Source organism: Prosthecobacter sp. (assembly GCF_044226605.1).
GTDB lineage: Bacteria > Verrucomicrobiota > Verrucomicrobiia > Verrucomicrobiales > Verrucomicrobiaceae > Prosthecobacter.
Map to the genome: position 1 here is coordinate 114,890 of NZ_JBGAGS010000006.1, position 230,686 is coordinate 345,575.

At 61.1% G+C, this 230,686-nt stretch carries 183 protein-coding genes and 1 other RNA gene (2 of these 184 cut by a window edge); 40 read left to right on the top strand and 144 right to left on the bottom strand.

All coding sequences use genetic code 11. The annotated features are described in order from the left end of the window. The 3 genes in view from ACILSO_RS09480 to ACILSO_RS09490 are tightly spaced (at most 8 nt apart) and all read right to left on the bottom strand, a layout consistent with a single transcriptional unit that may run on beyond the window. Window positions 1-205, bottom strand: partial view of a c-type cytochrome domain-containing protein gene (locus tag ACILSO_RS09480; protein WP_395737147.1) — the start only. It extends 2,081 nt beyond the left edge of the window; the window shows 205 of its 2,286 coding nt (coding positions 1-205); it begins with the start codon at window positions 203-205; the stop codon falls past the left edge of the window. After that, on the bottom strand, window positions 205-2,415 hold the full coding sequence (locus ACILSO_RS09485; RefSeq protein WP_395737148.1) for a serine protease: 2,211 nt from the start codon (window positions 2,413-2,415) through the stop codon (window positions 205-207). The genes ACILSO_RS09480 and ACILSO_RS09485 overlap by 1 nt, the downstream gene beginning before the upstream one ends. Before the next feature lie 8 nt (window positions 2,416-2,423). Further along, window positions 2,424-4,637 carry a DUF1549 and DUF1553 domain-containing protein gene (locus tag ACILSO_RS09490; RefSeq protein WP_395737149.1) on the bottom strand — a complete coding sequence of 738 codons (2,214 nt, stop codon included), beginning with the start codon at window positions 4,635-4,637 and terminating at the stop codon, window positions 2,424-2,426. Window positions 4,638-4,704: 67 nt separating this feature from the next. On the opposite strand from ACILSO_RS09490, the gene ACILSO_RS09495 reads away from it, so the two are divergent. Beyond that, a complete protein-coding gene (locus ACILSO_RS09495; RefSeq protein ID WP_395737150.1) occupies window positions 4,705-5,973 on the top strand; it encodes an NPCBM/NEW2 domain-containing protein in 1,269 nt (422 codons plus the stop codon). A 4-nt stretch (window positions 5,974-5,977) separates the two neighbouring features. On the opposite strand, the gene ACILSO_RS09500 is transcribed toward ACILSO_RS09495, so the two are convergent. The 17 genes from ACILSO_RS09500 to ACILSO_RS09580 form a co-directional block, all read right to left on the bottom strand. Continuing rightward, a complete protein-coding gene (locus tag ACILSO_RS09500; RefSeq protein WP_395737151.1) occupies window positions 5,978-6,397 on the bottom strand; it encodes a hypothetical protein in 420 nt (139 codons plus the stop codon). 62 nt (window positions 6,398-6,459) lie between these two features. Continuing rightward, on the bottom strand, window positions 6,460-8,811 hold the full coding sequence (locus tag ACILSO_RS09505; RefSeq protein ID WP_395737152.1) for a neutral/alkaline non-lysosomal ceramidase N-terminal domain-containing protein: 2,352 nt from the start codon (window positions 8,809-8,811) through the stop codon (window positions 6,460-6,462). Window positions 8,812-9,540: 729 nt separating this feature from the next. After that, on the bottom strand, window positions 9,541-10,041 hold the full coding sequence (locus tag ACILSO_RS09510; protein WP_395737153.1) for a hypothetical protein: 501 nt from the start codon (window positions 10,039-10,041) through the stop codon (window positions 9,541-9,543). 138 nt (window positions 10,042-10,179) lie between these two features. Continuing rightward, on the bottom strand, window positions 10,180-10,527 hold the full coding sequence (locus tag ACILSO_RS09515) for a hypothetical protein (RefSeq protein ID WP_395737154.1): 348 nt from the start codon (window positions 10,525-10,527) through the stop codon (window positions 10,180-10,182). Between the two features lie 60 nt (window positions 10,528-10,587). Continuing rightward, window positions 10,588-11,079, bottom strand: a complete 492-nt coding sequence (locus ACILSO_RS09520) for a hypothetical protein (RefSeq protein WP_395737155.1) — start codon at window positions 11,077-11,079, stop codon at window positions 10,588-10,590. 114 nt (window positions 11,080-11,193) lie between these two features. After that, complete coding sequence (locus ACILSO_RS09525) at window positions 11,194-11,649, bottom strand: DUF6389 family protein (RefSeq protein ID WP_395737156.1); 456 nt, start codon at window positions 11,647-11,649, stop codon at window positions 11,194-11,196. Between the two features lie 936 nt (window positions 11,650-12,585). Then, window positions 12,586-13,062: a hypothetical protein gene (locus ACILSO_RS09530; RefSeq protein WP_395737157.1), complete on the bottom strand. Its 477-nt coding sequence runs from the start codon at window positions 13,060-13,062 to the stop codon at window positions 12,586-12,588. 219 nt (window positions 13,063-13,281) lie between these two features. Next, window positions 13,282-14,097: a hypothetical protein gene (locus ACILSO_RS09535; RefSeq protein ID WP_395737158.1), complete on the bottom strand. Its 816-nt coding sequence runs from the start codon at window positions 14,095-14,097 to the stop codon at window positions 13,282-13,284. A gap of 225 nt (window positions 14,098-14,322) precedes the next feature. Beyond that, window positions 14,323-15,582, bottom strand: a complete 1,260-nt coding sequence (locus ACILSO_RS09540; protein ID WP_395737159.1) for a sialidase family protein — start codon at window positions 15,580-15,582, stop codon at window positions 14,323-14,325. 259 nt (window positions 15,583-15,841) lie between these two features. Then, complete coding sequence (locus tag ACILSO_RS09545) at window positions 15,842-16,966, bottom strand: AAA family ATPase (RefSeq protein ID WP_395737160.1); 1,125 nt, start codon at window positions 16,964-16,966, stop codon at window positions 15,842-15,844. A gap of 129 nt (window positions 16,967-17,095) precedes the next feature. After that, a complete protein-coding gene (locus ACILSO_RS09550) occupies window positions 17,096-18,895 on the bottom strand; it encodes a DUF4838 domain-containing protein (protein WP_395737161.1) in 1,800 nt (599 codons plus the stop codon). Window positions 18,896-18,976: 81 nt separating this feature from the next. Further along, window positions 18,977-19,777, bottom strand: a complete 801-nt coding sequence (locus ACILSO_RS09555; protein WP_395737162.1) for an HpcH/HpaI aldolase/citrate lyase family protein — start codon at window positions 19,775-19,777, stop codon at window positions 18,977-18,979. 676 nt (window positions 19,778-20,453) lie between these two features. After that, window positions 20,454-22,280 carry a phosphoenolpyruvate carboxykinase (GTP) gene (locus ACILSO_RS09560; RefSeq protein ID WP_395737163.1) on the bottom strand — a complete coding sequence of 609 codons (1,827 nt, stop codon included), beginning with the start codon at window positions 22,278-22,280 and terminating at the stop codon, window positions 20,454-20,456. Window positions 22,281-22,405: 125 nt separating this feature from the next. After that, a complete protein-coding gene (locus ACILSO_RS09565; protein WP_395737164.1) occupies window positions 22,406-28,021 on the bottom strand; it encodes a beta strand repeat-containing protein in 5,616 nt (1,871 codons plus the stop codon). 378 nt (window positions 28,022-28,399) lie between these two features. Then, window positions 28,400-29,308, bottom strand: a complete 909-nt coding sequence (locus ACILSO_RS09570) for a hypothetical protein (protein ID WP_395737165.1) — start codon at window positions 29,306-29,308, stop codon at window positions 28,400-28,402. A gap of 6 nt (window positions 29,309-29,314) precedes the next feature. Next, the gene (locus ACILSO_RS09575; protein ID WP_395737166.1) at window positions 29,315-30,148 is read right to left on the bottom strand and encodes an NlpC/P60 family protein; all 834 of its coding nucleotides are present in this window, start codon (window positions 30,146-30,148) and stop codon (window positions 29,315-29,317) included. Next, a complete protein-coding gene (locus tag ACILSO_RS09580) occupies window positions 30,145-31,014 on the bottom strand; it encodes a BPL-N domain-containing protein (RefSeq protein WP_395737167.1) in 870 nt (289 codons plus the stop codon). Before ACILSO_RS09580 ends, ACILSO_RS09575 begins: the two co-directional genes overlap by 4 nt. 153 nt (window positions 31,015-31,167) lie before the next feature. On the opposite strand from ACILSO_RS09580, the gene ACILSO_RS09585 reads away from it, so the two are divergent. Beyond that, complete coding sequence (locus ACILSO_RS09585) at window positions 31,168-33,207, top strand: sensor histidine kinase (RefSeq protein ID WP_395737168.1); 2,040 nt, start codon at window positions 31,168-31,170, stop codon at window positions 33,205-33,207. Then, window positions 33,208-33,870, top strand: a complete 663-nt coding sequence (locus ACILSO_RS09590) for a response regulator (RefSeq protein ID WP_395737169.1) — start codon at window positions 33,208-33,210, stop codon at window positions 33,868-33,870. Between the two features lie 120 nt (window positions 33,871-33,990). On the opposite strand, the gene ACILSO_RS09595 is transcribed toward ACILSO_RS09590, so the two are convergent. Then, entirely contained in the window at window positions 33,991-34,812 is an 822-nt protein-coding gene (locus ACILSO_RS09595; RefSeq protein ID WP_395737170.1) for an SGNH/GDSL hydrolase family protein, read from the bottom strand. Between the two features lie 274 nt (window positions 34,813-35,086). Next, a complete protein-coding gene (locus ACILSO_RS09600; RefSeq protein WP_395737171.1) occupies window positions 35,087-35,806 on the bottom strand; it encodes an SGNH/GDSL hydrolase family protein in 720 nt (239 codons plus the stop codon). A gap of 95 nt (window positions 35,807-35,901) precedes the next feature. Between ACILSO_RS09600 and ACILSO_RS09605 the strand changes: the two genes are divergently transcribed. Together ACILSO_RS09605 and ACILSO_RS09610 are read left to right on the top strand one after the other, a co-directional pair. Next, entirely contained in the window at window positions 35,902-39,525 is a 3,624-nt protein-coding gene (locus ACILSO_RS09605) for a hypothetical protein (protein ID WP_395737172.1), read from the top strand. A 64-nt stretch (window positions 39,526-39,589) separates the two neighbouring features. Then, window positions 39,590-40,222: a DUF1080 domain-containing protein gene (locus ACILSO_RS09610; RefSeq protein ID WP_395737173.1), complete on the top strand. Its 633-nt coding sequence runs from the start codon at window positions 39,590-39,592 to the stop codon at window positions 40,220-40,222. 317 nt (window positions 40,223-40,539) lie between these two features. On the opposite strand, the gene ACILSO_RS09615 is transcribed toward ACILSO_RS09610, so the two are convergent. From ACILSO_RS09615 to ACILSO_RS09710, 20 genes are all read right to left on the bottom strand, one after another. Then, window positions 40,540-42,402, bottom strand: coding sequence for a monovalent cation:proton antiporter-2 (CPA2) family protein (locus ACILSO_RS09615; protein ID WP_395737174.1), 1,863 nt, complete (start codon window positions 42,400-42,402; stop codon window positions 40,540-40,542). A 3-nt stretch (window positions 42,403-42,405) separates the two neighbouring features. Next, the gene (locus ACILSO_RS09620; RefSeq protein ID WP_395737175.1) at window positions 42,406-43,017 is read right to left on the bottom strand and encodes an NAD(P)H-dependent oxidoreductase; all 612 of its coding nucleotides are present in this window, start codon (window positions 43,015-43,017) and stop codon (window positions 42,406-42,408) included. 262 nt (window positions 43,018-43,279) lie between these two features. Next, a complete protein-coding gene (locus ACILSO_RS09625; RefSeq protein ID WP_395737176.1) occupies window positions 43,280-43,834 on the bottom strand; it encodes a hypothetical protein in 555 nt (184 codons plus the stop codon). Window positions 43,835-44,074: 240 nt separating this feature from the next. After that, window positions 44,075-44,950, bottom strand: coding sequence for a DMT family transporter (locus tag ACILSO_RS09630; RefSeq protein ID WP_395737177.1), 876 nt, complete (start codon window positions 44,948-44,950; stop codon window positions 44,075-44,077). Further along, entirely contained in the window at window positions 44,943-45,371 is a 429-nt protein-coding gene (rpiB, locus tag ACILSO_RS09635) for a ribose 5-phosphate isomerase B (RefSeq protein ID WP_395737178.1), read from the bottom strand. The genes ACILSO_RS09630 and rpiB overlap by 8 nt, the downstream gene beginning before the upstream one ends. Window positions 45,372-45,488: 117 nt before the next feature. Further along, window positions 45,489-46,097: a nitroreductase family protein gene (locus ACILSO_RS09640; protein ID WP_395737179.1), complete on the bottom strand. Its 609-nt coding sequence runs from the start codon at window positions 46,095-46,097 to the stop codon at window positions 45,489-45,491. Between the two features lie 206 nt (window positions 46,098-46,303). Beyond that, complete coding sequence (locus tag ACILSO_RS09645) at window positions 46,304-47,197, bottom strand: YceI family protein (RefSeq protein WP_395737180.1); 894 nt, start codon at window positions 47,195-47,197, stop codon at window positions 46,304-46,306. Further along, window positions 47,194-47,685, bottom strand: coding sequence for a VOC family protein (locus ACILSO_RS09650; RefSeq protein WP_395737181.1), 492 nt, complete (start codon window positions 47,683-47,685; stop codon window positions 47,194-47,196). The genes ACILSO_RS09645 and ACILSO_RS09650 overlap by 4 nt, the downstream gene beginning before the upstream one ends. A 108-nt stretch (window positions 47,686-47,793) precedes the next feature. Further along, on the bottom strand, window positions 47,794-48,171 hold the full coding sequence (locus tag ACILSO_RS09655; protein WP_395737182.1) for a DoxX family membrane protein: 378 nt from the start codon (window positions 48,169-48,171) through the stop codon (window positions 47,794-47,796). A gap of 61 nt (window positions 48,172-48,232) precedes the next feature. Then, window positions 48,233-48,937, bottom strand: coding sequence for a pirin family protein (locus tag ACILSO_RS09660; RefSeq protein ID WP_395737183.1), 705 nt, complete (start codon window positions 48,935-48,937; stop codon window positions 48,233-48,235). An 85-nt stretch (window positions 48,938-49,022) separates the two neighbouring features. Beyond that, complete coding sequence (locus tag ACILSO_RS09665; RefSeq protein WP_395737184.1) at window positions 49,023-51,827, bottom strand: hypothetical protein; 2,805 nt, start codon at window positions 51,825-51,827, stop codon at window positions 49,023-49,025. Between the two features lie 10 nt (window positions 51,828-51,837). After that, window positions 51,838-54,390, bottom strand: coding sequence for a hypothetical protein (locus ACILSO_RS09670; RefSeq protein ID WP_395737185.1), 2,553 nt, complete (start codon window positions 54,388-54,390; stop codon window positions 51,838-51,840). Between the two features lie 4 nt (window positions 54,391-54,394). Further along, window positions 54,395-55,123 (bottom strand): hypothetical protein, encoded by a 729-nt coding sequence (locus ACILSO_RS09675; RefSeq protein WP_395737186.1) that lies wholly within the window; start codon window positions 55,121-55,123, stop codon window positions 54,395-54,397. After that, entirely contained in the window at window positions 55,120-56,247 is a 1,128-nt protein-coding gene (locus ACILSO_RS09680) for an AAA family ATPase (protein ID WP_395737187.1), read from the bottom strand. The genes ACILSO_RS09675 and ACILSO_RS09680 overlap by 4 nt, the downstream gene beginning before the upstream one ends. Further along, window positions 56,244-56,918 carry a hypothetical protein gene (locus tag ACILSO_RS09685; protein ID WP_395737188.1) on the bottom strand — a complete coding sequence of 225 codons (675 nt, stop codon included), beginning with the start codon at window positions 56,916-56,918 and terminating at the stop codon, window positions 56,244-56,246. The genes ACILSO_RS09680 and ACILSO_RS09685 overlap by 4 nt, the downstream gene beginning before the upstream one ends. Before the next feature lie 77 nt (window positions 56,919-56,995). Continuing rightward, on the bottom strand, window positions 56,996-59,344 hold the full coding sequence (locus ACILSO_RS09690) for a PQQ-binding-like beta-propeller repeat protein (RefSeq protein WP_395737189.1): 2,349 nt from the start codon (window positions 59,342-59,344) through the stop codon (window positions 56,996-56,998). Window positions 59,345-59,630: 286 nt separating this feature from the next. Continuing rightward, the gene (locus ACILSO_RS09695) at window positions 59,631-61,037 is read right to left on the bottom strand and encodes a DUF1501 domain-containing protein (RefSeq protein WP_395737190.1); all 1,407 of its coding nucleotides are present in this window, start codon (window positions 61,035-61,037) and stop codon (window positions 59,631-59,633) included. 135 nt (window positions 61,038-61,172) lie between these two features. After that, entirely contained in the window at window positions 61,173-63,266 is a 2,094-nt protein-coding gene (locus ACILSO_RS09700; RefSeq protein WP_395737191.1) for a tetratricopeptide repeat protein, read from the bottom strand. A 126-nt stretch (window positions 63,267-63,392) separates the two neighbouring features. Then, window positions 63,393-64,208 carry an FkbM family methyltransferase gene (locus ACILSO_RS09705; RefSeq protein WP_395737192.1) on the bottom strand — a complete coding sequence of 272 codons (816 nt, stop codon included), beginning with the start codon at window positions 64,206-64,208 and terminating at the stop codon, window positions 63,393-63,395. A gap of 10 nt (window positions 64,209-64,218) precedes the next feature. Next, a complete protein-coding gene (locus tag ACILSO_RS09710) occupies window positions 64,219-65,658 on the bottom strand; it encodes a glycosyltransferase (RefSeq protein ID WP_395737193.1) in 1,440 nt (479 codons plus the stop codon). Between the two features lie 145 nt (window positions 65,659-65,803). Between ACILSO_RS09710 and ACILSO_RS09715 the strand changes: the two genes are divergently transcribed. Beyond that, entirely contained in the window at window positions 65,804-66,736 is a 933-nt protein-coding gene (locus ACILSO_RS09715) for a LysR substrate-binding domain-containing protein (protein WP_395737194.1), read from the top strand. Between the two features lie 5 nt (window positions 66,737-66,741). Here ACILSO_RS09715 and trpC read toward each other — a convergent pair whose 3' ends face one another. After that, a complete protein-coding gene (gene trpC / locus ACILSO_RS09720; protein WP_395737195.1) occupies window positions 66,742-67,548 on the bottom strand; it encodes an indole-3-glycerol phosphate synthase TrpC in 807 nt (268 codons plus the stop codon). Window positions 67,549-67,701: 153 nt separating this feature from the next. Here trpC and ACILSO_RS09725 point away from each other — a divergent pair, with 153 nt between their 5' ends. Together ACILSO_RS09725 and ACILSO_RS09730 are read left to right on the top strand one after the other, a co-directional pair. Continuing rightward, complete coding sequence (locus tag ACILSO_RS09725) at window positions 67,702-67,962, top strand: phosphopantetheine-binding protein (protein ID WP_395737196.1); 261 nt, start codon at window positions 67,702-67,704, stop codon at window positions 67,960-67,962. Then, on the top strand, window positions 67,962-69,263 hold the full coding sequence (locus tag ACILSO_RS09730) for a hypothetical protein (protein WP_395737197.1): 1,302 nt from the start codon (window positions 67,962-67,964) through the stop codon (window positions 69,261-69,263). Before ACILSO_RS09725 ends, ACILSO_RS09730 begins: the two co-directional genes overlap by 1 nt. 21 nt (window positions 69,264-69,284) lie before the next feature. Here ACILSO_RS09730 and ffs read toward each other — a convergent pair. After that, window positions 69,285-69,379: signal recognition particle sRNA small type (ffs, locus tag ACILSO_RS09735), an RNA gene on the bottom strand. Between the two features lie 200 nt (window positions 69,380-69,579). On the opposite strand from ffs, the gene ACILSO_RS09740 reads away from it, so the two are divergent. Genes ACILSO_RS09740 through ACILSO_RS09750 form a run of 3 tightly spaced genes read left to right on the top strand, consistent with a single transcriptional unit; the run spans window position 69,580 to window position 71,700 of the window. Continuing rightward, window positions 69,580-70,632, top strand: coding sequence for a hypothetical protein (locus ACILSO_RS09740; RefSeq protein WP_395737198.1), 1,053 nt, complete (start codon window positions 69,580-69,582; stop codon window positions 70,630-70,632). Window positions 70,633-70,684: 52 nt separating this feature from the next. After that, window positions 70,685-71,473, top strand: coding sequence for a hypothetical protein (locus tag ACILSO_RS09745; RefSeq protein WP_395737199.1), 789 nt, complete (start codon window positions 70,685-70,687; stop codon window positions 71,471-71,473). Window positions 71,474-71,502: 29 nt separating this feature from the next. Next, a complete protein-coding gene (locus ACILSO_RS09750; protein ID WP_395737200.1) occupies window positions 71,503-71,700 on the top strand; it encodes a hypothetical protein in 198 nt (65 codons plus the stop codon). Window positions 71,701-72,397: 697 nt separating this feature from the next. Here the strand turns inward: ACILSO_RS09750 and hisI are convergent. Then, window positions 72,398-72,814, bottom strand: coding sequence for a phosphoribosyl-AMP cyclohydrolase (gene hisI / locus ACILSO_RS09755; RefSeq protein ID WP_395737201.1), 417 nt, complete (start codon window positions 72,812-72,814; stop codon window positions 72,398-72,400). A 44-nt stretch (window positions 72,815-72,858) separates the two neighbouring features. After that, window positions 72,859-74,391, bottom strand: a complete 1,533-nt coding sequence (locus ACILSO_RS09760) for a hypothetical protein (RefSeq protein WP_395737202.1) — start codon at window positions 74,389-74,391, stop codon at window positions 72,859-72,861. 75 nt (window positions 74,392-74,466) lie between these two features. On the opposite strand from ACILSO_RS09760, the gene ACILSO_RS09765 reads away from it, so the two are divergent. Continuing rightward, window positions 74,467-76,284 (top strand): ATP-binding cassette domain-containing protein, encoded by a 1,818-nt coding sequence (locus tag ACILSO_RS09765; protein WP_395737203.1) that lies wholly within the window; start codon window positions 74,467-74,469, stop codon window positions 76,282-76,284. 31 nt (window positions 76,285-76,315) lie between these two features. Here ACILSO_RS09765 and ACILSO_RS09770 read toward each other — a convergent pair whose 3' ends face one another. Further along, window positions 76,316-77,686, bottom strand: coding sequence for an NCS2 family permease (locus tag ACILSO_RS09770; protein ID WP_395737204.1), 1,371 nt, complete (start codon window positions 77,684-77,686; stop codon window positions 76,316-76,318). A gap of 89 nt (window positions 77,687-77,775) precedes the next feature. On the opposite strand from ACILSO_RS09770, the gene ACILSO_RS09775 reads away from it, so the two are divergent. Beyond that, window positions 77,776-79,680 (top strand): sulfatase, encoded by a 1,905-nt coding sequence (locus ACILSO_RS09775; protein ID WP_395737205.1) that lies wholly within the window; start codon window positions 77,776-77,778, stop codon window positions 79,678-79,680. 32 nt (window positions 79,681-79,712) lie between these two features. Then, window positions 79,713-80,009, top strand: a complete 297-nt coding sequence (locus tag ACILSO_RS09780; protein WP_395737206.1) for a Dabb family protein — start codon at window positions 79,713-79,715, stop codon at window positions 80,007-80,009. 72 nt (window positions 80,010-80,081) lie between these two features. Here the strand turns inward: ACILSO_RS09780 and ACILSO_RS09785 are convergent, their stop codons facing one another. The 5 genes from ACILSO_RS09785 to ACILSO_RS09805 form a co-directional block, all read right to left on the bottom strand. Further along, on the bottom strand, window positions 80,082-80,426 hold the full coding sequence (locus tag ACILSO_RS09785) for an SWIB/MDM2 domain-containing protein (protein ID WP_395737207.1): 345 nt from the start codon (window positions 80,424-80,426) through the stop codon (window positions 80,082-80,084). Window positions 80,427-80,643: 217 nt separating this feature from the next. Further along, entirely contained in the window at window positions 80,644-81,321 is a 678-nt protein-coding gene (locus tag ACILSO_RS09790; RefSeq protein WP_395737208.1) for a response regulator, read from the bottom strand. Then, complete coding sequence (locus tag ACILSO_RS09795) at window positions 81,288-82,355, bottom strand: PAS domain S-box protein (protein ID WP_395737209.1); 1,068 nt, start codon at window positions 82,353-82,355, stop codon at window positions 81,288-81,290. Before ACILSO_RS09795 ends, ACILSO_RS09790 begins: the two co-directional genes overlap by 34 nt. Before the next feature lie 14 nt (window positions 82,356-82,369). Further along, the gene (locus ACILSO_RS09800; RefSeq protein WP_395737210.1) at window positions 82,370-83,275 is read right to left on the bottom strand and encodes a universal stress protein; all 906 of its coding nucleotides are present in this window, start codon (window positions 83,273-83,275) and stop codon (window positions 82,370-82,372) included. Between the two features lie 90 nt (window positions 83,276-83,365). Next, window positions 83,366-83,821, bottom strand: coding sequence for a hypothetical protein (locus ACILSO_RS09805; protein WP_395737211.1), 456 nt, complete (start codon window positions 83,819-83,821; stop codon window positions 83,366-83,368). 92 nt (window positions 83,822-83,913) lie between these two features. On the opposite strand from ACILSO_RS09805, the gene ACILSO_RS09810 reads away from it, so the two are divergent. The 4 genes from ACILSO_RS09810 to ACILSO_RS09825 all read left to right on the top strand — a co-directional run bounded on the left by ACILSO_RS09810 (window position 83,914) and on the right by ACILSO_RS09825 (window position 86,613). Further along, window positions 83,914-85,224 carry a PQQ-binding-like beta-propeller repeat protein gene (locus tag ACILSO_RS09810; protein WP_395737212.1) on the top strand — a complete coding sequence of 437 codons (1,311 nt, stop codon included), beginning with the start codon at window positions 83,914-83,916 and terminating at the stop codon, window positions 85,222-85,224. Window positions 85,225-85,429: 205 nt separating this feature from the next. Next, window positions 85,430-85,783 (top strand): hypothetical protein, encoded by a 354-nt coding sequence (locus tag ACILSO_RS09815; protein WP_395737213.1) that lies wholly within the window; start codon window positions 85,430-85,432, stop codon window positions 85,781-85,783. Window positions 85,784-85,893: 110 nt separating this feature from the next. After that, entirely contained in the window at window positions 85,894-86,268 is a 375-nt protein-coding gene (locus ACILSO_RS09820; protein WP_395737214.1) for an NADH-quinone oxidoreductase subunit A, read from the top strand. Between the two features lie 27 nt (window positions 86,269-86,295). Then, window positions 86,296-86,613 (top strand): Dabb family protein, encoded by a 318-nt coding sequence (locus ACILSO_RS09825; protein ID WP_395737215.1) that lies wholly within the window; start codon window positions 86,296-86,298, stop codon window positions 86,611-86,613. Between the two features lie 10 nt (window positions 86,614-86,623). Here ACILSO_RS09825 and ACILSO_RS09830 read toward each other — a convergent pair whose 3' ends face one another. Genes ACILSO_RS09830 through ACILSO_RS09845 form a run of 4 tightly spaced genes read right to left on the bottom strand, consistent with a single transcriptional unit; the run spans window position 86,624 to window position 91,542 of the window. Next, window positions 86,624-87,703, bottom strand: a complete 1,080-nt coding sequence (locus ACILSO_RS09830; protein ID WP_395737216.1) for a lipocalin-like domain-containing protein — start codon at window positions 87,701-87,703, stop codon at window positions 86,624-86,626. A gap of 1 nt (window position 87,704) precedes the next feature. Further along, the gene (locus tag ACILSO_RS09835; RefSeq protein WP_395737217.1) at window positions 87,705-90,245 is read right to left on the bottom strand and encodes an FtsX-like permease family protein; all 2,541 of its coding nucleotides are present in this window, start codon (window positions 90,243-90,245) and stop codon (window positions 87,705-87,707) included. Beyond that, window positions 90,242-90,907, bottom strand: coding sequence for an ABC transporter ATP-binding protein (locus ACILSO_RS09840; protein WP_395737218.1), 666 nt, complete (start codon window positions 90,905-90,907; stop codon window positions 90,242-90,244). Before ACILSO_RS09840 ends, ACILSO_RS09835 begins: the two co-directional genes overlap by 4 nt. Before the next feature lie 35 nt (window positions 90,908-90,942). Beyond that, on the bottom strand, window positions 90,943-91,542 hold the full coding sequence (locus tag ACILSO_RS09845) for a riboflavin synthase (RefSeq protein WP_395737219.1): 600 nt from the start codon (window positions 91,540-91,542) through the stop codon (window positions 90,943-90,945). Between the two features lie 76 nt (window positions 91,543-91,618). Here ACILSO_RS09845 and ACILSO_RS09850 point away from each other — a divergent pair, with 76 nt between their 5' ends. The 3 genes from ACILSO_RS09850 (at window position 91,619) to ACILSO_RS09860 (ending at window position 96,513) form a co-directional block, all read left to right on the top strand. Next, a complete protein-coding gene (locus ACILSO_RS09850) occupies window positions 91,619-94,243 on the top strand; it encodes a DUF1549 and DUF1553 domain-containing protein (protein ID WP_395737220.1) in 2,625 nt (874 codons plus the stop codon). 1 nt (window position 94,244) lies between these two features. Then, window positions 94,245-95,600: a DUF1501 domain-containing protein gene (locus ACILSO_RS09855; RefSeq protein ID WP_395737221.1), complete on the top strand. Its 1,356-nt coding sequence runs from the start codon at window positions 94,245-94,247 to the stop codon at window positions 95,598-95,600. A gap of 70 nt (window positions 95,601-95,670) precedes the next feature. Beyond that, window positions 95,671-96,513 carry a hypothetical protein gene (locus ACILSO_RS09860; protein ID WP_395737222.1) on the top strand — a complete coding sequence of 281 codons (843 nt, stop codon included), beginning with the start codon at window positions 95,671-95,673 and terminating at the stop codon, window positions 96,511-96,513. Window positions 96,514-96,608: 95 nt separating this feature from the next. On the opposite strand, the gene ACILSO_RS09865 is transcribed toward ACILSO_RS09860, so the two are convergent. Then, entirely contained in the window at window positions 96,609-99,686 is a 3,078-nt protein-coding gene (locus tag ACILSO_RS09865) for a PVC-type heme-binding CxxCH protein (protein WP_395737223.1), read from the bottom strand. A gap of 55 nt (window positions 99,687-99,741) precedes the next feature. Next, window positions 99,742-100,431 (bottom strand): matrixin family metalloprotease, encoded by a 690-nt coding sequence (locus tag ACILSO_RS09870; RefSeq protein WP_395737224.1) that lies wholly within the window; start codon window positions 100,429-100,431, stop codon window positions 99,742-99,744. A gap of 174 nt (window positions 100,432-100,605) precedes the next feature. Here ACILSO_RS09870 and ACILSO_RS09875 point away from each other — a divergent pair, with 174 nt between their 5' ends. Next, window positions 100,606-101,838 (top strand): LL-diaminopimelate aminotransferase, encoded by a 1,233-nt coding sequence (locus tag ACILSO_RS09875; protein ID WP_395737225.1) that lies wholly within the window; start codon window positions 100,606-100,608, stop codon window positions 101,836-101,838. Window positions 101,839-102,044: 206 nt separating this feature from the next. On the opposite strand, the gene dgt is transcribed toward ACILSO_RS09875, so the two are convergent. The 4 genes from dgt to ACILSO_RS09895 form a co-directional block, all read right to left on the bottom strand. Continuing rightward, window positions 102,045-103,316, bottom strand: a complete 1,272-nt coding sequence (gene dgt / locus ACILSO_RS09880; protein ID WP_395737226.1) for a dGTP triphosphohydrolase — start codon at window positions 103,314-103,316, stop codon at window positions 102,045-102,047. Between the two features lie 303 nt (window positions 103,317-103,619). Further along, window positions 103,620-103,988 (bottom strand): CoA-binding protein, encoded by a 369-nt coding sequence (locus tag ACILSO_RS09885; protein WP_395737227.1) that lies wholly within the window; start codon window positions 103,986-103,988, stop codon window positions 103,620-103,622. After that, the gene (locus tag ACILSO_RS09890; RefSeq protein ID WP_395737228.1) at window positions 103,985-104,371 is read right to left on the bottom strand and encodes a hypothetical protein; all 387 of its coding nucleotides are present in this window, start codon (window positions 104,369-104,371) and stop codon (window positions 103,985-103,987) included. The genes ACILSO_RS09885 and ACILSO_RS09890 overlap by 4 nt, the downstream gene beginning before the upstream one ends. 5 nt (window positions 104,372-104,376) lie before the next feature. Further along, window positions 104,377-105,708 (bottom strand): c-type cytochrome domain-containing protein, encoded by a 1,332-nt coding sequence (locus ACILSO_RS09895; protein ID WP_395737229.1) that lies wholly within the window; start codon window positions 105,706-105,708, stop codon window positions 104,377-104,379. A gap of 76 nt (window positions 105,709-105,784) precedes the next feature. Here ACILSO_RS09895 and ACILSO_RS09900 point away from each other — a divergent pair, with 76 nt between their 5' ends. The 5 genes from ACILSO_RS09900 (at window position 105,785) to ACILSO_RS09920 (ending at window position 110,635) form a co-directional block, all read left to right on the top strand. After that, on the top strand, window positions 105,785-106,561 hold the full coding sequence (locus tag ACILSO_RS09900; RefSeq protein ID WP_395737230.1) for a creatininase family protein: 777 nt from the start codon (window positions 105,785-105,787) through the stop codon (window positions 106,559-106,561). Continuing rightward, window positions 106,558-107,478, top strand: coding sequence for an ABC transporter permease (locus tag ACILSO_RS09905; RefSeq protein ID WP_395737231.1), 921 nt, complete (start codon window positions 106,558-106,560; stop codon window positions 107,476-107,478). Before ACILSO_RS09900 ends, ACILSO_RS09905 begins: the two co-directional genes overlap by 4 nt. After that, on the top strand, window positions 107,475-108,344 hold the full coding sequence (locus ACILSO_RS09910) for an ABC transporter permease (protein WP_395737232.1): 870 nt from the start codon (window positions 107,475-107,477) through the stop codon (window positions 108,342-108,344). The genes ACILSO_RS09905 and ACILSO_RS09910 overlap by 4 nt, the downstream gene beginning before the upstream one ends. Before the next feature lie 175 nt (window positions 108,345-108,519). Further along, on the top strand, window positions 108,520-108,888 hold the full coding sequence (locus tag ACILSO_RS09915) for a hypothetical protein (RefSeq protein ID WP_395737233.1): 369 nt from the start codon (window positions 108,520-108,522) through the stop codon (window positions 108,886-108,888). Between the two features lie 115 nt (window positions 108,889-109,003). Then, a complete protein-coding gene (locus ACILSO_RS09920; RefSeq protein ID WP_395737234.1) occupies window positions 109,004-110,635 on the top strand; it encodes a peptide ABC transporter substrate-binding protein in 1,632 nt (543 codons plus the stop codon). Between the two features lie 542 nt (window positions 110,636-111,177). Here ACILSO_RS09920 and ACILSO_RS09925 read toward each other — a convergent pair. The 10 genes from ACILSO_RS09925 to ACILSO_RS09970 are packed head-to-tail and all read right to left on the bottom strand — an operon-like array spanning window position 111,178 to window position 121,169. Further along, window positions 111,178-113,010: a heparinase II/III family protein gene (locus tag ACILSO_RS09925; protein ID WP_395737235.1), complete on the bottom strand. Its 1,833-nt coding sequence runs from the start codon at window positions 113,008-113,010 to the stop codon at window positions 111,178-111,180. Further along, a complete protein-coding gene (locus tag ACILSO_RS09930) occupies window positions 113,010-115,208 on the bottom strand; it encodes a bi-domain-containing oxidoreductase (protein WP_395737236.1) in 2,199 nt (732 codons plus the stop codon). The genes ACILSO_RS09925 and ACILSO_RS09930 overlap by 1 nt, the downstream gene beginning before the upstream one ends. Window positions 115,209-115,254: 46 nt before the next feature. Beyond that, window positions 115,255-115,569 carry a type II toxin-antitoxin system PemK/MazF family toxin gene (locus ACILSO_RS09935; protein ID WP_395737237.1) on the bottom strand — a complete coding sequence of 105 codons (315 nt, stop codon included), beginning with the start codon at window positions 115,567-115,569 and terminating at the stop codon, window positions 115,255-115,257. Beyond that, on the bottom strand, window positions 115,559-115,744 hold the full coding sequence (locus ACILSO_RS09940; RefSeq protein ID WP_395737238.1) for a hypothetical protein: 186 nt from the start codon (window positions 115,742-115,744) through the stop codon (window positions 115,559-115,561). Before ACILSO_RS09940 ends, ACILSO_RS09935 begins: the two co-directional genes overlap by 11 nt. Before the next feature lie 24 nt (window positions 115,745-115,768). After that, window positions 115,769-117,130 (bottom strand): hypothetical protein, encoded by a 1,362-nt coding sequence (locus tag ACILSO_RS09945; protein ID WP_395737239.1) that lies wholly within the window; start codon window positions 117,128-117,130, stop codon window positions 115,769-115,771. Between the two features lie 2 nt (window positions 117,131-117,132). Then, window positions 117,133-117,885 (bottom strand): nickel pincer cofactor biosynthesis protein LarB, encoded by a 753-nt coding sequence (gene larB, locus ACILSO_RS09950; protein WP_395737240.1) that lies wholly within the window; start codon window positions 117,883-117,885, stop codon window positions 117,133-117,135. Further along, window positions 117,882-118,682, bottom strand: a complete 801-nt coding sequence (gene larE / locus ACILSO_RS09955; RefSeq protein ID WP_395737241.1) for an ATP-dependent sacrificial sulfur transferase LarE — start codon at window positions 118,680-118,682, stop codon at window positions 117,882-117,884. The genes larB and larE overlap by 4 nt, the downstream gene beginning before the upstream one ends. Further along, window positions 118,679-119,413, bottom strand: a complete 735-nt coding sequence (locus ACILSO_RS09960; protein WP_395737242.1) for an exosortase-associated EpsI family protein — start codon at window positions 119,411-119,413, stop codon at window positions 118,679-118,681. Before ACILSO_RS09960 ends, larE begins: the two co-directional genes overlap by 4 nt. Further along, entirely contained in the window at window positions 119,410-120,378 is a 969-nt protein-coding gene (locus ACILSO_RS09965) for an exosortase/archaeosortase family protein (RefSeq protein WP_395737243.1), read from the bottom strand. Before ACILSO_RS09965 ends, ACILSO_RS09960 begins: the two co-directional genes overlap by 4 nt. Beyond that, window positions 120,375-121,169, bottom strand: coding sequence for a methyltransferase domain-containing protein (locus ACILSO_RS09970; RefSeq protein WP_395737244.1), 795 nt, complete (start codon window positions 121,167-121,169; stop codon window positions 120,375-120,377). Before ACILSO_RS09970 ends, ACILSO_RS09965 begins: the two co-directional genes overlap by 4 nt. Window positions 121,170-121,218: 49 nt before the next feature. Here ACILSO_RS09970 and ACILSO_RS09975 point away from each other — a divergent pair, with 49 nt between their 5' ends. After that, window positions 121,219-122,199: a glycosyltransferase family 9 protein gene (locus ACILSO_RS09975; RefSeq protein WP_395737245.1), complete on the top strand. Its 981-nt coding sequence runs from the start codon at window positions 121,219-121,221 to the stop codon at window positions 122,197-122,199. Here the strand turns inward: ACILSO_RS09975 and ACILSO_RS09980 are convergent. From ACILSO_RS09980 to ACILSO_RS10035, 12 genes are all read right to left on the bottom strand, one after another. Then, window positions 122,177-122,911 (bottom strand): class I SAM-dependent DNA methyltransferase, encoded by a 735-nt coding sequence (locus tag ACILSO_RS09980; RefSeq protein ID WP_395737246.1) that lies wholly within the window; start codon window positions 122,909-122,911, stop codon window positions 122,177-122,179. The two genes, ACILSO_RS09975 and ACILSO_RS09980, sit on opposite strands and share 23 nt — an antisense overlap. Further along, entirely contained in the window at window positions 122,908-124,062 is a 1,155-nt protein-coding gene (locus ACILSO_RS09985) for a glycosyltransferase (protein WP_395737247.1), read from the bottom strand. The genes ACILSO_RS09980 and ACILSO_RS09985 overlap by 4 nt, the downstream gene beginning before the upstream one ends. Continuing rightward, entirely contained in the window at window positions 124,059-125,228 is a 1,170-nt protein-coding gene (locus ACILSO_RS09990; protein ID WP_395737248.1) for a glycosyltransferase family 4 protein, read from the bottom strand. The genes ACILSO_RS09985 and ACILSO_RS09990 overlap by 4 nt, the downstream gene beginning before the upstream one ends. A 552-nt stretch (window positions 125,229-125,780) precedes the next feature. Further along, window positions 125,781-126,476 (bottom strand): class I SAM-dependent methyltransferase, encoded by a 696-nt coding sequence (locus ACILSO_RS09995; protein WP_395737249.1) that lies wholly within the window; start codon window positions 126,474-126,476, stop codon window positions 125,781-125,783. Then, complete coding sequence (locus tag ACILSO_RS10000; RefSeq protein ID WP_395737250.1) at window positions 126,473-128,008, bottom strand: hypothetical protein; 1,536 nt, start codon at window positions 128,006-128,008, stop codon at window positions 126,473-126,475. The genes ACILSO_RS09995 and ACILSO_RS10000 overlap by 4 nt, the downstream gene beginning before the upstream one ends. A gap of 5 nt (window positions 128,009-128,013) precedes the next feature. Beyond that, a complete protein-coding gene (locus tag ACILSO_RS10005; protein WP_395737251.1) occupies window positions 128,014-129,366 on the bottom strand; it encodes a flippase in 1,353 nt (450 codons plus the stop codon). Between the two features lie 380 nt (window positions 129,367-129,746). Next, window positions 129,747-130,328, bottom strand: coding sequence for a D-sedoheptulose 7-phosphate isomerase (locus ACILSO_RS10010; RefSeq protein ID WP_395737252.1), 582 nt, complete (start codon window positions 130,326-130,328; stop codon window positions 129,747-129,749). Then, the gene (locus tag ACILSO_RS10015; RefSeq protein ID WP_395737253.1) at window positions 130,325-131,320 is read right to left on the bottom strand and encodes a bifunctional heptose 7-phosphate kinase/heptose 1-phosphate adenyltransferase; all 996 of its coding nucleotides are present in this window, start codon (window positions 131,318-131,320) and stop codon (window positions 130,325-130,327) included. Before ACILSO_RS10015 ends, ACILSO_RS10010 begins: the two co-directional genes overlap by 4 nt. Then, window positions 131,321-132,385, bottom strand: a complete 1,065-nt coding sequence (locus ACILSO_RS10020; RefSeq protein WP_395737254.1) for a 3-deoxy-7-phosphoheptulonate synthase — start codon at window positions 132,383-132,385, stop codon at window positions 131,321-131,323. Between the two features lie 349 nt (window positions 132,386-132,734). Further along, window positions 132,735-133,334, bottom strand: a complete 600-nt coding sequence (gene tsf / locus ACILSO_RS10025; RefSeq protein ID WP_395737255.1) for a translation elongation factor Ts — start codon at window positions 133,332-133,334, stop codon at window positions 132,735-132,737. Window positions 133,335-133,355: 21 nt separating this feature from the next. After that, window positions 133,356-134,048 (bottom strand): 30S ribosomal protein S2, encoded by a 693-nt coding sequence (gene rpsB / locus ACILSO_RS10030; RefSeq protein WP_395737256.1) that lies wholly within the window; start codon window positions 134,046-134,048, stop codon window positions 133,356-133,358. Window positions 134,049-134,235: 187 nt separating this feature from the next. After that, window positions 134,236-135,102 (bottom strand): RluA family pseudouridine synthase, encoded by an 867-nt coding sequence (locus ACILSO_RS10035; RefSeq protein WP_395737257.1) that lies wholly within the window; start codon window positions 135,100-135,102, stop codon window positions 134,236-134,238. 82 nt (window positions 135,103-135,184) lie between these two features. On the opposite strand from ACILSO_RS10035, the gene ACILSO_RS10040 reads away from it, so the two are divergent. After that, window positions 135,185-135,757: a c-type cytochrome domain-containing protein gene (locus tag ACILSO_RS10040; protein WP_395737258.1), complete on the top strand. Its 573-nt coding sequence runs from the start codon at window positions 135,185-135,187 to the stop codon at window positions 135,755-135,757. A 3-nt stretch (window positions 135,758-135,760) separates the two neighbouring features. Here the strand turns inward: ACILSO_RS10040 and ACILSO_RS10045 are convergent, their stop codons facing one another. Next, a complete protein-coding gene (locus tag ACILSO_RS10045) occupies window positions 135,761-136,195 on the bottom strand; it encodes a YkgJ family cysteine cluster protein (RefSeq protein ID WP_395737259.1) in 435 nt (144 codons plus the stop codon). A gap of 179 nt (window positions 136,196-136,374) precedes the next feature. Here ACILSO_RS10045 and ACILSO_RS10050 point away from each other — a divergent pair, with 179 nt between their 5' ends. Genes ACILSO_RS10050 through ACILSO_RS10060 form a run of 3 tightly spaced genes read left to right on the top strand, consistent with a single transcriptional unit; the run spans window position 136,375 to window position 139,957 of the window. Next, window positions 136,375-138,957 (top strand): protein kinase domain-containing protein, encoded by a 2,583-nt coding sequence (locus ACILSO_RS10050; RefSeq protein WP_395737260.1) that lies wholly within the window; start codon window positions 136,375-136,377, stop codon window positions 138,955-138,957. Further along, window positions 138,954-139,370 carry a SufE family protein gene (locus ACILSO_RS10055; RefSeq protein WP_395737261.1) on the top strand — a complete coding sequence of 139 codons (417 nt, stop codon included), beginning with the start codon at window positions 138,954-138,956 and terminating at the stop codon, window positions 139,368-139,370. The genes ACILSO_RS10050 and ACILSO_RS10055 overlap by 4 nt, the downstream gene beginning before the upstream one ends. Window positions 139,371-139,372: 2 nt before the next feature. Then, complete coding sequence (locus ACILSO_RS10060; protein WP_395737262.1) at window positions 139,373-139,957, top strand: GNAT family N-acetyltransferase; 585 nt, start codon at window positions 139,373-139,375, stop codon at window positions 139,955-139,957. A gap of 109 nt (window positions 139,958-140,066) precedes the next feature. On the opposite strand, the gene ACILSO_RS10065 is transcribed toward ACILSO_RS10060, so the two are convergent. The 8 genes from ACILSO_RS10065 to purM all read right to left on the bottom strand — a co-directional run bounded on the left by ACILSO_RS10065 (window position 140,067) and on the right by purM (window position 149,379). Then, window positions 140,067-142,373 carry a dienelactone hydrolase family protein gene (locus tag ACILSO_RS10065; protein ID WP_395737263.1) on the bottom strand — a complete coding sequence of 769 codons (2,307 nt, stop codon included), beginning with the start codon at window positions 142,371-142,373 and terminating at the stop codon, window positions 140,067-140,069. A gap of 105 nt (window positions 142,374-142,478) precedes the next feature. Beyond that, window positions 142,479-142,961 (bottom strand): C-type lectin domain-containing protein, encoded by a 483-nt coding sequence (locus ACILSO_RS10070; protein WP_395737264.1) that lies wholly within the window; start codon window positions 142,959-142,961, stop codon window positions 142,479-142,481. A 53-nt stretch (window positions 142,962-143,014) separates the two neighbouring features. Continuing rightward, on the bottom strand, window positions 143,015-143,962 hold the full coding sequence (locus ACILSO_RS10075; protein ID WP_395737265.1) for an ROK family protein: 948 nt from the start codon (window positions 143,960-143,962) through the stop codon (window positions 143,015-143,017). Continuing rightward, entirely contained in the window at window positions 143,959-144,882 is a 924-nt protein-coding gene (gene metF / locus ACILSO_RS10080) for a methylenetetrahydrofolate reductase [NAD(P)H] (protein WP_395737266.1), read from the bottom strand. The genes ACILSO_RS10075 and metF overlap by 4 nt, the downstream gene beginning before the upstream one ends. Before the next feature lie 51 nt (window positions 144,883-144,933). Continuing rightward, entirely contained in the window at window positions 144,934-146,226 is a 1,293-nt protein-coding gene (gene lysA, locus ACILSO_RS10085; protein ID WP_395737267.1) for a diaminopimelate decarboxylase, read from the bottom strand. Window positions 146,227-146,278: 52 nt separating this feature from the next. Then, complete coding sequence (locus tag ACILSO_RS10090) at window positions 146,279-147,547, bottom strand: hypothetical protein (RefSeq protein WP_395737268.1); 1,269 nt, start codon at window positions 147,545-147,547, stop codon at window positions 146,279-146,281. 102 nt (window positions 147,548-147,649) lie between these two features. Continuing rightward, window positions 147,650-148,339: an SGNH/GDSL hydrolase family protein gene (locus ACILSO_RS10095; RefSeq protein ID WP_395737269.1), complete on the bottom strand. Its 690-nt coding sequence runs from the start codon at window positions 148,337-148,339 to the stop codon at window positions 147,650-147,652. A gap of 35 nt (window positions 148,340-148,374) precedes the next feature. Further along, window positions 148,375-149,379 (bottom strand): phosphoribosylformylglycinamidine cyclo-ligase, encoded by a 1,005-nt coding sequence (purM, locus tag ACILSO_RS10100; protein ID WP_395737270.1) that lies wholly within the window; start codon window positions 149,377-149,379, stop codon window positions 148,375-148,377. Window positions 149,380-149,541: 162 nt separating this feature from the next. Between purM and ACILSO_RS10105 the strand changes: the two genes are divergently transcribed. Continuing rightward, entirely contained in the window at window positions 149,542-150,918 is a 1,377-nt protein-coding gene (locus ACILSO_RS10105) for a DUF1501 domain-containing protein (RefSeq protein WP_395737271.1), read from the top strand. A 1-nt stretch (window position 150,919) separates the two neighbouring features. On the opposite strand, the gene ACILSO_RS10110 is transcribed toward ACILSO_RS10105, so the two are convergent. Next, window positions 150,920-151,441, bottom strand: coding sequence for a 3D domain-containing protein (locus ACILSO_RS10110; protein ID WP_395737272.1), 522 nt, complete (start codon window positions 151,439-151,441; stop codon window positions 150,920-150,922). A 204-nt stretch (window positions 151,442-151,645) separates the two neighbouring features. Here ACILSO_RS10110 and ACILSO_RS10115 point away from each other — a divergent pair, with 204 nt between their 5' ends. Both ACILSO_RS10115 and ACILSO_RS10120 read left to right on the top strand, forming a co-directional pair. Further along, on the top strand, window positions 151,646-153,091 hold the full coding sequence (locus ACILSO_RS10115) for an amidohydrolase family protein (RefSeq protein WP_395737273.1): 1,446 nt from the start codon (window positions 151,646-151,648) through the stop codon (window positions 153,089-153,091). Then, window positions 153,088-153,792: a DUF1080 domain-containing protein gene (locus ACILSO_RS10120; RefSeq protein WP_395737274.1), complete on the top strand. Its 705-nt coding sequence runs from the start codon at window positions 153,088-153,090 to the stop codon at window positions 153,790-153,792. The genes ACILSO_RS10115 and ACILSO_RS10120 overlap by 4 nt, the downstream gene beginning before the upstream one ends. 107 nt (window positions 153,793-153,899) lie before the next feature. Here the strand turns inward: ACILSO_RS10120 and ACILSO_RS10125 are convergent, their stop codons facing one another. Both ACILSO_RS10125 and ACILSO_RS10130 read right to left on the bottom strand, forming a co-directional pair. Then, window positions 153,900-155,246, bottom strand: a complete 1,347-nt coding sequence (locus tag ACILSO_RS10125; protein WP_395737275.1) for a hypothetical protein — start codon at window positions 155,244-155,246, stop codon at window positions 153,900-153,902. Further along, window positions 155,243-156,181 carry a hypothetical protein gene (locus tag ACILSO_RS10130; protein WP_395737276.1) on the bottom strand — a complete coding sequence of 313 codons (939 nt, stop codon included), beginning with the start codon at window positions 156,179-156,181 and terminating at the stop codon, window positions 155,243-155,245. The genes ACILSO_RS10125 and ACILSO_RS10130 overlap by 4 nt, the downstream gene beginning before the upstream one ends. A gap of 97 nt (window positions 156,182-156,278) precedes the next feature. On the opposite strand from ACILSO_RS10130, the gene ACILSO_RS10135 reads away from it, so the two are divergent. Further along, window positions 156,279-156,638 carry a hypothetical protein gene (locus ACILSO_RS10135; RefSeq protein ID WP_395737277.1) on the top strand — a complete coding sequence of 120 codons (360 nt, stop codon included), beginning with the start codon at window positions 156,279-156,281 and terminating at the stop codon, window positions 156,636-156,638. 12 nt (window positions 156,639-156,650) lie between these two features. On the opposite strand, the gene ACILSO_RS10140 is transcribed toward ACILSO_RS10135, so the two are convergent. The 5 genes from ACILSO_RS10140 to ACILSO_RS10160 are packed head-to-tail and all read right to left on the bottom strand — an operon-like array spanning window position 156,651 to window position 163,461. Next, a complete protein-coding gene (locus ACILSO_RS10140; RefSeq protein ID WP_395737278.1) occupies window positions 156,651-158,018 on the bottom strand; it encodes a DUF1501 domain-containing protein in 1,368 nt (455 codons plus the stop codon). Beyond that, window positions 158,015-160,090 carry a DUF1549 and DUF1553 domain-containing protein gene (locus ACILSO_RS10145; RefSeq protein ID WP_395737279.1) on the bottom strand — a complete coding sequence of 692 codons (2,076 nt, stop codon included), beginning with the start codon at window positions 160,088-160,090 and terminating at the stop codon, window positions 158,015-158,017. Before ACILSO_RS10145 ends, ACILSO_RS10140 begins: the two co-directional genes overlap by 4 nt. A 9-nt stretch (window positions 160,091-160,099) precedes the next feature. Further along, window positions 160,100-161,527 carry a hypothetical protein gene (locus ACILSO_RS10150; protein WP_395737280.1) on the bottom strand — a complete coding sequence of 476 codons (1,428 nt, stop codon included), beginning with the start codon at window positions 161,525-161,527 and terminating at the stop codon, window positions 160,100-160,102. Between the two features lie 32 nt (window positions 161,528-161,559). Next, window positions 161,560-162,546: a galactose oxidase gene (locus ACILSO_RS10155; RefSeq protein WP_395737281.1), complete on the bottom strand. Its 987-nt coding sequence runs from the start codon at window positions 162,544-162,546 to the stop codon at window positions 161,560-161,562. A 3-nt stretch (window positions 162,547-162,549) separates the two neighbouring features. Next, complete coding sequence (locus tag ACILSO_RS10160; protein ID WP_395737282.1) at window positions 162,550-163,461, bottom strand: aminotransferase class IV; 912 nt, start codon at window positions 163,459-163,461, stop codon at window positions 162,550-162,552. Window positions 163,462-163,540: 79 nt separating this feature from the next. Here ACILSO_RS10160 and ACILSO_RS10165 point away from each other — a divergent pair, with 79 nt between their 5' ends. Beyond that, entirely contained in the window at window positions 163,541-165,442 is a 1,902-nt protein-coding gene (locus ACILSO_RS10165; RefSeq protein ID WP_395737283.1) for an alpha/beta hydrolase family protein, read from the top strand. Between the two features lie 2 nt (window positions 165,443-165,444). On the opposite strand, the gene ACILSO_RS10170 is transcribed toward ACILSO_RS10165, so the two are convergent. Continuing rightward, window positions 165,445-166,881 (bottom strand): Gfo/Idh/MocA family protein, encoded by a 1,437-nt coding sequence (locus tag ACILSO_RS10170; RefSeq protein WP_395737284.1) that lies wholly within the window; start codon window positions 166,879-166,881, stop codon window positions 165,445-165,447. Window positions 166,882-166,997: 116 nt separating this feature from the next. Between ACILSO_RS10170 and ACILSO_RS10175 the strand changes: the two genes are divergently transcribed. Then, window positions 166,998-169,721, top strand: a complete 2,724-nt coding sequence (locus ACILSO_RS10175; protein ID WP_395737285.1) for a PQQ-binding-like beta-propeller repeat protein — start codon at window positions 166,998-167,000, stop codon at window positions 169,719-169,721. A gap of 2 nt (window positions 169,722-169,723) precedes the next feature. Here ACILSO_RS10175 and ACILSO_RS10180 read toward each other — a convergent pair whose 3' ends face one another. The 12 genes from ACILSO_RS10180 to ACILSO_RS10235 form a co-directional block, all read right to left on the bottom strand. Then, entirely contained in the window at window positions 169,724-170,854 is a 1,131-nt protein-coding gene (locus ACILSO_RS10180) for a lactonase family protein (protein WP_395737286.1), read from the bottom strand. A 15-nt stretch (window positions 170,855-170,869) separates the two neighbouring features. Next, a complete protein-coding gene (locus ACILSO_RS10185; protein WP_395737287.1) occupies window positions 170,870-172,255 on the bottom strand; it encodes a DUF1501 domain-containing protein in 1,386 nt (461 codons plus the stop codon). A 16-nt stretch (window positions 172,256-172,271) separates the two neighbouring features. Further along, complete coding sequence (locus ACILSO_RS10190) at window positions 172,272-174,083, bottom strand: DUF1549 and DUF1553 domain-containing protein (protein ID WP_395737288.1); 1,812 nt, start codon at window positions 174,081-174,083, stop codon at window positions 172,272-172,274. 48 nt (window positions 174,084-174,131) lie between these two features. After that, complete coding sequence (locus ACILSO_RS10195; protein ID WP_395737289.1) at window positions 174,132-175,613, bottom strand: DUF1501 domain-containing protein; 1,482 nt, start codon at window positions 175,611-175,613, stop codon at window positions 174,132-174,134. Window positions 175,614-175,617: 4 nt separating this feature from the next. Beyond that, window positions 175,618-176,955 carry a DUF1501 domain-containing protein gene (locus tag ACILSO_RS10200; RefSeq protein ID WP_395737290.1) on the bottom strand — a complete coding sequence of 446 codons (1,338 nt, stop codon included), beginning with the start codon at window positions 176,953-176,955 and terminating at the stop codon, window positions 175,618-175,620. A gap of 61 nt (window positions 176,956-177,016) precedes the next feature. Next, window positions 177,017-179,122 carry a PSD1 and planctomycete cytochrome C domain-containing protein gene (locus ACILSO_RS10205; RefSeq protein WP_395737291.1) on the bottom strand — a complete coding sequence of 702 codons (2,106 nt, stop codon included), beginning with the start codon at window positions 179,120-179,122 and terminating at the stop codon, window positions 177,017-177,019. A gap of 12 nt (window positions 179,123-179,134) precedes the next feature. Further along, entirely contained in the window at window positions 179,135-180,172 is a 1,038-nt protein-coding gene (locus tag ACILSO_RS10210) for an alkaline phosphatase D family protein (RefSeq protein WP_395737292.1), read from the bottom strand. Then, on the bottom strand, window positions 180,169-181,176 hold the full coding sequence (locus tag ACILSO_RS10215) for a Gfo/Idh/MocA family protein (RefSeq protein ID WP_395737293.1): 1,008 nt from the start codon (window positions 181,174-181,176) through the stop codon (window positions 180,169-180,171). Before ACILSO_RS10215 ends, ACILSO_RS10210 begins: the two co-directional genes overlap by 4 nt. 37 nt (window positions 181,177-181,213) lie before the next feature. Next, a complete protein-coding gene (locus ACILSO_RS10220; protein ID WP_395737294.1) occupies window positions 181,214-182,458 on the bottom strand; it encodes a hypothetical protein in 1,245 nt (414 codons plus the stop codon). A 21-nt stretch (window positions 182,459-182,479) separates the two neighbouring features. Then, a complete protein-coding gene (locus ACILSO_RS10225; RefSeq protein WP_395737295.1) occupies window positions 182,480-183,661 on the bottom strand; it encodes a sialidase family protein in 1,182 nt (393 codons plus the stop codon). A gap of 76 nt (window positions 183,662-183,737) precedes the next feature. Then, a complete protein-coding gene (locus tag ACILSO_RS10230; protein WP_395737296.1) occupies window positions 183,738-185,141 on the bottom strand; it encodes a DUF1501 domain-containing protein in 1,404 nt (467 codons plus the stop codon). A 4-nt stretch (window positions 185,142-185,145) separates the two neighbouring features. Continuing rightward, window positions 185,146-188,295 (bottom strand): PSD1 and planctomycete cytochrome C domain-containing protein, encoded by a 3,150-nt coding sequence (locus ACILSO_RS10235; protein ID WP_395737297.1) that lies wholly within the window; start codon window positions 188,293-188,295, stop codon window positions 185,146-185,148. A gap of 104 nt (window positions 188,296-188,399) precedes the next feature. Between ACILSO_RS10235 and ACILSO_RS10240 the strand changes: the two genes are divergently transcribed. Then, a complete protein-coding gene (locus ACILSO_RS10240) occupies window positions 188,400-189,578 on the top strand; it encodes a hypothetical protein (RefSeq protein ID WP_395737298.1) in 1,179 nt (392 codons plus the stop codon). A 78-nt stretch (window positions 189,579-189,656) separates the two neighbouring features. On the opposite strand, the gene ACILSO_RS10245 is transcribed toward ACILSO_RS10240, so the two are convergent. The 30 genes from ACILSO_RS10245 to ACILSO_RS10390 form a co-directional block, all read right to left on the bottom strand. After that, window positions 189,657-190,325, bottom strand: a complete 669-nt coding sequence (locus tag ACILSO_RS10245) for an SGNH/GDSL hydrolase family protein (protein ID WP_395737299.1) — start codon at window positions 190,323-190,325, stop codon at window positions 189,657-189,659. A 20-nt stretch (window positions 190,326-190,345) separates the two neighbouring features. After that, window positions 190,346-190,990, bottom strand: a complete 645-nt coding sequence (locus ACILSO_RS10250; protein ID WP_395737300.1) for a gluconate 2-dehydrogenase subunit 3 family protein — start codon at window positions 190,988-190,990, stop codon at window positions 190,346-190,348. Next, the gene (locus ACILSO_RS10255; RefSeq protein ID WP_395737301.1) at window positions 190,990-192,801 is read right to left on the bottom strand and encodes a GMC oxidoreductase; all 1,812 of its coding nucleotides are present in this window, start codon (window positions 192,799-192,801) and stop codon (window positions 190,990-190,992) included. The genes ACILSO_RS10250 and ACILSO_RS10255 overlap by 1 nt, the downstream gene beginning before the upstream one ends. Before the next feature lie 39 nt (window positions 192,802-192,840). Continuing rightward, window positions 192,841-194,172, bottom strand: coding sequence for a DUF1552 domain-containing protein (locus tag ACILSO_RS10260; protein WP_395737302.1), 1,332 nt, complete (start codon window positions 194,170-194,172; stop codon window positions 192,841-192,843). 7 nt (window positions 194,173-194,179) lie between these two features. Beyond that, window positions 194,180-198,139 carry a DUF1592 domain-containing protein gene (locus ACILSO_RS10265; RefSeq protein ID WP_395737303.1) on the bottom strand — a complete coding sequence of 1,320 codons (3,960 nt, stop codon included), beginning with the start codon at window positions 198,137-198,139 and terminating at the stop codon, window positions 194,180-194,182. Next, window positions 198,136-199,533 (bottom strand): DUF1501 domain-containing protein, encoded by a 1,398-nt coding sequence (locus ACILSO_RS10270; protein ID WP_395737304.1) that lies wholly within the window; start codon window positions 199,531-199,533, stop codon window positions 198,136-198,138. The genes ACILSO_RS10265 and ACILSO_RS10270 overlap by 4 nt, the downstream gene beginning before the upstream one ends. Further along, window positions 199,530-201,971, bottom strand: coding sequence for a DUF1553 domain-containing protein (locus ACILSO_RS10275; RefSeq protein WP_395737305.1), 2,442 nt, complete (start codon window positions 201,969-201,971; stop codon window positions 199,530-199,532). Before ACILSO_RS10275 ends, ACILSO_RS10270 begins: the two co-directional genes overlap by 4 nt. After that, on the bottom strand, window positions 201,968-202,618 hold the full coding sequence (locus ACILSO_RS10280) for a GntR family transcriptional regulator (protein WP_395737306.1): 651 nt from the start codon (window positions 202,616-202,618) through the stop codon (window positions 201,968-201,970). The genes ACILSO_RS10275 and ACILSO_RS10280 overlap by 4 nt, the downstream gene beginning before the upstream one ends. Window positions 202,619-202,660: 42 nt before the next feature. Further along, a complete protein-coding gene (locus tag ACILSO_RS10285) occupies window positions 202,661-204,007 on the bottom strand; it encodes a DUF1501 domain-containing protein (RefSeq protein WP_395737307.1) in 1,347 nt (448 codons plus the stop codon). Window positions 204,008-204,011: 4 nt separating this feature from the next. Further along, window positions 204,012-206,828, bottom strand: a complete 2,817-nt coding sequence (locus tag ACILSO_RS10290; protein ID WP_395737308.1) for a DUF1553 domain-containing protein — start codon at window positions 206,826-206,828, stop codon at window positions 204,012-204,014. Then, complete coding sequence (locus ACILSO_RS10295; protein WP_395737309.1) at window positions 206,825-207,193, bottom strand: hypothetical protein; 369 nt, start codon at window positions 207,191-207,193, stop codon at window positions 206,825-206,827. Before ACILSO_RS10295 ends, ACILSO_RS10290 begins: the two co-directional genes overlap by 4 nt. After that, complete coding sequence (locus ACILSO_RS10300) at window positions 207,190-207,468, bottom strand: hypothetical protein (RefSeq protein WP_395737310.1); 279 nt, start codon at window positions 207,466-207,468, stop codon at window positions 207,190-207,192. Before ACILSO_RS10300 ends, ACILSO_RS10295 begins: the two co-directional genes overlap by 4 nt. Continuing rightward, window positions 207,465-208,052: an RNA polymerase sigma factor gene (locus tag ACILSO_RS10305; protein WP_395737311.1), complete on the bottom strand. Its 588-nt coding sequence runs from the start codon at window positions 208,050-208,052 to the stop codon at window positions 207,465-207,467. The genes ACILSO_RS10300 and ACILSO_RS10305 overlap by 4 nt, the downstream gene beginning before the upstream one ends. A gap of 93 nt (window positions 208,053-208,145) precedes the next feature. Further along, window positions 208,146-209,825 carry a GDSL-type esterase/lipase family protein gene (locus tag ACILSO_RS10310; protein ID WP_395737312.1) on the bottom strand — a complete coding sequence of 560 codons (1,680 nt, stop codon included), beginning with the start codon at window positions 209,823-209,825 and terminating at the stop codon, window positions 208,146-208,148. An 11-nt stretch (window positions 209,826-209,836) separates the two neighbouring features. Continuing rightward, a complete protein-coding gene (locus ACILSO_RS10315) occupies window positions 209,837-211,219 on the bottom strand; it encodes a DUF1501 domain-containing protein (RefSeq protein ID WP_395737313.1) in 1,383 nt (460 codons plus the stop codon). Window positions 211,220-211,255: 36 nt separating this feature from the next. After that, on the bottom strand, window positions 211,256-212,305 hold the full coding sequence (locus ACILSO_RS10320) for a 6-bladed beta-propeller (protein WP_395737314.1): 1,050 nt from the start codon (window positions 212,303-212,305) through the stop codon (window positions 211,256-211,258). A gap of 30 nt (window positions 212,306-212,335) precedes the next feature. Further along, window positions 212,336-212,959 carry a trimeric intracellular cation channel family protein gene (locus tag ACILSO_RS10325; protein WP_395737315.1) on the bottom strand — a complete coding sequence of 208 codons (624 nt, stop codon included), beginning with the start codon at window positions 212,957-212,959 and terminating at the stop codon, window positions 212,336-212,338. Then, window positions 212,959-213,981: an alkaline phosphatase family protein gene (locus ACILSO_RS10330; protein ID WP_395737316.1), complete on the bottom strand. Its 1,023-nt coding sequence runs from the start codon at window positions 213,979-213,981 to the stop codon at window positions 212,959-212,961. Before ACILSO_RS10330 ends, ACILSO_RS10325 begins: the two co-directional genes overlap by 1 nt. 15 nt (window positions 213,982-213,996) lie before the next feature. Further along, a complete protein-coding gene (locus ACILSO_RS10335; protein WP_395737317.1) occupies window positions 213,997-214,581 on the bottom strand; it encodes a MarC family protein in 585 nt (194 codons plus the stop codon). Between the two features lie 9 nt (window positions 214,582-214,590). Further along, the gene (locus ACILSO_RS10340; RefSeq protein WP_395737318.1) at window positions 214,591-215,244 is read right to left on the bottom strand and encodes a basic secretory protein-like protein; all 654 of its coding nucleotides are present in this window, start codon (window positions 215,242-215,244) and stop codon (window positions 214,591-214,593) included. Then, window positions 215,241-218,555 carry a S41 family peptidase gene (locus ACILSO_RS10345; protein ID WP_395737319.1) on the bottom strand — a complete coding sequence of 1,105 codons (3,315 nt, stop codon included), beginning with the start codon at window positions 218,553-218,555 and terminating at the stop codon, window positions 215,241-215,243. The genes ACILSO_RS10340 and ACILSO_RS10345 overlap by 4 nt, the downstream gene beginning before the upstream one ends. Window positions 218,556-218,701: 146 nt before the next feature. Further along, window positions 218,702-219,892, bottom strand: coding sequence for a glycine C-acetyltransferase (gene kbl, locus ACILSO_RS10350; RefSeq protein ID WP_395737320.1), 1,191 nt, complete (start codon window positions 219,890-219,892; stop codon window positions 218,702-218,704). A 58-nt stretch (window positions 219,893-219,950) separates the two neighbouring features. Then, window positions 219,951-220,775: an alpha/beta fold hydrolase gene (locus ACILSO_RS10355; protein ID WP_395737321.1), complete on the bottom strand. Its 825-nt coding sequence runs from the start codon at window positions 220,773-220,775 to the stop codon at window positions 219,951-219,953. Between the two features lie 41 nt (window positions 220,776-220,816). Beyond that, a complete protein-coding gene (locus tag ACILSO_RS10360; protein WP_395737322.1) occupies window positions 220,817-222,058 on the bottom strand; it encodes a DUF3472 domain-containing protein in 1,242 nt (413 codons plus the stop codon). Further along, window positions 222,055-223,260 (bottom strand): Gfo/Idh/MocA family protein, encoded by a 1,206-nt coding sequence (locus ACILSO_RS10365; RefSeq protein WP_395737323.1) that lies wholly within the window; start codon window positions 223,258-223,260, stop codon window positions 222,055-222,057. The genes ACILSO_RS10360 and ACILSO_RS10365 overlap by 4 nt, the downstream gene beginning before the upstream one ends. Before the next feature lie 135 nt (window positions 223,261-223,395). Then, entirely contained in the window at window positions 223,396-224,391 is a 996-nt protein-coding gene (locus ACILSO_RS10370; RefSeq protein WP_395737324.1) for a LysR family transcriptional regulator, read from the bottom strand. Between the two features lie 42 nt (window positions 224,392-224,433). Further along, window positions 224,434-225,462 (bottom strand): L-threonine 3-dehydrogenase, encoded by a 1,029-nt coding sequence (gene tdh, locus ACILSO_RS10375; RefSeq protein WP_395737325.1) that lies wholly within the window; start codon window positions 225,460-225,462, stop codon window positions 224,434-224,436. Between the two features lie 64 nt (window positions 225,463-225,526). Continuing rightward, window positions 225,527-226,951 carry a DUF1501 domain-containing protein gene (locus ACILSO_RS10380; RefSeq protein WP_395737326.1) on the bottom strand — a complete coding sequence of 475 codons (1,425 nt, stop codon included), beginning with the start codon at window positions 226,949-226,951 and terminating at the stop codon, window positions 225,527-225,529. Next, window positions 226,948-229,440: a DUF1549 domain-containing protein gene (locus tag ACILSO_RS10385; RefSeq protein ID WP_395737327.1), complete on the bottom strand. Its 2,493-nt coding sequence runs from the start codon at window positions 229,438-229,440 to the stop codon at window positions 226,948-226,950. Before ACILSO_RS10385 ends, ACILSO_RS10380 begins: the two co-directional genes overlap by 4 nt. Window positions 229,441-229,520: 80 nt before the next feature. Continuing rightward, window positions 229,521-230,366 (bottom strand): phosphodiester glycosidase family protein, encoded by an 846-nt coding sequence (locus ACILSO_RS10390; protein ID WP_395737328.1) that lies wholly within the window; start codon window positions 230,364-230,366, stop codon window positions 229,521-229,523. A 117-nt stretch (window positions 230,367-230,483) separates the two neighbouring features. On the opposite strand from ACILSO_RS10390, the gene ACILSO_RS10395 reads away from it, so the two are divergent. Beyond that, a protein-coding gene (locus ACILSO_RS10395; protein ID WP_395737329.1) for a hypothetical protein crosses the window boundary here: on the top strand, window positions 230,484-230,686 show its beginning. 223 nt of this gene lie beyond the right edge of the window; only the first 203 of its 426 coding nucleotides appear in the window; its start codon is at window positions 230,484-230,486; the stop codon falls past the right edge of the window.

The window sequence follows — 230,686 nt, forward strand, 5'->3', positions numbered from 1 at the left end:
CGGGGATGATCGCGGGGCCGGTTTCACCGCCCTTGATCATGAGTTCCGGCGTCTCCATGTTCAGATCCGCCTTGGTGGTGGTCTTGTTGTGGCACGAAATGCAGTTCGCCTTCAGGAATGGGTAAACATCCCGGTAGTAGTCGAGATCCGCCGCCACTGCTGGCAGCGCGGCGCAAAGAAGGGCAATGAGCGGAAAAGACTTCATCACTTGCTGGCGGTGGTGGCTGCGGCGGGTTTCACGGAAACCCGAATGGGTTCCGAGATGAGAATTTCCACCGTGTCCGTGGGTGAAGCCGCAGCAGTGATGGCTTTCATGCGGCTGGTGGCGGTGGTCATGGCGGCATCGGCCAGCTTCTGCTTTTCCGCTGCCTTCTTCGCGGCCTCGGCATCCGTGGCCGCGATTTTTTTGGCCTCCGCGGCAGCGGCGATGGCGGCCTGCTCCGCCTTTTTCTGCTCGGCCTCAGCCAGCGGCACTGCGGCGGGATTGTAGCGGTATTTGCAGATGCCCAGGCTCTGGAAGGCAAAGGTGTAGTCTCCCGGCGCGATCTTCAATGCGGCAAGGTCCAGCGCCGCGTCGAAAGTCGCGGCCTTGAGAGGAATGTCGAACTCCTTGATGGCGCTGAAGCCTTCTCCATAAGCCCTCACCTTGATGGAGGTGCCGTTGAACTCGTTGCGCCAGGTCAGCTTGAGCGGGATTTTGAGCGTCTCGCCCGCCTTGGCTTCGAATACTTTGTTTTCAGCCGGCGCGATGCTCAGAGGCGCCTGCTCGGACTCGCTCACCGAAACGGGAACATCGGCCATGAGACGCGGCGCGGGAATCTCGCCCTTCGCATCCTTCACCGGCCACTCCATGCTCGCCATATGCACCGGGTGCGTCACCACAGCGCCGTTGATCGAGGCTTTGCCAACGATGCGTGCAAGGGAGAACCCGTGCTTGGCGTCGCTGGACGCCGTGAGGATCAGATGACCGAAGGGCTTGCCTTTGGCGATCTTCAATCCGGCCGCACTTACACCCGGAGGCAGGTTTTCCATGCCGATCTCAATCTCACCATCAAAGCCATCGCGCCGCTGCACCACCACCTCGAATGCGCGTGTCTCACCCGCGCGCAGCGCCATGGGTTTGGAGAGCGCGGCACGGTCGCCATTGCGGAGTGTCATGTGCACCGCCCAGGCAGCGAGGGAGAAATCTGGCGCAGCCTGGCGCACGATGAGGCGGTAGATGTTGTTGGCATCGCTGCGGGTGCCGCCAAAAAGATCCCGCACCTGCAGGCGGTAGGTCCCGTCTTCCTTGACCTCAAACTTGCCGTTCACATCGGGCGATCCGGCATCATACGGCGGGCCGTCGTAGGAGTAGCCATTGCTGGTGACCTTCATCGGCGGGGCGATGTCATAGAGTTCTGCAACATCGACCAGCGTCTCTTTGCCGTTCGTTTCCTTCACCTGCTGCACAAGGACGAAAGGATCCGTGTTCAAACCGAGGCGCTCGGAGCCCACCTCCACCCACCATGTCTCGCCTTTTTTGGCCGTGAACTGAAAGGTGTCCACGTCTGCCGCCGGGAAGAACGAGCCTGCAATGTCGCAGGGAAGGGAAATTTTCTGCGCTTCGGCAGGCTTGTTGTTCGGCTCGGCTTCATTCGTCTTCGCGGTCTCGGCCAGACCGGATGGCGGCCAGGACATCGCGCTGACGGTCAGGGTCTGTGGCTGACGCGATGCCGGGCCGTTGCCAGCGACTTCTTGGAGCGCCAGACGGTAGAACAAACGGTCACCGCCCTGATAGGTCAGGTCGCTGACTTTGATCAAGTAAGTGCCGTCCGCCGGAGGAATGAAGTCGATCACGCCTCCCGTGCGGTTCACTTTGATGTCGCCGCCTTTTGCGTCCGCCAGGATGACCACTGGTGTCAGCCGGGAGTCGATGCCAGTCGCAGCGCAGTCCACTGCCACGCGTTTCCCTTTGACGCCCTGAAATGCATAAAAATCCACCGCACGCTTCGTCATGGTGGCGTTGCAAATGGTGCCGACGGGAAGGGCCATGGCCGTTTCCACCGAGTTGTTTGGCTTGCTGCGCACCACTTCGGGAAGCTTGTTCACGGAGAAGGCGCGTGCCGAGGAGACTCCGAGCCGCGACATCACCCGCGCATCATAGACTCCCACCGGGGTATCCGCCGCGATGCTGACCTTGAATTTGTTTTCTGCGCCTGCAACAGGCAACGCCGTGATCTTGGGCGTGGAGAACATCAGCTCTTTCACGTCCTCGGTGTTTTCTCCAGTGATGGTGACCTCCACCGTGGTGCCAGCCTGACCGCCCATGGGCATGACGGTGAGCAGACGCGGCAGCGGCAGCGTGACCTGCTGGGCGAGGGCAGAGGCGGCCAGGAAGGCGCCCAGGGTCAGGGTAAGGGTGAGTTTTTCGAGCATAAGCTTTATCAGTGATTGTACAGGAACTCTTTGGTGTTCAGCAGTGCCCAGAGGAGGTCTTCGTAGCCGTTGCGTCTGGCGCGCTGGGAGTCGAGTGGTTTGCCGGCGGCATCATTGCGCGGCCTGAGAACATAAGATTCACTGATGTGCACTTCATCGGCGGTGGGCTCACGGGAAAACGCGGCGAGGTAGAGCTCGCGGATGCGCTTGGGCTCGGGCATCTCAGCCTTGCTGAGGGTCTCCGCACGTCCGCCGCTGGCGGTGAGCTTTGCCTTCACATCGGAGGCATTCATGAGGTGCAGGCTCTGCGCAAGGCTGGCAGACTGCACACGCTCACACTCGCAGACGCTGGCGCCTTCAGGACGCCCAAACACTTTCAGGAATGGCGAGGCGCGGTTGTAGCTGTTGTCCGGCAGAGAAATGGCCCGGGTGCCCGCTGGAAGGTCGGCGAAGTCGGACTTGGCGCCGGTGACCATGTCGATGCTGTCGAGCATGACTTCGGCGGTCATGCGTTTCGGGTAATAATGGGAGTAGGCCTGGAGGTCGATGCCGTTGGATTGATTGGGAGTGGAGCTGAGCTGATAGGCATGACTCTGCACCATGGTGCGCACGAGTGCTTTGAGATCGTAGCCGCTGTCTGTGAAGCTCTTGGCAAGGGCGTCAAAAAGTTCAGGATTGGTGGGCGGGTTGGTGTCGCGCAGATCGTCCTCAGGTTCCACGAGGCCGCGTTTGAAGAAGTGCTTCCAATAGCGGTTCACGAGGGACTTGGCGAAGAAGGGGTTGTCCTTCTTGCTCATCCAATCGACCAGCGCGAGGCGCGGATCGTCATCGGGGGCGATGTCGAGCTCCGGCTCGCCAAGACCGGCAGGTTTGAGCATGACGCGAGTTTTGCGGTGCTCAGTCTGCGCGACGCCGCGTTTGTGGAAGATGAGGTCTTCTCCGGCAATGGCGGTCGGTTTGCGGCCAATCTGGCTGAAGAAGGCGGCAAGGCGGTAATACTCGGCCTGGGTCCAGCGCTCGAAGGGATGATGGTGACACTGGGCGCACTGCATGCGCACGCCGAGGAAAAGCTGCGCAACGTCTTCAAGCTGCGTGGTCGGTTCCTTCACACGCTTGTACCACGCCACGGGCGGATTGGAAACAATGGTGCCGGTGGAGGCGAGGATCTGACGCACGATCTGGTCGTATTTCGTATTCGCGAGCAAACTGTCGCGCATCCAGGCATGGAAGGCGAAATTTGAAGTGATGTCGGCGGCTTCGGAACGGGTGTTTTTGAGCAAAGCCGTCCATTTGTTGGCGAAGTAGTCCGCATAGTCAGGGCTGTTGAGCAGGGCTTCGATGGCGCGGTCACGCTTGTCCGGCTCATGGCTTGCCAGGAAGGCCTTCGTTTCCTCCTGGGTGGGCAGCCGGCCTCCGATGTCCAGAGAGACGCGGCGGAGAAAGGTGGAGTCGTCGCAAATGGGTGAAGGGGGAATGCCGATCTGCTTCAAATTGGCAAAGACGTGCTGGTCGATGAAGTTTTTCACCGGCGGCAGGGATTCCACCGGAGCACCAAGTGGAATGGAGACGCTGCACACGGAAACGAGACCACCGAAGCGGACCATGACGGCCACATTGCCTGGTAGGTCGAATGTTTTTACGAGGCCCTGCTCACCAACCTCGGCCATGGCGCGGTCATTGGCCTCAAAGAGGGCGAGACGCGTGACGTCCCGGCTGGTGCCGTCGGAGTAGCGGGCGGTGACCTTGAGCTGCTGCGCGGTTTTGACCTTCATGGTCACGCGTGAAGGCTCCACAGCAATGGCGGTCAGCTTTGCCTCATTCTTTTGCACGTAGTTCATGCCTTCGGCAATCCAGCGCACGAGGGTCTTGTAGTCTTCAGAACCTGGTTCGAGGTGCTTGCCACCGGTGTGGGGAACGATGGCGGCTCCTTTGGTGATGAGGAGGCTTTCCTCCGGCGCCGGTGGGAAGACGCGACGGCCCTTCCCCTGCTTGACGATAGCCTCGTAGTCTTCCTCCGGCTCAAAGCCGAGAACGCTGAGACGGAAGCCGCGCTGACCGGTGATGGCCTTGGCGTGGCAAACACCTGCATTGCAGCCGGCTTTGGTGAGAATGGGCTGGATGTCATTCACGAAGCTGAGTGCACGTGATGGCTCTGCCGCGAAGGTCGTGGCAGCGAGCTGCAAAAACAGGCAGGCTTTGAGAAGGGCTTTCTTTTGGATCACATCAAACCTACGGTCTGCAACCGCCGCTTTTATGCAGCGAGTGACTTTAGTACCAATTTTAAGCACTATGAGACAAGCAGCATTTACCGCCTTTTTTGCACTCTCAATTCCTACGCTGGTCTTCGGCTGGGGGCAGCCTCATCATGCCATCACACGTGGGGCTTTGGAGGTGCTGCCGGCATGGCAGAAGGAGGCGCTGGGTGGCGAATTGAAGCAGCTGGGTGACAGCTACTGCATGATTCCGGACAATGTGTTTTCGGACAAGGAAAACGCCAAGTATGCCAAGATGGAGTCAGTGCCGAACGAGGTGTATCTGAAGATCCTGCATGTACCGACACAGCAGGCGGAGTACCATGAAGTGATGCGTTACTTCATGGAGAAGGCAGTGGCAGCATGGCGCGAGGGGAGGCAGGGCGACGCAGTGCGGTACATGGGCACGATGTGCCACCAGATCGAAGATTATGGCAGCCCGGCGCACACAGTGCCGGGAGACAACATGTTCACGCTATTGCAGCAGTTTCTGCCGCCAACGGAGGTGATGAAGGATCAGCTCATGCATGGGCCGATTGAGAACGGGGATTTCACGGTGAGCATTGAAGGGTACAAACCTGCACTGCTTGGAACGACCGTGAATGAAGCTGCATGGAGGCTCATGCATCGGGTACATGAGGAGATCATCAATGCGCGGACCACGACGGTGCCGATCATGCAGGGGCTGTATGCGGGGGACAAGGAGGCGGTGGTGAGGCATCAGCTAAGGGCCGCAGAGATGGACGCCAAGGTGGTGGCGGATGCGCTTTACACGATGATTTGCCTCGGGAAGCAGCGTTTTGCCGCTGAAGACCAGGAAATGCTCAAAGAGGTGCCGATAGGTGCTTTCTTTCCTTTGGAGGCGGCAAGTTTGTACTATCCGCAGGCGCAGTTTTTCAGCTCGCCGAACTGGGGGCATGCGCGGAGCGGGGTGATTTTGGCGGGCGGAAACAGGGCGGTGCCGCTGAAGTTGTGTGTCGGATCCGGCAACAAGGAGTTCAAAAACGGGATCAGCGCGGGGATGGGAAAGCCGCTGACTTTTTTGCTGCCAAAAGATGTATATGGGAAGTTCAGGGTGCTGGCGGGATTGCATCCGGAACTCGGAGAAAAGGGGCGGGTGGAGTTTACGGTCAACGGAGATGGTAAGGTGCTGACGAGTGTGACTCTGAATGGGACGGAAAATGCGAAGCTGCTGGAGTGTGATGTGAGCGGTGTGACGGAACTGCAGCTGGGGCTGACTTCGCGAGGGCTGGATGCGAAGAGCAATTATGCGATCTGGGCGGAACCGACGCTCATCAAGAAGTGATGCGTCAGGCGGCTTTGGGTTTGTAAACTTTGAAGAGGATCAAGGCGAGGAGGATGCCTTGGGCGCAGGCGCTGATGATCCACTTCCAAACGATCTCGAGAGTGAAGGGCTGGACGGCGTAGCTGATGAGTGTGTGGGTCTGGCCGTAGAGAGCCATGAAGAGGCCGTATTTGATGGCGCATGTGGCTTTGGCGTTTTGGGCGAAGCCGACGGCCCAGAGGGTGGTGAAGGTGATGGCGGCGAGGAGGTGACCGGCGTGGAGCCAGGCCATGTATTTGCCGCTGCTCATTTCGGCTTCGGGACGCCAGAGCTCCTTGGTGGCGCCGTAGAGGGGTGAGAGCCAGAGGCCGTGGATGAGGATGTCGGTGATGGAGAGGGCCACGAAGACAACGATGATGCTGATGAGGAGGCGCTTGGTGTTCATGGTGAGAGTGGGCGAGGCTATCGGATCTAAAATGGGGCGTCGATAGCTAAGGAGACGTTTTGCTACTTCAGCTTTTGATCGAGCCACTGGTAGGCGGCTTGGCGTTCGGGGTCGGGGAAGTCGTGGGGGGCGTCGGGGGTGAGGAGGGTGAGGTTTTTTTCGGCTTTGAGGAGGGTGTAGATTTCTCCTGCTTTGGTGAAGGCTTTGCGGACGCCGGTGATGTCGAAGTTGGTGTCGTGGAGGGGGGAGTTGGAGAGGACGGCGCGGGGGGCGATGGCGGCGAGGACTTCGTAGAAGTCGAAGGGGATTTTGTCGGCGTTGTTGTCGTAGGCGTCGCGGATGCGGGGCATGTAGCGGTCGCTGGTCCAGCCGGCGACTTTGCCGCCGTAGTAGTCATGGAAGGGGGTGAAGCCGCAACTGGTGACGACGGCTTTGAGGCGGTCGTCGAAGACGGCGGTGAAGAGGGCATTGTGGCCGCCGAGGGAGTGGCCGATGACGCCGATTTTGTCCTTGTTGACCTGGGGGAGTGATTGGAGGAGATCGACGGCACGGAGGTTGTTGTAGATGGCTTTCATGGAACCGCTGGGGCGATGTGCGCCCTGGGTTTTGAAGTCGTAAGGGTATTCGCCGAAGGAGGGGTAGTCGGGGACGAGGCAGACGTAGCCGCGTTCGGCGAGTTCGTGGGCGTAGTGGAGGGAGGGCTTGCCGCCGAGGCCTGCGGGTTCGTCTTTGCCTATCTGAGTGGTTTGATGGAGGCAGAGCATGGCGGGTGCTTTGACGGCGTCATTGGGGATGAGGAGCCATGCAGGGACGGTATCGCCGAGTTCGGGGGTGAAGTGGATTTTGCGGCGAAGGTACTTCTCTGTTTTTTCTTCGGAGATGGTTTGGATGTTGAGAGGGGTCCAGCGGGAGGTGTCGTGGAGGGGGCCCATGACTTGCTGCATGTTGTTTTTGATGTCGGTGACGCGCTCGGCCCAGTCGGCGGCGGTTTGGACGGGTCGGCCGCGGACGGTGAGAAGATCGGAGTGGTCGGGGTAAGTAATGGCGACGGGTGAGTCGATTTGTTGGTATGCTTGAGCGATGAATGCTTTGGGCATGAGGGACTGCACGGCGGTCATGATGCGGTCTTCGACATCGGGGGCGAACTTGGTGGGGCGGTCGTAGTAGACCATGGCACCCGCGCCTTCGTAGCCGCCTTCTTCGAGGACGCGGCGTGAGGGGACGTAGCAGGGGACGTCGTTGGAGTAGCCGTTGACCCACATGCGAGAGCGGTCGTATTCGCGCTTGATGCGGAGGGAGTAGTCGACGGTGATCTCGCCGGGGAGGAAGACCATGGCGAGGTCGTTGCCGAAGCTCCAGCGCTGGACGAGGTAAGGGAGATGGGTGGGGAGTTTTTCGCCGCGATCGAGGCGAGCTAGATTCTTTTTGGCGTGGTATGAAATGGCAGGAGTTTTGGAGGCAGCGAGGGTTTCCCACTCTGCGCGGGTGGGGAGGGTGTCGAAGGCGAGGTCGATTTGCTTGGTTTCGCAGGCAAGCGGGGTGGTGAGGGATTTGAGTTCTGCGGTGGCGACGCGTTTGGCTTCGGTGGCGAGGTCTTCGCCGTATTGTTTGACGAGTTCCATGGTGCGGCGGGGATTGGGGTTTTGATCGGCTCCGCAACCGAGGGCGGTGAGGGCGATGGCTCCGGGGAATTCGCGCTGGAGGGCTTCCTGGGCGACGCCGGCCCAGTCGCCGTGGATTTCATCGATGCCGATGGTGGTGCAGTGGCAGGCGTAGCTGGTGAAGATGGCGCTGACTTTGCCATCGGCGCCGGTGATACGAAGGACGGGGAGGTCGTGGTCGATGGGCTTCAAGGGGAAGAGGCGGCGGTTGGCGGCGAAGCCGACTTTGCCGACGCCCCAGGCGAGGGTGGAGGGTTTTCTATTTGCGAGGGCGGCGCGGGCGACTTTTTCGAGGTTGTCGGTGAGTTCGCGGGTGTAGCGCTCGATGGCGGGGAGGTGCTCGGCGGGGATGTCCATGCCAAAGAGATTGGGGAGCACGCCGATGAGCATGGGGGCGCAGTGGGTGTGGCTGGAGCAGATGGCGAAGCGGGCGTCGGTGGCTTTGGTGTCGCGCTGGAGACGGCGGAAGACTTCGGTGCGCATGGATGCGGGGACGCCGACGTTGTCCACGGTGAGGAGGATGGCGGGGCCTTCTGCCGATTCATCGGAGCCGATGGCGAGGGCTTTGGCGAAGATGTGCTGGGAGACGCCGGTGTTGGGGGCGCGGCGGTTGCCGTAACCGCTGAGGCGCACGGGGTAGTCGGGGGTGATGTCGATGGAGGCGGCTCCGGCGGGGTGGGTGGTGGGCGTGTCTGCGGCGAGGGATGGGAGGGAGAGGAGCAGCAGGAGGAAGAGGAGGAGGTGCCGGTTCATGTGTGTGCGGAGACTACGTGAGGGCGAGGCGGGGACTTGCTGGAGGGGGGATTGGTTCTCTGTTCTCTGTTCTCTGTTCTTGGTTTGCGATGAGGTGAGGGCAGAAAGATTATGGGTAGAAAAATTTTGGATTCAGAGGTTTGGGGGGAAGGTCGGAACGCGGTGTTTGATTATGGAGATGAGGGGGCGAAGGGACGCTCGGTTTTCGCCGCAAAGGGGCAGAGAGGCAGAGGGAGCAGAGAATGAATTGATGGGATGCTCACAAAGAGGCGGACTAGCGCCCACCACTCAGAAGAGCTCGATGCAGCGCATGGTTAGGCGGCAGGGTCATGCTAATACTGCTCCCAATGAACAACGGCTCTAGTCTCTGGGTGGACCCGAACGGTGAAATCGGCATCGTCAACCTGCACGCGACCATACAAGAGGGTGATGCCGCAAAATGGAAGCAATGCTGCGCGTCGCCGCTTGAGACGCTCTGTCCACTCTAGACCGCGTGGGCTTAGCTCAATCTGCGTGTCGAGAAACTCGATGTAAGACTCGTCGAAACACGTCTTCTTCAGACCTGTGACCTCGACGGAGTGGTCACGGAGCACAGCTGGCAACCCCTCTGCCGCGCCAACTGCTTCGACGAATAAAACGTGAGAACTCATGAGCGTGTCATGCCGTCTAACGCTCTAAAGCGCAGCGAATGCGGAGGCTGACGCGCTGGCCGCATGGTAGGCGCTTCGTTCATTTTGCGAGTTTACTGACTTCGTCGAATTTCTTTTTGAAGGCTTTGTAGTCTGGATACGCGCCCATGGGGAGTTTGTGTTCGTCGAAGATGGAGGCGAGGCTGGGAAAGTCGAGATAGCGGCTGGTGCCACCCGGTTGGATGCGATGGTTGAAGCAGCCGAAGCAAAGCTCAACGGACGCAACGGGGTGATGCGCGGCGTCATAGAACACGAAGGCGTTGTGCGGGATGTGGCAAGATGCGACTGGGTGCCACGGATGCTTGCCGGTGATTGCGGCGAGGAGGCGCTTGGTCTGCTGGGCCGTCAGGAGAGCGCCGTCTTTGTTGATGACGCCTGGCTTGAGGGTCATGCCGTCAAGAATAACGGCCTCGGTCACTTCATCGTTTGGCCACGCGTAGGCTCTGACCTCGGTGAACTGTACGCCCGGCCATAACGGCGATGACTCGCCTACAACAGCGGAGGTGGCGCAGAATAAGAAGAGTAGAATGGCTCGTTTCATGGTGTGTGCAGAATTTTCTAGCGACCAAGCTCCGCAATAGCCTCGGCACCGAAGGGACGCATCGCGCACTCTCGAGCACCCGTAGCGCTCGGCCGGACGGCGGAGAGGCCATTCGATGCAACGTTCTGGTTCGGCCAATCATTCCTCATCTCTTTTGTCGAGGTTAGCAGAGATGGAAACAGACAATCTTTTCCCTTCGAGGCTCGCGTCAGAAATGGTGGATGCTCTAAGCTTCGCGACACTCACGCTCTCCACGGATGAAAAAACTGGGCGCGAGAGGCACAATCGGAGTGGGCAACTTTTTGACTCCAGGAACGACATCATTCCAGTGATCTCGACTCCTCTTTTTGTGGTCTCAATGGCCACAGGGTCAATGCCGTCTGGCGTCACATCGGAAGGGAGGCACGGGATGCGCTCGCGCCAGAAGATGCCGTAAATCTCACGCCAGACTTCGATGCTGAATGCAGATGTGGGATACTGTTTCACGCGGGTGATGATGGCTGAGCAGCCAGCTTGACAGCCGGAGCCGTTCGCAGGAGCGCATGGTTAGCTGGCATTCTTGTCTGCATACTGAAATCCAAAAAGACCGGGAACACCGGGCCACATTGCGGGATCGCTTTCTCTACTGAACAGCAACTCCACGCCGCTGTCGAGACGCAGCAAAAAGGCGGATGGTTCGTGCGGCATGTCGTGTCTCTGACACCCGATGCCGGCCGACACCAACTCACGCTCGACCAGTTCCACAGGCGGATGTCCGTCAAAGAACCAGCGGTCGAACGATGCGACTGGACCAAGCTGAAGCTGCTCGAAAGTGTCGCAGAAGATCAGACAAACTTGCCTCGCGTTGCTGCTCAAATGGAACTCAATGTCTCCATACTTCCAGATGCCCGGCAGGCGACGAGAACTGCCTCCGACGACAGGAGGCTCTCCGAAAACGCTTCTGAGAGAATCAGCTGAGTCGCCAAGACGCACTGGACCAAACTCGCCGGTGCGGAGAAACTCGCGCATCGAAACACTGACTCTTGGTGTGATTGACATGTCGTGTGGCAACGTTGGCTAACGCCCCAAGCTCAGCCACCGGCTTTTGCGAACCCAAAATGTCGCAATCTGAAAGGACTCACAGAGCCAAAGACCGTTGGCTGCGGCGCTAGGTTAGGCCGGGTGATCGAGGTTGAATGGTGTGGTCGCGCCGTATCCGTCATGCGATACAACGACAATGGGAATATGAAAAGCAGTGCGCCTGGTCTTCACCCAGACCGTGGAGAGCCAGGTCGCAGCACAATCAGTGAGCGTATCATGAACCGAAAATGACTCGCCTCCAGGCTCCATGAGTGGGAGCGCAGGCTCCAGCCCTTCCTCTGTCATCCGAGTCCTGAAAAGTTCTGCATAGGTGGCGATGGCCCGATTAAGAACAAACAGATCGGGTCCGACTAACTCAACTCGAACATCAAGAAACCCCTCTCCATCCTGGTCGACAAAAATTTGGATCTCTACCTTTTGCACCTTGGGAGGAACATCGATGAGCGCAGCCGCAAGTCGGCTCGTCGCGGACTCAGTGTGCTCGCCTAAGACGGCTTCAACATGCTGGATATACTCGTCGCGTGTCATACAGCTGTGAAGCGGCCTAACAGGTGGATGGTGAACAGAATTGTTGGGTTTGTCCCAACGCTTTTATTGCCGACAGTGTTGTTGTCATAGTGCGCGAAGCTACGCAAAAGTGTCGATTTTCACGCGAAACGTTTTTTATTCTTCGCCATGTGGTCGATGCCGCCGCGCATGAAGGAGGCGCGGCGGGACGTTTTGCAGACGCTGCTGGTGCGCGCTGGGTGCGGCGAGTCGATGGGTTTGCTTCCCGGGCTCTTAGACTGGGTGCCAGGGTAGCCTCGCCGAGGCTCGCCAACCCTTCGCTATTGCATGACCCCGTTGGGGTCGAGGTGTGGCGGAGGTGTGTGGGATTGGGATGATGGCTGGCCATGGAGGGAGCGATGCCGGAGCCGATTGGAAACCGGCGCTTCCAGTGCGGAATGCTGGGAGGAATGGCGGGGGAGGATACCAAGGAGCCGCACAGAGGATTGCCTTCGGCGCGCTTCACGAGGTGCGGACCACTTTGCTGGCGCATGTGCGGTGGGCTGTGGACATTTTCGGAGGGATGAGTGGGCTACGGTGACGCCTCAGTGAGGTCATGTGCGAAGGCTGAATGATGGGCTGAGGACGACGAGCCCTATAGTCCACGCGAAAGCGGTGTCGGCGATGCAGGCCTGCGCCTTGCATCTCTGCCACCGCAGTCCAAGAAGCTGGCGCGTTGTTTGAATGCCCTCAGCCTTCGGGACTTGCAATGGATGTCGGTAACCGAGTGCCATTTGAGTATGGCAGGAATAGAACTGGGTTAGGTCGGTCTGAGGGCGCTGGCCGGATTCCGGCTGAAGCCGGCACTAGAATACGGGGCTGGGCGACGCGGGGCGCTGGCTACATGGCAGGCGGATAAGTGGCACAGAAGGAGCCAGCGTGAAGCCGGTGCCGTTTGCTGCAGCGCGTGCTTGGAGGCTATTGGTGAAGGACCGGCCTGACGCCCTGCTTTTGGAGGGAAGCGGCAAAGGCATTGATGAGGGTCGCCGCGTCTTTGTCATTGAGCGGGGAAAAAAACACCAGTGTGGGCCTGTCCTTGCCAGAAATGACTTCGATGACGATGTGATTGCCGCTGGCGTCGGTGAATTCAGTGGTGCCGCGCCCCACGACATTTACCGGGGTGTCACCGGGCTTGGTGGTGTGAGACCAGCCGCGACCACTTTCCTTATAAGAGGGGTCATGCCGTTGGCCGTGAGCATCCGTTGTCCAATTGGCCAGCGACTTGTGAACGTCATGGCGGGCTGCGCCCACAATGTCGTCCGAGGCCGTGGTGGAGAGAACGTCGGAGCCGTAGATCTCGAAGGTAGGCTGCCTGCGGGGATATGCGGCCAAGGCTGCAACAGCGAAAACCGTGGCAACGCCGAGGGTGACCCAGATCCTGAATGATTTGTTCATGGAGAGTTTATTGTTCGGAGTGGAAGCCACGTGGACTGAAGCCTGAGAGGTGAATGGTGAACAGCATTGCTGGGTTTGTCCCGGTCTTTTTTCGCGGACAGGATTCCGGCTGAAGCCGGTACTACAATACGGCGCTGGGTAGCGCGAAAGGAGCTAGCGTAAAGACGGCACCGTTCGCTGGGGTGCTTGGTCAGGCGGTTTGTTCATTGGGCCGGCTAGTCATTTCGGTGAAGTGGATTTTGTCGCCTGGCCGATGAGCCAGGCATGCATGGCGGGGGCTGCCTTCATCGGGATGGTGTGGCCACCGGCATCCTCAAAGATAAACGTGGTCAAGGCGCCGGCAGCGGAGGCCTGGTCGATGATCTCCTGTGCCCGGGGCTTTGAGCCCGTCTGGCTGGAGACCATGAGATAGGGCTTCCCCTTCAGCAGTTCGTAATGCTTCAGGCGGCCGCCGCCTTCGATGAAGAAAAAGGCGGAGAACTGTTTTGCGATTTCTCCGTCTGATTCATCGATCAGGCCCTGGGTGGCGTGAGCACCATTGGAGAAGCCGCCGATAATCATGCGGCTTTTGTCGATGTTCGGGACGACCTCGAAGAGTTTGGCGAGCATGGTGCGGAAGAAGGGCCACATGTATTGGGCGTCTTCATCCCGCATGACGACATTGCCGCCGGGGTCCTTCGGAGCGATCTTCTTAAACAAGGGCATGGAGGCGCAGACAAAGTCCTGGTCCTGGGTCATGGCTGACACGATAGCCGGCTTGGGGCCACCATTGCCGCCGGTGCCGCCATACAGGGAGACGAGGAGCGGGAACTTGCCGCCCGGCGTGTAGTTCTTGGGGAGCGAAATCGACAATCGCGCCGGTCCTTTATTCGAGGTGGAGATGGACCAGTAGGTCGGTGGCATCTCATGGAACGGAATGGAGAAGGTGTCTCCGGGAGTGAGGCGAGCCGCTGCTTCTGCGCCGAGGCCGACGCGGGACACCAGACAAAGGCTCAACAATCCGGCGGCAAACGTGGCGGTTCTGACGAGTTTCATTGCATTAGGCATTATGAGTTGGGCGCATGGGATCAGAGGATCCCACAACTTGCGTCGGTCATATCGACGAGATACGGCGGTTTCGGAGCGGGCGACCAGCTCATTTCTCTGCTCTTTTCAGGCGAGATGGCGGAGGCTCTGTGCAGTGAGGTGGGCACTGTTCGTCGGTCGGGGAGGATTGGGGAACGTTGATCGACAGACAGGAGTGTCTGTCGTACTTCATGGTCAGGGTTTTGCGGCGGACTTGGGTTTGAGGAAGAGGACTTCGGCGCGGTCGATCCAGCCTTTGCGGAGGTCCATGCGGAACCAGCCGTCGGTGTTTTTTTTGTTGATGCGGCAGCCGCTGCGGGGGCCGAATTCTGCGAGGTCGTACTGGGCCCAGGTTTTGCCCATGTCGGGGGACCAGATGATGCCGCACTTGTACGTGGAGGCGGGGGCGCAGTGGGTGGCGACGAAGACGCCGTCCTGCAGGAGCATGTTGGCGGATTCGAACATGGGATTGAAAAGGAGGGTGTGCTTGGAGACGTCTGTGATGTCCTGGGGAGAGGTGACGAAGATGCCACGGTCGTGGCGATTGGCGAGGGCGGGGCCGTTGGCGTCGGCAATCCAGTAGAGTTTGTCGCCGAGGAAATTGAGGCCGCCGCATTTGAAGCGGGAGTTTGAATTGACGGAGATGAGGAGTTTCCAATCCCAGGTATCGGCGGTGGCATTGTAGGTGCCGCGGAGCCAGTGGCATTCGTTGCCGTGGCCGCGGTCGATGTCTCCGGTGACGGCGTAGAAGGCGTTTTCGGCGGGGCTGTAGGTGACGTTGTGAACGGGGGGGGCGTTGTGGGTGTTGTTTGTATCGCCGTGGGGGGGTGGGGTGGGTGGGGCGTCTTTTTGCTGGAACTTGGGGTTTTGGCCGAAGGAGTAGGCGACCTTGACGGTCTGGCCGCTGTCTGTGGAGTAGTAGATGTTTACGGGGACGGGGCCGCCGATGACGTTGCAGTAATTTCCCCAGACGAGCATTTCTTTGCCGCCGACTTCGAAGCAGTGCTCGCCATCGAGGGAGTGGAAGTACCAGCCGGGCTGGTCGGGCTTGACGGGGGTGTGGGGAAGGTAGTCGGTACCGTCAGTTTTTTTGACGATGATCTCGCGATGGGTTTTGAGATTGTCGGTGGAGAGGAAGAGGTGCTCGCGAGTGGCGAAGAGGATGCTGCCGTTTTTGAGGATGACGCTGAAGGTGATGTTTTCGGCGTCAGGGAATTCGGCGCTGTGGGGCCAGGTGGCGCCGTTGTCCTCCGAGAGCATGATGCGAGTGCCTTTGAAGGCGAAGGCCTTGTTATCTCGCTGGGTGTCGATGTAGGGGGCATCGGGTGATGGCATGCGGTAGAGGAAGTGCTCGGTCTCGCCGGTGATGGCGGGGGTGGGCTCGGCGTGGAGTGGGAGGAGCGCGGGGAGGAGGAGGGTGATGGCGGCGGTGAGCCAAGTGCGGCGGAGGTACATGGGGAGAGAGGGTGGAGGAGTGGCTGCAGGGACACTACGGGAGGGCAACGGTCGTTTTTCACGCTGCGCATTCTTCTCCGTGATTCGGAGGGGCAGGGTGGCGATGATTGTAAACTGGGAACTGAAAACTGAAAATTGAGAATTGGCCGGAAGAGGGGCGAGGTGCGGCGGCGTGGGTGATGGCGAGGAGCCTTATGGTGGAGAACGCGACGCGCTGGGTGGCGGCACTTGGCAAGTGCCGCTCCTTGGGGCGCTGGTTTTACTGAGCAGCGGGTGGGTCGTCGTCATCGTCGAAGACGTAGCAGGCGCGGGCGTGTTCCTGGCCGAGGAGGCGGGTGTCTCCGTGGCGCATGGTGAGTTCCTGGACGCGGACTTTGCAACGTTCTGCGAGGGCGGTGCAGAGGGGCTGGGAGTGGGAGATGATGATGATCTGGGAGTGCTCGGAGGCTTTGAGGACGAGATCGGCGAGGGCGGGGAAGACGGATTCGTTGAGGCTGGTCTCGGGTTCGTTGAGGACGAAGAGCGGGGGTGGTTTCGGGCTGCAGAGGACGGCGGCGAGGCAGATGAACTGCAAAGTGCCGTCTGAGAGTTCGTGGCCGGCTAGGGTGCGGGGGAGATCGTGGGCCTGCCAGGCGAGGTGGAACCAGTCGGCGCACTCGATGTGGAGGCGGGAGCCGTGGAAGGCTTGATCGAGGGCGGTGTGGAAGGCGCGGGCTTCGTTTGATTCGTTGATGGTCTGGATGACGGAGGGGAGATTGGAGGCGTCTTCGGCGAGGACGGGGGACCAGCAGCCGCGGACGGGCATGCGGGCGGGGGCGTCGGGATCTGTGCGCATGGCGTGGTAGAAGCGCCAGCGCTCGAGGCTGAGGCGTGCGTGAAGGAGCGAGGGGTATTTTTCGAGATCGCGGATGAGGGCGAGCATGGACTCGGGGGAGCCGATGGGCTCGGCGAGGGTGTGCATGGTGCCTTTGGAGTCGGCGAGACGGACCTGGCAGCGGGTGCGTTTGGCGAGGAGTTTTTTGCCGTTGCGGAGAGCTTCGAGTTTGATGTCGGGGTCGAGCTTGAAGGCGGTGAGATCGCCGGGAGTGGCGGGGCGGAGGCCGCACTCAAACTCGTAGGTGAAGGCGGCGGAGATGACTTCGGCGGAGAAGGTCGTGACGCGGGCGTGCTCTTTGTTGCCGGCCCAGAGGAGGCTGCGCATGCCGCCCTCTGCGGCGACGGCTTCGGTGAAGTCGCCACGGGCGAGAACGGAGAGGAGGCGGAGGGCGCGGTAGATGTTGGTCTTGCCGACGCCATTGGCTCCGCGAATGACGGTGACGCGGCCGAGGCGGAGTCGGAGATCGCGCAGGGAGCGGTAGCCGGAGAGGCGGAGGGACTGGATCATGTGGGGCGCATGCAAGCGAGGATGCGTGGAGATGTCCAGCGACGGTGTGCTTTGGCCACGTGTGGAACGTGGGACTGGAGATCCGCTTTGGAAGGTTCTTTGTGAGATCTGCCATTTAGAGGCAAACCTTCAAGGGGCGCGGTATTCGCCTTTCCAGATGGGGCCGTGATCGATGCCTGCGGGGTCTCTGTAGAGGCTGGAGGAGGACTCCATGCCGCGCATGAACTCGGCGAAGACGGCGTCATCGCGGTGGAAGACGGACTTTGACTCTGCGCTGGTGAGTGAGGCCTTGCGCAATGCGAAGTGAAGCTGCGTGAGATTGTCTCCAAACATGGCGAGGCGGGCGCGCTGGGGGTCGGTGACGCATTCGGCCTGTGCCGCGAGGTAGTGCTGCTCGATCTGAGGGAACAGCGGGGCGTAAACGGACTGCATGACGTCTTCGTTCACCTCATACTGGCTGCCTTTGTAGGCGAGTGGCTGCGCCTGCTTGTGTGCGAGCATTTTGGCGTCGAGCTCCTGATACATGAGGCGCATGTGACGCCAGCCGGGGCCGTAGGCGCGCTGCAGCCACTCGTCGAATGCAGCGCTGACATTGACTTTGGCGTCCCACATCTGCCGGGCGAGGAGGTAATTGATGGGAGCATGTACGCCCCATGCATTGGCACCGACCATGCGTGCTCCCCAGGCTTTGTTTTTCGCCGCTGTGGGCAGCTCCAGTTCCAAGATGCTGAGAGAGGGCGGCAGTGGTGCGCCATGGTAGCTGCGCATCCAAGTGGAGTAGTTGTGGTAGCATAGATGGCTGCTGGCGCTGCTCCAGCGTTTCATGATGTCTGGGAACTCGGCGCGGTAGGCTGGCTTGAGGAGGCCGTAGCCGTAGTAGTTCAGCGGGGCCCAGCAGAGGCTCATGTTGTCGGGCATCTTGAGGATCTCATCGGGAGGATATTGGTAGTTGTAATAAACGAAGCCGCCGAGGCGGTGACCGGGGCGCTCGCGCTCGATGATGCGGGCGACTTCGTTGTAGAAGATGAGGAGGGCGAGTGCGTGATTTGGCTTTCCGTGCGGGTCTTTGGAAATGAGCTTTGCGCAGCGTTCGCAGGTGCAAAATCCGCCGCCATCGGTGGGCGAGATGCTGGTCATCTCGCGCTTTGGATTGCGATCGATGGATTCGATCACGCGTTTGGCGAAGAGGTCCACCAAGCCGGGCGCGGTGGTGCAAAAGAAGGTGACTTTGCCTTTGCGCTCGAAGCTGCCGCTGGAGGGTTTCCATTCTGGGTGTGCGGCGAAGTCATCGGGGCGGAGGTAGTCGTCCCAGGAGTGGCCATAGGCGGTGGTGAAGGGATGAAAGCCGTTGGTGAGGCGCTGATGGCGGAGCCAGAGTGACGGCGCTGTGGGTGGGAGGCGCGGATTCCGAGGGTCGGTCTCGCCGACAGCGGCGAGGGCACGGGTGGCAAAGGCTGGCGCTCCTTTCAAGGGCTGTGCGAGGGTGACGCGGATGCTTTTCACACTAGGGACATCGAGCCCGAGATCGCCTGGGAGGAGCCAGCGGGCGCCGGCGAAGCGCTCGAGAAACTCCATGACACCGAAGTAGGTGCCGTGGCTGGGAACAAACCATGCGTCTGGCTTGGCGGGGGCGAGGTCGTCGTTTCCTGCGATGATGATGTCGTCGCCTTCCAGCCGAATTTCAAAACCATCGTGCGGGAGGGTGGTGTCTGAAACGATGCGAACTGCAGGGGCGGGAGCGGGAGCGCTGGTGATCTCCAAGGTCGTGCCTGTGGCCTGCTGAATGATTTGCTGAAGCTCGAGCGCGGCCTGCCTGGCGGTCTGCGGGGCATCGGCGGCGTGATGAATGACGTGGCGCGCGCTGAGGATGACTTCAGCCGCGGGCGCAGTGACAGCGAGGAGGCAGAGGAGGAAACCGAGAAGACGCATGGGAAGATGAGGATACGGTGATGCCGAGGCGAATGCTGGTGCGCCGGACGGAGTTCAGGTCTTCGAGGGGATCCGGCGGACTCAAGCTTTGCGGAGGGCGCCGAAGACCTGGGTCATGGCGTCTTTGAGGAGGGAGCTGTCGTTGGAGTGGCAGATGAAGCGGGCGCCTTGTTTGATGGCGCGGATCTGCTGCTCGGTTTTGCCGAACCAGGAGCCGGCGGGGATGTGGCGCTTGTCGGCGGCATCGATGACTTTTTGAACGTTGGCGATGAAGTCGGGGTGGTCGTACTCGTTCGGGATGCCCATGTTGGTGGTCATGTCGTTGGGGCCGATGAAGAGGGCGCTGACGCCGGGGATGGCGCAGATGGCGTCGAGGTTTTGCAGAGCGAGGACCGATTCGATCATGGGAACGAAGAGGGTGTCTGCGCACTTTTGCTCGATGTAGTCGCGGGTTTTATCGCTGGGCCATTTGTTTTCTTTGATGGCTTTTTCGAGGGCGACGCCTTTGAGGGGACGATAGACGGCGGCGGCGGCGAGGCGCTTGATGAGGTCGAGGTCTTCGGCGTAGGGGATGACGACGCCGTCGAAAGAGTCGCAGACCTTGGCGACGTCGTCGGCATCGCGGCTGTGGGTGCGGGCGAGGCAGGCGATGCCTTTGGTTGCGAGGGCGTAGCGGAGGGGGAGGAAGTCGGCGATGTCGAGGGCGTTGTGCTCGGCGGTGACGATGACGAAGTCGATGGAGTCGTCGGGGATGAAGTCAACGATAGCGGGGACGACGGCGTGCTGGACGAGCATGCCGAAGACGGTGTGGCCCTTCATCATTTTTTCTTTGAGGATGTGGGCAGGCTTGGAGGCGGGAGTGGAGTAGGGAGTGGTGGGCATGGCGGGCGGGATGCTGGATGCTAGATACTGGATGGCGGGGTGGATTATCGCGGGGGAAGTGGGGGATTTTTGTGGGCGGGGGGATTTATGATTTATGATTTATGATTTATGATTTGCCGGAGATGGGCGTGCGGAGTAGCAATTCAGGGCTCTTTTTGTGCTACGTTTCGGTATATTCTGGTATTTTTTTATTGGACGGCGAGTGGAATGCAATGGTGGCGGCTTGCGGGAGATTTTTGAGGTGCGCGAGAGTGAGGAAGGCGGAGGGAGCCGGGGGAGAGCGAAAGCGGCGCTGAAGCGCCGCATTGATTCGCTGCGCTCACCCTTCGGGCAGCCTACGGCTGTCTACCTCCGCTTCGCTTCGGTTCCGGGGACGCTGGCGCGTTCGCGAGGGACCTGCATTTGCGCGGAGGCCAGGAGACGTGCGGCGGAGGCTGGAGGACCAGCCTCCCTGCCTGCCTTGCTGCGCTGGGCAATTGAAGGATGATGCCTGCCACGCGAAGGCGCGGAGCTCATCTCGGCGGAGCACTGGGCCACGCATTACTTTGAGCGTGTGCGATGCCAAGGAACGGTCGGTGCGGGCAGGGGTGCCCGCATCACTCCGGGAAGTGGATGGCGTTTTTGGCCTTGCGGGTGCGCTGGGTGCATCTCGCGGAGCGAGATGGGCACTGTACCCTTACATGCGGCAGATGAGGAGCTCGCGCTCGTAGATGAGCTCTTTGGGGAGGTGGGTCTTGAGGTCGAGGAAGAGCTCTTCGTGGGAGAGGATTTCGGTGCGCCAGGCGGAGCGGTCGAAGTGCTGGAGGGCTTCGAATTTTTCCTTGGGGAAGTCGAGGCCTTTCCAGTCGATGTCCGCGTAGCTGGGCACCCAGCCGACGGGGGTTTCCTTGGATTTGCCGTGGCCGTTGGCGCGATCGACGATCCATTTGAGGACGCGCATGTTTTCGCTGAAACCGGGCCAGAGGAACTTGCCGTCGGCGTCCTTGCGGAACCAGTTCACGTGGAAGATGCGCGGGGTCTCGCTGAGGGTGCGCTGCATGGAGATCCAGTGGCGGAAGTAGTCGCCCATGTTGTAGCCGCAGAAGGGGAGCATGGCCATGGGATCGCGGCGGACTTTGCCGATGGTGCCTGCTGCGGCGGCGGTCATCTCGCTGCCCATGGTGGCGCCGGTGTACACGCCGCCGCTCCAGTTGAAGGCCTGATAGACGAGAGGCATGGTGGTGGCGCGGCGGCCGCCGAAGATGATGGCGCTGATGGGAACGCCTTCGGGCTTTTCCCAATCGGGATCGATGGTGGGGCACTGGGAGGCGGGGGCGGTGAAACGCGAATTTGGATGCGCGGCCTTGGTGCCTTTTTCCTTGGCGATCTCGGGAGTCCAGAGATTGCCCTGCCAGTCGGTGCAGCGCGCGGGCGGCTCGTCGGTCATGCCTTCCCACCAGACGCCGCCATCGGGAGTGAGGGCGACATTGGTGAAGATGGTGTTCTTCCGCAATGAGGCCATGGCGTTGGGGTTGGTCTTGTCGCTGGTGCCGGGCGCGACACCGAAGAAACCGGCCTCGGGATTGATGGCGTGAAGACGGCCATCGGCACCGGGTTTGATCCAGGCGATGTCATCGCCGACGGTCCAGACTTTCCAGCCTTTGTCCGCGAAGTGCTTCGGCGGAATGAGCATGGCGAAGTTGGTCTTGCCGCAGGCGCTGGGGAAGGCGGCGGCGACGTAGGTCTTTTTGCCTTTGGGGTCCTCAACGCCGAGGATGAGCATGTGCTCGGCCATCCAGCCTTCATCGCGGGCCATGGCGGAGGCGATGCGAAGTGCGAAGCATTTTTTGCCGAGGAGGGCATTGCCGCCGTAGCCGGAGCCGTAGCTCCAGATCTCGCGAGATTCGGGGAAGTGGACGATGTACTTCTCCTTGTTGCAGGGCCAGGGGACGTCCTTCTGGCCTTTCTTGAGCGGAGCACCGACGGTGTGCATGCACGGGACGACGCGCTTCTTTGAGGTGTCGATTTTTTCGAACACCTTTTTGCCGATGCGTGCCATGATGCGCATGTTCACCACGACGTAGGGAGAATCGGTGAGCTGGACGCCGATCTGCGACATGGGCGAGTCCACCGGGCCCATGCTGAAGGCGAGGACGTACATGGTGCGGCCGCGCATGCAGCCATTGAAGAGCTTGCGCAGCTTTTCCTTCATCTCGAAGGGATTGACCCAGTTGTTGGTGGGGCCGGCACCGTCCTTGGAATTGCTGCAGATGAAGGTGCGCTCTTCAACGCGGGCGACATCGCTGGGGTCTGACTTGGCGTAGAAGCAGCCGGGCCAGGTCTTCTGATTCAAACGGATGAAGGTGCCAGCTTCGACCATTTCATTGCAAAGGCGGTCGTATTCGGCCTTGGAGCCGTCGACCCAGTGGATGCGGTCGGGTTTGCAAAGAGCTGCCATCTTTCCGACCCAGCGCTGAAGGTGAATGTTTTTGCTGAGGGGTTTCGACGATGGAATAGGTGTCATAAGAGAACGAATTTATGGACACCGGACAGACGCGGAATTTGTGCCAAAAGTCCACTGCATAAGCTTCGCTTATTTTGGTGAACGTTGAGCGCGGGAGATCCTCTCCGTGCGGGCCAAGGCCCGAACTACGCACGAAAAACCTGTGCCGTGCGCCGACGGCGGAGAATGATGCCGATAAAACCGCAGGCAAGGAGGAGGATGCGGCATGGCTCTGGAACGGCGGCGACGACGGTGACAACGCCGGTGGTGGTGAACTGGGTGGTGTCCCAGGTCCAGGATGGGTCAAAGCCGGCGGTGCTGAGATTGAGGAGACTCGCGGTGAGGCCGCTGATGCCAGAACCTGAAAGAGCAGACCAGTCGAGGAGATCAAAGGAGTCATTCAAAGCAGGTGTATAACCGCCTGCAAAGGTGACGGAGACGCTGCCATCGGACATGGCCGAGAGATCAAAAACGCCGGCACCGGAGGCCGCAAAGACGATTTTGTCATTGGTGTGGTTGGCGCTGAGCTCGAAGGTGATGGAGCTGCCGCTCTGCATCGTCACACTGCCATCGACCGGAGTGAAGGTGAGCGTGCCGACACTGCTGCCGGTGAAGCCCGGGGCGAGCGTGCCGCCAATGACAACGCTGCTGGAGGCGGTGGGAGCAATGATGCCGGCGCCGCCGAGCGTGGTGCCCGGCGAGGTGGTGACAGAGCCGGTGCCGGTGGCGGAACCGGAGGCGTTGGCAGCGATGAGCGTGCCGGAGATCACGCTGGTGCCGCCGCTGTAGGTGTTGGCAGCGGTGAGCGTCGTGGCGCCAGTGCCGATTTGAGTGACATTTCCAGTGCCGCTGATGGAGTTGGCAACGGTATAGGCATTGCTGCGGCTGATGGCGAGGGTGGCGTTGTTGACCACGGCAGTGCTGCTGGAGAGGCTGCCGGTGGCACCGCCATTGCCAAGCTGAAGGGTGCCGGCATTGATGTTGGTGGCGGCGGTGTAAGTGCTGGTGCCGGAGAGGATGAGGAGGCCGTTGCCGGCCTTGGTGATGCCGAAAGCGCCACCGGTGATCGCGCCCTGAAGCTCCGCGGAGTCGCCCCCGACTCCTGAAATGACGGTGAAGGTGCGATTGACGGTATTGAGATCGAGGGGATTGACCACGATCACTTTGCTGTCTGCCGTGGCGGAGCCGAAGTCGAAGTTGGTGCCGAAACGGAAGTTGCTGTTGCTTAGCAGGACCGAGGCGCCGGAGCCGCCGAAGTTTATAGTGAGCGTGCCGCCGCGCGCGGCGAAGCCGCCACTGGTGCCGGCGATCTGGCCCGCGCCTGCGGTGGCTGAAGTGGCTCCGCTGAAGCTGCGGGTGAAGGTGCCATTCCCCTGGAGGACACCGTCATTGGTGAAGACGAGACCGCTGGAGGCGAGGGCACCGCTGCTGACATTGCCGACATCGACAACGCCGCCGCTGATGGTGGTGGTACCGATGTAGGTGTTGGTGCCGGTGAGGGTGAGGATGCCAGCGCCGAGCTTGGTGAGGCCGCGCGTGCCGGAGACACTGGAAGCGTAGGTGAAGTTTCCGGCGGTGGTGTCGATGCCGACGTTGGAGGTGGCGCTGTTGGTGACGTTGACCATGGCTCCCGCAAAGAGGCTGTCCACATCCGCAGAGGTGAAGAAGGAGCCAGAGGTGGCGACGCCGAGACCGAGGGTGGCTCCTGATGCGACGGTGACCACACCGGTGGAGGGTCTGGCGTTTGTGTTGAGGAAGGTGAGGGTTCCCGCATTCACATTGGTGCCGCCGGTGTAGGAATTGGCACCGCTGAGAGTGGTGGTGCCATTGCCGATCTGATTGACGATGCCTGTGCCCGTGATGGAGTAGGCGGGAGAGGTGGAGCCGCTGCGATTGTAAGCGAGGGTGCCGTTGTTGGTGACGCCGCTGGTGGAATTAATGGCGCCTGCCGCGCCGCCACCGGTGCCACTGCCGAGCTGAAGAGTGCCGGCATTGATGACGGTGGCCCCGGTATAGGAATTGGTGGCGGAAAGGATGAGCAAACCAGTGCCGGCTTTGATGATGCCGTCCGTGGAGCTGGAACTGCTGATGGCGCCCTGGAGTTCCGCGGAGTCGCCGCCAAGGCCGGAGGTGACGGTGAAGGTGCGGCTGAGGGTATTGAGGTCGAGGGGATTGACGACGATGACCTTGCTGTCGGCGGTGGGGGAGCCGAAATCAAAGTTGGTGCCGAAACGGACGCTGCCATTGCTGATGGTGATGGTGGCCCCTGCCCCGCCAAAGTTGACCATGAGAGTGCCTCCTCGAGCAGCGAAGCCGCCACTGGGACCGGCGATCTGACCTGCGGCTGCGGTGGCGGAGCCGCTGAAGTTGCGGGTGAAGGTGCCATTCCCCTGCAGGATGCCGTCATTGGCAAAAACGAGACCACTGCCGGACAAAGCGCCGCCGCTGATGGTGCCGACATCGAGCACACCGCCAGCGATGGTGGTGACGCCGGTGTAGGTGTTCGTTCCGGTGAGGGTGAGAGTGTTGGCGCCCAGCTTGGTGAGACCGCGCGTGCCGGAGACGCTGGAGGCGTAGGTGAAGTTTCCGGCCGTGGTGTCGATGCCGACATTGGAGGTGGTGCTAATGGAGACGTTGGTCATGGTGCCCGCAAAGAGGCTGTCCACGTCCGCCGAAGTGAAGAAGCTGCCGGAGGTGGCGACGCCGAGGCCGAGGGTGGCACCGGCTGCGACGGTGGTGGTACCGGAGGCGGGCTTGGCGCTGGTATTGAGGAAGGTGAGCGTGCCGGCATTCACATTGGTGCCTCCGCCGTAGGTGTTAGCGCCGCTGAGATTGGTGATGCCTGCGCCGATTTGATTCACGACCCCCGTGCCGGTGATGGCGGCGGCCATGGTGAGGGTGTTGCTGCGGTTGAAGGAGAGGGTGGCATTGTTGGTGATGCTGCTGGTGCCATCGATGGAACCGGAGCTGCCGCCGCCGGTGCCGCTGCCGAGCTGGAGGCCGCCGGCGCTGATGGTGGTGACGCCGGTGTAAGTGCTGGCGCCGGTGAGGGTGACGGTGCCATTGCCAATGAAATTGACCACCCCTGTGCCGGAGATGGCGCCACTGTAGGTGGGCGTGTTGCTGCGGTTGAAAGTGAGTGTGGCATTGTTGACGATGCCACCCGTGCCGACAATGGAACCCGCAGAGCTGCCGCCGGTGCCGGAACCAAGCTGGAGCGTGCCGGCACTGATGGTGGTGACGCCCGTGTAGGTGTTGGAACTCGTGAGGATGATGGTGCCTGAGCCGATGACGTTCACGGCACCGGTGCCCGAAATGACGACGCCGAGAGTGGAGGAGTTGCTGCGATTGAAAGTGAGAGTGGCGTTGTTGACGATGCTGCTGGAGCTGGCGATGGAGCCGGTGGTGCTGCCGCCCGCACCGGTGCCGAGCTGCAAGGTGCCGGCGCTGATGGTGGTGACGCCAGTGTAGGAGTTGGAAGCGGAGAGGGTGGTGGTGCCGGCGCCGATTTGATTCACGGTTCCGGTGCCGGAGATCACGGCACTGATGGTCAGTCCGGAATCGGCGCGGTTGAAGGCGAGGGTGCCGTTGTTGAAGATGGCGCTGGTGGAGTCCAGCGAGCCCGTGGTGCCGCCATTGGTGCTGATATTGCCGAGCTGCAGAGTGCCGGCATTGATGGTGGTGGAACCGGTGTAGGTATTCGCAGCCGACAACACGAGAAGTCCGGTGCCCGCCTTGATGAGGGCGCCCGCCGAACTGCTGAGCACGCCCTGCAGCTCCGCGTAGTCGCCGCCCACACCCGAGTTGACTGTGAAGGTGCGGCCGAGGCCGTTGGTGGCGCCGTTGAGGTTGAGGGGATTGATCACGATGACGGGAGAGTCCGCCGTGGGAGAGCCGAAGACAAAGTTGTTGCCGAGGCGGTAGTTGGTGGAGGAGATGCCCAAGGTCATGGCGGCCCCGCCGCCACCGAAGTTGATCGTCAAAGCCCCCCCACGTGCGGCGAAGCCGCCTTCGAGGCCGGTGAAGTCTCCTCCGGAAACCGTGGCTGCGTTGCTGAACCCACGGGTGAAGGAACCATTGGCCTGAAGGACGCCGCCGCCCGCCAGGATGATGCCACCATTGCCGATGGAAAGCCCGGCTGTGCCGGAGAGCGTGCCCACATCCAAGACACCACCTGTGATGCTGGTGGTGCCCGCATAGGTGTTGGCTCCGGTGAGCTTGGTGATGCCAGGGCCTGAAACGGTGAGAGCGCTGGTGGCATTGTCGATGATGGGAGCGCTGATGGTGAAACCGGAGGTGCCTGTGGTGTTGTTGAAGATGACGAGCTCCTTGCCAGCGCCCACCGTGAGACCAACGGAAGTGCCGCCTCCTGCAATGGAGGAACCGGCACCTACGGCGGTGACGAGGATGCCGCCAGAAGTGACAACACTGCTGGCGGAACTGCTGAGCGTGAGAGTGGTGCCGGCGGCATTGAAGCGAAGCGTATTGGTGGTGAAGGCGGCAGGGCTGAGGCTGGAGGTGACATCCGTGTCACCGGTGGTAGATGTGAAGGAAGTCTGGTAGGAGCCTGCGGCGAGTGCGCCGATGGTGCCGGAAGCATTGGTGGCCCAGGTGGTGCCGCCCACGGTGCCGAAAGCCACCGAACCGAGAGCCAGAACATTATTGGCCCCGATGGCGGCGGCCGTTGTGGAGGTGGTGATGGAACCGGACGTGGGGAGGGTGAAGTCGACGCTGCTGCCGGTGGAGCGGGTGATGGCACCGAGTGTGACACCAACGCTGGACGCGCCATTTTGAGTGATGCGCAAGGCGCTGGCCCGGCCGCCGCTGAACGAGGTGCCATTGAAGCGCTGAGTATTGGTGGCGCCGGATTTTCCCGTGATGGTCAAAGTGCCGCCACCCATGACGAGGGCGGAGGAGCTGCTGGTGTTGTTGATGATGTTGTCCGTGATGGCAGCGGCACTGAAATCGAGGCCCAGGGTGCCGAAGCTGACGGTGGTGCTGCCGGTGTAGGTATTGGCCCCCGAAAGGACGGCACCCCCTGCGCTGTTGGTGGTGTAGAGAACCAGAGAACCCGCGCCCGAGCTGCCGTTCTGGAAGACGCCGGTGACGATGGTGCTGGTGCTGCTGTTCCCGCTCAACGTCCAGGCACGCGCCGTGCTGCTGGAGGTCATGCTGATTGTGCCGCTGATGGTGAGCGTGCCGGAGGTCATGTTGTTGTTGATGGTACGCGCACCGGAAGTGCCGCCCTGACCGATGGCTCCGCCGATGGTCATGCTGGAAGTTCCGGCAAACAGAACATCGAATGCCAGGTTCAGCGGCAGATTGATGGTCTGAAGATTGGAGCTGTTGTTGGTGAACAGGACATTGACGGTCGAACCGACGGTGACCGCGTTGCCGTTGAGCGTGAATGCAGATGCGCCTGAATTGAAGGTGATGCCGCCGCTGGTAAGCACCTGGCCGGTGATGGTGTTGTTCAAGGTGGAGCCGCCGGTGCCGGCGGCATTGAACACCAGGCTGTCGCCGGCGAGAGTGGGGAGCGTGCCTCCCCAGTTGGCCGCCACACCCATGTCCGCGCTGGTATTTCCCACCCAGGTGGAAGTGGCAAAGGAGCGACCGCCGTGAAGAGCCAGCAGCAGAAGGACGACCGACAGAGCGCAACTGAACGCGGAGGGCGCCCGTGCCCGGAGGCGGGCCGTGTGATCAAGCAACGAAACGTCGTGGTGTGAAACCGAGTTCGTATGCGGCAGAGGGAAATGATTCATGGCTCAGTCGGCATCGGCTTCATCGCGGGGATCAACGAAGCCGAATGCGTGCAAGGGGGGATTTGGACGTGGGGGATTTTTGTTGGCGGCAGCGAGGCAAAGAGGAGCGTGGTGCGCTCCGCAATGACGATGCCAGTCAGCCGTTTTAATTAGCACCGGCCATGCCAGAAGGGCCTCGCCAGAATAGGTGAGCCGCAGGAGAAATCGTAATGCGTGCGAACATTAGGAGAGCCGGGACAGATGCTGGCAAAGTGCGCGTCATACCGTGTGGATCTCCGTGAGAAAACACCTGAAAACATGAGTCGAGGCATAGAGGACGTGCCTTCTGTGCATTGGGTGCCCTCAGCCTCAACAGGACGGCGTGCTGCGGAGAGGGTGTCATTGAGCCTCAAGCACGGGCTTTGGTGGATCCAGCCGGATGCCCAGGTGAATGGGAAAGTAGGTGCGCAAAACTTTCACCAAGGCGTGGGAGAACTGCAGGCGGTTTTCCGCAGTATCGCGCAGGCGCGGGCGGTTGGCCTCGATTTGAAGGCCTGCGACCTGGCGCTCCGCGCTGCAGTGGCGCTGGATGGTGTAACCGCCGCGGAAGAAGGGTTCCGTGGGCACGGGGATGCGGGGGCTGGGCGTGGCTGGAAAGCCTTCGAGCTCGAGCAGGGCGCCAAAGCTCTGAGGTCCACGCAGAAGCGCGGTGTAGCTAAGCGGACTGCGCTCTGCGATCCAACGCAGGCTGCCGGCATTTGCATAGGTCGATTCATTGAGTGCTTCATCGCAGTCTGCCAGCTCAAGCGCATTGTGAAGGTAGCCGAGCTCGATGCGTGCCTCGGCGTGGCCGTGGCCGTGGAGGTCAATGAGGAAGGCGACGCCGAACTGCTTCACAGCGGCGGCGCAGGCCTGATCGATGAAATCGTGATGCTCGGTCCAGGCGTGCTCTGCGAGGGGGCTGTTTTGAGCGGCTTCCGGCAGATCGCGATTGGCATCGAGCTTGGACCGGTGAAGGCTGCAGATGACGAGATGGATGTGACGGCCGGTCTGCTCATGAATGACGGAAGCGATGGTGCGGGCGAGCTCCTGGGTGTTGGCATCAATATCGACAACGCCATTGGTGCGGTCTGGCATGTCCGCGGGCTTGAGGCGGCCGCCGTGAGGGGCGGAGATGATGAGAGGCAGGTCGCCGGGAATGTATTCGATGAAGCTGCTGCGCCCGAAGATGCTGACGCCCGGCGTCAAATCCGCAGCGGAGCAGATGCAGGAAGCAACCAGTGAAAGGATGGCAAGCAGCGGCCTCATTCTCAGCTAGGAGTCTCCAGGAATGATGCGGAGCACATGGCTGGCCTGGGTGAAGTACCAGGTGTTGCGCTTGAAGGGGCGCAGCTGAATGCCGTTGGGGATTTCCGTGCCATTCGAATCGTGCGCACCGGAGCCGGTGCTGTCGAGAATGAGCGGCGTGCCATCGGGAGATTTGCCGATCTTGCCGACCCAGAGGACGACGTGAGAGAGGGTGCCCTTGGTGTTTTTGATGTAGAGGAGATCGCCGGTCTGAAGAGTGCGCGCGAAGTCTTCGTAGCTCTTTGGCAGCTCGATGCGCTTGACGGGAATGGTGCGATTGGGGCCGGGGCCATTGGCCTCTGTCATTTCGGACTGGCCTTTGACCTCGCCGCCGGGCTTGATGCCGAGAGCGAGATTGTAAGAGAAGGCGGTGAAGTTGCTGCAGTCGAGGCCTTTGCCGACGGGTGTTTTCTGTTCGCTGCTGCGAGGCCATTCAGCAGGGGGATCCCAGTCTGGCACGTGATGGTGCTGATAGGTGTAACCGATGAAGCGCATGCCGGCGGCGATGACGCGCTCGCGCGACCACTGGGGGCTTTTGGAAGCGAGGCCGGTGGGTGCGCTGAAGTGCTTGGCGGCGGGGCCGTAGTAGGACCAGCGCTTTTCGTTGGAGGGATTATACCAATCGCCAAAGGGAACGCTGGCGTAGTCTTTGGGATTGGAGCGGGGGCCTTTGAGGAGGTCGGGAATGAGGTCCTGCTCCTTGAAGGAAAAATTGACCGTGTAGGGGGACTTGTAGGCGTTGTTTTGCGCGAATGCGGCACCGCCGAGAAGCAGCAGACAAATCAGAAGGCGGGAGATCATGGAATTGGAGCGGAAGATTTTTCACCGGCTGCCCAGAAGATGCCGCGAGGGATGAGGTTCTCGAGGCCGGGGGTGTTTTCCGGATGAGGGCTGGAGATGAAGACGCGGCCTTTGCCGTAACTGCTGATGGTGTGCGCGGGCGAGTCGATCTGCACACCGGCGGGGGTGCCATTGTTTGCGACCTCCGTTTTGAAAGTGGTCAGGGTGGTGTAGGCGGGAATGTCGGTGCGGCCGGCGGGCTTGAGGATGGGGCCGTTGTGGTAGCGGACCTTGAACGGGTCTTTGACATCGCCAAGGAGTTCGGTTCCGGATGGCTCGACCTGGAGATCCAGCATGGCCTGGCCGCGCATCCATTTGCTGGAGACGGTGCCTGCATTCAAGATGCCGAGGCCCCAGCTAAAATTTGAGCAGGCGAGATAAGCGCCACCGCAGATGCCGACGTAACCGCCGCCATTTTTGACGAAGTCGCGCACGTTTTTGAGGCCGGCCTCGCCGATGCCTTTGGACTGGCCGCCGCCGGAGCCGCCGGGAAACACGAGCACGTCATAAGCGCTGAGGTTCAATGTGGCGATGTCCTTCTCGCTGAGGACAACAACCTGCGCCTGAGGGTAGGGCTTGAGCACATTGATGACGTTGTCTCCTCCGCCCTGAGGAGCGCCGGGGCCGCGATAGATGCCGACCTTGATGGGGCGGGTCTTCTCCGGTGCGGCGATGATGGTCTTCATGCCATTGGCGTCCGGGGGGGTGACAAACTTGGGTGCCTTGCTCGTTGCCTCATCCTTGGGCTTTGCCTTTTCCTGAGCGCACACCGGGGAGAGAAAAGCGGCCAGCATGAGCAGGAGCGAAAGATGACGGGACGATTTCATGAGTCGATGCGGGTGGAGATGGGTGGTGCAAATGGTGGTTCAAAGGGCGAGGGCGTCATCTGGCCAAATCTCGCCAAAATAGGTGAGGCGGCCCGGGGAATGATGGAAATCAGAATGACGAACGAGGAATGAGGATGAAAGGTGAGGGACTGGATGAACCTGCGGGAACCAAGCATCTGCCTCCCCAAAACGACGCGCTGCGGCGTGGGGGTGCTCGTGCTGTTTCTGTCCTTTCTCGGGACCACGCAGGGGGCCGATTCGCGGTGGGTGGAAAGGCTGGCATTCTGGTCATGGAGCGAGCTGCATGCGCTGGATGAACGGATCGCAGCCGATGAGCAGAAGCTCCAGACACTGCCTGAGCTGATGCTGATCAACAGCAGTCTGCGCATTGGCTTGAAGACCGGGTACACGACGGATGAAGATGTGCGCTGGATGGAGGTGACACTGAAGGAGGCTGCTCCCGCGGACAGCGTGGTACTGGTGCCGCCGCTGGCGAAGGGAGCGAACGCGGTGGTGGCTGGATATGGATTTCCGGTGCGCTTCAAGCTGGAGATCTTTGACGAGCAAAACCGGGCGAAGGTGGTGATGGATAAAACGGGAGAGGATTATCCGAATCCAGGCTGCTTTCCGGTGGTGGCGCGCTTCACAGCGCAACCGGTGAAGCGGGTGCGCTTTACTGCCACCGATCCATGGTCTGTGGATGGTCCGGAGATCCTCGCGATGGCGGAGATGCTGGTGCTGGCAGGGCCGCGCAACCTGGCGCTGGAGGCGACGGTGACGAGCTCGAGCTCACGCAACGCGCCACGAGCGTGGACACGGGCGAACCTGATCGACATGGTGACGCCGCTGGGGCTGCCGGTGGCTCCGCAAACGGGGGGCACGAACGGCTACCACAGCAGCGTGGCGGCCACGGCGGACGAGGAGAAATCGCTGACGCTGACACTGCCGGAGGTGACGCCGATCGATGAAGTGCGGCTGGTGCCGGTGCGGCGGAAGGATGTGCCGCTGTGGTTTGATTATGGATTTCCCGTGAGATACAAAGTGGAAGGTGCGACTAAGGAGGACTTCAGCGATGCAGTGATGATCCAGGAGATCACGGACAGGCTCATCCCACCGCCGGGGATGAACCTGGTGTGCATTCCGGCGCATCAAACACGGGTGAAGCATCTGCGGATCACGGCCACGCAGCTGTGGTACCGCAAGAGCGACTACGTCTTTGCGCTGGCGGAGGTGCAGGTGTTTCAGCAGGGCAGAAACATCGCGCCGAGCGGCAGCTTCACTGCAAGCGACGTGCTGACAGGAGAGGACGCGGCGGCATGGAGCACCGCGGCACTCAATGACGGACTGACCGAAGGCGGACGACTGCTGACGCTGCCGGAGTGGTTTGCGCAGCTGGAAACGCGGCAGCACTACGAGCGGGAGCGGAGCATGCTGAGGGAGCGGCGCGGCGCGGTGGTGGAGCACACGCAGCACCAGCTGGTGTATGGCAGCGTGGGAAGCGTGGGAGGCATCAGTCTGCTGAGCGGGCTGCTGCTGTGGCGGCAGCGGAGGCAGCGCCAGCGGGATGCGCAGCGGCTGCATGACAAGCTGGCGCGAGATTTGCATGACGAGATCGGATCGAACCTGGGAAGCATCACTCTCATCTGCTCCTTTGCGGCGCAGGCGGATGCAACGCCGGAGGCCATGCGGGCGGACATCAGCGAGATCGAGCGGGTGGCCGCCGAGACTGCGGACTCGATGCGGGACATGGTGGATTTGATCAGCACGCGGCGCTCGGAGGCGGAGAATGACTGGCTGGATGTGCTGCACCGGCTGACCGAGCGCCTGCTGCGCAGCCACACGCTGGACTGCGCGCTGCCTGCGGCACCGCTGACACTGGAGCCTGACATTGAAACGCGGCGCGAGCTGTACCTCTTTTGCAAAGAAGTGCTGCACAACATCGCAAAACATGCGCACGCGACGCGGGTGCGGTTTCACCTGACACCGACGGCCGAGGGGCTGCGCATCGAGGTGACTGACAACGGGGCGGGCTTTGACACGGCGCAGTCTGCAAGCGGACACGGCCTGAGCAACCTGCGGGAGCGTGCGATAGCGATGCAGGCACGATTGCAAATTCTTTCCTCGCACGGGAGCGGGACGTCCATCACACTCGACCTGCCACGAGGGCACCGCTGGCGCAAACCTGCCGCATGAATGATGAAAACTGAAACGCTGATTCAGACCTGGATCGTGGAAGACCATGACACCTTCCGCCGCTCACTGCAGCGGCTGTGCACGCCCGAGCGAGGGCTGGCAGTGGCGCCGGCCTTTGCCAATGCTGAAACAATGCTGGCCGCGCTGAAAAGCGCCAGCGACGGACAGAAGCCGGATGTGCTGCTGCTGGACGTGGGACTGCCGGGACGCAGCGGCCTGGAGATCATCGCGGATGTGCACCGACTGGCGCCGGACTGCCGCATCGTGATTCTGACGGTGTTTGAAGACGAGGAGAAGATCAGCCGTGCGATCAGCGCGGGTGCGAGCGGGTACCTGGTGAAGACGTCACGAGCAGAAACGGTGGTGGCGGCGATTTTAGAGGCGGCTCAGGGAGGCTCGCCGATGTCGCCAAAGGTGGCGGCGAGCGTGGTGAAGATGCTGGCGAAGCTGACGAAGCCAGCGGCGCAGCCGGTGTCTCTGTCACCGAGGGAGCATGATTTGCTGAAGCTGCTGGTGGAAGGACTGACGGCGAAGGAGATCGCGGACCGGATGCAGGTGAGCATTCACACGACGAGCACACACACGCGGAATCTGTTTACGAAGCTGGGAGTGCATAGTCGCGCGGCGGCGGTGGCGCGGGCGCTGAAGGAGAGGCTGGTGTGAGCGGAAATTATGAAGGATGAGTTATAAAGGGCGGAGTGGTGAGTGGAGGAGCGATGGAGGATGGCGGAGCGCCGCACAGAGGACTGTGCGGACCACTATGCTGGCGCTTTCGCGTGCGAATCAGTGCTTGGCTAATTCGGTTTCGATCGACTTGGCGACTTGCTGGCCCATGAGGGCGTAGCCTTGGGCGTTGAAGTGGACGTCCTGGGGATTGGCGATGCCTTTGAGCTGAGGGGCGAGGAAGGCGTGGAGGTCGTCGATGGGGATGTTGTGCTTCTTCATCACGCGGAGGGCGATTTCGTTTTTCTCGGCGATTTGAGCAACGATCTCGGGGCCGTCCTTGGTATCGGGTGGGACGGGGGTGGTGGTGGCGAAGATGATTTTGGCGCCGGTTTTTTGCATGCGGGCGATGAGGATTTCGAGACGCTGCTCGTAGTCGGCAGCGGGTGTTTTGCGGTCGTGGATGCCGAAGTTGAAATGGATGACGTCCCATTTGCCGTCGCCGAGCCAGATGTCGATTTTCTTCACGCCATTGGCGGTGGGGCCGCAGTTTTCCGGGGCGCGATGGACGTTGGCCTTGCCTGCCATAGCTTTGCGCACGTCGAGAGTGTAGCCGCGGGAGATGGAGTCGCCGATGAGGAGGACGCGGGGGAGTTTGGGGTCGTCTTGAACGAAGTCCCAGGCGTTGGAGCGGCCGGCGATTTTGTCTTTCTTGTGAAGAGGAAGGTAGAAGCCGTTGCCGAGGTTTTGCTCGAGCACGGTTTCCCAAGCTTGCTGGTCGGGCGGGAGCTTGGCTTTGAGGGCCTGGTATTTTTCATCGACGGCCTTGTCCTCAGCGGCTTTTTTGGCGGCGGCTTCGGCGGCGTTGGTGGGCTCGTTTTGGGATTTGATCTGAGCCTGGGAGAGAGTGGCGAGGGCGAGGAAGAGGAGGAGGGATTTCATGTGAGAGAGGACGTCCGGGAAAGGGTGCGCTATTTTTGGCAAAGGAATGAAGGAGCAAGGGAATGGCCGGAGATTTGCACCGCAAAGATTCGGAGAACGCAAAGGTTTTCCAGATGGGTTCAGAGTTGTTCTGCAGTGCAGTTATTCGAAATCGAAATGAGAGCGGCGCGGCGAGCAGCCTTCGCAGCTTACCGTTTCGAGAGGATGATGGCGGCCTGCGGAAAGCGGTAGCTGCGTTCGTGCCTCACTTCGCGACCGCACTCCAAATGAGATCTTATTTCTTTGGGAGGTTCTCGGTGATCACGACGGCGACTTTTTCGGCAAGGTAGTGGTAGCCTTCGGGGGAGTAGTGGACGTTGGCGGGGAGCTGGACTTCGCTCAGCTTGGCAGCGGCGTGAGCGCAGAGGTCGTCGGTCGGGATGCCTGCGGCGGTCATCACGCGGGCTGCGGCTTCGTTGTATTTCTTTTCGTCGCCTTCGACGCGGCCGGGAGAGCCGGAGGGAACGGGGGTGGTGGTGCACCAGATGAGTTTGGCGCCGGTGGCCTGCATGGTCTTCACGAGTTCGGCGAGGTTCTTTTCATAATCGGCAAGGGAGACCTGGGGATGGGAGCCGGCGGCCTTGGGGTCGGCGAGCTTGGAGGGATCGTCCGCGATGAACTTGAGATCGTGCAGGCCCCAGTTGAAGTGGATGACTTCCCACTTGGAGGTGCCAAGCCAGTCTTTGATGTTCTTGAGTCCATTGGTGGTGGGGCCGCCATTGGTGGGGATGCGGTGGACGTTGGCCTTGCCTTTGAGGAGTTCACGCACGTCGAGCGTGTAACCCATTGAGATCGAGTCGCCGATCAGAAGAACGCGGGGGAGACCGGCGACGTCTTCAGCCTTGGCAAGCGAGGGATGAGGGGCGCGCTTGGCTGCCTTTTTGGGAGCTTCTTTAGGAGCGTCTGCAGCGATGGCGGAGGCGGCAAAGAGGGCGAGCAGGAGGATGAATTTCATGGTCGAGAAACAACGCCGTGAGCGGGCGCACATTTCGTAACGATTGATAAACAGTATCTTGACCGCAGGCGGGTAATCCGGCTAGCCTCATGACCATGGTGAAATCCAATCTGGGTCTGTGGTGCCGATGCATGCTGCTGACAGGTGCATGGCTGCCGATGCTTTTGATGGCGCAAACCGAAACGCCCGCCCCTGCGGCGACTGCGACTCCCGCAACTCCCACCTCGCCGACGCCCGAGGGATGGAAGAGCCGGCTGGCGGATCCTGAATTTCGGCAGCGTGCAGAACAAGCGGACGGTGTGAGCTATGCGATGAAGGAGCTGGCGGAAGATCCCTTTCAGCACAGCGCTTTTTATGACTGGCTGAGGGAGACGGTGAGGACGGCGCCGGGCCACCAGATCGAGTGCCTGCTGCTGTCACAACTGGCGCGAGATCTGGACCGGCCGAAGGAAGAAATCAGCGCGGCGGATGATCTGGTGCTGCAAGCGGCGCCGGGCCTGCCGCAGGGGTGGTTTGGACGCGCGGAGCAGTATGAGGGGGACGAGAAGCAGAAGGAGTCTGCGACTTGGGCTATGGAGGCTGCAGTGCAGGGCATGCGGCGGGTGAACCTGGCTTCGCCCTTTTGGAAGAAACAACTGCATGGGTATCGCGGTGTGGACTGGCTGGCGCATGCGGTGAAGACGGAGCAACTGACGGAGTGGGTGAAGGCGGTGGTGCGCGCGGTGGAGGATGCGCCGCAGGGAACGGCGCGGCCTGACGTGTGCACCCTGGTGCTGGAGATGCTGCGCCATGATGCGATACGCAAGGAGCCGCTGCTGGGGCAGATGCTGCTGGAGGCGGTGCAGACGGCGCAGCCACAGCTGGTGCTGGGCGATCCCGCGAACTTTGTGGTGGTGATGAATGATCTGCTGGCCGGAGGACATGCGACGCTGGCGCAGCGTGTGGCACGGCTGCTGGTGTATGCAGAGGTGCCGCGAGGTGCGGAAACGGAACTGCTGGGCGGCATGAACGAGCTGCTGGGCATGTGGGAGGACACGAATCCGCCCTACCAGCCCACGACGAAAGCGCGGCAGATTCTGCAGGCGGCGATGACGGATGACGCGAATTTCGCGGAGGCATGCCTGGAAGCCGCGAAGGCGCAGCCGCAAAATGAAAACCTCATCGCGCATGCGCTGCTGGCGCAGGCACTGAGCGGTGGTGTGAGCGAGGAGCAGCTGCAACTGGCGGCAAATCTAAACGTGGAGAGCCGCGCGCGGGTGGCGCTGCGGCTGGCGGCGTTTGCACCGGCGGGGAGCCACCCGCAGATGAAGGGCGGACCGTGGATGGAGGAGCTGGCGCTGAACCTGGTGAAAAATCTGCAGATGGGCGAGGTGCAGCGCGGTGAATTTGAGAGCCTTCTTAACTGCCTGGAAAGCCTGGAGCGGGGCAATGACAAGGAACGCGTGATACGCGTGCTGGATGCCGCGCGCAATGCGGCACCTCGCATCAATGATCTGGACCACTGGGAGAGGTATGCGCGCGTCATTCTGCGGCAGCAGCGAGCGGAGCAAACTCATGTGCTGGCCACGGCGTGGAGCAGCGCTCTGGACCAGTCTTCCGAGCAGAAAGAACATCTGCTGCCGCTGGCGCGCACGGCGATCCGCGCGGGAAAAAATGGCGGTGTGGAATTTGCGACGATGGCGCTGACGCTGTGGGAGCGGCACCATGCGGAAATGACCAGCACGGCGCTGCCGCCACCAGGCACGGCGAGCCTTGTGGGCGAGGCGCTGATGGCGTGCGATTACGTGGAGGGATTTGAGCGGTTTGTCACCGGGCTGGAAAATCTGCCGAAGCACCGCATCACCGCCCAGTACACGCAGATGACGGCGGAGCTGGTGGCGCTGAGAGATTTGATCGCGGGCAAAGGAGATCTGGTTCCGGCGGTGGAGGCGTGGGTGCAACCACCCGCGGAGAAGGGAGGCGCGATGACGGTGCAATGGCAGCTGGTGCTGCCGGAGCTGGGCAGGTCACAGGAACGCGGCATCATCATCACGGTGGGCGATCGCGACGGGCGCACGGAGGCGGACAAACTGAGCGATGCGAGGTGGTGGAGGGCGGGGACGTACCTCCCCGCGCTTTCGCGGCTGAGCGGCAAGTTTTCACTGGAGATTCTGGCGGGGGAGCATCCGCAGAAGCTGCGAAGCCTGCACACGATCCAGGAGGCGCCGGCGCGAGGAGCGCAGGAAGTCATCACGCTGCCAGCGTCCGGGAGTCTGAAGATCATGCTGCGTTCGGGTGAGAACGGGATGACGTCTTCGAGCGAGCCGCGCGCCTTTTCCACGCATGCAGCGGTGTTTCAGACCGCGCGGGAGCCCGCGGCGGTGGCGGACGGTTCTTCGGTGGCGTGGCAGAACGAATGGGCGCCGCAACCTGCAAGCTGGCAGGCGGAGGATGCGAACCGCTGGGGCCGGCTGATCGCGCCGCCGGTGGAAATCGAAGCGGGTGCGGAATATCTGCTGCAAGCCTGGCCGGATGCGCAGAGCAGCACGGTGAGGATGATTTTGCTGGATGCCGAGAAGAAGCCGCTGGGGCCGGTGCCGGTGGCGAGCATGGGGTGGCAGCCCGGGAAGCTCTCTGTCACATACACACCTATGAACCGGACGGCGAGATGCAGCACGCAGCGGTTTCGTCCCGGGGACTGGGCGGGTGATGGTGACCTGGTGTTTCCCTCAGACGGCAGAGCAGGAGAGCAGCCGGCGAAGTTCATGGCATTTGTGACACGGGATGCGGTGGTGAAGACGCTGCCGGCGCTGCAGCTGCGGCCGTACCGCACGGCGGCGATGACAGAAAAATCCGACAAGAGCTTCTCCTCGCCCAAGCCTGAGCTGCCTGAGCTGAACGACGAGTACATCGGCTATCTTGGCTTCACGATTCATTCATGGCATGTGACGTTTGCCAGTGACCGGGGCATCCTGATGGGGAAGGGCGCGCTGGCGGGCTTTGATGTGACGCGCATTCCGTGGAAGCCGCTGGTGCGCGCGGAGTCCGAACTGATGGAGGGGAATGAGTGGCCGCTGTGCTTCACGCCGGAGCACAGCCTCATTATTGAGCCAAGCTGGAACGGGAACCGCAAGCTGGGGCTGCGCTTTGTGCCGTTTGATGCGCGCGGCGAACGCTACGCAGCCTGCCGGAGGCTGGACCTGCCGCTGCCGAGCTACAACCGGGGTGAACTCAGCGAGTGGCATGACGGGGCGGTGCTGATGGTGTCCTCCCAGGATCGTGAGAATCCGGAGCCCGCGTGCGCGTGGGTGGAGCCCGACGGGCGCTGCCATGTGGTGAAGCTGCCACGACCGGCGATCACGGGAAATCCTGGCATGGAGCTGGCGTGGTGGATGCAGGACGGCATTCACTTCACACTGCATGAGGACGGCCTGCTCTTTCACATGGAGCACAAGGACGGGCTGAAGCTGCTGAGCGTGGAGCCGGGGTCTCCGGATGACATTCCGAAAGGGTGCACTCCGGGGCGGAACAAACGCAAACGGGCGTGGAAGCTGGAGCGGCCGGACGTGCTGATCCACGTGGACAAAAAAACCAATGTCGTCACGCACCGCTATCACCTGCCGAAACCATGTGAAGGACTGCCAATGGCGTTTGAGTCGAGCGGTTATGTGATCCTTTTCACCACGGAACACGAGATCATCCGGGTGAACCCGCCGGACATGGTGGAGGACGAGGATTGAGAAAAACGCGCTGGCATCCGGCGGCAGTCGCGCCTTTGATGCGGGGACACCCATCCCAACCACCATGCGCACGCTGCTTTCCCTCCTCGCCCTTGCCACGTTTGCCTCTGCTGAACCGGTCACGCTGACGCTGGCTGATTTCACCAATACCAATGGCGAGGCGCCTTCGGGTGGCTGGACCACGGAAGGTGACGGCACGATTCATCTGAATGGCAAAGGCGGCGGCGCGCTGATCTCGAAGAACGAGTATTCAAATTTTGAGCTGGTGTGGGAATGGAAAGTGAACCCGAAGGGCAACAACGGCATCAAGTACTGGGTGACGAAGATCGGTGGCAAGGAGTGGCTGGGCATTGAGTACCAGATGATCGATGACAGCGGTCATCCGGACGGTCTGAAGGGCGGCTCGCACACGACGGCGTCCATCTATGACATCAAGGAGCCGATGACAGGCAAGCTGGTGAAGCCGGCGGGTGAATGGAACGTGAGCAAGATCGTGGTGCAGGACGGGAAGATCCAGCACTGGCTGAATGATGCGCTGGCCTGCGAGGCGGACACGACCACGCCGGAGTGGAAGGAGAGGATCGCGAAGAGCAAGTTTAAGAACAAGGAAGGCTTTGCGCCGGGGAAAGGGAAGATCATGCTGACGGAGCATGGGGATGAGACTTGGTTCCGGAATATCAAGCTGACGGCGAAGTGAGGCTGGATCCTGGATGCTGGACTCTGCGGAGCTTTGTGGTGAGGCGGAGGGGGCTGGTTTCGGCTGACGGGCGAGAGGGGTAGGCACGAGGAAGATTTGTCCGCGCGCGAAAGCGGTGTCGTCGAGGCAAGGGCTTGCGCCTTGCCTCTCTGCCACCGCAGTCCAAGACGCTTTCGCGTGCTGCGGAGGATTGTGTCTGCGCAGCGGGAGATGAGGGGCTGGGGGTGTGGCGGGGCGCCGCTCAGGGGACTGAGCGGACCACTTTGGTGGCGCTTCTGCGGTTTGGGGGATGTTGCTAGATGGGGGCGATTCGGCGTTTATGCTTCGTTGGCGCGGTCGATTTCCCAGGCGCTGTCGTTGGCGTGGGGAAGTTCGGCGAGGTCTTTTTGGAAGAGCTGGGTGAGCTCGATGCGGCGCTGGCGGACGATGTTGGCGTAGGCGTCTTCGTCCTCATGCACGGGGACGAGGAGGTGGACGGTTTCTTCATCGTAGCGCTTCCAGCGGCGGGCGGCGCGCTCGGTGGCGTAGGCAGGCTTGCCGAGGGCACGGAGAGCGCGGACGGCGAGCTCCTGGGCGCTGCCCATCTGCTCGTGGACGGCGTCTTCGGCGGCAAGGCCAAGGCTCATGAGCTCGAAGCGCTGATCGTAGTCATGCGCACGGGCGAGGATGCGGAGCTTGGGGAATTTTTCGCGCACTTCGGTGACGAGGCGTGCGACTTTGGCCTGGTCTGCGAGGGCGATGATGAGCATGCAGGCATGATCGATGCCGGCGGCGTGGAGGAGATCGAGGCGGGTGGCATCGCCGTAGAAAACTTTGAAACCGAATTTGCGCAGCATGTCCACGTGGTCGGGATCGCTTTCGAGGACGGTGACTTTGACACCCTGGGACATCATGAAGCGTCCGACGAAATTGCCGAAGCGGCCGAAGCCCGCGAGAATGACGGGGGCATGCTCGTCGATGCGGTCGGGGGCGCGCTGCTCGCGGCTGACGGCGGTATAGCGGGGGGCAAGGATGCGCTCGTAGATGATGAAGAGAAGCGGCGCGGCGGCCATGGAGAGTGCGACGACGGCAACGAGGAGCTTGGAGGTTTCCTCCACAAGGATGTCCTGCTGGATGGCCATGGAGAGGAGGGCGAAGGCGAATTCCCCGCCCTGCGCGAGCGCGAGCGAGAGGAGCCAGCGGTGGCTGCCACGAATTTTCAATGCGGTGGCGATGAGGTAGATGACAGCCGCTTTGAGAATGATGAGAGCCATGACAAGCGCGGTGACGAGGAGAGGCCTGGCGGCAATGACGGCGAAATCCAGCGAAGCGCCGACGGCGAGGAAGAAGAGGCCGAGGAGGAGGCCTTTGAAGGGTTCGAGATTGCTCTCCAGTTCATGCCGGTAATGGCTGCCTGCGAGCACGACGCCGGCGACGAAGGCCCCGAGCGCGGGCGAGAGGCCGACCTGAGTCATGAGCAGGGCCACCCCGACGATGAGAAGAAGCGCGGCGGCGGTGAGGAGCTCGCGCAGGCCGGTTTTTGCCAGAATGGCGAAGCCGCGCGGGACGATGAACTGGCCGGCGATGACGATGGCCACGACGGCGCCGAGAGTGACAAGAGGCTGGGCCCAGTGCGGGAGCTCGTGCAGCCAGCCGTGGTGCTCTGTTTTGGAAACGCTGGCGGCGAGCAAGGGAAAGACCGCGAGCATGGGGATGACTGAGATGTCCTGAAACAAAAGCACTGCGAAGGAGTCGCCGCCGCCATCGGTGCGCATGAGGCCTTTTTCCTGCAGGGTCTGAATGACGATGGCGGTGGAGGAGAGCGCCAGAATCATGCCGGTGGCGAGCGCCGGCTTCCACTCCAGGCCGCATGCAATGGCGATGCCCATGACGACGAGCGCTGTGAGGGAGACCTGCAAGCCGCCGAGTCCGAAGATGGGGCCGCGCATGCGCCAGAGGCGGGCAGGCTCGAGCTCGAGGCCGATCATGAAGAGCATGATGACGACGCCGAACTCGGCGAAGTGCATGGCCTCCTCCCCCTGCCTGCCCCCCACCCAGCCGAGCACGAAGGGGCCGATGATGGCGCCGCCGATGAGATAACCAAGCACGCTGCCGAGGCCGAGACGATGCGCGAGGGGCACCAGCAGCACGGCTGCGGCGAGATAGATGAAGGCGGAGAGAAAGAAGTGGGGATCGTGCATGAGCTATGCAGGAATGAGGTCGTTGATCTTATGAGAGTCCACGGCCAGTTCGATCGGCAGTGTTTCATCGCGCAGGGCCCTGAGGAGGCGGGCGTAGCGCTGGGCATGTGGCATGATGGATTCGTGATCGGCGAGCTGGTTTGCGCCGTGAATGACGTGCGGCGCGATGTAGCGCATGCCGCAGAGAAACGCGGTCTGATCAAAGGGCGCGAGGAGCTGGCGGATGGTGAAACGATTGCGGCCCTGCGAGCAGTAGAATTCCTCGGAGCCGCCGGCGCTGATGGCGTGGATGAGGGTCTTTCCCTGAAGGGCAGTGCCCCCTTCCCCGTAGGCCCAGCCATAGGTGAGGACGAGATCGAGGTATTCCTTCACAAGGGAGGGAGCGCTGTACCAGTAGAAGGGGTGCTGGAGAACGATGATGTCGTGTTCTTTGAGAAGCCTTTGCTCTTCCTCGACATCGATGAGGAAGTCCGGGTAAAGCTCGTAAAGATCGCGAAAAGTCACGCCCTCAACTTCGCGAGCGGCGGCGGCCAGGCGGCGATTGATGCGCGACTTGTGCGGGGCGGGATGGGCGTAGAGGACAAGAACCGAGGCCATGATGATGCGTGGGAGCATGACCGCACGGAGTGGCACGGCAATTGATTTCGGAGTTTTGCGCCTTCGGGGAGAATGGAATTGAACGGCGCGGCTGAACCTCGAAATGGTGCTGAGCGGAATGAGATGGCGGGGCGCCGCTCAGGGGACTGAGCGGACCACTCTGCTGGCGCACTCGCGGTGTGCCGGGGCTGTTTTTCTTTTCGGCGCATTGTCATCGCGATACGGAATGCGCGATCGCTGCTGCGGCCTCCAATGTTTAGAACCGGACGGGCCTTGCTTTTCAATGCTCGGTGAGCTCGATGCTCAGCTTGTCCTCGATGCGGCCTTTGAATTTCCAGATGCCATCGATGCGGAGTGCGTCGTCGATTTCCATGCGGAGTCGGGTGCCGTCTGCTGCGAGGAGGTGGAGTTCCACATTGTCAACGGCGGCGGAGGGGTCGGCGTTTTCGTCGTCGGGATCGACTTCAAGGGAGACGAACTTGAGATCTGAGATGCTGCCGAAGTGTTTGGTGATGAGAGCGCGGATTTCGTCGATGCGCTGCTTGTTTCGAACCAGGTCTTTTTCGCGACGCTTCAGTTCTTTTTCGCGCTCTTTGGGCACATTGATCTCGGTGGGGGAGGTGCCGGAGGCCGCGAGGGCTTCGGCTTCCTTGAGCCTGGCGAGCACTTCGGGCGAGTGCCAGCAGGCGGCGATGGCGGCGGTGTCATCGGCCTTGAAGGCGGTGATGAAAACTTCCGCGAGCGCTTTGAGTTCTGCAGGGGGCGGCGCGGGGTCCTCTGCGCGAAGGATTGAGACCAGGCATGAAGCAACGAGGAGAGAGCGGAGGAATTTCATAACTACGGGACGCGGGGGAACTCAACTGACGGAAGTGATACTTGGGGTGGCTCGCCTGGAACCGGCTGAAGCCGGTACTACAATACTCACGCGGCGGTGTTCCTTGGAATTTTGTGAGCTGAGGGCTGGCGCTGAAAAAAGTGTGGAAGTCTCAGTGCGGATTTTGGATGGGCAGGCAGCCCAGAAAGCGCACTCCGAGAGTGCGGACCACTCCGCGCTGGTCTCTGCGAAAGAGCGTGGTCACTTTCCACGGGCGAGGTAAACGCCGAGAGCGGCGATGAGCATGCCGATGAGGGAGAGGCCGGTGAGAGTCTCGCGAAAAATGGCCCAGGCCATGAGGGCGGTGACGGCGGGGACGGTGTAGAAGAGGCTGGCGACATTGACGGCGGTGCCGCTGCGGATGAGGTGATTGAGCAGGCTGATGGCGCCGATGGAGAGGACGAGCGCAACCCAGAGCACTGCGAAGACAAACTGGCCGCTCCACTCGATGCGCATGGTCTCCGTGGTGAAGGCGAGAAGCGCGGTGATGAGGAGGCTGGCGGCGTATTGAACGACGGTGCTGGTGCGGAGATCGAAGGCTGGGCAGTGGCGCTTCTGCCACAAGGTGCCGACGGTGATGCCGACGAGGGCTGCAATGGCGGGCAGCGTCATCACAAAGGTGAGGCCGCTTCCGGTCTTGTGCGCGACGACGAGGATGGTGCCTATGAAGCCGAGGGCAAGGCCACCCCATTGACGCGGCAGAACGCGCTCGCCAAGGGCGATGCCCGCAAAGGCGGCGGTGAAGAGAGGCTGGAGCGAGACGATGAGGCTGAGGATGCCCGCAGGAAGGCCGAGGCGGAGAGACCAGACGCAGCCGCTAAGGTAGAGGGCGTGGATCATGAGCCCTGCAAAAGCGACGTGGGCGAGCTGTGCCTTTCCTTTGGGCCAGGGTGCTCGGGTGAGGAGCGCGATTGGCACGAGAATGGCCAGCACGATGCAGTAGCGCAGCGTGAGGAAGGTGAAGGGCTCGGCGTAGGGGATGCCGAGCTTCGAGCCGATGAAGCCGCTGCTCCAGAGGAGGACGAAGAGCCAGGGGATGGCGGAGGTCCAGCGGGAACTGCGTGATGTATTATTCATCAAGCTGCTGGATTCTGGCCAGGTGGCGGCCGCCTTCGAACGGGGTGGTGAGAAACACATCCACAATCTGCAATGCCATTTCCAGATCCATCATGCGCTCGCCGAGGGAGAGGACGTTGGCGTCGTTGTGGAGGCGGGTGAGGCGGGCGGATTCGAGGTTCCAGCACAGGCCGCAGCGGATGCCGCGGAGGCGATTGGCGGCGATGGCTTCGCCATTGCCGGAGCCGCCGAGGACGATGCCGCGCTCGAAGCGGCCCGAAGCAACAGCTTCGGCGACAGGGCGGATGAATTTGGGGTAATCGACGGGATCCGTGGAATGGGTGCCGAAGTCTTCGACCTCATGGCCGGTCGCACGAAGGTGCTGGAGGATGGCCTGCTTGTACAGGTAACCTGCGTGATCGGAACCGATGGCGATTTTCATGAGGGGCACGAATCGAGAGACCATTTCCCTCCGCGAACTGGAGCGAGAATTTCGGGAGGGAACTGGGAGATTTGTAGGAGGCGAAAGCGCCGCGCTCATCTCGGCGGAGCGAGATGGCTACTGTACAAACTGATCGCGGATGACGACTTCGTCGTAGGAAAGCTGGCCGGGCTTGGGCCAGGCGGGCTGGGTGCCTTTGCCGACGGCGATCATGAAGGAGATGACGTGGTCTTCGGGAAGCTTGATGATTTTGGCGACGGCGTCGAAGTCAAAGCCGTCCATGGGGCAGGAGTCGTAGCCCATGGCTTTGGCGGCGAGCATGATGGTCATGCCGGCGAGGCCGCAGGAGCGCATGCACTCATCGCGCTGAACCTGATCGCGGCCAGAATAGTACTGGCCGATGGCGGGAACGAGGAAGTCCTGCACGGGCTGGGGTGCATTTTTCCAGTAACGGCCCGGATCTTTTTTCCACGCGTCTTTGTCAGCACACATGACGATGAGGAGGGACGCTTCTGTCATCTGCGCCTGATCCCAGCCGACGGCACGAATTTGCTTCCTGATTTCAGGGTCGTGCACGGTGACGAAGCGGCAGTGCTGGATGTTGAAGGCGCTGGGGGCGAGCATGGCGGCTTCGAGAAGCTGGCGGATTTCCGCATCGGTCATGCGATGGGCGGGGTCGTAGTGCTTAATGGCGCGGCGGGAGGCGATGGCTTCGAGGGTGTTCATGGGGAGAGTTGACGGTGGTTTACTGTTGTTTCCGGAAGGCTCAGGCGAGCTTCAATAAACAGGGCAAAAGTTTTGAGGGATGATATTGGATGGCGGGCTGGCAGTGAGTAATCACTGGATGTTGCGAAGCATGAGGGGCAGTGCGCGATGGTGCTGGGGGATGGGAGGGCGCTGGTCGACAGACAAGAGTGTCTGTCGTACTTTAATCATGGGCGCCTGGCGTGAAGTTTGATGTGGAGGTGGATGTGGTCGTTGACAACGTGTTTGCCGAGAAAGGCGAAAAGCCTGCCGGAGCCGTAGTGGCTTCCGAACTGGGTGCGGTCGAGTTCAAACTGCGCCTGACCGGTGAGGTGACTGGCGTCCGCGGCCGCGATGACGGCGGGGAAGCTGAGCGGACGGGTGACACCGCGCAGGGTGATGTCGCCATGAAGGGTGTAGTTTGGAGTGCCTGGGGTGCAGGATGGAAGAGGATCGGCGTGAGTGCAGACGAACTCGGCGGTGGGAAAGCGGTCTACGGCGAAAAAATCGTCATCGCGAAGATGGCGGATGAGCATGGCATTGAAGGCGGTGTCCGCGAGGTCTTCACAGGCGATGCTGTTCATGTCGAGGGTGAAGGTGGCAGACTGAAGAACGCCGTTTTGGATTTCGATCTGGCCGCCGGAGAGCTTGAGGGTACCGTGGTGGTGATTGAAAAGATTGCGACCGGTCCAGCGGACGAGGCTGGTCTCGGTGTCGATTTCGTAGCGGCCGTCGGGAGAGGCTGCGGCAGGCTCTGCCAGCGTGCCCTCGAGCGGAAGATGGTTTTGCTTCCATTCCGCGATGCCACCCATGAAAGCGCTGACCTTGGCGTAGCCGGCTTTTTCTAATTTTTCCGCAGCAGTCGAAGCGTCGAGTGAATCACCACCTGCTCCGTAGACAATGATGGGCGTGTTTTTGTCGGGGACGAGTTCGGCGACCTTGGATACGAAAACGGTTTCATAAACGCAGGCATTGGTGGCGCCGGGAAGATGGGCGCAGGCGAAGTGCTCTTCGGGGAGGACGTGGATGAGGGTGGCGGAGGACTGCTGCGCCTGGACCTGGGTGAGAGAGAGGGTGTTCATGATTGGGGAGCTTCTGCAAGAAGGGCGTCGAGGTCGAGAGGTTCGGTGGTCATGGCGAGTTCGCCGTGAGAATCGCGCGGCCACAGGGAAGGATCGCGATCGACATAGAGTTCGAGACCGTTGCCATCGGGGTCGTGGAGATAGAGGGCTTCGCTGACGCCGTGGTCGGAAGCGCCATCGAGAGGGATTTTGTGTTCAATGAGGCGGCGCAGGGCGTCGGCAAGGGAAGCGCGGTCCGGATAGAGGATGGCAACGTGGTAGAGGCCCGTGGTGCCACGCGCGGGAGCTTTGCCGCCACTGCTTTCCCAGGTGTTCAGGCCGATGTGGTGGTGATAACCACCTGCGGAGACGAAGGCGGCCTGGGTGCCGTAGCGCTGAGTGGGCTGAAATCCGAGGACACCGGCGTAGAAGGCGAGAGAACGCTCCAGATCGGCCACTTTAAGGTGGACGTGGCCGATACGGACGCCCGGATGGATGGGAGCGGACATGGGGAGTTTGCCGTGGTTTGAGGTTGCTGGCGATGGTTTGCGGTTGTTTCCAGAGGGGAGAAGAAGCGGGCCGGATTCAGTGACGAATCCGGCCCGCGTGTGGTTGCATTATTTGGCGGCGAAGATGGCTTTGAGGTACTCTTTGCGGCCGGAAAGGGCGACGAGGGAGAGGACGCCGAGGATGACGGGCATCTCGTAGCCGCCTTTGACCAGGAAGAAGTGGTAGAGGGCGATGTTTACCACGACGGGGCCGACGAGGGTGAGGGCCAGATTCGTGAAGCGGCCGCTGAGGAGCAGGAGGCCGCCGGTGACTTCGAGGACCTTCACCACATCGAGATAACCACTGCCGTAGATGGCGGACATGAAGTTCTTGGCCGTTTCCGTGGGCGGCGGAGGAATCGGGATGAAGTGGAGCCACATGTTGGCACCGAAGACGACAAAGAGGAGGCCGAGGAGAAGGCGGGCGATGGTGGGGATGTGTTTCATATGGGGAAGTTTGCGGTTGTTGGCGATGGTTTGCGGTTGTCGGCAGTTGTTTCCAGAGGGGTTATGCGAGGTCGAAAAGGAGGGCTTCGGCGTTGTTGCTGGCGGTGAGGGTGAGGGTGCCGGTGTCGTCGGTGCTGACAGCGTCGCCTGGATTGAGGGTGGTGCTGCCATTGACGGTTACCGTGCCTTTGATGAGCTGGAGCCAGGCACCACGGCCGGCTGTGACTTCGTGGGTGGTGGATTTTCCAGCTTCGAGACGAACACGGTAGATATCCGCATCCTGATGAATGGTGGCGGAGCCATCGCGGCCGTCGGAGGAGATGACGAGCACCTTCTCGGCGGTTTCATGCTCGGGCTTGGGGTGCCATTCGGTGTAACTGGGCTTCAGGCCGTTTTGACGCGGACGAATCCAGATCTGCAGAAGGCTGCCGGGTTCAGTCTTGGAGGGATTGAACTCGCTGTGGGTCACGCCGCTGCCGGCGCTCATGAGCTGGATCTGGCCGGGCAGGAGCGTGCGGCCATTTCCCATGCTGTCCTTGTGCGCGAGAGCGCCGTAGAGGATGTAGCTGAAAATCTCCATGTCGCGATGCGGATGGGTGGGGAAACCTGCGCCGCCGGCGATGACGTCCTGATTGATGACACGAAGACTGCGGAAGCCCATGTGAGCAGGATCGTAATAGTCGGCAAAGCTGAAGGTGTGGTAGGTGTCGAGCCAGCCGTGGCTGGCGTGGCCGCGTTCGTTGGAGAGGCGAAGTTTGAGTTTCATAACGACGCTGATTTCGCCCAGCCGCCGTCATTCCTCCAATGCCACTTGCTTCACAAGTTCATGCTTTCAGGTAATGTTTTTACCCTCATGAGAAGAAGTCGATCACACCGTCGGAGTTGAGAACGGCGAGCTGTTTTTCGCCTGAGGCCGCGTAGCAGACGGCGTCCGGCTCGCGACTGGTGGCGGAGAGGCGAAGCGGAGCGTTCTGGAGAAGCTTTGCTTCGGGATGAGCGCTGTAGATGAGGCAGGACTTCCCATCTCCCACGGCGATGCGGCCATCATTCAGAAAGCAGCCCTGCGGCGGCCCCTCCGACGAAGAAGTGAAGAGAAGCACGCAGTCGAGCTCCTTGAGCTTGGAGGGGGAAAGCAGCACCACTTCGAGATTTGACACGGCGAGGAAAGCTGCTGGCTGAACCGCCTTCGTCACGTGCAGGGAAAGAACGGGAGATGGCACCTCGGTCTGATTGATGATGGCACCGTTGGTAATGCGCAGGAGGTGCGTGCCGACGCTGAGCAGCACGTGATGACCATGCACCGCAATGCAAATGGGAACGGAAACCTCAGGCGGCGCCCAGCCGAGCGCGTGGGACCGGATCAGCTGGCCTTGTTTTGAATAGAAGCTGAGATCGATGGTCTCCGTGGCATTGTGATGGACGATCCAGACTCCGTGGTTCTGAGGATGCACGGCGAGCACACGCTGCGGAATCCAGCTGAGCTGGTCCATGAGCATGTCCCGTGTGTTGGGAGCAGAGCAAAAGTCCGCCAGACCCGCCTGACCGTAGCGGGGCACCTCGCCTGCACGCGCGAACGGCAGCCAGACGGAGTCCGACATTTCGGCGATGACGGGGCTGAGTTTGGTGAGGTAAGCCCAGCCGGATGCGGAGGCAAACTTGCCGATGATGCGCTCCTGCTGACCGTAGATCCACACGTCCTGCCGGGTCTTGTCGTTCCTGCCAATGGCGAGCCACTTGGAGCCCGAGCTGATGAGACGATACCACTCGGTGCCATCCCTCGGGAGAACCAGGGAGCCGAGATGGGAGAGTGCATGAAGGGAGTGCCTGGAAGCGCCTGCCTCCAAGGCCTTGCGCGTCTGGCGGCGGGCGCGCTCGCGCGAATCTGCAAAACGCAGGGAGTCGCGCTTTAAAAGGAGATCAGCATCGGCAAAATGAGGCAGTGCGGCGAGAAGCACTCCCTCTTTGAGAGCGCCAGTGGCGAGAGCTTCACCGATGATGCCGGTGGCCACCCGTGCAAGGCGCTGGCGCACCTCCGGATCGCCGTGGGATTGATGGATGGAGCGAAGGGTTTCCGTCATCTGCACGCGATCCGGGATCTGGCGCGCGGGATCGCTCAAAGAACGGCTGAGCGCCAGAGCTTCGGGGGCGGCATCAAGACGGGCGAGGTAGTCAAAATGGCGTTCGAGGCACTGGGAAGCCTGGGAGGAATGGGGATAGCCGCTGGCGAGCACGGAAATCGCCAGGCCATGCTGCTGCAGTTTTTCGAAGAGAATGCGGGCATCGTTCAGACGATCTCCGCTGTGTTTGATGGCGGCATGATAAGCAGCCACGGCCTCGCGCTCGTGACCCATCTGGCGGAGAAGATCGCCGCACTTTTCATGCTGGCCGAGTTCTCCGTAGAGGAGCACCGCATCCGCCAGGAGGCCGCCGTCTTCGAGGCATTTCGCGGCAAGAGGCTTGTTGTTGAGCTTGGTGAGATAGATTTTTGCCGCCTCCTGATGACGGCGGCCGCGAGCGAGCGCACCGGCCGCGGAGTGCCAGTCCCCAAGCAGTTCCGCGTAGATGTAGGCGGCGCGATCAAAGCGGCCTTCGGCGATCTCACGGTTGGCCAGTTCCCGATACTTCTGCTGCAGCTGCCACTGAGTCTGTGGAGCAAGATCCCACACGTCCGCCGGGCCGCCGCCACGGCGAGCACCGAAAACCGGATTGCGCTCGCTGAGCCTGCCGCCGGGCGGTGCCGTGCCGCGAGAGGCTTCGCCGCCACCAAACGGCAAAGCGTAGCGAAGGCCGAGCTCGGGATTGGTCTCCAGCAGTTTCATGAGGCGCTGGAGTTCGTGCTCACGCTGGCGCTGAAGTTTTTCAAACTGCTCCGCCGTCCATTTCATGAGGCGGTCCATCAGCGGGATGCCGCGAAGATTGGCGCTGCCTTTGCCAGGTGCTGAGCCTGGGCTCTCGCTGCCGCCACCGCCTGCCACACTTTTGCCTGCGCCGAACATCTTGGCCAGACCGCCAACGATCCCGAGCACTCCCATCCCCGCCACGGCTGCGCCGCCGGCGAGTTTGTCGCGCAGACGTTCGAGCAGCGGAGCCTTGCTTTGCAGGTCTTTGGGAGATTGGGAGCCGATGTCCTGCGCGGCATCGCCAAAGAGGTCATTCAAATCCTCGGGCAGGATGAGCATGACGCGCGAGAGACGCGGTGGGGGCGCATGGCCATGCAGGGCCTGCAGCCAGGACGAAGTGCGCGCCAAAGGCGGGACGATCAGAGCTTCCGCGGTGATGGCATCTGCCTCATCAAAGGCCACCAGTCCCATGGCGGGATGGTAAAAATAGAAGGCGAAGTGCAGCAGGCGCCGGGCCTCCTCCGCTGTGAGCGCGGGATCCAGCCGCATGGAGGCGGGCACCGCCACGCTGCCGTGCTCCAGGCCACAGGGCATGACGCGCGGTCCGAAGGCGCCGCTCCTGCCACCGGTGGCGGGGACTATCAACAGCCCTCCAGCGGTCGCTTCCTCGACCGAACTGGGCACGATGAAATAGCGCGCGTCGCGATGACGGGACATCTCTTCCAGCCAGGCAGCCACATCCGAGCCCGGCAGAAAGCCCGACCGCACCGGCTGCATGACAGCGGCGGGAATGAGACGAAGCGGGAAGGTGGGCATGAGCGGCGGGTTATTCTGAAGCGAGGTACTTTTTGAAATTGCTCCGCACCTTGCCTGCCTTGTCCGGTTCACAGGCGCGGAAGAGCCTTTGAGTCAGAGTGCGCAGCACGGATGCTGCACCGATGGCTTCATCCCACAGCAGGTTTGGCTCGCCATAGTGAAAACCCCGGCGCTGCCAGGCGGCCGTATGGCCTTTCACAAGCACGAGGCTGATCTCCTGCGAGTCATCGCCGGAGTCGCACACATGGAGGAAGCCACGGACGTCATAGACGACGCGCCGGCCATCCGGGAACTCCGCCTGAAAAAGCCCGCAGGCGGGCCAGTCCGCCAGAAGCAGTGGCTGCAACGGACGAAAGGTCGCATGAGCATCGGCGACGGCATTCCATTCGAGGCCGCCTTTCGAATGGACATCGAGGTGGTAGGCCCGGCCTTTTTCTTTCCTGACAAACAAACCGCCCGCGATGCCAAAGCCCACATGAGTCACCTCGGAAATGCGGTGGCGTTTGGTGGTGAGCCGCACTGGAGTTGCGTGCCTGGTCAGCAGCAGGCTGCCCATGGCGGGCCGCTCTCCATGAGGGTGGAAGTTTTCGCCGTCAAACCAGGGCACACCGCCAGACTTGCTCAATTCCTGAGTGGCAATGACGCGCCCATTTTCGAGCGAGACAGCCTTGGCGGCCCTGGAGTCGATCAGCACAAGCGCGCCCGACTGGATGCGGAACTGTGACATCACCTCAAGGAGCCCCTCATAAGTGACGAGACAAGCCGCCTCGCGACCGGTGAGAGAGACTACAAGAAACAGCAGGTGGCGGTGTTCGGCGGCACCGAAGAGAAGGATCACGCGATCCTCGCCTTCCGGGTCGACCACGACGCCTTTGAAGTCATGGCCTGGAGCGTTGGGAAAAAGAACCCGGCCCGAATGGACGCGGAGCGTCCACCAGCAAACGGCATCCGAGGTGGAAATACCGACGAAGCCTTTGCCCCCGATCTGAAAGGCTTTGCCCGGCATGGGCGGGCCGGGCACGTAGAGCGGCCAGACACTCTGGCGATAAAAATGAGGCAGGCGGCCGATCTCGCTGGTCAGAGCGGAGGGCAAAGCCTTTGACGAGGAAGCCGCGGCAGGTGGAGCAAAGAGGTCTTCTGCATCAATGCGGGCACGGGCGAGAGAACGAGCGCCGGCGAGACTGTGACGGGAGAGTTCAAGGCTGCCATCGCGATCCACGACCAGTGAATGCAAGGGCACAGAGCTGGCAAGGTACCGCCACATGGGCAGATGGCAGAGGATCTCCAGAGCGGCGGGATGAGTGACGAGAAAGACTTCCTCACCGGACTGGAAAGGCGAAGGCACCTCCTCGGCGAGCCGGGCCAGAGCCGCGCCGGGATGAGGCTGCGGCTGAAGACGTGCCAGCTGCATGCGGACATCCCGCACCGTTTCAAGCGTGATGCGTTCGAAGCCTTCACCGTCCAGGGCAAAAACGGTGGAGATGGCAGTGCGCACGCCGATTTTCTGACGCAGCAGGGCAAGTGCGGAGCCGAGGGCAAAGAGGCGCGGCTTTCCCCACATGAAGATGCCGGTGTCGATGAGTACAAGACGCTTTGGCGGAGGTTCAGCCGGAGGGGATTCGCGGCGCAGGTAGAGCGCCTCTCCCTGAGCCAGACGCACGGCAAAGGTGAGGTCATCCCACGCGAGCTCGGTCATGAGCAGCCGGGAGGGATCGCCACGATTGGTGATGTCCGAAACGCCGCCGAGTGGCAGCTCCTCCCGCTGCGTGACGGCCTTGGGCACATGGAGCATGGCGCCGATGCGGCGCACGAGACCGGCCACCTGGGCGGGCTCTCCCCCCTCATGCTCCAGGGCGCGCAAAAGATCCGCAGGCACTTCTGGCGCGGGGGCGTCATCGGGCGCCGGCAACGGCAGCTCAAGCTGTCGGGATGGAAGGTCATCGATGCCGATGCGCAGACGCAGCTCAAGGTGCTCCGGCGGACAACGGGAGAAGGCTTTTTCCAGCGTGCTGAGATCTTTGAGAAGGCGTGCTACGCCATTGAGCTCAGGGGACCGCCGCTGAAACACTTTTAATCCGGGCGTCTGCACAAACTCGGAGAGCATGTGCAGAGAGCTGGCGGGCGGGATGTTGTGCGGGAGCTCCGCAGAGACGTCCTCAAACAACATGCGCAGGAGGCGGCGGCGGGCCGGGCCGCTGGCTCGCAAATCCGCAGGCAGCGCATGAACATGGCCCAGGCCTGCTGCGACCGTTTTCCACAGCGCGGCGATGCCGCTGGGGACATCGCTGTCTCCGGTGGCACGCTCCGCCGCCGCCCAGAGGCGCACACGACTGGCACCCGCATCGAAGCTTTCTGACGCCGCGGAGATGACCCACAGGATGGAGCCCAGGGGAGGAAGGCCCACGGGCACGCAGGCCTCCAGCAGCTCGGTGAGCTCCTGGCGAAGAGCGATCGTGAACCTGCCATCGGACCATACCACGTCCTGGTCTGATCCAGCATCCTCCCACTCCCAGAGATGGCCCAGGGGTGCGCAGAAGTAGGCGAGTGTGGCGGGGGAGTGCACGAGATCAGTTTTCCGAAACGGATGACGCGGCAGCTGTGGCGGTGGCGCGCAGAGAGCTGCGGGAGATTTCGACGAAGGCCTCAGCAGGCAGGCGCTCGGCGCTGCCGTCTGAATGCAGGAGAACCGTTTCGCCAGGAGAGAGCTTCATGCAGGCGGCCACGAGGGCGGGTGTGACGCCCTTTGGCAAAGACCAGCCAGCAGGCGTGGCGATGCGATCCTCCACGCACCATGCTTCTCCGGGCAGGGGAGGCAGCAGGCCGCCCATGACGCAGGCGCGGCCGTCGTCCGCCTTTGCGAAGCGAAGGGACTGCAGACGCACGGCAGGAGCGGTGAGTCCCCATGCAAGCAGTGCCTCAAAGGGCAGCAGCATGAGGGCTGGCGGGCGGAACTCGGCGGAGGGCTCGAGAGTCCAGGCAACGGGAGCGACGTGAAGCGCAGGAAGAGCCGCGGCAGCAGGGCGCACGCGAAGGAATTCCGATAGGGGCTGCCAGGGGCCATCCGGCAGACGCGCGGTGGGCAGACGATGCCCCGCGGGAGTGAGGCGGCCTGCATCATCCACATTGAAGCGCTGCAACGCAGGAAGGCGCTCCCATTCCAAACCGACGGGACCGCGCACCCAGACACGGCCAGCGGATTCACAGGCGAGATGCCCGGGAAGCGTACGCCAGCGGCCCAGCCAGGCGACGTCTGACGCAGCCAGCACCGCTACGCTTTGCCCGGCCGGCGTGCTCATGACCCGGCCCTCCGCCAAAGTGCCTCGGCCTTCTCCTGCAGGGCCTCGCGTGTCTCGGTCTGGCGCACCCATGGGACACGCGCGGCGAGAGCGGAAAGGCGATCCTTCGCGACACCGAGGGCGAGATCCGCCCAGGCGTCTGAGAGAGCATCGAGATCGCGGGCGAGGCTCTCAGGATCGGGAGCATTGCCGCCGTGAGCCTGAGGATGGTCGCCGCTTTCGGGAGCGTCTTTGTTGATGGTTTCCTGAACCATGGCGGCAAGCATCTCGCGCTGCTCCTCGCGGTCCCAGATGCAGCGCAGAACCCAGAGGTCCGAGACACGGGCGGCCTGGCGTCCGCACATGAGGGCGCTGGCAGCGATGACGCGCTGAAGCTTCACCGCGCGGCGATCGGAGACCTCCATGCCCGCGGCGCGCAGGCGTGCGACAAGCTCAAGATAGGCGGTGCGCACGGGGGCGAGATCGACCGCAGGAAGAGCATCCTGCAAGGTGCGAATGTCCTGTGCGGACAAACCTACCGAAGGCGGCGCGGCGCGGCGTGATTTTTCCAATTCCCAACCCGCCTCCAGCACGGCGGAGAGCTCCGCTTCGGGAACATAACCGCAGTGAACGCGGAGCAAAAAGCGGTCAAACAACGCGCGCAGGGCGTCTTCTTCGGGAAGATGATTGCTGGCACTGACGACGAGCAGCGCGGGCAGGCGGCGGGTCTCGCGACCGCGGCGGAAGACGCGCTCATTCAGGACGAGGAGGAGGCTGTTGAGAATGGCGCTGTTGGCATTGAGCAGTTCATCGAGGAAGATGAAGTCGGCCTCCGGCAGCATGCCTTCGGTATTGGTGACAAGATCTCCCTCGCGCAGACGGCGGATGTCGAAGGGGCCGAAGAGTTCGCCCGGCTCGGTGAAGCGGGTGAGGAGGTAGTCGAAGGCGCGGGCATCGAGACGGCGAGCAAGCTCATGGACGAGCGCGCTTTTGGCGGTGCCGGGAGGGCCGTGAAGAAAGAGATTTTCACCACCGGCGAGAGCGATGCCCATGACATCGATGATCTCCTCCTTGCCGACGAAGACGGCTTTCATGGGGCGCAGGACTTGATCGGAGAGATGCCGGGCGATTTCGAGAGCGGTCATGGCTGGGGGCAGAGAATGAGAGGGGTGGAAAGCGAGAGCCGCGCGGCGAGCTTGGGGGCGAGTGAGAGGGCGTGGTCGCCGAGGGCATCTGCCACGGCGAGCGAGGTGTGTGCATCGTCCAGACGAGAGGCATCCTGGCGCTCGATGATGCGGTCAAGATACAAGCGCCAGAGGCCGTCATGACGGCGCAGGGGCATGAGGTCAGGCGCGCTTTTCAGCGCGATGCCGACGGACGAAAGAGGAAAACGCACCGCAGCCTGCTCGATGCCGGTGACGAGGGGGTCGCTGTCGCTCATGGATCTGGCCATGGACCACAGTTCGGGAAGATGTCTGAGCGCGAGGTCCTGCGAAAACAATTCCCCAGGAGAGGAAGCCGCAAGAGGCATGGCGGCACAAACGGCCCCTGCCTGCTCTTCAGACATGGCACGATCCACCAGAACCTGGCAAAGGCGGTAGAGATAACGGAGGGCGTCCTGGGCCGCAGCGGGACACCATTCAAGATCCACCTTCAAGCCGCCAGGCAAGTCTTCGCAGGCGTCCTGAAAAGCCCGGCTGAGGAGAGCGAGCGTCTGCTCTGAATCACCCGGCAGCAAATCCTCTCTAGTAACACCCACCTGTCCTGAAACGTGCAGGGCGGAGAAGAAATCGGCGATTGAAACGGTGACTGGCATGCAGTGCCGCCTAAGAAAGAACTGGAATCGGCAGCTGACAAGCGTCTCTCTGCGGCGTTTTTGCCGGAGTACGGAGATCACTCGCGGCCTTTGACGACCTTCACGAGCGGACGATAGCCGTACTCATTGAGGAGGGCGATGGCGCCGCGATCGGTGGAGTCGCGGGCGACGTCCGACCAGGAGTTGAGCGCGTTGTAGATGCTGTCCATGGCGGCTTCGAGAGAGTCGGAGCGAGTGGCGGGATCGTGAGACTTGTAGAGAGACTCGATGGCAGACATGAAGTGGAAGGTGAACTCGAGACGCTTGGCATTGTAGAGTGTGAAGCTGCGTGAGCCTTCACGGGCGCGGGTGTTGGCGCGATACATCTCGTTCATGGCGGTGGCGTAGTAGGTCTTGGCCTCGGTGAGCCATTCGGGCAGGGCTTTCTTTGAGTGCAAATGACGCAGGAGCATGTCGGGCGAGGGGATGCCGAGGGCGGGATCGTTCTGGGCGATGAGCTGAGAGGCTTTTTCGATGGCCTGGAAGCCGAGCCACATGCGCTCGGCGACGCCTTCACCGCACATGGGAGTGACGAGATCGCTGAGAGCTTTTTCGCTGGCGAAGTCGTTCTTTGGCAGGACGGAGGCGGGTGATGGCTCGGCGGTGATGATTTCAAAACCGAGCTTGTCGGCATGCTCGCGGAAACGGGCGGTGATGGCGGCCACGTCAGGGTTTTCAAAGGTGGCGGCACCGTGGAAGGCCTTGCGACCGCCAGTGTCGCCATCGACGCGGATGGGCGTGAAGGGCGCGACTTTTGCGGGGATGGCGATGCCGGTGTATTTCAAGGTCTGGAGGCGCTTAAGAAGCTGTTCGAGTTCCTCCTGAGTCCAGGATTCCTGACCCATGGCATTGCCGGTGTATCCATTCCAAACACGCGAGCCGTGCGGAGGCTGGGCGGTGATCATCTCGATGGCATCGGATTTGGCGGTCCCCTTCCCTGCTTCTGCCAAAGCAGGCGCGGAGGTGTTGGAGGAGACACAGAGGAGGCTCTCGCGGGTGCGGACGAAGAGGCGGCCATCTGCGATGGAGGGAGTGGCGATGATCTCCTCGCCCATGTCATGCTTGGCGAGGACCTTGAGCTGCGGGGAGTCTTCGAGTTCGACGATGAAACCGTTCTTCGCAGCGATGTATACTTTGCCATCGGCGGCGACGGGAGAGGCGAAGTAGTCGCCGAAGTTGCCGAGGCGACTGCGGTCCCAGAGGGTTTTGCCGTCCTTTGCATCGTAGCAGCTGGACATACCGCCGCTTTTGACGACGTAGATGCGGTCATGGAAGAAGAGCGGTGAAGAGAGATTGGAAGGGGTCTTGGGATCGATGTTCCAGAGGACGTGGGTTTTGGTGACATCGCCGCTGCCGCCGCCTTTGATGGCCTGGATGATGTTGCCACCTGCGGCCATGTTGTCGGGGGATTGGAAGGCGGTGTCGATTTCTTCGGGGCCGATGACTTTGTCGCCGTTTTTGTCGGAGGCATCGAAGCGCTCGTGGAACTCCTTGGGTGTCTCGTCACGGGAGAGGATTTTGTCCTGATTGGTGTCCAGCCATTCGAGCAGGGCGTGCTTCAAGGTGCGGGTGGAATCTCCGTAACTTTGCACGGCGATGTAGATGACGCCGTCATGCACGACGGGCGAGGTCATGATGGTGCGGAGGAGGGTGTTGCAGGTCCAGAGTTCTTTGCCCGTGGCGGGATCGTACCCTTTCAGTTTTCCGCTGCCGGCGATGACGAGATCGGTGCGGCCATTGGCTTCGCAAAGGACGGGGAGCGCGTAGCCGGCGAGCATGTCTTTGCGCGCGGTCTTCCATTTTTCCGCGCCGGTTTTTGCATCCACCGCGACGACGAAGGGAGCGAGGTCGTCGTCCTGGCAGAAGATGACCATGCCATTGTAAACGATGGGAGAGGAGGCAGCGCCCCAGTCCATGAGATAGGCGGGGCGGGGCATGGTGTGGCGCCAGACTTCTTTGCCGGTGGCGAAGTCGAACGCGATGAGGCCGATGGTGCTGAAATAGACGTAGACGCGATCGCCATCGGTGGCGGGCGTGGAGGAGGCGTGGCTGTTTGGTGGTGTGATGCGAGGAAGGGTGCCGGTGTCGAACTCGCTGCGCCAGATCTGCTTCCCAGTGGCGGCATCGAAGCTGAACACGCCGAGCTTTTGGTCTCCCAGCATGGCGGTGGTGAAGACGCGGCCATTTTGGATGATGGGAGAGCCGATGCCATCGCCAATCTTGGCACGCCAGGCGATGTTTTTTTCGGCGGAGAAGTCGGGCGGCAGTTTTGCGGAGGAGGAGATGCCGGTGCCATTGGCGCCGCGGAACTGGGGCCAGTCTTCGGCATGGAGGGTGGCGCAGAGAGACAGGGACAGAGAGAGCGCGGTGAAGAGGAGACGATGCATGAATGGCGTTCGGGAAAAGGTGATTAGCGCTGGGTGGCGACGGTGCGTATGCGATGCCGCAAGCGTGAAGCGGAGTGGCATGCAGACGCTGCTGGGACCGGGGAGAGTGTGGCGGAGCGATGGGTTTGCTTCCCGAAATGGGCGTTCACGGACCCAGGGCGGCGCTCGCTGAGGCTCGCTGGCCCTGGGCTACGATAGGCCGCAACTTTGGTGCTGAGAACGGAGGCGGAGGGGGAGCGAGTTTGCCTTAACCAAATGCCGTTCATGCAATGCATAAGGAAGGCGGTCAGCCGAAGAGTTCGGTGAGTGGCTTGCCTTCATCGAGGAGATTGTAGGCGCGGCCGAGCTTGTCTTTGGCTTCGAGGTCCTTGATGCCCATGGCGTAGTAGACGGTCTTGGTGATGTCTTCCGGACGGATAGGTCGGTCTTTGGGGAGTTCGGCACGCGCGTCGGTCTCGCCGACGACCTGGCCGCCGCGGATACCAGCTCCTGCCATGAGGACGCTCATGCAGGCGGTCCAGTGGTCGCGGCCAGCACCGATGGTGCCGCCGGAGCGGCGATCTCCGATCTTGGGAGTGCGGCCCATCTCGCTGGTGACGAGCACGAGAGTTTCATCCAGCAGTCCGCGACCTGAGAGGTCTTCCAAGAAGGCGGAGAAGGCCTGGTCAAACTTGGGCAGGAGGTATTTGCGGAGGCAGTTGAAGTTGTCTCCATGCGTGTCCCAGCCACCAGCGCTTTTGCACTGCTTGGCGGTGCTTTCGTCCTCCTTCCAGAAGACGGTGACGAAGGGCACGCCGGCCTCGACGAGTCGGCGGGCCATGAGGAGGCTGGTGCCGTTGATGGTGTGGCCGTAGCGCTCGCGCAGCTTGTCAGGCTCGGACTGGATGTCGAAGGCGTTGGAGGTGCTGGAGGAGGAGAGGAGGTCAAAGGCGCGCTCCTGCTGCTTGACGTAGTTTTGCACCGCCATCTCGTGATCAAGCTCGCGACGCGCATCGTTCATGGCGGCGAGGAGCGCCTTGCGATCGTGCATGCGCTGCGCGGTCATGCTGCCGGACATGGAGATGGTGGGCGCGGCAAACTTCAGCGGCTCATCGAAGCTGCCATTGAGGAAGAAGGGATCGTGCTCCATGCCGATGCGCCCGGCAAACTGGCCGGGACGCGTGAAGGGCAGCTTGCTGGGCTTGTGTGGGAGGGTGATGAGCGAAGGCAGCGAGGGATGCGGCGGGCGCTTCATGGCAACCACGCTGCCCATGTAGGGCCAGTCTTCGGGATACGGGCGGCGGTCATTGCCCTGCTGCTTGAAGGTGATGTCCGGCACGTGGCCGGTGAGATTGTAATAATACCCGGCGTGGTGATCTCCGGTGGCCTGGCCGCCATCGGTGATGCCATGCACGACCGAGAAGTTGTGCGCCTGTTTGGCAAGAAGGGGCAGGTGCTCGCAGAGCCTGATGTCCTCGCCCGTGGTGCGGATAGGTTTAAACTCACCGCGATATTCCAGCGGTGCCTCGGGCTTCATGTCCCACATGTCGATGTGGGAGGCACCACCGCAGAGGAAGAAAAGGACGGTGGACTTGGCGGGCTTTGCGAGCGTGGGCGCGGCCAGCGCGGGGCCGGTGGATGCGCGCAACGCGGGGCCGCAACGCAGAGACGCGAGACCCATCGTCGAGGCCGTGAGAAAGGCCCGACGGTCCATGGAGGGACGAAACAGCGGTGATGGCATGCTGGCGGTGTTGTACGGCGTGAAGTGAGACGGCCTCGCAAAAAAAGAGTGAATGCTGAGAGATAGCGCCGGGGGCATCTCGCGGAGGGAGATGGGAACTGAGCGGAGCTATTCGCGCCAGGGGACACCCGAGAGGTAGGCCTGGCGCTCCTTCAGGATGGCCTGAGCCAGGGCAGGGTTTCGCTGGTTCTGCGCGTTTGTCGCGGCTTCGAAAGCGGTCTGGCTGGCTTTTTCAAACTGGCCTGATTCTGCATAAGCCGCTGCCAGAACCTGGAGCAGATGCGCCCTGCTCCCGCCGGGCAGTTGCAGCGCATGCTCCATGAGCACCACCGCACGCGCCCCATTGCGCAGGCTGTCCTGTTTGCTCGTGGCCAGCAGCCAGGCAAGATTGTTGAGAGAGGGAAGGTGCGAGGGATTCACCCGCAGGGCGGATTCATAACAGGCCCCTGCCTCAGTGACATTTCCCAGCTGAGTGCAGGCCATGCCGAGACAATAGCGGGCATCGGCATGGTTCGGGTTGAACTCGATCACCTGCAGAAAGCTTTCGGCCGCCCTGGCATACTGGCCGGACTGCATGAGGGCGTTGCCGAGATTGAAGCAGTTGCTGACGTCGGGGTGAAGAGCCACGGCTTTTTGCAAATAGGTGATGGCCTCATCCAGCACACCTTTGCGCAGCAGGATCAGGGCGAGCCCGCTGAAGGCTTCGGCCTCCTGGGAGCCGTCCTGCACCGCGCGCCTCAGATGAGCCTCGGCCTCCTCAAATTTTCCCACCCGCATCAACGTGAGGCCGAGGTTCATGCGTGCTCTGAGGTGGAAGGCGTTCACCTTCAGCGCGCGCTCATAACTGACGATCGCCTCCTCGGTGCGTCCGGCTTCGATCAAGGCGTTTCCCAGATTTGCATGAGCCACGCTCTCAGTGGGATCGCAGTTCACGGCGTGCTGCCAGAGGCTGAGGGTGTCACGCCAGTGGGAGGTCTGTGCGTGCGCGGCGAAAGATAGGACAACCAGCACTGCCGCGGCGGTAGCACCGAGAAACTGCCTGCGTGCCTTCTGTGTTCCGGCCCATTCATCTGCAGCCCAGGTCACCATCAGTGTGAGGCCGATCATCGAGAGATAGGTGTAGCGGTCTGCATGCGCCTGATCGCCAGCCTGAGTAAGCAATCCGATGACCGGCATCAGCATTCCCAGGAACCACAGCCAGCCAATGCCAAGCCAGGATTTTTGGCGCAGCCGCCATGCGAGTGCGGTCACGATGATGAGCAGCGCCACGGAAGCCCAAGCACCGCCCACATTGAGATTGCGGCCGGGAAAGGTGTAAAAAACGACGAGTCCTTCAGGCCAGAAGGTCTGCCTGATGTAAGTGCCGTAGGACAGCATGGCATTGCCGGCACGGTAGTACCATGGCAGCGCCGCCCACAGCGGATCATTGGGACATCCACGTCCGGTCAACGTGATGCCTGCGACGGTGGCCGTCATGAGAAACAGCGGGATTTTTTCAATGAACAGGCGCTTGAGCGGAACGCTACGCGTACGTCCCAGCGGCCAGTGGTCCAGCAGCAGAAGGACGCAGGGCAGCGTAACGAGCATGGGCTTGCTCATCATGGAAAGAGCGCTCATGAGCAACAGAAGCAGGTAGATGCCGAGATGAAACGGACGCTGCACGAACCGTTGATAAGCCCCCAGTGCGAGGACAAAGAACAGGCCGCTGAGCACGTCCTTGCGCTCTCCCACCCAGGCCACGGACTCGACATGCAAGGGGTGGATGGCAAACACGGCAGCGACAAAGGCTGATGGCCACAGGCGCCCTGTCATCGCCCGCATCACCAAAAACAATGCGACGGCGGTGAGAGCGTGCAGAGCCACGCTCATCATGTGATGCGCACCAGCATTCAAACCAAAGAGGCTGACGTCAAGCATGTGAGACATGATGCTGACCGGTCTCCAATAGTCCGTCTCACACACTTCCTTGCCGATGCCTGCTGTCAGGGACCAGCGAACGTTTTCCCAAGTGAGCCCCTGCCGCACATGGCTGTTCTCATACACGAAGGCATTGTCATCCCAGTTCACAAAGGAGAATGCGCGGCACTGCCAGAACACTCCCAGCACCATGAAAACCAGCGCGAGGCAAACCGCCGCCGCTGTCCGGCCTGGAGTGAAAAAGGCACGGAATCCTCCCATTTGATGGACTGCGGGTAAAGGCACAGGGTTAGTCGCAGGATTCAGTGCGGACTGCGATTCCATGGATGGGAGCGGCCAGCAGGGTGTTCATGTTACAACAGAGACTGTTTCTGAAATGGAGTTTGGCATGGGCTTAACATTCATTCGGTTTCAGCAAACTTCTGCCAGCACATCCGTGCCTCCGCGGTGGGGCAAGCGAGCCAATGCCTGCTCGTCAAATGCTCTGCCGGTTTGAAGATCGGTCATGCGGTAGCCTGGCCCGAGAATGTCCACGTAGTCTTTGAGAATGAGACGGTGCTCCTCCAGAAGATGGGGGCACATCTCCATGACGATGCGCGGGCGGCTGGTGGCGATGAGTTTTTGCGCTCCTGCGAGCACTTCGAGTTCATGTCCGTCTGTGTCGATCTTGATGAGATGGACCTTGGGGATGGCGTTAGCGGTGATGTAGTCGTCAAGACTGGTACGTGTGGCGGTGGCGTCTCTCATGTGACCGAAATGGGTGGCGTGCGTGTCGCCGGTGGTGGTGCCGTCCACAGGCCAACTTGCGTAGGCTTTTGCGGCTGAGTTCGTTCCTGAATTGCGGCCGACGAAGCAGGCATTGACGGTGACTCGTGGGGCCAGAGCGGGATTGAGCGCGAGATTGCGTTGGAGTTTTTCGAGGGCGTAATGAGTTGGCTCGAAGCTGTGAATCTGAGCTGAGGGATGCTTCTGAGCGAGCGGGATAGTGATGGCGCCGCTGTTTGCGCCGACATCGAAAATGACCGGAGCGGCTGATTGAGGAGAGACTGAGAGAACGTGATTTTGAAATGCACCGAAGAGGAAGAGGGACAGATCAATACCTTCACGCAGATCGAGTTGAAAACGCACGCCGGAGCGGGTGACGACCTGCTCGTCCCGAAAGCCAGCCAGTTTGAGCAGGCGGTAGAGAACGCGCGCGAGACGGATTTTGGATTCGGTGGACAACATCGAAGGAGGCTCAGACGAACTTCAGTTTTCTGGCGGCGAACCAAACCATGCGCAGGAGCAGCCAGCCGTGGCTCCAGCGATGGATGTTGGTGGTGCCATAGGTGCGGTCGGCGTAGTGGATGGGGACATCCATGATGCGGAGGCCCAGCTTTTCAGAGCCGAAGAGAAGATCGAAATCGCCAAAGGGATCGAAGTCGCCGAAGTAGGCGCGGCCTGCGGCGAGGCGTTCGTAGTTTTGACGGAGCATCGCTTTCGTACCACAGAGGGTGTCCTTGACCGGCTGACCGAGAAGCCAGGAGAAAATGAGGCTGAAGGCCTTGTTGGCGCAGAGATTGAGAAAGCGCATGGCCTGATCCTGCATGGGATAAACAAGGCGCACGCCGTTGGCGAACTCGGCTTTCCCCGAAGCGATGGCGGCGTAGAATTTGGGCAGTTCCTCGGGCTGCACAGTGAGGTCTGCGTCCAGAATCATGACGACATCTCCAGTTGCAGCAGCGAAGCCTGCGCGCACGGCATCTCCCTTCCCCTTCCCTGTCTGCTGGAGGCAGGTGATGCGCCGCTCCGGATGCGCCTGGCTCACGCGCTGGATTTCAGCCCAGGTGTTGTCGGTGGAGTGGCCTTCGACAAAGATGATCTCGGTGCCAGCCCCCATGACGGGGGTGCGGGAAACTGCCGCCTCAATGTTTCCCGCTTCATTGCGCGCAGGAATGATGACCGACACGGTCAGCTCCTTGGTTGCAGGCACAGGCCGAGGACGTGCGCTGGAGAAGATGGCGAGGCAGAAGGGACTCAACAAGGGCGCGAGCCAGCGGTTGATCAGGGCCTCCAAACCGAAGGCTCGAAAAGGAAACAGGATGCGTGTGGAGCTGCCGACCTCCTCCCAGCCGGAGAGGGAGAGGAGATTGCGCACATCGTCATGGCAGAGCCAGTTGGTCTCGGGCTGGCGGGTGCGCATGCCGGCGCGGACAGCGAATGCGGAGAGGGGACGCCAGAGGTTGTTGAAGAAGTTGAGAATAAGGCGTGTGCCTATGTGACTGACGTGATGAAGGCGCTCGAAGATGAGCTGCACATCGGCTGCGTGATTGATCGTCTCCGAGAGGATGATGACATCGAACTGCTGATCGAGCTCCAGTGCCTCACCCGCCTGGACGTGGAATTCGGCCGCGGGCATGCACTCGCGGGCTTTCTGAATCTGATGCTGTGAGACATCGATGCCGACATGTTTTTTTCCATGGAGGAGGCGGAGCAGCCTGGCATCTCCACAGCCGATCTCGAGAACGCTGGCGTCCTGGGGAATCTGGAGGTTGTAGTAACGGGCCAGCATTTCGTGGTAGGCCTGCGCGGCCCATCCTCGCTGAAGTGCGGAATCATCATAAAACGCGGCGAGTGCCTGCAGGCGCGAACCGACCAATGGCGGCAGGTGAGTCTCGGTAGAAGCCGGGAGTTTCATGAAGAGGCATCATGGCATGATCTTTTAGATAGCACCAGAAATAGCCTCTCATGAAGTGGGTAAGCATGCAGCCTATGATCCGAATAGAGTCTAAGGTTGCCGAATATTTTCGGGTGCAAAGGAGCTGCATTCTGCGCTGATTTGCATGGCGGGCAGGACTGTGGTCTGGTCTGAGGTGGAATTTCACCAGCTTCGTTACTTCATCGCCGCCGCCGAGGACCTGAGCATTTCGTCCGCGGCGAAGCGGCTGCATGTGACTCAGCCCGCGCTGAGCCGGCAGATCGCCGTGCTCGAGGGAGAGCTGGGAGTGGCGCTTTTTGACCGCATCCGGAAGCGCATCCACCTTACCGATGCGGGACGCTTTTTCCTGCCAAAGGCCAGACAGATCGTGTGTGATGCGGAAACAGGTGCGCAGCAGCTGCGCGAGCAGTTTGGCAACGCCCGACGCACGCTGCGGCTCGGGTTTCTGGGCCCGTTTTTGGACGACTTGGTGGTGCCCGCGGTGCGGGAGTTCCGCCAGCGGCATCCGAAGGCGCAGGTGAGCCTGTTTGACCTGCCGCCACGCGCTCAGCTGGACCGGCTGCGCAATCATGAGCTGGATGCCGCGATCCTGGGCAACATCTCGGAGAGCGACCGGGCTTTTTTCACCACCCGGACACTGTCCCGGCACAAAATGGCGGCGCTGCTCCCCGAAGATCATGCGCTGGCAAAGAAGAAGCAGGTCAAGCTGAGCGCGCTGAAAAACGAACGCTGGGTTTCACTTTCCGATGCCTCGTTTCCAGGGCGGCGCGAATTCCTGCGCTCGATCTGCCAGCAGGCAGGATTTGACCCGCAGATCGTGAGCGAGGTGGACTCCCTTTCGATGATGCTGGGAACGGTGACCACATTGGGCGGGGTGGCGCTGATACCGGAGCATGCAAGCAAGATGCCGCATGGCGGCTGTGTGTTCATCCCCCTCGTCGCGCCGGTGCCGACGACGGAGCTGCTGCTGGTTCTCCCAAAGCAAGAGGCGAGCAAGGAACTGACGACGCTGACGAGTTTGATCGCGGAGCTGGCGGCGCAGATCGCGAAGGGGTAGCTGAATTACTCCCCTGAATATTGATCCGCAGCAGGCGTGGCTGCGCGGAACTGAGGCAGGTCCACCAGAATGTTGGAACTGCGCATAAGCGTCTCTCCGATCAATAGCGAATCAGCGCCCGCCTCGGCGAGGCGGATGGCGTCGGCGGGGGTCTTGATGCCGCTTTCCGCCACGAGGACGATGTCGTCGGGGACTTCCTCGGCAAGCTCCTCGGTCGTGGCGAGATCGACGGTGAAGGACTTCAAATTGCGGTTGTTCACGCCGATGATGCGCGCGTCGGTGGCGAGGGCGCGCTCGAGTTCGGGCAGGTTGTGCACTTCCACGAGAGCATCGAGCTGGAACGTGTGCGCGACCTCGAGGAGATGCTCCAGCGTGGGCTGGTCCAAAGCGGCGACAATGAGGAGGATGGCGTCCGCCCCGGCGACGACGGCTTCAAAGATCTGCGCCTCGTGGATGATGAAGTCCTTGCGCAGACAGGGGATGTCCAGCTGCTCGCGGATGAGCGAGAGGTACTCCAGGCGGCCCTGGAAGTACTTCTCGTCGGTGAGCACGGAGATGGCGCTGGCGCCGGCCTTTTCATAGCCGCGGGCAATGGCGAGGGGATCGAAATCTGCAGCTATGGTGCCGGCGGAGGGCGAGGCACGCTTGACCTCGGCGATGATGCTCAGGCGGGTGGGGTCGGCGCGGAGGGCGTCATAAAAGGAGCGCACGTCATCGCGCAGGGCGGCGGCGGCGCGGAGCTTTTCGGCGCGCGGCAGCAGGCGTTGCAGTTCGGTGTGCTTGTGGGCGATGATTTCGTCCAGCTTGTTCATAAGGGGGGCGCATGGTGGCTGAGGGCTGGCGATGTGCAACCACTCCTGGACCAGTTTTCAAAAATCTTCTCATTTTGAATCATGGTCGGAAGGCAAAATACGCACGCAGGGGCTTCTTGACGCGCCGCAGGATGCAGGCTTTCTCTATGATGAATGCCCGAAGCGCCTATCAGCCCCGCCGCCGTCATCGAACTGCTCACCGCCGAGCACATCCTCGAACCGCAGGATCCCATCGCACCCGACAGCGACCTGTTTTCCATGGGGCTGGATTCCATGGCCATGATGCAGCTGCTGCTGCAGATTGAGGAACGTTTTCACCTGACAGTAAACCCGGCGGAAATGACTCGGGAACGATTTGCCACGGCGAATGCGCTGGCAAGCTTTCTCGGGGAAAAACGCCGCCTTGCCGCCTGATGCAGATCCAGCCTGCCACCTCGGTCGATTTTTTCCTCGGCGGGCTCGAATCCTTCATGCGCCGGAGCGGCCAGGGATCGCACTGGGGAGTCACGCGTCTGCAGTTGAAAGGCAGACCGGACACGCAACGACTCACGCAGGCCTGGGAGCAGATCCATGCGCACCATCCCATGCTGGGGGCTCAGCTGAAACGGCAGTGGCGCGGCTGGCGCTGGGCCTGGAAGACCCGGGGCACGATCCCCGCACCGCCCGTGTGCTGGCACGGCGCCCGGGAGCAGGCGCCGGACGCGGCCATGATCCAGGAGCGATTGCAGGGAAGAGCCGCTCAGGGAGAACTGCACTCCCCACTTTGGATGGAAGTCTTTCCCTGGGGAAACGATGGCAGGCATGACATTCTGCTGACCTGGCGGCATGCGCTGCTGGACGGCAGCGGCATCAATCTGCTGCTGGAAAAGCTGGCCGCCGGAAGCTGCACGGCGGACCCGCCACCACTGCCCGCCCCGCGGCGCGAAAGCATGGGGCAGGTGTACAAGCGGGCCAAACCCCTGCGGGACCGGCTGCTGGCCATGACCACCGCGGGCTGCCTTTCTGCATGGAAAAAAGGCATGCCGGTAGAAAGAGGACGGCTGCCGGAGTTCAGCCTGATCGAACTTTCAGCCGAGGAAACCGCGCGGGCAGCCGCCCGGCTGCGCAGCCTGTGCGGCGATTTCATGCAGATGCCCTTCTATGCCGCGATCGCCGCGCGGGCACTCCGGCTGCTGCATGTGAAACGCGGCTGGGACAGCCCGGAGATCCACCTGCAGCTTCCCATCCAGCTCCGTGGCCGCAGCCGGGAGCTGATTTTTGGCAATCACATGGGCTCGATGCCGCTCTTTCTGAACGCCGCTGCGCTGGGCAGCGTGGAGCAGGCGGTGCAGCATGTGCTGGAAAAATACCGCGAAGCCATGCGGGAGGAGAGGCCTCAGGCGTCCGAGGCGCTGATGATGCTGGCGGCGCATCTGCCGCTGCGCTCCTTCATCCCGATGGTCCGGCTGACCAACCGGGGGCAGATCTGCAGCCTGTTTCACTCTCATACCGGCACTTTTCTTCCCGGACGCAGTGATTTTTCCGGAGCGCCGATCCACAACATCTGCACCATACCCAGCGTCTGCACCCCGCCCGGCCTCGGGGTGTTCGTTTCCGACTTCGGAGGCAGGATCACGGTGACGCTCGCCTGGCGTGGGGACAGTCTGGCCGAGGCTGAAATGGAAGATCTCAGACAGGAGATTCAGAGAGATCTCGCCGGGACTGCGGACGAATAACCGCAAGGGAGGACGATCAAAAAGTGCCAGGGAACCGCGACATGGACAGGCAGGCTGCCGTTGCTTCCGTCAGGACCTGGCGGGGTTCGCAAGCTGAACATCCGCGGCCCCTGACCCGTCTGATCTAGCCGCAGGCTTGAGCGGACACAAGCAGGATTGCGCCGGAAAGGCAAAATGGGCGAATTTTGGTGTTGTCGAACTCTGGCGTTTCCGGTAAAAATCAGGCCCTTAATTCTCAAATTCTCTTTTTTGTATGGTCTGGAAAATCCTCTCAGCTCTCTCCGCCGTGTGCCTTGGCACCGCATGCTATTTTGCCATGACCAACCAAAAGTTGCTCAATGCGGAGCGCGAGCGTGAGAAATTTGCCACCGCCAATCTCAAGACACAGCAGGACCACATCGCCAAAATTGCAGAGGCGAAGAAGTCCCGTGACGCCCTGCTTGCCACGACCAAGCAGGAACTCGAAACCACCAAGACTTCCACGGTGGAAACCGCTGCCAAGGTGACGACTTCCGAACAGAAGCTGGCCGAGGCGAAAGACAAGCTGGACAAGATCTCCAAGCAGGTGGCCACGAATCAGAAACTGATCGAAGACGCAGGTGACATCAAGGCGCTGAACGCCCAGATTGAGTCCATCACGAAGGAGCGTTACGAAGCCGAGTCCATGCTGACCAATCAGACGCAGCATCTGGTTGCCGCCCAGGAGCGGGTGAAAAACCTCATGAATGCCGCCAAAGAGGCCGAAGACCGCGAAGCGCGTGGTCGCAAAGGCATTGTGGATGATGACTTTACCGCGAAAGTGGCCCATTCCTACACGGACTGGGGCTTTGTGGTGCTCAACAAGGGAAATGGCGGCGGCGTGTTTGCCAATGCCGACCTGGAAGTGAAGCGCGGCAAAGATGTGGTGGCCAAGCTCAAGGTGCGCGACGTGGAGCAGAACTCCTCCGTGGCGGACCTGGTCAAAGGCAGCCTTGCTGAAGGTGAACACATCCGCGCGGGTGACTTGGTGGTGGCCGCCGCCGAGCAGAGCGCCAAGACAGCGACTGCCAAAACTCCCGCTGCCCCAGGAGCTCCTGCAGCCCCCGGCGCTCCAGCCGCGCCAGCAGCCCCCGGCGCTGCCCCAGCCATGAACTCTGATCCCTTCGGCGCCCCAGCCGCTCCCGGAGCACCTGCCGCCCCGGCCATGAACTCCGATCCCTTTGGCGCTCCTGCCGCACCGGCCCCAGCCCCGGCAGCACCTGCTCCAGCCATGAATTCTGATCCGTTCGGCGCTCCCGCTGCTCCCGCCACGCCTCCTCCTGCTGCTGGTGCAGCTCCAGCGCCTAGCACGGCAGACCCCTTCGGTGCTGCGCCTGCTCCCCCGAAATAATGGCCACGGCCCGCTCTTCTTTTCCTGATTCTCTTTTCCGACCCTTCTTCCCATGACCAAAGTTCTTTTTATTCTCAGCGCAGTGGTGATCATCGTTGCCGGCGTTTTCGCCTTCCAAAACGGGCAGGAATTCACCGAAGTGCGCAAGAGGGTTCATGCCCTCAACGCCAGCATCCAAACCGAGAAGAAATCGGAACTCACCGCCATCAGGGGTGTCAATGATGTCAACTCGAGCATCAAAACCGTTCAGGCGGACCTTGATGTCGAGGCTGAGAAGCTGAAGGCGCAAAGAAACAAGCTGGCCCAGACCGACGGCGAAGTGGCCACCACGGAAGAGGCTCTTGCCGCCAAGGAAAAGAAAAAGGCTGAACAGGACAAGGAGCTCGAACTGCTCCCCAAGGGCATGAACCCTGACAACATGGCCGAAAGCATTCAGAAAATGAAGAAGGAAATGCTGGAGTTCCAAGGCCAGGCCGAGATCAAGAAGAAGGAAGTGGCCGCGGAAGAGGAAAAAGTCGCCGGCATTCAGAAGCGCCTGGACGACGTGAACCACAAGATCGAGGAGCGCCGCAAGAACTTTGAACGCAACAGCCTGACCTCCCGTGTGATCGCTGTGAACTACGACTGGGGTTTTGTGATCATTGATGCCGGCAAGAGCACCGGGCTGACCCAGGACACCAAGCTGATCGTCACCCGTGGCGCACAGACCGTGGGCAAAGTGAGCGTGATGTCCGTGGAGAACAAGAACTCCATGGCAGCCATCGTGCCTGATACTGTGGTCAACGGTCAGGTCATCATGCCGGGAGATCGCGTGATCCTCGAAAACTTGGTGCAAAACTGATTCGGCGCATTATTAAAGGGGCGACTACTATGAAGACACGCCTGCTCAGTCTTTTCCTTTTGTCGATTACGGCGGCCTGCTGCCTTTCCTCCTGCACTTCAGACGAACCGAAGCGCAAGAAAGTGGTGGGACCGGACTCCAGCCAGTACAGCAACCTGCCATGGAACCGTCCCCGGTCCTGGGAAGGCAATGCTCGCTACGGCGGCATGGTTCCCGGCAGCCGCTGATCTGGAGGCGCATGCGCCTGCATTTCCCCTGCCCCTGCTAAGCTGATCGGGAGTAGAAGAATGCCGACGCCCCTGCACAAGGAGTGCATCGATAGCATGGCCCTCCGGGCATAGGTCGGATGTGCTGGCGTCGCATTGGTTTCTCCGCTCCACACTTCCCCGCCAATGCTTCCGACCACGAGGGCATTCGAATGCCCGGGTGCTTGCCGCACTGACACGGCACTTCATGCAGGGACGTAGGTTGGACGTGGCGACAACCCGTCCGTCCATCAGCGTGTGGCACGGGAAATGTGGCTTCGAGCGTTCTGGCAGCCTTGAGCACACGGCACGGGCTGGAGCTTTTGAGATCCCCCTCGAAGTCGGGCGGTTTGGCGAAGCGGGCACTTGAGCAGCGGAAGCTCCGCCCGCCAAACACGGCGGACCTACGTTCCAGAAAGCCCGCACGCCCTGCCAGCGAGAAAAAGGCGTGCTTTTAATCATGGTTTAACCGCGGGACACGATGGACACCGAGGTCTGGCACGGGTCTTCGTTTCAATTCTCTGCTTCCACCCTGCCTGCGCAGTTCCCGCAAACAGTCACCAAAGAGACGCCTCCCTGCTCAGCCCCCTCGTCCAGAATCCAGCCGCATGAAGTTCGGGCGCTCTGAGGTTGATCCGGTGTTGGGACGCGACATCCCTGTTTTCAACTCCTTGCCGTATCACATCACCGCTTCCAGCACGGCCTCGCCCTCGGCGGCTTTCACGACGCGGTAAAAGCAGCTCGGGCGCTTGGTGTGGCAGCAGCCGCCGCCGTGCTGCTTCACGCGGAGCACGAGGGCGTCCTGGTCGCAGTCCGTGCGGATCTCGATGATTTCCTGGAACTCGCCGCTGGTGGCCCCTTTGTGCCAGAGCTGGTTGCGGCTTCGGCTCCAGTAAACCGCCTGGCCGAGTTCCAGCGTCATCTTGAGCGACTGCTCGTTCATGTAGGCGAGCATCAGCGGCGCGCCCGTTTCGGCATCCACAGCCATCGCTGGCATAAGCCCATGCTCATCGAACTTCGGGGCAAAAAGCATGCCTTCTTCGATGGCATGCTTCGACTCACGGGCGGCGAAGGAGATGGGGGCGGGGGTGGACATGGGGGTGCTCCATGCTAGCGGCACATCCCTGCTGCGCAACTTCCTCATTTTCCCGGGAACACCGGCAGCACCTTGTTGATGAGGCCGGAGCCGGCGTTCACGCCGTTTTCCAGCAGCCCGCCGGCCCCTTCGATGACTTTGGCCGGCATCTTGGCGGCATCTCCGCCAAGAACCGGTTTGAGCAGCACTTCCGCGCCTTTTTCCACCACGGCTCCAGGGGTGTCAAAAAGAAGGGACATGCCCGCCGCGCCGATGAGGCGGCTGCTGAGATCCTCCTGCGGTGCATCAAAGGTGCCGACCACACGCACGCGCGTCCAATGCATGCCCGCAGGTCCGGTGGGGTTGCTCTCCACAAAGACCCGGCTGCTGGCCCCGGGAATGCCGCTCAGAGTCTCGGGCGTGACACCCAGGAGGAAATCCCCCTCCACCATCCGCCCGCGAATGCTGAGGGCCCCATCGATGCGAAGGAGGCCGTTGGACTGGACGACGATGTTTTCGATGCGGAGGGAATCTCCCTGCGGACGGACGGTGGCGGTGCAGGTGTCGAGCACGATGCGCTTGAATCGCTGGTTGTTGGTGTAGGTGACAAGCTTGTCCAGAATGGGAAGTCCGGTGAGCACGCCATCCCGAAGCACGAGATCTGCTTTCCAGGCAGGAGGAGTGTTGCTGGCGCCGGACATTTCGAGGTCGCCCTCGATCTTTCCAGAAAGGCGCTGATCCCACCATGCATCGAGAAATTCATCCAGCGGCACCCCTTTGACATGCACAAAAGTCTGCCAGGCGCCCGATTCGGGCTTGATGGAGCCGCGCAGGGTGGCCGTGGCCTCCTGCTTCCAACGCAGGGAGGCATCACTGATCTGCAGCTGGCTGCTGCCCAGACGAAGCGTCGCCTTGGCAAGGTCGAAGCCCAGCGGCTCCTTCTGCTCGGGTGCCATGATGGGTGTGAGGAGCTTGCCACCGGTCATTTTGCCGGACACTGAAACCTCACCGCTCTGCCAGTTGCCGAGGCGCAGCTGGGTGTCGGAGATTTTCCAGCCCGCCTGTTCGAACAGGAAGCGGTGGACGTCAAAACCACTGACCAGAGTCTTGGTGGGGATGTAGCGCCGCAGGAAGGAGGGTACGCCATCTTCGCTGTCGTCGAATCTGGCGGCGGGTTCCGGCGAGGAACTGCCAGGGGAGGCCGGCGCCGTGCGGCGCAGACTGAGCTCGTCCGCGCCAGCATTTTGAATGCTCCATTTTCCCAGGCGGATGGCACCGAAATCGAGGGATGCATGCAGCCCCCCGGCATCCACAGTCCATTCAGGAGCTTCCACGGAAAGGTCGGCAGCGCTTGCTGTGTCATCATTCCACGTGATGGGGGCGATGTGGGCTGTGCCTCCGGAGCGGGCGGCAATCAGGTCCGCGGCCTTTTCACGAAAGTCATCCGTCTGAACGTATGAACGGATGTAGCTGGTGACGAGAGAGGGGGCCAGCAGCACAAGAAGAACGCCGACGACGACGAGCAGGGCCGCCAGCCACATAAGCCAGCGAAACGGAGAGGAGGTAGGGCGCTTGCCCGGTCTTTGGCGGCGTTGCATTTTGGCGGCAGATGGATTTTTTTCATCGCCAGAGCGGTAACCTCCGGCCTAGTTTCGGGTACTTATTTAACCCGTATGCTCAAAGCACTCAACGTTTGTCTTGAAGTCGATGGTCCGTCAGGCTCGGACAAGAACAGCACGTTACATCTGCTGCGGGAGGTCAGTTTTAACGTGCCGCCGGCCCATCTGGTGGCGATCGTCGGCCCGTCCGGCTGCGGCAAGACCACCCTGCTGAAAGTGATCACGGGCATTCAGCAGCAGACTTCCGGAGAGCTTCTGTGGGACGGGCGGGACCTGAGCAACGAGGAAGACCTGCATCCCGGAGACCTAGGCTACGTACCGCAGTTCAGCGTGGCCTACGACCTGCTCACGGTGGAGGAGAGCATCGCCAGCGCGATGGTGCTGCGCACTCAGCTGGCGCAGACGGAGGACTTTATTCCTTCTCTGGATCATATCCTGGAGGTGACGGGGCTCACACATCTTTCGGACCGGCAGGTCAAAGTGCTGTCCGGGGGGCAGAAGCGCCGCCTGGGCCTGGCGCTGGAGCTCGTCACAGATCCCTGTCTGCTGCTGTGTGACGAGGTCACGAGCGGTCTGGATCCGAAATCTGAAACCGAGATCACGAACCTGCTGCGCGAACTCTCGCGCGGTCACCCGAAGCGCGTGGTGATCAATGTGACGCACAGCCTTGCCAGCCTGGACGCCTACGACAGCGTGATGGTGATGTACCAGGGCGTGCTGACATACCATGGCCCGCCGAAGTCCATGATGCACTACTTTGCAGCGGAACACCCTGAGGAAGTCTATCTCAAGCTCACGGAGCGCAAGGCAGGAGACTGGCATGAGTCCTGGGAAAAGCACCGTGACACCTATTACAAGCGCCATGGCTTTGATGGCGCACGCGTGCTGCCGGAGGAAGAAGAGGCACGGAAAAGCAGCGGTCCCTCGAAGACCACGGTGCGTGAAGAACGCACTGTGGCGAAGGTGGAGGAAGAACCGGTGCATGAGCATCTGCATCTGCCGCCGGTGGAAATGCCGTCGATGATGACGCAGTTGTTTGAGCTGCTGCGGCGGCGCTGGACGATTTTCCGCCGCGACAAGGCGCAGGTGTGGCTGCACCTGGCGATGCTGCTGGGCTTTCCTCTGCTGGTGGTGATCTTCGCTCTCGATGGCATCAAGCCGCTGCGTTCGCTCTCAGTGCATCAGGACGACAACCAGGCGCAGGAGTTTGTTCAGGTCGCGAAATTTCAAAAGGAACAGGCCAAGGCCGGAGGGCTCGTGTCGGGCCTGATCATGCTGCAGGTCGTGCTCGTGACCTTGATGGCCAGCAACAACGCGGCGCGTGAAATCGCCTCCGAACGGCTGATTTTGGAACGCGAGAAGCTGGGAGGACTGCATCCCTTTGCCTACATCGGCAGCAAGGTGATCTTCCTTGGCATCTTCGTGCTCGCGCAGAGTTTATGGATGGGGTTCTTCGTGGACATCGTGGTCGGAGGCCTGCCGGGAGATCTGGTGATCAAACTGGCGCTGCTCCTGCTCGCCTCTGCGGCGATGACGAGCGTGTGCCTGGGCATCTCGGCGCTGAGCAAGACGCCGGAGAAGGCGACGATCCTGTGCATCTACCTGGTGGGCTTTCAGCTGCCGCTTTCAGGTGCGGTGCTCACACTGCCGGACTGGCTGGAGAACTGGGTGCAGCCTCTGGTGGTGGCCTTCTGGAGCTGGAGCGGCAGCCTGAGCAGCATGAGCAGCACCGCTTTCTACGACGCGGTCAAACAGGTGACCGACACCGACATCATCAGCCCGCCGATCGGCGCCTTTGTGCTGTTTGTACACGTGCTGGTCGGGCTTGGCATGACCTTCATCGGCGTGCAGCGCAGCCAGTGGGACTCCTGATGGTTTTTCCTGTCATGCGGCCGTCGCCGCATCAATGCGGCAGGCCAAACAGGTAGTAGGCCGTGCATAGCAGGGCCAGCACGGCGGCGCCTGCGTGGATTTCACGGCCGCGTCCGGAGGCGAACTTCAAGACCGGGTGCACGACGAGCCCCGCAGTGAGGCCGTTGGCAATGTTATAGGTGAACAGCATCATCACGATGGTGGCGAAAGCGGGCACCCATTCGGTGAGGTCATCAAAGTCGATGCGCCGCACCGAGCCGGTCATCAGTACCCCGACCGCGATCAGAGCCGGCCCATAGGCAAACCGCAGCTCCTGCAGCGGCTCGATCAGCGGAATGAAGAACAAGGAAAGCAAAAAGAGCGCGGCAGTGACCAGGGAGGCTAGACCGGTCCGCGCTCCCGCGGCAATGCCTGTGGCGGATTCGATGTAGGCGCCGCTGGTCGAAGTCCCCACCAGACCGCTGAACATGCAGGTCAGCGCGTCCACCAGCATCGGCTTTTCCACCTGGGGAAAACTGCCCTTTTCATCCAGCAGATTTGCAGCGGCGCCGAGACCGGTGAGCGTGCCAAGGGTGTCGAGAAAACCCATCAGAAACAGCGTGAGAAGTACCGGCATAAAACTGAGTCGGAGTACTCCCCCAATGTCCAGCTTCAAGGCAATGCCACTCAGGTCGTACTCGCCGGCAAAGGGCAGGGCGGTGATGGCTTTGGGCGCATGACCGAAGCCGAGCCACGTGCCCAGCAATGCCGTGACCACCATTCCGATCAGGAGTGCGCCCCGCACCTTGCGGATCATCAGCACGGTCATGAGCAGAAAGCCGCCAATCGCCAGCAGCACCCGGGGATCGTGCAGGTTGCCGATCTTTACCGGCACTGCCGGTGAGAGGAAGAGTCCCTGCGCATCGGTTTGCAAAGCCTGGGGCGGCATGCCGGAGACGAAGCTGGTGACGATGCCCGTCTCATACAGGCCGATGAAGGCCAGGAACAGGCCGATGCCGACGGCAAAGCTGTGCTTCAAACTCACCGGCACGGCATTGGCCAGCCAGCCACGGACGCCCAGCAGCGTGATGAGCAGAAACAGCACGCCGCTGACAAACACCGCGCCCAGGCGCTGCTCCCAGCCAATGCCCAGTGTCGCAAGGCCAAACGCGATGAACGCATTTTCACCCATGTAAGGCGCCACGGCGAAGGGACGGTTCGCGATCAGCGCCATCAGCACGCAGCCCACCACCGCCGTGAGGATGGTGGCCACCGTGCTGGGACCTGCCGGGATGCCGGCAAACGCGAGGATGGCGGGATTGACGACCATGATGTAGGCCATGGTGATGAAAGTGGTCACGCCGCCGATGATCTCGGCACGGACAGAGGAGCCATGCTCCTGCAGCTTGAAAAAGGCGCTCATGCTGCGGGGAGAGGAGCGTGAAAGCGCGGTGCCGCAATTTGAATCATTGAAAGCAATTCCGCGGAGTCCGCTGTCGTTCACAGCGGACCATGAAGTCCCTGCTGCTGCTTTTGCCCTTTGTTCTTTTCGATTCCACCGCCTTGGGCAAGCCCAATGTGGTGCTGTTCCTGGCCGATGACATGGGCTGGATGGACAGCGGCGTGTATGGCTCGCAGTATTATGAGACGCCGAACATCGACCGGTTTGCCACGCGGGCGATGCGGTTCACCAATGCCTACTCGCAGCCGCTGTGTTCACCTACGCGGGGAAGCCTGCTGAGCGGCCAATACACGGCGCGGCATGGCATCACCACGGCGAGCGGACACCAGCCGCCGCAGCCGGCAGGCCATGTGTTTCTGCCTCAAACCGCGCCGGCCAAGGACCCGATGCTGCTGCCGGAAAGCAAAAACTACCTGGAACCCGCGCAGATCACGCTGGCGGAGACGCTGAAGAGCGCGGGGTATCGCACCGCACACATCGGCAAATGGCACCTCGGCCTCACTCAGCCGTACTGGCCGGAGCAGCAGGGCTTTGATGTCGGGTTTCACTGCCACCCGGATCCGGGTCCGCCGGGGGAATATTTTTCTCCGTATGGCGTGCTGCCCGATGGCAAGCCGGGCGGCAAAACAAAAGTCGGCACGATTACCGACGGCCCGCAGGGCGAGTACATCGTGGACCGGCAGGCGGCCGAGGCGGTGAAGTTCATCGAAGCTAGCAAAGGCGGCCCCTTCTTCCTGAACCTCTGGTGCTACGGCGTGCACGGACCCTGGGGGCACAAGGTGGAATACACGAAATACTTCGCGGCGAAAAAAGACCCAAGCGGACGCCAGGGAAATCCGATCATGGGATCCATGCTCAAAAGCGTGGACGAGTGTTTCGGGCGCATTCTGGCAGAACTGGACAAGCAGGGCATCGCTGACAACACCATCATCATCTTCACCTCGGACAACGGTGGAAACCAGCACAGCAACACGACCTCCGAAGGCAAAAAATCCGCCAATGAAGACTGGCAGAAGTGGGCCGGCAACCAGCCGCCAACCATGAACACTCCGCTGCGCGATGGCAAAGGCACGCTCTACGAAGGCGGCACCCGCGTGCCGATGATGTGGGCGTGGGCGGGCAAGATCAAACCGGCAAGCACAAGCGAAGCAGTGGTGGGGCCGATCGATGTGTACCCCACAGTGATCGACCTGCTGGGCATCGCGAAGCCGGAGCAGCAGGTGTTTGATGGAGTGAGCTATGCAAAGGTTCTCAAAGGAGAGGGTGAACTGAAGCGCGAGGCCTACTTCAACTATCATCCGCACGCCGGGGCGCATCGTGCCGGCGGCGTGTGGGTGCGCAGCGGCGATTTCAAATTGCTGCGCTGGTTTGGCAACCCGGGCACGCATGAGCTGTACAACCTGCGGGAGGACATCAGCGAAGCGCATGATCTCGCCGCGACGATGCCGGACAAGGTGAAGGAACTGGAGGCGCTGATCGATGGCTTTCTCAAAGACACCGGTGCGACTTATCCCCGCCCCAATCCAGCCTACAAGCCAGTGGCTGACAAGGCGCCCGTGCAGGCAAACAAAGATCCGCTGGCCGCATGGAAGGAACGCGGCTGCAAGGCCACAGTCAGCGCGGGCATCGTGACTGTGAAGAGCACAGGCAGGCCAGGCGCGGCCTTCCTGGGACATGGCATGGCAAAGATGAACGGGCCTGCCGCAGTGAGGCTGCGCGTGCGCAGTGCCGCAGGAGGCGCGGGGAAAATCGACTCTCTGCCCAACACTGCATCGGATCCAAATCTCATTCATTCCGTCCCCTTCGCAGTCAAGGCGGGCGAGTGGCAGGACGTGCAGGTGGAGATAAGCGAGAAAGGGCCGCTGGGCACGCTGCGCGTCTATCTGCCGGATGGCGAGGTGGACTTCATTGAAGTGGCGCCGGTGAAAGGAAAAGGACAGCGCTGGGATTTTTGACTTCGTTCTCCCCTGCCCTTTATTCTATTCCCATGATCCGCCACACCGTTGCCTTTCGTCTCAAGCATCCCTTGGGTTCAGCCGCCGAACACGATTTTCTGCGGGCTGCATGCGCGCTCGCGAAGATCGAAGGCGTGCAGAAGTTTGAATGCCTCCGCCAGACGAGCGGGAAGAACAGCTTCACCTTTGGCCTGTCGATGGAGTTTGCGGACGAGGCGGCCTATTTTTTTTACAGCGGGCATCCTGAGCACACGGCGTTTGTGCAGCAGCGCTGGATCCCTGAAGTGGCCGAGTTCATGGAACTCGACTACGTGGCGTATGCGCCATGAGGCGCAGAACCCGGGCAAAAAAAAGCGCCGCGCCAGGATGGACCGGGCGCGGCGTAGGAATGCAGGAGCGAATTAAGCGCTGATGTGGTTGGAGACCAGCTTGGTCATCTCAAACATCGTCACCGTCTTCTTGCCGCCGAACACCGCCTTCAATGCGTCATCGGCATTGATGTTGCGCTTGTTCTTGGCGTCCTGGAGACCGTTCTTCTTGATGTAGTCCCACAGCTTCTTCGTGATCTGGCCACGAGGAGCAGGCTTGTTCCCAACGACGGCTCCGAGAACCGCGTCAGGCTGCACCGGCTTCATAAGAGCGGGATTGGGTTTCCGTTTTGCTGCCTTGGCAGGTTTCTTGGCTGCCGGGGCTTTCTTGGCAGCCTTCTTGGCTGCTGGTTTTGCTTTGGTTGCTTTCTTGGCCATAGTGTTGTTGGCGGCGGTTGCCGATTTCTCAGGTTATGAGAGCGCCCTGCGGAGCGTCAACGCAAATTTCATCAATATTTGAGGTTGTTTCCCTGCGTACAGCACCTCCGCTCCCTGCGCAAACATCATCAGCTCCGCTCAGGACCGGAGGTGATTATCACGATAAAACGAACAGGCCCGGCGATGAGTTTGCGCGCCGGAAACATTTCAAAACTGGTCACACTTTCTTCCGGCTCTCCACCCACTGCACGGCGTAGCGCACCAGGGCGGCACCGTCCGTCATGCCAAACTTTTCTTTGATGTGCGCACGATGCGCTTCCACCGTTCTGGCGCTGATGCTGAGCTGGGCGGCGATGATTTTCGTGGCCACGCCTTTGCCAATGAGTTCAAGGATCTCAAGCTCGCGATCCGTCAGCGCGTCCATGCCGGTGGCCTTCGCGCGCGAGTTGCCGCTGACCTGCTCCAGCATGCGCGTGTTGAGCGCTTCGCTCACATAGAGCCCGCCGCTGATGACTTTATGAATCGCGGTGACGAGGTGATCTGCAGCCTCCTCCTTCATCACATAGCCACGCGCGCCGGCGCGCAGGGCGCGCTCTCCGTAGAGAGTCTCATCGTGCATGGAGAGCACCAGGCACTGCGTGGCGGGATGCACGGCGCGGATGTCTTTCACGAGCTCCAGGCCGTTCTTGTCCGGCAGAGTAAGATCGATCACTGCCAGGTCAGGCTTGAGTTTGCGCACGATTTCAAATCCTTCGCGCGCGCTGCCGGCCTCGCCAATCACATCCAGGCCCTCTTCAGCACGGATCAATTGGGCGAGGCCGTGACGCATGATGGGATGATCGTCAATGAGGACGAGACGCTTCACGGTTTTTTCGGTGGTGCGGGTACGCTGCATGTGACCTGGGTGCCGCCGCCGGTGCGCGGCTCGATGGTAAGGGTGCCCCCCATCATTTGAGCGCGATGGCTCATGGTCAAGAGACCCATTCCAGTTCCTTTGGACGGAGCGTCGGGTATGCCGACCCCATTGTCGCGCACGGTCAGGACGATGTTGCCGCTCTGCCGCGCGAGGTGAATGTCCACCCGGCTGGCCTGGCTGTGTTTGACAGCATTGGAGACGGCCTCCTGGGCCACCCGGAAAAGCTGCACGGAAACATTGTTGCTGCTGATCTGAACCGGATTGTCATACCGAAAATCACACTCCACCTCAAAGGCGCGGCTGGTTCCGGCGGCGAGCTCCTCCAGCGCGGCCATGAGACCGCCTGAATCGATCACCACCGGCATGAGGCCGCGGGAAGTCTCACGGGCACGGGTGTTGGCCCGGCCGATGAGCTGCACAATCTCAGCCAGGTTTTGCGCCTCGGGGCTGCCCGCTTTGGCCAGGTTTTTTTGCGCCACCTTCGCGAGACAGCCAATGGCTGCGAGCTGCTGGCAGAGATCATCATGAATGTCCTGCCCGATGCGGGACTGCTCCTGTTCGCTGATGTGAAGCAGCTTGTCCTCCAGCGCCTTCCGCTCCGTGAGGTCCCGTATGATGCCCGTGAAAATGCGGCGGCCGCTCGGCAGCACGGCCTCCCCCACGGAAAGGTCGATGGGGAAGACGGAGCCGTCCTTCCGCTGGCCCACCACCTCCCGGCCAATGCCGATGATGCGTTTCACGCCCGTGCGCAGGTAGCTCTCCACATAGGTGTCGTGCCGGCCGCGGTACGGCTGCGGCATCAGCATGCTGATGTTCCTGCCAATAAGCTCGGCCCGCTGGTAGCCAAACAGGCGCTCCGTCGCCGTGTTGGCAGATTCAATCACGCAGCTCGAGTCCACCGTCACGATTGCATTGACGGCGGTCTCGACAATGGCGCTGGAGATTTGCTCGCTTGCCTGCAGTGCCGCCTGCAGCTGTTCGATGCTGGGTTCGGCAGGCGCGAATCTCTTCATGGATGAAGGCGCATTCAATCAGGTGCGATGACGAAGCCGTCCGGTTTTACGGCAAGAATCGAGCACGGTGCATGCTGCACAATCTTCTCCGCCGTGGTGCCAATGAGCATTTCGCGCAGGCCCGTTTTGCCGTTCGTTCCCAGAACGACGAGCGTGGCGTGCACCTCCTTCACGTGGTCCAGGATGGCCTCGCGTATGTTGACGAGTTCTTTGACGTGCTGGGTGATCTGGACGTCTCCCGCGTGAGTGGTGAGCGGCGCGAGAAAGGCCGCGAGATCTTTGCGCCAGCCCGCCACGGATTCAGGATCATAATTGGCAGGCAGGGAGGGCGCAAATCCGCCATAATCGAGGGACATGGCCAGCGCGCTCTGAAACACATGCAGGCAGTCGAGCGAGCCGCCGTCCTGCTGGGCGATGTGCACCGCGCACTGCACGGCCTTGGCGGAGTTTTCGGAAAAATCCACGCAGGCCACGATTTTCTTGAAGGGGCCTTGCGCGTCCTCCCGCACCACGAGCACATCCACAGGGGCTTTGCGCACGCATTTGGCCGCGATGACGCCGATGCGATGGGGTTCGTTTTTCGATCCCTTTGCTCCCATGACGAGGAGATCGGCATTGCAGCAGCGGCAGGCTTCCACCAGTTCGGCAAAGGGATTGCCGATGCGCACTTCCGCATTCACGCATGCGCCCACTTCCGCATCAGCCACAAACTTTTTCAAACGCTCCAGCCACTCGGCACGGATCGTGGCCTGGTCGGTTGAGAGGGCGCTCTTCAGCTCATGCACCAGAAACTCGTCCATCACATGCACGGCCGTGATGGCGGCGGAGTCGAGAGAGGCGCGGTGCACAGCCTCCCGCAGGGCGATGCGGCAGGTGGGCGTGAAGTCGATGGCGGCGATGACGTGGTGAACCTTTTTCATGGCAGATGGGGCGTTGATTGATTTCACCATAACCAGCAGCGCATGGCAATGCCGCGCCGCTGTTGCGGCGTTTGGGGCGGAGCTTGCGCCTTACAGACCCGCCTCTTCCTGCGCCTGCTCGATGGCGGCCTCCAGGGTCCACAGCGTCTTGTCAAAGCTCTTCTGCCGCGCGCGAAACTGCGCCTCGTCCGTGATGGCGTTCAGCGCATCCATCTCCTTGACGGCAAAGGCATAGTGCTGCTCCAGAGCCATGACGCGGGTCTTGAAATATTCGCGGCCCATCTGCTCCTTGAGCACGTCGATGTCCGCCTTCCACCGGGTGAGCGCCGCGGCGGACTGCTTCAGGTATTCCTCGCGGCTGGTGGTCAGGCGCTCCTTGGTCTTCTTGTACCATTCACGGCCTTTCACCTCTCCCTGCTCCTTCACTTTGGCGAATTCATTCTTCAGCTTTTCAGCGGCACGCCGGAGTTGTTCGAGGCTGTCATCCGCACGAAGCGAATGAAGGCAGAAACTGAGCGCAAGGCAGGTGAGAAGGGCTTTTTTCATGAGTGTCGAGGGATACGTCTGGATGCCGCCAACCATGCATGCTCTTTTCCCCGGCGAAAGAATTTCCCTCCAGCTCCGTCAACTTCACGCCCATGATCCGCACGACTGCCCTCACCTCCCTGTTCCTCGCCCTGCTGGCCGCCCTCGCATGTGCCCAGCCGGCCACGAAGCCCGTTTTCTGGCCTGGAAAAGGAGGGCCCACGCAGGACGGCATCGTGCCGGCGGCAGATGCGGCGCGCATTCCTCTGGAGTGGGACAGCACCACCGGCAAAAACATTGTCTGGCGCACGGCGCTGGAAGACCAGGGCCACTCCTCTCCCGTGATCGGGGGAGACATGATCTGGTTCACCTCCGCCACAACGGACGGCACCAAGCAGTATGTCTACGGCATTGACCGCCAGAGCGGGAAGATCGTGCATCACCAGCTTGTCTTTGAAAACACCGCGCCTGAGGAACTTGGAAATCCCATCAACAATTACGCGGCGCCTTCGCCCGTGCTGGAGGAGGACGCGCTGTACGTTCACTTCGGCACCTATGGCACGGCGCGCATCGATCCCGCCACGGGCAAAAAAGTCTGGGAGCGCCGTGACATCAATGTGCGCCACTTCCGCGGTCCAGGCTCATCGCCAATTATTTATGGCGATCTCATCATCCTGACCTTTGACGGCATCGACCAGCAGTTCGTCACCGCCCTCGACAAGAAAACCGGCAAGAGCGTGTGGAAAACCGCACGCACCACCGACTACGGAGACCTCGACAAGGAAGGCAAACCCACGCGGGATGGGGACATGCGGAAAGCCTACCACACACCGGGTGTGTTTGAGATGGGGGGCAAGGAAGTGCTCGTCTCCATCGGTTCCCGCGCCGCCTTTGGCTACGATGTGAAAACGGGCAAGGAACTGTGGACCATCCGCCATGGAGGTTTCAATGCCGCCATCCCCCCGCTTCGTCTCGGAGACATGCTCATTCTCAATACCGGATCCGAACGCGCCCACACGATCGGCGTGCGCATTGATGACAAGATGGCCGGAGACATTACCGAGAGCCACGTGGTCTGGGATCGCGATAAGCGCAATGCCAGCGAGGCCGCCCCGGTGCTGGTGAACGGCACCCTCTATCAGATCACCCGCGGCGGTGTCGTCAGCGCGGTGGATGCCAAATCCGGCAAGGATCTGTGGGATGACCGGCTCGCGGGAAAACACGTCCCCGCCCCGCTGGTGCTGGGAGACAAGCTGCTCTTCTGCAACGACCGCGGAGAGTGCTTTCTGGTCAAAGCTTCGCCTGAAAAATTTGAACTGATCCGCCAGAATCAGCTCGGAGAACAGGTTTCCGCCTCGCCGGCCGTGGCGGAGGGGGCGTTGTTCATCCGCAGCAGTGGCGCACTTTATAAGATCGCCCAGTAACCCCTCTTGGGCAAATTTGGGCTTACGCTTGCCCAAATTACTGGAAATTGACCATCCATTGTAATCACAAGCCACCCTTGCGAAGTAGAAGAAACGAAGGCACAGGGGAATTTCTATCATTGCGCATGCAGCGTAGGAGAAAAAACCTCCTGCGTTCACAAAAGCGTCGCAAACAGCCCCAAGTTGTGCTAGGTTGTCAGTCCATATGCCTACTACCACACCGACACGTAAGACACGCTTCTCCCGCCGAGTCCCTGATCATGTCACTGACGAGCTAGTCAATGTGCTCTCAAAGCCGGAAACCTATGAGTTCAACACGTTGTTCGGTCTGGTGTATGACAATCTCAAGCTGAAAAACGCCGTCAGCGGTGGTGAAGAAATGCTGCGCCTGCGCTCCTATGAGAAGCTGCAGAACCTCGTCAGCCGCGGCCTCTGCGCCAAGGTGGGCAAGACCTACCGTGGTCTCGAAGGCCTCCGCGCCGCGCACAATGCCGCCATTGCCGCCCGCAGCGCCGCCGTCGTGGCCCGCACCACGGCTGCCGCAGCCGCACGCAGCTAAGCGCTTCGCTCCTTCCTAGGGCCGCCCTGCTTCACGCAGTGCGGCCCTTTTTGTTTCAGAGTTTGACGCTGGACCGCGTCTTGCTACCGATCTAGCCGTCATTCACCCCCATGTTTGAAAATTACATCCCTGTCCTGCTCCAGATCCTCCTCGCCAGTGGCTTTGCCGTGGGGACTCTGATCTTTTCGGCAGTCGCCGGCAAGTCCGCCAAGCGCAACGCCATCAAAGACTCCGCCTACGAGTGCGGTATGCTGCCGGTGGGGGAGAGCCAGCCGCGCTTCAGCGTGAAGTTCTACATCGTCGCCATGCTTTTCGTCATGTTCGACATCGAAGTCGTCTTCCTCTATCCCTGGTCCATCGTTTACAAGGACTACCTCGCCGCCTTCGGTGGCGCCATCCTCGCCGTGGCCACGGGCTTTGTCTCGATCCTCGGGGTGGCTTTCGTTTATGCCTGGAAAAAAGGCGTGCTCGACTGGAAATCGTAGTCTGCGGCCTGCTGCTTTCCTGCCGCCATGATCGCCTACCTCAGCCTGTTTCAGCTGAAGCCTCAGGTAACTGAGGAAAAACTGGAGCAAATGATGTCCCAGACCCGCGTCATGCTTCTGCGCGTGCCCGAAGTGCTCACCGTTAAAACGGGCAAGCGCGTCAATTCCTCCGATCCCTACCCGTGGTTCGTCTACCTTGAAGTCGAGACCATGGACAAGCTCGCGATCTGCCAGGACGACCCACACTACATCAAATTCCGTGAGGAGGTGCTCAAGCCAAACATCTCCGAGCAGGAAAGCACGGCCTTTGAAATGGAGCCGCGCAAGGATGTGAAGTACTCCTGACGCTGGGGGGTCACTTTCCCGTAGGCGCGAGGTGCCGCGTGAGGTCGCCAGCATAGCCTGCCAGTTCCAGGAAAGCACGGCCTGCACTCTGCCCTTTTGCATCGAGAACATCGCACGCGCCTTCCCAGTAGGGCAGCTGTGTGATGCCGCCATCCTGCTCCTGATCCAGCGCCAGCGGTCTCAATTCCAGCGCCTCGTTCTCAAAGCGCACGCGAATGTGATTGGGATACTCGGCGCCGTTGCGCGGGCTTTTCCACGTGCCCAGGACTTCCCAGGCAAAGGCATCGCTGGCGAGGTGTCGCACTTGACCGTCTCGATCAATGACCGCGAGCGTAGAGGCGGCATCCAGCGTGCCGTCCTTTCTGCGCATGCGGTACACCATGATCTCGCGGCCATCCCTGAGCTGCAGCGCGGCCCAGTCCCAGCCCACCTGCCCTTCCTCAAGCTGGCTGCTGCTAAACTCGTGATCCATCCAGGCCTCGCCGCTCACGCTCAGCTCCTGCGCACCGAGCTTCACACTGCCGCTCGTCTTCAAGCGCGGCCACGTGAGGTAATGGCTGGCGGCGGAAGCCGGGACGCCTTTGCGGGAGACGCCGTCCTTGCCGAAGACGACCAGTGTTTTCACCGGCTCCAGTTCCAGCTGCATCAATGCTTCGCCCTTCACCGTGGCGGAGATGTGAAGGTGCTGCGTGGCTTCATCCATCCTGAGCGACCAGTTGCCATTGCGCACGTCCAGCGTGGTCTCGGATGCCCTGGCGTCCCAGCCTTCCCGGTTCAGCCTTTCTCCATGCACGAAGCGCCCCGTCTTCGCATCCAGCAGTGCGGCGTGCGCCAGGTGCAGATGAAGCAGGCTGCCACCTTCACGCCGGGCCTGGCGGAAAAAGGTCACCTGAAAGCCAAACCGGCGGCCGTCCTTGCCATCGAGATGACCCGTGACATACCACCACTCCGTGCGGAATTCGGGGTGGCTGCCATGATCGCGCGGAAACACAAACACCTTCCCTGGCTGGGGCAGCGCAAAGCCGTCCGCCGTGGTCTGCGCAGGCAGCCAGGAGGTCAGGATGAGAAACAGTAGAAAAGTGCGCATCATGTCATTCCTCCGAGTGCTCCGCCGGCAGCAGTGCGGCCCAGCGCCCCACCAATGCGGCCACCACCATGCCGACGGCGACCACCGCAGCGCCCAGCAGCACCAGCTGCCACCACACGGCGTGAAATTGCAGCGTCCAGCCAAAGCATTGTTTGTTGATGCGATACACCAGCAGCCACCCCAGCCACAAGCCGGCCGCAATGCCGGTGAAGGCGCCCGCACAGGCCACGCCAAAGCCTTCCAGCGCCGCCGCGCGGGCGATTTCTCCCTGGGTCATGCCAAGAGAATGCAGCGTGGCCAGTACGGCGCGCCGCTCCAGCAGAAGGCTCGCCAGGGCGAGCCCCAGACCCGCCACCGCCACGATCACCCCGATCACCTCCAAGGCATGCGTCACAGAAAAGGTCTGGCGGAAAATGCGCAGCGCCTCGCGCCGAAGGTGCGCATTGGTAAACACGCTCAGCCCCGGCTGCTGCGCTTCGATGTGCTGCCGCACCGCCTCCGCATCCACGCCCGGTTTCAGCATCAGCACCACACGCCAGGCTTCATCCGTCTCAAACCACTGCCGGAAGGCCGTGCCGGGCACCGTGAGAGATCCACGCTCATTGCCATACTCTGCATTCATCGCGACCACACGCACCTGATGCCCCGCGAGATCGATCACATCGCCAACACGCGTGCCGAAACGCTCGCTCCAGCTCTCGCTGATGATGGCGGGGGTCATGCCACCTTCCTCATGCCACCACTCCTCATGCTGCGGCGGCTGCACCCACGCATACAGGCCGTGCTTGTGGGCAAAGGCCGGACTGCTGCCGAGGATCAGCACTTCTCCGCCATGCCAGACCAGCGTCTTTGCGTGCAGCACCGCCACCTCCTGCACGGCGGCATCTCTGCCAATCTCAGCCACCGTTTTGGACGAGATGGCGTGCGTCGATGACGCGCTCTGCGCTCCGGCGCTGGTGATGTAGATGTCAGCCTTCATCGTGCGGTCGATCCAGCCGCGCATGGTGAAGTCAAAGCTGGCCACCATCACGGCCATGCCTGTCGTCATGGCCACGGCGCTCGCCAGGGCGGCCACTGCAAATCGATGGCGAACCGTTGGCCGGCGCAGATGCGAAAGCGCGACACGCCACACGGCGGACAGCACCTTTTTGCGCGCAATGAAGCGCAGCACAGCCGCCGCAGCCAGTCCCGCACCCACCATCCAGAGCAATGCTGCCGCGTAGCCCGCCAGCGGCAGGCGCGTGCCATTTTCAAATCGAAGGACAGGCAGCTGCGCCAGCGCCACCGCCGCCAGCATCATGGCCCAGCCAAACCATTCCACGCGCCACACGGCGCCGCCTTCAAACGGCGCTGCATGCCGCCCGAGCATGTGCGCGGGCGGAGTGCGTGCCGCCATGCGCGCAGGCCACCATGCCGCAATCAAACTGGCCGCCATGGAAATCGTCAGGGCCATCACAGCTTCGCTCATGGTCAGCGCCGCCTGCTTCCCGCTCGTGGCGCCGTAGAGGGCGTTCATCGTCTTCGTCACGCCGCCCACGGCACCCTGCGCACCCAGCCAGCCGAGCAGCACCCCCAGCGCACCGCCGCACAGCCCGAGCAGCCCCGCCTCAAGAAGAAAAGCCATCTGCACCGCACGATCTGTGACACCGAGCGACTTCAAAACCCCGATCTCATCGCGCCGTCGCAGCACCACTCCATCAAGCGCCTGGAAGATGAGATAGCCGCCCACCAGCAGGGCCAGGAGGGAAAGGATCGTGAGATTAAGCCGGAACGCCTGCGTCATGGTTCCGGCGAGCTGCCGCCGGTCCGTGCCGCCACGCACCTGCCATCGGGTCTTCAGCAGGTCGCCGGTTTCGGCGCGCAGATGGGGAAACGTCGCGCTGTCCTGCGCCAGCACCTCCACCCGGTCCACACGATCTCCGCGCCGCAGCAACGCCTGCGCCGCCGGAAGATCCATCAGCAGCAGATGCGCAGGCAGACTGGGCACTCCTGGCACCTCCGGCACCAGCCCGGCCACCTTCACCGGGACCACACGGTCATCCACGATCAGCCCAAGCTCCTCGCCTGCTTTCACGCCAAGCTTCGGACTGGCGTACACGCCGGCCTGCATCGACTGCATGTTTGCATTGCCAAGTCCGGCCGGTGCTTCGCCCCGCAAGTTGAGCAAGGCGATGAAATCCACGCCCAGCAGACGCCAGGTGGGACGCGATCCAATCTCTCCATTGCCTGTTTTCAGTGCAGGCGTCACCGTTTCCTCGACCACCGGAAGCAAGTTCACGGGTCGGTGCGCCAGAAGGCCGCGCATTTCACGCAGATCAGCTTCATGCAGGGCTCCCGACGCCGCCACCACCGTCCAGTCCGGCTGCCTCGTGATGCCGTCCGTGAAGGTCTCGAAACCCGCCAGCGCCGCATTGCTGGCCAGCCGCACGGCAAGATACACGCTTGAACCTAGCGCGAGAATCAGCATCAGCGCCAGCTGCTGCCGCCACGCAAGCCGCCAGTGCCGCAGGGCGCAGCGCCGCAGGATGAGAAGCACCGTGATCATGCGCCTTCGACGATCTGGCCGTCCTGCATGCGCAGCACGCGCTCACAGTGCTTCACCGCCTCCGGGCTGTGTGTGACCAGCAGCAGCGCGGCCTGCGTTTCCTGCACGACTTCCGCGAGCAGGTCCAGCACCTGCGCACCGGTCGCGCTGTCCAGGCTGCCGGTGGGTTCATCGGCCAGAATCAAAGTGGGGCGGTGCACCACCGCACGTGCGATCGCCACCCGCTGCATCTCACCTCCGGACAGCTGCCCCGGCAGCGCGCCTGCACGATGCGAGATGCCCACGCGCTCCAGCAGCTGCCGCACCCGCGCCTCCCGCTCGCTCGTGGCCACGCCGAGCAGCTGCAACGGCAGCTCAATGTTTTCCGCCGCGCTCAGGGTGGGCAGCAGATGGTAAAACTGAAACACGGTGCCGATGTGCTGACGCCGCAGGTGCGCGAGTTCATCGGCGCTCAGGTTTTCCACCAAACGACCGGCGATCATCACGCTGCCAGCATCCCAGTGATCGACACCGCCGACGCAGTTCAGCACCGTCGTCTTGCCGCTGCCGGAAGGCCCCAGCAGCGCCACGCGCTGGCCTTGTTCGAGCTTGAACGAAACACCACGCAGAATGGGGCGCTCCGCGTAGCTTTTGGTGAGAGACTGGACTTCGAGAACCGGCATCGGAAAGTTAACGGCCTGCCCGGCCGCATGGACGCTCACTTCATGGCACGCATGAGCTCGCGCACGTATTTGCCGAGCATGTCAAATTCCACATTGAGCCGGTCCCCGGGCTTCTTCGTGTGAAGATTCGTCAGCTGAAACGTGTGCGGGATGATCCAGCACACCACGGAGCTGTCCGTCACCTCCGCCGCAGTGAGTGAAATGCCATCCAGGCAGATCGATCCTTTGGGAATGATCAGCCCCCGCTGCTCCGCCGGGATTTCGACTTCCAGGCGATGGTCCTGCCCATGCGCGCTCCAGTCCAGCACCTTCACTGTGGCGTCCACATGCCCCTGCACAAAGTGCCCGCCAAACCGTGCGCCGATGGCCATGGCGCGCTCCAGATTCACCAGGGACCCGGCCTGCAGGTCGCCCAGGCTGGTGACCTTCAGCGTCTGCATGAGCAGATCAAAGCATGCAGTCTGTGCTTCTGCATTTTTCACGGTCACCGTCAGGCAGCAGCCGTTCACCGCCACGCTCTCGCCATCGGCCAGCTCCGCAGCCATGGCGCCGACATTCAGTGTGAGACGCGCGCTTTCGCCGCGTGGCTCCAAAGAGATGACTTTGCCGGTGGTTTCAACGAGGCCTGTAAACATACGCTCCGAGATAACCGGGCAAACGGCGGCTGTCGAATGGAAGGACATCTCTTTCTCAGCGCGTAGTACACCGCCCATGCCCCGTGTCCTCGTCCAGCTCGGTCTCCTGATGTTCTCCGCCAGCACGTTCGCGGCCGAGCACTGGGCCTTTCAGCCCCTCAAGCCGGTGAAGGCGGCGGGCGTGGATGAGTTCATTCAGCAAAAGCTGAAGGAGCAGGGCCTGGAAAGCGCGCCGCGTGCCGACCCTCGCACCCTCATCCGCCGTGCCACCTTCGACCTCACCGGTCTGCCGCCGACCGCCGAAGAAACAGAAGCCTTTGTCAATGACCCCTCCCCCGGCGCATTCCCGCGGCTGATCGAGCGTCTCCTCGCCTCCCCTCACTATGGCGAGCAATGGGCGCGCCACTGGCTGGATGTGGCACGCTACTCAGACACCAAAGGCTACGTCTATGCGCGGGAGGAAAAGAACTGGGTGCACGCCACTCCGTACCGCGACTGGGTCGTGCGCGCCCTGAACACCGACATGCCGTATGACCGCTTCCTTCTGCTGCAGCTGGCGGCGGATCAGGTGGCGCCGCCGAAGTCACCCGACCTTGCCGCCATGGGTTTGCTTACTCTTGGTCGCCGCTTTCTCGGAGTGACCCACGATATCATCGATGACCGCATCGATGTCGTCATGCGCGGCACCCAGGCGCTCACGGTCGCCTGCGCGCGCTGCCATGACCACAAGTTCGATCCCATTCCCACGCGCGACTACTATTCCCTCTACGGCATCTTCCAAAGCAGCGCCGAAGCCCTCGCACCCTGCGCGGAGGGCGAAGACCCGCAGCTCGCGGAGTTGGTGAAAAAGAACCGTGAACTCATGGCGAAACGCCGCGAGGAACAAATGACCCGCACCCGTGCGCGCGCCGCCGACTACCAGAAGGCCCTCACGGAACTGGACAAATACCCCGAGCAGGGCTTCGACCAGATCCTCGACGAAAAGGACCTCAATCCCTTCATTGTCCATCGCTGGAAAGCCTGGGCCGATGCGCATCCCGGAACCGTGCTGACCGAAGAGGTGCTCAAGAAACCCGGCTCACCCGCCTACGTGCCCGAGGAGCACATCGCCAATATCGAGATGTATTTCCCCACGGGCGTCATCACCGAGCTGTGGAAGTCCCAGGCCGAAGTGGATCGCTACCTTCTCAAAACCCCCGCCGCGCCGGCACATGCCACCCTTCTCGTGGATCGTCCCCTGCCCAGCACACCCCGTGTGCTGCTGCGCGGCAATCCGCTCACCAAAGGCGATGAAGTGCCCCGGCAGTTCCTCAGCGCCTTGGGCAGGCAGCAGCCCTTCACCCAGGGCAGCGGCAGGCTCGAACTCGCCCGGGCCATCATTGATCCGCACAATCCGCTGACCGCCCGCGTGATGGTCAACCGCCTCTGGCAGCACCACTTCGGCCGCGGGCTCGTCAGCACGCCGAGCGATTTTGGCAAACAAGGCGGCATACCCACGCACCCCGAACTGCTCGACTGGCTCGCGCAGCGTTTCATGGATTCTGGCTGGAGCCTCAAGTCGATTCACCGCCTCATCATGCTTTCCGCAGCCTACCAGCAGGACAGCCGCTCCAGTGATCCGCGCGATCCCGACAACCGTCTCCTGTCCCGCATGAACCCGCACCGCCTCAGCTTTGAAGAAGCGCGCGATGCCTGGCTCACGGCGGCCGGCAAAATCGATCTGCGGGTTGGAGGCCGCCCGGCGCCTTTGTTTGCCGCCAGCAACACGCGCCGCACACTCTACGCGCAGGTGGATCGCGAAAACGTCCCTGCGGTCATGCGCACCTTTGATTTCGCCAATCCCGATCTCTCCATTCCGCAGCGTACGGAAACCACCATCCCGCAGCAGGCTTTGTTTGGCATGAATCATCCCTTTGTGGTGCAGCAGGCCAGGGCACTGGTAAAAAATGCGTCGGCGGTCAAATCAGACGCAGCCAGGATCCACTTCCTCTACCGTCAGCTGTTTCAGCGCAGCCCCACGCACGGCGAACTCGAGTCCGCCCTCCGCTTTCTGGATGACGATCAACCCACCCCCGTTGTGGAGTCAGATCACTCCCAGTCCTGGCATTATGGCTGCGGCGAATGGGATGAAGGCACAGGCCGTGTGAAGGACTTCAAGGCTCTTCCTCATTTCACCGGCAGCGCATGGCAGGGCGCGGAAAAATGGCCGAACGCAGAGCTCGGCTGGGCACAGCTCACCGCCACCGGCGGCCATCCAGGCAACGACCGCAAGCACGCAGTCGTGCGCCGCTGGACCGCGCCCGCCAGTGGCAGCTATGACATTCGCTCCGTCATCATTCATGAACCCAAATCCGGCGATGGCATCCGCGCATTCATGAGCCACTCCCGGCTTGGCAAACTGCGCGACACCCGCCTTCATGGCGCCACGGCCGACCTGAGTCTCTCCGCCATCGAATTTCACAACGGCGACACGCTCGACTTCATCGTGGACATCGGCGACGGCCTCAACAACGATCAGTTTCTCTGGGCGCCCAAGATTGCGCCGAATGCCGCCACCAGCACCGGCGCCGGTGGCGACATGCCGCGCGAGACCTGGGACGCCGAAAAAGATTTCGCCCCTCATTCAAAATCCCAGCTCACTGCCGTGGAGCAGCTGGTGCAGGTTTTGATGCTCTCCAACGAATTCATGTTTGTTGACTGATATGAACCCATTCCTCACACGCCGGGAAATGTTGCGCCGCTCCGGCATGGGAATGGCCATGCTGGGTCTTGGCGATGTGATGTCAGCCCCGAAGCCGCACTTCGCACCAAGGGCAAAGCGCGTGATCCACTTCTTCCTCAATGGCGGCCCTTCGCATGTGGATACGTTCGATCCCAAGCCCGCCCTGGAGCGCTACGCCGGCAGGCCGGTGCCCAGCCACCGCATCACCGAGCGCAAGACAGGCGCGGCCTTCCCTTCTCCATTCAAATTCCAGCGTTATGGACAGAGCGGCATCGAGGTAAGCGAGCTGTTTGCCAAAACCGCGGCGCATATCGACGACATCGCGGTCATCCGCTCCATGCAGGCGCAGGTGCCCAATCATGAGCCGTCTTTGATGCTCATGAACTGCGGCGACTCGATCCAGGCGCGCCCCAGCCTGGGAGCATGGCTCACCTATGGCCTCGGCAGCGCGAATGAAAACCTGCCCGGCTTCATCGCCATGTGCCCGGGTGGCATGCCGATCAAGAGCGCGGAGAACTGGCAGGCCGCGTTTCTTCCCGGCGCGTTTCAGGGCACCTATGTGGACTCGCAGCACCAGCAGGTGGACCGTTTGATCGAAAACATCCGCAGCCCGCACGCAGACTCCCGGGTGCAGATGCGCCAGCTCGAAATGATGCGCCGCATCAATGAACAGCACCGCCAGGAGCGGAGCGATCCCCGGCTGGAGGCACGCATCCAGAGCTTCGAGCTGGCCTTCCGCATGCAGATGGAGGCCGCGGATGCTTTTGATGTCACCCGAGAACCGCAGCACATCCGCGCCATGTATGGCTCCGGCGTGCATGGTCGGCAGACCCTCATTGCCCGCCGCCTGCTGGAGCGCGGAGTGCGCATGGTGCAGCTCTGGCACGGTGCCGGGCAGCCCTGGGACAATCACGACAACATCGAGGCAAACCACCGCAGGCTCTCCGCGGAGATCGACCAGCCCATCGCAGCCTTGATCGCTGACCTGAAGCAGCGTGGCATGCTCGAAGACACCCTCATCATCTGGGGCGGCGAATTTGGCCGCACTCCCACCGTGGAAATGAGCGGTGCCAAGTCCAAGCTCGGTCGCGATCACAATCACTACGGCTTCAGCGTGTGGATGGCCGGCGGCGGCGTGAAAGGCGGCACTGTCCACGGCAGCACAGACGAGTTCGGCTTCGCGGCGCAGGACCAGCCCACCAGCGTCCATGACCTGCATGCCACCATCCTTCACCTTCTGGGCATCAACCACGAGGAGCTGACCTATCGCTACGCCGGCCGGGATTTCCGCCTCACGGATGTCTATGGCGATGTCATCACCCCGGTGGTTGCCTGAAGTTTGGCGCCACGGTCCTTTTCAGCGTCCTGGGTTGATTTCCGCGGGCTTCTGCGAAATCAGTTCAAGCATGAGACTTCATGCCGCTCTTGCTCTCCTGCTCTGCTTCAGCCTGAATCCCACTTACGGTCAGGATGCTCTGAAACCCCTCTCGCGGGATGAGATCGCCGTCGGCGCGCGAACGATCAAACTTCCGGCACCTGTCGGTTATGCACGAGTGGATGGTCTGGACGCCGAGAAGGACCGCATGTTGAATGCGATGCTGCCCGCCTCCAACCGCTACCTGGCTCGCTTTGAGCCCGCGCCATCCAACACCGCTGCCAGCGGGCGCAGCTTCAATGCGCAAGTTCTGCGCTCCCTCGAAAGCAGGGAGATCGGCGACCGCACTTTTGCCGACATGAAGCAGCAGACGAAAGCCGAGCTGGACCAGGCACAGGAAACAATCCGCCAGGAGCTCGCCAAAGCCTCCGGCAAGGCGGAAAAAGCCTTTCAGGACGCCACCACCGCCGACGCTGCGCTCAGCGTGAGCGATGCCGCGGTGCTCGGCTACTTCGATGACGCCCCCGCCAGTCTCGGCTTCACCATGGCCATGAATGTGGCCGCAAAAACCGGAGTCCAGGACATCAAAAGCAAGTTGGTCACCGCCGGCATGATCGTCCCCGTAAACGGCCGGCTGATCTACCTCTATGCCAATACTGATCTCAAAACTGAGGCCGATCGCAAGTGGGCCGAGCAGTCGGTGACTGCCTGGAGGGACACCGTCCTGGCTGCCAATCCGCGAGTGGAAGGCCCCGCTGTCCGCACCTCTGTTTTCAAAAGCGTGGGCCGCTCGGCCATCATGGGTGCCATCGTAGGCGGAGCTGCGGCATTGGTGGCCATGCTCGCGGTCCTGTTCAGAAAGAAGAAAAGATAGAGTGATGGCTCATCCAGCAGGTTCGCAAGACCACAGCAATGACGCGACCGGTCCCGTTTCGCAAGACTGCGCCCCCTGCACGATTGCCTTTGGCATTACTTTTTCAGATACTCGATCAAATCCGCCATCTGCTGCGGCGTGATGGCTGCCTCCAAACCTTCCGGCATCAAGGAAATGCCAGGGCTGGTCAATGATTTGATCTCGCTGCGCAGCACCGTGTCAGTGCCTCCGTCGGCGCGTTTGAGCGTGAGGTTGCCGGCAGTCTCACTGGCGATGAGGCCGGAGAGCGTGCGGCCATCATTCGTTTCGACGATGTAGAGCGCAAAGTTGGGCGAAACTTCCCGGTTGGGATCAAGCACGTTCGTGAGGATCTGCTCCGCCGTCCAGGCCTTGATGGTGCCGAGGTTGGGGCCGACGTCGTTCCCACGATCCACATGACGGTGGCAGACCATGCAGAGGGTTTCGTAAACCTTCGCGCCGCTGACGGGATCCCCAGTGATGCGGGCAGGAGTGCCCACATCACTGCCGGACATGGCGACTGTGTATTTGTCGATGACGGCTTTGCGATTTGAGGAAGAGCCGTCGCCGATGAGTTTGGTGATGCGTGCTACGAGGGCGGGCGTTTTTTGACGTCCCAGCGTAGCCTTCGCAGCAACGCTGAGCTGCGAAGGAAGGATCTTTTTGGCTTCGATGGCGTCGAGCAGCTTGGCGATGCGATCGGTGCGGGAGAGGAGGAGCGTGGTGGCTTTTTCGCGGAGAGCAGGTGTAAGCTTGGGCCAGGCGGTGAGGAGGATGTCGGCGACGGCGGGGTCGCGAGAGGTGCCCAGAGCTTCCAAAACCATGAGCTGAACTTCAGCGGGATTGCTCGGCAGCATCAGGGGCTGGATTCTTTGAGTGAAGTTTTCCGCTGTTTCAAAAACAGCCAGCGTGCTCAAGGCATCCTTGATGCGAACGGCATCTCCGCTGTTCAAGTCCGCGCGAGCTTTTTCAATCCAAGGATGGCATGCCTGCGCCACTGCAGGATGAGTAATGACCTCATTCGTGTTTGTTCCGCGGAACTGCATGCCACGGAGGATGTTTTCAAGCATGTGCCGCTTCACAGCCTCAGGCATGGCGGTGCTCAATATTTCCTGTGTCACCGCCACTCCCTCAGCAGGCGACAAAGGAATTCCCATTCGACGCGCAAGTTCTGCCAGCAGCGGATGCGCAGCCATCTGCTCTTTTTGCAGCCGCCCGACGAGATTTCCCACAAGGTAACCATTGGAAGTGGGGCTGTCGCGATAGCTAAGCAGCGCGGGTTGCATCCATGTGTCGCCTCCATGCCGCCACTGCAGAGCGGACATGCGTCGCAGTGCATTTTTGTCATCCAGATTTCCGGCATGGAATGCCGCCCAGAAAGCCACTGTCGCTGGCTCCATCGCAGAGGATGAGAGCGCGGCAAGCAGGTCTGGCCTGCTGGGGTTCTGATCCGATTGCAGGCGCAGCTTGAATTCGATCGGGCTGGGCGGGCTGGTGTCCTGCCACTCACAGGCAAAGCGTGCTGCATTGGCTCGGACTTGAGGATTCTGATCTACAGCTGCGGCATTGATAGCCCCCTGCATGGCGGCGAGGTCTTTTGTTACCATACCGAGTGTCCATAGGGTGCTCACTTTCCCCTGCGGCGTTTTTGCACTTTCCACAAGCTTGCTCATGGGGGACACCGCCGCCTTGTCTTGCCTCTCAAAAAGCAGACGTTGCGCAGTCTCGCGGTGCCACGCATTGGGATGATCCAGCAGTGCGACCAACTCCCCCGTGCTTGCTTTGCTCATCTTCGGCGTCGCGCGTGATTTGAAAGACTTCGGCGCGAGTCGAAACACCCTCCCCTTGTCCCTCCCCCTCAGCAAATCCACCGCTGAATGGATGTCGTCGGGGATGCTCCAGGGGTGCTCGATCACCTCGCGGTACATGTCGCAGACGTGCAGGCAGCCATCGGGGGCGTTGACGAAATTGACGGGGCGGAACCAGAGATCGTCGCTGGTGCAGAAGTTTTTTGTTCCATCCACCTGCACGGCTTTGAAGGTGACGCCGTCGGGCACCAGCTTCATCCGGTAAAAAAGATTCCCCGCCACATCCGCCACAAACGCGAAGTCGCGGTACTCAGGCGGGTAGGCATCGCCGCGATACACGGTGATGCCTGCGGAAGACGTGACGACACCCGCCCCCACAAGTTCACTCTTCGGCAGCGTGCTGCCTTCCTGCACCCAGCGCTTCGCACGAAACTCGCGCCAGGGCTCCGCAGGGCTGGTGCGATAAACCGGAAGCTGGTCGCCCGCCTCGGCGCAGTCATTCAGCGCGCTCGGCACCACCAGATACGGATTCCTTGCCAGGTAGCGATACGGCAGCACCACATGCTGGCAGGGATTGCGGATGTTGCACAGGAAGCGGTTGCCCCAGTCATCAAAGGTGTTCCCAAATCTCGCGCCCCCGCTTTCCAGCCGCACGTCACCCGTGCTCGGGTCAAAGCTGAAGTCGTTGCGCTTGATGGGCAGGGGTTTGAAATCGGCAGGCAGAGGCATGACGGATTCGCTGCCAGGCACGCGCTGGATCTCACCGCCGTTGCTGCCGCCCGCCACATAGATGCGGTGGTCGAGGCCCCAGATGGGATTGTTCATCACCGCCTGAACATTCAGTTTTTTGAAACCCGTGAAGACCTTCTGCCTCACATCGGCCACACCATCGCCATTCGTGTCTTTGAGGTACCAGACATCCGGCGTCGCGGTCACAAAGATGCCGCCTTTCCAGCAGGCCGCCCCCGTCGGCCACGACAGCCCCTCCGCAAACACCGTTGCCTTGTCAAACACCCCGTCCCCATCGCTGTCCGTCAGCAGCCGCACTTTCCCGATCGCCTGGTCGGTGGGATTTTCCTGCGCGTGCTTGTGGTGCTCCTTGTCCGTGTAGGGGTAGTCGTTCATCTCGCACACGTAGGCGCGGCCATCTTCATCATAAGTGATGGCGACGGGATCGGTAACGAGCGGCTCGGCGGCGATGAGCTGCATCTCGAAGCCATCAAGGACATGGAAGGTCTTCGCGGCGTTTTGCGGCTCCGTGGGCGGGGTGGTGGGGAACTTCAGCTCCTCAGCGACGAGAGGTGCGGCCAGGGTCAAAACCAGCCAGGCGATCTTCGGACATTTCATGCAGAATGGACGGCACAAGGGGGCCGGTTCTTACCCGCCGCAGCCATGGCCGCACTTATTCCGCCTCTCCCGAGACATCCATGACGCACTGCACCCAGGTGAAAACGGGCGTCTGCGGCGCATAGAGGTGGCGCAGCTGGCTAAAGCTGGCCTTGTCCGGCAGGCTGTAGGGGCCTGTCTCAGCCATGGTCTGATCTTCGTCACGGGAATGCTGCAGGCCCAGCACGTGCCCGATTTCATGCGGCAGCCATCGGAGGATAGGGTCGCCGATCAGCGCAAACGAACCGGTGCTCCACCATTCGGAAGGGTCCAGGTAGATGTGGCCGCGGTCACTGCTCCAGGGAAAGGCGGCATGGCCCATGCTGCCCAGCTGGCCGTCCCACGTGCGCCCCGGGGGAGCCTTGAAGCTGATCACAATGTCCGCAGGCTCGCCCACTCGGGATTGAGCAAAGGTGAAAACCCCGGCCGACTCCCAGCTCTTGAAACTCTTGTCGATCTCACGCAGCAGCTCTGCCTCCACCAGCCGCCCCGGCACCGGCACGGCGGCGGTGTCCAGCCGCCAGGTCAGGTGGCGCTTGTTCCACAGCTGGGGCTTGTTGTAGCTGACCAGCTTGCCGCCAGTGCCAAAGGGCATGGAAGGAGCGCTGATCTCTTTTTTCTGCACCGCAATCTCATGGTACGCGCAGTTGCTGATCAAGCAGGCTGCCCATAAGCAAAGGCTTAGTGAGAATGCGTTTTTCTTCATGCAGAGGAAGGGATTCGACAATTTTGAATCTCACCCATGATATGAATTCGCAAATGTAAGAATTGTAAATACTTATTCAGCGCTGCGTCACGTCTTTCGCCCCTCTTGCATCCCCGCCGCGACTCGCCACACTGCCCGCCCCCTTCCTCTCCCCTCCCCTTTCCTTTCCCCGCCATGGCCTACATCAACGAAAACTACAACAAGCTCAAAGCCGGTTACCTCTTCCCCGAAATCGCCCGCCGCGTGAAGGCTTTCACCGAAGCCAATACCGAGGCCGCCAAGCGCCTCATCCGCTGCGGCATCGGCGATGTGACCGAAGCTCTGCCAGAGGCCGTCCGCACCGCCATGCACAAGGCCGTGGATGAAATGGGCGACCGCAGCACCTTCCGCGGCTACGGCCCTGAGCAGGGTTACGACTTCCTCCGCAACGCCATCGCCGAGCACGACTTCAAGGCCCGCGGCATCAACGTCGAGGCAGATGAGATTTTCATCTCCGACGGCAGCAAGTGCGACACCGGCAACATCCTCGACATCTTCGGCGCCGGAAACAAGATCGCCATCACCGACCCCGTCTATCCCGTCTATGTGGACACCAACGTCATGGCTGGCAACACCGGCGATGCCGACGAAAGCGGCGCCTACGCCGGCCTGCACTACCTCAAGTGCACTCCCGCCAACGGCTTCGTCCCCGAGATCCCGAACGAGCCCGTCGATCTGGCCTACCTCTGCTACCCAAACAATCCCACAGGCGCCGTCGCCACCCGCGCCCAGCTCGAAGCCTGGGTCAAATACGCCCTGGCCAACGGCACCACCATCCTCTACGACGCCGCCTACGAAGCCTTCATTCGCGACCCGGAACTGCCGCGCTCCATCTATGAAATCGAAGGCGCCCGCGACTGCGCCATCGAATTTAGGAGCTTCTCCAAAAACGGCGGCTTCACCGGCGTCCGCTGCGGCATCGTCATCATCCCCAAAGGCCTCATGGGCAAGACCAAGGCAGGCGGCAAGCAGGCCATCCATCCTCTCTGGAGCCGTCGCCACAGCACCAAGTTCAACGGCACCAGCTACATCGTCCAGCGCGGCGCCGAAGCCATCTACTCAGCCGAAGGCAAGGCTCAGGTGAAGGCCCTCATCGAGCACTACATAGGCAATGCCGCCCTGCTGGTGGAAGCCTGTAAAAAGGCCGGCCTCCAGGTCTTCGGCGGCGTAAATGCCCCCTACGTCTGGGTCGGCTGCCCGAACGGCCTCACCAGCTGGCAGATGTTCGACAAGATGCTTAACGAAGCCAACGTCGTCATCACCCCCGGCAGCGGCTTCGGCAGCGCCGGCGAAGGCTACTTCCGCATCAGCGCCTTCAACAGCCGCGCCAATGTGGAGGAAGTCTGTCGCCGCATTGCGCAGCTGTAGAACGAATCTCTAGATTCGTTTTACCTCATCTCACCACACTCATCACCGCAAGGGACGAACAGAAATGTTCGTCCCTTGTTTTTTACGACGCGAGTGACACTGCACAGCGCCAGCATAGTGGTCCGCACAGTCTCTGTGCGGCTCGCAAGCACGCTGATTCACGAGCCACTCCTACACTGCTCTGAACCCAGCGCTCATCCCCCCCATCACACAAAATCCGTGATCGACCCAAAGTCCGCGTCAAACAGCCTCCGGTACGTCCGGAACGCAAAGTGGTCCGTCATGTTCGCAATCCAGTCGCACACCAGCCGCGCACGTGCCGGCGCATCCGCCGCAGCCTGGATCTCCTTCTCAATCGCCGCAGGCATCAGATGCAGGCCCTTCGGCTGCACGGTGTCGATGTAGCGCTCTCGCAGCACCCCAAACAACCTCGTCAGAATGAAGTCCGCCTTGTGGTCCAGCTGCTGCAGCTGCGGACTCAGAAACACAAGCTCCAGCGCGATCTTCTTGTGCAGATCCGCCCGGCGCCGCAGCACCGGATCAATCTCCAGTGCATACTGATGCCGCCGCGTGCTCGCGCTGAGGAAGTTCGCCGCCAGCACCAGCTTGGTGGCGCGAATGCATTCACCAATCAGCCGGTTCAGCCGCCCCTCCACGCGGCTCTCGCGCACCGCTTTGCACAGAAACTCCACATCCGCCTGGTCAGCCTCGGAAAGCTCCTGCTCCCCAGCCCACCGCTCCAGCCGCTGCACATTGATGAACCCTGCATGGATGCCATCGGCAATGTCATTAAGCGAATACGCCGTATCATCCGCCCAGTCCATGATCTGGCACTCGATGCTGCGGAAGCTATTGCGCACGTTTCCAGGCGTGAGCTCCACCGGAAACGCCTGGCCGCCCAGCGTGAAATCCAGCCACCGCTCCTGCTCATCATACAGGTAGTGGTTCTTCGCCTGCTTGTCCTCGGACCACAGCGTCTTGTACTTCAGCACGCCGTCCAGCAGCGCCCGTGTGGGGTTCATGCCGCTGCGCCCTTCGCTGAAAAGCGTCTGCGTCAGGATGCGCAGCGTCTGCGCATTCCCCTCAAAGCCGCCGTACGGCGCCATCAGCCGGTGCAGCGTGCGCTCGCCTGAGTGTCCAAACGGCGGGTGCCCGAGATCGTGGCTCAGGCACGCGCTCTCCACGAGATCGGAATCGATGAAGCATTCGTCCTCAAGATACTGGCTCTGCTGCGTAAGCCAGCCACAGATGCTGCGCCCGATCTGCGCCACCTCGATGCTGTGCGTCAGCCGCGTGCGGTAAAAGTCATACTCACCCGACAAAAACACCTGCGTCTTGTTTTGCAGACGCCGGAAGGCGCTGCTGTGGATGATGCGGTCGCGGTCGATCTGAAACGGACTCCGGTACTCCCCGGCATGCGCGGGGCGCGGCTCGAGCGTTTCGATGTCAAAGGAGGTGTAAAAGCGGTTCGCGGGCATGCGGGATGTGCCGCGATGCTAGCAGGTCAGGGCATGCAGGCAAGCAACCAACCAACAAGCGCCCCCACCTTCAGCTCGACCGCCGGAACGCAAACTGGCCCGTCGGCACCTCGCACTCCGCATCCGCCTCTCTCGGCCGGCGTTTCCCGTTCACAAAGGCGGGCCGGAATGGCCTGTGCTGGGCCTTCTCAATTTCATCTTCGCTGACGCCGTGGGCACGCATGCGGCTGCGTTCATAGATTCGGTTTTTCTGAATTTCGAGCATGGGGTTGGTACCTGAGAACCTTCAGGCAGGGGCTGTGTTCAAAACCGCCCCGTTTTCAGCAGCACCAGGGTGCATGCCTCCTCGCAGGCGATTCCGGCTTTTTGCAAAGCGTCCGCCAATGGCGCATTTTCCGCGCCAGGATTGAAAATCACTCGCCGCGGTTTCAGTGCGGCCAGCTTTTCCTGCATCCCCGCCGAAATGGCCTCCCCCACATACATCGTCACCGTATCCACCGGCCCCGCGATGCGGCTCAAATCCGCCACCACCGGCACCCCCTCAATCTCCGCCAGCGCCGGATGCACCGGCACCACTTCATGCCCATGCTTCCGCAGCAGTTCCAGCGCACGATGGCTGTAGCGCTCGGGATTGTTGCTGGCTCCCACGATGACGACGCGTTCCTTGCTCATGTTTTTTTCCTCGTTCCTTCATCTCCGTTTTCGTCCTCATCATCCAGATGAAACGCATGCAGCGCCCGGTGCGCCGCCGGCGCCAGCACAATGCCCATCACGGAGATGAACACCAGCCCGCTGAAAAGGGCGTAAAATGAGGCGAAAACCTTCGCCGCGTCCGAGGGCAGATCCCCCATCGGCCCCATCCCCCCCAGGATCATCGAGGCATTCAGCAGGCTGTCGATCCACGAGAAGCGCGCAATGTAATGATAACCCAGCACCCCCACTCCCAAGGCCACGCTGGACACGACTAAAGCCAGCAGGGCGGATTTCAGCACCCTCTGCAGGAAAACAAAGCGGCTGGCTAGCGGATCGGTGCGTGATTCAAAGGGTCCAAACATGCGGGTTACCATCCCGGCGACGCTACAAATTGCAACACCGGCTCCGCCTTTCCCAATTCGCTGATGCGCACCCGGCCGTCGTGGCACCCGGAGATGACGCGGCTCCCCTTCTCCACGCGCTGAAGCAGAAGCACGTTCACCCGGTCCTCATGCCGGGCGATCTTGTCCCTCACCTTCCGCGTCTTGGCGTCCACGGAAACCACCGCTCCATTTCCCAGTACGGCCACCGGCGTGTCGGCATCGAGGTAACCCACGCTCAGCACCTCCGTCCTTCCGTCGGGCCGCATGGTGCTGTCCTTTCTCCCTTCCCCGTTCAGATCCCAGCGCCGGATCTCGCCTTCCATGTCTCCCGTGATGACATCCTTGCTGTCCGGCGTGAATGCCACGCTCAAAACCGCGCACACATGCTGCGTGAAGGTGGTCAAAATCTCGCCAGTCGCCGCATCGATGCGCCTCGCGGTCCGGTCCCGGCTCGCAGTGGCGATCTGCCTGCCGTCCGGCGAAAAAGCCATGCCCATGATCCAGTCCGCATGCGGCTCGATCTGCCACTTCAGCTTCCCGGATGGCAGCTCAAAACAGCGCACCAGATTGTCAGCGCCACCACAGACCAGCAGCTTGCCATCCGCACTCGCCACCATGGCCAGCACACAGTCTCGTGCGCTCACCAGCCTCCGCCGTTCCGCCGGCTTGCCAGGATTCACCAGCCACACTTCACCCGAGCGCCCGGGAACTCCGCCCGCGACTGCGAGCAGATCCGCAGACACCCATGACAGCGCCAGAACGCGTTCCGGCAGGCCGGCGAGGCGCGCCTTCAGTTTGCCCGTTCCCAAATCCCAGATCGTCGTCTCAAAATAGCCGCTGCATGCCAGCGCATCCCCGCCAGGATTCAGAGCCAGCGCGGTGACTGGCAGCGGCCGCGGGTACTTCTCTGGAGCCACGGTTTTCTGCGCTTCCGGCACCACCGACCGCAGCAACGCTTTAGGGTCCGCCACATCCAGCCTGGCCCCCTGCGCGATCCACTCTCGGATCAGCTTCACGTCTTTTTCAGGCAGCGCATCCGCCTTCTTCGGCATGCGGTCGTCTTCATCATGCGTGGCCGTCAGCCGGTACAGCTCGCTCTCCTCCGGTTTGCCCGCCACCACCGCAGCCGCCTTGCTGTCACCGGCTTTGAGCATGAGTTCCACGGTGTCCAGCCGATATCCGCCCTTGGCCTTCCCCGCCCGGTGGCACTCCACGCACTGGTCCAGAAAAATCGGCGCCACCTGCCGTGAAAACGAAATCTCAGCAGCAGAGGCGGACACAGTCAGGATAAAAAGAAAAAGCAGCGATCGAAGCATGGGGTGAAAAGAAACGGCACTAAAGACCGAGTTTGTCGGACGTTGCATCAAGCGCCCGCCTCTTTACATCACCTCCATGAGCCCCAGACCCTGGATCATTGCCGAAACAAACTGGAAACAAGTGCATGCCACTCGCTACGAGGCGGCCGTGCTCCCCTGGGGCGCCACCGAGGCGCACAACTGGCACCTTCCCTACGCCACCGACTCCCTGCAAAACGACGCCATCGCCGCCGAGGCCGGCCGCATCGCCTGGGAAGCGGGCGCCAGGGTGGCCATCCTGCCCAACATGCCCTTCGGCGTGCAAACCGGCCAGCTCGACGTCCCCTTCTGCATCAACATGAATCCCAGCACCCAGCTCATGGTGCTGGAGGATGTCATCAGCAGTCTCGAAGGCGTGGGCGTGATGAAGTTCGTCATCCTCAACGGCCACGGCGGCAATGACTTCCGCCAGATGCTCCGCGAGCTTCAGGCCCGCCACCCGAAAATGTTCCTCTCCACCGTCTCCTGGTTCCAGGCGGTCAAGGGAGACGACATCTTCAACATCGTGGGCGATCACGCGGACGAGCGCGAGACCAGCCTCATGCTCCACTTCCACCCGCACCTCGTGCTTCCCCAATCCGAATGGGGACCCGGCACCGACAACCGCTGGAAGCTCAAAGCCATCAATGAAAAGTGGGCCTGGGCACAGCGTGCCTGGACAAAGGCCACCAACGACACCGGCTCCGGCGATCCCCGGCACAGCACCGCGGAGAAAGGCCGCCGCTACTTCGAGGCCCTCGGTGCCAAAATCGCCACCTACCTCATCGAACTCGCCGCCGCTGACATCAGCGATCTCTACGAGAAGTCGAAATGATCCGCTTCATCGTCAGCCGTGTCTTGCAGGGCATCGTCGTGATCTTCGCGGTGATCACCATCACCTTTGCTCTGTCCAAAATGGCGCCGGGCGGTTCGGTCCGCACCGAGCGCTCCATCAGCAAGGAGGCGCAAAAGGCGCAGGATGAATACTACGGCCGTGACAAGCCGTGGATCGTGCAGCTCGGACTTCAGTTCAAACATTACGCCACCCTGGATCTCCCGGAATCCGAACACTACAAAGGTCGCGGCGTGGATGAAATCATCGCCTCCGGTTTTCCGGTGTCCGCGACTGTGGGCGGTGCTGCGCTGCTCATCGCACTAGCCATCGGCGTGCCTCTCGGCGCCATGGCCGCTCTCCGGCCAAATTCGTTCGAAGACCGCGCCAGCACGCTGGCGGCCACCATCGGCATCTGCGCGCCCTCCATGGTTCTCGGCCCGCTCCTCGCCAAGCTCTTCGGCCTCAACCTGCGCTGGTTCAATGCCTCCGGCTGGTTCGATACTGCGGACTGGGTGCTGCCCGCCTTCACCCTCGGCATCATCTACAGCGGCTACATCGCACGTCTCACGCGTGGCAGCCTGCGTGAGACGCTCGCGCAGGAGTTCATCCGCACCGCGCGGGCCAAAGGCGCTGGCGAGACTTCCGTCGTGTTTCTCCACGCGCTCAAACTCGCCAGCCTCCCGGTGATCAATTTCCTCGGCCCTGCCGCCGCAGGTCTTCTCACAGGCTCGTTCATCGTGGAGACCGTTTTTCAGCTTCCCGGCCTGGGCCAGTTCTTTGTTTCCGCCGCCATCAACAAGGACCTCCCTCTCGCCATCGGCCTTTCCACTTTCTTCGCCGCCTTGATCGTCTCCTTCAATCTGCTGGTGGACATCCTGCAGGCCATCCTCAACCCCCGCATCCGCCTTCACGCATGAGCAGCACGCCGGGCCAGGGACAATCTCCGATGCGGGCCGCATGGCGCCGTCTCATGCGCAATCGCATCAATGCCTTTGCTCTCGGCTTTCTCATCGCCTTGTTCCTCCTCTGCTTCATCGGCCCGGAATTCTCTCCGTATGATCAGTCGCAGCAGAATCTCAACCTCAAGGCGGCCGATTTCAGCACGGCTCACTGGCTGGGCACAGATGCGCTCGGGCGTGACATGCTCACCCGCATTCTGTTTGGCGGGCGTGTCTCCCTGGAGGTTGGCCTCCTCGCCACCGCCGTGGCCGTTACCATCGGTGTCCTCTATGGCATGATCTCAGGCCTCGCCGGCGGCCGCACCGATTCAGCGATGATGCGCATCGTCGACATCCTCTATGGTCTTCCTTTCGTCAATTTCGTCATCCTCCTCATGGCCATCGTCGGCCGTCAGTTCTGGCTCATTTTTGTGGCCATCGGCGCGGTGGAGTGGCTCACCATGGCCCGTGTGGTGCGCGGCCAGGTCCTTGCTCTGAAAAATCTTGAGTTCGTCACCGCGGCGCGTGCCTCCGGTGCAGACTTCTGGCACATTGTTTTCAAACACCTGCTGCCAAATGTCTCGGGCCCCGTCATCATCTACGCCAGCCTCACCGTCCCAGGCGTCATGCTCCTTGAGGCCGCGCTGAGCTTCCTCGGTCTTGGCATTCAGCCGCCGGACGCAAGCTGGGGCGTTCTCATTCAGGAAGGTGCCAACTCCATGGAAAGCTACCCCTGGCTGCTCATCTATCCCGGCATCTTTTTCTCCCTCACACTCCTCGCGCTTAATCTGCTCGGCGACGGCCTGCGGGATGCCTTCGATCCCAAGTCAATGTCGCAGCAATAAGCCTGCTTCAATGCCTCCGCTGCCGCTCGCTCTCTCGCCTCGGCAGGCAGCCCTCACCGCTGGTGCGGCGTGCCGTTCAGAACCATCTCCGAGCGGCGAAAAAAATATTTTCATGAAGCCTGAATAGTTGTGCGGCGTCCACGTCAGAGAGTGCGGATACAAATTCCACCTCCCAATGAAAACACTCTTCTCCGTTCTCGCTGCAGCCGCAGTTCTTGGTTTTGCAGCTCCCACCAGCGCCAAAGCCGACTATCCTGGCGAGACCCGCATTGTGGGTTATAACCCCAATGGCACCCCCATCATCGCCGTTTACCAGCCGGCCACCATCGATGCCTACGGCCGCCCGATCTATCAATGGATCACTCCCGGCCTCGCGAATGGTTACACCGGAGGTTACTCCGGCGGCTATTCCGCCCCGCGCCCCGTGTATGTGCAGCCACCCCGCGTCAATCTGGGTGTGGGCATCGGAGTCGGAGGTGCAGGGTGCCGCCCCAACTACGGTTACGGTTACAGCCATCACCATCATCACGGCTTCTACAGGTAGTAGCGTGGAATGCTGAATGACAGACGGCTGTCCTGACCGCGGCCCCGCCAGTTGATGGCGGGGCCGTTTTTATTGCAGCGTTGCACAAAGGACCCGCCTCGTGTCATGTTTGCCCATGCGCTGGATTTTTCGTGCTCTCCTTCTCTTTGCCTTCATCGGCGGCATCGCGGTTTTTCATCATGTCCGCACTCACCGCCCCACGCGGGTCGAAACGGCGAACCACGCGAAAATCCTGCTGGTCGGAAATGGCACCGAGCCTGCCACGCTGGATCCTCAGCTCGCCAGCGGACAGCCCGAGCACATGATTTTTCACGCCATCTTCGAAGGCCTCATCTCCCCGGCGCCCGGCAATCCCGATGGCGATGCCCCCGGCGCTGCCGCCTCTTGGGAACACGATCCGGCATTCACCGTCTGGACGTTCAAGCTTCAGCCAAACGGTCGGTGGAGCGACGGCGCACCGCTCACCGCCGCCGACTTTGTGTACTCATACCAGCGCATGCTCACGGCCAGGCTCGGCGCCGACTACGCAGGCATGCTCTACCCCTTGCTCAATGCGGAAGAATTTCACACGGGCAAGATCACGGATTTTTCACAGGTCGGAGTCAAGGCTCTCGACCCATTGACGCTGCAGATCACCCTGAAGGGCCCGGCTCCTTATTTTCCCAGCATGATCAAGCACTACGCCTGGTTCCCCATGCCGAAGCAGGCGATCGAAAAATTCGGCTCCATGTCCGACCGCAACACTCGCTGGACGCGCCCTGCAAACATGGTGTGCAACGGCGCCTTCAAACTCAAGAGCTGGGATGTCAATCAGGCCATCGAAGTGGAGCGCAATCCTCATTACTGGGATGCCGCCACCGTGAAGCTCAATGGCATCGTGTTCCTTCCCATCTCCAACGATACCACCGAGGAGCGCGCCTTTGTCGACGGCCAGCTTCACGTGACCCTGATGATGCCCCTGTCGAAAATTCCCGCTTACGAGGCCGGCAAATCCCCCAGCTACCACAATGATCCCCTCCTCAGCGTGTACATGTACCGCTGCAACACCACGAAAAAGCCTTTCGACAATCCGCTTGTGCGCCGCGCGCTGGCGCTCGCCATTGACCGCGAGAGCATCACAAAGAACGTTCTTCGCGCAGGCCAGCAACCCGCCACCGGCCTCACACCACCCGGCTGCAATGTGGACTATCACGTTCCCAATATCATGCGCTTCGATCCCGCCGAGGCAAAGAAGCTCATGGCCGAAGCCGGTTTCCCTGATGGGAAGGGCTTTCCCCCATTCGACATTCTCATCAACACAAGCCCGGCTCACCGTGCGCTGGCCGAAGCCGTTCAGGCCATGTGGAAGGAGCATCTCAACATCCCCGCCGGTGTGCTCAACCAAGACTGGGGCGTGTACATCGAGTCTCAGCGCAAGCTCGACTACCAGGTGGCCCGTTACGCCTGGGTGGGCGACTACCTCGATCCCTCCACCTTCCTCGGCTGCTGGCAGACGGGAGACGGCAACAACAACACCGGCTGGGGCAGCAAACGCTATGATGAACTGATCCATCAAAGCTATCAGGAAGGCGATGCGACCAAACGCCTGCAGCTTCTCAATGAAGCGGAGACCATTCTTCTCAATGAAGCCCCCATCATTCCGATTTATTGGTACACCCACTCATACCTCATGCGCCCCGAAGTCAAAGGCCTCCTGCCCTCCCTTCTCGAACACCGCTGTTACAAGGCGGTGGATCTGGTGCCGTGAAGGGAGCGTCGTTCGGATGCCAGCAAATGGTATGTCCGCCCTTCATCCCGGCTTATCCCAGCCCTGAAAGAGCTGCGTAATTTAGCCCAGGGTCAGCCGAGCCTAGACCAGTTCTCAAAAAGATTGTCATATTGAACCGGCGAGCGCAGCGGCCCAGTGGCAAGACGGGAGCGCCGCCTGCTATTTGAAAATAACAGGCAAGCGACCAACGCAGCCAATGGGGCCGCTCCGCCGTCCGGACAATGTGACAAGCTTTTCGAGAGTTGGTCTAACTCTCCAGGGCGTGCATGAAAATCGCCGGGAGCTCTTCACCCACGGCCTCAGGTATCCGTGTCAATCCGTGGTCAAAATGACAACTTACCAAGTAGAATCAAGCGGCGGGCTTTTGCACCGCCCCGTTGTCCGGTGATGGCATGCGTCGCATGAAAAAAGTCCGCGTGTTCCGTGTGTTCCGCAGGCCATCCGTTCCGGTTGTTTGGGACAAATAAAAAGGCGCGGGATCATCTCCCGCGCCTTGCGCTTGTTTGAAACTCTTGCGTCGCTCAGTCCGACTTGCGCCAGACCGTCGTCAACGTTCCGCGAAAAAAGACCTTCACCGCCTGCGCCATCACCTGCTCACGGAAATGCGGCGAGACCTCGCGCTCCACGATCTCCCATCCCTCGATCGCCTCGCCGTTCAGCGTACCATGCACCGGAATCGACTCGGCGTTCCGGCACACGAACCCGTTCTTTCGCTCCTTCTCCACCTGCCAGCCTGGCGCCAGCTGCCACGTCACCACATGCGTGGCTTCGCCCCCCACATCATCGCAGATCTCCACATGGTCCTGCATCACATGCACCGCTCGCTGGACTTGCCGTCCGTCACAGCTGAAGCTCATCACGCAGATCTCATCGGCGATTCGCAGCGCCGGTTTTTCGTGATGCTTCGCCCATAAAAAAGCCCCCATGCGCTGCGGCGTGGCACGTCCTGCCACAGGCACCGGCCCATTGTGTGCCTCCCACGATGCCAGCTTCGCTCTCAATGCAGCATTCCCATAATACGCACCCGTGCCAGGATCAACGACCAGCGCGTGCTGCTCAAACCACAGCGACACATGCAGCGCATCCAGGTGCCCGTGCGCAGCCATTCTGCCAAGCCCGAGCGCGGAGGCATCCGCTCTCACGCTCCAGCGGGCATCACGAAACACCGCCAGCCCGCTCTCCTCATGCGCCAGCCACCTGCTGCGCATTCCCGCCTTGATGCCCGGGGGCGGATCTCCCAGCCAGAAGCGCAGCGTCGCGCCGTCCGCCCGGTTCATCAGCCATCCGCGAAACTCCGCCGCGGCATTTGATCGCCTCAGCGGCAGCGGCAGCACCTGCGCATCATCAGAGTCTCCAAAATCCCAGCACTCGGGAGCTTCGGCCACATCCACAAAATACTGCGCCGCCTTCGTCAGCCTCTCCAGCACCTCCGGCTTGAAGCCACCCGCCGCCATCCCGGCATGCCAGCACATCTCCCACGCAAACAGGTGATAATGCAGGGCCTGCTCCTTGTTGCCTCCATCCGTGGCAAACTGCTCCATGATCTCATGCTCCAGCAGCTTCATCACATGCGCCACCGGACGGGTCATCCGCGCCAGCGCCGGCCAGCGCGTCACCGCCATGATCAGCGCGCTCAGTTCGCCGATGAGATGATTGTTCGCGGAAGATCCAAACGACCTGCGCTGCCAGATCCACCACGCATGCACCGGCACAATGCGCGCCGTGAGCTCATCCTGCCTGCGGCCAAGTTCCGCATCATTGCAGCCGCGCACCAGCGCATCAAACCAGCAGAAGTTCATCAGCCGCAGCCCCGCCTCCAGCGGGCTCGTCCAGTTGATGCCCCTCCCTGGTGTGTTGCGGTCGCACCAGTCCTCCAGCCAGAGCTGCGAAACTCGGATCGCATGCACATCCCCGTTCAGCGCGCTGTGCATCGCCATGCGCGTCATCTCGCTCCAGCGGTTGATCTCCCAGATCGCCCGCGCATCCGCATCATGCGGCAGTTTCCGGTGATCCAGTTTGCATGCCGGAATTTCAGGGTCAATCACCACCCCCAGCGTCGCATCTCGGTGCCAGCATGGAGGCGCACCTACTTCAACCCTCCTCCAGCCAAACAACTCCCATTCGCCACGCATCAGCCGCTCCGCTTCCACGGCCAGTTGCTTTCGCAGTTCCGGCGGCACGCGGCCACGCCATGGCAGCTTCGGGAAATCCGCGAAGCTTCCATCCCACGCCTTCCGCGCAAGCCGCCGCAGCTTCGCAGCTTCGTTCCGCCTGCCCAGACGCTCCACCACGCGGTGCACCATCTCGCCCACGCTCATCGCGCGCAGCCGCTGCATGTACCAGCCCAGGCTCATCACAGTTCGATGTTTCTTCCCTCGCGGATGGACTCCAGCACTGCAAACGTCAGCCACATGCTCTGCCTCGCCTGCTCATAGGGCAGAGGATGCTCCGCTCCGCCTTTCAAAAATCCAAGCCACGCGGCCATCTCCTCCGCATGCCCCTTGGAGGCAAACTTCTTCACACATTCTTTGCGCTTCTTGAAGATCGAAAGCTTCATGAAGTTCACGCATTCGATGACCGTGCCGCTTGCAAACACTCGAAACGTCTCCTTGGGGAAGGCCGCATCCCCATCGGCCGAATAAATCACCTGCGCCGACGAACCATCCGCAAACTCGATTTGTGCAGTGACGGAATCCGGCACCCTGGGCCGGCCCACTGTCTGAGCCGTCACCCCCACAGGCTTTCCAAGCACATGACAGGCAAAATCAAAGAAGTGGCACGCCTCCCCCAGCACTCGACCGCCGCTTTCGGCCACATTCGCGTACCAATGGTCCGGCGCAAGCACACCCGCATTCACCTGAAACGCCAGTGTCTTCGGGCCGGAGATCGTGCGCAGCACCTCCATCATCGCCACCGCGGCAGGAGCAAAGCGCCGGTTGAAGCCCACCATCACACTGCCTCCGGACTCCAGCATCGCCGTATCGATCTTCCCCAGCTCCTCACGCGTCAGACACAGCGGCTTCTCCACAAACACCTGCTTCCCGCCTTGCAGCGCCTGCAGCACCAGCGGCGCATGCAGATGATGCCGCGTGCCAATCATGACGGCACCACCTGCCACCTTCGCCGCATCCGTTTCAGCATTCGCAAATCCAAACTTCTCCTTCACATGCCGTGCGGAAAGCCCCGTCCCATTCACAATCGTGCCAAGCGCGATCTGCCCCTTCACATGCGGCAGCAGCATCGTCCTCGCAAAATTCCCCGCACCAATCACATCCAGCACCCCAACCCCTTTTTCGAGTCCCTCCCGTCCCCTCCCCCGCAGCTCGAAGAGCAAAGGAAGACGGCCGTCCGGAACCTCCGCATTCCCCCCGCGTTCCTCAAGCCTCCCATCACCGTATTGTAGTCCCGCCTTTAGGCGGTCCGGAAGCTCCGCCACACCCACCCCCGCCGCATACTCAATCACCACTCCGAGCTCGCTCTCCAGCTTGTTATACACGCCAAGCACCTCCCCAAACGCCACTCTTCGCGTCGTCACCGGCTTCAAGTCCAGCTGCCCCGTCCGCATCAGCTCCAGACAAGCCTCAAAGTTCCGGTTCTCCGTCCAGCGAACATGCCCGATGGGATAGTCCTGCCCGCCCCACTCATACTGCGCATCATACCGGCCCGGCCCATAGCTGCGCGAGTACCGCACTTGGATGTCCTTGATGTAGGCCGTCTTCCACGACAGTTCCGCATCATAGATGCCCACGATCACCATCACACCACGATCACGCAGGCAGGCTATGGCCGAGTCCGCGGCTTCACGCCCTTTGCCACCCACACACAGCAGCACCGCATCCACGCCATGCCCATCCGTCCACGCGCGCACCTCGTCTTCGAGTTTTGAATGCGCCGGATTCACCACCCTTTCCGCCCCCATCGCGCTTGAGGTTTGCAGACGCCCGGCCACAAAATCCACAGCCATGACGCGCGCACCGGAAGCCTTCAGCAAACTCGTTGCCAGCAGGCCCACCAGCCCCTGCCCCATCACCAGTACACGTTCCCCCAGCCGCGCCCCGCTTTGACGCACCGCCTCCATCGAGATCGATGCCAGCGTCGTATACGCCGCCTGCCAGTCCTCCACCCCTTCGGGAATCGGTGAGGCCAGCAGATCCGGCACCGCGATCATCTCCGCATGAAACGCGCACTCCGCCCCGCCGCACGCCACCCGGTCTCCCACTCGAAAGCGCGAGTTCATCTCGTCCACCGCCACCACCACCCCCGCCGCCGAGTAGCCCAGTGGCGTCGGCGACTCCAGCCGGTTGCGCACCTTCTCCATCGCCGCCTTCCAGCCCAGCGTCTTCGCCGTGTCGATCACCTTCTTCACCTGATCCGGCCTCGCCTTCGCCTTCTGCAGCAGAGACATCCTTGCCTGCTCCACCTTCATCCTCTCCGTCCCCGGAGAAATCACCGAACACGTCGTCCTCACCAAGATACCCCCCGGCGGTGCCACCGGCGCCGGCACCTCCTGCAGTTCAAGACGTCCATCCTGATATTGGGCCAGTTGTCTCATTCTCCAAATGAAGTTCGGTTGTTCCCGGCATTGGAACGCGAACTTGTCAGCGCATTCCCTGCCATGTCAGCAGACAGTCTTCGACCTGAGTCATCTGGGCAGCACTAAGAACCGCCATGCGGCGAAGAAAATATTTCGGAGGCAATGACTGCACTCCCTGCACCAGAAATGCACCTTCCTTCAGATTTGAAATTGGCACGGACACTTCGAACCGCGATCCTCGCGTGGCTGTCGTATGTGGGATCACACCAATTAAAGCCCGGTCTGCATCGTCATACGGAACACTGATGACCAGTGCCGGCCTGACCTTTTGGGCCATGCCAAAATCGACTTGCCAGACTTCTCCACGTTTAGGCAGCATGGGCCTCTTCCTCGTCAAGCGCCCTGAAAGATGCGGCCGCCAAAGCGGCAAAATCGTCGTCGGTAAGATCGTCGCTCATGGGGACCGTTTCAGCCATGGCGTGGTGCAACTCCATCTGTTCAGCGAGTGGAAGCTGCTTGATGACATTAAGAAGATGAAGAACGGCGGCGCTCACAGCTTGATCATAAACAGAACAAGATCACTTCGCAAGCGGCTGCTCGTCGCATTGCAGCTTCGTCACCAGCCACTTGTGCTTCCCAGCGCCTGTCTTTTCCACTTCCTTCACCTGACGCAGGGTAAGCATGAAATCATCCCCCAGCTTCTTCAGCAGGCCCGCACGCATGGCATCCTCTTTTCCATCCCACTGCGGTGCGGCTTGATAGCGGCATTCCACCACGCCCTCGCTTTCCTGGAAAAACTGCACCGCCAGCAGCCCGTCAAAAATGCGGTCATGCATGTTGATCGCGGTCAGCGAAATGCGTCGGCCAGTGCCGCTGACCAAAAACTCATAATCTCGCCCCACAACTGCCACCACCTCGCCATCCACGATCCTCGCATAGTCCCCCGTGCGATACCGGATCAGCGGCATGACATGATTGTGAAACGACGTTCCAATGATCTCACGATTTCCCTCCGCATCCGCCTCGCCAAATTCCACGAACCCATACGTCGGCCAAAAGTGCAGATGATTGGACGTGCGTCCCTGCGCCGCCAGCACCACCCGCTCGCTGTGCCCGTACCAGTGAAACACCCTGGCTCCGAAAAACTGCTCCAGAAATTGCTGTGACTCTGCCGTGAGCTTCTCTGAACCGCATAGAAGCGAAGTCAGTTGGAAGCCAGGCTTCACCCCCATCTGCGCCAGCATCAATGCCGCGCTCGGATACGCATGCAGATGCTGCGGACGAAAGCGGTTCAACGCATCCACATACTCTGGCAGTCGCTCCGGCGTCAGATGATAAGACGAAAGAATCAGCCAGTTCCGCGTGGCATCGAAATAGCTGATTCCTCCTCCTGCCCTGCTCGAAGTGACGCCCCCGCGGATCACCGCCACTCGATCACCCACCCGATACCCCCGCCGCGACCACTGCGCTTCCAGATAAGCCTGCTCCTTCGGCCGGCTCACACCCTTGTGCAGGTAAAACCCCACCGGCACCCCGCTCGAGCCACCTGTGGTGATGTACAGCCGCTGCTTCGCATCAATCTCCGGATTCACCATCCGCTCCCGCTGCAAAATCAAATCCTGCTTCGTCAGCAGCGGATAGTCAGCCAGTTGCTCCAACGCCTCAAACTTCGCCGGATCCGCCCCGAATCGCTCCGCATAAAACGGCGCCTTCGCTGCCGCCATCAATGCATCCCTCAGCTCCGCAATCTGATATCGCTTGATCGCCTCTTCATCCCAGCCCTCCACCTCTCGCGCCTCATTTTGAAATCGCACATAAGCCGCTCCGTATCGCAGCGAAGATGGAATCGCCCGATACGCACGCCCCGCCAGCGACTTCACGGGCTGCGGCGCCGCTTCATAGAGCTTGAGCAGCGGATAGAGAGTGTCTTCGAGCGACATGATCAATCACGCATGTTCAACACCCGCAACGCCGCCATCGCCGCACCAAAACCATTGTCTATGTTCACCACCGTCAGCCCGCTCGCGCACGAGTTCAGCATGCCCAGCAAGGCGGAAAGCCCGTGGAAATTCGCCCCATAACCCACACTTGTAGGCACCGCGATGACCGGAGCCGAAACAAGTCCTCCCAGGACACTCGGCAGCGCACCCTCCATCCCCGCAATGGCAATGACGATGCTTGCGCTGCGCAGTTCATCCAGCCTCGCCAGCAGTCGATGAAGGCCCGCCACTCCCACATCCGTGATTCGCTTCACTCGGGCACCAGCAAATTCAAGCGTCTGCGCCGCCTCTTCCGCCACCGGAAGGTCCGAAGTACCCGCACACACCACCGCCACCGGCGCCGATGTAAATGCTCCCTGCATTTGTCCAATCCGGTACAGCCGCGAGACCTCGTCATACACACCCGCAGGAAAGCGTCTCAAGAGCAGACCAGCCGCCTCCAAACTGACCCGCGTCGCCAGCGCGCAACCATGCGCGACGACAAGACTCGTCAGCGCATCCGTCGTCTGCGCGAGTGTCTTCCCCTCCGCAAACACCGCCTCAGGAAACCCCTGCCGGATCACGCGATGCGTGTCCGCCAGCACCTGCCCCGCTTCCACAAACGGCAGCGTTCGCAGACGCTCCAGCGCCTCGTCAGCCGGCAGAATGCCCGCGCTGACCTGCGCGAGAAGATCACTGAGCTTGGATTCGTTCATGCGGCACGCGCTTTGAGCACCTCGTTCATGCTGCCGGTCCGCAGTCCGGCAAGATCAAGCGTCACATAGACATACCCCGCCGCGCGCAGCGCCGCGGTAATCGCCTCCCGCTTCTGCAACGCTCGCATCAGCTCCGCCTCGGGCACCTCCAGCCTTGCCACATCCCCATGATGCCGCACCCGCAGCTCGCGGAAACCAAGATCAAACAACGCCGCCTCCGCCTGCTCAATCTGTGAAAGCAGCTTCGGTGTCACACTCGTCCCATACGGCACCCGGGAGGCCAGGCACGCAGCCGCGGGCTTGTCCCAGTTCGGCAGCCCCAGCGCTTTGGCGGTAAATCTCACATCCTGTTTGCTGAAACCATGATCATGCAAAGGACTGAGAATCTTCAGCTCTCTCGCCGCCGCCCGCCCCGGCCGCACATCCAGCGTGTCCTCCGCATTCATGCCATCCAGCACATGCTCGATGCCATTCTGCTCCGCAAACTTTCGCAGCGCCCGGTACACATGGTCCTTGCAGTAGTAGCAGCGGTTCGGAGCGTTCGCCTGGTAGGCAGGATCGCTCACCTCCTCCGTCGGCAGCATTTCAATCCGCGCCCCCAGCCCCCTCGCCAGCGCGACCGCATCCTCCTTCTCGCTCTGCGGCAGGCTGGGCGAGACCGCCAGCAGCGCGACGACGTTTTCCGCACCCAGCGCATCCAGCGCAAATTTCAGCACCAGCGTGCTGTCCACACCTCCCGAAAAAGCCACCGCCACGCGGCCCAGGGACTGAAGTTGATCGTGAAGTTTTTGAATCATAAGTTTGTCATGAGATCTTTTTGAAATCGCGGCGCCAGGCTGCGGATGAGCGAGAGTATCATCTCCACCGTTTCCGCATCATTGCGGCGGCGCTCCCCGCTGACCTGCGGTGAAAAAGCCTCTGTCACCCGCGCCATCACCGAGGGGTACGCCCAGCGGTGGTTCACATTTCTCAGCACGCTGTCACGCATGCTCAGCAGCTGCCGCTCCACATTGCTCGGCGTGCTCAGGTCATCCCCCACGTACCAGTACACGTAATGCGCCTGGATCGGCACCTTCGTTCCATCCGCCTGCAGCGCCACATGTTCGATCGCCAGATCCTTCACCCGCAGAATCGCACCCGAGATCATCTTCACCTCCCGCTCCGTCGCACTCGTGATCGTCCACCCCTGCCCGTCGAGACATACTTCCGGCCTGTGGATGCTCCGGCTGTCATTGCCTGCAATCACCAGCGTCGCATGAGCCAGGTCACGATTCTCCGCCAGTCTTCCCGGCGTGCGATACTTCCGCTTCACGATGATCGTGTCCGCAGGCAGAATCTCCCGCTCCTTCCTGCTCTCTTCGGCTTCTTCCTTCGTCGGCGGATCGGTCACCGCCACGAAACTCCCCGCCACCATCGGCAGTTCCGCCAGCACCCCGGCCTGCTCGCCACCCCTTGCCTGCGGCGAAAACTGGCACAGCAGCATCGTCATGCCGCAGAGCATCAATAATATGACGGCACGAATAATCATGACACGGGAGCAATTACCTGGCGTGACACCGTTCGCGAACGTTTGAAGCCCGGCCCGCCGCACCACCGGTTCAGCAGCCACGACGCAGACTGCAGCAGCAGCAGGGCCACAAGAAACACCACGATCCCCGTGACCTCATGAAAGGCCGAAGTTTCCTTTTCCGTGGCGCCACCGATGGCCCACTTCTGCCCAAAGGTCATGGCCGCAAAGATCAGGATCAAAATCCGCACCATGTTCGCCACGATCGCAATCGGCAGGATCGTGCTGAACAACGCCAGCCTTCTCCACTGCGTGAGTTGCCGGAAATAGCTGAACAGCGCGCCTACCACCAGCAGCGCAAACAGCGAGCGCATGCCAGAGCACGGCGCCGCCACTCCCACGCTGAAGAGCTCCCCCGCCCTGCGCCCCAGCTCCACGTTCGGCATGGATTGCAGCGCCGTCCCTGAAACCAGCGCATCCACACCCATGCCATTCAGCACATGCCCCGTGGCCCTCACCATCAGCAGCCGCATCTGATACCCCATGCTCTCCTCCAGAAACGGCAGCGGCCACGTGAAGCCGAGCATCAGCCACGCAAACAGCCCCGCACGGCTGCGCTGCCTCCCCTCCAGCCAAAGCGATGCCCCCGCTATCAAGGCCATGATGCCACAATACCCGCAGTAAAAATTGTTCGCACGAAATCCGGCAAAGTACAGAAACAAGCCGCACACGGCAAACACCACGCCCCACCGGCTGGAATCCTCCGGCATCTCCGCCACCTCCTTGCGCCGCCGCCAGATCAAATACCCCACGATGACCGGCATCAGCGCACCGTGCTGCCACGTGGCGTCACCCCAGCGCATCAGCATCTCGGCCATGATCGTGCGCCGAAAGTGCCCGTACCCCGCCGCATACGGCTGCACCGCCATCAGCAGCACCAGTCCCGCCGCCACCAGCACCCAGGAGATGAAATGTTTCCGGTTCATGCCGCAGTTTTACGAAAGGCGCATCGCAGGATGTCACCAAAGCCCAGCGCACACAGCAGCCGCTTCATCGGCTCTTTCCACGGCTGCGCTTCATTGATGGAAAACGTGCGCCGATACTCCACCGCGCAGCGCTCAAATCCCGCCTGCTCCACCAGCGGCTTCATGCTCCCCGCAGTGAAATGATTCAGATGATGATCCAGCACAAACTCCCAGCGCAGTCCGCGCAATCGCCGCACATGACTCCCCCAGTTCGGCACCTCGATCACCAGCAGCCCGCCCGCGCGCAGCTTGCGCCCGATCTGCCTCAGCACTTCACCCGGCTCCGGCAGATGCTCCAGCACATGAAACATCGTCACCACATCCAGCGAGCCATCCGCAATGCTATGCGGCATCTCGCGGCCCTCCAGCCACTCGATCTCTGGGTGATGCGCCCGCCCTTCCACCACCGCTTTGTGACTGTCCTCCAGCACCACCGCGGAAAAGCCCGCCGCATGCGCTGCCAGCGCCGTCTTGCCAATGCCACCACCAAAATCGAGCAAACGTCCGTTCGTCAAAAAGCGCCGCACCGTGCCGATCCGGTCGCGCTCAGTCGCGGTGATCCTCAGCGGATAGCTTTGCTCGGGCTGGTGCGCCGGATCATAGTAATCGCTGCCCGCATACGGGTCTCGCCACGTGGCACGGTCCGCAAAGACCAGCCCGCAGCCGCAGCGCCACAGGTGGCACACCCCCGCCCGCCCGATTTCAGTTTCCGCCACGGCTCCACAGCCGGGGCACGCAGGTTCCGCACTCATGACACTAGTCGTTGCGCCCCCGTCAGGCGCGATGGTAGGGTTCGCCAGCATGACGCTCCTAATTTTCAAAGTGAATCAGCTCGGGGACAACGTCGTGTACCTTCCCGTCGTGCAGTCGCTCGTCGCAGCGCATCCGGACTGGCGCATCGTCGTGCTTACCAGTCCCACCGCTGCGCGGCTGTATGAAATCTGCTGCCCGCAGGTCGAAGTTCGCGTGTTTGAAACTCCGCATTTCAATGGCGCCTGGCGCAGGCCGTGGCAGCTCGCACGCATGGCCGCAGCACTCCGCGCCCTGAAGCCGGACGCCTGCCTCCTCGGCGATGACCAGGGCAATGTGGCCCACCTCCTCGCGCGCTTGAGCGGCGCGCCCCTCTGCATCGGCCCTCAGACCCCTCACGTTCGGCTGAATTCCCTTCTCCACCATCGCATCCCCGTTCACGCAGATGAACCCGTTGCCATGCACAACTGGCGCATCGCCACTTCGCACTTCGCGCTGCCGCAGGCCATGCCCGCGCCGGATCTCAGTGCCTTCGGCAGCGATCCCTCCGCAGCCATTCTCATCCACGCCGGCGCCAGCCGCGAGTACCAGCGCTGGCCCTTGCATCACTTCATCGAGCTGGCAAACCGCCTCGCGCAGGCACACCCCGTGCGCTGGATCACCCAGGGCAATGATGCGGGCCTCAGCGATGCCGTGCAGCGGGTCAAAACCACCACGCTGGACGAGCTGGTTCGCGCCATGGCAGGTGCGCGTTTGTTTGTCGGCAATAACTCCGGCCCCATGCACATCGCGGCGGCCGTGGGCACTCCCGGCGTAATCATCGTCGGGCCTTCCTCGCCGCGCTGGGATCCACCCTGGCACCGCGACCGCTTCGATCTCCTGCGCGAGCCGCGACTCACCTGCCAGCCTTGCGACACTGCCACAAAGCCCGTGAACCGTTGCCTGAACCTCAAGATGCCCATGGCCTGCATGAATCGCTGGAGTGTGGATGCCGTTCATGAGCGTGTGCTTAAATCTTGCAGGCCATCGTAAACAGGTCTGGCTGCGTGCAGTGCAGGTCGATGCCCCGCTCCTTCGCCGCTTCCCCATGGCGGATTTTCAGCAGCAGCCTCGCCAGGCGAAATACCACCAGTCCCAGCACATGGCGCATCCTGCCGCCCATCGAGCTGCTGCAGTAGTGCCGCCCCTGCACGGAGATGTGGCTGAATCCGCACGCACGCAGGCACTGCGCCATGCTCGCCGGCGTCAGGCCGATCTCATGCGTGAAGTCCCCGTAGCGAATCGCTGCGGACAGCGGGCTCTGCGCATTGAAGGTCAGCAGCCACAGTTCGCCACCCGGCTTGAGCGCCTTCTTCGCAGCCAGAAGAAAGCGGATGAATTCATCCTTCGTGAAATGCTCGATGATGTCCTTCGCATGCAGCACATCATACCCCGCGCTCTTGCCTTCCAGAAACGCGATCACATTTTCCTGCACCCACGTTCGGGTCGGATCGTTCTGACGCGCGATGGCCAGGTCCGCTGGCGAAAGATCCACACCCGTGAGATTTCTAAATCCCTTCGCTGCCATCCACGCGAGCCACTCGCCTTTGCCACAGCCCAGATCCGCGATCGCGTGGTCCCGGTTCGCTGGCAGCGCATCGTACGTGGCCTCATACTGCGTATGCTGCACCGCCGCATCCAGCGCCTTCTGGCCGCCAAACGTCGCCGAGTAGTCTTGGTAAAGAATGTCGCGGTAGCTGCTCATGCGGCGAGTTTAGTTTGAATGAATCCGGCCCAGGCGGCAGCGACCGCGTCATGGGTGTACTGCGTGCGCGTGCGTTCCAGCTGACGCCGCGCCATCGGCCCACCGTTCGTCATCACCTGGCCCAGGCGCTCCGCCAGTGCCTGCGCATCTCCGTGCGGGAAAATGGCATCCTCATCGCCGATCACCTCGGGAATGGCACCGCTGCTCGATCCCAGCGTCACCACACCGCATGCCATCGCCTCGATCAGCACATGGCCAAACTGCTCTTCCCAGCACATCGTCATGCTGCGCACCGGCTTGCTCGCCAGCACAAAGACATCCAGGCAGCGCAGAAAATTAGGAATCTCAAAGTGCGGTCGCGGTGGCAGCAGGTGCAGCCATGCACGCTGCTGCTGCTGTTCCTTGATCCACCCCTCCAGCTTGCCCGAGCCGAGGATCGCCAGCTGCACATTCTTCATGCTCTCGCACGCCTGCACCAGTTCCCTCAGTCCCTTTTCCTCAGTCAATCGGCCGCAGTAGCCCACGAGGAACGCCTCGGCGGGCAATCCGCACGCCTCACGCAAAGCCGCACGCTCAGCAGGCGAGGCCGGCTGGTGATTGCCCAGGTCCACGCCCAGTTGCGGCGCCACCAGCACATCCACAGCACGCGCACCACGCTTTTGCACCAGCCGCGCAGCAGCCTGGTTGCCAGCAATGATGAAATGAGTCGTTCCAGTCATCGCACGATACACTGCAGCGAGCACCGCCCCCTTCCAGCCAGGGCGCTCCACGTTCTCCCAGGTAAATTCGCCAAACAGCGCCTGTCGCTGCAGCAGCGCTTTCCAAAACCACGCCTGCCAGCGCACAAACGCCCACGGCTCGTTCTCCACCAGCACCACATCAAATCTCCGCGCGCGCATGATGTCCCCCAGCCCCTCGTAGAGAAAGGTGGTGTCCGTCCTCCCACGCCTCGGCAGTCGGATGAGCTGGTAGCTGCGCACAGGCGCATCGTTCTCGCTGTCAAAGTCTGAAGAAGGTCTTCCCAGCACCATGCGCTGCTCCAGAGTGGACGTGACGCAAACGAGGTCAAAATGCGCGCCCAGTGCCTGCAGCTTCTTGCGATTTTCCAGCGCGGCATACGTGTGGCTGATCAGCAGCAGGCCCGGTTTCATGAGGCTTCCACCACTCCCTGATACACTTCATCCAGCGCTTCGGCGTAGCCCTTCACATCCACGGCATCCACCGGCCCCGGCACCATCTGCTGCCGTCCCACTTTGAGAAATTGTTGAATGCACGCAGGCATCAGCTCAGCCTCCCACGGCAGCAGCACACCGTTCACTCCATCACGCAGATACATTTCCTGGCCGTCAAAAGCCGTGAGCAGCAGCGGCAGCCCGCACGCAGAAGCCTCAAGAGACACCAGCGAAAACGTTTCATACGTGGACGGAAAAAGAAACGCGTCAGCACCGGCATACCAGCGCTCGATGTCATCGCACGGAGGTTGCAGCGAGACCCATTCCCGCCACCCCGGATATCTCGCATCCAGCTCAGGCGCGAGCTTCTGCTGAGCCTGCTCGCCTGCCCCCACCACCACAAAGCGGACTCTGAGCCCGCACTCTTCTGCCGCATGCTTGCGGCACTCATGAAGCGCCTGCACCGCTGTCCAGAATCCCTTGCGTCGATAGTGCCCGGTACTCGCAAAAAGAAACACAAAGTCCTTCGCTCCCGCCCCCATCTTCTTTCGCGTGGACTCACGGTGCTTTTCCCGCACCGCTGGGTTGAAGCGTCCTCGGTCAAGTGCATTGGGCAGAACCTCGATCTTCTTATCTCCTCCGCCATGCTGCTCGATCCGCTGCGCCAGCGCGCGGGACACCGGCAGCAGCACAGACCACCCCGTGAGGGCCAGCACCACCCACTCCTGGATCGTCACAAAAAAAGTCAGCAGCCACCGCGCGCGCTCCTTCCACTCATGCGGCTGTATCAGGCCCAGCCACGTGGCGCTGTGAAAGTGCACCGAGATCACATGCGCCCCCGGAATCGTCGGCCCGCTGGTATGTATGATGTCCCACGTGCGTCCTCTGCTCCTCGCCGCCTGCAGGCGGCACCAGGCTGCAAACCAGAACCAATGCGCTTCCAGCGGCCCCAGCGCCGGCAGGCGCGGCAGCATGCTCACCGCTGCGCGTGCATCCACTGCATCTGCCTCCTGGCACCAGATTTCGATCTGCCAGTTTTTGTCCAGCAGGTGCGGCAGGGCCCGCACCATGCTCTGCATCGCAGGACTGCGAATTTGAAAATGGGGGTCAATCCACAAAACACGCCGCTGACTCTTCGCCGACATGAATTCAGTTCTCGAAAAAACGGGATATTGAACCGGCCAACACCGCCGCCCCTCTGTCAAAGCCGAAGCGCAGCCTCCTGTTTGAAACGATTCACGACCGCGTAGAAAGCTCACCTCATGCACTCTCATCTTGTTCTCCACGCGTAACCCGGAGTTCGCTTCGCAGCACCATCCTCTGGAAGCCCCGCAACACCCACCTTTGAAGCAATCCATCGCCCGTATTGTAGTACCGGCTTCAGCTGGTTCTGGAAACATCCTCCACGCAATAAGCTCTCAAACAGCCCCGTCGTTACCTTCCCGTCTCCAATCCAGCCTCGTGAAATTCGGCTGCTCCCCATCGCTCCGCCGCACACCAGCCCTGAAGGGGCGAAACTCAGCCCACGGTCAGCCGAGCCTGGGTTGTCACAGAGCACTCGGGAAAGCAAGCCCCACGGCCCCTTGGCCCACCGCGCTCCCCAGCAGCGTTCTCCGCGACCCGCCGCCACAGACACGCGCGTCCCATCCACGCCCCGCGCCCAGTCCTGCAATGAACACCGCTTCATCAGCACGAAATCATGACACCTTTTGAAACAATCCCAGCAGACCATACGGCTGCTGCGCCCGCCGCTGCTCCGGGCTCAAATGAGTCTCCCGGTCCACCCAAGCCACCGGCACAAACATGCCATGAGCAGGCAGTCGCGCGCACCGCAGCATGCGCCGCACGGTGTCCCGCGTCAAAAACCAGTCGTTGCTCACCAGCCGCATCCCATGCGGCGTAAACAGCGCGCTGAGCTCCTCCTCCACGTACCCCTCACGCACATGGTCCGGCTGGGCAAACGGCTCCGGCGGGCGCGGCACGGTGATCACCGCATGCCCTCCCGGCTTGAGAATCCGGCACAGCTCGGACGCCGCTTTTTCATGGTCCTCAATGTGCTCGATCACCTGCGTGGACATCACCACATCCACACTTTCATCTGCCAGCGGAATGGCGAGCAGCGACTCTCGCATCACCTCCACTCGGGCATCTCTTCCAGCATTCGCCTGCAGCTTGCTGAAGTTTTCCTCGTCATACTCTAGGGCAATGCCCTTGCTGAATCCCAGCGCCATGGAGCGCCGCAAAAACTCCCCGGATCCCGCCCCGCCATCAAAGATCACGCCCCGCATCGGAGTCAGCCGCAGCGCACGCTCCAGGCACGGCCATTCCGTCCGATAGCGGATCGTGTTGAAGGTAAAGCAGAAGCGCCGCAGCGCTGGACGCAGAAAATTCATACAAGGCGTGGTTGCGGTTGTGGATCGACCAGGGGCCTGCGCACCCTCCCCATGGCCGGCTGCGAGTTCTGGCGTGCCGCCCTCAGAGAGTCCCGCGAGACCACCACCACCGTGGAGAGACTCATCCAGAACAGGATGTTGTTCGGAAACGTGCTCAGCACGCTCCCTCCGATCGCAGAGATCATCACCATGGAGAAAGTCAGCGCGATCATCCGCGCGGCAAACTTCCGGCTGGGTTCGTCCTTCATGCTCCAGGCCGTGCGGTGGAAGGATCGCAGCACCAGGAAGAGCAGCACCAGCGTTGCCACCAGCGCCAGCGCGCCGTATTTCACCAGAATCTCGCTCACAGGATCATGGTAGAAATACACACCGGTTCCGTCCTCCCTCACTCCATGGCCAAAGAGGCTCCAGGCCGCCGGATTCATCAGCACGCTCGCAAATCCCTGCACCCGGTCCCAGTACGTGCCGATCACGATCATGTGGGACAGAAAGCCTCCGGAAGGTCCGGCTGAGGCCACCGCCACGCTGATGTCATCCAGCCTCGGCGCCAGCCACGGGGAAATCAGCACCAGGGCCACAAACGAGCCAACGCTCATCACGTAGAAGACCCGGGTCCGTCCGGGCTTCGCAAAGCACCATCCCCCAATCAGCGCCAGCATTGGGATCATCATCGGCGTGCGGCTCGCAGACGCCACGAGGCCTGCGCTGTGAATGAAAAAGAACAGCAGCGCCACCGGGCGGGAAAGCGCGGGCTTCTGTCCGCGCTTGGGAGTGCTGAAGCCGAGATACAGGCTCAGCACCGCCAGGCAGGCGCAAACCACCGAAAGGGCGGTGGGGGAGTTCAGCGTCGAAAAAGCGCGCACCTGCCCGGAATACAGCTGCTTCATTTCCACACTCAGCCCGCTCATCAGGTACTCGATCTCAAAGTCGGCCCACCCAAAAACCTGCTGCACCACCCCGTAGATGGCCACCGGGGCAAAGGCGAACACCAGATAGCGCCAGATCGCCTGGATTTCCACGCTGGTATGAAACAGCACCGGCAGCACAAACAGCAGCAGCGAGTAAAGGCCGTCGTTCGCCATGGCTTGCAGCACACCGTTCACACCTGCGCCTGGGTGCCTCGCCGCCGCCGCTCCCGCCAGCAGCATCAGCAGTATGCCAATGCCCAGGGACCGCCAGTCCCGCATCGTGACCGGCCGGGAATGCATCAGGCCGCCCACAATGAGGGAGGTGATGACGCCGCCAAACATCGCTGGCGTGATCCCCAGCACAAATGTCAGGTCATCCTGCGTCACTCGCCCGCCGATGACGAGCAGGCGCTTCACCAGGTCGTTGTATCCGCAGAACGTCAGCCAGATAAAAAATCCCACACGCGGCGAGATCAGGCAGAAAACAAAACCTCCCACCAGCAGAAACCGGCACAGCTCGCCAATGGTGTTTCCACTGGTCAGCAGCACGGAGGCCATCGAGTAGAGGCCGCCGAGCATCAGGAAGAGGATCAGCAAAATGACACCTGGATTTCCACGATTCATAAGGATCAGGGGGTGGAGCGCCGACGTCCGTTCAGCAGGCGGGCGCTGGTATCCTGCAGCAGATGCGGCAGCCGGATGAAACCGCGCATCATCAGAGAGGTCAGGTCACGCGTGGCCGCCATGGCGGGTGTGCTCACCAGCCAGGCGATGCAATAGGCGATCAAGGTGGCCCACGCGGCTCCCAGCCCGCCATAGGTAGGTATCCACAGCCAGTTGAGAAACGCATTGATCACCAGCCCGGCCAGCACCGCCGGCAGGTTCGCCCACAGCCTTCCTTCAATCGTCAGGTACTGCGTCCGCGCCACTCCCAGCGCGAAGGGGATCAGCGCCCAGGCATGCACCATGAGCATCGCCGCTGCAGGTTGAAATGCCTCCCCAAACAGCAGCGCCACGACCCATTTGGAGGTGACCGCCACGGACAGCGCCAGCGCAAAGGTCAGGGCAAACGAAAGTCCAAAGTAATCCGCCAGCCGGTCCCGGTAGTCGGCTGCACCGCTCCGCTTCCGCTCGATCAGCGGCGGCATCATGAAGGTCGCCAGCATCATCGGCAGAAAATAGGCCACCTCGGAAATGCGCACGGCCGCGCTGTAGTATCCCGCCTCCGCATCTCCCCGCATCGCCAGCACCATGATGGCGTCCATCCGCAGCAGCATGAGCAGCGCAAACTGCGTCGCGATCTCAAACCACGACTCACGCAGCAAGGCCACGGAACGGCGCTTCTCCCAGCGCCACGCCCGCCACGCCCCTCCGCTGCGCCGGTAATGGACATACAGCATCACCACAGTCGCCAGGCACTCGATGACATACGTGAGCGCAAAGAACCAAAGCGGTGCCTGCATTGCCACGCCCGCCACAATCGCAATCATGCTCAGCATGAATCCGCCAAACTGACACCACGCCGCCGTGTGCATGCGCCGGTCCGTTTCAAACCACGCCAGAACATCCGTGGCCGCATGCGCCAGCAGCACCACCCCATAGATCAGCAGCAGCGCCGCGTGCGGCGGCTCAAAGCACCACGCATAAACAGCCAGACCGCCAAACAGAATGAGCCCTGCCGCCAGCCGTGTGTAAAAACTCGACCCCATGATGGCCGGATGGTCAGCTCCTTCACTCATCAGTTCCCGCACCAGCACCCGGCCCATGCCCAGCTCCGCCAGCGTATACAGCAGCGATACCATCGCAAGACTGGCCGCAAGCGCGCCAAAGCCCGCGCTGCCAAGATGTCGCGCCAGCAGCCCCGTCACCACCACATTGATCCCCAGCCTCAGCACGCGCAGCACCGCCGACTTCGAAAAGCCCGACACCATGCCATGCAAACCACCGCGCGAATGCCGCGCTGCCTGTGACGATTGATTCATTCAGACCACTTTGTCAGAACCAGTTCCATCCCTGCCTGTTCATGTCCCTGGCCGCCAAACCCTGACAGTTCAAGAAAGCTCACTCCCGCCCATCATCCGGGACCTAAAAAGTTCCTTCTACCCAGCACATAATTGCAAAGATTCTGTCGGCACCTTCTCCTCATCGCCCCGCTCCACACCAGCTCCAAAGGAGCTGCGGAATTCAGCCCAGGGTCAGCCGAGCCTAGGCGAGGCGCCCCTGGGTTTCGACGAACACATCGGGGAAGCAAACCCAGTACTTTCGCAGCACACCGCGCTCACCAGCAGCGTCTTCACGCCACCCCGCCGCAGAACTGCGCTTCGCGTTCCCTACTGCGATCGCTCCATCCAACGCCTTGCTGCTAGGCAACCGCATACGCCTTCTCCACCACATCACAAAGAAGATGCCCGATCAACAGATGACACTCCTGCACCCGCGCGGTAATCCCGGACGGCGCTTTAAAGCTCAGCTTCGCCTCAGCAGCACAGTCCGCGCCCTTCTCACCGGTGAAGGCAATCGTCACACAGCCCCGCTTGTTCGCCGCCTGCAGCCCCAAAAGCACGTTTTTGCTCGTGCCTGAAGTGGAAATGCCCAGCGCAACATCACCAGGCTGCGCCAGCGCTTCAATCTGCCGCGCAAAGACGCTGTCGTATCCGAAATCGTTGCTGTGCGCCGTCAGGATCGAGGTGTCAGTGGTCAGGGCCAGACCCGCAAGCGCAGGCCGGTTGATGCGGTACCGCACCACCAGTTCCGCGGCCAGATGCTGCGCATCCGCGGCGCTGCCACCGTTGCCGAAGAAAATGACTTTCTTACCCGCCTTCAGCGCCCCCAGCCAGGCCTCGGCCAGCGGCGCGATCTGGGCGCTCATGCTGCAAAGCTTGCCGATGGCATCCAGGTGCTCGGTGAGATGGGCTTTATAAAGAGATTCGAAGTCAGTGCTCATTTGTCTGAGAAGGCTGCCAGCAGTTCGTCTGGCGTCAATGTGGCCGTTCCAAGCTTGCCCACAACGATGCCGCTGGCGTGGTTCGAGATGTCCGCGGCCTCCCGCAGGCTGTGCCCGCTGGCAAGCGCAAGCGTCAGCAGGGCGATGGCGGTGTCCCCCGCGCCGGACACGTCAAAGACTTCGCGTGCCCGCGTCGGAATGTGGTGCGGCTCCTGCCCCCGCTCAAACAGCATCATCCCCTGCTCTCCTAAAGTGACGAGCACACTGGCGACGTTCCATTTGGCCAGCAGCACCCGGCCGACCTCCAGCAGTTCCTTGTTTTCCAGCGGTGCTTCGGGCAGCAGATGATCTTCAAGTCCCGCTGCGGCAAAAGCTTCCAGGCGGTTGGGCTTCACCAGCGACACACCCGCCCATGGCAAAGGATTGCGCGGCGAGGGATCGACCGTGACGATCAGCTTGTGCTCGGCGGCGATTTTGGCCACCACCTCCATGAGCTGCTCGGTCATGAATCCTTTGCCGTAGTCTTCCAGAATGATGGCGTCAAGATTGGGCGCGAGTTCACGCAGACGCTGCTCCACTTCGACGAGTTCATCAGCGGTCAGAGGCAGCAGCTTTTCGCGGTCCACCCGCACGATCTGCTGCTGGCGCGCGGACACGCGTGCCTTGGAGATCGTGGGCAGCGTCTCATGCACCAGCAGCGGTGCAGGATCCACCTTGTCCTCGATCAGCAGCGTGCGCAGCTTTTCTGCGGCCATGTCCTTCCCCACCCGCCCCATGAGATGAGTGTGCGGAGAAAACGGCGAAATGTTGCGCGCCACGTTCGCGGCACCACCGGGATAAAATTCTTCCTTCGTGACCTCCACAATGGGCACCGGCGCCTCCGGCGAAATGCGGCGCACATGCCCCCAGATGAAGTGGTCGAGCATGACATCTCCCACCACAAGGATGCGGCCTTGCGCAAAGCGCTGGAGATGGTCGCGTGTGAAGGTCATTTATTTGCTGCGGCGCGCGCGGACGGCGGCGGCGAGTTCTTCAAGCATCGTCTCCGTGGTTTCCCAGGACACACAGGCATCGGTGATGCTCTGTCCATAGGTAAGCGGCTGCCCGGGCTTCGCGTCCTGGCGTCCTTCCACGAGATGGCTCTCGATCATCACCCCGGTGATGGCAGTGCTGCCGCCGGCGATCTGTTCCGCCAGGGATGCAGATGCCACAGGCTGCTTGCGGTAGTCCTTCAGGCTGTTGCCATGGCTGCAGTCCACCATCACGCTTGCAGGCAGCCCGCGCGCGGTCAGCTGGTCGGACACATTCTTGATCGAGGCAGCATCAAAGTTCGTGCCGCCTTTGCCACCGCGCAGGATCACGTGGCAGGCATTGTTGCCCTTCGTGTTCACAATGGCGGCGACTCCGTCCTTCGTCACCGAGAGGAAACAGTGCTGCCCCTTCGCGGCCTCGATGGCGTCCAGCGCCACCTGGATGCCGCCATCCGTGCCGTTCTTGAATCCCACCGGCATGGACAGGCCGGATGCAAGCTGACGATGCACCTGGCTTTCCGTCGTGCGTGCGCCAATCGCCCCCCACGCAACCACATCCGCGATGTACTGCGGCGTGATCACATCCAGAAACTCCGTGCCCGCAGGCACCCCGCGCTTGGTCAGCTTGATCAGAAGATCACGTGCCCCGCGCAGCCCGGCGTTGATGTCAAAGGTCCCGTCCAGATGCGGATCATTGATGAACCCCTTCCAGCCCACCGTGGTCCGCGGCTTCTCAAAATACACACGCATCACGATCTCAAGATCAGCGCCGTATTTCTCACGGGCCTGGATGATGTGCTGCGCATACTCCAGCGCGGACTTCGTGTCATGGATCGAGCACGGGCCGACGACCACAAGCAGCCGGTCATCCTTCAAATTGAGGATGGCCTCGGCTCGTTTGCGTGAATCTTCAATGAACGCCGACTCCAGTTCCCCCAGTCGAAACTCATGCATGAGCAATGCAGGTTGGATAAGCGGCAGTATTTCAGCGATCCGAAGGTCGTCAGTTGGATGGGATTGGCTCACGGCAGAAGAGGGGCAAAAAAAGCGGGCGTGCAGAATGGAGGCGTCTGGCCGCGGTGGAAACCAAAAGTTGAGCGAAGATGCGAATTCGCCGTTCCGCGGCAAGCTGCCGCCCATGGTGCCCATCATTCAGGCACCACCAGTCGGTGGAATCGGGGATGCGCACACGGCGCAGGCACAGCCGGCCACTGGTGGAAGTCCACTCATAGCAAATATGCCAATTACGGAAATTTTGACACAGGCTGGGTATTTTGGCAAAGCTAAATATCCTGTTTTCCTCATAACTTGCGGAATCCGACACATAAAAAAGGCGGTCGTTGCCGACCGCCTTCGTGATTTATTGGAATCAATCTTACTGGATATCTTCACCCACAGCGTAACGCACAAAGCGGCGCACGATGAGGTTTTCACCCAGCTCGGTAATCTTGCCCTTGATCAGGTTCGCGATCGTAAGCTCAGGATCCTTGATGAACGCCTGCTCCAACAGGCAGTTGTCGGCATAGAATTTCTCCATTTTGCCATCAACGATCTTGTCCACGATGTTCGCGGGCTTGCCCTTGACCAGCTCGGCGCCGATCTCGCGCTCCTTCGCGACGAGGTCCGCAGGGACGTCTTCGCGCTGGAGGTAGCGGGGATTGGCAGCCGCGATGTGAAGGGAAATGTCCTTCACCAGCGCCTGGAAGTTCTCATTACGAGCCACAAAGTCCGTCTCGCAGTTCACTTCAATCAGCACACCGATACGGCCTGCCATGTGAATGTAGGAGGCGATGATGCCTTCCTTCGTCTGGCGGTCAGCCTTCTTTTCAGCCTTGATGGTGCCGCTCTTGCGGAGGATGGTTTCGGCCTTTTCGAGGTCGCCACCGGCTTCCGTGAGGGCTTTTTTGCATTCCATCATGCCTGCGTTGGTCTTTTCACGCAGGGTCATGACGAGTTTAGCGGAGATTTCAGCCATGGTTGGTTTTGGGGGTAAAAGTTACTTCTTGGCTTCGGCCGTGGCGACGATGACGGGGTCGATCAGCTTCTGCAGGATGATGCGGATGGAGCGGATGGCGTCGTCGTTGGCGGCGATGGGGTAGTCGATGATGTTCGGATCGGCGTTCGTGTCCACGAGGGCGACGATCGGAATGCCAAGGCGGCGGGACTCATGAACGGCGATGTGCTCGCGGGCGGAGTCAACGATGACGACTGCGTCTGGCACTTTGCCCATGTGGCGGATGCCGCGAAGGTTGCGCTCCAGCTTGATGCGCTCGCGGTTGAGGCCGGCGAGCTCCTTCTTGGACATGAGCTTGAACTCGGGCTTGTTCTCGATGTCTTCGAGGTAGTTGAGACGGGCGATGCTCTTCTTGATCGTCTCCATGTTGGTGAGCGTGCCGCCCAGCCAGCGATGGTTGACGTAGAACTGGCCACAGGCTTCGGAGGCCTGCTTCACAGCTTCCTGGGCCTGGCGTTTGCAGCCCACGAAAAGGATCTTCTTGCCGCGGCGGGCGAGGTCGGCCAGGAAATCAGCGGCCTTGTCGATCTGCTTGACGGTTTCCTCGATGTTGAGGATGTGAATCTGGTTCTTGGTGCCCATGATGAAGCTCTTCATCTTGGGGTTCCAGCGCTTGGTTTGATGTCCGAAATGGACTCCGGCTTCGACGAGCTCGGCGAGGATCTGTGTTGACATGTGTTTGGTATCTAAGGCGCCTGTCTTCCGCACGCTTTGGGGGCAAAACGCTCAGCCGCAGGGGCTGATCCGGTCGAACGGGCTAAGGGTTAAAACCCTTTGGCCTGACCAACATGGCCCGGCGAAAGGGGGCGCGATGTTACCGGCATCCCCTCGTACGGCAAGCGGTTTTTCTCCCTCAGAATTGTCACACCAGCTTTGCCAGCGCATCTGGGAGCGGCAGGACGAAGTCCATTTTTTCCTCGGTGGCGGGGTGGCGGAAGTGGAGTTCGCTGGAGTGGAGGCCCAGTCGGCGGGCGGGATCAGTGGTGGCGCCGTAGGGCTTGTCGCCGACGATGGGGTGGCCCATGTCGGAGAGGTGGACGCGGATCTGGTGGCGGCGGCCGGTTTCGAGTTTCAGCTCGACGAGGGTCGTTTTGGCGCCGCGCTTGAGGACCTTGAAGTGAGTGATGGCCTCGCGGGTATCCTCATTGGGCGGGACGCTGCGGACGCGGAGGGAGAACTCCTCATTGAGATGACAGCGGAGGGTGCCGGAATCGCGCTTGATGACACCTTCGGTGACAGCGAGGTAGGTTTTGTCGAAAAGATGCCAGTTCCGCTGCAGGATGCGCTTGTAGGGCTCGGTTTTGGCGAAGACGATGAGCCCGGAGGTGTCGCGGTCCAGGCGGTGAACGATCCAGACGCGGTTGCGGGCGTTGGTGGCACGGACGTGGTCGGTCAGGGCGGCGTAGGCCGTGCGGCCATTGCCGGAATCGGTGGCCACCGTGAGCCATCCGGCGCCTTTGTTCAGCACGATGATGGCCTCGTCCTCATAAACGATGCTGAGGCCGGCGGGCATGGGCTTGACGTCGGCACGTGGGGCGCGCTCGACTTTGATGGTGATTTTGTCTCCGGGCTTGAGTGCGTGGTCGTGGCGGGTCACGGCGTGGTCATTGACTCGTACGCTGCCGTATTTCAGCCACTGCTTGAGGCGGGTGCGCTTCATGTCCGGCCAGTTTTCGAAAAGAAAAGGCAGGAGTTCGGTGGCAGATTTGACGGTGCGGTGCTCGGACATGGGGTGTCATGGCACGGAAAAAAGATGCTGGCTAAGGAAAAGCGGGGTGGCACGTTGGTGACAGGTTCAAACGCGCGCCCCCATGTCTCTGATTCGATTCTGCCTACTCGTCCCCTTTTTAGCCCCAACGCTCGCCCTGACGGCGGATTTTCAGAAGGACATTCAGCCGATTCTGGAGAAGAACTGCTATGAATGCCACAGCGTGAAGACAGGGAAGAAGAAGGCGGGTTTCGTCTTTGACGACCTGAAGACTTTCAAAATGGACATTGCTGACAACGATGTGGCGCAGATTCGTCCAGGAAAGCCGGCTGAAAGCCATTTCCTCGAAATCATGGTCAATGACGGCAAAAACCACATGCCACCCGATGGGCAGCTCTCCACCGGCGACATCAAAAAGATCACCGAATGGATCTCCGAGGGAGCGAACTTCGACAAAAACGCGCCCAAACTGGCACCGACGGCGGTCAAAAAGTCGCTGCCACCGATCATGAGCTGGACGAATATGGATGGGAAGACCATCAAGGCGGGGTTTGTGCGGCTGGATGGCGAGAATGTGGTGCTGCGCATGCCGTTGAACGCATCCGAGGTGTCCTACCCGCTGGCCAAGCTTTCCGAAGCGAGCCAGAAGCTGGCGCGCGACTGCGCGGCCCCCTGATCATCACATTTCCGCCAGAGCGGCGCTGACGGCTGATTCGAGCGGTCTGGACCCGCTGCCGCCAAGGCGCTCGTCGAGAGCCTCCAGGCGCTGGATGAGGTCCGCCACGTGTTTGCGCGGATACATGCCGCCGGCTTCGGCGCAAAAGTGGGTCCGGCAGCCAAAGGGCCGGTGCTTGTAAATGGTGCAGCGACCGTCGCGTCCCAGCAGCGGACAGGCACCGTCGGGGTGAGGTTTGAGCGCCTTGCGCCCGCTGGCACGCACCCCCTGGGCAGCGTACAAGGCCTCCCCCCGGGTAAGCATGGGAGTGTGGCCCGCCAGCCGGAAATGGCAGCAGCCCGTGCGCATTTCGCACTGACGGGGCAGAGGGCGGCGCTCCAACTCACCGTATATCGCCTCCATTTCCGGGCGGTGGTCTGATTGCTTGGGGTTTTTCATGCAGTGTGCATTCAGCATGGCTGTGCTGGCTTTTGTGGCACGCGATTTTTGCAAAGAGGCAATTGAGATTTGAGATTTCTCATTCCGCCCCCATCGTACACACCCTTGATGATGCTTCAGGCCAGTTTCCGCATCATCCGGCGGGTCAACAACCAATCCTAGAGACATCTGAAGCACGCATGAGTCTGCCCGAAATCGCCGGACATGAATTGCAGGACCTGGTTGGCAGCGGGCGGTGTGGCGCCGTTTACCGGGCGGTGTCCACGAACGGCAAAGCCTGCGCGGTCAAAGTTTTCAGTTCGATGGCGATCAATCGCAAGGCTCTGGCGACCGCCTTCCGAGCCCTGCAGCAGATGCCGCACCATCGCGGCGTGCTGCCGGTGGAAAGCTACAGTTTTGACAAAACGCCGTACTTTTGCGTCATGCCGCTGGTGGGCGTGATGACGAAGGACAGCCATGGCCGACGCCAGTGGCAGACGCCGTCTCTCGAGTCCGCGTGCAACGGCCTGCCCCCGGAACAGGCCTGGCGGCACATTTATGAGGTGGCGGATGCGCTCTCCTGGCTGCACAAACATGGGATTCCGCATGGCAACCTGCGCCCGTGCAACATCTTGCTGGAAGACGACGCGGAATCCTCGATCCGGCTCACAGACATCGCACAGGGCTGGGTGGGGGGCATTCATCACCTCGAATTGACGGACCATTTTGTCCATCTGTGCCCGGAACAGGCGGAAAATCCGGACGGGGTTTTCGCTGGGTACGGCCCTTCGTGGGATGTGTACAGTTTTGGCGTGCTGGCCTATCGCCTGCTCACGGGTGCGCTGCCGCGCGGCGCAGAAATGTGGGAAAGCGAGGTCGACCGCGCAAGGCAGCAGGCGGCGGCGGGTCTGGCCGTGCAGGTGAACAGCCATGCGCTGCTGCAGGCGGTCAAAGCCCAGCCGAAGATTTACTGGCCGCAGACCGCGCAGTCCAAGTGGGAGGAGCGCCGGCGAAACATCATCGAGCGCGCGCTGGATTTGAACCCGGCGGCGCGCTGGACGGACATGCGCGAGATCGTGCGCGAATTTGAAGTGCTGGAGAGCGACTACCTGCTCGAAGAGTCCCGGGAGCAGACCGTGCGCGAGAGGCAGAAACAGGCCAAGAAGGTGCTTACGCTGCAGACCACGGCCATCGCACTGCTGACGATTTTCGTGCTGTGCTTTGTGTATGCGTTTACGACCCTGCGGCGAGCGCAGAAGGCGGAGAACACGATCTCCAACATCAATGACGTCCACAAAATGGAGCGGGATGCGCTCAACGGCCGGATCGACACCTTGATCACCGAACGGGACACCTCACGAAGCGCCAAAGCGGTGGCGGATCAGAATTTGCAAAACTCGCAGAACGCCGTGGACCAGTTCCTGACGCAGCTGCTGCAAACTCCCACAGGCAACGAAATGGAGGCTGGCTTTCAGAAGGAGCAGCTGAAAGACGCGCTGGCCTACTGCATGCGCGGACTGCCAGCACTGGAGCAGTCGCCCGCACTTGGTGTGGAACGGCTGCGTGCCTACGGCAACATCGGGCAGATCCACCTCAAGCTGCGAAACACGACGCAGGCGGTGATTTTCCTTACCAAGGCACGCGACCAGGCTGCGGAGCTGATCAGCAAAGGAGCAGGCGGGAGCAGCGAGATCGCCCAATACCAGCAGTGGCTGGGCAGGTACAGCCTGCTGCTCTCTGACATTCGTGGCCGGGAAGGCAAGCATGCTGAGTCGCTGACCTTGCTCAAAGAAGCCACTGTTAACCTGGACAAAGGCCTGGCTGCGGATCCCAAGAACCGTCTTGCGCGCAATGAATGCGCCCGGGCGTGGCTGGAGTACGGCATGCGCACGCTGCGCAACGGGGATGTGACCGACTCAGAGCAGGCGCTGGCACGTGTGCCGGTGATTCTGGATGCGAAGATGATCGGGCATGATCTGATCAACGATGAGAAGTTCATTCTGGCCCGCGCGAAGTTTGCCAAGGGCATCAGCCAGCGTGACGCCGGCAAAGTCGAAGAAGCCCTCAACACGCTCATCGACTCTGTGAAGGACATGGGCGAGCTCGTTCTGGGCAGCAGTCCGCGGAATCAGGACCAGGCGCTGCTGCTGGCGGAGGCCTACACCGAGCTGGCAGAGCTGATAGGGCGGCACTTCAGCGGGTCGGATGCCAAAGAGGCGCACAACCAGGCCGTGCCGATCCTTCTGGAGCTCAACCGCCTGCTGCCGGAGTGGGCCGAAGTGAAATATTTGCTGGCGCGCAATTATGGCGCCCTCGCCTCGCTGGCCCGAGACGCGGGCAGCCCGGGGGAGGCGAGCAAGAAAAAGCAGGATGGCATCGAGCTGGTGAACGAAATCATGGCCGACGACAAGGAGAATGCGCGCTATGGCTTTCTGCTGGCGAAGCTGCGTGGTGAATACGCTGAACTGCTGGCTGACAGCAACAAGACCGCCGCCGCCATTCCGATCGCCAAGCAGGCGGTGGATTCGCTCGAAGCCCTCATCAAAGCGCAGCCGGCCAATGACAAGCTCACACCTGAGCGCCGCATGTGGGCCAGCCAGCTGGCGCAGCTGTACGGATCGCTGGGGCATACCTGTGAGAGCGCCGGCAAAAAGGCGGATGCCAAGACCGCGTTTGCCAATGCCGTGGCGATCTGGGAGAAGCTTGCCGCCGCGATCGCCAATGACGAGGCCATCCAGACGGGTCTCAACTGGAGCAAGGGCCGTCTCGCGAAGCTGAAATGAGCCTTGAGGAAAAACAGCAGTCGCTCATCGACGACCTGAACATCATCCAAGACCCGCATGAGCGTCTGAACGCGGTGGTGATGCGTGGGCGCTCGACGAAGCTTGAAGAGGCCCACAAGGTCGAAGCGAACCTTGTGCCCGGCTGTGTCTCACGCGTGTGGCTGCATGGGGAGATGGTGGACGGGCGGACGCGCTTTGTCTGCGAGGCTGAATCCCCGATGGTCCAAGGGCTGGCAGCGCTGCTGTGCGAATTGTACACGGACGCTGATCCTGCCGAAGTGGCGGCGGTCGAGCCACGGGTCTGGGAAAGCTGCAGCTTTACGAAGATGCTTTCTCCGACGCGGCTGAACGGACTGGCGAACATGCGGGGCAAGATCCGCCAGATGGCGAATGAATTTACCTCCGCATCCTGATCATGATCCGTCTGCAAAACTTTCATGGTGCCGAACTGGCACCGCACATCGACGCCCTGGGTGCACTGCGCATCGCGGTGTTTCACGAATATCCGTATCTGTATGTGGGCAATCTGGAGAACGAGCGTGACTATCTGGGCACCTACGTGAGATCCAGCGGCAGCCTGGTGGTGCTGGTGTTTGATGATGAGCGCGTGGTGGGTGCGACGACCTGCCTGCCGATGACTGATGAGGGACCGGAGTTTAAAGCGGCATTTGAGCAAGCGGGATATGACCTCTCCAAAATCTGCTACTTTGGTGAATCGATTCTGCTGCCCGAATATCGCGGCCGAGGATTTGGGAAGGAGTTTTTTGTCAGGCGTGAGGCGCATGCGCGAGCGCTGGGGAAGACGAAGAGCACCTTCTGCGCGGTGGACCGTGATGGAAAACATCCGCTGCAACCTGAGGGCTACCGCCCGCTGGATGAGTTCTGGCGGAGCCAAGGGTATGTGAAGCATCCGGAACTCCAGGCGACCTTTGTGTGGAAAGAGATTGGCGAGGAGGAAGAGTCGCCGAAGACGCTGACGTTTTGGGTGAAGGAGCTGTAGCCAGACGGCAGTAAGCTCTGGATTCTGAGTACGCCAAAGATGGCTTGTACCTCAGGGTGCTTGCGAGCCGCACAGAGGACTGTGCGGACCACTATGGGCCTGACGTCCGTCAGCGCTCGGGCCAGTTCAACTGTTTGTGGAGGAAGCTGAAGGTGCCTTTGCCGTTGATGGTGTGGCCGCCGTTGAAGAACTCGATTTCGGTGCGCTCCTCCAGGCCGAACTGGGCGTAGAGCCAGCGTGTCTTGGCGTATTCATAGGCCACCCAGGGATCGATGGAGACGCCGTCATGGTGTCCGCGCTCAACCATGAAGGGACGGGGGAACATGAGGTAGGTGAGCTCAGCATAGCTGAAGGTGCTGCCCATGTTGAAGTAGGGCATCTCCCATTCGTCCGTGAACATGAAGCTGTGCTTGTCCTCGGTCGTGGCGACCTTGCGGGTCCAGTCGTTGAAGTCTCCGGAGCAGATGGAGAGGCAGTAACCGTCCAGCAAAGGCGGGATGCGCACCGCACTCTCGCCACCGTAGCTGAGGCCGTAGAAGCCGATGCGTTTGGCATCGACCTGCGGCAAGGAGCCGAGCCAGTTGAGCCACTGCTCATGGTGGCGGAGCATGACTGAAAACATGGAGGCCTTCACGGTGTTTCCCTTGCGTGAGAGCGTGCGGTACTGCTCCTCTTCCTTGTACAAGTTGTGCGGGGCGAGGGTGATGAAGCCGCGCTCGGCGAGATGCGCGGCGAAGTCATGATACGCGGGCTTGTCACCTTCGATGACGTCTGAAGGGATGCCATGGCGACCGTGCTGGCAGACGACCACGGGACGCTTCTCGTCGGCCTTCAGATCTTTGGGCAGGAGCAGGACTCCCCAGGCGAAGCCTTCGCCGCCGACGTCCAGCACCACTTCGTAGCCGGTCCATTTGGGCTTGTCGTAAATCTTGCGGGTGCGGGGCTTGGGAGTGGGGAGCGGGGAGTCGATCTTGCCGAGAATTTCCTCTGAGAAGTTTTTCCGAAAATCCTTGGTGGCAGCGATGAACTTGTCCGGCTTCTTGTCAGCAAACTGAGCGTAGGTCCAGGCGTCGTTGCGGAATTCCGGCATGGCTTTGAAGAGGAAGAAGTCATTGCGCACCTGATCTGAGCCGCGGATGAGGCGCTGTACATGGGCTTCGATTTCCTTCATCTGCGCAAACTGGCGCAAGGAGGGCACGTGGCTCTGGCGCAGGCTCTGCGGAAGCTCGCGGGAAAGGGCCATGTTGATGTCGGTCTTGAGGAGCTTGGCGAGGGCATTGGCCGCTGCGGCATCGCTGCGCACAAGGGAGCGGCGCTGGAAGCCGGGCGGCACCAGGGAGTCAATGCGCAGGTACTCCTCCTCCACCTCGTCAAATTCGGGGGTGCTGAGCCTGCCGGGCGCTGCCTGGTTTTTCTTGCCCTTGGGCGCAGGCGGGCCATCCACGTCAGGCTCGTCAGTATAATGGATGACGAGGCCGCGGGGGGCGATGAGGGAAGCGATTTCGGCATCGCCAAATTCTGCGAGCAGGCCCCACACATTGCGATAGAGAGGCTCACGCCAGGTGCGCTGACGAGACTTGAAGTAACCGCTCACGAGTGTGGCATCGATGCGCTGGTCAGCGGCGGCCGCATACATGGCGATGAGTCCGCCTTCGCCATAACCTGCGACACCGATCTGATCGTGACGATGAATGTTGATCCAGTCCACCAGCGCCAGCACCTTCTGGACTTCGTAGCCGATGATGTGCCTGCCCATCATGTAGGCCTGACGATGAAGCCATTCCCGGTGCGGCATGTTCGTCATGAGAATGGCCGGATTGCCGGAGCCGGCGTCGCTGCGATTGATCAAGACAGGGACGATGACGGCGAAACCATTCTCGACAAAACGACGCGCGATCTGCGCCTCTGCCGGCACACCGGGGGCCAGGCCTGCAATCTGCTCCGGCGTCTGATCTGCGTCTGGCAGAGCGATGATGTAGCCCTTGGGCTGGCCTTTGGGCTCCAGCAGCAGACCTTCACCGGAAACCTGCTCCAAGACGGGCCAGCGCACCTGGTAGATGCGGTAGGCCTTGGTCTTGCCCACCAGCGCGAGATTCGTCTCATCTCCATAACGCTCCAGCGCCACGGGCACACGCTTGTCCCTGAGACCGATGATGTGTTTGAAGCGCTCACGATTCTCATGGACCGACGCTGTGTAGGCATTCGTCGAAGAGAAATCGCGGTGCCAGTGTTTGGCGCGGGTCTTGACCGAATCGGCGATCAACTGGTCCATGTCCTCCAGTGCCGCAGCATGCATCTGCTCAGAGATGTCTCCGTCTTTGATCAGCGGCTGCGTGTCAGGAAGAGTTTCCGGCTGCTGGGCCAAAGCGTGCGCGGCCAACGCGAGCAGTGCGGCGGAAAAGAGCGGCAGTTTCATGGTGATGAATCAACTCTCATCGCCCAAGTCTTGCAAGCGGGACGGAATAGGCGGCGGACCGAAATAAAAAAGAGTTGGGTGGACAAGTGCACGGGCACGGTCTGCTCACTTTCCTTTCCACTCACAGATGTAGCCGATGATAGGCAGACTCGGGTAGGTGTCCCAATCTTTGGCAGAATCCGCCCAGCGGCCGTTAGGTGAGGTGCGAAGGTAGTTTTCCTTGCCGTTGTCATTGCTGGGTTCAGCAGGCTCCCACATGGTGAAAGTCATTTCCTGGCCGTCCACCCAGACCCATTTGCCTTCGACTTTTTCATCCGTGGCACCGAGCCACACGCGAAGCTTGGTGAGAGATTTGATGAAGCTGGCGGTGGGTTCATCATGCGCAACGGCGAGCTGGCCGCCGTGCAACTTGCAGCGGGACTGGGCCACAGCCCAGTTCACTTTTTCCAAGATCACGGCATACCACTTGCCGTTGAAGTACTTCGCGTCCCTCGGCACTCCGAGAGGAGGCTTGGGCGTTGCGGCGGGTTGTTGTGCCGGGGAGATGCAGGCCAGAATGAGCAGGGAAAGCAGCAGGAGCCTTTTCATGCCGCGAAATAGATCGCCAAATCGCGAGCGTGCAACCGACAGACCCGGCCACCTTAGGCGGCCGAAGCCCCGCCGGTCTGCTTCAAATGCAGGTCCAGCTCATACTTCCCGAGCGCCAGCGCCCCGAGCAGGCCTGAGCGTGCGCCGAGGCCGGGGGCGACAATGAAGTCGTCGAGGTTGCGGCCAAGTTCGGGGACGCGGAGATAGCCGTTGTTGAGCTTGTGGAGCTGGCCGCGGATCAGGGGAAGGATGTGCTCCTGGCTCATGACCCCGCCGCCGAGAATGATGCGCTTGGGGCAGATGCTGAGGGTGAGATTCATCAGGGCGTGGGCCATGACATCGGCGACTTCCTCCCATGCGGGATGATCCGGGGGAAGGGCCTCGGCTTTGACGCCCCAGCGGGAGGCAAGAGCCGGACCGCAGATGTAGCCTTCGACGCAGCTCTTGTGAAACGGGCAATGGCAGGCCTGCTGGAAGGCGGAGGAGTTCTGCGGAGGCGGCACGAGAAGGTGGCCGATCTCCGGATGAAGGAGGCCGTGAAGCAACTGGCCATTGATAAGCACGCCACCGCCCACGCCGGTGCCTACGGTGATGTAGATGAGGGGGGCTGTATCCTGCCCGGCGCCCCAGAGGTACTCGCCGAGGACGGCGGCATTGACGTCGGTGTCCCAGGCAACCGGAACGTGGTAGCGGTCTTTGAGCTTGGGGACGATGTTGGTGAACTGCCAGCCGGGCTTGGGCGTGGAGGTGATGTAGCCGTAAGTCTCGCTGTTTCGGTCGAGATCGATGGGGCCGAAGGAACCGATGCCGATGGCGGCAATGGAACCGTATTTCGACTTGGCCATGGAGAGGAAGCGGGTCACCCCGGCCATGGTGTCCTCGGGCGTGGTAGTGGGGATGCGGGTGACATCCCGCACGTCATGAGGACCGGTGCCGACGGCGCAGACAAACTTGGTCCCGCCAGCTTCGATGGCGGCAATGAGGGGGGCTTCTTCGCTCATGATTGCGGACGCACGGAGGCGGAGTCGCGAATGCCGAGGCTGGAGTAAATCTCGCGCGTAGCGTGGGATTTATTCAGCGTGTAGAAATGAATGCCGTCCACACCGTGGTCGAGCAGATCATGGCACTGCTCGGTGGCGTAGTGGATGCCGACTTTCTGCACGGCGGCCTCATCGCCACCGCAGCGCTGGATGGCGCGCAGGAGCTTGGCGGGGTAGCGGGCACCGGCGGCGAGCTCGGCCATGCGGCGCATGCCGGAGGCGCTGGTGATGGGCATGATACCAGCGATGATGGGAATGTGGATGCCAGCAAGCTGGCAGCGCTCGCGAAAGTCGTAGAAGTCGTGGTTGTCGAAGAAGAGCTGGGTGCAGATGTAGTCCGCACCTGCATCCACCTTGGCCTTGAGGTAATCCATTTCGAGCACGCGGTTTGGCGTGGTGGGGTGCCCTTCCGGGAAACCGGCGACGCCGATGCCAAAGCCGCGCCTGTCTGCATGAGCACCGCTGTCATTGAACTTCTTGATGAAGGAAACAAGGTCAGCGGCATGCTGGAAGGCGTCTTTTTTGCGGTCGTAGTTGGCGAGATTCTTGGGAGGATCTCCGCCGAGGGCGAGGATGTTGCTGACACCCGCCTGTGCGTAGCGCTCCAGGATGGACGCGATGTCCGCCTCGCTGTGGCAGACGCAGGTGAGGTGCGGCACGGCATCCAGGCTGGTGGTGGTCTTGATGCGCACCACGAGGTCGTGCGTGAGTTCACGGGTGGAACCGCCGGCGCCATAGGTGACGCTGACAAAGGAGGGCTTGAAGGCCTCCAGCTCGCCGATGGTCTGATATAGCGCTTCAAAGGCCTCCGCGCTCTTCGGCGGGAAGAACTCAAACGAGAGCGTGGGGCGCTGGTCTTGGAGGATATCGGCGATGTGCATCGAGGCTGTTTCTTTGTTCTCTGTTCCTAGTTCTCTGTAACCCGAGACAAATCAGGCGAGGTGCTCGCCTTTGAGGACGTCTTCGAGGGTCTGGCGTTCGCGCACGACGGTGGCCTTGTCGCCATCGACGAGGATCTCGGCGGGCATGGGGCGTGTGTTGTAGTTTGAAGCCATGGTGAAACCGTAGGCGCCTGCGCTGAGCACGGCGAGATAGTCGCCTTCTTTGACGTGCGGGATCTCACGGTTCTGGGCGAGGTAGTCTCCGGATTCGCAGATGGGGCCGACGACGTCGACTTTTTCCACAGAGGCGTCCGTGGGCTGCTTGAGCGGCACGATCTGGTGCCAGCCTTCATAGAGAGTCGGGCGGATGAGGTCATTCATGCCAGCATCGACGATCTTGAAGATCTTGGCGGAACCGCGCTTTTCATAGAGCACCTTGGTGAGCATGACGCCGGCGTTTCCGACCATGAAGCGACCGGGCTCGCAGAGGATGCGCAGGCCGAGGGGTTCAAGATGAGGAACCACGGCTTCGGCGTAGGCCTGGATGGTAAGCGGGTGCACTTCGGCATTTTCCTCCCACCAAGTGGAGTCGCCGGAGTCGAGGCTCTGCCTGTAGTTGATACCGATGCCGCCGCCGATGCTGAAGAACTCGATGCCGTAGCTCTTTTTCACCTGAGTGACGAGCGGGATGACCTTCTGCACGGCTTCAAGGAAGGGATCCACATTGGTGAGCTGGGAGCCGATGTGCATCTGCAGACCTTTGATGGTCAGATTGGGGCAGTCCGCGGAAACGCGGGCATACACGTCGAGGATCTGGTCGAAATCGATGCCGAACTTGTTTTCGCTTTTGCCAGTGGTGATCTTGGCGTGGGTCTTGGCGTCCACGTTGGGGTTCACACGCACGGCCACGGGGGCCTGCATGCCGAGTTCGCCTGCGACCTGGTTGATGTAGTGCAGCTCGGCCTCGGACTCCGCATTGAAGCAGTAGATGCCCTGCTTGAGAGCGTATTCGATTTCGTCGCGGGTTTTGCCCACGCCGGCGAAGGTGCACTTGGAGGGATCGCCACCGGCCTTGATGACGCGGTAGAGCTCGCCAGCGGAGACGATGTCGAAACCGCCGCCGAGCTTGGCGATGGTGTTGAGAACGGCGATGTTGGAGTTGGCCTTGACCGCGTAGCAGATCAGATGGTCGAGCTTCGCCAAGGAGGCATCAAGACGTGTAAAATGGCCTGCGATGGTGGCCTTGGAATAGACGTAAAGAGGCGTGCCGTGTTTCTCGGCGAGGGACTGAAGGGAGACGTTTTCGGCGAATAACTGGCCTTGGTGGTAGCGGAAGCTGTGCATAAGCGGGCCGCGTAGATAGGCGGGATTCAGCCCGGCGCAACCCTCCTCAGGCTCAACCGGGGTGCATTTCCACGAGTTTTCTGCCGGAGGAAAGCATGTCCACGAGCCACTGGCGCATGGCCTTGAAGCCGCGGAGGAGCGCTCCGTCCACCACCTGCTGACAGCCAAAATGGCGGGCGATGTGCTCCTCAAGCCTGCGATAGCGTGGGAGGAGAATGAGGGTGCTGCGAAGAGATGCGGGGGCTTCAGCAGGGCGCTGGGAGAGAGAGGGATGAAGGACGCCTTTGCAGATGACGTGATCGGCCTCTGGAAGAACGATGCTGCGCTCCGGAAGGATGAGCCAGGGGCGATAGGTGAGGACGGGGCGGCTTGAGGCATCCTGCTTCAGGCGGACGAGCGTGCGGACGGGGACGCCCTGGGTGCGACGGGCAAGGAAGCCTTTCACGCCGCTGCCGCTTTCCAGGTCGGAGGCGGCAGCGCGTTTGTTGAGGAGGAAATCGCGCCCCATGAGGGTGCCGAAGAGAGTGAGGCGGAAGGACCAGCCGGCGAACAGGAGGCCGATGAAGATAAGGACGAGGGAGATGGCGGCGCCTGCGTATGGGTGGATGATGGTGGCTCCGGCGACGAGGGCCATGAGGCCGAGCTTGATGAGCTTGAGTCCGGCATCGACGATGCCGAAAGGAGAGAGGGCGATCAGCACATTGATGGCGTGAGAACTGAGCCAGACGACGATGAAGGCGATGAGGGCGACCGGAATGGAAATCCAGGGTGTGTGGACGCCGAAGTCGATGATGCCGGCCACGGGCATGACGGCCAGACCTGAGCCCGCCAGTTCAGCAGCAGCCTGCAGCGGCGGATCCTGATTGAAGTGGGCCATGGCGAGGGCGACGAGGGGTACAAAGCCGACGCTGGCAACCAGCGCACTGAGTTTGTTTTCGAAGAGTTCGAGGAAATCGAGGGGCTTCTTGACCAGGGGAGGCGCGGCGGTGCCGAGGAAGTCTTTGAGAAAGCAGAGCGAGAGGAGCGCCAGTCCGGTGCCCCAGACGCCGGGGTGGCAGTACCATGGCAGTCGATGGCGGAGGGACGGCTCGGTTTTGTAATAGGTCCAAGCTCCCATGACGCTGACGCCCATGAGAGGGCTGATGGCGACGCCGGTGATTTCCGAGATGCCTTGGGACAGGCTGACACCGGGCAGGAGCATGGACTCTTTGAGCTTTTCCGCAGGGGTGGGGACAGGAGGCTCAACCGCATGGAGCGTGGAGCTGCCCAACAGCAAGGCGAACAGGGTGACGCACAGGCGGCGCGTGAACGAGGTATTCATGGCGGGGGCGGGTTGGGTGCTTTGCACCATGCACGCGAATGCCAGCGAGGCAGCCACAATCCGAGGCGGGATTTGTAACCGCCCCGGCCTGTCAGCTCAACCTTACTTGCCGAGAGCTTTGGTGATCTCCGCGGCGACCTGCTGGGCGAGGTATTCGCTGCCTTCGGAGGTGTAATGCACATCCTTGGGGTTTTGCAGGGTGGCGAGCTTGGGGGTGATGTGGGCGTTCAGGTCGTCGATGGCGACGCCGTTTTCGGCCATCACTTTGGCGGCGATTTCGTTGTATTCCTTCACCTGGCCAAATTTGCGTGGCGGATTGAGGTCGCCATCGGGGATGGGGGTGGTGGTGGCCCAGATGAGTTTGGCGCCGGTCTTTTTCAGGGTGGCGACGAGGCTGCGGAGATTGGCCTCGTAATCGGCGGGCTCGACCTGGCGTTTGCCGTCGGGCATGTATTTGAGGTCGTGGATGCCCCAGTTGAAGTGGATGACGTCCCACTTGCTGCTGCCGAGCCATTTGGCGATGTTTGCCACGCCGTTCTTGGTGGGGCCGCCGTTGGTGGGGATGCGATGGACGTTGGCCTTGCCCTCCAAGAGCTTCCGCACGGGGAGGGTGTAGCCGATGGAGATGGAGTCGCCGATGAGCAGGACGCGCGGCAGGCCGGCGACGTCCTTGATCGGGTCCATCGCCGGGTTGGGAGGACGCTTGGCCTTGGCTTTGGCGGGCTCCTGGGCGGAGGCGCTGGACAGACCTAAAACAAGAAGGAGGGAAAGGGCAGTGGAGAGGCGGTTCATGGAACTGCCTTCACTGCCCTAAAGCGCTCAATCTTTCAGACGATCTCGACGCGGACTTCGGCGCTGTTGTCCATTTCGCCAATGATTTTGGCGTTCTTGCCGCAGGTGAGGGCTTTGTCGGCGTCTGCCGCGGAGACGATGGCGACCCAGCCGAGGCCCATGTTAAAGGTGTCGATGGCGTCTTTCTGGTCGGCGTGGCGGAGGACCTTCTGCACGACGTCGTTCTGCCAGAAGGGGATGCGGAGATTGGCGCCGAGACCGCGCTTGAGGAACATGCGGCCGAGGTTTTCCGGGAGACCCCCACCGGTGATGTGGGCCATGGCCTTCGGGCGGATGCCAGCGGCCTTGAGGGCGGCGGGCTGCTCATGATAGAGGAGGGTGGGCAGGAGCAGCGTGCGCATTTCGTCCTCGCTGAACTGGAGATTTTCCTTCTCGATAATGCGGCGGACGAGGCTGAAGCCATTGGCATGGAAGCCAGCGCTGGGCCAGCCGATAAGCACGTCGCCGGCAGCGATGGTGCCGGGATCGAGGAGGTCTTCTTTTTCGCAGGCACCGATGGCGAAGCCGCTGAGCTCGACCATGCCTTCGGGCACCATACCGGGCATTTCGGCCGTCTCACCGCCGGCGAGAATGCAATTGCAGGCCTCCAGGTATTCGGTCATGCCGGCGATGATGCGGGTGATCTGCGTCTTCTGGATCTTGGGGATGCCGACGTAGTCGAGGAACATGATGGGATCCGCCCCCGTGGTGAGGACGTCGTTCACATTCATGGCGACGAGGTCCTTGCCGGCGGCTTCAAGCTGGTCGTGCTTGAGCAGGAGCTCGATCTTGGTGCCGACGCCGTCGCAGCCCGTGAGAATGATGGGGTGCTTGTAGCCGCTGAGGTCGTAGGCGGCGGCGAAAAGGCCAAAGGGATTGGCGAGCTTCCGCTTCTGCTGGGTGCGCTTCACCAGCACGCCGATGTCATCGACCAGCGATGCTGCTTCGTGGATGTCGACGCCGGCTTGTTTGTAGGTGTGTGCGGAGGGGCTGCTGCTCATGGGAAAAGGGTGGTCTGCTGCCTAGCCCGAAAGCGGGTGGGGCTCAAACGGAAACTTGGCGGGCGAAAGCCCCCTCCCCTCCGCCGGTCCAGGGATTTGTCCGGTCAAAGCAAGGCCGGCCATCCCGTGACGTAGGTTCTCTGGCCGTCCGGCCTCGCGTACATGAAAACTCCAGTCTCCCACCCGACAAGCATTCCACTGGCTTTCAGTCCATCAGGCGGCGATCTGCTGCGCATCGGGTCGACCCGACGGGGATTTTTGCAGACGGGACTCGCGGGGCTGGCGGGTATTTCGGTGCCCTCCCTCTTTCAGCAGAAGGCGCTGGCCACAGCGGCCGGACAGGCGGCGCGAAAGACGAATGTCGTGCTTTTCTGGCTCTCCGGAGGACCGAGCCACATCGACATGTGGGATCCGAAGCCGGAGGCTCCCAGCGAGATTCGCGGGCCGTTTGGGCACATTCCGACCAAGTTACCGGGCGTCCATGTGTGCGAACACCTGCCGCTGACGGCAAAGATCATGGACCGGCTGACGCTGGTGCGCTCGGTGGATTGCAGCGCGAGCGATCACACACCCATCACGATGCAGGCGTGCAATCCCCTGGCGCGGCGCACGAATGATGGGCGGGATGGCGGGGGGTATCCGTCCATGGGCTCGATTGCCGCGAAGTTTCGCGGGGCGAATGCGCCAGGCATACCGGGGTATGTGGCGCTGGCTGATTCACTGCCTGCGGACATCTGGGGTGCGGGCCACATGGGGAATGATTTCAATCCGGTCAGTGGCAAGGATTTGTCTGGACGGCTCAAGCTCGTGGAAGGACTCAGCATCGAGCGGCTGGGGTCCCGCCGGGATCTCGCCGAGCAGATGGACCAGTGGAAGCGAGGCATCGGCGCGAATGAGTCCATCGCATCGGCGGACCATTTTACACAGCAAGCTTATGAGGTGCTCATGGAAGGCAGCGCCCAGCGGGCGCTGAATCTGGAAGAAGAACCTGCTGCGATGCGGGACCGGTACGGCCGCGACAGCCTGGGAGAGAAGGCCCTGCTCGCCCGCAGGCTCATCGAGGCGGGATCAACCTTTGTCACCGTCAGCGGTGCCTGGGGCTACTTTGACCATCATGGCGATGAGGTGAAATGGGGCGGGATCAAAAAAGGACTCACTCCGCTGCTGCCGAGTGTGGACCGAACGTTGCACGCCATCGTCACCGATCTCGAAGACCGTGGACTGCTGGACAGCACCTTGATTCTCATGATGGGAGAATTTGGACGCAGCCCGGTGATCAACAAGAATGCGGGGCGCGATCACTGGCCGCGAGTGATGTCCATGGTCATGGCAGGCGGCGGGCTGCGCCACGGCCAGGTCATTGGCAGCACCGACAAGCACGGCGGGGAGATCGAAACCCGGCGGGTCGCGCCGGGCGATCTTGCCGCGACGGTGTTTCATCACCTCGGCATCGGACAAAACACGAACTGGATTGATCCGCAGGGACGTCCGCGCCCCATCGTGCCGGAAGGCGGCAAGGTGATGGCAGAACTGATTTAAATCAGGAGTCCGGAAGACGGTTTGTCACAATGGCACTGACCATCTGGTGGATGTGGGGTTTGATGCCCTCACGCGGCTTCATGATGGCGAGACTTTGGTCAAAGGAGCCCCACTTGAGCACCTTGATGTTCACATTGCGCGCGCCCCATTCATTCATGGATGCCTTGGACGGGCGGTAGAGATCGATGGTCTTGGTGCCGACGAGAGCAGAGCCGTAGTCGTCCACCTGATAGACATAGGGTTCTCCCTCGATTTTGAACTGAGTGCCGACAGGGTAGACGGACCAGTCGGTGGCGGCGCTGCGCACAGCGCCAAACTTGAGTGTGTTGCCGACGGCGCTCTTGGCACCGTAAACGATGTGGTCGCTTTCGCTTTGAGTATAAGCGGTGGTCTTCACATTGCTCAGAGTGCTGCCGGAGCGCACACTCACCAGCTTTCGAGGCGCGACTTGGGAAACACTTTGGCAGGAGGAGCAACAACCCGCGCAAAGCGCGGCCAGCAGGAACAAGCGGAGGTTAGTCATTTTGGGGTGGGCGGCGATGCATTGCACGCCCGGGGGTGAAGACTGAGACAGGCATCAGGGTGCAGCGTTCGAACTTTTTAAGACACCAAACTTCGCCCGCACTGGCCCGCTTGGAGCGTCCATGCCACCCATAGACATCATAAATCCCTCTGGGGAGACTTTGCCCGTGACGAAGAAAACAATGAGGCATGCCGTTTGAGCTTCATGCGGTTCTCTTTACTCCTTTTGTTGTTCATTCATGCTGGCCATTGTCTGGCGGAAGAATACGACTTCGTGCTGAACAACGGGCGTTTGATGGACCCGGCGACAAGCATGGACGCGGTCCGTCATATTGGCGTTCGTGGGGGCAAGATCGCCGCGATCTCTGAAACACCGCTGACCGGAAGAGAAACTCTGAACGTGAAGGGCTGTGTCGTCGCGCCTGGATTCATCGACATTCATGCGCACGGGCAGACGACGAGTGACATGCAGATCAAAGCCTGTGACGGTGTCACCACGGTGCTCGACCTGGAAGCAGGGGTTTATCCGGTGGATGCGTGGTACCGCTCCATGGAAGGCACGGCGCCGCTGAACTACGGGGCCACCGTGGGCCACATTGCCGCACGCTTTGCTGCATTTCATCCTGGGATGGAGATCGGGCACTGGGCGGTGAACCGTGCGCGGGTGGCGGGGCTCGGAGCGACTCCTGATGGAGCGAACAAGGCGGCGACGGACAAGGAGCTGATTCTCATGGAGGAGGCGATAAACCGTGGGCTCGATGAAGGCGCGCTGGGCATTGGCTTTGGCATCAACTACACGCCTGCCGCGGCGCCGAGCGAAATCGAGGCCATGTTTCGCATCGCAGCAAAGCGCAAGGTGCCGGCGTTTGTGCACACGCGCGCCTTTGGGATCGCGGCAATCCAGGAGGCGATCGCCGCTGCAAAAACGACGGGCGCGGCGCTGCACATCGTGCATGTGGGCAGCAGCGCCATCGGCGACATGAGGGAAGTATTAAAGCTCATCGATGCGAGCAAGGCCGCAGGCATGGACATCAGCACCGAAGTGTATCCCTACACCGCCGCATCCACCGTGCTGGAGTCTGCGATGTTCAATCCCGGATGGCAGAGCAATCTCAAGATCGACTACGGCGATCTCGCCTGGGCCGCGACAGGAGAAAGGCTCACGCAGGAGAGTTTCGAGCGCTACCGCAAGCAGGGCGGCTGGGTGATCATCTACATGATGAAGGATGAAAATGTGGAGATGGCGATCGCACATCCCGGCGTGATGATCGCAAGCGACGGCGTGCCCTTCATTGACGGCAAGGGCCATCCCCGCGGCGCGGGAACGTTCGCCCGGGTGCTGGGGCACTACTCGCGCGAGAAAAAGCTGCTGCCGCTGATGGAAGCCCTGGCCAAAATGACGATCCTGCCCGCGCAGCGACTGGAGGGATACGTTCCGATGATGAAAGGCAAAGGCCGCATCGCCCTCGGAGCGGATGCGGACATTACGGTTTTCGATCCGGCGACAGTGATCGATCGTGCAACCTTTGAGGAGCCAACGACTCCTTCCTTCGGCATTCCTTATGTCCTCGTGAACGGCGTGCCCGTCGTGCGAGAAGGCAAACTTGTGAAAGAAGCACGTCCTGGACACGCTGTAAGAACCACTCCATGAAACACATCCTTCTAAGCTTTCTTTTTGGCACAGCCCTGCTTGCTGACGAAGTGCCGCAGTGGCGTGATCTCTTCAATGGCAAAGATCTGACGGGATGGGTGGATGTGAACACGAGCCCGGAGACGTGGAGCGTGAAAGACGGCCTGCTGGTGTGCAAAGGAAAACCGATCGGCGTGATGCGGAGCGAGAAGCAGTACGAGAACTTTGTGCTGCACATTGAGTGGATGCACATGGAGGCAGGCGGGAACTCGGGTGTGTTTGTGTGGAGCGAAGGAACGGCAGCGCCGGGCAAGGAACTGCCCAAAGGCATGGAGGTGCAGATGCTGGAACTGGAGTGGCCGAAGCTGCATCCGGGAAAGGACGGCCAGCCGAACCATCCTGGCTATGTTTCAGGAGAACTGTTTGGCGCGAACGGGCTGGAAGGTGTGCCGGACAATCCGCGCGGCAGACGCAGCATGTCCTGGGAGATGAGGTGCAAAGGCAAGGGCGAATGGAATACGTACGATGTGGTGTGCGTGGACGGGACCGTGAAGCTCTCGATCAACGGGAAGTTTGTGAACGGGATCAGCCAGTCCACGGTGCGCAAGGGGTATCTCTGCCTGGAGTCGGAGGGGGCGGAGATTCACTTTAGAAACATCCGCATTCTGGAACTTCCGGGCGGACGGGTGACGCCGGAGCAGACGGCGCCGGAAGTAAAGTAGCCATCTCGCTCCGTTGAGATGAGCTGAGCGCTGACGATGGCTGATGCGACTTTCGCATGTGCCTTTTGTTTGCGGGAACGTTGTGCTCATCTAGCGGAGCGAGATGGCTACTGTACCTGCTTCATCAGTTCTTCGACCTTCGCCGTGATGCGCTCTTCCACAGTCTCCGTGTAAGGCGCACGGTGGCCGTATTCGAACATGCCGGTGATGCCTTCGTAGCCGCCTTCTTTGAGGACACGGAGGCTGGGGATGTAGCTGGTAAGGTCATTGTTGTAACCGCAGACCCAGGTGCTGTTCCAGCCGTAGGCGGCTTTGAACTTGAGGGAGTAATCGACGACGGTTTCTCCGGTGAGGGCGATGAACTGAAAGCCGGATCCAAAGCGCCAGACTTGGATGGGATACTTCACACCATCCGGCGGTGAACCAAGCGTCTCGTACTGGCGGATGAAGTGCTCGAATTCGCGCTTGGGCATGCCGGTAAGATTGGGAAGGCGTTGCTTGAGTTCTTCGAGAGGAATGCCGGGCTGGAGCAGGAGTTTTGTCTCTCCCATGGCGGCGTGGATGGGGCCATTGAGAGGAGTCATTTTGCCGGCGACGACCTGGCGAACGCCTTCGGCGAGAATGTTCCCATACATGCACGCGAGGTCGGTGGCTTCGGCGTCCTTGTCTTTTCCGCGGATGCGAGGAAGAGGATTGGCGTCTCCGCCGCAGTTTTGCACAAACATGGCGATGGAGCCGGGGAATGATTTTTCCAGTTCGAGCTGCGCGAAGCCGGCATAGTCGCCATTGATGCTGAGGCCGCCAAGGGCAGTGGTGTGGCAGGAATAACCGAAGACGATGGCCTTGAGATCACTGCCGGATTTGACGGTGATGACAGGCACGTCCTGATCCACCTGTCCGCCGAGGGCGCGGCTCTCCGGGCCGCGGGAGCGACGACGGTTCACGGCGACACCAGCGAGGCCCTGCTCGAATGCGAGATCTGCGGGAGCGAGATTGGCGATGGCAGCACCGATGACTTCTTGATACTTTGCATAGACGCTTGCGGTGTAGCGGTCCTTCACGGCAGCTTCTTCCGGGGTGAACTCGTAGTAGAGCCAAAGCACGTCTTCTGTGACGGGACAGGAATGATTGTGCGAGGTGTTGAGGATCAGGCGCTCGCGAGGGATGCCGTGTTTTCCCAAAGCGGCCTTGGCAATGACCGTGATCATTTTGTCGCTCAATCCGACGAGATCTGCGGTGACGAGGATGGAGGTCGCGCCGGAGTCATCCTTGAGCGCGAGGGCTTTGAGCCAGATGGGATGCTCGACACGCTGGGACATGCGGGTCTTGCCGCCGTAGCCGGCGAGGGGAACGGGCTCGGTGGGAGTGATGTCTGCTTTGGCGACGCCCGCCTGCCACGCGGCAGAGACGAGCGTGGAATGCAATACAAGCAGGAGGATGAGGACGCGTGTCATGGCGGCATGTTTTTGAAGGCTTCGTACATGAAGAAGGCCAGACCCGCATAGCCGGGATGAGGCCGGTAGGTTTCATCAACCAATTTGAGAGCGGCCATCATCTGCGTTTCGGTCTGACCATAAAAGCCTTCCATCTTGGGACCGATGTTTGCCATCTTGGCACCGACGAAAACCTTGGCCTTGGTGGTGTCTGCATAGGCGATGGTTTTGGAAACCAGCGGGATGATGCCGTTTTTCCCATCGGCGTTGTCCCGGTAACTCATGATGGCAACGTGATCGACGCAGTCGAGCAGGTGCTTGGCGGCATCCTTGGTGGTGCCTTCATAAATGACCGGATAGGCCGCCTTTCCCTCGGGTGTGGTTTTGTCCAGCCAGAAGACGATGTCCACGCCATAGACGAGCGAAGGATCTGCCGCGCGAGTGCGTGCGACGGCTTTGTGGTTCACCTCAACAAACTGGCTCAGCAGATCGCACTTCTGAGGGATGTCCGCTTTCTTCCACTGCGGGAGGCCATGGGGTTCGATGTCGAGATGAACGCCGTCGAAGTGAGCGTCTGCCGGGCTCTCGCGATTGAAGGCAAGGATACCGTCCACACTGGCGAACACGATGGCGTGCTTGGGCCTCAAGGCGTGGGAGGGATCGCCAAAGAGCGCATGGATGCGGAGGGAGCGAGCGTGGGCACGCTGGATGAAGGCGCGGGTAAGAGCTCCATTTTTCAATTCACGGCCGCCGGTATCAAGCTTGGCAAAATGCACCTGCCAGAAGAGATCGGTGATGTGCCTCTTTTCACAGAAGTCGAACAAGTGGTCGCAGGCCTCCGCGGAAGCAGCGATGTCGTCCGTCTTGTAAATCCACATGCCACGCATCTCCGCTGCCGACAGCACTGGGGCCGCCAGCATGAGAAACAGCAGCAGATGGGCAAAGGTGTGTTTCATGCAGATGAGGGTATCCCATACGCCCTCGGTCAGCAGACTTGTCAGGGCAAGTTTGCTCTTGCGGCCTCTCGTACCTGAAATCAGCATAAGAGTATCTATGGACAGGCCATTTCTATTCCTGACGACTCTGGCTGTTTTGATTTTGTTTGGCGGCCAGTCCATCGCCAAGAATCAAAAGCCGAGCGAGGAAATGATCCGGATTTTGATTCATCACAAAACAGGCTCTATCTTGTCCCCACAAGGTCTTGCTGAAGACGGGACAATGAACGTTCCCTCCCCAACGGAGTTGCCAGAATATGAAGTTTACCGGGTGCCCAATCCTGGTGAAGGAGCGTTTTCAGTCTATCTTCACATCAAATCGGAAAAATACTGGATCAGAGCGGTCGGAGGAGCTGCCGGAAGCGACACTTTTTACGGCCCCGGTTTGATCAAGGATCTGCCGAAGCCAAAGAGTTAAGACGGCTAGATCTCAGGCGAGGATCTCTTTCACCACCCTGCCCTTCACATCGGTGAGACGGAAATCACGGCCGCCATGGCGATAGGTGAGGCGTTCGTGATCGAGTCCGAGGAGGTGCAGCATGGTGGCGTGGAGATCGTGGATGTGGACCCTGCCATCGACGGCGGCGTAGCCGAGTTCGTCGGTGGCGCCATGAATGTGGCCGGCTTTCACACCGCCTCCGGCCATCCACATGGAGTAGCCTTTGTTGTTGTGGCCACGACCATCGAGCGAGGCGTCGTCAGGGGAGCGACCGAATTCTCCGCCCCAGAGCACGAGGGTGTCTGAGAGCAAGCCGCGCTGGTCGAGATCCTGAAGCAGGCCGGCGATTGGTTTGTCGATCTGGGCGCAATTGCGCGTCATGCCGCTGAAGAGGGAGCCATGCAGATCCCACTCGGTGTGAGTGATCTCGATGAAGCGAACACCAGCCTCGGCGAAGCGCCGGGCCAGAAGGCACTGCTTGCCAAAGGATTCGGTGGCAGGTTTGTCCGCGCCATAGAGCTGCAGCGTGGCCTTGGTCTCGCTGCTGAGATCCATGACGCGCGGCAGCTCGCCCTGCATGCGAAAGGCGAGCTCGTAGGATTCGATGAGGCCTTCGACACGCGGATCGGCGGTTTTGGTAAAGAGGTCACGATTCATCGCCTGGAGGAGGTCCAGCTGTCCGCGCTGGGCTGCGCTGGTGAGGCGGGGATTGCTAATGTCTCCGAGTGTGAGCGGCGCGCCGGGCTGGCTGATGTTTCCCAGCATGGTGGCGGAGCATGCGGCGGGCAGAAAGGCGCTGGAGTAGTAGCGGATGCCGCCGAGAGCGGTGAGCGGATTGATGGAAATGAAGCCGGGCAGACTGGCATTTTCAGTGCCCAGGCCATGCACGGCCCAGGCGCCCATGGATGGCCGCACAAACTGAAAGCTGCCGGTGTGAAGCTGCTCCAGTGCCTGAGGGTGATTTTCATTGTCCGTGGCCATGCCGCGCAGCACGCAGAGCTTGTCCGCGTGCCGGGCGATTTCCGGCATGAGTTCCACCACATCGATGCCGCTCTGGCCGTGCTTCGAAAATTTCCAGCGTGAGCCGAGGAGCTTTGTTTTTGCGACCCGGCCGGCCTGGCCATGCCTAGCGGTGAGCTCGGGCTTGGGGTCGAAAGTTTCCATCTGCGAGGGACCGCCGCGCATGCAGAGGAAGATGACGCGCTTTGCCGTGGGTGGAAAGTGCGTGGACTTCACCGCGAGAGGCCCTGCGGCTTCTCGCGCAGCACTTTCCGCCGCCATGCTGGAGAAGGCCAGCCAGCCGAAGCCTGCAGAGCTGCGGCGGAGGAAATCGCGACGGGAAAGGAGAGGCGAATTCATGGGGTGATGCGGAACTCCGCCGAGGCGATGACCGTCTGGCAGAGCGTGGTCCAGGTGTCTTCGTCGCCATTCGAGACAAAATGGAGCATGCGCCGCTTTTCTTCGGGTGAAGGCTGGCGCGCAAAGGCCAGCTCGTAGAGCCGCATGATACGCGCAGGATCGTCTTTGGCAGCGGTGAGGAGGCGCTGGGCCACATGACGCGCCTGCCCGATCACCCAGGGATTGTTCATGAGATACAAAGACTGGGCTGGCAGGATGCTTTCATCCCGCTGGGCCACGGGGCGCTCGGGCGCGGCGAAATTAAACAAGGCAAAGGCCTCCGGCAGACTGCCGCGCACCACCGGCAGATAGACGCTCCGATGCGTGCCCACCATGGCAGCAGGAGTGACGAATGGCTTGAAGGAGGAAAGTTCGGCATTCTTTTGCGGATGAAACTGATCCAAGAACTGCTGCTGCGGGGGATAAGGATCAAGCTGGCCGCTCAGAGCGAGGATGGAGTCGCGCAGAACCTCTGCTTCAACGAGGCGCGGACTCATGCGCCAGAGGAAGATATTGTCGGGGTCGCGGGCGAGTCCTTCTGATGAAGCGGCGCTGCTCATGCGATAGGCTTTGGACAGCACGATCTCCCTGATAAGCGATTTCACCGACCAGCCGCGGTCCATGAACCTAACGGCGAGGTAATCGAGCAACTCGGGGTGGGAGGGCGGCGCGCCATTCACGCCGAAGTCATCCACCGTGGTGACCAGGGCACGCCCAAAGAGCTTCTGCCAGACGCGGTTTACGAACACACGAGCGGTGAGAGGATTGCCGCGATGAGTGAGCCACTGCGCCAGCTCCATGCGGCCGCTTTGCCGACCAGCAGGGACCTGCGCATCTTTGAGTGCAATGACCTGGAGAAAGCCGCGGGGCACAGAAGGGCCGAGGTTTGTGGTTTCACCACGCACATGTATGCGGCAGTTCTCGATTTTCTCGCGATCGCGGGCACCCATGGCCCAGGCGGGCTGCGGCGGCGCGGCGTCCTGCATGACTTCGACGGACTTTTCCAGCGCCGACACCTTGACGTTCCACTCTGCCACCCTGGCTTCCATCCCGGCGATTTCGGCGGCAAGCTGCTCGCGCTCCGCTCCACGCAGCGCCTCCAGGCGGCGCTTCATTTCCGGGATGCGCTTGGAGATGCCGTAGCGCGAGGAGCGGGCTTCATGCATGGCCAGAGTCCCGGCATCGAGCCGCCGAAAATACTCCAGCGCGGCGGGCGCGAGAGCTTGTGCAGCCTCTCCCAGCGCATGCCATTCCGTGTGATGGAAAGCGGTGGCCTTGATGCCCCGCGGTCCATAGCCGTAGAGCGGCTGGGTGCTGCGCAGGATGCCAGCCAGCGCGTAATAGTCTGCGGTGGGAATGGGATCGAATTTGTGATCATGGCAGCGGGCGCAGGCGACCGACAGGCCCAGCATGCTGCGGCTGATTGCCTCGATCTGCTCGTCGATGACATCCATGCGGAAAATCTCCGGCTTGGACTCCTCATAGGACTTTGCACCCAAAGCGAGAAAACCGGTGGCGGTAAGCCGTTCATCCCGCTGCGCCTGATTCTTGGCAGGCATCAAATCTCCGGCGATCTGCTCGCGAAGAAACACATCGTAGGGTTTGTCGGAGTTGAAGGCGGCGATGACGTAATCGCGGTAACGCCAGGCATGGTAGAAGATGACATTTCGATCGCGGCCGTTGCTGTCGGCATAACGGGCGGCATCCAGCCAGTGGCGGCCCCAGCGCTCGCCGAAGTGGGGGCTGGCGAGCAGTTCATCCACCAGCGCGGGAAAGTCGGTGAGATCGGTGCGATCGGGCGGCAGGCCGGTCAGGTCCAGGTAGAGACGCCGGATGAGACTCTGCGGGTCGGCCTCTCCGTTCGGAGAGAGGTTCTGCACGGAGCGCCTGGCGGCCACAAGGGCATCGATGCTTGTCTCCGCGGAGGCCTGAGGCGGGATCAAGGACCACCACTTTTTCCCTTCCTCAATGCTCATGCCAGCACCGTGGGCGAAGCCCGCAGCGAGCAGACAGAACAAAGCGGACAAGCGCATGGCGGCTCCTTATTTTTTGAGCTCCGCCGCCATCTCCAGCAAGGCGTCCATCATTTTCACGGAGGCCTGTGGCTCGAGATTGTTGGTCCCGGGCCAGGTTTCGTAGCCGCCGAGTTCAAAGTGGCGCGGGGTGGGCATGTAGCCGTAGTAGCCATTCGCGAGCTCGACCATGAACGATTTGGCAAAGGGGCTGCGCTTGCGGAATTCGACACCGGTTTCGGCAAAGGTTTCCGTGGGCGTGGTACCGATGCAAATATCGCCAATACGGAGGATCTGCACGGCGGCTTTAGTTTCCGGGCTGGCCTGAGCGAGGCGCTGCACGCGGCCAGCGTAGGCGAGAGGGAGATCCGCCTTGCCCTGGATGCGCGGGGTTTTGGCCTCGACATCTTTGGCCCAGGCGATGAGCTCGGGTTCGATCTTGCGCCAGGAGACGGGGAGCTCGCGATAACGGGCTGCGAGTGGGGCGCTGCTCTGCCAGGTGACTTTTTGAAGAGCTTCATTCACCTTGGCGGCAACGTCTTCGGCCACGTAACGCATCTGCTCATAGGGCTTTTTGCGCGGCTGGGGCTTGCGGAAATTGATGTTGTTGGCATCGCCGCTGGTGCCGTTGGCCATGAGTGCGACGAAGGGGGGATCATCGCTGCCGCCGGCTTGAAGGCGCTTGAGCGCCTCGCAGTACATGCCGTAGTAGTCGGCGGAGATGTCGGAGCCATTGACTCCGCCGACGTAATGAAGGGAGTAGGCGGAGTAGACAGAGATCATGCGGCCTGCAGGCTCCCGAAGGGCGATGAAGGACACAACAGGGTCCGGCTCTCCGGCAGGCTCGATGAGAGCGGGATTGCCCGCGCCGGGGTTCATTTTGACCTTGTCGATCTTGCCGAAAGGATTGGGCGGCATCTTGTCGGGTTGAAGGAACCAGCGGCGTATGTTCACGTGCTCCGGGATGCTGACCGCGCCGAATGAGATCTCCGCGGGACGCAGCAAGGTGAGTGCGCGGCGAACGCCGTCTGCGATGCGACGAGCGACGAACTTTTGATAATCTGTCAGTTCCAGGTCTGAGGTGAAGAAGCGCACGGGGCCGCCGATGGCGTTGGCAGCCGAGTGGGTGTGAGTGCCGGAGATGAGAACATTGGCCGCAGGGATGCCCGTTTCTTTTTCGACCAGCTCACGGGCCGCCACGCAAAGGCTGCGGTGCATGCCAAGGAGATCGCACACCACAAGGGCGAGCTTGGTTTTGCCGTCATCAAGCACCAGGCAGCGGGCGTGAAGCTCGTCATGAATGTGAGTGCACGGAAACGGCAGGAAGCCGCCGACCACCTCGCTGCCGAGCTCCGGAGTGATGTTGCTGGTGGCCGCTCCGGCCATAAGCGGGGCCGGGGGAGTGTCTGCGGCGTGAAGCGAGACTGCGGCGAGAAAGGCGAGAAAGAGTGAGCGCATGGAACCAATACAGAGAAAGTGCGGCGATTTTGTCACGGCTTCCAATCGGAAGGAATACTGAGCGACCAGACCTCGCTGGAAAGCGGGCGGGCGTGGCCGCCGAGGATCCAGAGCTTGTCCTGAAAGACGAGCGCGGAGTGTTCGTGACGCGACTTCCAGCAGGTCTTGGTTTCCAGGCGCTGCCAGTTTTTGCCATCGGCGCTGTGCCAGACGTCGCCGTGATTGTCTTTTTCTTTGGACCAGCCGCCGAGGATCCAGATGCGGCCGCGATAGACTGCGGCGCTGAACCAGAGGCGCGGGGCCCAGGGGGCGGACTCTGTTTCACAGGTCCAGTTCACGCCGTCAGCCGAGGACCAGACGTCGTTTTTTGACTGGTAGTTGGAGACGTAGTTGCCGCCGCCGAGGATATAGATTTTGTCATTCAACACGACGGCCTGATGGTAGGCGCGGGGAGACCAGGCGGCCTGTGCTGCTTCAAGTTTCCACTCTTTGCCATCGGTGGAGGACCAGACATCGTTTTTGAGGCTAGCGTCGTTGCCAAAGTAGTAGTCTTCAATGCCGCCGAGCAGCCACAAGCGGCCACGATGTTCCACCAACCCTGCCGCGAGGCGTGGGGACCAGTTTGCGCCGGAGGTGACTTGATTCCAGGCAACGCCGTCCGTGGAGGACCAAACTTGATTGCTGGCTGAATGGCCGGGGAGGCGGCCTTTGTACCAGCCGCCCATGATCCACATGCGGTCGCGGAAGGTGAGGCTCATGGCGAGATCGCTGTGCAGCCAGGGGGCATTGGGAGCGATGAGCTTCCAGTCCCGGCCAGTGGGAGAAGCCCAGACATCGCGTGGAGGATCCGCGAAGGACTGAAACCAGCCGCCGGCGATCCAGAGCTGATCTTTAAAGACCCACTCGGCCTGGGAGTCGCGGGGCTGCCAGGGAGCGGTGGATTCAAGAATCCAGTCAGGCTCTGCACCGCAGACATTCAGACTGATGATTCCAGCAAGCAGAGAAAGGAAGTGCTTCATAACTCAGGACATGATCTGGGCTTCGATGTCGAGGCCAACGCGCTGGCTCCATGCGGCGATCATCTTTTTGAACCATGGGCCGGGCTTGCCATCGGCGATGGGCGTGCCGTTGATCTTGGTGCAAGGGGCCATGCAGTAGGGGGTGGTGGCGAGCCAGGCTTCATCGGCGGTGACGACGTCGTAGGTCTGAAAATCCTTTTCGACGAATTCCATGCCGACCTGGGGCGCGAGTTCCTTCAGCGTTTGCAGGCTGATGCCCCAGAGGATGTTTCGGGCGGTGGGTGAAATGATGGTGAACCCCTTCACGATGACGAAGTTTGAGCCGGCACATTCGGTCACGTTGCCATCGAAATCGAGCAGCAGCGTGACCGCGCGGGGATCGACGGCCTGTGACTGCTTGTCCGCCAGCCACCAGTGCAGACGGCTGCGGTTTTTCATTTTAGGCTCAACGCACTGGGGAGGAATGTGACGGATCGAAGGTGTGACGACATGGGTGCCTTCGGTGAACAGGTGCCGCCACATGCTGAACCGCAGCGGGAAGGAGTGAATGCAGATGGTGGGTGTGAGAGGCCCTGCGGCGCCGGCGCTGCCTGCGTAGAGGGTGTTTTCGCCTGGAGTGATGAAGTGCACGATGCCGAGGTCCTCCTGCGGGCCGATGAGGCGGTTGTTTGCCTCCGCGAGTTCGTTGGTGATGGCGAGCATCTCCTCCGGCGAATGCGGCACGGTGATGCCCGAGTATTTTAACGAGCGGTACAAGCGTGCGATGTGGTCCGCGGCGCGGTAGGGCTGGTGGCGAAAGGTTCGCGTCATCTCGGTGAGCGTGGCACCGAGGACGATGCCGAGATCGTAGATGTTCAGCTTTGCCTGCGAGGCGGGGACGAAGCCGGAATTGAGATAGACGAGAGGTTCGGTCATGGGATGAGCGCAGACTTCATACGGACCGAATGCGTTGTTTCTCGACCAAAGCTGGAGGATGGCGGCGTACTGGAGGCTGATGAAACCGACCTTCATTCTTCTTTTGGGAGCGCTGAGCCTGCCGCTGTGGGCGGAAAAGCCGGCACCAGCGGCACCGACTGGACTCGAAGCCCTGCTTCAACATCCCATTCTTCCGGCGAATCTTTTCATTGCCGAAGTGCAGGACTATTGTGAGGCAAAGGTGCCGCGCATGCCCGAGGTGACGACCCTGGAGAAATGGCAGACCATTGAGAGCCAGATGCGCCGCGACGTGCTGGAAACGATTGTTTTTCGAGGTGCTCTGGCGCGGCAGTGGCGCGATGCAAAGACGAAAGTCGAATGGTTTGACACAATCGAGGGCGGAGAGGGATACCACATCAAGAAGCTGCGCTATGAAGCGCTGCCGGGCCTGTGGATACCTGCGCTGCTGTATCAGCCGGACAAGCCTGCGGCGAAGATGCCCGTCTACCTCGCGGTGAACGGACATGATGGCAACGGCAAGGCCGCGCCGTACAAGCAGATCCGCTGCATCAACCTGGCGAAGCGCGGCATCGCGAGCCTGAACGTGGAATGGCTGGGGATGGGCCAGCTTCGCACGGATGGTTTTGTGCACACCCGGATGAACCAGCTTGACCTTTGCGGTGTGAGCGGCCTCGCGCCATTTTATCTGGCCATGTCTCGAGCGCTGGACGTCCTGCTGGCTCTGCCGGGGGCGGACGTTTCCCGCGTGGCTGTGAGCGGGCTCTCAGGTGGTGGCTGGCAGACGATCATCATCAGTTCGCTGGATCCACGGGTGACGCTGTGCAATCCCGTGGCAGGTTACTCGAGCTTTCGCACGCGCGCGCAGTTCCCCACGGATCTCGGTGATTCGGAACAGACGCCGAATGATCTGGCCACGGTGGCGGATTACACGCACCTCACTGCGATGCTGGGAGGACGCGCGGCGCTGCTGACCTTTAATGCGAAGGACAACTGCTGCTTTGCGTCTGACCATGCGCTGCAGCCGCTGCTGGATGCGGCCATGCCCATTTTCAAGCTGCACGGACATACCGAACGCCTGCGCTCCCATGAGAACTTTGATCCGGGCACGCACAATTACGAGATCGACAACCGGCAGGCTTTTTACCGCATGATCGGCGACACTTTCTTTGCCAATGACGCGAGCTTCAACCCAACGGAAATCCCCTGTGAGAAGGAGGTGAAGGAGAAGGCGGAGCTCGACGTGCCGCTGCCCGCGGACAATCTGGATGTGCATCAACTGGCTCTGGCAGCGGGGAAGGATCTACCGCGTGATCCCGCGAAGGCGACTCGTGAGAGGCTGGGTGAGATCGTGAAATATAAAGACTTCACCGCCGCCGCAACGCAGGCCGGGGAGGTGACACGGGATGGCACGAAGGCTGTGTTTTGGAAGCTGCGCCTGAGCGACACCTGGACGGTGCCGGTGGCTGAACTCACACGTGGTGATGCGAAGGGGACGACGATCGTCATTGCCGACCAAGGACGCAAAGGCGCTGCCAAGGACATTGAGACTTTGCTTGCCTCCGGCCAGCGTGTGCTGGCGATGGATCCGTTTGCTTTTGGTGAACTGACGGCGGGTGGCCGCACCTACCTGTATGCGTTACTGGTGGCCACTGTGGGTGATCGCGCTCTTGGCATTGAGGCAGGGCAGGTCGCCGCGGTCTCACGGTGGGGCGCTGAGCAGTTTGGCAGCAAAGCTGCGGTGCAAACCATCGGCACACGCAGCAGCCTTGCGGCACTCGTAGCCCGGGCGATGGAGCCAAAGCAGGTGGGCGAGCTGCTGCCTTCCGAACACATCGAAAGCCTGCACGGCATCCTGCTCAACAACTGGACCGTCGCCGACAAGCCGGAGATGTTTTGCTTCGGACTGCTGGAGTCCTTTGATGTGCCGCAGTTGAAGTCGCTGGCGCAAAAGCAGGACTGAGGTCAGATCTCAGACTCTTTGGGCAGCAGGAAGGGCGCGCGGTATTCTCGACCGAGCAGCGCATTGGCAGCGGCGTTGTCGAGGAAGGATTCCTTGCCGCCATCGACGCGGAGGTGCTGGCCGAGGGTGAGCTTGGTCTTGTCGAGATCGACACCGGCATCGCTGAGGTAGTGGCGGGTGCGCTCGAGCGTCTCCTGGACGTCGTCATGGACTTTGATTTCGGCGAGACTTTTTGAGATGTCGTTGACCGAGGTCTGCGCGCCGAGGCGGTAGGAGATGTTGGCGATGTGGCAGAGGGCGCTGCTTTGATGGCCTTCCTCGATCTCGGCCTTGAGATCGCCCTGCTTGCGGCTGCGCACGGCGCTGAGGAAATTGGCGAAATGGTTCTCGGACTTTCCTTCGAAGGCGCGGACGAGATTGCCCTTGGGGTCATAGAGGTTGGTGTCGGCGATGATGCCTTCGCCGCCGTAGAAGAACCACATGGACTTGATGGCGGGATGGAAGGGGGCGGATTTCAGGCCGCGCGTTTCGGAGATGATTGTTTTGTCGCCGAAATCGAAGATGCCGACCTGGGAGTTTGGTGTTTCCGCGACATCGGTGTAACCGAGACGACCGCCGTAGCTCAGCACGCTGCGGCCCAGGCCGGAGACGCCGAGGCCCCAGCGGCAGATGTCGAGCGAGTGCACGTTGTTGTTGCCGATCTCGCCGCTGCCGGTGTTCCAGAACCAGTGCCAGTCGTAGTGGAACTTGGGGCGATTCAGTTTTGGCATGGCCGCAGGCCCGGCCCATAGATTGTAGTCACAGCGCGGAGGCATCTCGCACTCGGCAGGTCCGCCGATGGAGCCGCGGCCGCCGTAGATGATGCTTTTGGCGAACTTCACTTCACCAAGCTTGCCTTCGCGCATGTATTTCACCGCTTCTGCCAGAGGGCCGCGGGCGCGGTTTTGGGTGCCGCCCTGGCAGATGCGTCCCAGCTTGCGCGCCGCCTGAACCATGCGGCGGCCTTCGACGACATTGTGGCTGACCGGCTTTTCCACGTACACATCCTTGCCTGCCTGCATGGCCCAGATGGCTGAAAGCGAGTGCCAGTGATTTGGCGATGCGATGAAGACGACGTCCACGGATTTGTACTCCAGCACCTTCCGCAGGTCCTGCTCCTTCTTCGGCATCGGGCGCTTGGCCTGCACAAGGATTTCGGCCACCTCGTCCGCGCGGTCCAGATCAGGATCGCAGACATAGGCCACATCGCATTCGGGAATTCTCACCAACTCTTTGGCATGGGCCTTGCCGCGAATGCCGCAGCCTATGATGGCTGCGGTGATCTTTTCATTGGCACTGACCAGTTTTGAATCTGCGGAAAAAAGAGGTGCAGGCAGGCTCACGGCTGCGGCGGCCATGAGGGAGTCTTCGAAAAAGCGACGGCGGGTGAGATTGTGCATCGTGGGAGAGGCATACGGAAAAAATGCAGCTGGCTTGCTGCTTCCTGAAATGATCTGCCCCCACGAAGATGAGATCTCACTGCGAGTTCCAGCTGCAGCCTCCGTATTCACCGGTCATGAATCGGTTTTTTGCCCTCGCCACTTTCGTTTTTGCCCTGAATGCGTCCGCCGAAGACTGGCCGCAGTTCATGTTCAACTCGGCGCACTCCGGCAACGCGGCGGAACGTGATATCGATGCGGATAAACTACGCCTCCAAGGCGGACTTTCGATGACCGATGGCATCTACACCTCGCCGGTGGTCGCGGGTGGCAAAGTGTGTGTCGTTGATGGCTCAGGCCATGTGGCCTGTTTTGATGCCGCCACGCTCAAAGAGGTGTGGCATTTTCAAAGCAAAGGCGGGAAACAAAACGTGAACAACGTGAGCTCGCCGGCCATCGTGGGCCAGCACCTGCACTTCGGGACTACGGCGGGCATTTATTACGTGCTGGATCTCGCGACGGGCTCGGTGGTGAAAGAGATCGACTGCGGCGAGCCGATTTTCAGCACTCCCGTCATCGGCAAAGACCGAGTTTATTTCGCCACGCTAGGCGCCAAGGTGTATGCGATCACAAACAAGGGCGAAGTACAATGGCAGTGGGATTTCGTGAAGAAGGTCGTAGGTTTCGACGGCAACCGCTGGAGTGGCGAGGAGTGGGCGAAATTTTGTGAGAAGCGCATGCTCGCCACACTCAAACCCGGCACCAAACCCACCTCCAGTGACGGACGGGTGACGTGGAAGGATCACTTCGTTTGCTCGCGCGACATCTGTCTGATCAAGGGCAACACGGTCGTCATACCCGCGGGAGGACGCACTCTTTTTATCGAAGACACCGGCGCTGCGCCAAAGCTGAAAGCCACGGGCGAGATTCCTGAGTGGTCGGGAAAGGAGTTTCCGGCGACCTTTGGCCAGAGTGCGGATGATGATGGCAACGTGTATGTGCAGTGGCATCGCCGTGACAATGCGGGGCGCGTGGACATCATGCGCCTGGAAGGTGACACGCTCAAAACTGGCGAGTTTGTATCAGGAACCGACACCAACATCCGCATGGACGGCCTGCTGAGCTTTGCGCCCGTGGCTGTGCGTGGGAAGGATGTTTACCGGGTGCGTCCGGAAAGTGGACGCGGGCTCATGCGGCACCGACTGGACAGCAAGGAAGACAAGGGCGAAGTGCTGACGATGGGGGGATACATCGCTCCGCCGGTGATCCTCAAGAATCATGTCGTTGTCGGCGATCTCAATGGCTCGCTGCACATTGAGCCCATCGCTGAGCATCTTACGCGTGCCAGCTCCATCGGAGCATCTGCCGCGCCTATCTCAGCCCCGGTTGCCGTGGCCGATGGACGGATCTATGTGCCCAGCGAGGATGGGCGGGTCTATGTCTATGGGCCCGGAAATGCAGACTATCTGCGGGGTGATCGCGATGACATCGCCAAAATTCGCAGTCCGCTCAGCGGCAAGCTGGCGGCCACCGCGTATGATTGGTACACGAACTACGGCAACTTCGCGGGGCAGAACTCGAACAACCAGGGCATCGCGCCACCGCTGCGCATGCGCTGGGCGCGGCGCCTCGAAGGCACGGTGAAGCATCTGCCTGTGTGCGGAGGAGGGCGTCTCTACACGCATACCGCGGAGGGGCAGATCATCGCGTGTGAGCAGGACACCGGGCGGCTGCTTTGGCGGAAATGGTGGCCGGATGTTTACCTATCCTTCACGTCCCCGCTCTACATCGATGGCAAGCTCCTGGTTCCTCAGGCAGGAATGACTAAATCCTTCGTTCGCTGTCTGGATGCAACGACGGGTAGGATGTTGTGGGAGGCTCCCTTCACCGGCTCGCCAAGCTGGAGCCGGCAGTTTCCGCCGGTCGTCGCCGGCAAAATCGCGATCTACGCGAGTGGCACTGGCGACTACGCGCCGCAGGGCAGCGAGAAGCCATGGACCTTTGGGGGACCGCCCGTCAAAGCCGATGATGGACGTGACGTGATGAGCTTCATTTATTCCAATGACAATCCGTATTACCCGACGAACCACCACCCGCGCGTGTGGGCCTGGGATCTCGACACGGGCAAAGTTGTCTGGGAAAAAGATTTTTCTGATCAAGGCCGCGGCGGCAACGATTGCGGCATCTGCATTCTCGACGGCAAGCTTTATTACTCCGTGTTCTTCGGCTACGACGCCGACCAGCGCGCGCGCCGCGGCCAGCCTGTGGGCAACAACGGCCTGACGGTCTGCATTGATCCGAAGTCCGGCAAAATACTCTGGCAGACCAATGAGTACTACGTGACCGCCAAGTGCACGCTCAGCGCACGGGATGGCAAGCTCTACCTCGGCGGCTACAACAAGGCGAACGCAGGCACCGAAGACCGCTTTGTCTGGTGCCTGGATGCGAACACGGGCAAACTCGTGTGGAAATCTGACGCGGTCACCTCGGCGCTGAACGTGGTCAGCGTGGGCGAAAAATTCATCTTCTCCAATGCGCTGCGTGGCAAGGGAAACATCTTTGACCGCAATACGGGCAAGGTGGCCTACAGCATCCTCACAAACTACGCCTGCTGCCGGTTCACGCTGAGCGAACCGTATGTGCTCGGAGCGAACATGGACATGATCGACCTTTCGCAAGAGGGCAAACTCGTCTCCACCGGCCCGGCGATCGATTCACGTGAGTGTCTCGGCGCCGTGGTGAGCAATGGGCGCATTTTCTACACTTCGCAGGCCAGTGGTTTTGTCGTATCGCAGACGTATGGGCCGGAATCCAAGGAACTGCCGCCTGCGTGGGAGGTGCGGGCTTCTGCCACGAAATGAGGTTACTTCACCCAGCGAATGCAGGAAGGCATTGGCATCTCAACGGGAGCGCCCGTTGAGGTGATCTTTCCGCTCGTGGCATCGATGCGAAACACGATGACACTGTTTCCAGGCATGTTGGCGCAGAGCAGCCACTTGCCATCTGGGCTGATGAGCAGATTTTGTGGTCCTTTGCCGAGGCTGGGGTCGATGGAGAGGAGTGTGAGCTTGCCGTCCGCACCAATGCGATACGACGCGATGCTGTCGTGACCGCGATTGGTGCCGTAGAGGAAGCTGCCATCGGGGGTGATTTTCAAATCAGCCGTATAGCTCTTGCCTGTGAAATCACCAGGAAGCGTGGAAATGGTCTGGCGCTCGGTGAGTGTACCGGTGACGGCGGCGTAATCAAAACAGGTCACCGTGTTTGCCAGTTCGTTGATCACATACACATGCTTACCACTCGGATGGAAGGTGATGTGGCGTGGGCCGGATGCGGGCTGCATCTTCACGAAGGGCTGAGCCTCGTTTGGCGTCAGTTTGGATGTGTCCTTATCGAGCTGATAAACGAGGATTTTGTCGATACCCAGATCAGCAGCGAGGGCGAAGCGATTGTCCGGACTGAAGACGATGCTGTGTGCATTCGGTCCCTTTTGGCGCACGGGGTCGGTCCCCGAACCGCTGTGCTGCACGAACGACGCAGCCTCGCCCAGCGAACCGTCCTCCTTCACAGGCAGTGACGCCACACTTCCAGACGCATAGTTCGCCACCACGACCGTCTTTCCCGTGGCATCGACATCGAGGTAGCACGAGGCCGTTCCACGTGCCGACTGCTGGTTCAGGCGCTTCAGCTGACCCGAGTTGCGATCAAGAGCGTAGGCCGCCACGAACTCATCGTCCGCACCACCAAATTTCTCGGCATTGATCGCATAGAGGAAACGTTGATCGGGCGAGAATGCGAGGAAGAACGGATTCTGAATGTCCGTGGTGCGGTGCAGCGGCTGCAAGGCTCCGGTCTTTGGGTCGAAACCGAAAGCATGAATGCCAGCTTTGTCTCCTGATGCGAAAGCGGAGACAAATACCCGAGGCTCGGCACCGAAGAGCGCCAGGGAGCCCGTGCAAAGAGCGGTGAGAAGAAATGACGTGGAATGGCGCATGATCGATTAGTGGATTTACGAGATGATCCCGCGCACGACATCTCCGTACACATCAGTGAGGCGGAAATCTCGTCCGGCATAACGGTAGGTGAGCTGCTCGTGATCGAGGCCGAGCTGATGGAGAATGGTGGCGTGGAGATCGTGCACGTGGACTTTGTTTTCCTCGGCGTTCATGCCGAGCTCGTCGGAGGTGCCGTAGGCGAGGCCGCCTTTGATGCCGCCACCGGCGAGGAGGGTGCTGAAGGCGGTATGGTGGTGATCGCGGCCGCGGCGCATGGGATCGACCTGCTTGTTTTTATCCAAGGTTTCCTGCGAGTAGGGCGTGCGGCCAAACTCGCCGGTCCAGACAACGAGCGTGTCATCGAGCAGACCGCGCTGCTTGAGATCGCTGATAAGTGCGGCGGAGGCGCGGTCGCTGTCGGCGCAGAGCTTGGGGTGGTTCTTATAGTGGTCGCTGTGCGTGTCCCAGGGCTGGTTGCTGCTGCTGGTGTAGTAGACGCTGATGTAGCGCACACCGGACTCGGCGAGGCGGCGGGCGAGGAGGCAGGAGCGGCCAAAGGGTGTGTCGCCGTACATCTCGCGCATCTTCGCGGGCTCGCGGCTGATGTCGAAGGCATCGCTGGCGGCGCTCTGCATGCGGTAGGCGGTTTCCATGGCCTTGATCTGACCTTCCAGCGCGAGGTCGTTTTCGCGCTTCACAGCGTGCAGATGGTTGAGCTTTTGAATGAGGTCGATCTGCCTGCGCTGCTGCGCAGGGGGCAAAACGGAGTTGCGCACGTTGGCCACCAGTTTGTCCACGCTCATGTCGGAGGTGATGACACCGGTGGCCTGGTACTCGGCGGGCAGGAAGGAATTGCTCCACAAGGCGGGGCCCACGACGATGTTGGGCGTGGGGCGCAGCACGACGAAGCCGGGGAGGTTTTCATTCTCGCTGCCCAGGCCATACAGCACCCAGGAGCCGAGCGAGGGGCGGATGGGCTGGATGTTCCCCGTGTTCATCATGAGCAGCGCGGGCTCATGGTTCGGCACATTGGTGTGCATGGAGCGGATGACGCAGCAGTCATCGATGATGCTGCCCAGCGCGGGCAGGCTCTCGCTCACCTCGATGCCGCTCTGTCCACATTTGTGAAACTGCAGCGGCGAGGACATGAAGCCGCTCGTTTTGGGCGCGCGGTAGAGTTTTCCCGAAGGCTGCTGACCCTCATATTTCTTCAGCGCGGGCTTGGGATCAAAGGTGTCGATGTGCGAGGGCGCACCGTTCATGAAAAGGAAGATCACCCGCTTGGCCTTCGGGGTGACCTGCTGCTTCACAGCGGCCTGCGCCTGGGTGCCCAGCATGCTTGCGAGGCCGATGGCCCCAAAGCCTGCGGAGAGGCGGTGCAGGGCGTCGCGCCGAGTCATGTGAGAAGGATGGGGGTCAGTCCACATAGAGCATTTCATTGGTGGCCAGCAGAGCCTGGGCGAACTGCTCCCAAGCGGTAAGCCCCGCTTCGGCGGGCTGCTGCAAAAACTCCTGCGCCAAGGCGAGCTCCTCCGCGGCGGGCTCGCGCGCATACAACAACGCGTAGGCCTGGCGGATGCGCGCGGCATCATCGCCGCCGCCCTGCTGCAGGCGGCGTGCAAGCGCCTTCGACTGCTCGATGACGAAGGGACTGTTCATCACAAAGAGCTTCTGCGTGGGCGTGGTGCTGGTGCTGCGACGGGCGGCATGCACATTGGCATCCGGGTAGTCAAAGAGCATGAGCGTCTTGTTCAGCTCGCGGCGGCTCACCTGGGAGTAGATGGTGCGCTTGCGGTGTGCGGGCGCGTCGAGATTTTGCGAAGTGCCGCCTTCCCTGCTCAGCGTGCCCGCCGTGGCCAGGATGGCATCGCGCCAGGACTCGATGCCCAGCGGGCGGCGGTTCATGCGCCAGAGGTGGTCGTTCGCTTCATCAAGCTGCGCATTGGCCGCGCTGCCGCTGCTGCTCTGGCGATACGTGGAAGAGAGCATCAGTTCGCGCAGCAGGCGCTTCACGGACCAACCGTTCTGCACAAAACGCAGCGCCAGATCATCGAGCAGCTCGGGATGCGTGGGCTTGTCTCCCGTGGCGCCGAAGTTGCTCGCGGTGCGCACCAGCGGCCGGCCAAAGACGAGGTCCCACAGGCGGTTCACCATCACGCGGGCGGTCAGCGTATTGGCAGGATCGGCGATCTTGCGCGCGAGCTCAGCACGGCCGCTGCCCTGGAGAAACTTCTCCGGCTCGCCCTTGCTGAGCACCTGCAGCCAGCCACGCGGCGCGGCGGCGCCCGGCGTCTCCACATCGCCACGCTCATACACGGGCAGGTCGTGAGGATTCATGTCGCGCACGATGTGCAGCGTGCCGGGGTCCATCTTGTCGGCCAGTGTCTTGCCGTCCTCGTCCTTGCCATCGGGACGCAGGTTCACCATCTGCATGGAGGCAAACACACCCGCCATGGCGTAGTAATCACGCGCGGTGATGGGATCGAACTTGTGATCGTGACAGCGCGCGCAGGCCACGGTGAGACCGAGGAAGGTCTGCGACACAGTGTCCACCTGCTCCGACCATTCCTCCGCCTGCACATCCAGCCGGCCGCGCGCGTAGAGCTTGTGCCCGAGGCCGAGGAAGCCCAGCGCGGCGAGATCGGCCTTGTTCTGAGGGTCGAGCAAATCCGCCGCGAGCTGCTTCTGCACAAAGACATCGTAGGGCATGTCGGCATTGAACGCGGCGATGACCCAGTCGCGGTAGCGCCAGGCATTCGGATAGGCAAAGGAGGAGTTGTTGCCCACCTGATGCGCCTGATCCTCCGCATAGCGCGCCAGGTTCAGCCACAGCGCCGCCATGCGCTCGCCAAAGGCGCGGCGGGAAAGCAGACCGTCCACAAGGCGCGCGTAGGCATCCGGGCGGGAGTCATTTACAAAGGCCTGCACTTCATCCGGCGTTGGCGGCAGGCCGGTGATGTCAAAGGTGGCGCGGCGGATGAGAGTGCGCGCATCGGCCTCGCGTGTGGGTGTTAGCTCCGCAGCCTCCATGCTGGCGAGGATGAAGTGGTCCACACGCTCACGCGGCCATGCGGTGTCTCTCACTTTCGGCAGCGCCTGCTGCCTGGGTGGCACGAAGGACCAGTGCTGGCGCGCCTGGGCCCAGTCAATAGCCACAGGCTTGGCCGCCTGCGTGCTGACGCAGAGCAGGAGCAGGGTGGCAGTGAGATGGAGCGGGGCGTTTGGCACCCGGACAATACGCCGGCAGAAGCCCCGTTTTACGCCCGATAATCATCGCTAAGCGATGAGCCCCTTCACGACCTTGGCGGGGTTGACTCCAGTGAGACGGAAGTCGAGGCCCTGGAAGCGGTAGCTGAGCTTGTTGTGATCGAGCCCAAAGAGGTTGAGAATGGTGGCGTGGAAATCGTGGATGGAGACGGGATCACGTGCGACGTGCCAGGCGAAGTCGTCTGTCTCGCCATAGACCTGGCCGCCCTTGATGCCCCCGCCGGCCATCCAGAGGCTGAAGGCGTAGGGATGGTGATCGCGACCGGTGACCTTCTTGAAGCCCTTGCGATTCTCGCCGAGAGCGGTGCGGCCAAATTCACTGCCCCAGACGACGAGGGTGGTGTCGAGCAGGCCGCGCTGCTTGAGGTCTTTTAATAATGCCGCGATGGGCTGATCGACCATCTGGCAATTGTGCGCGAGCTGGGGATCGAGCGAGCTATGATGATCCCACGAGGCGTGGATGATATTTACGAAACGGACACCGCGCTCCACCATGCGGCGGGCATTGAGGCAATGGCGTGAGAAGGTCTGGAAATTGCCGATGCCGCCGAGGTTGCTCTTGATGGGAGGCTCGATGCGGTTCACGCCGTAGGCGTCGAGCGTGGCCTGGGATTCGCCTTTGAGATCGACCAGCTCAGGCGCGGCGCTCTGCATGCGAAAGGCGAGCTCGTAGCTGCTGATGCGTGCGGCGATCTCGGGATCGCCGATGTGCTTGTGCTGGAGGCGGTTGAGATCGTTCAGCGCACGAATGCTGGCGGACTGCATCTGCGGCGTGATGCCGTCTGGGTTGTCCAAATTCAAAACGGGTGAGGCACCATTGCGGAACATCACGCCAGAATACGAAGAAGGCAGGAAGCCGCTGGACCAGGTGGAGCTGCCGCCAGGAAGACCGCGGCCCTTGCTGACCATGACGACATAGGAAGGCAGATCCTGCGAAAGATTCCCCAGGCCATAGGTGACCCACGAACCCACGCTGGGGCGGCCGAGGCGGGACTCGCCGCAGTTCAGCATGAGCTGACCGGGGAGGTGATTGAACTGATTGGTGTGCATGGAGCGCACCAGGGCGATGTCGTCCGCACAGGTGGCGATGTGAGGCAGGAGATCGCTGATTTCCATGCCACACCGGCCGTGCTTTTTGAAGACGCGGCTGGTGCCCATGACGGTGGCGCTTTCCTTCTGCAGGAAGGCGAATTTGGCATTTCCCACGATGGAGTCGGGCAGCGGCTGACCATCGTATTTGTTGAGCAGGGGCTTGGGATCGAAGAGATCCATCTGTGATGGGCCGCCCTCAAGAAAGATGAAGATGCAGCGCTCCGCCTTCGGCGCAAAGTGGGACATGCGCGTGGCGAGCGGACTGGCCGGAAGGGTGGCCTCAGATGCAAGGAGGCCGTCTTGTTTCAACAATGAAGCGAGGGCGAGGGTGCCGAGGCCGCAGGAACTGGTGGCGAGGAAATCGCGGCGGGTCTGGGTGATGAGTTCCTGAGGAGACATGGGGTCAGGCCAGCTCTTTGATCGACTGGAATTCGTTATCCACGAGGTAATGTGGGCGGCCGGAGAAATCCGACACCGTGCTGGTGTGCGGGTTGATGCCGAGATTGTTGTAGAGGGTGGCGAAGATCTCCTGGAAATGCACGGGGCGGTCCGCAGCCTCGGCGCCGAGCCGGTCCGTGGCACCGATGACCTGGCCATTCCGCATGCCGCCGCCGGCAAGAAGGGCACAGGACACAGCGGGCCAGTGATCACGCCCGCCTTTGTCATTGACGCGTGGTGTGCGCCCAAACTCGCCCCAGGCAAGAACCGTCACATCCTTGTCCATGCCACGCTCATGGAGATCCTCAACGAGAGCTGAGATCGCCTGATCAAAGTCGGGCAGGTTTTCCTGGGCGTTTTTGAAATTCTGACCGTGCCAGTCCCAGAAACTGTAGCTGAGAGTGACCACGCGCACACCGGCCTCGACGAGACGGCGGGCGAGCAGGAACTGCTCATTAAGACGCGGCGCGGCATCGCCCTGGATTTTGGCGGTGCCTTTGCCGTAACGCTCGCGGATTTTTGGAGACTCCTTGGAGAGGTCGAGGGCATCGACCAATTGTGAGGAGGTGAGGATGCCGTAGGCCTGCTGCCGGAAGACATCGATGCCAGCCATGGTGCCGGAGGCATCGGTCTCGCGGCGGAAGGTGTCGAAGGCGGAGAGCAGCCCGCGACGGTCATCCAGGCGCTCCAGCGTGACGCCATTGAGGGACATGTCTTCTTTGCCGCGCTCCAGTGGCATGAAGGGCGCGTGCGCCACGCCGAGGAAACTTGGACGCCCCTGATTGTAGGGCGTGTGCTTCATCTGCTGCGAAAGATTCACATAACCGGGAACGGTGGGAGCGCCTCCTTTGAGCTTTGACACCACGCTGCCGATCTCCGGCCAGCCGCCGGGAGGTGCGTTGTTGCTGAGGCGGCCGGTGACGCACTGAAAGCTTTCGTGCCGGTCCTTGGCCCCCACCACACTGCGAATGAAGGTGAGCTTGTCGGCCATCTTTGCCATGCGCGGCAGGTGCTCGCTGATCTGGATGCCGGGCACATTGGTGGCGATGGGCTTGAAGGGGCCGCGCACCTCCGAAGGCGCGTTCATTTTAAGGTCATACATGTCCTGATGCGGCGGACCGCCGGGCAGATACACCAAGATGAGCGCCTTCTGAGATTTTCCGCGTCCGAGCTCTGACTCTGCGCGCAGGAGTCCGGGCAGGCTGAGTCCGCCCAGGCCCAGGCCGCCGATGCGCAAGAAGGAGCGGCGCGAAAGGCCATCGCAACAACGCGCAGACGACTGATGAGAGAAGAGAGTGAGCATGGGTCCAGTCTAAACGGAGGGAGAGCGAAATGTTTTGCGGCGGCGAGGCGATGGCATGGAGCTATTCACGATTGATGAACTCATCCAGGTTCATGAGCACCCGGGCGACGGTGACCAGGGTGGCGGCCTCGACTGGATCTTTCACGGATAGACCACCGAGGGTCTGGAGAGCCAAAGCGCCGCCTGTTTTTACGGAGGCTTTTTGCTCCGCGTGGAAGGCGGTGAGACGCTGAAGCTCCTCTGCACGAGGGGCACGGTTGAGCGTGAGCGCGAAGAGGTGCTTCAAGCGGGAGGTGGTGTCCGGGGGAGATTCAGAGAAGGCCCGGAGGGCAAGCGAGCGGGCCGCCTCGACAAAGACGCCGTCATTCATCATGGTGAGAGCCTGCAACGGGGTATTGCTGCGCTCGCGGCGCACGCAAGCGTCTGCGGCGTCTGGAGAATCGAATGTGGTGAGCGTCGGATAGAGCACACTGCGTAGCGTGATGATGTAGAGGCTGCGGCGGTAGATTTCGTCTCCCGGGCTGGCTTTCCAGTTGGAAGAACGGCCGACGTCGAAAACATCCTCCGGCAGCGGAGGGCGGAAGCTTGGGCCGCCGATGGTGTGCTTGAGCAAACCGCTGACAGCGAGGGCGGAGTCGCGCAGGATTTCGGCATCGAGGCGGATGCGGTTCTGTCGGGAGTGGAGGCAGTTGAGAGGATCGATTTCGAGGATGTCTTCGCGATGCGCGGAGGACTGGCGGTAGGTGTGGCTCATGACGATGAGCTTGATGAGCTGCTTGCGGCTCCAGCCTTTGCGCATGAACTCGGAGGCGAGCCAGTCGAGAAGCTCGGGATGCGAAGGGGACTCGCCGGCGGTGCCGAAGTCATCCGGCGTGCGGACGAGGCCGAAACCAAAGAGCTTGCTCCAGATGTGATTCACGGCGACGCGGCTGGTGAGCGGATGCTGCGGGGAAACGAGCCAGCGTGCGAGATCGAGACGCCCGGGTTCGGGGGACACCGGCTTTGCCATGGAAGGGAGAGCGGAAAGGCTGGCGGGAGTGACATCCGGGCCACGGCGGGTGTAGTCGCCGGCCATGTGCACATAGGTCTGGCGGCGTTGCTTGGTCACCTCCGCCAGAGACTGGGCCTTGGTCTCCGGCGCGTCACGGTCTTCGGTGTTATTGAAGAACGCGTAGAAGCCGTAGTAGTCACGGATGGTAATGGGGTCGTACTTATGCGTGTGGCATTGCGCGCAGCCAACGGTGAGGCCCATCCAGACACGGCCGGTGGTATTCACGCGGTCGACGAGGTTCTGGTAGCGGGCCTCCTCCTTGTCCACACCGGCCTCGGTGTTCAGCGCGGCATTGCGATGGAAGCCGGTGGCGGTGAGCTGTTCAGGAGAGGGAGCTGGCAGCATATCCCCGGCGATCTGCTCGATGGTGAACTGATCGAAAGGGAGGTCGGAATTGAAGGAACGGATGACCCAGTCGCGATAGAGATAAGCATTGGGGCGGAGGCCATCGCCAAGGAAGCCGTTGGAGTCGGCGTAGCGCGCCATGTCCAGCCAGTGGCGGGCCCAGCGCTCTCCAAATGCAGGCGAAGAGAGGAGGCGTTCCACAATCTGCTCGTAGGTTTTGTCCGACCAGTGGGAGAGAACCGAAAGGTCTGAGGGTGTGGGCGGCAGGCCGGTGAGATCGAGGTAGATGCGACGCAGCAGCGTGATGGGAGTGGCAGCGGGCGCAGGCTGAAGATCGTGCATTCGCAAGCGGGCCTCGACAAAGGCATCGATGGGACTGGCGCTGCTGGATGCGGGAACGGGCGGACATGTGATGGGCTCGAAAGCCCAGTGGTTCTGATATTCGGCGCCTTCCGCAATCCAGCGGCGGAGGAGATTGCGCTCCACTTTGGTGAGCTGCTTGGGAGACGAGGGAGGTGGCATCACATCCGCGGGATCCGTGTGCGTGATGCGTTTCCAGAGTTCGCTGGCCTCGGGCTTGCCGGGCTTGATGGCAGACTTCACGGCTTCGGCACGGACATCGAGCCGCAGATCGGCTTCGCGCTTGTCCTCGTCGGGGCCGTGGCAGGCGTAGCACTTCGCGGCAAGGATGGGGCGGATGTCGCGATTGAATTCCACCCGCGTCTCCTTGGCAAAGACGCCGCAGGTGGCTGAGAGCAGGAATGGAATCACGAGACGCATGCGCTAGGTCACTTTGAGATCCTTGAACGCGACCGTGTGTGCGATCTTCGGTTCATTTGCCTCGCCGAAGATCTTGGCGGTGATCGTATGGGCAGCCCAGTCGATGTGCAGATGGCCTACGTTTGGGAGGTGGTAGGTCTGCGGCACACAGCGGAGCTTGTTCGGCGTGGGAGAGCCGCGCGGGTGCTTCTGCGTCATGGAACTGGAGGTGAAATCGATCACGCCGTTGTAGGAAAACTCGCACCAGTGGCGGTCACCGCTCAAGATGACTGCGGTCTGTCCTTGCAGGAGCTTGAGCAGGCGCTGCTGCTCATGCGGCATGTTGGCCCAGCATTCGCCACCATGTGCCTCAGGGGCAAACTGGATGCTGGAAACAATGAGGCGGAGATCTGCGGGCTGCTGGAGCACCTGCTCAAGCCAGGCCCACTGAGCGGCACCGAGCATGGTGGTGGAGGTATCGTCCGTGGGCACGCAGGAGCCGCCGAGCATGGCCTTGTCTTTGGAGACCTTTTTGAGCGGGCTGCGGAAGTAGCGGGTGTCCAGCATGACCACCTGCACACGCTTGCCGGCCGGGCCGAAAGTCTGCACATGATAAACGCCCTCCTGCTGGCGGCGCGGAGAGGCGGCGGATTCATCCAGCCAGTTCCAGAACTCCACCTGTGCCTCGTTTTTATGCGGATAGCTGCCACCGCCGTCATTCTCACCGAAATCATGATCGTCCCAGGTGGCGAGCATGGGCTTGTTCTGCAGTCCTTTAAAAAAGCGGCTGTTTTTGAGGAGGGCGTACTTTTCCTGCATCATGGGGATGCCGCCTTTGTCCGCATAGACGTTGTCTCCCATGAAGATGAAGAGATCGCGCGGCAGTGTGAGTGTGCGATCCAGCATGGGGTGCTCGTGCGTGTCGAGGCAGGAGCCGAAGACGATGTCCTGCAATGGGGCCTCATCCGCTGCATGCGCGGTGATCAAACCCAGAGCGGGAAGGCCTGCCAGAAAGCGTCTGCGGCTGTTGAAGCCGGACTGCGAAGACTGGGAAGAACTCATGGCACCAGTTTAGCAGCGTCTTCCTTAGCCTTTGCCAGCACATCGGCCAACGCCACGGGTTTGCCGCCCTGGCGCAGGCTTTCATCGGCTGCCTCCATGAAGGTGAAGATCTCAATGGTCTCGGCTTCACTCACGGGAGGTTCGCCAGTGCGGAAGAACTTGCCGATCTGACGGCAGAGCGCTTCGTAGCTCACGGTCTTGCCACCTTGCTGGACGCTTTTGCTGCCATAGACCGTGGCGCCGAACTCTGCCTTGCCCTTTACAATGCCGCGGTAGGTGCCAATGCGGCCATCCTTCCACGTGCCAGTGGCCTGATCGCCGGAGACGCCCTTTGTGCGGGAGACGGTTTCACAGCCGGTGCCCATGAGCATGAAGAGGGACTCGATGCCATGAATGGCGTAGAAAAACAGGTCTGGAGTGCCGCTCTGGTAGGAGCAGGGCCCCCAGGTGGTGACGCCAAGGATGTCGCCGACTTCAGCGTTGCCTTTCAAAGGAACAAGGTCGGGACTGAATCGTGAAGAGGAACTCGACCAGGTTTTGACATTGTGTTTCTTTGCGAGCTCAAACAGCGCGATAGCTTCAGGCAGCGTGCCTGCGAGGGGCTTGTCGATATAGACGAGCTTGCCGGATTTAAACACCTCCCGCGCCTCCTTGAGATGGATGCGGCCATCCACGCTCTCAATCAGGACGACATCCACTTTTTCGAGCAGCTTCGGAATGGAGTCCACAATCTCCACACCCATGCCGCGCACCTGCTCGGTGAACTTGGCCACGCGGTCTTTGCTGGCGGGCATGTCGGTGCCGCCGGGATAGCCTGCCACCACCTTGATGCCCGCGAGATCGCCATCGGCCTTGGGGTTGTTGAAGAGCTTGGTGAACGCCGGCACATGCGAGGTATCGAGGCCGATGATGCCAGCCCGAAGAGGCTTGAGCGTGTCTTGCGCAAATGTGGAGCCTGCGGTGCAGACAAGGAATGCCAGGGCGAGAAAGAGAGCGTGTTTCATTGTGAGTGACATTAACGTTGTTAAGGCGCGGGACCGATCAGGTGAGAAGCCCCTGAATGTCGATCAGGTGAAGCTGGCGGCCTTTTCCCTCCTGCGGGGCGTCGATGCAGACCCAGCGCTCGTCACGGCTGGAGCGAGGGTGATTGTCCACGCGCCACTCACCGGTGTATTCCCGTGGGGAGTGGAATTCGCCGAGGTCGATGCGCTTGTTGGTGGCGATGTGGTAGAGATGCGGGGTCTGAATGCGACGGACACCTTTGGGATAAGTGTCGTTCAAGATCCACTCGTTGCGATGCAGGTAGGTGAGGTGGCCGCCGCTGTCGAGCACGCCATGGCCGATCTCTTCGATGATGCCGCTATCCTTGTCCGCAAAAAGGAAGTCGCCCCACTCCTTGTTGCCGAGCCAGTCCTTGGCCTGGGAGAGGATGTGGGTGGCATCCCGCCAGATGAAGTGGGAGGCGTAGCCATTGGGGATGACAATGCGGAGATCGCTGCCGTCCATGTTTGCCGTGATGAGACGTGTGAGGTGGCCGTTCTTCGGCTGCGTCCAGCGGTGGAGCATGATGAAGCGTTTGCCATCCGGACTGACGAGGAGGTGGTAGGCGTGGTGTTTGGAATCGGGGAGATTGTTAATGATCTCTCCGGTCTTCGCGAGTGTCTCGTGCGAGACGATGAGCTTTGAGGCTCCCGTTTCGAGATTGACGTGAGTCACGCCGCTGACAGCGGGGGCCATTTCGTCAAAGAACCGATCTTTGATACCGGCATAGCCGTAGCCGGGACGGCAGTCGGCAACGCGGGCGAAGTCGCAGCTCACGGCTTCTTTGCCATTTGGAGCTAATGCGTAAATGGGACTGGGAAGGGTATGCTTTTCGCCGGTTTTGACATCGAGGATGTGGCTGACGAACTGTTCCTTCTCACGGTCGTTCCAGATGATTTTGGACTCGGTGCCGGGGATCCATTGCAGCATGCAGCCCTGCTGCCAGCACCAGGCGCGGGTCTTGCCGAGGGGAATCCATTTGTCGTTGTCCTGGAGATCGACCATGCCGACTTCGATCTCGTCTTCAGCCACAGGCGAGCGATGCTCAAAGCTGACCTTGTTGCTGAGCACGAAGCGGTTGTCTGGAGAGAACTGGAGCTTGTCGTAGTACCCGAACCAATGGAAGCCGGGACCTTTGGTGATGACACGAACGGGCGGGTACTTCGGAGCCTCCTGCGCGCGCGCAGCGAGAGAACCGAGAGCGAAGGTGGAGAGAAACTGACGACGGGTGGGCGAGGAAGTCATGTCCTGAAAAGGGAATGGAGGCTATTTAGCGGCCTTGGCATCGAGCTCCGAGAGCTTGAAGCGCACGCTGACGATGTAAGGCGATTCGCCCTCCGTCCAATGGCCGTAGGTGGTGGTGACGATGGTGCCGTCAGGGAGAACTTCGATGCCGGGGTAGGTGCAGTCGGCGCCCTTGGTATTGTCCATGATGCGGACGCGATACTGGCCTTCGGTGCCATTGACGATGTCTTCGTATCTGCCCACCCAGCCAACCCAGTCGCCTTTGGTCGTGCTGACGTGGGTCGTATCGCGGAAGCTGATGAAGAGGCGGCCATCGGGCGTGTATTTGGCCACGTGACGGTCTCCGGTGAGCGCGGCCGGCAGTTCCTTGGGCTCGGTCCAGGTCTGCCCTTCATCGTTGGAGAAGATGACGTAGGAGTTGTACTTGCGGGAGTTTTCGCGAAGCAGGACGGCGATCTGTTTGCCATCTGGCGAACGAAGCGCACCGGGCTCGCAGAGGCTGGCGTCTGGCAGCATGGCGATGGGCGTGGGAGCGCTCCAGGTAAGGCCGCCGTCCTTGGAGAGCGTGGTGTAAACCCAGAAGCGCCAGGCCTTGGCGGGAGCGCCACGGATGTAGCGGCCATCATCGTGAAAGAAGGCGAGGTAATGACCTGGAGTTTTGAGATCGATCACTGTGCCCATGGCGACGATACCGCCGAAGTTGCCGATGGGAGCCAGTTCGCTCCAATTTGCGCCATCATCTTCGGTCACCGCCATGCGGATGGGATGAAGGCCGCTGAACATGATGATGCGCTTTTTGCCGGCAGCATCCACCACACGGTGAAGCGTGGGCACCTCCAGGGAGGTTTCCCATGACTTGGGCGTGGGCAGGCGGTCGCTCCAGGTCAGGCCGGTGTCTGTGCTGCGCTTGTAAACGATGGGGCCGCGGCCGTGGCCTTTGGGATAGACGATGAGCATCGTCTTGTTGTCTTCGAGCAGAAAGGTGGTGGGGTGGCCGAGGTACTGACCCTTTTCCTGGTCCACGATGACCTGGCGTTGCTTCTCACCACTGATGTCCACCACCGGAATCGTGTAGCCGGGCGCGAGCTTGGTTTTAAGGTTCTTAGGCGGAGCCAGTGTGACGTCTTTCTTTTGCAGGCCATTTTGCGCGAAGGCGGAAGCAAACAGAAGAGGGACGACTATGATAAGGGGCCGAAAGTGCATGGTGAAGCAAACGGACCACCGGCCGAAGGCTTTGCAAAGGAATGAGGCTGGTGAAGGCGGATGACCACTTGCCTCCTCACGCCCCCAGCAGCTTGGTCATAGGGTGCCCCTCATTCTGGTCGATGCGCTCAGGGCGGCCTTTGTGATTGTAGACGAGCCGGGTGTGATCAATCCCCATCAAATAGAGAATGGTCGAGTGGATGTCATGCACATGCAGACGGTCTTCGACGGCGTAGAGGCCGAGTTCATCGGTGGCACCGTAGGTCTGGCCGCCTTTAACGCCGCCGCCCGCCATCCACATGGTGAAGCCGGTGGGATTGTGGTCGCGGCCGTCGCCCTGCTCGCTCATGGGAGTGCGGCCAAATTCGCCGCCCCAGATGACGAGGGTTTCATCGAGAAGACCGCGCGCCTTCAAATCAGCGAGCAGGCCTGCGATGGGGCGGTCAACAGCATTGCAGAGCTTGGAGTGATTGACCTCGATGCCCTTGTGGCTGTCCCACTTGCTGCCAGCGCCGCTGTAGAGCTGGATGAAGCGCACGCCGCTTTCCACGAGACGACGGGCGAGGAGGCAGTTGCGGCCATAGACGGCGGTCGCCTCATTGTCCATGCCGTAGAGCTTTTTGGTGGCCTCGGTCTCCTTGCTGAGATCCACGGCCTGAGGCGCCTCGGCCTGCATCTTGTACGCGAGTTCATAACCCCGAATGCGGGCATCCAGTTCGGTGTTGCTGGCACGTGTGGCGCCGTAGTCGCGGTTCAAAGCGCCAAGAAGATCGAGCTTTTCACGCTGGCGTTTGCGGTCCACGCCTTTGGGATTGTCGAGATATTTGATCGGCACGCCGTCGGAGTTGAACTCGACGCCCTGATACACAGCGGGCATGAAGCCGTTGCCCCAGTTGCGCACGCCATTGACCACGGTGGCCTCACTGTCCTTGATGACGACAAAGCCGGGGAGGTTTTGATTTTCGGTGCCGAGGCCGTAGGATGCCCAGGCGCCGAGGGAGGGGCGTCCGCCGAAGACGGAGCCGGTGTTCATGGAGCACACACCCCCGGCATGATTGATGCCGCTGGAGGCGCAGGAATGAATGACAGCGAGGTCATCCGCATGCTGCGCCACGTTTTGAAACCAGTCGGAGATCCACAGGCCGCCCTGACCGTACTGCTTCCAGGTGCGTTTGCACTCCAGCAGCGGGGACTTGGTCTCGCCCATGGCGGTGATAGGCGGCTTGAAACTCGCGGGCAACGACTGCCCGGCAAGCTTGTTCAGGAGGGGCTTGTAATCAAAGGTGTCGAGATGGCTGGGTCCACCCTCCATGAAGAGGAAGATGACGCTTTTGGCCTTGGCGATGCGCTGCGGCAGCGGAGAGGCTGCCGCGGTTTGCTGCCCCATCAATCCGGCCAATGCCACGGCACCAAAGCCGCAGCCGGCGGTTTGCAGAAACTCTCGGCGCGTGCTGGGAATGTCGAATCGGTTGCAGGTCATGGTGTTAGTGGAGGTAGAAGAACTCGTTTGTATTCAAAAGGACCTGGCAGAGGTCGTTCATGGCCTGGCGGAAGGGGTCGTCGGCTTCGACAGTCTTGGTGTCTGAGCCGGACCAGGCGAACTGGGAAGTGAGCGGATCTGCGGACCGCCAGGTGACGAGGCCTGCGGCCCATTTTTCCGCATCCTGGCTGAGAGCTTTGTCTTCCAGAGCGCCGCTGGCCACTCGCAGTGCCTCGATCTGGCCGTCCCATTGATGCGTGGGCGCGCGCTTGTTCAGGCCGCCGATAACGAGCTGTGAGGTGCCGGCGCTGAGCTTGGCGCGGATATCCATTGGCACCACGACAGACTCAGGCACCGCACCAGGGGTGTCGAGATCGCGCACGGTGAACATGACGCTGTGACCGACGCAGGAAACCCGGGCGACCATGTGGTAGCGGCGGCCAAGCTCGATGTGGATGTCCGAGGGAACGACTTGATAGCCGATGTTCGAGTTTTCATCCTCGCCGACGACTTGCAGAATGAGATTGCGGGGCTTGAAGCGGGACTTCATGCCGGTGACGCCGAGGCTCCAACCGAAAGATTCGAGGCTGTCTTTCCCGCCATTCCAGCGCGAGGCGATGGTGCGAACGGAGGCGTTTACATCCACACTATTGAGGCTGACGATGGCTTCGACGGTGAACTCGTCGCCTTCTTCCTGGCCGCTCTGAACCAGAAGACGCTCATGCGGTGAGTTTTCTTTAAAGCCGCTGTTGTTCGCCTCTGCAGAAGGGTCAGCTGCAACTGGCGGCGTGGCCGTGCCGGCGCGCTTGGTGAGAAAGGATTCGGCGGTGGCGCGCTCCGGCTTGGTGGGGAGACGGCCGAGCACGGCCAGCCAGGCCTCGTCGATGTTTTCCACGCGTCCGGCCAGCTTGCGGGCGCGGGCCAGCAGCCATTCACCATTCAGCAGCTGCAGGGCCTGCGTGGGAGTGGTGGTGCTCTGCCGCTCGGCGGTGCTGGCGAAACCGGCGGGGGCATCGAGGGCGCGAAGGAGTTCGTTCTGATTGTTGCGCTTCTTCATCGTGTAGATGGAGCGGCGCGTGCCATTGCCATCTTCCGAGGGACCGCCGGTCTTGGCGTCGAGCTCGCCGCTGGCGGCGAGGAGAGCATCGCGCACCTGCTCGGCATCAAGGCGCCGGGGATTGAAACGCCAGAGGTAGTGATTGGAGGGGTCGATCTTCGCAATGTCGGCCGTGGGTTCGCGGCGTGCCGTCTGGCGATAAGCGGCGGAGAGCATGATCTCGCGGTGCAGCGGCTTGAAGTGCCAACCATTGGCCACAAATTTGGTGGTGAGGAAGTCGAGCAGTTCGGGATGAGTGGGCTTCTCGCCGAGCTTGCCGAAGTCGCTGGCGGTGGCGACGATGCCACGGCCGAAATGATACTGCCAGATGCGGTTTACGATGACACGTGTGGAGAGGCGGTTGTCAGGACGCGTGATCCAGTCGGCCAGAACGGTGCGGCGGCCGGTGGAGTTGCCAATGGGTTTGATCTCAGGCTCCTTGGGCTCCAGCAAGGTGAGGAAGCCGGGGGCGATTTCCTGTTCGCCCTTGCGGGTCTTAAGAGAGACCGATGGCGCCTTGGGACCGGCATCCGTGGCGACAAAAGCGTCCAGCAGGGGCTTGGGCTTGAGGTTGTCGAACTTCTTGAGCTCCTCCTCCAGCGCCTTGTATTCCGCTTTTTTCTCCTCGCTTTTGATGCTCTTCATCGGATCGAAGGTCTTGCGCTCACGCTGCATCTGGCGCTGGCAGAGGCCGGCGAGCTGCATTTCCAACGCCTCGCGCTGCTCGGCGGGCTTGCGGACCATGGCCTGCAGATCTTCCGTGAAACGAGTCAGCGCGCGTTCCACTTTGGGCTCAACCAGAGGGGAGGTAAGCGCGTCCATCTTGGCGCGAATGTCGGCGGTGGCGGTTTCCCATTTGGCCTGCTGCTCGGCAAATGCCTTCTTCTCAGCGGGGGTGGCCAGCTTCATGTCATCGCGCCAGTGCACGGGGGCCAGGAAGGCACGCAGGCGGTAGTAGTCTTTCTGCAGGATGGGGTCGAACTTATGATTGTGGCAATGAGCGCAGCCCATGCTGAGGCCGAGGAAGAGCTCGCCGGTGGTGTCCGTCATGTCGGTGAGAATGATGTCCCACTGGCCCTTCACATCTCGCTGATTCCATTCGTAAACCGGATTGCGCAGGAAGCAGGTGGCGATGAGTACATCGGGATCGTCCGGCGCGATCTCATCACCGGCGAGCTGCTCACGCACAAACTGGTCGTAGGGCTTGTCGGAGTTGAAGGACTTGATGACGTAATCGCGGTAGGGCCAGACGGCGGGGCGGTATTCGTCCGCATTGTAGCCGTCGCTCTCCGCATAGCGCACGAGGTCGAGCCAGTGCTGGGCCCAGCGCTCGCCATAGCAGGGGCTGGCGAGGAGTTCGTCCACGAGCTTTTCATAAGCGCGCGGGTCCTTGTCGTTCACAAACGCATCGATCTGCTCGCGAGTGGGCGGCAGACCGTGGAGATCGAAATACACGCGCCGCACGAGTTCATTGCGGTCGGCTTCGGGTGCCGGGTCGAGCTTCATTTCCGACTGCCTTGCCGCGATGAAGCGATCGATGTCATTGCGCACCCATTTGCCGTCCACTTTGGGCGGAGACACCCTGGCCACCGGCTTGAAGAACCAGTAGTTCCGCTGCTCCTCGGTAAATCCGCCTTCCGTCACCACAACCTTGTCTCCGGCATCCTCCGGCCAGGGGGCGCCCAGTTTGATCCATTTTTCCAGAACGGCGATCTCGGCATCCGGCATCTTGCCGCCGTTGTTTTTGGGAGGCATTTTGAACTCTTCGTCCGTGTAATGGATCGCCTCGATGAGGGCCGACTTTTCGGGATGGCCAGGGACAAGGGCAGGGCCGGTGTCGCCACCGGTTTTGAGGTAGCCGATGTTGTCCACGCGGAGCCCGCCCTTCTGCTTGGTCTTGCTATGGCAGTCATAGCAGCGCTTCACCAGGATGGGACGCACCTCATTTTCAAAGAACTTCATACCGGCGCGCGCTGCATCATCATCCGCGGCAAACGACACACCTGCGGAGTGGCAGGAAAGGAGAAGAAGGAGGACTGAAAGGCGGGACCAGGTCATGTCAGAATCTAAAGGTTCAAGAAGTACGTCTTTGGACACAAAAATTGGCATATTCCCGCCACTTTGGGTGCTTGGAGGGTAAAACCGTGCTTCTCTTCAGCGCTATGCCCCCCTTGCCACGCGAGATTCTGGTGATTGTGACGCTGCTGACGACCGCCATTTCGGGCGCTGAGGTATTGGAGGTGGACCGCTTCAATTACGTCCTCGGCACCCAGGCCATCGGGGGCAGGTATCACTTCACCCAGCAGGATCCGCTGGTGGAGTCTGCCGAAGTCGTCCGCACCATGGGAGCTAGCTGCATGAAATTCGATCTGCGGCCCAAGCCGAAGGAATACCCTGGCGTGCATTCACTGGTGGAGCTGGCTCGGGACGAACCCGCCCACCGCAAGGTGCTGGACATGCCTTTTGCGAATTTTCAGCTTTGGGCGGAACCTTTTGCGAACACCTCGTGGAAAAAAGGATTTTCCAAAGTGGATGCGGAAAAGGAGTACCAGGAACTGCATGCGCTGGTGGTGCATCTGCTGAAGACCTATTCAGGGACCGGCAAGACCTTCTACCTCGGCCACTGGGAAGGCGACAACCTGCTGAGGGGCAGCATCAGCAAGCAAGCCGATGCGCAGATGACGCCTGAGAAAGTTCAGGGCATGATCGACTGGCTGACCACCCGCCAGCGTGCGGTGGATGACGCCAAACGCGAAACGCCGCACCAGGATGTACAGGTATGGCACTACACGGAACTGAACCACCCGACGATCTCGCTGCGGGAAGGGCGGCCCACCCTGGTGAACCAGGTGCTGCCCAAGGTCGCGGTGGATTTTGTCTCCTACTCCGCGTACGATGTGACGAACGAGCCTAAGGCTGAAGAGATCAAGAAGGTGCTGAGCTACATTGAGTCCCAGCTAGCACCAAAGGGGGGCATCCCAGGCAAGCGTGTCTTTATCGGTGAGTACGGCTACTCAGTGTTTCACGGCGGCAAGGCGCACCATTCGCCTGAGGAGCAAGAGCGGCTTTCACTCATCACCATTCAGGCAGGACTGGAGTGGGGCTGCCCGTTCATTCTGTACTGGGAGCTGTATAACAATGAGCTGGAATCTGATGGACGACAGCGGGGGTTCTGGATGATCGATGACAAGGGTGTGAAACAGCCGATCTATGAAACGCACCGGAGGTACTATGAGTGGGCGCGGAAGTTTGTGCGCGAATGGAAGGCACGGACAAGGAAGGTGCCGGAGGATGAGGAGTTTCGGAGGGCGGCGGTGGAGTATTTCAAAGCGGCACAGTAGTGTTCACTGACGCTTTCGAGTGCCACATACCCTGCGGAAAGCTCCAGAGGACTGGACCACTCCGGGACGCTGGCGCGATTAAGGAACAGCCTTGACCAAGGCGGCGGCGATGGCAGCCATGCCTTTGTCGCCGGGGTGGTTGGCGACGCCAGCGTGTTTGTAGGGGCGCTCTGAGCGGGCGTAGTTGGACTCGTCTTTGCCCAAGGTGCTGATATTGACGTAGATGCCGCCGACGGCGGTGCAGGCCTGCTGGAGGACTTCGTCTTTGGCGGCATTGGCCCAGAAGCAGCTGCGAACGAGAATGACGGGCTTGCGTTCACCTTTGACGGCATTGAGCAGAGTGGTGACGCCGGCCTGTAACTTCTGCTTTTCTTCAGGGAGCTTCAGAGCCGGGACATTTTCGCCGATGGCGAGAATGATGAGATCGGCGTGGAAGTCGATGGCTTCCTTCAGCTTCGCGGCGACGTCGTAATCTGCGTAAGCGCGCTCGAAATCGGCGATGTTTTTCACCATGACCTGAGGTGCTGTGCCGGCTTTTTCAGTGAGACCCTTGGTGACGAGGTGCACGTAATCTTTGTCCTCGGCGCTGGCCGCCATGCCCCAGTTGCCCTTCCAGTCGATGTCCGCCTTGGGGCCGTGCTTGGTGATGCTGTTGCCGAGGAAAAGGACTTTCGTTTGCGCGGAGGCCTGGGCGGCAAAACTAATGAGGGTGAAGACGACGAGGAAGACGAGGCGGGAGGATTTCATGAAGAAGAAGTGAGTGGAGATCAGGCAAGGCCGACGTGCTTCAGGGCCTCGATTGGCGGGCCTTCGAAGGAGCCGGAGGGCATGTTCCCAACATAACCGATGGCTTTCATGCCTTCGGGGGTGGTGTAGTAGCCGCCGGCGGTGAGATCGCGGAAGCGTTTGAAAAACGTTGCGCCCTTTTTGTGCTCGGCCTTCGGCTTGGCGGCGGCGAGACCGGTGCAGATGGCATGCTGTTGATCGAGAGCGAGATCGGCGAAGGGCTTGCTGAAGCGTGTGCCGGCTTCCGCATCGATCCATTGCAGGCCTTCAAGAATGAGACGGCGGTCTCCAGCCTGTGCAGGATAAGGGGAGCTGATCCATTCGTCGATGAAGTCGTGCACCCCCACCGCCGAAGCGCTGGGGGAATCCGCGTCTGCCGGGATGATGACATCACACAACGAGCGGGTGGTGCGACGCTGTGCCTCGGTGAAGGTGAGCGGCCAGACATCTCCCGGCTTGTACACTTTGACCATGACGGGATCAGGGCCGTAGCCCTGCGCTTTGACTGCGGCGGCGTCTGCAGCGAAGAGCTGGGGATCGCGCGCGGTCATCGTCGCGGTGGCGGTGAGCATCCACTGCATGGCCTTGCGGCGGTCCATGCGCGGGAGGTTGTCTAAAGAGCTCATCAGATGTTTCCTTTCTTCATTTCATCCATCAGGTGGTCGGCCATGCGCCAGGCAAAAGCCATGATGGTGAGGGTGGGATTTTTGTCCGCGGTGCTGGCGAAAGGCGCACCATCGGCCATGAAAAGATTTTTCACGTCCCAGGTCTGGCTCCACTGGTTGGTAACGGAGGTCTCGCGGTCCGCGCCCATGATGGCGCCGCCGACTTCGTGAATCACTTCGCCGCCCTTCTTTATCAGCTTGGACGGATCTGAGTCGGCCTTCGCAGAAACCTTGCCGCCCATGGCCTCGAGAAGCTCGCGGATGTGCTGCTGCTGATGGCGGACCTGACTGAGCTCGAAGTCCGTCCATTTCCAATGGAAGCGCAGCACGGGAATGCCCCACTGGTCTTTGAGCTCCGGGTCGAGCTCGCAGAACGATCCGTCATTGGGAAGCATGGTGCCCTGAGCTCCAAACCCGAGATGGCAGCCATAGTAACGCCGGGCTTCTTCTTTGAGCTTGGCACCGAACAAGACGCCTTCGTGGCCGAGCCTGGACTCGATGCCATTGAGCGTGGTGAGCGATGGCATCTGTCGGCCGGAGGTGAACTCCAGGTGATAACCGCCCGGGAAGCCGAGCTCGCCTTTGGAGTTCTGCGCATGGCGCGTCCAGGGCACGTAGGCGTGCGGGCCGCCAGCACCGTCTTCATTGTGGACGGGCATGCCTTCAAACGCGGGGATGTACGCACTGAGGCTGCTAGAGACGGAATCGGTGACGTATTTGCCCACCTTGCCGCTTGAGTTGGCGAGGCCCTGCGGGAAGGCGGCTGATTTTGAATTCAAGAGCAGACGCACCGACTCCTGTGAACTGGCGGCGAGAACGACGACGCGGCCTTTGGCATGGGCTTCGCTGCCGGTGGTTTTATTGACGAAGGAGATGCCGGTCGCGCGGCCCTGTTTATCTAGCGTGACCTCACGCGCCATGGCGTTGGGCAGGATGTCGAGATTCCCGGTGGCCAGTGCGGGGCGCAGGTGGACGGTCTGGGAGTCGTAGTTGGCGCGGATGGCGCAGCCGCGATGGCAGTCGGTGGCCCAGAAGCAGGGCGCGCGTGTGCCCATGGACTCCTTCAGGATATTCTGCGCTTTGACATTTCCGGGGTGGAGCCTGACTGGGATGGTGGCCGTGTCCTGCGGCTTTGTCAGCACGGCACGATGTATGGAAATGACCTGTGCTCCGACTTTTTTTCCATGCTTCTGCGCATAAAGCTCTCCAACACGGAGCTTTGGCGCGGGCTGGAGCACGCCGGGGGAGGAGTCGGGAGAGTTTTCCAGGCCTTCATTGGTGCCAAAGACGCCAATGAGCATCTCAACCTTGTCATAATAAGGCGCGATATCGTCATAGCTGACGGGCCAGTCGAAGCCGAGACCGAAGCGGGTGTGAGGCTTGAAGTCATACGGCCCATTGCGCAGGGAGATGCGGCCCCAGTGATTGGTGCGGCCGCCCATCATGCGCTGGCGCCACCAGCGGAACTGGTCCACGGGCTCCTGGCTGGCATTGGTGTAAGGCTCGCCGGGGATGTCCCAGCCGCTGTTGATGGAGCAGTCGTGGAAGCCATACTGCTTGTCGGGTGTTTTCTCACCACGCAGCGGAGCCTGGCTGGGGAGCTGCAGCATGGCCACTTCCGACTGTACATCAAAGGCGCGGCCCGCCTCCAAAATGAGAACCTTGAGGCCTTCCATCGTCAGTGTGTAGGCAGTCTGGCCACCCCCTGCGCCAGACCCAACGATGACCACGTCATAGGAATCCTGGAGCTTGTCTGGGGTGATGATGGGCATGGTGGAGAAGTGAAAACGAAAAGGCAAAACGCCGGATTATCAAACCTCTTCCAGCATCATTTTTGCATCACCAAAGGTTTTCGGGCGCTGCCCCATCTTGTCCATCATGGACATGAAGAGGCGGCATAGCTGACGCTCGGATTTGTCTTTATAGTCGAGGGCGCGGCCACCTTTCAGCCTCCCTCCAGCGCCGCCAAGGACAATGACAGGGAGCTGGTCGTTGTCGTGGCGTGCTCCGGCCATCATGCTGGAGCAGTGCATGAGCATGGTGTTGTCCAGCAGGGTGCGCGGGCCCTCCTGAACGGCGTCCAGCTTTCGCGCGAGGTAGGCTAGCTGCTCCATGAAGAACTGATTCACCTTGAGCCAGTCCGCGCCATCGCTGTGGGAGAGAAGGTGGTGGATCATGTAGTCGATGCCGTGGCCCGCCTGCTGCACGCTGGGGAGATTGGGGAAGCGCAGGGCGCTGTGGTCGTTGTTGAGCTTCAGGGTGGTGATGCGCGTGGTGTCGGTCTGAAAACCGAGCACAAGGAGATCAATCATGAGCCGCATGTGCTCACCGATGTCCTGGGGGATGCCATCGGCGGGGCGCTTGATGTTGGGCTTGTCGAGCGTGGGCCGCCAGCCCTGCAGCTCGCCGCGCTTGCCAGCGTTTTCGATGCGCTTTTCCACATCGCGGACGGAATCAAGGTATTCATCCAGCTTGCGCTGGTCGCTGCGGCTGATGTCGCGGCGGAGGTCATTTGCCTCGGCCAGCACCGCATCCAGCACGCTTTTGTCTGCGGGAGAGGCTTCATCTTTAAAGAGGCGGTCAAAAGCCAGCGCAGGGTAAAGCTCCAGCGGAGTGGGTGTGGTGGGAGAGCTCCACGAAATGTGGGAGCTGTAGAGCATGGAGTAGTTTTTATGCACCGAGGGATTCGACTTCTCGCAGGCGAGGACGAGGCTGGGGACCTTGGTGCTGCGGCCATAGGTCTGCGCCAGGACCTGATCGAAACTTGTGCCCGAGCGGATCTCGCCGCCGGAGGCGATGGGAGCGCCGGAGAGCATGTTGCCTGTCTGCGAGGAGTGGATGTTTCCCTTGCGAGCTTCCTCGTGGTAGAGACCGCGGACGAAGAGAAGTTTTTCACGGAAGTCATGCAGAGGCTGAAGCACCTGGCCGAGCTCCATCCCCTTCCCTTCTCCTTTGGCCCACCATTCCTGGGAGTGGAAACCGTTGCCGGAGAACGTGACGCAAAGGCGCACAGGCGTCTCGCTGGCAGGCTTGTCACGCTTGGGCTCATCGCCCCAAACATTGAAGGACTCCATCCAGGGCAGGGCCATGGAAACGCCTGCTCCGCGCAGGAAGGCGCGACGTGAAAAGTGGTGGGTGCTCATAATGAAATCAGTGCTGGGCCAGGGTGTCTTTTCCGCGCACTTGCAGGAACTGCGGGCTGCGGATGATGAGATCAAGGAGCGTGCCGATACGGCGGTCGCTCTGGACCATGGAATCGATCAAAGGTTTGTCTGAAAGCTGCACGCTGCGGCCAAGAGCATAGCCGGTCAGTTTGCGGCAGAACTGGCGGACGAAATCGGCGCCACGCTTGTCGAGAAGGTAATCACGCAAATCGGCCAGGCCATCGACGGCAGTGCCATCAGGCAAAATGGCTTTAGTATCCGCCTGGCGCGCACGGCCAATGGCATCAAATCCTTCGAGAGCGAAGCCAAAGGGATCAATGCGGCGATGGCAGCCGGAGCAGTTCTCATCGTGGCTGTGGCGCTCGATAAGCTGGCGCTCCGTGAGACTGGCCGGCGTCTCTTCGGGTAGGACAGGCACACCTTTGGGCGGGATGGGAAGCTTGTCACCGAGGATGACTTCGCTGAGCCAGGTGCCCCGCAGTATGGCGCTGGTGCGTGAAGCGCCCGATTGTTTAGCCAGCGTGGCCGCAAAGCCGAGGATGCCGCCACGGCCTTGAGACTGGACGCCTTCGATGCGCTGCCAGCCGCTTTCTTTCACCTCCAGCCCATAATGCTTTGCGAGGCTGGCGTTCACAAAGGTGTGATCCGCATTGAGCAGCGAGAGCACGCTGCGGTCATTTTGGAAGAGGTCGATGAAGAAGCGCGCCACCTCTTCCTGCATGTCTTCGCGCAGGGAGACGAAGGTGGGAAAGTGACGCTCGCTCTTTTCGTCCAGCGTGCCGACATCCCGCACATGCAGCCACTGGCAGCCGAATTCCTCGGCGAGGCGGCGGATTTTTTCGTCCTTCAGCATGCGGCGAAGCTGCGCCGTGAGCACTGCGGGATCGTGCAGCTTTTCTGCCTCAGCCAGGCGGCTCAGTTCGGCATCAGGACATGAGGACCAAAGGAAGTAGCTGAGACGTGTGGCAAGTTCTTGATCGCTGACTGGCGTGGCCTTGGCACCCGCCATTACCTTCTCCCCGCGGTAGAGAAATGCAGGAGCAACGAGCGAACGCGCCAGAAGCATGCGTGCAGCGGCGGCGTGCGGCAGCCCCTGACTGCGAAGCTTCTCATAGAGAGACTTCAGCCCCTCGCGTTCCGCCTCGCTCAAGGGATGACGCCAGGCACGCTCCGCAAAATCCAGCACCGCCGCCACCTGAACGGGCTCCGCCTCGACAAGCTGGCGCTTGAACCCTGCCGCCGCGTTCATGATGGGCGCACGCATCGGCTCAAAGGCGCTGGGCTTGGCATCCTGCGTGGCAAACTGGAAAAGCTGCTCAAACACATCCACCTGTTTCAGCGGCCATTCACTCACGAAGCGCAGCTCATCCCACAGGCGGTCGAGTTCAGCACCCTCATCATCGGTAAGCATGAGGCGTTTCAAATGATCATCCTCTCGGTGAAAGAGCGTGAGCGTGACGACTTCATCAACCGGCACAATCTGGGTGTAGCAGAGCGCGATGGGGAAAAGACTGCGAAACTCGTCAAAGGCCGACTGGAAGCGCTGGCGGGCGGCGCTTTTCCCGCTCACGAGCACTGGTGCACTGTGGTGGGTGCGCAGGTTGTTGTCAGACCAGAGCCCCTTCGACTGCGCAGTTTGTGCTTCGTCCACAGCGAGGCCCTGCAACGATCCGGGCCGGGCTTCGAGCACCCGCATCTGCACACTGCCCTCGGGGTTCAGCAGCCGCGCGGTGGCGGCCAGCTCCGCACCTTCCAGCAGTTCGGCTGGCATCCTAACCTCGATCACCGAGGGCGCTTTCACTTCATAGTTTGAGGCCCCTGGAGTGCGCTCTTTCAAGACGGACATCAGCATGGGGCCGGTGGCCGCAAGGATCTGATTTTGCAAGGCATGTTCGGGCGATCCTGCGGCAAGAGCGGAGGGATCTTTTTCAAGCAGCACGCGCACCTCTGCGGCGAGTCGCGCACGCTCGGCAGCATCTGTGGATTTGCGCCAGCGTGCCAGCAGGGAGCCCTGCGGGACCGCAGCCTCTGCCTGCTGCACTGCGGGCTGGCTCAGGAAGTGCCACGCTCCATGCGGATTTCCCGCCAGAATGTTTGGCGAAACTTCCTTGGCCAGATCCCAGGTCGTCTTGCCATCGCTGAGCGTCAGGTTCACCGCTGTGAGATCGCAGCTGTGGTTGCCGTCTTTGGGGCCGATCACCAGGGCGACCACATCCCCCTGCCTCACCGAAACCTTTTCAAAGGAACCGGTCGGGATGCGTTCCGTGCCTTTGCTGACTCCAGAGGCCAGCACGTCACGCGTATGACCTCGGCGCACCTCCAATGCCCAGGTGACACCATTGCCGCAGTCTGCGTGTGCGTCCGCCACATACCCCTGTACACTCAGCAAGCCGGTGACGGGGCTGCGCCATGCGATGACCGATGCGAGCGTGGGCGAGGGATGCGTGGCGACACTGTGCGCCTGCATGACGCCGGGAATCCGCGGCGTTTTGTCTGAAGCATTTGCGAGCACACTGAGAGCCTGCTCCCCGGACCATCCTTTGATGAAACTATAATTGGGAACGCTTTCGACTTTCTTTGTGAGCAGCGGCTCCAGTTTCACCATGCTGGCCGAGCCAACGCCAAGGTAATCCAACCATCCAGATAGCAGCCCGGCATCGACACCATGCTTCCGCGCCAGAGCAACCACATCCGTGCGCTCGGCGTTCATCTGGGCCTCATGCACTGCAGCCAGGCAAGGCACCACGCTTGCGATCAGCTCTGCACGCCGCTGCTGCAGACGCTCCATGATTTTTGGCACATCGCGCAGCGGCAGGTCGGCACGTCCCGGAGCCACGATCCGCGCATTCTCCCAGATCGCCGAATCGTTTTCGCTCCCATCTCCTGCGTCCGTCGTGGTCAGAAAGAACGTGCGATCTCCTCCGTCTTTGGAAGCAGCGATCTTCATGCGGATCTCATGCCTTTCCACCAGAGGCACCACGGGCTCCTGCCAGGCTTTGGGTCCGTTTTCCTTGCCGATGTGGCCCACGCTGGCGAAGCGCCAAAGGGACTGCTGCCACGCTGCCACGTCCGCCGCACTGAGCTGGCCGGCGCGGAATTTGGCGCGCAGAGGATCCAGCAGCACCGAGGGCTGGGTGGCCGTGAGCGCCGCCTTGAGCAGGCTCAGGTATTTGGCGCTCAGGTCTTCGCTGCTGCCATGCCCCTGCAATGCCGCCAGATATGGGGCCAGCGGCAGCCGGCCCTCATCTTTGGCGATGATTTTTGCACCCGTAACTTTCAGCTCAGACTGCCCCGCAGACTTGCTGTAGCGTCGGTAAATGCTTCGAATTTTTGCCAGCGCCTCGTCTGTCCAGTCACGTGGTGAGGTGGATGCCGAAAAATGCACGCCCTGAGGCGTGAGCACGGCATGGCTGGCGACGTCCTTCGCCGCATCAAGGTATTTGCCCAGCAAAGCCGGAGACATGACGAGCGCCGCACCCGCATTGGTGAAGCCTTCGCCCGCAGCGCCATCCACCGGAAACTCGCGAGCAGGGTCCAGAGACTCCACGCCAGTGAGATCGCGCAGGGTGTATGTGTACTCCATGTTGGAGAGGCGGCGCAGAACCACGGGACCGGGATCGCCTGCGTTTGCTAGCGCGACTTCGTCCAGCCGGCTCTGCACCCACTGAGTCAGCAGCTTCTTCTGTTCGGTGGATAGCTGCGTCTCTTTTTTCGGCGGCATTTCGCCCATGTGGAGCTGGTCCAGCACGCCTTCCCAGATCATCGGCTCACGTTTGATGTCGGCGATGGAGGTGAACCGCTCCAGATCGAGATCTCCCTTCTGCTTTTCGGTGGAGTGGCAGGTGTTGCAGCGCTCTTTCAGCAGGGGCAGGATCGAGCTTTGAAAGTCGTCCGCATGCAGCGGGAGGATGGGCACGAAGCAGGCGGCCAAAAATGAGAACTTCATGCCAGAATCTCCTTCACAATGTTGCCGTAAACATCCGTGAGCCGGAAATCGCGGCCGAGATGCCGCCATGTGAGCTTCTCATGATCAAGGCCCAGCTGATGGAGGATCGTGGCGTGCAGATCGTGCAGATGGACTTTGCCAGAAACGGGCCGGAAGCCGAAGTCATCTGTCTCGCCAAAGGTGAATCCGGGCCGGATGCCACCACCGGCCATCCAGGTGCAGAAGCTTTCCGGCTGATGCTCACGGCCGTGCTTTTCGATGGGGGACGTTCCGCTGAGATCCTGGCTCCAGGGAGTGCGGCCAAACTCGCCGCTCCATACCACCAGCGTGTCCTCCAGCAGGCCGCGGGATTTGAGGTCCTTGATCAAAGCGGCGCAGGGCTGGTCGCTGGCGGCGCAGCTTTTCGGCAGAGCGTTGCGAATGTCTCCATGGTGATCCCAGCCGCCCATGGTCACCTGCACAAAGCGCACGCCGGCTTCGCTCATTTTGCGCGCCAGAAGGCAGGCGCGTGCATTTTTGTCGGTGTCCTTGCCGCCCACGCCATAGAGCTGCTTGGTTGCCTCTGATTCATTGGAGAGATCCACGAGTTCAGGCGCGGTCATCTGCATTCGAAAGGCGGTCTCCATGCTCTCAATCATGCCCTCCATGCGGGTGTCGGCTCCTGATTGACCAAGCAGGCGTTTGTTCATGCGCTGGGTGAAATCTATGCGCGCACGCTGGGCCTTCACATCGCCTGAGATGTCGGCGAGGTAGTCGATCGGGGACTGCTTGTCGCTGGCAGGAATGACAACCTTGGTGCCCTGATGCGCAGCAGGCAAAAAGGACGAGCCGTAGAGCCGGGTGTCGCTGTCCGGGTGAATGCTGATGAAGCTGGGCAGATTTTGATTTTCAGCGCCAAGGCCGTAGCTGATCCATGAGCCGATGGAGGGGCGCACGTCCGCCGTGACCCCGGTGTGGAACTGCAGCGCGGCGGGTTGGTGCTGGTTGTTGTCCGCATGCACGGCGCGCAGAAGGCAGATCTCATCGGCAATGCTGGCGGTGTGCGGCAGGAGGTCGGAAATCATCATGCCGGACTGACCGCGCGGCTTTACTTCACCATGCGTGGCAAGGGCCAGAAATTTGTCCGTACCAACGCGAAGTTCATTCGTGTTGATCGGCGCAGTGATCTTCTGCCCGTGCATGCGTTTGATGTAATCCTTCGGATCAAATAAATCCGGCTGAGAAGGCCCGCCGGACATGAAGAGGAAGATCACGCGCTTTGCCTTCGCCGGGAAGCGTGGTGTTTTCACCGCCAGCGGGCTTTGCGCTGCCTGCACCAGGTCATGCAAAGCCAGCGCGCCAAAGCCGGTGGCGGTGCGCTGAAGCCAGGAGCGGCGTGAGAGGGCAGTGTTCATAGGCGGAGCAAAAATTCGTTTGAAGACAGCAGCGCGTGGCTCAGCTCGATCCACGCTTTGTCTGCCGGAAGGGATTCAAGCAGCCTGACGGCGTCCTCGCGTTCAGCGCTGGTGACGGGGCGGCTGAGGACGCGGAGCCAGAGCGCCTCAAGCCGGGCGCCGGTGTTGGGCTCAGCGCCAGAGAGCTGTTTGGCAAGCTCCGTGGCACGTGCACGAACGATGTCACTGTTGAGAAGAAAGAGCGCCTGGGTGGGCACGGCGGTCTCCGCGCGTTTTCCGGCGATCTGCGCGGGCTGGGTGAAGTCAAACACATCGCGCAACCGAGCCGACCCTGGCTGAGCGGCCGTTCGAATGACCGGCAGATAAATCGTGCGCTCATAGTCCTGCGCCGGGCGCATTTTCTTGAAGGCAAAGGCGGGAGGATTCACCGCCTTGGGACTGAGGCTGGAGACATTTTCAGGAAACTCCAGCGGCAGCGCGGGCCCACCCGCTGAAGGCGTAAGCCTGCCGCTGATGGCAAGCATGGAATCCCGGATCGACTCCGCATCGAGGCGCTGGCGGTTCATGCGCCAGAGCAGGCGGTTTTCGGGATCTTTTGCCTCGGCAGCAGTGTTGTTCCCACTGCTCATCCGGTAGGCGCGGCTGAGGACGAGTTCACGGATAAGCTGCTTCTGTGACCAGCCGCTTTGCATGAAGCGGGTGGCGAGGTAATCGAGCAGCCCGGGATGCGAAGGAGCTTCGCCACGCGCACCGAAATAGTCCACACTGCGCACCAGCCCTTCGCCAAAGAGCTTCTGCCAAATACGGTTCACAGTGACACGGGCGGTGAGCGGGTTGCGTGCATCGGCGATCCAGTCCGCGAGCTGCCGCCTGCCGCTCTGCCCGGCTGGGATCGTCGGCAGATCACCCCAGGAAGCGACACGCAGGACACCACGCTTCACCGGCTCGCCCAGCGCATATGGATTGCCGCGAATGGTGATGCGCATGTCGGCCGGCGTCTCACGATCATGCACGGCGAAGGCCTTTGGCGCGACGGGCGCAAAGAATTTCGCGTGCTCGATCTGGCTGCCGAAGTTTTTGATACGAGCAGCGATCTCGTCGCGCTTCTTTTCAAGATCAGGCTTCGCCTCCTTGGTGGCGCTGCCGATCTGCGGTTCCAGTGCGGCCTTCTCTTTGCTGGCAGCATCGCGCTCAGCTTCCCACTGGCGGATCTTGTCCTCGTTCGCGGCGAGCACCAATTCACGTCTGGCCTTTTGCTCCGCTGTTTCGGGCAGCTCCGTTTTGTGGACGCTGCTCCAGACGCCGTTGTCGGTCTTGTAAGTCGCATCCGTGCTACGGAACATGCCTGCGATGGCATAATAGTCGGTCTGGGCAATGGGGTCAAACTTGTGGTCGTGGCAGCGCACGCAGCCGAGCGTCTGGCCGAGAAACGCGGTGCCGATTTTGCTGACCTGCTGGTCCACGAGGTCATGCTCCATCTTGAGCTTGTCCACGGCGACGATCTCGACATCGCCAAGGACGAGGAAGCCGGTGGCTGTGATGTTTGCGGCGCGCTCCTGAGGTGAGGACGCTGGCAGCAGGTCCCCGGCGATTTGCTCGCGAATGAAGCGGTCAAAGGGCTTGCCGGAGTTGAAGGCATTGATGACGTAATCACGGTAGCGCCAGGCATGCTCGGCAAAGACATTGTTCGAAGTTCCGATCTGGTCTGCGTAACCGACGAGATCCAGCCAGTGACGCGCCCAGCGTTCGCCGAAGGCGTTTGATTCCAGCAAACGATCCACGGCAGCGGCGCGGGAGACAGGCGTCGCATCAAAACGAGTCAGATCCTCCGGCGTCGGCGGCAGTCCGGTTAGATCAAGCGAGACACGCCGCAGCCAGGTGGAGGCATCCGCGTCCGGCGCGGGAGAGAGGCCGCTGGCTTCCAGCCTGGCCAGAATGAAACGGTCCACCGGGCCCAGCGGCCAGTCTGTCCGCGATACCTCAGGCGCTTTCTCGTCACGCACAGGCCGGTAGGCCCAAAACTTTTTTCCTTCCGCAATGTCAATCACGCGCGCGGATTTGGCGGCGGTTTGTTTCACGCGTGAATCCGGTGCGCCCATGCTCACCCACTGCTCCAGAATCTCGATCTCAGCCGGGCTCATCCTGCCCTTTGGCGGCATTTCCATCTCGGGATTGGTGTAGCGCACCGCTTCGATGAGGTGACTTCTGGCCAGATCTCCCGGGATGATGGCTGGTCCATTGTCTCCGCCGGTTTGCCAGCCTGATTTGAGATCCAGCGCGAGTCCGCCTTTGATCTTCTTTTCATGGGAATGGCACTCATAGCATTGCCGCTGCAGCAGAGGCAGCACCTTCGCTTCAAAGAAGGCCATGTCATCCCCTGCCCGCGCTGAAACCAGCGCAAGCATGACAATGCCAAAGCTCTGGAAGACGCGGTTCATGAGAAAAGCGGCAGCCATTCACGCCAGCCGAGGATATGCTCGCGCATCAGGCGCTCGCAGGCCGCAGGTGTCTGAGTGTTGAAACTTTCCAGGATCTCCTGGTGTGCCTCCACGGTTTCCTGAAGGGTTTCCTTCGTCTGAAGCTGATGACTGCGATGAAGCCGGCCGAGCCACAGCTCAAGCTCGCCCCGCAGGGAGCACCACAGTTTTAGCAGCCTCCGGTTGCCGGAGGCCTCGAGAATGATCTGATGAAATTCCAAGTCCAGAAGCGTGACCTCCTGCACGGAGCGTGCACGGCGTGTGGCGGCCAGGTTTTTTACCAGCTTTGAAGTGTCGACCTTGAGCGCTGGCGCTGCAAGCCGCGAGGCCAGGGGCTCCAAGGCAAGACGCAGCACAAAGAGCTCCTCAAAATCTTGCGGTGTCAGGTCTTTGACGAATGCGCGTCCGGTGGCGCTGAACTCCACAAGCCCTTCCCGCTCTAGGGCAAAGAGGGCCTCGCGCACAGGCACACGGCTGACACCAAGCCGCTTTGCCACGGCGGATTCGGCCAGCAGCGCACCCGGCGCGGAGGTGCCATTGAGAATTTCCGTACGCAGCCGGGTCGCGGCGGAGTCGGAGCGGGAGGCGGTGGTAGTGGCAAGATCCATTCGGTATACCGTTTCAATACGGCCCGCATGAACCCTTCTTTCTCAGGCTATGATTTTCTTTGCGACGCTGCCTTTCACATCGGTGAGCCTGAAATCGCGGCCGGCGTAGCGGTAGGTCAGGCGCTCGTGATCGAGACCGAGCAGGTGCAGGATGGTGGCGTGGAAGTCGTGGGTGTGCATCTTGTCCTCCACCGCCTCGTAGCCAAGGTCATCCGTGCTGCCATAGCGCATGCCGCCTTTGACACCACCGCCCGCCATCCAGGCGGTGAAACCTTTGCTGTTGTGGTCGCGCCCGTCCGCGCCCTGGGCGTGCGGAGTGCGGCCAAACTCACCCGACCAGACCACAAGCGTGTCTTTGAGCAGGCCCCGTGAATCCAGATCTGCCAGCAGTGCGGCTAACGGCTGATCCACGGACTCACAGGTCGAGGGCAGATCCTTGGAGATTTTGAAATGATGATCCCAGTCGCTGTGCGTGACCTCCACAAAGCGCACGCCCGCCTCCACCATGCGACGCGCGAGGAGACATTTGCGGCCGAAGTCGTCGGTGGCATTGCCTTCGCCGATGCCGTAGGCGTCGAGCGTCTGCTGCGTTTCCTTTGTGAGGTCCATCACCCTGGGCATCTCGCTCTGCATTTTAAATGCCAGCTCAAAGGACTCGATGGCCCCTTCCACCTCGGGATTGACCTGGTCTCGCTGCAGTTTCTCGCGGTTCAGCGCCTGCACGAGCTCGATCTCCTTGCGCTGCGCCACGCTGCCCACGGGCGGGACGATGTTGCGCATCTGCGCATTCACAACCGGCCGGGCATCGACACCCACGCGTGTGCCCTGATAAATCGCAGGCAGAAAAGCGCTGCCATAGTTCTGCGCGCCACCGAACAAGGTTGGTGGCGCGATGGTCACAAAGCCCGGCAGATTTTCATTCACCGTGCCAAGGCCGTAGAGCGCCCATGCGCCAAGAGACGGACGAACGAACTGCGCATTGCCAGTATGCAGCTTCAAAAACGACTGTGCATGAGCTGGCAGCTCCGTGTGCATCGAATTGATGAGGCATAGATCATCGGCGCGTTTTGAAAGGTGGGGAAAGAGCTCGCTGATTGGAAGGCCGCTTTTTCCCTGGGGGGCAAACTTCCACTGCGAGCCATGCAGCTTGGTGCCGGGGGCCCGGCCATCCTTGCCGGAGGCGGCAGTGAGTTTGGGCTTGTGGTCAAAGGTGTCCACATGGGAGGGCGCGCCGCGCATGCAGAGAAAGATCACGCGCTTTGCTTTCGCACTGAAATGCGGCTGTTTTACAGCCAGCGGAGATCCGCTCTCCGCCTGGGCAAGCGCCTGGAAGGCGAGCCAGCCAAAGCCGACACCGCTGGTTTGAAGAAAATGACGTCGGGAGTTCATGGCATCAGTCAATGGAGCGGAATTCAGCACTGCTCAGCAGCGCACGGCAGAAGCTCGTCAGCACATCGCTGTCGAGCCGCGGGTAGTCCGCGAAAAAGCGCTGTGCCGCCCTGGCTTCATTGGCCGTGGGCGCTCGTGCAAAGGCCAGCTTGAAGGCGGCCGCGGCCCGCTGGTGCTCGGGCAGCGGGCGGAGTTTCTCAGCAAAGCGTCCGGCCTGCTTCGCCACAAAATCATTGTTCAAGAGATACAGGGCCTGGGAAGGGACCGTGGTCACGTCCCGGCTGCCATTCACGGCGCTGGGTTCGGCGAAATCAAACACCGTCAGGGCGTCCGGCACCGCATTCCGAGGAACTGGAAGATAGACACTTCGCATGTCTCCGCCTGCGGTCAGAAAAGGCTCTTCGCTCAAGGGTGCTCGCAGGCTTTTGATGGGAAAGCCACCGATGGCACCATCCCCGCTCTGCGCGACGGCCGATCCCACCGGAGCCTCCGTCTGCAAGCCACCGCTGACGGCCAGCATGGCATCACGAATGCATTCGGCGTCCATGCGACGCGGAGACATACGCCAGACCAGGGTATTTTCAGGATCCGCCTCAAAGGATTTGGCGTCATGTGCAGAAGACATCTGGTAGGCACGGCTCATCACGATCTCCTTGATGAAAGACTTCATGGACCAGCCTCCGGACTGGAGACGGAGGGCCAGATGGTCAAGCAGAGGCTGATTTGCGGGCGGCTGCCCGGTGGTGCCGAAGTTGTCCACCGTGGAAACAATGCCCCTTCCAAACAGCCAGTGCCAGACACGGTTGGCAAACACACGCGCGGTCAGAGGATTGGCTGAAGAAACCAGCCATTCTGCAAGCTCTCGTCTTCCGCTCTCCCTGGCAGGAATCTTCACCGCCGCCGTTGAAAGCGCGCTGACAAAACCACGTGGCACTCTGGCTCCAGGTTTTTCAACATCACCACGCGCAAAAAGCGGGCTGTCATTGATGGAGCAATACTGGGCAGGCCTTCCCAGGATCATCTGAAAGGTTTCTTCCACCGATTTCGGCTTGGTGGGAGGTCCCGCCGAGGGCGTGGCAGGATAGTCGCGGACACCCATGGCCAGCAGCTTTTGCCTTCCGTCATTGTCATAGGAGGCGAGTTCCGCCTTGCACTCACCGATCTTGGCATTGATACCCACAAACAGGACGAGCTTCTGAGGGTCGTTGTTCACATTGAACCCTTTGCCGGTGAAGAGCGCTTTCGCCGCCGTGGTGTAAAACTGCACCGCGCCATAGCGCTCAGTCCTGGCAAGGTCTTTCTCCACCTGCTCACGCCGCTCCGGAGTGAGGACCAGCGGCAGGCGCGGGAGGCCGCAGTCAGTGGGCAGTTCGATCAGCGGTGTGGCATGACTATTCTGAAAATTGGGAGCGGTGCCATACAGGGTCTCGGTGCTGAGGAAGATGCCTGCCAGCGCGTAATAGTCGCGCTGAGGAATGGGATCAAACTTGTGATCGTGGCAGCGCGCGCAGGCCACGGTGAGCCCCAGCACAGCCTGGGACATGGCATCGATCTGCTCGTCTGCGGTGTCGAGCGCAAGCTGCTTTGGGCTGCGCTCATTGAGGCTGCGTGACCCTATGGCAAGAAATCCTGTGGCAGTCTGCTTCTGCGCGCGGTCGCGGCTGTCTTTGGCTTGGAGAAGGTCACCAGCAATCTGCTCACGGACAAATTCATCAAAAGGCTTGTCCTTGTTAAAGGCTTCAATCACGTAATCACGATAGCGCCAGGCGTGCGGATAGAGGCAGTTCACATCTTTACCGGAGGACTCGGCGTACCGGGCCACATCCAGCCAGTGGCGCCCCCAGCGTTCGCCAAAACGAGGCGACTGCAGAAGAGCATCAACCATTTTTTCAAACGACTTCGCATCCGGGTTCGCGGCAAAAAAATCCACCTGCTCAGGCGTGGGTGGCAGTCCGGTGAGATCAAAGCACACACGGCGCAGCAGCGCTTCTGGTGAAGCAGCGCCCGCTGGCTTGAGCCCGCGCGCCTCCAGACCAGCAAGGATGAAGCGGTCCGCGTCTGTTTTAGGCCATGCCGTGTCCTTCACCGACGGAACCGTCGGTTGTCTCACCGGCTGAAAGGCCCAGTGGCGTCTGGCCTTTTCTGTGTCCCACTCTGATTTAACCACCGCTGCTTTGCCTTCCCTGGGATCAGGCGCCCCCATGCGCACCCACTGCTCAAAATCGGCGATCACCGAATCCGGCAGCCTGCCACCGCTCTTTTCCGGAGGCATCTGCAGGTCTTTGTTGGTGTAGCGCAGAGACTCGACAAGCAGGCTTTTCTCGAGATCCCCTGGCACGATGGCCGGGCCGCTGTCTCCGCCGCGCCGGATGCCCTCCCGGCTGTCCAGCACCAGGCCTCCTTTGATTTTCTCCGCGTTTTCGGCATGGCATTTGTAGCACTTTTCGGCCAGCACCGGCCGGATCTTCTTTTCGAAAAATGCCAGCTGCTCTGCGGTGTCCGGAGTCTCGGTGACCACCGGTTTTTCGGGAGAAGATTGTGTGCCGCCACTGATGGCGGCGATGTTCATGTATTCATCATGCGAGAGCCGGCCGTCCTGGTTTGCATCGAGCGTATGAAACAAGTAATCTACCACCTGCGGCTTGCCTTTCAGCTTGGGCGAATATTCCCCCAGCACCTTGAATTCAGCGGCGCTCAGAGCGGCATCATGGTCCTGGTCAAAGGTGGTGAATCCCTGCTCAAGCTTCTGTTTCAGCGCGGCATCTTGTGCCGAAGCCGAGGCAAGAAGAAGGGGAAGCAGGAGGAATAGATGCGTCTTCATGGCTTCATGAATTTTTCAAACTTCACCCGGCGTTCGTCACCGAGCTTCTTGAACTCCTCGATCTGCTCAGGCGTGAGCAGCCCGGCCAGATCCGTGGACTGGCGGATCGAAGCCTGGGCGATGGAGACAAGCGTGTCGTTTTTGATTTTCGCGAGGTCCTGCCTGAGCTGGTCATAGATCGGCTTAGACTTCTCAATCTGCTCGGGTGTGAGCTTGAGGCGCTTGATCTCCTCCTTCATGCGCTGCTGGACAAAGTGATCCTCGCTGATGAGTTTTTTCGCGAACGGCAGCGCAAGACCAACCCCGAACAGGGCACCGAGAATGAAGAGCCCGAAAAGGGAGATGACGATGGAGAATTTTTTCATGGAAAAAGCGGAGTTTGGATGAAGACCTGCGCGAGATCGTGAGCATCTGCGCTCATGGCGCTGGCAGACCACCAGAAGCAGCCAGCCGTCGCCATGGCCGCCAGAGGCAACGCGCCGAGCGAAAACCGGGCCCACAGTGCGGTGCTGTCCGGCGTGTCGGCAGAGGCTGCCAGCACACGCGTGGCAAAGCCATAGGGCAGCGCCTCAGATGCGGCAGTCTGCGCGCCCCTTGCACGGGTGGCGAGTCGTTCCAGTCGTTGATCGGTTTCGTTCATGGGTGTGATGCTTCGAGGTGTTCAAAAGCAGCGCGCAGCCTGCGCCGGGCGCGGAAGGCGCGCACCTTCACCAGCGTGCGGCTCCAGCCGGTGAGCGCGGCGATTTCGTCGGTCGATCTGGCTTCGAGGTGCAAGAGGCTGAGCACCATGCGGTCGTCCGCACTCAGCGTGTCCAGCAGGCGCAGCATGAGCGAGCGTGATTCGTCGTTCAGTCCATCTGTTTTCGGCTCTGCCGCTGTCAGAGTGGCCTGCATGGCCTCCTGCTCTCCCTCTGAGAGATCGCTCCAGCGCAGCTCGGGCCGCACACGGCGTGCCCGGTAATGGTCGCGGCATTGGTTGATCGCGATGCGCGCCAGCCATGGCTCCAGCGGTTTTGAGGCATCCCACTGGGTGGCTTTGGCAAACCACCGCACAAACGTCTGCTGCGCCAGGTCCTCCACGCAGTCCGGATCTGTGACGTGACGACGGATCAGCGAGGCCACGAAGGGGTAGAACGCCTCCACCAGCGCCCGCGCCGCGCCCTCGTCGCTGCATCGCAGCCACGCCGCCATGCAGGCGCGGGTTTCGCTGTCGGTCAGAATCATGGAAGCTGGAGATCACGATGGCACATCCTTTCCCGGCTTCTACGGGCAGGATGCGCGGCGGTTACAGCTCCCGGAAGAAATATTGCCGACGCCTTACTTTGCGTTCTTCGCGATGAAATCGACAATCGGGGTCGAATCCTCCAGGCCATGCGGATGATGGCCCACTCCCGGCTTTCGGATCAAGGTGATGCTGCCGCCGAGAGCCTTGTAGCGTGTTTCGATCAAGCCGGTGTTTTCATCCCAGGGCACCACGTCGTCGGCGTCTCCAAAGACATGGAGGAGCGGCACCTTGTTCTTCGCCAGGGGTTCCAGATTGTCCACAGGATTGCCCTTGTAGGCCAGCGCTTCCGCTTCGTCCTTGAAACCCCAGAGCTTGGGCACGAGAGCCCAGTTTTTGGGGTCGCCCTTGCCTTTGCCCTTGCCGCCGGGCCAGCTTTTGAAGTCGCACACCGGCGCATCCGCATAAATGCAGGAGACCTTGTCCGGATTGGCAACCGCCCAGTTGTAGCAGTACAAGCCGCCGCGGCTGAGACCCACGAGGGAGGGCTTGGTGCTCAGAGCGTAGTTGCTGGTGAGCTCCGCGTAGCACTGGTTCCACAGCTTCACCGCATCAGGGCAGCCGAGCATGTCGTTGATCCTCATGTAGACGATGTGGAAGCCTTTGCCGAGCAGGGCGATATCCGGCGCAGGCTTGTGCCCGAAGAATTCTCCATGCCAGACCCACGGGCGGCCCGGAGCGGCGGTCTTCGGGGCCACAACTGTCACCGGTTTGCCGGCGATGGTGAGCTCGTGCTTGGCGTAGCCGTTCCATTCACCGGTCTGATTCGGAAATACGATTTCCTTGGAACTGGCGAGCCTGCGTGCCTGCGCGTCAAACTCGGCGGCCTTTGCTTTCGCTTCTTCAATCGGCAGACCGGGAGGATTGCCGGGGCGCTTGTGCCCCACGTAGCTGAGCCAGGCGGGACGCAGGATGGCGTGTTTCTTTTTGACGAGCGCGAGAATGGCGGCGCCATTGGGGTGGTCCGGAGTTCCGTCGGCTTTGACCTTGAGCCCCCAGGCATCCAGCACCGCGCGCGCCATGATCAAGTGGCCTTCTGGACCGGGGTGAACGCCATCTTTGGAGAATGTGAACTCAGGATCCGTTTTCCGCTTCTCCGCGAGGGCTGCATTCATCGGCCCGTGAATGTCCAGCACCTCCCAGCCCTTCTTCCGCATGTCGAGCAGCCAGTCGGAGTAGAAATCGAGCACCTCATTGTAGCCCTGGTAAAACTGGCCCGGCTTCACCTGATCGCCAGCCACCACGCGTGCCTTGATCGGCACAGGATCAAACACCGGCGGCGTGAGATGCACCATGCGTGCGCCCGCGGCGATGACCTTGTCATGAAGCTTCTTCATTCCGTCCTGGAACGCCTTGGTGCGCACCGCTCCCAGCGGCAGATAGATGCCGTCATTCATGCCATAGCAGGCAAAGACGAGCTCCGGTTTGGCTTTTTCCAGCGCACGGTCCAGACGCTCGTGCAGATCCGGGCGTGGGAATTTGCCACCCGCATGCCCCTCTTCACTCAAACCGCTCACAGTCTCACTGCTGAGGCCGAGTGGTATCATCTCTTTCGTCACTTCCGGATGCTGGGCGATCAGGGCCGCCTCGATGAACTCAAGGTAGGCACCGCCCTGGGTGATGCTGTCGCCGAGAAAGACGATGCGCTGTTCTTTGGGGAGTTCCGCCGCCAGTGCGGTGATGGTGAGAAGGAGGGAGAGGATGATATGACGCATGAGAAGGAATGTTAGACGCCGACCAGTTCGCGCAAAGGCACGCCGCCTTCTGTGACAGTGCGCGGGCGCTGCAGCGCGTCCATAAATTCGTGATTGGGATGAATGCCCAGCAGGTGAAAAATCGTCGCGGCAAGGTCCGGCGGCCGCACGGGCCGGTCTGTCGGAGAACTTCCCATTTTGTCGCTGGCTCCGATAATCTGGCCTCCCGCGATGCCTGCCCCCGCCAGGGAGACGGAGAAGACGTTGCCCCAGTGATCGCGGCCGCCGTTTTTATTGATGACAGGCGAGCGTCCGAACTCGCCCATGACGACCACGAGCGTTTCATCCAGCAGTCCGCTCGAATGCAGATCTTCAATGAGCGCTGAGTAAGCCACGTCAAACTGCGGGCACAATACCTCGCGCACTCTCGGGCCATTGCGCTGGTGCGTGTCCCACAGCGGGCTTCCTGCATTTTCATCGCCAGGCTCGCGCGGCCAGTTCACCTGCACCAGCCGCACGCCGGCCTGCACCAGCCGGCGCGCCAGCAGCACGCTCTGGCCAAATCGATGCCTGCCGTAGCGATCCCGCATCGCCACGGGCTCACGCTCGATTTCCAACGCGGCACGGCTGGCCTCCGAGTGAATCAAATCAAAGGCGCGTTGCTGCATCGCGACGGTCTCCTCCATGAGGGGATTCGCCAGAGTGCGCCGGAACTGCACGTCCATCTGCCGCAGCAGGCTGCCACGCTCGGAAAAACGCACATCCGTCATGCCTTCGGCCAAACTCATGCCTTCGATGCGCAGATGCTCGGCACTGGGATTGCACTTGATGAGCTGCGGATGCCATGGCGCCCCCATGAATCCGCCATTCTGTCCCGGCCAGACGATGTTGCCGTTGTTTTCGAGCCGCTCCGGCAGCACGACCGAAGAAAGAGGCGAACGCTCGCTGGGCCTGAGTGCACCGACGGCAGACGCAATGCTCGGCCAGTCATTCGCACTCGCGGGCACATTTTCGGCTTTCGACTGCGGCGCATACCCCGTGAGCATGAAGCTGCCGCTCGTCGAATGCGAATTGATGCCCGTGGTCATGGACCGGATCACCGCAAGGTGGTGCATCAGCTTCGCCGTGCGCGGCAGCGTCTCAGAGAAATGAATCCCCGGCACCGAAGTTCGGATGGATTTAAAATCTCCGCGAATCTCCAGCGGAGCATCCGGCTTCGGATCAAAGGTCTCGTGCTGCGGCGGCCCGCCGCTGAGAAATAAAATGATGCAGCTCTTCGCCCGGCCAAAAGAGGCGTCCTTGCTGGGAGTCCTGGCATTCAGCACGGATGGCATGGACAGTCCCAGACAGCCCAATCCACCCACACGCAGCCATTCTCGGCGCTTGAAGGCGGTGGTTGTAAGAAGAGGCTGCATGGACCCCATCAACTACGCCCGGCCCCCGGTGCTCTATCACACCCGGTGCAGCTTGTAGGGATAGACTTGGTCCGCGTTCCACTGGCAGCCGTATAAATCGCCAGCATCGTCCACGCAAACGTCATGCACATTGCGGAAGACCGGCTGGTCCTGGAGCAAAAGTTTCACCTGATCTCCCTCGTATTGAGGCTCATGGCCTCCCGGAGCGGAAATCACGCGGTTGTTTTTGTCCAGGATGATGATGAACCCGCGCTCACGCCACATGCGATAGTCGTTCGGCTTCATGCCAAAGCACACGCCGGAGAGCAGCAGATCCCCCGCGATGACCGGCCGGCTCATGCAGGCGCCGGGTAGATAAACGGAGTGCGAATACGTGCCATCAAGCTGATACCAGTGGAACTCATTGCGGATGCGCTCCGTGCACAGCACCATGGGCGTGCCGCCACGTGAGTCGATGGTCACGCCGTGCGCCTGCATGAACTTGCCCGCGTTCATGGCCTGCGTGCTGTTGCCGCCAAATTTGCGGATGAATTTCCCCGTGGCATCGAACTGAAGGATGAACTGGGAGCCGTAGCCGTCCGCCACATAGATGTCGCCATTCGGACCCGCCACAGCCTCGGTCGGGGCGTACTTGGTCACGGCATCATACGCGCCGCACTCCCTGGCATGCGGAAGCTCCAGCAGCACCTCGCCTGTGAGCGTGGTTTTCACCACCCGGCCGCCGGCTGGATCGCACAGCAGCAGGGTTTCCTTCCCATCGCGCACATCCAGGCTCAGACCGTGCCCCCCGCGCAGCTTCAGCGTCCACGCATCCAGCACCTTTCCTTCTTTGTCGAAGATGAGGATGTTGTTTTTCGCCTCGTCGGTGATCATGATCAGCCGCTTCTGTGAATCCATGACCATCTCATGGCAGTTCTTCACCGGGTGAGTCTCTCGTCTGGCTTTGCACCATTCCAGATCCACGCGGTAACGGTGCGCCCCATGGCCGATGATGGCGCCATTCAGTGAGGTTTTGCTCTCCGCCCGCACAAACGGGGCGGCTAAAGCAGTGGCGGCTGTGGTGGTGAGGAAATGGCGGCGGTTCATGCCATCTGAAACACCGCATCCGCACCGCAACTATCTGGAATCCTTCGCGCGCGTCCAAAACGTCGGCAGGCGCAGCTTCCACCGCATCGCAGCCAGGCGCAGCACCAGGATGACCGCCATGCCGATGTAGCGGTCGCTTTCCGAGGCTGGAAACCACTGGCGCAGCAGCACAAACACCAGCGCTCCCACGGACACCGCCGTGGCATACAAGTCCACCTCCGCCTGAAACACCCACGGCACCTCGCTGCGCAGCACATCGCGCATGATGCCCCCCGCCACGCCCGTGACCACGCCCAGCAGTACCGCCACCACGCCCGGCGTACCGAAAGACAGCGCCTTCTCCGTGCCGGCGATGCCAAACAAGGCCAGGCCAAACGCATCGGCAAGGGCCAGGGCTTTGTTTGGCAAGTGCATGAATCGCACGAGCACAAACGTCACCACCGCCGCGATGAGCGCCGTCCAGACATGCAGCGGCTGTTTGATCCAGAACACAGGCTGCGCTCCGAGGCACAGGTCGCGAATAGTTCCGCCGCCGACCGCTGTCACCAGCGCCAGCACGACCACGCCGAAAAGATCCATCCGCTTCCCTTCAGCCGCGAGCACACCCGAGATGGCGCATACAGCGACAGCAAAGTATTCGATCCAGGGCGGCATTACTTGGATGGGGTTGGTTCGGGCTTTTTCGCCACAGGCGGCGCCGGGGTCCACTCCGGCCGGCTCTGTATTCCGAGATGCTGGTAGATCATCGGCACCAGGGCCGTCTGCGGCGTGGGCTGCTGCTGCAGTTTCTCACGTGGCAGGTCGGCACCATGAGCGGCCAGCCAGATGTTGCGCTCTTCTTCACTGTCGCCTCCGTGACTGTTGCCGCGTCCACCGTGATCCGTGGTGATCAGCACCAGCCAGTTTTCGTCTTTGAATTGGGGTCGTGCGCGCATCGCGCGCAGCAGTTCTCCGATGTGTGAATCCACGTGGCTGATGGCGTTCAGGTACAGCGAACTGTCCGGCGAGAAGCTTGCACGTGAATCAATCGCCCCGTGGCCGACCTCATCCACCTGACCAAAATAGACAAACATCACATCCGGATTGCCACTGCTCAGTGTGTCCAGAGCAGCATCTCTCACCTCAATATCCTTCTCGGGATTGTCCACAAAATGGCGCGCCGCATCTGGAGTTCGGGTGAATTTCACATCCAGAAAATCGGCATCCCCAAGACGCGATCCGTCCGCGATGAAGTCATGGATCGGCGGCCAGTCGGCAAAGGAGGCGCAGAAAGCGCGCGGCTTCACCTCCTTGATGCGCCGCATGAAATGAGCGTACGTTTGAAAGCGGCCGCCAATGAAGCGGTTGTTCGTCACGCCATGCTGGTCTGCCCACACTCCAGTAAGCAGGCTGCTCCATCCCGGCCCACTGACGGTGGGCTGGTGAGTGGTCGCGCCCAGTTCACCTCCAGCGTAGAATTTGCGCGTGAACAGCCCCATTTCGCTTTCACACATCCCTTTCAGCTGGGGAGCAAGCCCTCGTTCCATGGCCGCCTGAAGCGCGTCCGCACGGCAGCCGTCCACCCCGATGAACAGCACTCTTCTGCCCGCAAAGTCACTCTCCTTGCCGGGTCCGTGTGCAGACAGCCGCGAGGTAATGGCGGATAAGAGGACAAGAATAACAGCGGCAGCTTTCATGAGATATTAAAGACTTCAGCGCTTCAGGTAAAACTCAATGCCGTTGAGCAGCATTTGCACGGCCACCATCACGAGCAGCATGCCCATCAACCGTTCGACAGCCATCGAGCCCTTTTCTTTTAGCACCCGGGCAATCGCCGGTGCACAGAGCAGCACCGCTGCGGTGATGCCCCAGGCAATCAGCAGCGCGGTGAACCAGCGCCAGATTTGTTCCGGCTGCGTGCTCACGAGCACCAGCAGCGTGGCCAAAACCGAGGGCCCTGCGATCATCGGGGTGGCCAGTGGAACGATGAACGGCTCCAGCACGGACTCGTCCGCCTCACGACGCGATGGTGGAAAAATCATTTTCAGCGCGATCAGAAACAGCACGATGCCACCGCTGATGAACAAAGCCTCCTGCTTGAGGTGCAGCAGCCCGAGCAACCACGGACCGGCAAACAAAAACATGACGAGAATCCCCAGTGCAATGACCAGTTCCCGCGCGATGACGCGCAGCCGCCGCTCCGGCGGCACCGGGCGCAGGCCCGACACAAACGTCGCCACGTTCCCCAGCGGGTCCATGATCGTCAGCAGCAGCAGCGTGGCAGACAGCGTGTCCATGCTTCCCTTTCAAAATGTTTTCACAAACTCAGCCCAGAGTTCATCCACGGTCTTGCCAGTGATCTCAGACCACAATTCGTCGCGATACGCACCTTTTCGCAGAGCGGCATTCAGCTTCACCACCAGTCCGGGTGTGTGCTGCTTCTCAATCCACTCCAGAAACATGGCGGTGGTTTTGTAGGCGTCCTTGTAGCTCGCCAGCCTCGTCAGCTTTGGCCGTGGAGCCTTCGGCTCGAAATGCACGATCCGGATGTAGTCTGCAATTCCTTCCACCAGCCAGCCCGGGCCGCCGTTTGGATATGCCTGCACCACATGCGTCAGTTCATGGATCACCATGCCCCAGTCATCATTGTGCGACCGCACAAATACCGCGGCGATGGTGATCTTTCCACCCACAGCATGCGCGACCCCCTTCATCTTCGGGTCAAAATAAAGCGTCACCTCCTTCGGCGCCACAAACCCCTCGCTCGGCAGCAAGGCAGCGATCTTGGGAAACCATTCGACGCACAGCGTCCCCGCCTTGTTTCCCCAGTCTTTTAAATCAGGTACGTCGTTCGTATCCACCAGAGCAGTGGCCTTTTGGGTGCTAATCTTCACCACGGTGCGTGGCTCCGCATACGCGGTGGGAACGAGCAGCAGGAAGAGAAGGGCAAACTTTTTCATCGTTCAGAAGCTTTGATCAGTTTCGGCAGCGGCAGTTTTTTCCACGCGCCCACATCCTGCTGCAGCACCTCGACCGCTTTGTCGAGCTGGCGGTCGGTTTTGTCACCGGGCTGCGGCCAGACGACATGATCTGGCTTCGCTCCATTGAGTTCCATGTCCTGCCCGCTTTCGAGCACATACCAGCCCCGGAATGGCAGACGCAGTGTGCCAACATCCATGATCGAAGCCGCCCCGGTGCTGATCACACCTCCTGCCGTCTGCACGCCGACAAGCTGGCCGCGCTTCAGGGTTTTAATCGCATGGCTAAAGACTTCCGCATTGCTGTAGCTGTTCTGATTGCACAGCACCACGATTGGCTTCTGCCATGTGGCGTAAATCATGCGGTCCTGCGGATACCCTGGCGTATGGCTGCCCCGTGGCATGGCGATAGCGTGGCGCGGCTGCTGCAGTGCGGTGAGCAGATGATCCGTCGTGGAGCCACCGCCATTTTCACGCACATCGATGATCAGCCCGTCCTTGCCAGCGCCCGCATGGTACAGCTCCTCCTGAAACTTCTGGAAGCTGGAATCATCCATGGCGCTGATGTGCAGGTAGCCAAGCGTGTTCCCGGACATCTTGTCCACCGCATGGCGGTTTTCATGAATCCACTCATCATAAAGCAGCTTTCGCGCGGCGATGTAGCTGATCGGGCGCAGCATTACCTCTCGTGTTTTCTCACCGTACTTAACCGTGAGCGTGATGTCCCGCTCCATCACTCCGTTCAGCACGCTGCTCACATCCGTGTCCGGCATCACATCCTTGCCATCCACCTTCATGATGATTTCGCCGGCCTCGATTCGGCTCTCCTTGCGGCTGGCCGGTGATTTCGCAATCACGTCACGCACTTTCCATCCGGGACCTGCGTAGGCCGGGTCAAAGCGCAGGCCCAGATGCGCGGTCTCCTCCCGCCACGCACTCGTTGGCAGGCTGCCGGAGTTCCAGGTGAAGCCCAGGTGCGATCCGTTCAATTCACCGAGCATGAGCCAAACGCACTCACCAGCGCCGTTCATGTCGGGAGCCGCCCCCGCCATGTCGCGATACTTCGCGCGCACGGCATCCCAGTCGCGATTGCCGTGCCGTTCATCATAAAAATCGTCGCGCATAACCTGCCAGCATTGGTCAAATACCGCGCGCTGCTTTTCCGCACGCGAGTAGCTCTGCTGCGCATGGAATGGGATCAGCTTCGGATCTCCGCCCTTGCCGGAAACGATCGCCGGTTTGCCATCGAGCAGGCCCACAATCTGATCATCCATTCTCAACCATTCCGCGTTCGTCAGCGCGGCCGCGCTGAAGGGCTTGGGCATCAGGTCATCCGGAAACTCAACGCTCCGTGTCGATTTCCGCTCCTCCAGCTGAGACTGAAACACCAGCTTCTTTGAATCCGGCGACCACAGGAGCGAATGCTCCACCGTGTTCGCAATCTTGATGCGGTGGATCCGCTCGTGGATGTCCTCGAAGTCGATCTTCAGCGGCTCCGGCTTTTTGATTTCCGGCTTCTTTTCCTCGGTTTTCTTCTCCTCCGGTTTGCCATCATCAGCTTTCGTCCCCTCAGGCTTGGGAGCGTCCGGTTTGTCGGCCTCCGGCTTCTTTGCCGGCTCTGCAGGTGTGTCGCTCTTTTTGGGCTCCTCTCTCCTGAAATCCGGCCGCACCGTCCTTTTGAATTTGTCCCGCGCCTTCGTCAAAATACGCTCGCGTTTCGTCTTCTCGTCATCCGCAGCCGCCAGATTGACATAAAAGATGTCCGTCTCGTCCAGCTCACGCTTGCCAAGCCACGCGATCATTTTGCCGTCAGGGGACCAGCTGGGCCGCGTGTCGTTGTCCGGATGCCGCGAGAGATTGAAGGGCGGCTTGGAGCCATCCGTCGGCATGAGCCAGATGTCTGCGTTGAACCACTCGTCCAGCTGCGAATACGCAAGCCATGCGCCGTCCGGTGAAAACTCGTAGCTCGGCGCGTTCCAGGACTCGATGAGCCGCCTCGCATTCTGCGCGTCCCCATCGGCCAGCCAGAGATCTCCGTGATCGCTCACCCAGGCGAGCTTTTTGCCATCACGCGTAAACTTCGGCCGCGACTCGGCCACCGGATCGTTGGTGAGTTTCTTCAAAGTGAAGCCGCTGTTTTCCCACCACATCCTCTTTTCGTTGGCAGGAGAGGCCTGCCACACGTCTGTCTGTCCGCCGGCATCGCTGATAAACACCAGTCTCTTACCATCGGGCGCAAAGGTCACCTCGCGTTCTTCCTCGCCCGAATGGGTCACCCGGCGCGGCTCCTTCAGTTCCGTGTCCATCACCCACACATCACCGCCAGAGATGAAGGCCATCTGCAGGCCGTCCCGCGTGAAACTGATGTCCGTGGCTTTCTCAAGCACCACTCGTGTGACGTCCGTTGCGGAGTCATGCGCAGACTCGATCTCAATCTTGACCGCCTCCTTGTCGCCCGGATGCCAGCGATACAGATCAAACCGCATGCGGAAAACCAGCGTCTGCCCGTCACGTGAGATGCACGGAAACACCACCAGATCGTCTTTGTAGTGGGTGATTGCGCTGCCTTTGCCAGTGGCCAGGTCATGCTGCCAGAGGTTGCCGTTCTTCACAAAATAGAAACCTTTGCCGTCCGGTTTCCACAGCGGCCACCGGTTCTCACCCTCATCACTGAGGACCCTCTTGAAGCTGCCGTCCTTGCGATTAAACAGCCAGATCTGTCCACCGCGCGAACCCTTGTATCCCTGCCTCCACCATGCCTCGGAACCTTCTCGCATGAACAGCACCTGCTGGCCGTCCGGCGAGATCACGCCATCAAAGCCATAGTCGTCAAACAGCACGCTCTCCGCCTTTCGCTCACCCGCATTGATGATCGCCATGCGTGCGGCGCGTGACTCGCGCATCCACGAAAAATCACGTCCCAGTCCCACCAGCAGGCCCCGGCCGTCCGGCGTCCACTCGCGCAGATCACACCCGTCCGTGTGAAATGTAAGCTGCTTTGGCACGCCGCCACTGGCTGGCATTGCATACAGTAGTTTGCTGCCTTCGCGTTCACTGTTGAAGGCTATCTGCGTGCCATCCGGCGAAAACGCCGCGCCTGAGTCCAGCGCCGGGTGTGTCGTCAGCCGCATCGCGCGCCCCCCGCTTGTCGGTGCCGTCCAAATGTCTCCCTGCCATCCAAATGCGATCGTTTTGCCATCGGGCGAAAGCGCCGGCTCATGCACGAGCCGCACGGGATCGGCATTGGCAATGCTGGACCAGACAAGGAGCAGGACGAGGATGCGGGGCGTCATAGGATGGATCTAAACGGTCTTGGAATTACGCAACGTTCAACGCGAGGGCGCGGCGGGTGATTTCCTTGCTTTTCGTCCCCTGGCCGCGCCATCCCCACGCACAGGCAATCTTGAATTGAGGCAGGGATCATGCGGTGCGTGGGAGGTCAAATTCCGAGCTGTTTTTTCACTTCCACGAAGGCGTTCACCGCAGCCTCCAGATCCGCCCGCATGTGCGCTGCGCTGATCTGCGTGCGAATGCGTGCCTTGCCTTGTGGCACGACGGGATAGCTGAAGCCAATGACGTATACTCCACGCTCCAGCATAGCGTCGGCAAACTTCGCGGCCAGCGCAGCGTCCCCGAGCATCACCGGAACGATCGGGTGCTCTCCGGGCACAATGTCAAATCCGGCCGCGGTCATCCTCTCCCGGAAGTAGCGCGTGTTTGCCTCCAGCGTGTCACGCAGCTGCGTGGAATGCTTCAGCAGATTCAGCGCTGCAATCGATGCCCCTGCGATGCTCGGGCACAGTGTGTTCGAAAACAAATACGGCCGCGAACGCTGCCGCAGCAGTTCAATGATTTCCCTTCTCCCGCTGGTGTAGCCGCCGCTCGCCCCGCCAAGCGCTTTTCCCAGCGTGCCGGTCAGGATGTCGATGCGCCCCATCACATTGCAGTGCTCATGCGTTCCCCGGCCGGTCCTCCCCATGAAGCCCACGGCATGCGAATCGTCCACCATCACCAGTGCTCCATATTTGTCCGCCAGATCACAGATCGCCTTCAGCGGCGCTATGAAGCCGTCCATCGAAAACACCCCGTCCGTGGCAATCAGTTTAAACCTTGCGCCCTTTTGATCTGCGGCAATCAACTGCGCCTCCAGATCAGCCATGTCACAGTTTTTGTAACGATACCGCTGCGCCTTGCACAGCCGCACGCCGTCGATGATCGAGGCATGGTTCAGCTCATCGCTGATGATCGCGTCCTCCGCTCCCAGAATCGTCTCAAACAGCCCGCCATTCGCATCAAAGCAGGAGCCATAGAGAATCGTGTCCTCCGTGCCCAGAAAGTCAGTCAAGCTGGCCTCCAGCTCCTTGTGCACCCCCTGCGTGCCGCAGATGAAGCGCACGCTGGCCAGCCCGTAACCCCAGTGCTCCAGCGCCTCATGGGCCGCCTGCCGCACCTTTGGGTGCTGCGCCAGACCGAGGTAATTGTTCGCGCACAGGTTCAGCACCGCCTTGCCACCGTTCGCACGCACCAGCGTGCCCTGCGGCGTCGAGAGCACACGCTCGCGCTTGTACGTTCCTGCCTTGCGGATCGCATCCAGCTGCGCCGTGAGATGAGTCGAAAAGGTTGAATTCATGCCTGCCGATATACTGGACGCATGTCCTGTATTTTGGCAACCGCGAATTTACATCTTCTCATTGACCCGCCGCCAGAACCGCCTCCACCAGCGGAGTCACCGGATCCAGCCCATGCGGATGATGCCCCGCCTCCGGCTTCTCCCAGCGCGTGATTGAACCACCCAGCGCCTTATAGCGCGCCTCCAGCACATCCGCGTGCAGCTTAGGAGGGACAATGTCGTCCTTCATTCCCAGCACAAAAAACACCGGCACCCTGGCCGCAGCGAGGCCCTCCAGACCGTCCACCGGGCTGCCTTTGAATTCAGGGAGCTGCGCTTCGGTGATGCCATAGCTTTCCAGGCACTCTTTCCTCATCGCCCGCGCTTCAGGCGTCCCGTTCGGAAACTTCTTCAAGTCCAGCAGCGGATTGTCAGCATAAATGGCGCTGACTTTGGTGGGGTTGGCTTTCGCCCAGTTGAAAATATAAGTGCCGCCACGGCTCATGCCCTCCAGCACCGGCTTCGGACCAAGCCCGAGCTTCTGCGCGAGCGCATAAAATTGATTCCAGCGCTCCACCGCCTTGGGCGCTCCCCAAAACTCCACCACATCGCAATACACCAGATGATACCCGTGCTCCAGCATCGCGATGTCAAAGGCAGGCTCGTGTCCCCAAAAACGCGCACGCCACACCCACGGGCTGCCCGCCGCTGCCTTCTTCGGCGCGACGATCTTGCATTCAGCCCCATCACCAGGAAGATCAAAATCCAGTTCAACGAAATCGTGAAACCGCTCCGCCTTCGTCTCGGAGACTCCCGCCGCCGTCAGCCGCGACTTCAAATCGTCTGCGCTAACTGCCACGCAGCACATCCATGCCATTCCAACCATCAGTGAAAGTTTCATCATGCCGCAACATGAAGACGTTCACTGGCTTTGAAAAGCATCATTCACTTCTTTGGCAGATTGATCTGAGGGGCCGCGCCACTGGCAGGCCGCTCAAACCTTTTGCCAAACGGCGTGAAGCCTTCCACGAATCCCCCTTGGGACAGGAAGAATTTCCCGTTCTCGACTCCCATGAACCGGTCAAGCCGGTTGGCCTTGCCGGTGCCGTCGTGGCTGAAAGTCGCAGCCGTCAGTTCCGTCCATTTGCCATCCGCAGTAGCGATCCGTTGCGGCCCGTAGAGAGCCTTGCGCTGGAGGTGACCGTTCTGACCTCCGAAATTTTCACTGAATGAATACAGCCCTCGTAGATACTTGCCATCCTTGGGCGCACGAAAGCTCGCAATAAGCATCCATTCTTTCTTCTCGGGATGAAACCAGAAGCCGCTGTAAGTCGTGTGCTCTCCTTCAGGCTCCACGCGGACCACAAACTTCTGCGCTTCACCCGTCTTCCAAGGATAGACGAGATGCGAATGGCCACCCGTTCCCTCATTGCCAAAGACGCTGGCTTCCACTCCCTCGCCTTTGGCGACCAGTTGAGTTTGGTTCTCGGCGGAGACGGTGCTGCGATCCTTGGCGTTCTGCCCTGTGCCCGCGTCCCAGATGGAAAAAATGATGCGCCGCTCCTCCAGCGAGTTGACCTGCATGCCAAAGTAGCCGCGCGTGAATCCACAGGCCATGTAGTACGTCGCCACTGGATCCTCCACCGCCGTGACCTCATTGTAAAACATCGTGATCTTCTCATCCTTCGGCGTTGGATACATCAGGTGCACCGAGGCTGCATTGCGCCGCGGCTCCAGATTGAAATGCGCATCCTTGATGGCTGCTCCGTCGAGCACCAGCGCCTGAATCGATCCTTTGCCGTCAGCACTGCCGACCGTAGCTAGATCAAACCGGACATAACCCGCCTGAGCGATCTCAAAGTCGCCCAATTCCGCCTCGCCATTCTTGATGGTGGCCTCGTTGCTCTGCTTCCCAATCGTGAGCCGCAGTTTTCTCCCATCCTCGTCCTTGGCTTTGATGACAGCACTGAGCTTGCCTGGAGTCTTGATCTCTCCAAACCACAGCACGTGCTGGTTCTTGTCCGTCCATTGGGAAGCGCCTTTCTCTTTGGAAATCGTCACTCCTCCAGAATCCGTTTCCGCATAGGCCGTGAAAGCCGGCACGTTCAATTCAGCGTGCGCGCTGGCCAGCAGCAACAATGTGGTGGTGGTGAAGCAGAGGCTCTTTTTCATAGTCGTAAGGTTCATGATTTTAATCCTTTGAGTTCAGGTTTTGCGACGATCGCATCCCGGATGAATTCATCCCACGTCACGGCGTGTCCTGCCTTTGCGGCATGTTCTCCAAAAAGCGTCAGCAGCGTGGTTTCCACCGCACCTTCGACCGTGGGATTTCCTCCCGGATCTTTGGCAGCGATGGCCGCACGAAAAGACTCGACGTTGTTCACCGAGCCCGCGCGATACAGATTCTTTGTTTCCCCTCCGCCCCAGAAATTGTCCTTGCCGCCACGGATCATCACCCGCCCGCCAAACTTGCTGGTGAAGGCACCTTTCGTGCCGACAAAACGATTGTCACAAAGGAAGGGCGAGCCCCATGCGGTGTACTGGCGCGAGGCGAAAGTCACCGCACCTTTTGCAAACTCAAACAGAATGGCAAAGTGGTCCGACACATCGCCCACATTGTCTGGACGCCCGCCGCGGCCGCAGGTGCCGCTGATGCGCGTCGGCCGTCCAAAAGCCCAGCTCACGATGTCCAGCGCATGGATGTTTTGCTCGGTGATGATGTCGCCCGCCAGATCGCGGTGGCGGATCCAGTTTTTCAGACGCCCCTCTGGCGTGTCATCCGCCTCGCTTTGCAGCGGGATCAAATCCGCCTCGTAATGGCACTCGCCAAATTGCAGGTCACCAATGCCTCCGTCATGGATGCGCTTGATTCCCTCCTGGAAAAACGCATCGCCACGGCACTGCACATCGGCCAGCACCACGATGCCCTTGGCCGCCGCATCCTTCGCCAGTTGGCGAATCGTTTCGCACCCGGCCACGTCGATCGCCACCGGTTTCGCGATGAGCACATGCTTGCCTGCCGCCACCGCATCAATCGCCTGCTGCACGTGAAAAAACGGCGGGCTGTGAATAGCCACCGCATCCACGTGCTCCAGCATCTTCTTGTAGCCATCCAGCCCGGTAAATTGTTGATCCGCGGCGATGCTGAACTTTTCACCAAAGCTCTTCACCTTGTCTTCGAAATAGTCACACGCTGCGGTGAGTTTGAAGCCGGGATTTTCAGCCAGGATGCCCGAGACAAACGTCCCTCGTCCGCCGCAGCCGATGTTGCCGATCTTGAAGACCGGCCCGCTGTAGGGAGTTTGTGCTGGCGTTGCAGAGGTTTGCGCGGCCACTCGGCTGGCGAAGGTGGCGAGACCTGTGGCGTGAAAGAAGGAGCGTCGGTTCATGAATAGGGAGGGGTTGGATTTTAAAGGTCAGACATCAACGCCTTCCCGCCGCAATGGCTTTGGTCAGATGTTGTTAAATGTTGAATCCGTTTGGCAATCATTCGTTTGCGCCTAATGCTCGCTTTACTTCCGCGTTTACGATTCCGGACGGAAGGCCTTGATCACCAGCTCCCGAAACGCACGCACATGCTCGGGTTCGAAGCGGCCCTTGCGCTGCACCAGAAAGACTTCCTCATGTCCAAAGAGATCAGAGGCATCTCGAAACACGATCTCCGTCTCGCCTGCTGCGCGCTTGGGCAGCCTGACTCCCGCAGCCGTGGTTCCGAGCGCGATGCCAAAGCCAATGGCCACATAGTTCAGCAGCAGCGCGCGGTTCGTGGCCGTCATCGTCACATTCATGCGCTCCGCCAGCCCGGCTCGCGCAAACATTCTCCGGATCTGCCGATGGGAACTGCTCTCCTCCGGCGCCAGCACCAACGGTTCATTGACGATGCCCGCCAGCGTCAGCTGCCGGGTCTGAAGCAGGGCGTGATGGGCAGGACAAATGAGATGAAATGCGAACCGCGTCAGCGGCAGGCACTGGAACTGCGGCATCGGCTCATCGCCCTCCGCCATGCCCATCACCGCCAGGTCAGCCCCATCCTGCTCGATCACCTGACGCGCGAGGTACGAAGACCGGTCCAGCAGCACCAGTTTCACCGTCGGATGATGCTGCCGGTAGGCGATGATCGGCCGCCGCAGCGCGCCGGCAATCATTGTCGGCGGCGCAACCACCGTCAGCGTACGCGCAGCCGTGCTGCGGCGTTCCTCAAACATCGCCCTCAGGCCGTCGAAGGATTCGACCAGCGGAGCCGCCAGGTCCACCAGTGACCGGCCATCGTCCGTCAGAGAAACTTTGGCGCCGTCTGCCACCACAAACTGCACGCCGTATTCATCCTCCAGGGAGCGAATCTGCTGCCACACCGAAGGCACCGCCAGCCCCATCGCCGCGGCCGTCGCTGCAAAGCTGCCATGCCGCGACAGCTCCACCAGCGCGCGGATCTGCCTGAAACGCACTTCTTTGAAGTAACGGCGCACGGGTGAGTCGGTGCCTGTTCCGATCCTGCGGGGAGCGTTGGTTTTTGCTTTCATCGTTAGCCTAGTCCTAATGGATCAACAGGTGATCGCAAGCGTCTAAGCTGACCAGTCCAGCACAACTTTGCCGCAGTTACCGGATTCCATCGCTGCAAAACCCTGCTCGAACTCGGTAAAATGAAATCGGTGTGTGATCACCGGCTTGATGTTCACTCCGCTCTCCAGCAGCACGCTCATGTAATACCACGTTTCATACATCTGCCGCCCGTAGATGCCCTTGATAGTCAGCATGTTGAAAATGACCTTGTTCCAGTCGATGGCGATCTGCTCGCTCGGGATGCCCAGCATGGCGATCTTGCCTCCATGGCACATGTTGTCGATCATGCTGCGAAAGGCGGCGGCGTTTCCGCTCATTTCGAGTCCTACATCAAAGCCTTCCCTCATGCCGAGCTGCTTTTGCACGTCCTCGATCTTTTCGTTGGTCACGTTCACCGCCCGCGTCGCTCCCATCTGCCGCGCCAGATTCAGCCGGTACTCATTCACATCCGTGATCACCACATGTCGCGCTCCCGCATGCTTCACCACCGGAATCGCCATGATGCCGATCGGCCCCGCGCCCGTGATCAGCACATCTTCACCGAGGCACTCAAAAGCCAGGGCCGTATGCACGGCATTGCCAAAGGGATCAAAAATGCTCGCCACTTCCTCATCCACACCATCGCGATGGTGCCACACGTTGGTCATCGGCACGCTGATGTATTCCGCAAACGCACCGGTGCGATTCACGCCAATGCCCACGGTGTCTTTGCAAAGATGGCGCCTTCCCGCCAGACAGTTGCGGCAGCGGCCGCACACCACATGCCCCTCGGCGCTCACGATTTCCCCGGGGTGGAAGTCATTCACATTCGAACCGACCTCCACCACCTCCCCCACAAACTCATGGCCCACCACCATCGGCACCGGGATCGTCTTCTGCGCCCAGGCATCCCATTTGTAGATGTGCAAATCCGTGCCGCAAATGCCGGTTTTATGCACCTTGATCAGCACATCATTGATGCCCACCTGCGGCTCCGGGACATCCTGGAGCCAGAGACCGCGTTCCGAACGTGCTTTGACGAGTGCTTTCATATTGGATAAGTATGTCGATATATTGGACACGCGTCCACTAAATCGGCAACTGGTATTTTTTCCGCTACGCGAGAATCTGCGGAATCACCTGCCCGAAGTCCCGCTCCAGCCGCTTGCGGCCGGGAACCTCAAGCTGGTGCGGATCCAGACCGAGCAGGTGCAGGATGGTGGCATGCACATCCGTCACATAGTGCGGATGCTCCACTGCATGAAATCCGAGTTCGTCCGTGCTGCCATGGATGGTCCCGCCTTTGATGCCTCCGCCGGCCATCCACACGCTGAAGCCAAACGGATGATGATCCCGCCCGTCGCTTCCCTGGCTTCCAGGCGTGCGGCCAAACTCCGTCGCGAAAACCACCAGCGTATCATCCAGCATGCCGCGCTGCTTCAGGTCCTTGAGCAGTCCGGCGATGGGTTTGTCCACCTGCTGCGCCAGCATCGAATGATTTTTCTTCAGGCCGGAATGAGAATCCCAGGCACCTGCGGCTCCATCGCCATGCTGAAGCTGGATGAAACGCACCCCACGTTCGGCCAAACGGCGTGCCACGAGCAGCTGCCGCGCAAACGGCTCGGTGATCTTGTCGTTCAGGCCGTAGAGCTTTTTGGTTTCCTCGCTCTCCGCGTCCAGGTTCATCGTCTCGGGAACCGCGGCCTGCATGTTGTAGGCCAGCTGGTAGCTCTTCATGCGGGCGGCGAGCGTTTTGTCTCCGGGATACGCCTCCGCATTCAGCGTGTTGAGCTGATGAATAAGGTCAAACTGCGCAGCCTGCTCCGCTTTGGCGATAGCGATCTCTGGCGTGGCAAATGGCATCGCGTTCTTGGGGTCCACCTTTAAATTCACCGCGTCGTAAGCGGGCCCCAGATAGTGCCCGTCTCTGACGTCAAAAAAGCGCGGCCCCATGTTGATGAACGAGGGCAGGTTGTCCGTCATCGAACCCAGCCCATAGCTGATCCAGGCGCCAATGGTAGGCACACGTGGCTCCAGCATGTGCCTGCCGCTGTGAAACTGCACCTGCGCCCCATGATTGTCGTCCGTGGTCCACATGCTGCGGATAAAGGCGATCTCATCCGCGCATGTGCCTAAGTTTGGAAACCAGTCGCTGATCTCCACTCCGCACTGACCATAGCGTTTGTATCCCACCTGAAGCGGATAGATCACGTTGCGCTGCTGTCCGTTCGCATCGTTCACCACCACCACCCGCACCTTCTTGAGCTTCTCGGGATTCTGTACCTCCTTGAAAGGCGTCTCGCCGATGGACTTGCCCGCGTACTTCGTCAGCATCGGCTTCGGATCAAAGCTTTCCATGTGGCTCACGCCCCCGCGCATAAAGAGCCAGATCACCCGTTTCGCCTTCTGGGGAATCACCGGCAGTCCGCTCGGCGGGTGCCACGCCTCCTCCGCGCGCAGCATGGAAGCAACCGCAATGCTGCCCAGTCCGCCGAGGATGTCACGGCGGAGGAAGGGCGTAGGTCTCGGCAAAGAATTCATCGCAGGGTCACAAAGTCGTTATGGTTGAGCAGCGCCTGCACAAAGAGGCTGCGGTTTTGCTTCAGCTGCGCCAGGCCGGACAAACTCACTTCACGCTCCCCTGCCGTCGCGGGCCGGCCCAGCACTGCCAGGAAGGACTGCTCGATGAACTCCCTCTCATCGAGCTTGCCAAACTTTGCCGCCAAAGCATCCGCACACTCACGGCTGAGCCTGCTGTTCGTCAGCGCCAGCGCCTGCTGCGGCACCACGCTTTCGTTGCGACGGTAGCATTCAAGGACGTTGGCGTTGTCAAAGGTGGCCAGAAAACGCTCCTCGACCTCGGCATTCTGAATGAAGTAAAGCGAGCGCCGCGGGCTGGTGTCCGCTGCTGTGGTGGGAAGGCTGGGACCACCGAGAGAAAGATCCAGCCTGCCAGCCAGCCGGAGCAGGCTGTCGCGCACCACCTGGCTTTCCATGCGGCGCGGATTCATGCGCCAGAAGGAAAGGTTGTCAGGATCTGCGGCCAGCGTTCTGGTGTCAGCCCCTGCATTCGAAGAACTGCGCCGGTACAATTCGGACAGCACCATGGTGCGGTGAAGATGTTTCAGGCTCCAGCCATTGTTCATAAAATCCACCGTGAGAGTGTCGAGAATGTCCTGGTGCAGAGGCGGCGGGGAGCGGCGGCCAAAGTCATCCATGTTAGCCACGAGCGGAACCCCGAAGTGCCGCATCCAAACTTGATTCACCAGCACGCGGGCTGTGAGCGGATTGCGTTTGTCAGCCACCCATTGCGCAAAGGCGAGCCGGCGCCCGGTGCTGGTTTCGGGATAAGTCTGCACAGAGGCGTTGGTGCTTTCCGTCGGACCTTCCTGGGCTTTCAAGCTTGCCGCCAGAGAGGTGTAGGCCTTGCCTGGGGCAGCCGCTTTTTTCTGGGCTTTTTCGAGAACCTCACGTGCGGCCTTGATCTTCTTCTCGGCGTCTTTGGCTTTCGGATTACCCCCCGCCTTCGCGAGATCGAGCTCCGCTTTCGCGACCAGGTACCGCGCCTCGGCCTGCGCGGCCGCAGTGGCCAGCGTTGTGTCTCCTTTGGCAATATCCGCAGCATGCACAGCCTGAATCATGGCCCTGCGCATGCTTGCTGTTTTCAGCGCGGCAGGATCATTGGCCTTCTGCGCCGCCTCGATCTGCAGTTCAGCCGCATGCAGATGATCCTCAAGCACAAACGGAAGCAGCACAGGACGTGCGGAGGCGGGTGGCAGCTTTAGCGCGGCAGGCTTGAACGAAGTGAATGCCAGCACCTGGGGAATTCCCGGCACCATCGGCTTCGACTTGTCCTCGTTTTTCTCATCTCCACGCACATGGCGGAAAGTTGGCTGATCCAGATGGAGATCAAAGACACGGGGCAGGCCATTTTTCTCAAAGTCAGGTTCGCCCTGCCACGGGTCCAGCCGCACGTGCATCGGTTCAAAGATGGCACGCATGCGGTAGTAGTCGGCCTGCTCAATGGGATCGTATTTGTGGTCATGGCACTTCACACACTGCATCGTCACGCCAAGAAAGGCGCGGCAGGTGTGTTCGATGGTTTCATCCAGCCAGGTTGTGCGGTTGAAAAGATAATAGCTGCGCGCCAGAAAACCCGTGGCACGAAGAGTTTCGCGATCTCCAGGCTCCAGTTCATCGCCCGCCAGCTGCTCCACAATCATGCGGTCATAGCCCTTGTCCGTGTTCAGAGACTCGACAATCCAGTCACGCCAGTGCCAGATATGCTTCTGACTGTGGCGGAGCTGCGCGCCCAGGCCATACCAGTCGCAATAGCGCCAGAGATCCATGAAGTGCCGCGCCCAGCGTTCGCCGTATTGCGGAGACGCGAGCAGTTCATCCACCACACGCTGGCGCGCCGGCAAAGAGGAGTCCTCCAAAAACGCGGCGACCTCTTCTGCTGACGGTGGCAGGCCGATGAGATCCAGATGCACACGGCGCAGCCAGATCTCCGGTGCAGCCTCCGGCTGAGGTTTGAGGTTCTGCGCCGCCAGCCGTGCCTTCAGCAGCGCATCCAGCGGTTTGCCTGAAGTCTTCGGTGGCTGGTAGGCCCAGTGCGCACGCGGATCATCCTCAGGCTTCTCGCCTGCAGGAGCGGGCGCACCTGTGGCCAGCCATGCCTGCAGTTTGGCCACCTGCTCAGAGTTGAGCCGGGCCCCTTCCCCCTCTGGCGGCATGCGGTCCTTTTTGTCGTCTGTGGTCACCCGCTGCAGCAGCAATGAAGGATCTCCGGCCAGGATGTCTCCGTTGTCACCGCCCTTGCGCATCGCCTCTGTAGTGTCGACGCGGAGGTCCGCCTTTTGTTTCAAGGCCCCGTGGCATGCGTAGCAGCGCTCCTTCAGCAGCGGCTTGATTTCGTGCTCATAATCGACCGCCGCTTCGGCCCTTGAAACCATTGCCGCAAACGCAGTCACGGCCATGCCCCGCAGCAGTGCTGCATGGAGAAGCGTCTGAAACGTGTGGTGATGCATGGGCGGAGTGATCCACTAATTACGCACTTCGATGCACCACTCTTTGCTCCTTGGTGAACACGTGCCCACGTTTCAGCAGCTTATTCGCCGGACTTTACTCCGATCACGTTGGGTATCGGCCAGTAATCCTTGTTGTCGTAGTTTTCGTTGAAGCCGGTTTCGTAGCTCCCGACGCATTTGAGTTCAAAGCCCCCACACTTGATGTGCAGCGAAGCCTCGGGGCCGCCTTCGAGGTGCTGCGCTGCCACCAGGCCAATCGGCAGCTTGAGCACGCGTTCGTTGAAATCATGCATCGCCAGGCCCGCCCCGCAGAAGATCAGCAGGGCGCAGCCTTCCCTGTCCTCCCCCAGCGCCGCCTCACTCCAGGCTTTCGGCTGCGGCTTCCAGCGATTCTCCCCCGGGCGTTTGATCAGGCGCAGGTTTTGCAAAAGGCATCGGTATTTCGGAAAGGTCGTCTCCTGCAGTCCGGCCATGTCCTGCTCGGTGTCTGCATCAAAAATGCGGAACACCGCCTCCTTGCTGTCCTCGGGAGCGAACATCGCAAAAGACGAGTACAGACCCTTCAGTTTGCCGGTGATGCCGGATTCCCGGTCCTTCATGAGGCCGGTGTGAGTCACATGATCAGGTTCAAACATGCCCGCATTGATCACCACGCTCAGCCCATGTTTTTTCGCCCATTCATCCGCAGTCAGGGCATCATGCTTCTGCCCGGCAGCCGTCAGCAGTTGCAGCCCGGCGACCTTCGGATCAATGCGCACAATGACAAACTCATGCGGCCCGGCGTCCTGCACCGCAAAACGCGCCAGCTGAACGCCCTTGGCGAGGCCCCGCCATTCAGCAGCCGCTTTGACAGGCTCCGGGACCTGCGCGGGAAGCGGGTGGCAAAATAACAGCGCCGCAAGAGATGGCAGGATCAGTCGGTTCATGTCTGGACACAACGTCCTCCGTTCACGAACTCTTTGCCGTCGTTCTTCCGCCTGTCATCTTCCTGTGGACTCTGGTAAAAAACTCAGCGCTCTTTTGACAGCCTCCGCTCCTCATCGATGAACCTCATTCTCTTGATCCACTTTGCAGCCACCTGGGCTCTCGTAGGCCTGATCTGGGTCGTGCAGGTGATCATCTACCCTCAATTTCATCGGGTCACAGGCGAAGGGTTCATGCCTTATCACTTCGCCCACTGTTTCCGCATCGGCCTGGTCGTGGCACCCTTGCTGTTGGTGGAAGCCGTCACCGCCGCGTGGATCGT

Coding starts and splice junctions, on each gene's coding strand:
- ACILSO_RS09485 (WP_395737148.1), bottom strand. CDS start 2,415: ATGCTCGAAAAACTCACCCTTACCCTGACCCTGGGCGCCTTCCTGGCC.
- ACILSO_RS09495 (WP_395737150.1), top strand. CDS start 4,705: ATGAGACAAGCAGCATTTACCGCCTTTTTTGCACTCTCAATTCCTACG.
- ACILSO_RS09500 (WP_395737151.1), bottom strand. CDS start 6,397: ATGAACACCAAGCGCCTCCTCATCAGCATCATCGTTGTCTTCGTGGCC.
- ACILSO_RS09505 (WP_395737152.1), bottom strand. CDS start 8,811: ATGAACCGGCACCTCCTCCTCTTCCTCCTGCTGCTCCTCTCCCTCCCA.
- ACILSO_RS09510 (WP_395737153.1), bottom strand. CDS start 10,041: ATGAAACGAGCCATTCTACTCTTCTTATTCTGCGCCACCTCCGCTGTT.
- ACILSO_RS09520 (WP_395737155.1), bottom strand. CDS start 11,079: ATGTCAATCACACCAAGAGTCAGTGTTTCGATGCGCGAGTTTCTCCGC.
- ACILSO_RS09525 (WP_395737156.1), bottom strand. CDS start 11,649: ATGACACGCGACGAGTATATCCAGCATGTTGAAGCCGTCTTAGGCGAG.
- ACILSO_RS09530 (WP_395737157.1), bottom strand. CDS start 13,062: ATGAACAAATCATTCAGGATCTGGGTCACCCTCGGCGTTGCCACGGTT.
- ACILSO_RS09535 (WP_395737158.1), bottom strand. CDS start 14,097: ATGAAACTCGTCAGAACCGCCACGTTTGCCGCCGGATTGTTGAGCCTT.
- ACILSO_RS09540 (WP_395737159.1), bottom strand. CDS start 15,582: ATGTACCTCCGCCGCACTTGGCTCACCGCCGCCATCACCCTCCTCCTC.
- ACILSO_RS09545 (WP_395737160.1), bottom strand. CDS start 16,966: ATGATCCAGTCCCTCCGCCTCTCCGGCTACCGCTCCCTGCGCGATCTC.
- ACILSO_RS09550 (WP_395737161.1), bottom strand. CDS start 18,895: ATGCGTCTTCTCGGTTTCCTCCTCTGCCTCCTCGCTGTCACTGCGCCC.
- ACILSO_RS09555 (WP_395737162.1), bottom strand. CDS start 19,777: ATGCCCACCACTCCCTACTCCACTCCCGCCTCCAAGCCTGCCCACATC.
- ACILSO_RS09560 (WP_395737163.1), bottom strand. CDS start 22,280: ATGACACCTATTCCATCGTCGAAACCCCTCAGCAAAAACATTCACCTT.
- ACILSO_RS09565 (WP_395737164.1), bottom strand. CDS start 28,021: ATGAATCATTTCCCTCTGCCGCATACGAACTCGGTTTCACACCACGAC.
- ACILSO_RS09570 (WP_395737165.1), bottom strand. CDS start 29,308: ATGAGGCCGCTGCTTGCCATCCTTTCACTGGTTGCTTCCTGCATCTGC.
- ACILSO_RS09575 (WP_395737166.1), bottom strand. CDS start 30,148: ATGATCTCCCGCCTTCTGATTTGTCTGCTGCTTCTCGGCGGTGCCGCA.
- ACILSO_RS09580 (WP_395737167.1), bottom strand. CDS start 31,014: ATGAAATCGTCCCGTCATCTTTCGCTCCTGCTCATGCTGGCCGCTTTT.
- ACILSO_RS09585 (WP_395737168.1), top strand. CDS start 31,168: ATGAACCTGCGGGAACCAAGCATCTGCCTCCCCAAAACGACGCGCTGC.
- ACILSO_RS09590 (WP_395737169.1), top strand. CDS start 33,208: ATGATGAAAACTGAAACGCTGATTCAGACCTGGATCGTGGAAGACCAT.
- ACILSO_RS09595 (WP_395737170.1), bottom strand. CDS start 34,812: ATGAAATCCCTCCTCCTCTTCCTCGCCCTCGCCACTCTCTCCCAGGCT.
- ACILSO_RS09600 (WP_395737171.1), bottom strand. CDS start 35,806: ATGAAATTCATCCTCCTGCTCGCCCTCTTTGCCGCCTCCGCCATCGCT.
- ACILSO_RS09605 (WP_395737172.1), top strand. CDS start 35,902: ATGGTGAAATCCAATCTGGGTCTGTGGTGCCGATGCATGCTGCTGACA.
- ACILSO_RS09610 (WP_395737173.1), top strand. CDS start 39,590: ATGCGCACGCTGCTTTCCCTCCTCGCCCTTGCCACGTTTGCCTCTGCT.
- ACILSO_RS09615 (WP_395737174.1), bottom strand. CDS start 42,402: ATGCACGATCCCCACTTCTTTCTCTCCGCCTTCATCTATCTCGCCGCA.
- ACILSO_RS09620 (WP_395737175.1), bottom strand. CDS start 43,017: ATGCTCCCACGCATCATCATGGCCTCGGTTCTTGTCCTCTACGCCCAT.
- ACILSO_RS09625 (WP_395737176.1), bottom strand. CDS start 43,834: ATGAAATTCCTCCGCTCTCTCCTCGTTGCTTCATGCCTGGTCTCAATC.
- ACILSO_RS09630 (WP_395737177.1), bottom strand. CDS start 44,950: ATGAATAATACATCACGCAGTTCCCGCTGGACCTCCGCCATCCCCTGG.
- rpiB (WP_395737178.1), bottom strand. CDS start 45,371: ATGAAAATCGCCATCGGTTCCGATCACGCAGGTTACCTGTACAAGCAG.
- ACILSO_RS09640 (WP_395737179.1), bottom strand. CDS start 46,097: ATGAACACCCTCGAAGCCATCGCCTCCCGCCGCGCCATTAAGCACTAC.
- ACILSO_RS09645 (WP_395737180.1), bottom strand. CDS start 47,197: ATGAACACCCTCTCTCTCACCCAGGTCCAGGCGCAGCAGTCCTCCGCC.
- ACILSO_RS09650 (WP_395737181.1), bottom strand. CDS start 47,685: ATGTCCGCTCCCATCCATCCGGGCGTCCGTATCGGCCACGTCCACCTT.
- ACILSO_RS09655 (WP_395737182.1), bottom strand. CDS start 48,171: ATGAAACACATCCCCACCATCGCCCGCCTTCTCCTCGGCCTCCTCTTT.
- ACILSO_RS09660 (WP_395737183.1), bottom strand. CDS start 48,937: ATGAAACTCAAACTTCGCCTCTCCAACGAACGCGGCCACGCCAGCCAC.
- ACILSO_RS09665 (WP_395737184.1), bottom strand. CDS start 51,827: ATGCCCACCTTCCCGCTTCGTCTCATTCCCGCCGCTGTCATGCAGCCG.
- ACILSO_RS09675 (WP_395737186.1), bottom strand. CDS start 55,123: ATGAGCACGCCGGCCGGGCAAAGCGTAGCGGTGCTGGCTGCGTCAGAC.
- ACILSO_RS09680 (WP_395737187.1), bottom strand. CDS start 56,247: ATGACCGCTCTCGAAATCGCCCGGCATCTCTCCGATCAAGTCCTGCGC.
- ACILSO_RS09685 (WP_395737188.1), bottom strand. CDS start 56,918: ATGCCAGTCACCGTTTCAATCGCCGATTTCTTCTCCGCCCTGCACGTT.
- ACILSO_RS09690 (WP_395737189.1), bottom strand. CDS start 59,344: ATGCATCGTCTCCTCTTCACCGCGCTCTCTCTGTCCCTGTCTCTCTGC.
- ACILSO_RS09695 (WP_395737190.1), bottom strand. CDS start 61,037: ATGGACCGTCGGGCCTTTCTCACGGCCTCGACGATGGGTCTCGCGTCT.
- ACILSO_RS09705 (WP_395737192.1), bottom strand. CDS start 64,208: ATGTTGTCCACCGAATCCAAAATCCGTCTCGCGCGCGTTCTCTACCGC.
- ACILSO_RS09710 (WP_395737193.1), bottom strand. CDS start 65,658: ATGAAACTCCCGGCTTCTACCGAGACTCACCTGCCGCCATTGGTCGGT.
- ACILSO_RS09715 (WP_395737194.1), top strand. CDS start 65,804: ATGGCGGGCAGGACTGTGGTCTGGTCTGAGGTGGAATTTCACCAGCTT.
- trpC (WP_395737195.1), bottom strand. CDS start 67,548: ATGAACAAGCTGGACGAAATCATCGCCCACAAGCACACCGAACTGCAA.
- ACILSO_RS09725 (WP_395737196.1), top strand. CDS start 67,702: ATGCCCGAAGCGCCTATCAGCCCCGCCGCCGTCATCGAACTGCTCACC.
- ACILSO_RS09730 (WP_395737197.1), top strand. CDS start 67,962: ATGCAGATCCAGCCTGCCACCTCGGTCGATTTTTTCCTCGGCGGGCTC.
- ACILSO_RS09740 (WP_395737198.1), top strand. CDS start 69,580: ATGACCAACCAAAAGTTGCTCAATGCGGAGCGCGAGCGTGAGAAATTT.
- ACILSO_RS09745 (WP_395737199.1), top strand. CDS start 70,685: ATGACCAAAGTTCTTTTTATTCTCAGCGCAGTGGTGATCATCGTTGCC.
- ACILSO_RS09750 (WP_395737200.1), top strand. CDS start 71,503: ATGAAGACACGCCTGCTCAGTCTTTTCCTTTTGTCGATTACGGCGGCC.
- hisI (WP_395737201.1), bottom strand. CDS start 72,814: ATGTCCACCCCCGCCCCCATCTCCTTCGCCGCCCGTGAGTCGAAGCAT.
- ACILSO_RS09760 (WP_395737202.1), bottom strand. CDS start 74,391: ATGCAACGCCGCCAAAGACCGGGCAAGCGCCCTACCTCCTCTCCGTTT.
- ACILSO_RS09765 (WP_395737203.1), top strand. CDS start 74,467: ATGCTCAAAGCACTCAACGTTTGTCTTGAAGTCGATGGTCCGTCAGGC.
- ACILSO_RS09770 (WP_395737204.1), bottom strand. CDS start 77,686: ATGAGCGCCTTTTTCAAGCTGCAGGAGCATGGCTCCTCTGTCCGTGCC.
- ACILSO_RS09775 (WP_395737205.1), top strand. CDS start 77,776: ATGAAGTCCCTGCTGCTGCTTTTGCCCTTTGTTCTTTTCGATTCCACC.
- ACILSO_RS09780 (WP_395737206.1), top strand. CDS start 79,713: ATGATCCGCCACACCGTTGCCTTTCGTCTCAAGCATCCCTTGGGTTCA.
- ACILSO_RS09785 (WP_395737207.1), bottom strand. CDS start 80,426: ATGGCCAAGAAAGCAACCAAAGCAAAACCAGCAGCCAAGAAGGCTGCC.
- ACILSO_RS09790 (WP_395737208.1), bottom strand. CDS start 81,321: ATGCAGCGTACCCGCACCACCGAAAAAACCGTGAAGCGTCTCGTCCTC.
- ACILSO_RS09795 (WP_395737209.1), bottom strand. CDS start 82,355: ATGAAGAGATTCGCGCCTGCCGAACCCAGCATCGAACAGCTGCAGGCG.
- ACILSO_RS09800 (WP_395737210.1), bottom strand. CDS start 83,275: ATGAAAAAGGTTCACCACGTCATCGCCGCCATCGACTTCACGCCCACC.
- ACILSO_RS09805 (WP_395737211.1), bottom strand. CDS start 83,821: ATGAAAAAAGCCCTTCTCACCTGCCTTGCGCTCAGTTTCTGCCTTCAT.
- ACILSO_RS09810 (WP_395737212.1), top strand. CDS start 83,914: ATGATCCGCACGACTGCCCTCACCTCCCTGTTCCTCGCCCTGCTGGCC.
- ACILSO_RS09815 (WP_395737213.1), top strand. CDS start 85,430: ATGCCTACTACCACACCGACACGTAAGACACGCTTCTCCCGCCGAGTC.
- ACILSO_RS09820 (WP_395737214.1), top strand. CDS start 85,894: ATGTTTGAAAATTACATCCCTGTCCTGCTCCAGATCCTCCTCGCCAGT.
- ACILSO_RS09825 (WP_395737215.1), top strand. CDS start 86,296: ATGATCGCCTACCTCAGCCTGTTTCAGCTGAAGCCTCAGGTAACTGAG.
- ACILSO_RS09830 (WP_395737216.1), bottom strand. CDS start 87,703: ATGATGCGCACTTTTCTACTGTTTCTCATCCTGACCTCCTGGCTGCCT.
- ACILSO_RS09835 (WP_395737217.1), bottom strand. CDS start 90,245: ATGATCACGGTGCTTCTCATCCTGCGGCGCTGCGCCCTGCGGCACTGG.
- ACILSO_RS09840 (WP_395737218.1), bottom strand. CDS start 90,907: ATGCCGGTTCTCGAAGTCCAGTCTCTCACCAAAAGCTACGCGGAGCGC.
- ACILSO_RS09845 (WP_395737219.1), bottom strand. CDS start 91,542: ATGTTTACAGGCCTCGTTGAAACCACCGGCAAAGTCATCTCTTTGGAG.
- ACILSO_RS09850 (WP_395737220.1), top strand. CDS start 91,619: ATGCCCCGTGTCCTCGTCCAGCTCGGTCTCCTGATGTTCTCCGCCAGC.
- ACILSO_RS09855 (WP_395737221.1), top strand. CDS start 94,245: ATGAACCCATTCCTCACACGCCGGGAAATGTTGCGCCGCTCCGGCATG.
- ACILSO_RS09860 (WP_395737222.1), top strand. CDS start 95,671: ATGAGACTTCATGCCGCTCTTGCTCTCCTGCTCTGCTTCAGCCTGAAT.
- ACILSO_RS09865 (WP_395737223.1), bottom strand. CDS start 99,686: ATGAAATGTCCGAAGATCGCCTGGCTGGTTTTGACCCTGGCCGCACCT.
- ACILSO_RS09870 (WP_395737224.1), bottom strand. CDS start 100,431: ATGAAGAAAAACGCATTCTCACTAAGCCTTTGCTTATGGGCAGCCTGC.
- ACILSO_RS09875 (WP_395737225.1), top strand. CDS start 100,606: ATGGCCTACATCAACGAAAACTACAACAAGCTCAAAGCCGGTTACCTC.
- dgt (WP_395737226.1), bottom strand. CDS start 103,316: ATGCCCGCGAACCGCTTTTACACCTCCTTTGACATCGAAACGCTCGAG.
- ACILSO_RS09885 (WP_395737227.1), bottom strand. CDS start 103,988: ATGAGCAAGGAACGCGTCGTCATCGTGGGAGCCAGCAACAATCCCGAG.
- ACILSO_RS09890 (WP_395737228.1), bottom strand. CDS start 104,371: ATGTTTGGACCCTTTGAATCACGCACCGATCCGCTAGCCAGCCGCTTT.
- ACILSO_RS09895 (WP_395737229.1), bottom strand. CDS start 105,708: ATGCTTCGATCGCTGCTTTTTCTTTTTATCCTGACTGTGTCCGCCTCT.
- ACILSO_RS09900 (WP_395737230.1), top strand. CDS start 105,785: ATGAGCCCCAGACCCTGGATCATTGCCGAAACAAACTGGAAACAAGTG.
- ACILSO_RS09905 (WP_395737231.1), top strand. CDS start 106,558: ATGATCCGCTTCATCGTCAGCCGTGTCTTGCAGGGCATCGTCGTGATC.
- ACILSO_RS09910 (WP_395737232.1), top strand. CDS start 107,475: ATGAGCAGCACGCCGGGCCAGGGACAATCTCCGATGCGGGCCGCATGG.
- ACILSO_RS09915 (WP_395737233.1), top strand. CDS start 108,520: ATGAAAACACTCTTCTCCGTTCTCGCTGCAGCCGCAGTTCTTGGTTTT.
- ACILSO_RS09920 (WP_395737234.1), top strand. CDS start 109,004: ATGCGCTGGATTTTTCGTGCTCTCCTTCTCTTTGCCTTCATCGGCGGC.
- ACILSO_RS09925 (WP_395737235.1), bottom strand. CDS start 113,010: ATGAGCCTGGGCTGGTACATGCAGCGGCTGCGCGCGATGAGCGTGGGC.
- ACILSO_RS09930 (WP_395737236.1), bottom strand. CDS start 115,208: ATGAGACAACTGGCCCAATATCAGGATGGACGTCTTGAACTGCAGGAG.
- ACILSO_RS09935 (WP_395737237.1), bottom strand. CDS start 115,569: ATGCTGCCTAAACGTGGAGAAGTCTGGCAAGTCGATTTTGGCATGGCC.
- ACILSO_RS09945 (WP_395737239.1), bottom strand. CDS start 117,130: ATGTCGCTCGAAGACACTCTCTATCCGCTGCTCAAGCTCTATGAAGCG.
- larB (WP_395737240.1), bottom strand. CDS start 117,885: ATGAACGAATCCAAGCTCAGTGATCTTCTCGCGCAGGTCAGCGCGGGC.
- larE (WP_395737241.1), bottom strand. CDS start 118,682: ATGATTCAAAAACTTCACGATCAACTTCAGTCCCTGGGCCGCGTGGCG.
- ACILSO_RS09960 (WP_395737242.1), bottom strand. CDS start 119,413: ATGATTATTCGTGCCGTCATATTATTGATGCTCTGCGGCATGACGATG.
- ACILSO_RS09965 (WP_395737243.1), bottom strand. CDS start 120,378: ATGAACCGGAAACATTTCATCTCCTGGGTGCTGGTGGCGGCGGGACTG.
- ACILSO_RS09970 (WP_395737244.1), bottom strand. CDS start 121,169: ATGAGTGCGGAACCTGCGTGCCCCGGCTGTGGAGCCGTGGCGGAAACT.
- ACILSO_RS09975 (WP_395737245.1), top strand. CDS start 121,219: ATGACGCTCCTAATTTTCAAAGTGAATCAGCTCGGGGACAACGTCGTG.
- ACILSO_RS09980 (WP_395737246.1), bottom strand. CDS start 122,911: ATGAGCAGCTACCGCGACATTCTTTACCAAGACTACTCGGCGACGTTT.
- ACILSO_RS09985 (WP_395737247.1), bottom strand. CDS start 124,062: ATGAAACCGGGCCTGCTGCTGATCAGCCACACGTATGCCGCGCTGGAA.
- ACILSO_RS09990 (WP_395737248.1), bottom strand. CDS start 125,228: ATGTCGGCGAAGAGTCAGCGGCGTGTTTTGTGGATTGACCCCCATTTT.
- ACILSO_RS09995 (WP_395737249.1), bottom strand. CDS start 126,476: ATGAATTTTCTGCGTCCAGCGCTGCGGCGCTTCTGCTTTACCTTCAAC.
- ACILSO_RS10000 (WP_395737250.1), bottom strand. CDS start 128,008: ATGAATCGTGGAAATCCAGGTGTCATTTTGCTGATCCTCTTCCTGATG.
- ACILSO_RS10005 (WP_395737251.1), bottom strand. CDS start 129,366: ATGAATCAATCGTCACAGGCAGCGCGGCATTCGCGCGGTGGTTTGCAT.
- ACILSO_RS10010 (WP_395737252.1), bottom strand. CDS start 130,328: ATGAGCACTGACTTCGAATCTCTTTATAAAGCCCATCTCACCGAGCAC.
- ACILSO_RS10015 (WP_395737253.1), bottom strand. CDS start 131,320: ATGACCTTCACACGCGACCATCTCCAGCGCTTTGCGCAAGGCCGCATC.
- tsf (WP_395737255.1), bottom strand. CDS start 133,334: ATGGCTGAAATCTCCGCTAAACTCGTCATGACCCTGCGTGAAAAGACC.
- rpsB (WP_395737256.1), bottom strand. CDS start 134,048: ATGTCAACACAGATCCTCGCCGAGCTCGTCGAAGCCGGAGTCCATTTC.
- ACILSO_RS10035 (WP_395737257.1), bottom strand. CDS start 135,102: ATGTCCGAGCACCGCACCGTCAAATCTGCCACCGAACTCCTGCCTTTT.
- ACILSO_RS10040 (WP_395737258.1), top strand. CDS start 135,185: ATGTCTCTGATTCGATTCTGCCTACTCGTCCCCTTTTTAGCCCCAACG.
- ACILSO_RS10045 (WP_395737259.1), bottom strand. CDS start 136,195: ATGAAAAACCCCAAGCAATCAGACCACCGCCCGGAAATGGAGGCGATA.
- ACILSO_RS10050 (WP_395737260.1), top strand. CDS start 136,375: ATGAGTCTGCCCGAAATCGCCGGACATGAATTGCAGGACCTGGTTGGC.
- ACILSO_RS10055 (WP_395737261.1), top strand. CDS start 138,954: ATGAGCCTTGAGGAAAAACAGCAGTCGCTCATCGACGACCTGAACATC.
- ACILSO_RS10060 (WP_395737262.1), top strand. CDS start 139,373: ATGATCCGTCTGCAAAACTTTCATGGTGCCGAACTGGCACCGCACATC.
- ACILSO_RS10065 (WP_395737263.1), bottom strand. CDS start 142,373: ATGAAACTGCCGCTCTTTTCCGCCGCACTGCTCGCGTTGGCCGCGCAC.
- ACILSO_RS10070 (WP_395737264.1), bottom strand. CDS start 142,961: ATGAAAAGGCTCCTGCTGCTTTCCCTGCTCATTCTGGCCTGCATCTCC.
- ACILSO_RS10075 (WP_395737265.1), bottom strand. CDS start 143,962: ATGAGCGAAGAAGCCCCCCTCATTGCCGCCATCGAAGCTGGCGGGACC.
- metF (WP_395737266.1), bottom strand. CDS start 144,882: ATGCACATCGCCGATATCCTCCAAGACCAGCGCCCCACGCTCTCGTTT.
- lysA (WP_395737267.1), bottom strand. CDS start 146,226: ATGCACAGCTTCCGCTACCACCAAGGCCAGTTATTCGCCGAAAACGTC.
- ACILSO_RS10090 (WP_395737268.1), bottom strand. CDS start 147,547: ATGAATACCTCGTTCACGCGCCGCCTGTGCGTCACCCTGTTCGCCTTG.
- ACILSO_RS10095 (WP_395737269.1), bottom strand. CDS start 148,339: ATGAACCGCCTCTCCACTGCCCTTTCCCTCCTTCTTGTTTTAGGTCTG.
- purM (WP_395737270.1), bottom strand. CDS start 149,379: ATGAGCAGCAGCCCCTCCGCACACACCTACAAACAAGCCGGCGTCGAC.
- ACILSO_RS10105 (WP_395737271.1), top strand. CDS start 149,542: ATGAAAACTCCAGTCTCCCACCCGACAAGCATTCCACTGGCTTTCAGT.
- ACILSO_RS10110 (WP_395737272.1), bottom strand. CDS start 151,441: ATGACTAACCTCCGCTTGTTCCTGCTGGCCGCGCTTTGCGCGGGTTGT.
- ACILSO_RS10115 (WP_395737273.1), top strand. CDS start 151,646: ATGCGGTTCTCTTTACTCCTTTTGTTGTTCATTCATGCTGGCCATTGT.
- ACILSO_RS10120 (WP_395737274.1), top strand. CDS start 153,088: ATGAAACACATCCTTCTAAGCTTTCTTTTTGGCACAGCCCTGCTTGCT.
- ACILSO_RS10125 (WP_395737275.1), bottom strand. CDS start 155,246: ATGACACGCGTCCTCATCCTCCTGCTTGTATTGCATTCCACGCTCGTC.
- ACILSO_RS10130 (WP_395737276.1), bottom strand. CDS start 156,181: ATGAAACACACCTTTGCCCATCTGCTGCTGTTTCTCATGCTGGCGGCC.
- ACILSO_RS10135 (WP_395737277.1), top strand. CDS start 156,279: ATGGACAGGCCATTTCTATTCCTGACGACTCTGGCTGTTTTGATTTTG.
- ACILSO_RS10140 (WP_395737278.1), bottom strand. CDS start 158,018: ATGAATTCGCCTCTCCTTTCCCGTCGCGATTTCCTCCGCCGCAGCTCT.
- ACILSO_RS10145 (WP_395737279.1), bottom strand. CDS start 160,090: ATGCGCTTGTCCGCTTTGTTCTGTCTGCTCGCTGCGGGCTTCGCCCAC.
- ACILSO_RS10150 (WP_395737280.1), bottom strand. CDS start 161,527: ATGCGCTCACTCTTTCTCGCCTTTCTCGCCGCAGTCTCGCTTCACGCC.
- ACILSO_RS10155 (WP_395737281.1), bottom strand. CDS start 162,546: ATGAAGCACTTCCTTTCTCTGCTTGCTGGAATCATCAGTCTGAATGTC.
- ACILSO_RS10160 (WP_395737282.1), bottom strand. CDS start 163,461: ATGACCGAACCTCTCGTCTATCTCAATTCCGGCTTCGTCCCCGCCTCG.
- ACILSO_RS10165 (WP_395737283.1), top strand. CDS start 163,541: ATGAAACCGACCTTCATTCTTCTTTTGGGAGCGCTGAGCCTGCCGCTG.
- ACILSO_RS10170 (WP_395737284.1), bottom strand. CDS start 166,881: ATGCACAATCTCACCCGCCGTCGCTTTTTCGAAGACTCCCTCATGGCC.
- ACILSO_RS10175 (WP_395737285.1), top strand. CDS start 166,998: ATGAATCGGTTTTTTGCCCTCGCCACTTTCGTTTTTGCCCTGAATGCG.
- ACILSO_RS10180 (WP_395737286.1), bottom strand. CDS start 170,854: ATGCGCCATTCCACGTCATTTCTTCTCACCGCTCTTTGCACGGGCTCC.
- ACILSO_RS10185 (WP_395737287.1), bottom strand. CDS start 172,255: ATGACTCGGCGCGACGCCCTGCACCGCCTCTCCGCAGGCTTTGGGGCC.
- ACILSO_RS10195 (WP_395737289.1), bottom strand. CDS start 175,613: ATGTCTCCTCAGGAACTCATCACCCAGACCCGCCGCGATTTCCTCGCC.
- ACILSO_RS10200 (WP_395737290.1), bottom strand. CDS start 176,955: ATGCTCACTCTCTTCTCTCATCAGTCGTCTGCGCGTTGTTGCGATGGC.
- ACILSO_RS10210 (WP_395737292.1), bottom strand. CDS start 180,172: ATGAGTTCTTCCCAGTCTTCGCAGTCCGGCTTCAACAGCCGCAGACGC.
- ACILSO_RS10215 (WP_395737293.1), bottom strand. CDS start 181,176: ATGAAACACGCTCTCTTTCTCGCCCTGGCATTCCTTGTCTGCACCGCA.
- ACILSO_RS10220 (WP_395737294.1), bottom strand. CDS start 182,458: ATGACTTCCTCGCCCACCCGTCGTCAGTTTCTCTCCACCTTCGCTCTC.
- ACILSO_RS10225 (WP_395737295.1), bottom strand. CDS start 183,661: ATGCACTTTCGGCCCCTTATCATAGTCGTCCCTCTTCTGTTTGCTTCC.
- ACILSO_RS10230 (WP_395737296.1), bottom strand. CDS start 185,141: ATGACCTGCAACCGATTCGACATTCCCAGCACGCGCCGAGAGTTTCTG.
- ACILSO_RS10235 (WP_395737297.1), bottom strand. CDS start 188,295: ATGACCTGGTCCCGCCTTTCAGTCCTCCTTCTTCTCCTTTCCTGCCAC.
- ACILSO_RS10240 (WP_395737298.1), top strand. CDS start 188,400: ATGCCCCCCTTGCCACGCGAGATTCTGGTGATTGTGACGCTGCTGACG.
- ACILSO_RS10245 (WP_395737299.1), bottom strand. CDS start 190,325: ATGAAATCCTCCCGCCTCGTCTTCCTCGTCGTCTTCACCCTCATTAGT.
- ACILSO_RS10250 (WP_395737300.1), bottom strand. CDS start 190,990: ATGAGCTCTTTAGACAACCTCCCGCGCATGGACCGCCGCAAGGCCATG.
- ACILSO_RS10255 (WP_395737301.1), bottom strand. CDS start 192,801: ATGCCCATCATCACCCCAGACAAGCTCCAGGATTCCTATGACGTGGTC.
- ACILSO_RS10260 (WP_395737302.1), bottom strand. CDS start 194,172: ATGAGCACCCACCACTTTTCACGTCGCGCCTTCCTGCGCGGAGCAGGC.
- ACILSO_RS10265 (WP_395737303.1), bottom strand. CDS start 198,139: ATGAAGTTCTCATTTTTGGCCGCCTGCTTCGTGCCCATCCTCCCGCTG.
- ACILSO_RS10270 (WP_395737304.1), bottom strand. CDS start 199,533: ATGAACACTGCCCTCTCACGCCGCTCCTGGCTTCAGCGCACCGCCACC.
- ACILSO_RS10275 (WP_395737305.1), bottom strand. CDS start 201,971: ATGAACCGCGTCTTCCAGAGCTTTGGCATTGTCATGCTTGCGCTGGTT.
- ACILSO_RS10280 (WP_395737306.1), bottom strand. CDS start 202,618: ATGGATCTTGCCACTACCACCGCCTCCCGCTCCGACTCCGCCGCGACC.
- ACILSO_RS10285 (WP_395737307.1), bottom strand. CDS start 204,007: ATGAACTCCCGACGTCATTTTCTTCAAACCAGCGGTGTCGGCTTTGGC.
- ACILSO_RS10290 (WP_395737308.1), bottom strand. CDS start 206,828: ATGAAGACGCATCTATTCCTCCTGCTTCCCCTTCTTCTTGCCTCGGCT.
- ACILSO_RS10295 (WP_395737309.1), bottom strand. CDS start 207,193: ATGAAAAAATTCTCCATCGTCATCTCCCTTTTCGGGCTCTTCATTCTC.
- ACILSO_RS10300 (WP_395737310.1), bottom strand. CDS start 207,468: ATGAACGAAACCGATCAACGACTGGAACGACTCGCCACCCGTGCAAGG.
- ACILSO_RS10305 (WP_395737311.1), bottom strand. CDS start 208,052: ATGATTCTGACCGACAGCGAAACCCGCGCCTGCATGGCGGCGTGGCTG.
- ACILSO_RS10310 (WP_395737312.1), bottom strand. CDS start 209,825: ATGCGTCATATCATCCTCTCCCTCCTTCTCACCATCACCGCACTGGCG.
- ACILSO_RS10315 (WP_395737313.1), bottom strand. CDS start 211,219: ATGCAGCCTCTTCTTACAACCACCGCCTTCAAGCGCCGAGAATGGCTG.
- ACILSO_RS10320 (WP_395737314.1), bottom strand. CDS start 212,305: ATGAACCGCCGCCATTTCCTCACCACCACAGCCGCCACTGCTTTAGCC.
- ACILSO_RS10325 (WP_395737315.1), bottom strand. CDS start 212,959: ATGCCGCCCTGGATCGAATACTTTGCTGTCGCTGTATGCGCCATCTCG.
- ACILSO_RS10330 (WP_395737316.1), bottom strand. CDS start 213,981: ATGAAAGCTGCCGCTGTTATTCTTGTCCTCTTATCCGCCATTACCTCG.
- ACILSO_RS10335 (WP_395737317.1), bottom strand. CDS start 214,581: ATGGACACGCTGTCTGCCACGCTGCTGCTGCTGACGATCATGGACCCG.
- ACILSO_RS10340 (WP_395737318.1), bottom strand. CDS start 215,244: ATGAAAAAGTTTGCCCTTCTCTTCCTGCTGCTCGTTCCCACCGCGTAT.
- ACILSO_RS10345 (WP_395737319.1), bottom strand. CDS start 218,555: ATGACGCCCCGCATCCTCGTCCTGCTCCTTGTCTGGTCCAGCATTGCC.
- kbl (WP_395737320.1), bottom strand. CDS start 219,892: ATGAATTCAACCTTTTCGACTCATCTCACGGCGCAGCTGGATGCGATC.
- ACILSO_RS10355 (WP_395737321.1), bottom strand. CDS start 220,775: ATGATGAAACTTTCACTGATGGTTGGAATGGCATGGATGTGCTGCGTG.
- ACILSO_RS10360 (WP_395737322.1), bottom strand. CDS start 222,058: ATGAACCTTACGACTATGAAAAAGAGCCTCTGCTTCACCACCACCACA.
- ACILSO_RS10365 (WP_395737323.1), bottom strand. CDS start 223,260: ATGAACCGACGCTCCTTCTTTCACGCCACAGGTCTCGCCACCTTCGCC.
- ACILSO_RS10370 (WP_395737324.1), bottom strand. CDS start 224,391: ATGAAAGCAAAAACCAACGCTCCCCGCAGGATCGGAACAGGCACCGAC.
- tdh (WP_395737325.1), bottom strand. CDS start 225,462: ATGAAAGCACTCGTCAAAGCACGTTCGGAACGCGGTCTCTGGCTCCAG.
- ACILSO_RS10380 (WP_395737326.1), bottom strand. CDS start 226,951: ATGAATTCTTTGCCGAGACCTACGCCCTTCCTCCGCCGTGACATCCTC.
- ACILSO_RS10385 (WP_395737327.1), bottom strand. CDS start 229,440: ATGCATCACCACACGTTTCAGACGCTTCTCCATGCAGCACTGCTGCGG.
- ACILSO_RS10390 (WP_395737328.1), bottom strand. CDS start 230,366: ATGAACCGACTGATCCTGCCATCTCTTGCGGCGCTGTTATTTTGCCAC.